Origin of the sequence: Advenella alkanexedens, from assembly GCF_019132845.1 — a bacterium.
GTDB lineage: Bacteria > Pseudomonadota > Gammaproteobacteria > Burkholderiales > Burkholderiaceae_B > Advenella > Advenella alkanexedens.
Genome location: NZ_JAHSPR010000001.1, coordinates 57,672 through 288,357 on the forward strand (window position 1 = coordinate 57,672; position 230,686 = coordinate 288,357).

The 230,686-nt window shown below is 49.5% G+C and carries 224 protein-coding genes, 2 tRNA genes, 1 other RNA gene, 2 pseudogenes and 1 riboswitch (2 of these 230 only partly in view); of the genes and pseudogenes, 69 read left to right on the forward strand and 160 right to left on the reverse strand.

The features are described 5' to 3' along the window. On the forward strand, nucleotides 1–762 hold the 3' portion of the coding sequence (locus KU392_RS00265; RefSeq protein WP_169294801.1) for a LysR family transcriptional regulator. It extends 126 nt beyond the left edge of the window; only the last 762 of its 888 coding nucleotides appear in the window; its start codon lies off the left edge, out of view; the stop codon is at nucleotides 760–762. A 208-nt stretch (nucleotides 763–970) separates the two neighbouring features. On the opposite strand, the gene KU392_RS00270 is transcribed toward KU392_RS00265, so the two are convergent. Next, entirely contained in the window at nucleotides 971–1,684 is a 714-nt protein-coding gene (locus KU392_RS00270; RefSeq protein ID WP_169294802.1) for a phosphoribosylaminoimidazolesuccinocarboxamide synthase, read from the reverse strand. Between the two features lie 385 nt (nucleotides 1,685–2,069). On the opposite strand from KU392_RS00270, the gene sul2 reads away from it, so the two are divergent. After that, entirely contained in the window at nucleotides 2,070–2,885 is an 816-nt protein-coding gene (gene sul2 / locus KU392_RS00275; protein ID WP_001043260.1) for a sulfonamide-resistant dihydropteroate synthase Sul2, read from the forward strand. 86 nt (nucleotides 2,886–2,971) lie between these two features. Next, nucleotides 2,972–3,214 (forward strand): annotated as a pseudogene (glmM, locus tag KU392_RS00280) (phosphoglucosamine mutase); the annotation flags it as partial. 235 nt (nucleotides 3,215–3,449) lie between these two features. On the opposite strand, the gene KU392_RS00285 reads toward glmM, so the two are convergent. The 3 genes from KU392_RS00285 to KU392_RS00295 form a co-directional block, all read right to left on the reverse strand. Next, complete coding sequence (locus KU392_RS00285; protein WP_001120888.1) at nucleotides 3,450–4,943, reverse strand: IS91-like element ISCR2 family transposase; 1,494 nt, start codon at nucleotides 4,941–4,943, stop codon at nucleotides 3,450–3,452. A 210-nt stretch (nucleotides 4,944–5,153) separates the two neighbouring features. Continuing rightward, the gene (locus KU392_RS00290) at nucleotides 5,154–5,378 is read right to left on the reverse strand and encodes a hypothetical protein (protein ID WP_000743213.1); all 225 of its coding nucleotides are present in this window, start codon (nucleotides 5,376–5,378) and stop codon (nucleotides 5,154–5,156) included. After that, the gene (locus tag KU392_RS00295) at nucleotides 5,375–6,112 is read right to left on the reverse strand and encodes a recombinase family protein (protein ID WP_001366550.1); all 738 of its coding nucleotides are present in this window, start codon (nucleotides 6,110–6,112) and stop codon (nucleotides 5,375–5,377) included. Before KU392_RS00295 ends, KU392_RS00290 begins: the two co-directional genes overlap by 4 nt. A 147-nt stretch (nucleotides 6,113–6,259) precedes the next feature. Between KU392_RS00295 and KU392_RS00300 the strand changes: the two genes are divergently transcribed. Genes KU392_RS00300 through arsB form a run of 4 tightly spaced genes read left to right on the forward strand, consistent with a single transcriptional unit; the run spans nucleotide 6,260 to nucleotide 8,923 of the window. Beyond that, nucleotides 6,260–6,592: an ArsR/SmtB family transcription factor gene (locus KU392_RS00300; RefSeq protein ID WP_000447876.1), complete on the forward strand. Its 333-nt coding sequence runs from the start codon at nucleotides 6,260–6,262 to the stop codon at nucleotides 6,590–6,592. Further along, entirely contained in the window at nucleotides 6,589–7,356 is a 768-nt protein-coding gene (gene arsH, locus KU392_RS00305) for an arsenical resistance protein ArsH (RefSeq protein WP_001239389.1), read from the forward strand. The genes KU392_RS00300 and arsH (KU392_RS00305) overlap by 4 nt, the downstream gene beginning before the upstream one ends. Beyond that, complete coding sequence (locus KU392_RS00310; RefSeq protein WP_000140066.1) at nucleotides 7,353–7,859, forward strand: arsenate reductase ArsC; 507 nt, start codon at nucleotides 7,353–7,355, stop codon at nucleotides 7,857–7,859. Before arsH (KU392_RS00305) ends, KU392_RS00310 begins: the two co-directional genes overlap by 4 nt. Beyond that, a complete protein-coding gene (gene arsB, locus KU392_RS00315) occupies nucleotides 7,856–8,923 on the forward strand; it encodes an ACR3 family arsenite efflux transporter (protein WP_001272375.1) in 1,068 nt (355 codons plus the stop codon). Before KU392_RS00310 ends, arsB begins: the two co-directional genes overlap by 4 nt. Nucleotides 8,924–9,277: 354 nt before the next feature. Here arsB and KU392_RS00320 read toward each other — a convergent pair whose 3' ends face one another. From KU392_RS00320 to guaA, 11 genes are all read right to left on the reverse strand, one after another. Beyond that, complete coding sequence (locus KU392_RS00320) at nucleotides 9,278–9,502, reverse strand: type I toxin-antitoxin system ptaRNA1 family toxin (protein WP_000211355.1); 225 nt, start codon at nucleotides 9,500–9,502, stop codon at nucleotides 9,278–9,280. 63 nt (nucleotides 9,503–9,565) lie between these two features. After that, complete coding sequence (locus KU392_RS00325; protein ID WP_000213809.1) at nucleotides 9,566–9,814, reverse strand: hypothetical protein; 249 nt, start codon at nucleotides 9,812–9,814, stop codon at nucleotides 9,566–9,568. A 4-nt stretch (nucleotides 9,815–9,818) separates the two neighbouring features. Further along, nucleotides 9,819–11,246: a P-type conjugative transfer protein TrbL gene (gene trbL / locus KU392_RS00330; RefSeq protein WP_001405816.1), complete on the reverse strand. Its 1,428-nt coding sequence runs from the start codon at nucleotides 11,244–11,246 to the stop codon at nucleotides 9,819–9,821. 10 nt (nucleotides 11,247–11,256) lie between these two features. After that, entirely contained in the window at nucleotides 11,257–11,493 is a 237-nt protein-coding gene (gene trbK / locus KU392_RS00335; protein WP_000718002.1) for an entry exclusion lipoprotein TrbK, read from the reverse strand. A gap of 12 nt (nucleotides 11,494–11,505) precedes the next feature. Beyond that, a complete protein-coding gene (trbJ, locus tag KU392_RS00340) occupies nucleotides 11,506–12,285 on the reverse strand; it encodes a P-type conjugative transfer protein TrbJ (protein WP_000836966.1) in 780 nt (259 codons plus the stop codon). A 140-nt stretch (nucleotides 12,286–12,425) separates the two neighbouring features. Next, nucleotides 12,426–12,614: a FitA-like ribbon-helix-helix domain-containing protein gene (locus KU392_RS00345; protein ID WP_000024442.1), complete on the reverse strand. Its 189-nt coding sequence runs from the start codon at nucleotides 12,612–12,614 to the stop codon at nucleotides 12,426–12,428. 1,032 nt (nucleotides 12,615–13,646) lie between these two features. Continuing rightward, on the reverse strand, nucleotides 13,647–14,528 hold the full coding sequence (gene repC, locus KU392_RS00350; protein WP_000743064.1) for a replication protein C, IncQ-type: 882 nt from the start codon (nucleotides 14,526–14,528) through the stop codon (nucleotides 13,647–13,649). Then, the gene (locus KU392_RS00355; RefSeq protein WP_001162384.1) at nucleotides 14,515–15,342 is read right to left on the reverse strand and encodes a helicase RepA family protein; all 828 of its coding nucleotides are present in this window, start codon (nucleotides 15,340–15,342) and stop codon (nucleotides 14,515–14,517) included. Before KU392_RS00355 ends, repC begins: the two co-directional genes overlap by 14 nt. Nucleotides 15,343–15,346: 4 nt before the next feature. Further along, the gene (locus KU392_RS00360) at nucleotides 15,347–15,568 is read right to left on the reverse strand and encodes a helix-turn-helix transcriptional regulator (protein ID WP_001179606.1); all 222 of its coding nucleotides are present in this window, start codon (nucleotides 15,566–15,568) and stop codon (nucleotides 15,347–15,349) included. Between the two features lie 147 nt (nucleotides 15,569–15,715). Further along, nucleotides 15,716–16,918, reverse strand: a complete 1,203-nt coding sequence (locus tag KU392_RS00365; protein ID WP_000954590.1) for a tyrosine-type recombinase/integrase — start codon at nucleotides 16,916–16,918, stop codon at nucleotides 15,716–15,718. Nucleotides 16,919–17,222: 304 nt separating this feature from the next. Beyond that, complete coding sequence (gene guaA / locus KU392_RS00370) at nucleotides 17,223–18,815, reverse strand: glutamine-hydrolyzing GMP synthase (RefSeq protein ID WP_169294803.1); 1,593 nt, start codon at nucleotides 18,813–18,815, stop codon at nucleotides 17,223–17,225. Between the two features lie 177 nt (nucleotides 18,816–18,992). On the opposite strand from guaA, the gene KU392_RS00375 reads away from it, so the two are divergent. Further along, nucleotides 18,993–19,718, forward strand: coding sequence for an alpha/beta fold hydrolase (locus tag KU392_RS00375; protein WP_217734264.1), 726 nt, complete (start codon nucleotides 18,993–18,995; stop codon nucleotides 19,716–19,718). 159 nt (nucleotides 19,719–19,877) lie between these two features. Here KU392_RS00375 and guaB read toward each other — a convergent pair whose 3' ends face one another. Continuing rightward, the gene (gene guaB / locus KU392_RS00380) at nucleotides 19,878–21,338 is read right to left on the reverse strand and encodes an IMP dehydrogenase (protein WP_217734265.1); all 1,461 of its coding nucleotides are present in this window, start codon (nucleotides 21,336–21,338) and stop codon (nucleotides 19,878–19,880) included. A 152-nt stretch (nucleotides 21,339–21,490) separates the two neighbouring features. After that, nucleotides 21,491–25,534 (reverse strand): phosphoribosylformylglycinamidine synthase, encoded by a 4,044-nt coding sequence (purL, locus tag KU392_RS00385; RefSeq protein WP_217734266.1) that lies wholly within the window; start codon nucleotides 25,532–25,534, stop codon nucleotides 21,491–21,493. A gap of 403 nt (nucleotides 25,535–25,937) precedes the next feature. On the opposite strand from purL, the gene pbpG reads away from it, so the two are divergent. After that, nucleotides 25,938–26,771: a D-alanyl-D-alanine endopeptidase gene (gene pbpG / locus KU392_RS00390; protein WP_246587171.1), complete on the forward strand. Its 834-nt coding sequence runs from the start codon at nucleotides 25,938–25,940 to the stop codon at nucleotides 26,769–26,771. A gap of 118 nt (nucleotides 26,772–26,889) precedes the next feature. Here the strand turns inward: pbpG and KU392_RS00395 are convergent, their stop codons facing one another. Further along, complete coding sequence (locus KU392_RS00395) at nucleotides 26,890–27,615, reverse strand: alpha/beta hydrolase family protein (RefSeq protein WP_217734267.1); 726 nt, start codon at nucleotides 27,613–27,615, stop codon at nucleotides 26,890–26,892. Between the two features lie 63 nt (nucleotides 27,616–27,678). Between KU392_RS00395 and KU392_RS00400 the strand changes: the two genes are divergently transcribed. After that, on the forward strand, nucleotides 27,679–28,137 hold the full coding sequence (locus tag KU392_RS00400) for a GatB/YqeY domain-containing protein (protein ID WP_169294809.1): 459 nt from the start codon (nucleotides 27,679–27,681) through the stop codon (nucleotides 28,135–28,137). A gap of 118 nt (nucleotides 28,138–28,255) precedes the next feature. Here KU392_RS00400 and dinB read toward each other — a convergent pair whose 3' ends face one another. Beyond that, nucleotides 28,256–29,320, reverse strand: a complete 1,065-nt coding sequence (dinB, locus tag KU392_RS00405; RefSeq protein WP_211182352.1) for a DNA polymerase IV — start codon at nucleotides 29,318–29,320, stop codon at nucleotides 28,256–28,258. Between the two features lie 86 nt (nucleotides 29,321–29,406). On the opposite strand from dinB, the gene KU392_RS14355 reads away from it, so the two are divergent. Together KU392_RS14355 and KU392_RS00410 are read left to right on the forward strand one after the other, a co-directional pair. After that, a complete protein-coding gene (locus tag KU392_RS14355) occupies nucleotides 29,407–29,538 on the forward strand; it encodes a hypothetical protein (RefSeq protein ID WP_256368584.1) in 132 nt (43 codons plus the stop codon). Nucleotides 29,539–29,556: 18 nt separating this feature from the next. Next, nucleotides 29,557–29,895, forward strand: a complete 339-nt coding sequence (locus tag KU392_RS00410) for a hypothetical protein (protein WP_169294811.1) — start codon at nucleotides 29,557–29,559, stop codon at nucleotides 29,893–29,895. Here the strand turns inward: KU392_RS00410 and KU392_RS00415 are convergent. Continuing rightward, on the reverse strand, nucleotides 29,869–32,016 hold the full coding sequence (locus KU392_RS00415; RefSeq protein ID WP_217734268.1) for a UvrD-helicase domain-containing protein: 2,148 nt from the start codon (nucleotides 32,014–32,016) through the stop codon (nucleotides 29,869–29,871). The genes KU392_RS00410 and KU392_RS00415 overlap by 27 nt on opposite strands. 184 nt (nucleotides 32,017–32,200) lie before the next feature. Then, nucleotides 32,201–32,551 (reverse strand): hypothetical protein, encoded by a 351-nt coding sequence (locus KU392_RS00420; protein ID WP_169294813.1) that lies wholly within the window; start codon nucleotides 32,549–32,551, stop codon nucleotides 32,201–32,203. A 269-nt stretch (nucleotides 32,552–32,820) separates the two neighbouring features. Between KU392_RS00420 and KU392_RS00425 the strand changes: the two genes are divergently transcribed. Next, nucleotides 32,821–33,075 (forward strand): hypothetical protein, encoded by a 255-nt coding sequence (locus KU392_RS00425; RefSeq protein ID WP_169294814.1) that lies wholly within the window; start codon nucleotides 32,821–32,823, stop codon nucleotides 33,073–33,075. 14 nt (nucleotides 33,076–33,089) lie between these two features. On the opposite strand, the gene KU392_RS00430 is transcribed toward KU392_RS00425, so the two are convergent. The 12 genes from KU392_RS00430 to cysK all read right to left on the reverse strand — a co-directional run bounded on the left by KU392_RS00430 (nucleotide 33,090) and on the right by cysK (nucleotide 45,362). Beyond that, nucleotides 33,090–34,241 carry a 50S ribosomal protein L11 methyltransferase gene (locus KU392_RS00430; RefSeq protein ID WP_169294815.1) on the reverse strand — a complete coding sequence of 384 codons (1,152 nt, stop codon included), beginning with the start codon at nucleotides 34,239–34,241 and terminating at the stop codon, nucleotides 33,090–33,092. 3 nt (nucleotides 34,242–34,244) lie between these two features. After that, nucleotides 34,245–35,225, reverse strand: a complete 981-nt coding sequence (locus KU392_RS00435; protein ID WP_217734269.1) for a calcium/sodium antiporter — start codon at nucleotides 35,223–35,225, stop codon at nucleotides 34,245–34,247. Then, nucleotides 35,226–38,018, reverse strand: coding sequence for a cation-translocating P-type ATPase (locus KU392_RS00440; RefSeq protein WP_217734270.1), 2,793 nt, complete (start codon nucleotides 38,016–38,018; stop codon nucleotides 35,226–35,228). A 21-nt stretch (nucleotides 38,019–38,039) separates the two neighbouring features. Then, nucleotides 38,040–38,834, reverse strand: a complete 795-nt coding sequence (locus KU392_RS00445; RefSeq protein ID WP_169294817.1) for an ABC transporter permease — start codon at nucleotides 38,832–38,834, stop codon at nucleotides 38,040–38,042. Beyond that, nucleotides 38,834–39,523, reverse strand: a complete 690-nt coding sequence (locus tag KU392_RS00450) for an ABC transporter ATP-binding protein (protein WP_217734271.1) — start codon at nucleotides 39,521–39,523, stop codon at nucleotides 38,834–38,836. The genes KU392_RS00445 and KU392_RS00450 overlap by 1 nt, the downstream gene beginning before the upstream one ends. Next, nucleotides 39,513–39,962, reverse strand: a complete 450-nt coding sequence (gene dtd, locus KU392_RS00455; protein ID WP_169294819.1) for a D-aminoacyl-tRNA deacylase — start codon at nucleotides 39,960–39,962, stop codon at nucleotides 39,513–39,515. The genes KU392_RS00450 and dtd overlap by 11 nt, the downstream gene beginning before the upstream one ends. Then, on the reverse strand, nucleotides 39,959–40,570 hold the full coding sequence (locus KU392_RS00460) for an ABC-type transport auxiliary lipoprotein family protein (protein ID WP_217734272.1): 612 nt from the start codon (nucleotides 40,568–40,570) through the stop codon (nucleotides 39,959–39,961). Before KU392_RS00460 ends, dtd begins: the two co-directional genes overlap by 4 nt. Then, nucleotides 40,567–41,505 carry an MlaD family protein gene (locus KU392_RS00465; RefSeq protein WP_217734273.1) on the reverse strand — a complete coding sequence of 313 codons (939 nt, stop codon included), beginning with the start codon at nucleotides 41,503–41,505 and terminating at the stop codon, nucleotides 40,567–40,569. Before KU392_RS00465 ends, KU392_RS00460 begins: the two co-directional genes overlap by 4 nt. Nucleotides 41,506–41,510: 5 nt before the next feature. Beyond that, entirely contained in the window at nucleotides 41,511–42,314 is an 804-nt protein-coding gene (locus tag KU392_RS00470; protein ID WP_169294822.1) for an ABC transporter ATP-binding protein, read from the reverse strand. Further along, nucleotides 42,308–43,444, reverse strand: a complete 1,137-nt coding sequence (locus KU392_RS00475) for an MlaE family ABC transporter permease (protein WP_169294823.1) — start codon at nucleotides 43,442–43,444, stop codon at nucleotides 42,308–42,310. Before KU392_RS00475 ends, KU392_RS00470 begins: the two co-directional genes overlap by 7 nt. A gap of 84 nt (nucleotides 43,445–43,528) precedes the next feature. Continuing rightward, nucleotides 43,529–44,134: a TMEM165/GDT1 family protein gene (locus KU392_RS00480; protein ID WP_217734274.1), complete on the reverse strand. Its 606-nt coding sequence runs from the start codon at nucleotides 44,132–44,134 to the stop codon at nucleotides 43,529–43,531. A 1-nt stretch (nucleotide 44,135) separates the two neighbouring features. Beyond that, nucleotides 44,136–44,312: riboswitch (yybP-ykoY riboswitch) on the reverse strand. 66 nt (nucleotides 44,313–44,378) lie between these two features. Continuing rightward, nucleotides 44,379–45,362 carry a cysteine synthase A gene (cysK, locus tag KU392_RS00485; RefSeq protein ID WP_169294825.1) on the reverse strand — a complete coding sequence of 328 codons (984 nt, stop codon included), beginning with the start codon at nucleotides 45,360–45,362 and terminating at the stop codon, nucleotides 44,379–44,381. Between the two features lie 179 nt (nucleotides 45,363–45,541). On the opposite strand from cysK, the gene KU392_RS00490 reads away from it, so the two are divergent. Then, on the forward strand, nucleotides 45,542–46,315 hold the full coding sequence (locus tag KU392_RS00490; RefSeq protein WP_169294826.1) for a short-chain dehydrogenase/reductase: 774 nt from the start codon (nucleotides 45,542–45,544) through the stop codon (nucleotides 46,313–46,315). Nucleotides 46,316–46,584: 269 nt separating this feature from the next. On the opposite strand, the gene wrbA is transcribed toward KU392_RS00490, so the two are convergent. From wrbA to KU392_RS00505, 3 genes are all read right to left on the reverse strand, one after another. Beyond that, nucleotides 46,585–47,199: an NAD(P)H:quinone oxidoreductase gene (gene wrbA, locus KU392_RS00495; RefSeq protein ID WP_217734275.1), complete on the reverse strand. Its 615-nt coding sequence runs from the start codon at nucleotides 47,197–47,199 to the stop codon at nucleotides 46,585–46,587. A gap of 107 nt (nucleotides 47,200–47,306) precedes the next feature. Further along, nucleotides 47,307–47,807, reverse strand: a complete 501-nt coding sequence (locus tag KU392_RS00500) for a SixA phosphatase family protein (protein WP_217734276.1) — start codon at nucleotides 47,805–47,807, stop codon at nucleotides 47,307–47,309. Nucleotides 47,808–47,844: 37 nt separating this feature from the next. Next, nucleotides 47,845–48,720, reverse strand: a complete 876-nt coding sequence (locus KU392_RS00505; protein WP_169294829.1) for a pirin family protein — start codon at nucleotides 48,718–48,720, stop codon at nucleotides 47,845–47,847. Between the two features lie 432 nt (nucleotides 48,721–49,152). On the opposite strand from KU392_RS00505, the gene KU392_RS00510 reads away from it, so the two are divergent. The 3 genes from KU392_RS00510 (at nucleotide 49,153) to gltS (ending at nucleotide 51,937) form a co-directional block, all read left to right on the forward strand. After that, nucleotides 49,153–50,400, forward strand: a complete 1,248-nt coding sequence (locus KU392_RS00510; protein WP_217734277.1) for an MFS transporter — start codon at nucleotides 49,153–49,155, stop codon at nucleotides 50,398–50,400. 34 nt (nucleotides 50,401–50,434) lie between these two features. Beyond that, nucleotides 50,435–50,596, forward strand: coding sequence for a hypothetical protein (locus KU392_RS00515; protein WP_169294831.1), 162 nt, complete (start codon nucleotides 50,435–50,437; stop codon nucleotides 50,594–50,596). 126 nt (nucleotides 50,597–50,722) lie between these two features. Further along, nucleotides 50,723–51,937 carry a sodium/glutamate symporter gene (gene gltS / locus KU392_RS00520; protein WP_217734278.1) on the forward strand — a complete coding sequence of 405 codons (1,215 nt, stop codon included), beginning with the start codon at nucleotides 50,723–50,725 and terminating at the stop codon, nucleotides 51,935–51,937. Nucleotides 51,938–51,955: 18 nt separating this feature from the next. Here gltS and KU392_RS00525 read toward each other — a convergent pair whose 3' ends face one another. Genes KU392_RS00525 through arsC form a run of 3 tightly spaced genes read right to left on the reverse strand, consistent with a single transcriptional unit; the run spans nucleotide 51,956 to nucleotide 54,375 of the window. After that, nucleotides 51,956–53,206 carry an MFS transporter gene (locus KU392_RS00525; protein ID WP_217734279.1) on the reverse strand — a complete coding sequence of 417 codons (1,251 nt, stop codon included), beginning with the start codon at nucleotides 53,204–53,206 and terminating at the stop codon, nucleotides 51,956–51,958. An 18-nt stretch (nucleotides 53,207–53,224) separates the two neighbouring features. Continuing rightward, nucleotides 53,225–53,950, reverse strand: coding sequence for an arsenical resistance protein ArsH (gene arsH, locus KU392_RS00530; RefSeq protein WP_217734280.1), 726 nt, complete (start codon nucleotides 53,948–53,950; stop codon nucleotides 53,225–53,227). Continuing rightward, complete coding sequence (arsC, locus tag KU392_RS00535; RefSeq protein WP_200239200.1) at nucleotides 53,947–54,375, reverse strand: arsenate reductase (glutaredoxin); 429 nt, start codon at nucleotides 54,373–54,375, stop codon at nucleotides 53,947–53,949. The genes arsH (KU392_RS00530) and arsC overlap by 4 nt, the downstream gene beginning before the upstream one ends. Before the next feature lie 198 nt (nucleotides 54,376–54,573). Here arsC and KU392_RS00540 point away from each other — a divergent pair, with 198 nt between their 5' ends. Further along, nucleotides 54,574–54,906: an ArsR/SmtB family transcription factor gene (locus KU392_RS00540; RefSeq protein ID WP_217734281.1), complete on the forward strand. Its 333-nt coding sequence runs from the start codon at nucleotides 54,574–54,576 to the stop codon at nucleotides 54,904–54,906. Nucleotides 54,907–55,020: 114 nt separating this feature from the next. Next, complete coding sequence (locus tag KU392_RS00545) at nucleotides 55,021–56,307, forward strand: arsenical efflux pump membrane protein ArsB (protein WP_217734282.1); 1,287 nt, start codon at nucleotides 55,021–55,023, stop codon at nucleotides 56,305–56,307. Nucleotides 56,308–56,373: 66 nt separating this feature from the next. Here KU392_RS00545 and KU392_RS00550 read toward each other — a convergent pair whose 3' ends face one another. After that, nucleotides 56,374–57,597, reverse strand: a complete 1,224-nt coding sequence (locus tag KU392_RS00550; protein ID WP_217734283.1) for an RNA-guided endonuclease InsQ/TnpB family protein — start codon at nucleotides 57,595–57,597, stop codon at nucleotides 56,374–56,376. Between the two features lie 21 nt (nucleotides 57,598–57,618). On the opposite strand from KU392_RS00550, the gene tnpA reads away from it, so the two are divergent. Beyond that, nucleotides 57,619–58,032: an IS200/IS605-like element ISAba30 family transposase gene (tnpA, locus tag KU392_RS00555; RefSeq protein WP_206111665.1), complete on the forward strand. Its 414-nt coding sequence runs from the start codon at nucleotides 57,619–57,621 to the stop codon at nucleotides 58,030–58,032. Between the two features lie 119 nt (nucleotides 58,033–58,151). Here the strand turns inward: tnpA and KU392_RS00560 are convergent, their stop codons facing one another. Beyond that, complete coding sequence (locus tag KU392_RS00560) at nucleotides 58,152–59,102, reverse strand: aldo/keto reductase (RefSeq protein ID WP_169294838.1); 951 nt, start codon at nucleotides 59,100–59,102, stop codon at nucleotides 58,152–58,154. 204 nt (nucleotides 59,103–59,306) lie between these two features. Between KU392_RS00560 and KU392_RS00565 the strand changes: the two genes are divergently transcribed. The 4 genes from KU392_RS00565 to KU392_RS00580 all read left to right on the forward strand — a co-directional run bounded on the left by KU392_RS00565 (nucleotide 59,307) and on the right by KU392_RS00580 (nucleotide 61,955). Further along, nucleotides 59,307–59,672 carry a hypothetical protein gene (locus tag KU392_RS00565; RefSeq protein WP_217734284.1) on the forward strand — a complete coding sequence of 122 codons (366 nt, stop codon included), beginning with the start codon at nucleotides 59,307–59,309 and terminating at the stop codon, nucleotides 59,670–59,672. A gap of 69 nt (nucleotides 59,673–59,741) precedes the next feature. Then, entirely contained in the window at nucleotides 59,742–60,290 is a 549-nt protein-coding gene (locus KU392_RS00570) for a sigma-70 family RNA polymerase sigma factor (protein WP_217734285.1), read from the forward strand. After that, complete coding sequence (locus KU392_RS00575) at nucleotides 60,287–61,000, forward strand: anti-sigma factor (RefSeq protein ID WP_169294840.1); 714 nt, start codon at nucleotides 60,287–60,289, stop codon at nucleotides 60,998–61,000. Before KU392_RS00570 ends, KU392_RS00575 begins: the two co-directional genes overlap by 4 nt. Before the next feature lie 163 nt (nucleotides 61,001–61,163). Continuing rightward, nucleotides 61,164–61,955: a DUF4394 domain-containing protein gene (locus tag KU392_RS00580; protein ID WP_217734286.1), complete on the forward strand. Its 792-nt coding sequence runs from the start codon at nucleotides 61,164–61,166 to the stop codon at nucleotides 61,953–61,955. An 81-nt stretch (nucleotides 61,956–62,036) separates the two neighbouring features. Here KU392_RS00580 and KU392_RS00585 read toward each other — a convergent pair whose 3' ends face one another. Further along, a complete protein-coding gene (locus KU392_RS00585) occupies nucleotides 62,037–62,921 on the reverse strand; it encodes a LysR family transcriptional regulator (protein WP_246587173.1) in 885 nt (294 codons plus the stop codon). Between the two features lie 123 nt (nucleotides 62,922–63,044). Here KU392_RS00585 and KU392_RS00590 point away from each other — a divergent pair, with 123 nt between their 5' ends. Next, nucleotides 63,045–64,292 (forward strand): alpha-hydroxy acid oxidase, encoded by a 1,248-nt coding sequence (locus KU392_RS00590; RefSeq protein WP_217734287.1) that lies wholly within the window; start codon nucleotides 63,045–63,047, stop codon nucleotides 64,290–64,292. Here the strand turns inward: KU392_RS00590 and KU392_RS00595 are convergent. From KU392_RS00595 to KU392_RS00620, 6 genes are all read right to left on the reverse strand, one after another. After that, nucleotides 64,228–65,601 carry an LLM class flavin-dependent oxidoreductase gene (locus tag KU392_RS00595; RefSeq protein ID WP_169294844.1) on the reverse strand — a complete coding sequence of 458 codons (1,374 nt, stop codon included), beginning with the start codon at nucleotides 65,599–65,601 and terminating at the stop codon, nucleotides 64,228–64,230. The two genes, KU392_RS00590 and KU392_RS00595, sit on opposite strands and share 65 nt — an antisense overlap. Nucleotides 65,602–65,631: 30 nt before the next feature. Then, the gene (locus KU392_RS00600) at nucleotides 65,632–66,576 is read right to left on the reverse strand and encodes an ABC transporter ATP-binding protein (protein ID WP_217734288.1); all 945 of its coding nucleotides are present in this window, start codon (nucleotides 66,574–66,576) and stop codon (nucleotides 65,632–65,634) included. A gap of 36 nt (nucleotides 66,577–66,612) precedes the next feature. Then, nucleotides 66,613–67,434 carry an ABC transporter permease gene (locus KU392_RS00605; protein ID WP_217734289.1) on the reverse strand — a complete coding sequence of 274 codons (822 nt, stop codon included), beginning with the start codon at nucleotides 67,432–67,434 and terminating at the stop codon, nucleotides 66,613–66,615. Beyond that, a complete protein-coding gene (locus KU392_RS00610; protein WP_246587205.1) occupies nucleotides 67,431–68,198 on the reverse strand; it encodes an ABC transporter permease in 768 nt (255 codons plus the stop codon). The genes KU392_RS00605 and KU392_RS00610 overlap by 4 nt, the downstream gene beginning before the upstream one ends. Before the next feature lie 100 nt (nucleotides 68,199–68,298). Next, nucleotides 68,299–69,414, reverse strand: coding sequence for an ABC transporter substrate-binding protein (locus KU392_RS00615; RefSeq protein ID WP_425514639.1), 1,116 nt, complete (start codon nucleotides 69,412–69,414; stop codon nucleotides 68,299–68,301). A gap of 111 nt (nucleotides 69,415–69,525) precedes the next feature. Then, complete coding sequence (locus KU392_RS00620) at nucleotides 69,526–71,040, reverse strand: amidohydrolase family protein (protein WP_217734291.1); 1,515 nt, start codon at nucleotides 71,038–71,040, stop codon at nucleotides 69,526–69,528. Between the two features lie 385 nt (nucleotides 71,041–71,425). Between KU392_RS00620 and KU392_RS00625 the strand changes: the two genes are divergently transcribed. After that, on the forward strand, nucleotides 71,426–71,641 hold the full coding sequence (locus tag KU392_RS00625; RefSeq protein ID WP_169294849.1) for a TOBE domain-containing protein: 216 nt from the start codon (nucleotides 71,426–71,428) through the stop codon (nucleotides 71,639–71,641). Nucleotides 71,642–71,782: 141 nt separating this feature from the next. Here KU392_RS00625 and KU392_RS00630 read toward each other — a convergent pair whose 3' ends face one another. The 10 genes and pseudogenes from KU392_RS00630 to KU392_RS00670 all read right to left on the reverse strand — a co-directional run bounded on the left by KU392_RS00630 (nucleotide 71,783) and on the right by KU392_RS00670 (nucleotide 80,646). Further along, entirely contained in the window at nucleotides 71,783–72,001 is a 219-nt protein-coding gene (locus tag KU392_RS00630) for a hypothetical protein (protein ID WP_217734292.1), read from the reverse strand. A 12-nt stretch (nucleotides 72,002–72,013) separates the two neighbouring features. Next, a complete protein-coding gene (gene cydB / locus KU392_RS00635; RefSeq protein ID WP_217734293.1) occupies nucleotides 72,014–73,147 on the reverse strand; it encodes a cytochrome d ubiquinol oxidase subunit II in 1,134 nt (377 codons plus the stop codon). 12 nt (nucleotides 73,148–73,159) lie between these two features. Next, nucleotides 73,160–74,743 carry a cytochrome ubiquinol oxidase subunit I gene (locus KU392_RS00640; protein WP_169294852.1) on the reverse strand — a complete coding sequence of 528 codons (1,584 nt, stop codon included), beginning with the start codon at nucleotides 74,741–74,743 and terminating at the stop codon, nucleotides 73,160–73,162. 116 nt (nucleotides 74,744–74,859) lie between these two features. Further along, nucleotides 74,860–76,593 (reverse strand): ubiquinone-dependent pyruvate dehydrogenase, encoded by a 1,734-nt coding sequence (poxB, locus tag KU392_RS00645; protein ID WP_217734294.1) that lies wholly within the window; start codon nucleotides 76,591–76,593, stop codon nucleotides 74,860–74,862. Between the two features lie 139 nt (nucleotides 76,594–76,732). Then, nucleotides 76,733–78,235, reverse strand: coding sequence for a malate dehydrogenase (quinone) (gene mqo, locus KU392_RS00650; RefSeq protein ID WP_217734295.1), 1,503 nt, complete (start codon nucleotides 78,233–78,235; stop codon nucleotides 76,733–76,735). A gap of 15 nt (nucleotides 78,236–78,250) precedes the next feature. After that, entirely contained in the window at nucleotides 78,251–78,640 is a 390-nt protein-coding gene (locus KU392_RS00655; protein WP_217734296.1) for a cupin domain-containing protein, read from the reverse strand. Nucleotides 78,641–78,754: 114 nt separating this feature from the next. Then, nucleotides 78,755–79,138, reverse strand: coding sequence for a cupin domain-containing protein (locus tag KU392_RS00660; RefSeq protein ID WP_169294856.1), 384 nt, complete (start codon nucleotides 79,136–79,138; stop codon nucleotides 78,755–78,757). A gap of 177 nt (nucleotides 79,139–79,315) precedes the next feature. Next, entirely contained in the window at nucleotides 79,316–79,678 is a 363-nt protein-coding gene (locus tag KU392_RS14240) for an alpha/beta-hydrolase family protein (RefSeq protein ID WP_281421591.1), read from the reverse strand. A 21-nt stretch (nucleotides 79,679–79,699) separates the two neighbouring features. Continuing rightward, nucleotides 79,700–80,204: pseudogene (locus KU392_RS14245) on the reverse strand (alpha/beta-hydrolase N-terminal domain-containing protein); the annotation flags it as partial. Nucleotides 80,205–80,370: 166 nt separating this feature from the next. Then, on the reverse strand, nucleotides 80,371–80,646 hold the full coding sequence (locus tag KU392_RS00670) for a hypothetical protein (protein ID WP_217734298.1): 276 nt from the start codon (nucleotides 80,644–80,646) through the stop codon (nucleotides 80,371–80,373). Nucleotides 80,647–81,006: 360 nt separating this feature from the next. Between KU392_RS00670 and KU392_RS00675 the strand changes: the two genes are divergently transcribed. Further along, nucleotides 81,007–81,276, forward strand: coding sequence for a hypothetical protein (locus KU392_RS00675; RefSeq protein ID WP_217734299.1), 270 nt, complete (start codon nucleotides 81,007–81,009; stop codon nucleotides 81,274–81,276). A 53-nt stretch (nucleotides 81,277–81,329) separates the two neighbouring features. Here the strand turns inward: KU392_RS00675 and KU392_RS00680 are convergent, their stop codons facing one another. Beyond that, nucleotides 81,330–81,899, reverse strand: a complete 570-nt coding sequence (locus KU392_RS00680; RefSeq protein WP_217734300.1) for an SOS response-associated peptidase — start codon at nucleotides 81,897–81,899, stop codon at nucleotides 81,330–81,332. Continuing rightward, a protein-coding gene (locus tag KU392_RS00685; RefSeq protein WP_425514640.1) for an IS3 family transposase occupies nucleotides 81,896–83,022 on the reverse strand; the annotation gives its coding sequence in 2 pieces (ribosomal slippage) (nucleotides 81,896–82,764 and nucleotides 82,764–83,022; 1,128 coding nt in all). Before KU392_RS00685 ends, KU392_RS00680 begins: the two co-directional genes overlap by 4 nt. Before the next feature lie 375 nt (nucleotides 83,023–83,397). Between KU392_RS00685 and KU392_RS00690 the strand changes: the two genes are divergently transcribed. Next, complete coding sequence (locus KU392_RS00690; protein ID WP_217734301.1) at nucleotides 83,398–83,652, forward strand: hypothetical protein; 255 nt, start codon at nucleotides 83,398–83,400, stop codon at nucleotides 83,650–83,652. A 43-nt stretch (nucleotides 83,653–83,695) separates the two neighbouring features. On the opposite strand, the gene trhA is transcribed toward KU392_RS00690, so the two are convergent. Beyond that, complete coding sequence (gene trhA / locus KU392_RS00695) at nucleotides 83,696–84,313, reverse strand: PAQR family membrane homeostasis protein TrhA (protein WP_169294265.1); 618 nt, start codon at nucleotides 84,311–84,313, stop codon at nucleotides 83,696–83,698. Between the two features lie 336 nt (nucleotides 84,314–84,649). Here trhA and KU392_RS00700 point away from each other — a divergent pair, with 336 nt between their 5' ends. After that, nucleotides 84,650–86,371 carry an arylsulfatase gene (locus tag KU392_RS00700; protein WP_217734302.1) on the forward strand — a complete coding sequence of 574 codons (1,722 nt, stop codon included), beginning with the start codon at nucleotides 84,650–84,652 and terminating at the stop codon, nucleotides 86,369–86,371. 25 nt (nucleotides 86,372–86,396) lie between these two features. After that, on the forward strand, nucleotides 86,397–87,497 hold the full coding sequence (locus KU392_RS00705; protein WP_217734303.1) for a formylglycine-generating enzyme family protein: 1,101 nt from the start codon (nucleotides 86,397–86,399) through the stop codon (nucleotides 87,495–87,497). 133 nt (nucleotides 87,498–87,630) lie between these two features. Here the strand turns inward: KU392_RS00705 and styA are convergent, their stop codons facing one another. The 18 genes from styA to torT all read right to left on the reverse strand — a co-directional run bounded on the left by styA (nucleotide 87,631) and on the right by torT (nucleotide 105,876). Then, on the reverse strand, nucleotides 87,631–88,857 hold the full coding sequence (styA, locus tag KU392_RS00710) for a styrene monooxygenase subunit StyA (RefSeq protein WP_189383491.1): 1,227 nt from the start codon (nucleotides 88,855–88,857) through the stop codon (nucleotides 87,631–87,633). 210 nt (nucleotides 88,858–89,067) lie between these two features. Further along, complete coding sequence (locus KU392_RS00715) at nucleotides 89,068–89,667, reverse strand: nucleotidyltransferase family protein (protein WP_217734304.1); 600 nt, start codon at nucleotides 89,665–89,667, stop codon at nucleotides 89,068–89,070. A 14-nt stretch (nucleotides 89,668–89,681) separates the two neighbouring features. Continuing rightward, the gene (locus KU392_RS00720) at nucleotides 89,682–90,689 is read right to left on the reverse strand and encodes an XdhC family protein (protein WP_169294260.1); all 1,008 of its coding nucleotides are present in this window, start codon (nucleotides 90,687–90,689) and stop codon (nucleotides 89,682–89,684) included. Nucleotides 90,690–90,767: 78 nt separating this feature from the next. Further along, nucleotides 90,768–91,880: a porin gene (locus KU392_RS00725; protein WP_217734305.1), complete on the reverse strand. Its 1,113-nt coding sequence runs from the start codon at nucleotides 91,878–91,880 to the stop codon at nucleotides 90,768–90,770. Between the two features lie 144 nt (nucleotides 91,881–92,024). Beyond that, nucleotides 92,025–92,450 (reverse strand): cupin domain-containing protein, encoded by a 426-nt coding sequence (locus KU392_RS00730; protein ID WP_169294258.1) that lies wholly within the window; start codon nucleotides 92,448–92,450, stop codon nucleotides 92,025–92,027. Beyond that, nucleotides 92,443–93,228 (reverse strand): ribonuclease activity regulator RraA, encoded by a 786-nt coding sequence (locus KU392_RS00735; RefSeq protein ID WP_217734306.1) that lies wholly within the window; start codon nucleotides 93,226–93,228, stop codon nucleotides 92,443–92,445. The genes KU392_RS00730 and KU392_RS00735 overlap by 8 nt, the downstream gene beginning before the upstream one ends. A gap of 36 nt (nucleotides 93,229–93,264) precedes the next feature. Beyond that, a complete protein-coding gene (locus KU392_RS00740) occupies nucleotides 93,265–94,125 on the reverse strand; it encodes a fumarylacetoacetate hydrolase family protein (RefSeq protein WP_169294257.1) in 861 nt (286 codons plus the stop codon). 72 nt (nucleotides 94,126–94,197) lie between these two features. Beyond that, nucleotides 94,198–95,001: an FAD binding domain-containing protein gene (locus tag KU392_RS00745; protein ID WP_169294256.1), complete on the reverse strand. Its 804-nt coding sequence runs from the start codon at nucleotides 94,999–95,001 to the stop codon at nucleotides 94,198–94,200. A gap of 2 nt (nucleotides 95,002–95,003) precedes the next feature. Further along, the gene (locus KU392_RS00750; RefSeq protein ID WP_169294255.1) at nucleotides 95,004–95,498 is read right to left on the reverse strand and encodes a (2Fe-2S)-binding protein; all 495 of its coding nucleotides are present in this window, start codon (nucleotides 95,496–95,498) and stop codon (nucleotides 95,004–95,006) included. A gap of 40 nt (nucleotides 95,499–95,538) precedes the next feature. After that, entirely contained in the window at nucleotides 95,539–96,207 is a 669-nt protein-coding gene (locus KU392_RS00755) for an SRPBCC family protein (RefSeq protein ID WP_169294254.1), read from the reverse strand. Between the two features lie 20 nt (nucleotides 96,208–96,227). Further along, entirely contained in the window at nucleotides 96,228–96,539 is a 312-nt protein-coding gene (locus tag KU392_RS00760; protein ID WP_169294253.1) for a YciI family protein, read from the reverse strand. Nucleotides 96,540–96,591: 52 nt separating this feature from the next. Then, nucleotides 96,592–98,970, reverse strand: a complete 2,379-nt coding sequence (locus KU392_RS00765; protein ID WP_217734308.1) for a xanthine dehydrogenase family protein molybdopterin-binding subunit — start codon at nucleotides 98,968–98,970, stop codon at nucleotides 96,592–96,594. Between the two features lie 44 nt (nucleotides 98,971–99,014). Continuing rightward, complete coding sequence (locus tag KU392_RS00770; RefSeq protein ID WP_169294251.1) at nucleotides 99,015–99,590, reverse strand: flavin reductase family protein; 576 nt, start codon at nucleotides 99,588–99,590, stop codon at nucleotides 99,015–99,017. Nucleotides 99,591–99,638: 48 nt separating this feature from the next. Next, nucleotides 99,639–100,574, reverse strand: a complete 936-nt coding sequence (locus KU392_RS00775) for a VOC family protein (RefSeq protein ID WP_217734309.1) — start codon at nucleotides 100,572–100,574, stop codon at nucleotides 99,639–99,641. A gap of 33 nt (nucleotides 100,575–100,607) precedes the next feature. After that, nucleotides 100,608–102,173 (reverse strand): 4-hydroxyphenylacetate 3-hydroxylase N-terminal domain-containing protein, encoded by a 1,566-nt coding sequence (locus KU392_RS00780; protein WP_169294250.1) that lies wholly within the window; start codon nucleotides 102,171–102,173, stop codon nucleotides 100,608–100,610. Between the two features lie 39 nt (nucleotides 102,174–102,212). After that, entirely contained in the window at nucleotides 102,213–103,214 is a 1,002-nt protein-coding gene (locus tag KU392_RS00785) for an ABC transporter permease (protein ID WP_217734310.1), read from the reverse strand. 27 nt (nucleotides 103,215–103,241) lie between these two features. Next, the gene (locus tag KU392_RS00790) at nucleotides 103,242–104,795 is read right to left on the reverse strand and encodes a sugar ABC transporter ATP-binding protein (RefSeq protein ID WP_217734311.1); all 1,554 of its coding nucleotides are present in this window, start codon (nucleotides 104,793–104,795) and stop codon (nucleotides 103,242–103,244) included. A gap of 7 nt (nucleotides 104,796–104,802) precedes the next feature. Beyond that, nucleotides 104,803–105,876 (reverse strand): TMAO reductase system periplasmic protein TorT, encoded by a 1,074-nt coding sequence (gene torT, locus KU392_RS00795; RefSeq protein WP_217734312.1) that lies wholly within the window; start codon nucleotides 105,874–105,876, stop codon nucleotides 104,803–104,805. A 196-nt stretch (nucleotides 105,877–106,072) separates the two neighbouring features. Between torT and KU392_RS00800 the strand changes: the two genes are divergently transcribed. Continuing rightward, nucleotides 106,073–107,053: a LysR substrate-binding domain-containing protein gene (locus tag KU392_RS00800; RefSeq protein WP_169294246.1), complete on the forward strand. Its 981-nt coding sequence runs from the start codon at nucleotides 106,073–106,075 to the stop codon at nucleotides 107,051–107,053. Here KU392_RS00800 and KU392_RS00805 read toward each other — a convergent pair. From KU392_RS00805 to KU392_RS00815, 3 genes are all read right to left on the reverse strand, one after another. Further along, nucleotides 107,028–107,687, reverse strand: a complete 660-nt coding sequence (locus tag KU392_RS00805) for a GntR family transcriptional regulator (protein WP_169294245.1) — start codon at nucleotides 107,685–107,687, stop codon at nucleotides 107,028–107,030. The genes KU392_RS00800 and KU392_RS00805 overlap by 26 nt on opposite strands. A 172-nt stretch (nucleotides 107,688–107,859) precedes the next feature. After that, on the reverse strand, nucleotides 107,860–108,816 hold the full coding sequence (locus KU392_RS00810; protein ID WP_169294244.1) for a Bug family tripartite tricarboxylate transporter substrate binding protein: 957 nt from the start codon (nucleotides 108,814–108,816) through the stop codon (nucleotides 107,860–107,862). A gap of 68 nt (nucleotides 108,817–108,884) precedes the next feature. Continuing rightward, nucleotides 108,885–109,289 carry a RidA family protein gene (locus KU392_RS00815; RefSeq protein WP_169294243.1) on the reverse strand — a complete coding sequence of 135 codons (405 nt, stop codon included), beginning with the start codon at nucleotides 109,287–109,289 and terminating at the stop codon, nucleotides 108,885–108,887. 269 nt (nucleotides 109,290–109,558) lie between these two features. Here KU392_RS00815 and KU392_RS00820 point away from each other — a divergent pair, with 269 nt between their 5' ends. From KU392_RS00820 to KU392_RS00830, 3 genes are all read left to right on the forward strand, one after another. Continuing rightward, nucleotides 109,559–109,987 carry a LexA family protein gene (locus KU392_RS00820; RefSeq protein WP_169294242.1) on the forward strand — a complete coding sequence of 143 codons (429 nt, stop codon included), beginning with the start codon at nucleotides 109,559–109,561 and terminating at the stop codon, nucleotides 109,985–109,987. Beyond that, nucleotides 109,984–111,258, forward strand: a complete 1,275-nt coding sequence (locus tag KU392_RS00825) for a Y-family DNA polymerase (protein WP_217734313.1) — start codon at nucleotides 109,984–109,986, stop codon at nucleotides 111,256–111,258. Before KU392_RS00820 ends, KU392_RS00825 begins: the two co-directional genes overlap by 4 nt. Nucleotides 111,259–111,449: 191 nt before the next feature. After that, entirely contained in the window at nucleotides 111,450–112,109 is a 660-nt protein-coding gene (locus tag KU392_RS00830) for a metal-dependent hydrolase (protein WP_217734314.1), read from the forward strand. Nucleotides 112,110–112,271: 162 nt separating this feature from the next. Here the strand turns inward: KU392_RS00830 and KU392_RS00835 are convergent. Further along, nucleotides 112,272–112,348: transfer RNA gene (locus tag KU392_RS00835), tRNA-Pro, on the reverse strand. A 620-nt stretch (nucleotides 112,349–112,968) separates the two neighbouring features. Between KU392_RS00835 and KU392_RS00840 the strand changes: the two genes are divergently transcribed. Then, the gene (locus KU392_RS00840) at nucleotides 112,969–113,232 is read left to right on the forward strand and encodes a DUF2249 domain-containing protein (protein ID WP_217734471.1); all 264 of its coding nucleotides are present in this window, start codon (nucleotides 112,969–112,971) and stop codon (nucleotides 113,230–113,232) included. 14 nt (nucleotides 113,233–113,246) lie between these two features. Beyond that, entirely contained in the window at nucleotides 113,247–114,020 is a 774-nt protein-coding gene (locus KU392_RS00845) for a YggS family pyridoxal phosphate-dependent enzyme (RefSeq protein ID WP_217734315.1), read from the forward strand. A gap of 339 nt (nucleotides 114,021–114,359) precedes the next feature. Here KU392_RS00845 and KU392_RS00850 read toward each other — a convergent pair whose 3' ends face one another. Next, nucleotides 114,360–114,644 (reverse strand): hypothetical protein, encoded by a 285-nt coding sequence (locus tag KU392_RS00850; RefSeq protein ID WP_217734316.1) that lies wholly within the window; start codon nucleotides 114,642–114,644, stop codon nucleotides 114,360–114,362. 375 nt (nucleotides 114,645–115,019) lie between these two features. On the opposite strand from KU392_RS00850, the gene KU392_RS00855 reads away from it, so the two are divergent. After that, on the forward strand, nucleotides 115,020–115,469 hold the full coding sequence (locus KU392_RS00855; RefSeq protein WP_169294238.1) for a carboxypeptidase regulatory-like domain-containing protein: 450 nt from the start codon (nucleotides 115,020–115,022) through the stop codon (nucleotides 115,467–115,469). Nucleotides 115,470–115,654: 185 nt separating this feature from the next. Further along, nucleotides 115,655–116,815 (forward strand): alpha-hydroxy acid oxidase, encoded by a 1,161-nt coding sequence (locus tag KU392_RS00860; protein ID WP_169294237.1) that lies wholly within the window; start codon nucleotides 115,655–115,657, stop codon nucleotides 116,813–116,815. A 113-nt stretch (nucleotides 116,816–116,928) separates the two neighbouring features. Here the strand turns inward: KU392_RS00860 and KU392_RS00865 are convergent, their stop codons facing one another. The 9 genes from KU392_RS00865 to KU392_RS00905 all read right to left on the reverse strand — a co-directional run bounded on the left by KU392_RS00865 (nucleotide 116,929) and on the right by KU392_RS00905 (nucleotide 124,987). Beyond that, nucleotides 116,929–117,324, reverse strand: coding sequence for a MerR family transcriptional regulator (locus tag KU392_RS00865; RefSeq protein ID WP_169294236.1), 396 nt, complete (start codon nucleotides 117,322–117,324; stop codon nucleotides 116,929–116,931). A 41-nt stretch (nucleotides 117,325–117,365) separates the two neighbouring features. Further along, the gene (locus tag KU392_RS00870) at nucleotides 117,366–117,704 is read right to left on the reverse strand and encodes an integration host factor subunit alpha (RefSeq protein ID WP_169294235.1); all 339 of its coding nucleotides are present in this window, start codon (nucleotides 117,702–117,704) and stop codon (nucleotides 117,366–117,368) included. Nucleotides 117,705–117,716: 12 nt separating this feature from the next. Next, a complete protein-coding gene (gene pheT, locus KU392_RS00875; protein ID WP_169294234.1) occupies nucleotides 117,717–120,122 on the reverse strand; it encodes a phenylalanine--tRNA ligase subunit beta in 2,406 nt (801 codons plus the stop codon). A 53-nt stretch (nucleotides 120,123–120,175) separates the two neighbouring features. Next, entirely contained in the window at nucleotides 120,176–121,198 is a 1,023-nt protein-coding gene (gene pheS, locus KU392_RS00880) for a phenylalanine--tRNA ligase subunit alpha (RefSeq protein ID WP_169294233.1), read from the reverse strand. Nucleotides 121,199–121,284: 86 nt separating this feature from the next. Continuing rightward, entirely contained in the window at nucleotides 121,285–121,644 is a 360-nt protein-coding gene (rplT, locus tag KU392_RS00885; RefSeq protein WP_169294232.1) for a 50S ribosomal protein L20, read from the reverse strand. A 12-nt stretch (nucleotides 121,645–121,656) separates the two neighbouring features. Continuing rightward, the gene (gene rpmI / locus KU392_RS00890) at nucleotides 121,657–121,854 is read right to left on the reverse strand and encodes a 50S ribosomal protein L35 (protein ID WP_169294231.1); all 198 of its coding nucleotides are present in this window, start codon (nucleotides 121,852–121,854) and stop codon (nucleotides 121,657–121,659) included. Nucleotides 121,855–122,305: 451 nt separating this feature from the next. Further along, nucleotides 122,306–123,823, reverse strand: a complete 1,518-nt coding sequence (locus KU392_RS00895) for a YifB family Mg chelatase-like AAA ATPase (RefSeq protein ID WP_169294230.1) — start codon at nucleotides 123,821–123,823, stop codon at nucleotides 122,306–122,308. A 92-nt stretch (nucleotides 123,824–123,915) separates the two neighbouring features. Further along, on the reverse strand, nucleotides 123,916–124,152 hold the full coding sequence (locus KU392_RS00900; RefSeq protein ID WP_169294229.1) for an accessory factor UbiK family protein: 237 nt from the start codon (nucleotides 124,150–124,152) through the stop codon (nucleotides 123,916–123,918). A 181-nt stretch (nucleotides 124,153–124,333) separates the two neighbouring features. Continuing rightward, on the reverse strand, nucleotides 124,334–124,987 hold the full coding sequence (locus tag KU392_RS00905; protein WP_169294228.1) for a hypothetical protein: 654 nt from the start codon (nucleotides 124,985–124,987) through the stop codon (nucleotides 124,334–124,336). Between the two features lie 296 nt (nucleotides 124,988–125,283). Between KU392_RS00905 and KU392_RS00910 the strand changes: the two genes are divergently transcribed. The 3 genes from KU392_RS00910 (at nucleotide 125,284) to KU392_RS00920 (ending at nucleotide 128,338) form a co-directional block, all read left to right on the forward strand. Continuing rightward, entirely contained in the window at nucleotides 125,284–125,622 is a 339-nt protein-coding gene (locus KU392_RS00910; protein ID WP_169294227.1) for a P-II family nitrogen regulator, read from the forward strand. A 72-nt stretch (nucleotides 125,623–125,694) separates the two neighbouring features. After that, complete coding sequence (locus KU392_RS00915) at nucleotides 125,695–126,921, forward strand: ammonium transporter (protein ID WP_169294226.1); 1,227 nt, start codon at nucleotides 125,695–125,697, stop codon at nucleotides 126,919–126,921. 250 nt (nucleotides 126,922–127,171) lie between these two features. Next, nucleotides 127,172–128,338 carry an NAD(P)H-dependent flavin oxidoreductase gene (locus KU392_RS00920; RefSeq protein WP_169294225.1) on the forward strand — a complete coding sequence of 389 codons (1,167 nt, stop codon included), beginning with the start codon at nucleotides 127,172–127,174 and terminating at the stop codon, nucleotides 128,336–128,338. A gap of 153 nt (nucleotides 128,339–128,491) precedes the next feature. Here KU392_RS00920 and ptsP read toward each other — a convergent pair whose 3' ends face one another. The 6 genes from ptsP to thrS all read right to left on the reverse strand — a co-directional run bounded on the left by ptsP (nucleotide 128,492) and on the right by thrS (nucleotide 134,526). Further along, nucleotides 128,492–130,246, reverse strand: a complete 1,755-nt coding sequence (gene ptsP, locus KU392_RS00925; protein ID WP_246587176.1) for a phosphoenolpyruvate--protein phosphotransferase — start codon at nucleotides 130,244–130,246, stop codon at nucleotides 128,492–128,494. A 21-nt stretch (nucleotides 130,247–130,267) separates the two neighbouring features. After that, entirely contained in the window at nucleotides 130,268–130,537 is a 270-nt protein-coding gene (locus KU392_RS00930; protein WP_169294224.1) for an HPr family phosphocarrier protein, read from the reverse strand. A 29-nt stretch (nucleotides 130,538–130,566) separates the two neighbouring features. Continuing rightward, the gene (locus KU392_RS00935; RefSeq protein WP_169294223.1) at nucleotides 130,567–130,980 is read right to left on the reverse strand and encodes a PTS sugar transporter subunit IIA; all 414 of its coding nucleotides are present in this window, start codon (nucleotides 130,978–130,980) and stop codon (nucleotides 130,567–130,569) included. A gap of 8 nt (nucleotides 130,981–130,988) precedes the next feature. Beyond that, nucleotides 130,989–131,951 (reverse strand): glutathione synthase, encoded by a 963-nt coding sequence (gshB, locus tag KU392_RS00940; protein WP_217734317.1) that lies wholly within the window; start codon nucleotides 131,949–131,951, stop codon nucleotides 130,989–130,991. Between the two features lie 72 nt (nucleotides 131,952–132,023). Next, nucleotides 132,024–132,563, reverse strand: a complete 540-nt coding sequence (infC, locus tag KU392_RS00945) for a translation initiation factor IF-3 (RefSeq protein ID WP_189383735.1) — start codon at nucleotides 132,561–132,563, stop codon at nucleotides 132,024–132,026. A gap of 28 nt (nucleotides 132,564–132,591) precedes the next feature. After that, nucleotides 132,592–134,526, reverse strand: coding sequence for a threonine--tRNA ligase (thrS, locus tag KU392_RS00950; protein ID WP_169294221.1), 1,935 nt, complete (start codon nucleotides 134,524–134,526; stop codon nucleotides 132,592–132,594). A 541-nt stretch (nucleotides 134,527–135,067) separates the two neighbouring features. Between thrS and KU392_RS00955 the strand changes: the two genes are divergently transcribed. Both KU392_RS00955 and KU392_RS00960 read left to right on the forward strand, forming a co-directional pair. Then, on the forward strand, nucleotides 135,068–135,514 hold the full coding sequence (locus KU392_RS00955; RefSeq protein WP_169294220.1) for an OmpA family protein: 447 nt from the start codon (nucleotides 135,068–135,070) through the stop codon (nucleotides 135,512–135,514). A gap of 49 nt (nucleotides 135,515–135,563) precedes the next feature. Further along, nucleotides 135,564–136,340, forward strand: coding sequence for a hypothetical protein (locus tag KU392_RS00960; protein ID WP_169294219.1), 777 nt, complete (start codon nucleotides 135,564–135,566; stop codon nucleotides 136,338–136,340). Between the two features lie 89 nt (nucleotides 136,341–136,429). Here the strand turns inward: KU392_RS00960 and lon are convergent, their stop codons facing one another. The 4 genes from lon to tig all read right to left on the reverse strand — a co-directional run bounded on the left by lon (nucleotide 136,430) and on the right by tig (nucleotide 142,363). Next, entirely contained in the window at nucleotides 136,430–138,889 is a 2,460-nt protein-coding gene (gene lon / locus KU392_RS00965) for an endopeptidase La (RefSeq protein ID WP_217734318.1), read from the reverse strand. Between the two features lie 104 nt (nucleotides 138,890–138,993). Further along, nucleotides 138,994–140,310, reverse strand: a complete 1,317-nt coding sequence (gene clpX, locus KU392_RS00970) for an ATP-dependent Clp protease ATP-binding subunit ClpX (protein ID WP_169294217.1) — start codon at nucleotides 140,308–140,310, stop codon at nucleotides 138,994–138,996. 83 nt (nucleotides 140,311–140,393) lie between these two features. Continuing rightward, nucleotides 140,394–141,050 carry an ATP-dependent Clp endopeptidase proteolytic subunit ClpP gene (gene clpP / locus KU392_RS00975; protein ID WP_169294290.1) on the reverse strand — a complete coding sequence of 219 codons (657 nt, stop codon included), beginning with the start codon at nucleotides 141,048–141,050 and terminating at the stop codon, nucleotides 140,394–140,396. 2 nt (nucleotides 141,051–141,052) lie between these two features. Beyond that, complete coding sequence (tig, locus tag KU392_RS00980; RefSeq protein WP_169294216.1) at nucleotides 141,053–142,363, reverse strand: trigger factor; 1,311 nt, start codon at nucleotides 142,361–142,363, stop codon at nucleotides 141,053–141,055. A gap of 334 nt (nucleotides 142,364–142,697) precedes the next feature. Here tig and KU392_RS00985 point away from each other — a divergent pair, with 334 nt between their 5' ends. Beyond that, complete coding sequence (locus KU392_RS00985) at nucleotides 142,698–143,129, forward strand: hypothetical protein (protein ID WP_169294215.1); 432 nt, start codon at nucleotides 142,698–142,700, stop codon at nucleotides 143,127–143,129. 146 nt (nucleotides 143,130–143,275) lie between these two features. Here KU392_RS00985 and KU392_RS00990 read toward each other — a convergent pair whose 3' ends face one another. Together KU392_RS00990 and KU392_RS00995 are read right to left on the reverse strand one after the other, a co-directional pair. Beyond that, the gene (locus KU392_RS00990) at nucleotides 143,276–143,518 is read right to left on the reverse strand and encodes a hypothetical protein (RefSeq protein WP_217734319.1); all 243 of its coding nucleotides are present in this window, start codon (nucleotides 143,516–143,518) and stop codon (nucleotides 143,276–143,278) included. Nucleotides 143,519–143,542: 24 nt separating this feature from the next. After that, complete coding sequence (locus KU392_RS00995; RefSeq protein WP_217734320.1) at nucleotides 143,543–147,232, reverse strand: YhdP family phospholipid transporter; 3,690 nt, start codon at nucleotides 147,230–147,232, stop codon at nucleotides 143,543–143,545. A gap of 114 nt (nucleotides 147,233–147,346) precedes the next feature. On the opposite strand from KU392_RS00995, the gene glnE reads away from it, so the two are divergent. Together glnE and KU392_RS01005 are read left to right on the forward strand one after the other, a co-directional pair. Then, nucleotides 147,347–150,160, forward strand: coding sequence for a bifunctional [glutamate--ammonia ligase]-adenylyl-L-tyrosine phosphorylase/[glutamate--ammonia-ligase] adenylyltransferase (glnE, locus tag KU392_RS01000; protein ID WP_169294289.1), 2,814 nt, complete (start codon nucleotides 147,347–147,349; stop codon nucleotides 150,158–150,160). A 73-nt stretch (nucleotides 150,161–150,233) separates the two neighbouring features. Beyond that, entirely contained in the window at nucleotides 150,234–150,902 is a 669-nt protein-coding gene (locus KU392_RS01005; RefSeq protein ID WP_169294288.1) for an epoxyqueuosine reductase QueH, read from the forward strand. A gap of 86 nt (nucleotides 150,903–150,988) precedes the next feature. Here KU392_RS01005 and KU392_RS01010 read toward each other — a convergent pair whose 3' ends face one another. From KU392_RS01010 to clpB, 5 genes are all read right to left on the reverse strand, one after another. Beyond that, the gene (locus KU392_RS01010) at nucleotides 150,989–151,468 is read right to left on the reverse strand and encodes an ExbD/TolR family protein (protein WP_169294212.1); all 480 of its coding nucleotides are present in this window, start codon (nucleotides 151,466–151,468) and stop codon (nucleotides 150,989–150,991) included. 19 nt (nucleotides 151,469–151,487) lie between these two features. Next, nucleotides 151,488–152,405 carry a MotA/TolQ/ExbB proton channel family protein gene (locus tag KU392_RS01015; RefSeq protein ID WP_217734321.1) on the reverse strand — a complete coding sequence of 306 codons (918 nt, stop codon included), beginning with the start codon at nucleotides 152,403–152,405 and terminating at the stop codon, nucleotides 151,488–151,490. Nucleotides 152,406–152,416: 11 nt separating this feature from the next. Then, nucleotides 152,417–153,328, reverse strand: a complete 912-nt coding sequence (locus KU392_RS01020; RefSeq protein ID WP_217734322.1) for an energy transducer TonB — start codon at nucleotides 153,326–153,328, stop codon at nucleotides 152,417–152,419. A 375-nt stretch (nucleotides 153,329–153,703) separates the two neighbouring features. Continuing rightward, nucleotides 153,704–153,913, reverse strand: coding sequence for a cold-shock protein (locus KU392_RS01025; protein ID WP_169294209.1), 210 nt, complete (start codon nucleotides 153,911–153,913; stop codon nucleotides 153,704–153,706). A 305-nt stretch (nucleotides 153,914–154,218) separates the two neighbouring features. After that, the gene (gene clpB, locus KU392_RS01030) at nucleotides 154,219–156,798 is read right to left on the reverse strand and encodes an ATP-dependent chaperone ClpB (RefSeq protein WP_217734473.1); all 2,580 of its coding nucleotides are present in this window, start codon (nucleotides 156,796–156,798) and stop codon (nucleotides 154,219–154,221) included. A gap of 261 nt (nucleotides 156,799–157,059) precedes the next feature. Here clpB and KU392_RS01035 point away from each other — a divergent pair, with 261 nt between their 5' ends. The 3 genes from KU392_RS01035 (at nucleotide 157,060) to KU392_RS01045 (ending at nucleotide 159,701) form a co-directional block, all read left to right on the forward strand. Then, the gene (locus KU392_RS01035; RefSeq protein ID WP_246587178.1) at nucleotides 157,060–157,713 is read left to right on the forward strand and encodes a PIN domain-containing protein; all 654 of its coding nucleotides are present in this window, start codon (nucleotides 157,060–157,062) and stop codon (nucleotides 157,711–157,713) included. 106 nt (nucleotides 157,714–157,819) lie between these two features. Beyond that, nucleotides 157,820–158,722 carry a LysR family transcriptional regulator gene (locus KU392_RS01040; RefSeq protein WP_169294207.1) on the forward strand — a complete coding sequence of 301 codons (903 nt, stop codon included), beginning with the start codon at nucleotides 157,820–157,822 and terminating at the stop codon, nucleotides 158,720–158,722. Between the two features lie 238 nt (nucleotides 158,723–158,960). Beyond that, complete coding sequence (locus KU392_RS01045) at nucleotides 158,961–159,701, forward strand: helix-turn-helix domain-containing protein (protein ID WP_169294206.1); 741 nt, start codon at nucleotides 158,961–158,963, stop codon at nucleotides 159,699–159,701. Between the two features lie 54 nt (nucleotides 159,702–159,755). Here KU392_RS01045 and KU392_RS01050 read toward each other — a convergent pair whose 3' ends face one another. From KU392_RS01050 to gyrA, 23 genes are all read right to left on the reverse strand, one after another. Then, the gene (locus tag KU392_RS01050) at nucleotides 159,756–160,004 is read right to left on the reverse strand and encodes a hypothetical protein (protein WP_169294205.1); all 249 of its coding nucleotides are present in this window, start codon (nucleotides 160,002–160,004) and stop codon (nucleotides 159,756–159,758) included. A gap of 15 nt (nucleotides 160,005–160,019) precedes the next feature. Beyond that, entirely contained in the window at nucleotides 160,020–160,271 is a 252-nt protein-coding gene (locus KU392_RS01055) for a FixH family protein (protein ID WP_169294204.1), read from the reverse strand. A gap of 19 nt (nucleotides 160,272–160,290) precedes the next feature. Then, nucleotides 160,291–161,808, reverse strand: coding sequence for a cytochrome c oxidase accessory protein CcoG (ccoG, locus tag KU392_RS01060; protein WP_169294203.1), 1,518 nt, complete (start codon nucleotides 161,806–161,808; stop codon nucleotides 160,291–160,293). 22 nt (nucleotides 161,809–161,830) lie between these two features. Next, nucleotides 161,831–162,745, reverse strand: coding sequence for a cytochrome-c oxidase, cbb3-type subunit III (gene ccoP / locus KU392_RS01065; protein WP_169294202.1), 915 nt, complete (start codon nucleotides 162,743–162,745; stop codon nucleotides 161,831–161,833). Further along, entirely contained in the window at nucleotides 162,742–162,918 is a 177-nt protein-coding gene (locus KU392_RS01070; RefSeq protein WP_217734323.1) for a cbb3-type cytochrome oxidase subunit 3, read from the reverse strand. The genes ccoP and KU392_RS01070 overlap by 4 nt, the downstream gene beginning before the upstream one ends. 5 nt (nucleotides 162,919–162,923) lie before the next feature. Next, a complete protein-coding gene (ccoO, locus tag KU392_RS01075; protein WP_217734324.1) occupies nucleotides 162,924–163,607 on the reverse strand; it encodes a cytochrome-c oxidase, cbb3-type subunit II in 684 nt (227 codons plus the stop codon). A 14-nt stretch (nucleotides 163,608–163,621) separates the two neighbouring features. Next, nucleotides 163,622–165,103: a cytochrome-c oxidase, cbb3-type subunit I gene (ccoN, locus tag KU392_RS01080; RefSeq protein ID WP_217734325.1), complete on the reverse strand. Its 1,482-nt coding sequence runs from the start codon at nucleotides 165,101–165,103 to the stop codon at nucleotides 163,622–163,624. Nucleotides 165,104–165,312: 209 nt separating this feature from the next. Further along, nucleotides 165,313–165,468 (reverse strand): cbb3-type cytochrome oxidase assembly protein CcoS, encoded by a 156-nt coding sequence (ccoS, locus tag KU392_RS01085; protein WP_169294198.1) that lies wholly within the window; start codon nucleotides 165,466–165,468, stop codon nucleotides 165,313–165,315. 5 nt (nucleotides 165,469–165,473) lie between these two features. Then, the gene (locus KU392_RS01090; RefSeq protein WP_169294197.1) at nucleotides 165,474–166,466 is read right to left on the reverse strand and encodes a P-type ATPase actuator domain-containing protein; all 993 of its coding nucleotides are present in this window, start codon (nucleotides 166,464–166,466) and stop codon (nucleotides 165,474–165,476) included. 174 nt (nucleotides 166,467–166,640) lie between these two features. Next, nucleotides 166,641–167,549, reverse strand: a complete 909-nt coding sequence (cysM, locus tag KU392_RS01095) for a cysteine synthase CysM (RefSeq protein ID WP_169294196.1) — start codon at nucleotides 167,547–167,549, stop codon at nucleotides 166,641–166,643. A gap of 39 nt (nucleotides 167,550–167,588) precedes the next feature. Then, entirely contained in the window at nucleotides 167,589–167,960 is a 372-nt protein-coding gene (locus KU392_RS01100) for a ComEA family DNA-binding protein (RefSeq protein ID WP_246587179.1), read from the reverse strand. A 190-nt stretch (nucleotides 167,961–168,150) separates the two neighbouring features. Continuing rightward, nucleotides 168,151–169,143 carry an ADP-glyceromanno-heptose 6-epimerase gene (gene rfaD, locus KU392_RS01105; protein WP_169294194.1) on the reverse strand — a complete coding sequence of 331 codons (993 nt, stop codon included), beginning with the start codon at nucleotides 169,141–169,143 and terminating at the stop codon, nucleotides 168,151–168,153. Continuing rightward, nucleotides 169,140–170,069: a D-glycero-beta-D-manno-heptose-7-phosphate kinase gene (gene rfaE1, locus KU392_RS01110; protein ID WP_217734326.1), complete on the reverse strand. Its 930-nt coding sequence runs from the start codon at nucleotides 170,067–170,069 to the stop codon at nucleotides 169,140–169,142. Before rfaE1 ends, rfaD begins: the two co-directional genes overlap by 4 nt. Next, nucleotides 170,069–171,295, reverse strand: a complete 1,227-nt coding sequence (lapB, locus tag KU392_RS01115) for a lipopolysaccharide assembly protein LapB (protein ID WP_169294286.1) — start codon at nucleotides 171,293–171,295, stop codon at nucleotides 170,069–170,071. The genes rfaE1 and lapB overlap by 1 nt, the downstream gene beginning before the upstream one ends. A 15-nt stretch (nucleotides 171,296–171,310) precedes the next feature. Further along, a complete protein-coding gene (locus tag KU392_RS01120; protein WP_169294192.1) occupies nucleotides 171,311–171,652 on the reverse strand; it encodes a LapA family protein in 342 nt (113 codons plus the stop codon). Between the two features lie 145 nt (nucleotides 171,653–171,797). Next, a complete protein-coding gene (locus KU392_RS01125) occupies nucleotides 171,798–172,160 on the reverse strand; it encodes an integration host factor subunit beta (RefSeq protein WP_169294191.1) in 363 nt (120 codons plus the stop codon). A 3-nt stretch (nucleotides 172,161–172,163) separates the two neighbouring features. After that, nucleotides 172,164–173,876 carry a 30S ribosomal protein S1 gene (rpsA, locus tag KU392_RS01130; protein ID WP_169294190.1) on the reverse strand — a complete coding sequence of 571 codons (1,713 nt, stop codon included), beginning with the start codon at nucleotides 173,874–173,876 and terminating at the stop codon, nucleotides 172,164–172,166. Nucleotides 173,877–174,061: 185 nt separating this feature from the next. After that, nucleotides 174,062–174,733: a (d)CMP kinase gene (gene cmk / locus KU392_RS01135; RefSeq protein ID WP_169294189.1), complete on the reverse strand. Its 672-nt coding sequence runs from the start codon at nucleotides 174,731–174,733 to the stop codon at nucleotides 174,062–174,064. A 6-nt stretch (nucleotides 174,734–174,739) separates the two neighbouring features. Beyond that, nucleotides 174,740–176,056: a 3-phosphoshikimate 1-carboxyvinyltransferase gene (gene aroA, locus KU392_RS01140; RefSeq protein WP_217734327.1), complete on the reverse strand. Its 1,317-nt coding sequence runs from the start codon at nucleotides 176,054–176,056 to the stop codon at nucleotides 174,740–174,742. Further along, nucleotides 176,056–176,958 carry a prephenate dehydrogenase gene (locus KU392_RS01145; protein WP_169294187.1) on the reverse strand — a complete coding sequence of 301 codons (903 nt, stop codon included), beginning with the start codon at nucleotides 176,956–176,958 and terminating at the stop codon, nucleotides 176,056–176,058. The genes aroA and KU392_RS01145 overlap by 1 nt, the downstream gene beginning before the upstream one ends. A 9-nt stretch (nucleotides 176,959–176,967) precedes the next feature. Next, nucleotides 176,968–178,056, reverse strand: a complete 1,089-nt coding sequence (gene pheA / locus KU392_RS01150) for a prephenate dehydratase (protein ID WP_169294186.1) — start codon at nucleotides 178,054–178,056, stop codon at nucleotides 176,968–176,970. After that, nucleotides 178,049–179,182 carry a 3-phosphoserine/phosphohydroxythreonine transaminase gene (gene serC / locus KU392_RS01155; RefSeq protein ID WP_217734328.1) on the reverse strand — a complete coding sequence of 378 codons (1,134 nt, stop codon included), beginning with the start codon at nucleotides 179,180–179,182 and terminating at the stop codon, nucleotides 178,049–178,051. The genes pheA and serC overlap by 8 nt, the downstream gene beginning before the upstream one ends. Before the next feature lie 12 nt (nucleotides 179,183–179,194). After that, nucleotides 179,195–181,885 carry a DNA gyrase subunit A gene (gene gyrA, locus KU392_RS01160; RefSeq protein WP_169294285.1) on the reverse strand — a complete coding sequence of 897 codons (2,691 nt, stop codon included), beginning with the start codon at nucleotides 181,883–181,885 and terminating at the stop codon, nucleotides 179,195–179,197. Between the two features lie 500 nt (nucleotides 181,886–182,385). On the opposite strand from gyrA, the gene ompA reads away from it, so the two are divergent. From ompA to KU392_RS01180, 4 genes are all read left to right on the forward strand, one after another. After that, nucleotides 182,386–182,952, forward strand: coding sequence for an outer membrane protein OmpA (gene ompA / locus KU392_RS01165; protein WP_169294184.1), 567 nt, complete (start codon nucleotides 182,386–182,388; stop codon nucleotides 182,950–182,952). A 151-nt stretch (nucleotides 182,953–183,103) separates the two neighbouring features. Further along, nucleotides 183,104–183,835 carry a bifunctional 2-polyprenyl-6-hydroxyphenol methylase/3-demethylubiquinol 3-O-methyltransferase UbiG gene (gene ubiG / locus KU392_RS01170; protein ID WP_217734329.1) on the forward strand — a complete coding sequence of 244 codons (732 nt, stop codon included), beginning with the start codon at nucleotides 183,104–183,106 and terminating at the stop codon, nucleotides 183,833–183,835. Further along, entirely contained in the window at nucleotides 183,823–184,506 is a 684-nt protein-coding gene (locus tag KU392_RS01175) for an HAD-IA family hydrolase (RefSeq protein ID WP_169294182.1), read from the forward strand. The genes ubiG and KU392_RS01175 overlap by 13 nt, the downstream gene beginning before the upstream one ends. Next, complete coding sequence (locus KU392_RS01180; protein ID WP_169294181.1) at nucleotides 184,499–185,089, forward strand: OmpA family protein; 591 nt, start codon at nucleotides 184,499–184,501, stop codon at nucleotides 185,087–185,089. The genes KU392_RS01175 and KU392_RS01180 overlap by 8 nt, the downstream gene beginning before the upstream one ends. 105 nt (nucleotides 185,090–185,194) lie before the next feature. Here KU392_RS01180 and ssrA read toward each other — a convergent pair. Continuing rightward, nucleotides 185,195–185,525: a transfer-messenger RNA gene (gene ssrA / locus KU392_RS01185) on the reverse strand. A gap of 28 nt (nucleotides 185,526–185,553) precedes the next feature. After that, complete coding sequence (locus KU392_RS01190; protein ID WP_169294180.1) at nucleotides 185,554–186,111, reverse strand: DUF1415 domain-containing protein; 558 nt, start codon at nucleotides 186,109–186,111, stop codon at nucleotides 185,554–185,556. A gap of 154 nt (nucleotides 186,112–186,265) precedes the next feature. Between KU392_RS01190 and KU392_RS01195 the strand changes: the two genes are divergently transcribed. After that, nucleotides 186,266–187,000, forward strand: a complete 735-nt coding sequence (locus KU392_RS01195) for a hypothetical protein (protein ID WP_169294179.1) — start codon at nucleotides 186,266–186,268, stop codon at nucleotides 186,998–187,000. Here KU392_RS01195 and rfbD read toward each other — a convergent pair. The 4 genes from rfbD to KU392_RS01215 all read right to left on the reverse strand — a co-directional run bounded on the left by rfbD (nucleotide 186,997) and on the right by KU392_RS01215 (nucleotide 194,422). After that, on the reverse strand, nucleotides 186,997–187,905 hold the full coding sequence (rfbD, locus tag KU392_RS01200) for a dTDP-4-dehydrorhamnose reductase (RefSeq protein WP_217734330.1): 909 nt from the start codon (nucleotides 187,903–187,905) through the stop codon (nucleotides 186,997–186,999). The genes KU392_RS01195 and rfbD overlap by 4 nt on opposite strands. 10 nt (nucleotides 187,906–187,915) lie before the next feature. Continuing rightward, nucleotides 187,916–190,984, reverse strand: a complete 3,069-nt coding sequence (locus KU392_RS01205; protein ID WP_217734331.1) for an efflux RND transporter permease subunit — start codon at nucleotides 190,982–190,984, stop codon at nucleotides 187,916–187,918. Between the two features lie 5 nt (nucleotides 190,985–190,989). Then, nucleotides 190,990–192,135 (reverse strand): efflux RND transporter periplasmic adaptor subunit, encoded by a 1,146-nt coding sequence (locus KU392_RS01210; protein ID WP_217734332.1) that lies wholly within the window; start codon nucleotides 192,133–192,135, stop codon nucleotides 190,990–190,992. Nucleotides 192,136–192,205: 70 nt separating this feature from the next. After that, nucleotides 192,206–194,422, reverse strand: coding sequence for a carboxy terminal-processing peptidase (locus KU392_RS01215; RefSeq protein ID WP_169294175.1), 2,217 nt, complete (start codon nucleotides 194,420–194,422; stop codon nucleotides 192,206–192,208). A gap of 393 nt (nucleotides 194,423–194,815) precedes the next feature. Between KU392_RS01215 and KU392_RS01220 the strand changes: the two genes are divergently transcribed. After that, on the forward strand, nucleotides 194,816–196,054 hold the full coding sequence (locus KU392_RS01220; protein WP_217734333.1) for a lytic murein transglycosylase: 1,239 nt from the start codon (nucleotides 194,816–194,818) through the stop codon (nucleotides 196,052–196,054). 82 nt (nucleotides 196,055–196,136) lie between these two features. Here the strand turns inward: KU392_RS01220 and argE are convergent, their stop codons facing one another. Continuing rightward, nucleotides 196,137–197,315, reverse strand: a complete 1,179-nt coding sequence (gene argE, locus KU392_RS01225) for an acetylornithine deacetylase (protein WP_169294173.1) — start codon at nucleotides 197,313–197,315, stop codon at nucleotides 196,137–196,139. A 172-nt stretch (nucleotides 197,316–197,487) separates the two neighbouring features. Here argE and KU392_RS01230 point away from each other — a divergent pair. Beyond that, nucleotides 197,488–197,564 (forward strand) — tRNA-Met (locus KU392_RS01230). A gap of 135 nt (nucleotides 197,565–197,699) precedes the next feature. On the opposite strand, the gene KU392_RS01235 is transcribed toward KU392_RS01230, so the two are convergent. Together KU392_RS01235 and KU392_RS01240 are read right to left on the reverse strand one after the other, a co-directional pair. Then, nucleotides 197,700–198,029: a barstar family protein gene (locus KU392_RS01235; RefSeq protein ID WP_217734334.1), complete on the reverse strand. Its 330-nt coding sequence runs from the start codon at nucleotides 198,027–198,029 to the stop codon at nucleotides 197,700–197,702. Further along, complete coding sequence (locus tag KU392_RS01240) at nucleotides 198,020–198,565, reverse strand: ribonuclease domain-containing protein (RefSeq protein WP_246587180.1); 546 nt, start codon at nucleotides 198,563–198,565, stop codon at nucleotides 198,020–198,022. Before KU392_RS01240 ends, KU392_RS01235 begins: the two co-directional genes overlap by 10 nt. A 111-nt stretch (nucleotides 198,566–198,676) precedes the next feature. Between KU392_RS01240 and KU392_RS01245 the strand changes: the two genes are divergently transcribed. Both KU392_RS01245 and KU392_RS01250 read left to right on the forward strand, forming a co-directional pair. Then, nucleotides 198,677–199,999: an MFS transporter gene (locus KU392_RS01245; RefSeq protein ID WP_217734335.1), complete on the forward strand. Its 1,323-nt coding sequence runs from the start codon at nucleotides 198,677–198,679 to the stop codon at nucleotides 199,997–199,999. 126 nt (nucleotides 200,000–200,125) lie between these two features. Next, nucleotides 200,126–200,611: a hypothetical protein gene (locus KU392_RS01250; protein WP_217734336.1), complete on the forward strand. Its 486-nt coding sequence runs from the start codon at nucleotides 200,126–200,128 to the stop codon at nucleotides 200,609–200,611. A gap of 108 nt (nucleotides 200,612–200,719) precedes the next feature. On the opposite strand, the gene KU392_RS01255 is transcribed toward KU392_RS01250, so the two are convergent. The 4 genes from KU392_RS01255 to KU392_RS01270 form a co-directional block, all read right to left on the reverse strand. Continuing rightward, nucleotides 200,720–202,366, reverse strand: coding sequence for an FMN-binding glutamate synthase family protein (locus KU392_RS01255; protein WP_217734337.1), 1,647 nt, complete (start codon nucleotides 202,364–202,366; stop codon nucleotides 200,720–200,722). Between the two features lie 138 nt (nucleotides 202,367–202,504). After that, entirely contained in the window at nucleotides 202,505–202,981 is a 477-nt protein-coding gene (locus KU392_RS01260) for a hypothetical protein (protein ID WP_217734338.1), read from the reverse strand. Between the two features lie 127 nt (nucleotides 202,982–203,108). After that, nucleotides 203,109–203,678, reverse strand: coding sequence for a hypothetical protein (locus tag KU392_RS01265; RefSeq protein ID WP_169294167.1), 570 nt, complete (start codon nucleotides 203,676–203,678; stop codon nucleotides 203,109–203,111). A gap of 110 nt (nucleotides 203,679–203,788) precedes the next feature. Next, nucleotides 203,789–204,373: a carboxypeptidase regulatory-like domain-containing protein gene (locus tag KU392_RS01270; protein WP_169294166.1), complete on the reverse strand. Its 585-nt coding sequence runs from the start codon at nucleotides 204,371–204,373 to the stop codon at nucleotides 203,789–203,791. A 163-nt stretch (nucleotides 204,374–204,536) separates the two neighbouring features. On the opposite strand from KU392_RS01270, the gene KU392_RS01275 reads away from it, so the two are divergent. Continuing rightward, nucleotides 204,537–205,265 (forward strand): cytochrome b/b6 domain-containing protein, encoded by a 729-nt coding sequence (locus KU392_RS01275; RefSeq protein ID WP_217734339.1) that lies wholly within the window; start codon nucleotides 204,537–204,539, stop codon nucleotides 205,263–205,265. A 157-nt stretch (nucleotides 205,266–205,422) separates the two neighbouring features. On the opposite strand, the gene KU392_RS01280 is transcribed toward KU392_RS01275, so the two are convergent. The 9 genes from KU392_RS01280 to KU392_RS01320 all read right to left on the reverse strand — a co-directional run bounded on the left by KU392_RS01280 (nucleotide 205,423) and on the right by KU392_RS01320 (nucleotide 216,081). Next, the gene (locus KU392_RS01280) at nucleotides 205,423–205,869 is read right to left on the reverse strand and encodes a c-type cytochrome (protein WP_169294164.1); all 447 of its coding nucleotides are present in this window, start codon (nucleotides 205,867–205,869) and stop codon (nucleotides 205,423–205,425) included. Nucleotides 205,870–206,062: 193 nt separating this feature from the next. Beyond that, a complete protein-coding gene (gene purB / locus KU392_RS01285; protein ID WP_169294163.1) occupies nucleotides 206,063–207,442 on the reverse strand; it encodes an adenylosuccinate lyase in 1,380 nt (459 codons plus the stop codon). A gap of 24 nt (nucleotides 207,443–207,466) precedes the next feature. Further along, nucleotides 207,467–208,579: a tRNA 2-thiouridine(34) synthase MnmA gene (mnmA, locus tag KU392_RS01290; protein ID WP_217734340.1), complete on the reverse strand. Its 1,113-nt coding sequence runs from the start codon at nucleotides 208,577–208,579 to the stop codon at nucleotides 207,467–207,469. 36 nt (nucleotides 208,580–208,615) lie between these two features. Beyond that, complete coding sequence (gene glcF, locus KU392_RS01295; protein WP_217734341.1) at nucleotides 208,616–209,845, reverse strand: glycolate oxidase subunit GlcF; 1,230 nt, start codon at nucleotides 209,843–209,845, stop codon at nucleotides 208,616–208,618. 9 nt (nucleotides 209,846–209,854) lie between these two features. Beyond that, nucleotides 209,855–210,955 (reverse strand): glycolate oxidase subunit GlcE, encoded by a 1,101-nt coding sequence (gene glcE, locus KU392_RS01300; RefSeq protein ID WP_169294283.1) that lies wholly within the window; start codon nucleotides 210,953–210,955, stop codon nucleotides 209,855–209,857. Between the two features lie 4 nt (nucleotides 210,956–210,959). Then, nucleotides 210,960–212,447, reverse strand: coding sequence for an FAD-linked oxidase C-terminal domain-containing protein (locus tag KU392_RS01305; protein WP_217734342.1), 1,488 nt, complete (start codon nucleotides 212,445–212,447; stop codon nucleotides 210,960–210,962). A gap of 175 nt (nucleotides 212,448–212,622) precedes the next feature. Further along, on the reverse strand, nucleotides 212,623–213,696 hold the full coding sequence (gene aroG / locus KU392_RS01310; RefSeq protein WP_217734343.1) for a 3-deoxy-7-phosphoheptulonate synthase AroG: 1,074 nt from the start codon (nucleotides 213,694–213,696) through the stop codon (nucleotides 212,623–212,625). A gap of 287 nt (nucleotides 213,697–213,983) precedes the next feature. Next, complete coding sequence (gene tldD / locus KU392_RS01315) at nucleotides 213,984–215,438, reverse strand: metalloprotease TldD (RefSeq protein ID WP_169294158.1); 1,455 nt, start codon at nucleotides 215,436–215,438, stop codon at nucleotides 213,984–213,986. Continuing rightward, entirely contained in the window at nucleotides 215,425–216,081 is a 657-nt protein-coding gene (locus KU392_RS01320; protein WP_169294157.1) for a DUF4136 domain-containing protein, read from the reverse strand. Before KU392_RS01320 ends, tldD begins: the two co-directional genes overlap by 14 nt. Nucleotides 216,082–216,219: 138 nt before the next feature. Between KU392_RS01320 and pepN the strand changes: the two genes are divergently transcribed. Beyond that, nucleotides 216,220–218,913 (forward strand): aminopeptidase N, encoded by a 2,694-nt coding sequence (gene pepN / locus KU392_RS01325; protein ID WP_217734344.1) that lies wholly within the window; start codon nucleotides 216,220–216,222, stop codon nucleotides 218,911–218,913. Between the two features lie 20 nt (nucleotides 218,914–218,933). Continuing rightward, nucleotides 218,934–219,944: a class 1 fructose-bisphosphatase gene (locus KU392_RS01330; protein WP_169294155.1), complete on the forward strand. Its 1,011-nt coding sequence runs from the start codon at nucleotides 218,934–218,936 to the stop codon at nucleotides 219,942–219,944. Here KU392_RS01330 and KU392_RS01335 read toward each other — a convergent pair. Together KU392_RS01335 and KU392_RS01340 are read right to left on the reverse strand one after the other, a co-directional pair. Then, nucleotides 219,926–220,990 carry an aldo/keto reductase gene (locus KU392_RS01335; RefSeq protein ID WP_169294154.1) on the reverse strand — a complete coding sequence of 355 codons (1,065 nt, stop codon included), beginning with the start codon at nucleotides 220,988–220,990 and terminating at the stop codon, nucleotides 219,926–219,928. The two genes, KU392_RS01330 and KU392_RS01335, sit on opposite strands and share 19 nt — an antisense overlap. Before the next feature lie 63 nt (nucleotides 220,991–221,053). Then, entirely contained in the window at nucleotides 221,054–222,040 is a 987-nt protein-coding gene (locus KU392_RS01340) for a quinone oxidoreductase family protein (protein ID WP_217734345.1), read from the reverse strand. Between the two features lie 198 nt (nucleotides 222,041–222,238). Here KU392_RS01340 and KU392_RS01345 point away from each other — a divergent pair, with 198 nt between their 5' ends. Further along, nucleotides 222,239–222,721, forward strand: a complete 483-nt coding sequence (locus tag KU392_RS01345; protein WP_169294152.1) for a MarR family winged helix-turn-helix transcriptional regulator — start codon at nucleotides 222,239–222,241, stop codon at nucleotides 222,719–222,721. Between the two features lie 27 nt (nucleotides 222,722–222,748). Here the strand turns inward: KU392_RS01345 and KU392_RS01350 are convergent, their stop codons facing one another. After that, entirely contained in the window at nucleotides 222,749–224,239 is a 1,491-nt protein-coding gene (locus KU392_RS01350) for a helicase HerA-like domain-containing protein (RefSeq protein WP_217734346.1), read from the reverse strand. A 114-nt stretch (nucleotides 224,240–224,353) separates the two neighbouring features. On the opposite strand from KU392_RS01350, the gene KU392_RS01355 reads away from it, so the two are divergent. The 7 genes from KU392_RS01355 to KU392_RS01385 are packed head-to-tail and all read left to right on the forward strand — an operon-like array spanning nucleotide 224,354 to nucleotide 229,421. After that, nucleotides 224,354–225,088: a YebC/PmpR family DNA-binding transcriptional regulator gene (locus KU392_RS01355; RefSeq protein WP_217734347.1), complete on the forward strand. Its 735-nt coding sequence runs from the start codon at nucleotides 224,354–224,356 to the stop codon at nucleotides 225,086–225,088. A gap of 15 nt (nucleotides 225,089–225,103) precedes the next feature. Next, on the forward strand, nucleotides 225,104–226,381 hold the full coding sequence (gene purD, locus KU392_RS01360) for a phosphoribosylamine--glycine ligase (protein ID WP_169294149.1): 1,278 nt from the start codon (nucleotides 225,104–225,106) through the stop codon (nucleotides 226,379–226,381). A 1-nt stretch (nucleotide 226,382) separates the two neighbouring features. Further along, entirely contained in the window at nucleotides 226,383–227,291 is a 909-nt protein-coding gene (gene hemF / locus KU392_RS01365; protein ID WP_169294148.1) for an oxygen-dependent coproporphyrinogen oxidase, read from the forward strand. After that, entirely contained in the window at nucleotides 227,291–227,878 is a 588-nt protein-coding gene (nadD, locus tag KU392_RS01370) for a nicotinate (nicotinamide) nucleotide adenylyltransferase (protein WP_169294147.1), read from the forward strand. The genes hemF and nadD overlap by 1 nt, the downstream gene beginning before the upstream one ends. Before the next feature lie 29 nt (nucleotides 227,879–227,907). Further along, entirely contained in the window at nucleotides 227,908–228,312 is a 405-nt protein-coding gene (rsfS, locus tag KU392_RS01375; protein ID WP_169294146.1) for a ribosome silencing factor, read from the forward strand. Between the two features lie 9 nt (nucleotides 228,313–228,321). Next, nucleotides 228,322–228,792, forward strand: coding sequence for a 23S rRNA (pseudouridine(1915)-N(3))-methyltransferase RlmH (rlmH, locus tag KU392_RS01380; RefSeq protein ID WP_169294145.1), 471 nt, complete (start codon nucleotides 228,322–228,324; stop codon nucleotides 228,790–228,792). 17 nt (nucleotides 228,793–228,809) lie between these two features. Then, the gene (locus KU392_RS01385; protein WP_169294144.1) at nucleotides 228,810–229,421 is read left to right on the forward strand and encodes a Maf family protein; all 612 of its coding nucleotides are present in this window, start codon (nucleotides 228,810–228,812) and stop codon (nucleotides 229,419–229,421) included. Here KU392_RS01385 and maiA read toward each other — a convergent pair. Continuing rightward, a complete protein-coding gene (gene maiA / locus KU392_RS01390; RefSeq protein WP_169294143.1) occupies nucleotides 229,403–230,050 on the reverse strand; it encodes a maleylacetoacetate isomerase in 648 nt (215 codons plus the stop codon). The two genes, KU392_RS01385 and maiA, sit on opposite strands and share 19 nt — an antisense overlap. Nucleotides 230,051–230,066: 16 nt before the next feature. Beyond that, nucleotides 230,067–230,686: the 3' portion of a 4-hydroxy-3-methylbut-2-enyl diphosphate reductase gene (gene ispH / locus KU392_RS01395; protein WP_169294142.1), read on the reverse strand. 322 nt of this gene lie beyond the right edge of the window; the window shows 620 of its 942 coding nt (coding positions 323–942); its start codon lies off the right edge, out of view; its stop codon occupies nucleotides 230,067–230,069.

The following is a 230,686-nucleotide window of genomic DNA, read 5'->3' on the forward strand; positions in this document are numbered from 1 at the left end:
CAGTTAGGCACTGATATATGGCGACGCGAAGGCCGCAGCCTGCAACTGACCCAGGCAGGACAATATCTGCTGGCCGTCGCCAATCGCGTGCTGCCGCAGCTGGATCTGGCTGAAGAACGGTTGCGCCAGTTCGCGCAAGGGGAACGGGGCTCGCTGCGGATTGGCATGGAATGCCATCCCTGCTATCAATGGCTGCTGAAAATCGTTTCGCCTTATCTGAGTGCCTGGCCCGATGTTGATGTCGATGTGAAACAGAAATTTCAGTTTGGCGGCATGGGGGCACTTTTTGGTTATGAAATTGATTTACTGGTCACCCCCGACCCGCTTTACAAACCCGGCCTGAAATTTGAGCCCGTGTTCGACTACGAACAGGTGCTGGTGGTTGCCAAAAACCATACACTTGCAAACGCTACCTATGTCAAGCCGCATCACCTTACCCAGGAAGTCTTAATCAGCTATCCGGTAGACGTTGAGCGCCTGGACATTTACAACCAGTTTCTGCTGCCGGCAGGCATCGCACCCAAGCGCCACAAAACCATTGAAACCACGGATATTATGTTGCAGATGGTAGCCAGTGGTCGCGGGGTAACCGCCTTGCCTCGCTGGCTGGTTGAGGAATACGCCGACAAACTGCCCATCGTCCCCATAAAATTGGGCCCCAATGGCATTGCCAAGCAGATTTTCGTGGGCTTGCGCGAAACCGATAGTACGATTGATTACATACAGGCCTTTGTCGCACTGGCCCGAGGCTCCTCTTTCTGAGCTTTGCCAGTTCTCCACGAAACAGCCCGCACAAAGCCGGACAGTCGCCCACGTGGCTCGGCTGGAAACACCAGCCTGCCGCGCTTTGACATGCAGCTCGCCAACCCGCAACTGCCTGGTCATACTGCCGCTTACCCTATCAGTACCCGATACTATTCCGGTACTACCGACTATTATCGTGATGCAAACGATAATCGAGTTAATGGCCTTATTGATTTATCAGTTTTTCGTAAACAGTGCCGTGCTCCAGCACTTTGCCGTTTTCATCCATGACACGCATGGCATCAGCCGAAATTTCGTCAATAACAACAACGTCATCCCCAACCAGACCGATTTCAATCTTCATGTCAACCAGGGTAAGGCCTTTGCTGCGTAAGTCGTCTTCAACGATACGGCACACGCGGCGAGTGAGTTCCTTGGCATGTTTGAGGTGAGCAGGACTGACAAGACCCAAGGCAACGAGGGTATCATCGTTAATCAGTGGATCACCGCGCTCATCGTCTTTGACAGTGATCTCAACCAGATAGTCCAGATTGGCATTCACATCAGCAATGTACTGCTGATAACGGCGCAGAAAGCTACCCCAGGGACGGGTACGGCAAACAAACTCAAGGCCACCAGCACCCTTGGCACTTTTACCCATTGGCTCGGCACGACGAACCTCCATGGTACCGTTTTCAAGGTCGACATTCACAAGGTGGGTGGGAATGTCGGCGGCGTGAAGGCGCTTGAAGAAGTAATCAGTCATGGCCAGGGATTTGCGTCCCTTGCCTTCGACCTTGCCAATAACCGTATTGGCACCCGGATCGATGACACCGTTATCGCCCGTCACGTCATCTTTAAAAACGAGAAGAATGTTGCCGTTTGACAAGGCATAGAGGTCTTTGGTTTTGCCGGAATAAATTTTTTCGCTGGTATTCATGTATTTACTCGTTGATGGTTTCAATATCTTGTTTTGGAACAGAGGCAGTACGCCCACCGGGCGACCCACCCCCGCAACTTATTCCCACTCTATTGTAAACAAGACATTTTTATCTTTTATATTCAATGGCTTATTTTCCTGCTAATTGGTAATACCATGAAAAATACCATGCTCAGAAAAGGCTTAACAATATTTTGAAAAATTGCCTACTGAGCGCTGCCGCACAGCTCCATAGGCCGCTTTCCTGGCTTTGCTTCCAGATGTATGCTATTCTGCTCCTGCAGCTAATGGATCACCGCAAACAGGTTACTCGCCTGGGGATTCCCTTTCGACCCGAGCATCCGTATGAGACTCATGCTCGATTATTATTATTATAGAAGCCCCCATGAATAAATCGCTCATCATTTTCGGCATCGTCAACATAACCTCGGACAGTTTCTCCGATGGAGGCCGGTATCTGGCGCCAGACGCAGCCATTGCGCAGGCGCGTAAGCTGATGGCCGAGGGGGCAGATGTGATCGACCTCGGTCCGGCATCCAGCAATCCCGACGCCGCGCCTGTTTCGTCCGACACAGAAATCGCGCGTATCGCGCCGGTGCTGGACGCGCTCAAGGCAGATGGCATTCCCGTCTCGCTCGACAGTTATCAACCCGCGACGCAAGCCTATGCCTTGTCGCGTGGTGTGGCCTATCTCAATGATATTCGCGGTTTTCCAGACGCTGCGTTCTATCCGCAATTGGCGAAATCATCTGCCAAACTCGTCGTTATGCATTCGGTGCAAGACGGGCAGGCAGATCGGCGCGAGGCACCCGCTGGCGACATCATGGATCACATTGCGGCGTTCTTTGACGCGCGCATCGCGGCGCTGACGGGTGCCGGTATCAAACGCAACCGCCTTGTCCTTGATCCCGGCATGGGGTTTTTTCTGGGGGCTGCTCCCGAAACCTCGCTCTCGGTGCTGGCGCGGTTCGATGAATTGCGGCTGCGCTTCGATTTGCCGGTGCTTCTGTCTGTTTCGCGCAAATCCTTTCTGCGCGCGCTCACAGGCCGTGGTCCGGGGGATGTCGGGGCCGCGACACTCGCTGCAGAGCTTGCCGCCGCCGCAGGTGGAGCTGACTTCATCCGCACACACGAGCCGCGCCCCTTGCGCGACGGGCTGGCGGTATTGGCGGCGCTGAAAGAAACCGCAAGAATTCGTTAACTGCACATTCGGGATATTTCTCTATATTCGCGGTTCAGCAGGCATGTCCCCTTTGAGGGCGACCCGACGACAGGATAATCGACCTTATGGTGCGCAAATATTTCGGCACAGACGGTATTCGTGGCAAAGCCAACGAAGGCGCGATGACGGCGGAAACCGCCTTGCGCGTCGGCATGGCGGCTGGCCGTGTCTTTCGTCGCGGTGACCACCGCCATCGTGTCGTGATCGGCAAGGATACGCGCCTGTCGGGCTATATGCTTGAACCCGCGCTCACAGCCGGTTTCACCTCGATGGGCATGGACGTATTCCTTTTTGGCCCGCTGCCGACAACGTATAGGAAGAATAAACGCCCTTTTCACCCAAGTCCAACAGCTTTGGACCGCAGTTGACTCTTTCGACACCCCTGCGATGCAACCCAATCCGGCTGACGGGGAGCCAGCAACGCTGAAAATTTACCCTCCTCTTTCCCACTAGCGGCTCCTTTTCCGACAACCAGCACGGCGGATCCCTGCCGCGGCGCTGTGAACGCAGCATTTTGATTGGTATCGTTGGCCTTCAGGCTCGTCAGTCAAACAGACCCAGGAGCAGCTCAGCCGGTGGCGCCCGGCTTTCGGGTAACGCCCTGGTCCCGCTGGTTTCGGCTTTGTGCTTCAGGTGATCAAGGATCTGCTTGATCACTATAGGGTCTTCAATGCAGGCGATGACTTTCATGGCGCCGCCGCAGCCGCTGCAGGTCTCGATGTCGATATTGAAAACACGCTTGAGCCGTTGCGCCCATGTCATCGACGCTCGCCGTTGTGCTGGTGTTGCCGGTTCATCAGCCACCCTGACCTTGTTGCCCCTGCCCCGTTTTGCCGGCGTGACCAACGCCCGGTGCCGACTGTTGGGTGCGAACACCCCGTGGAAGCGGGTTAGGTTGACTCTGGGCTTCGGTACCAGGGCGGCCAGCCTTGCAATGAAATCCAATGGTTCGAAAATGACGTGCGTGGTGCCGTCCCGGTACGGCGTCTTGAGCTGGTAGCGCACGTTGCCGCCTCGTGTTAACGACAGCCGCTTCTCGGATACCGCCGGGCGGCTGATGTACCGGCACAGCCGTTCGAGCTTCTTGCGTTCATCGGCCCTGGCCGCCACGCCGGCGTGCAGGCTGGACCCGGCTACCTTGCCAATCCCGTCACCGAACGGATCACCACTGGTCGGCAGAGTTTGCAAAGTGAACACCTTTCGCCCCGCCTGTGAACCGACAGCGATACGGTAAGTGATCGAGTGCCCCAGCAGGGGTGTCATCGGGTCGTCATCCACCGCATCCGAGGCCAGATAGCTGTTTTCGACATCCCGTTCCAGCAGGCCTTGCCGTTCCAGATAGCGACCCACCCGGTGGGCGATGGTGTGCGTCAGCTGGGTGAGCTCTGGGCTGGTCGGCGCCTTGACCCAGCGGAAACGCGCTGAGCCGTGGGATTGCTCGACATACACACCGTCGAGAAACAGCATGTGGAAGTGAACATTCAGATTGAGCGCCGATCCAAAACGCTGGATCAGGGTGACCGCGCCCGTCTTGGCCACTTGGTGGGTATGGCCCGCTTTCTTGACCAGGTGCGTGGCAATGACGCGGTAAACGATGCCCAGCACCCACCCCATGATCTCGGGCCGGCTGGCAAACAGGAAACGCAGCTGAAACGGGAAGCTCAACACCCACTGACGCATGGGTTGTTCAGGCAGTACTTCATCAACCAGCAAGGCGGCACTTTCGGCCATCCGCCGCGCCCCACAGCTCGGGCAGAAACCGCGACGCTTACAGCTGAAAGCGACCAGGTGCTCGGCGTGGCAAGACTCGCAGCGAACCCGTAGAAAGCCATGCTCCAGCCGCCCGCATTGGAGAAATTCTTCAAATTCCCGTTGCACATAGCCCGGCAATTCCTTTCCCTGCTCTGCCATAAGCGCAGCGAATGCCGGGTAATACTCGTCAACGATCTGATAGAGAAGGGTTTGCTCGGGTCGGTGGCTCTGGTAACGACCAGTATCCCGATCCCGGCTGGCCGTCCTGGCCGCCACATGAGGCATGTTCCGCGTCCTTGCAATACTGTGTTTACATACAGTCTATCGCTTAGCGGAAAGTTCTTTTACCCTCAGCCGAAATGCCTGCCGTTGCTAGACATTGCCAGCCAGTGCCCGTCACTCCCACTCGATTGTAAACAAGCACACAAAACCCTTTAGTGACAACAATTTGCAAGAACTATCAGGCTCAGTGCCATGAAAAATACCATGACCAGATCATGAGGTTGAACACGGCTTGCGCCGGCAGCGTTCACGCTCCTGGTCGGCGATCTCGCCCGGCTGCAATGCTAGCTCAGCATCGGTCATGCGCTCCAGCACGTCGCGTAGGCGGATGGTGCAAGGAATGGGCGGCAGCTCGAACTCATAGCCGCCGGCGATCATTTCGGCCGCAATCTCCTCGGTGATGAAAAACGGCTCGTCGTCTTGGTTCGGCTTCTTCATGCCCTTTCCTCCTGGCGCTCATCCTGGCCGACAGCGGCCAGGGCATCGGCTTCCGTCAATGCGTCCTCCACGAACGCGCCGTGCTGCTTCGCTTCGGCCTGGCTGACCTCGGCCCATATCCGTTTCACCTGGGCCGCACTGTACCCGGCCAGCTCGGCGGTCTTGTTGATGCTGTAGCCGGACTTGCGCAGCGCGACAACTTGGGCGCGGCGCTTCGGATCAGCACGGCGGCCCTTGTACCGCCCGGCCTGGCGGGCCAACTCAATGCCTTGGCGCTGGCGTTCGCGCCTGTCCTCGTAGTCGTCGCGGGCCATCTGCAAGGCCAGGCGAAAAAGCATGATCTGCACGGCTTCCAGCACGATCTTGGCGACGCCCTGGGCCTCGGCCGCCAGGTCGGATAGATCGACCACGCCAGGGACGGCCAGGCGTGCGCCTTTGGCCTGTATCGAGGCCACCAGGCGCTCGGCCTCGGGCAAAGGTAGGCGGCTGATGCGGTCGATCTTCTCGGCAATGACCACCTCGCCGGGCTGTAGGTCGCCGATCATGCGCAGCAGCTCAGGCCGGTCGGCGCGTGCGCCGGATGCCTTCTCACGGTAGATGCCGGCGACGTAGTAGCCGGCGGCCTTCGCGGCCGTAGTGATCGCCTCTTGGCGTTCCAAGTCCTGCGCGTCGGTGCTGACGCGCAGATAGACCCGCGCCACCATCGGCGCGGCTACTGGCTTCGTCCTGCGCATACTTGCGGGCTCCTTTGGGCATACTCAAATGCACCCATCTTAAACTGGCAGGCCAATTTATCACATATCGATCTAAATGCGCCTAGCTCATTTTTACAGCTTAAATGAGCTATTGAGCACACTCCATATTTCGACTATTATTGAAACATGGAAACGATAAATGCTGTAGCCGCCCTGGCGGCCATCGCTCAAGAATCGCGCCTCGCGGTGTTCCGGCTTCTCGTCCAGGCCGGCCCCGCCGGCATGGCCGCCGGAAAAATCAGCGAAGCGGCCGGCATCCCGCCGTCTTCGCTATCCTTCCACCTGAAAGAGCTGGCACACGCCGGCATGGTCACGTCGCGGCAAGAAGGCCGATTTGTGATCTACGAGGCGAACTTTTCGACGGCCACTAACCTGGTGGCCTTTCTCACGGAAAACTGCTGCGGCGGCCAGGTGTGCAACCTGTCTTGCACCACGGAAGCCGGGAAGGTGTTGGCATGAGACTTCGCCATCTTTCCGACCCCGATTCTTTGCCCGCTTTGGACAAATCCTTTGCCATCGAGCGCCCGGCGCTCGGGCTGGCACCCGACGCCCCGCCGGTGCGTATCCTGCTGCTGTATGGCTCGCTGCGCGCCCGCTCGTTCTCACGGCTGGCCGTCGAGGAAGCGGCCCGGCTGCTGCAATTCTTTGGCGCAGAAACACGCATCTTCGACCCGTCCGATTTGCCGTTGCCCGATCAAGTGCAAAGCGACGATCACCCGGCCGTCAAGGAGCTGCGCGCCCTGTCCGAGTGGTCAGAGGGACAAGTCTGGTGCAGCCCGGAACGCCACGGTCAGATTACCAGTGTCATGAAGGCGCAGATTGACCATCTGCCGCTTGAAATGGCCGGCATCCGGCCGACCCAAGGCCGCACCCTGGCCGTGATGCAGGTATCCGGCGGCTCGCAGAGCTTCAACGCCGTGAACACCTTGCGTCTGCTCGGCCGCTGGATGCGAATGTTCACCATTCCGAACCAGTCGAGTATCGCCAAAGCGTTCCAAGAGTTCGACGCGGCGGGCCGCATGAAGCCCTCGCCGTACTACGACCGAATAGCCGATGTGATGGAAGAACTGGTGCGCTTCACGGCGCTGGTACGGCCGCACCGTGAAGCACTGACAGACCGCTATTCCGAACGGAAAGCGGCCGGCCACGTCATCGACGAGGCCACCGATCTTTCATCCATCGCCATTGCTCCCCAGCCACTACCAGAAAGCGAAACATCATGACCGAAAGAATCTATAACGTCCTCATCCTCTGCACCGGCAATTCGGCGCGCAGCATCATGGCCGAAGCTCTCATCAACACGATGGGGCAAGGGCGCTTCCGCGCCTACAGCGCCGGCAGTCACCCAACCGGCAAGGTCAATCCCTTCGCCGTCGAAAAGGTGGAGTCGGTGAATTACCCGACCGAGAATCTGCGCAGCAAGAGCTGGGACGAGTACGCCACGCCCGACGCACCGAAGATGGACTTCATCATCACCGTCTGCGACAACGCCGCCGGCGAAATGTGTCCGGTGTGGCCTGGTCAGCCGATCTCGGCGCATTGGGGATTTGAAGACCCGGCCGCCGTCGAAGGCACTGACGCCGAGAAGCGCCGGGCCTTCGAACAAACCTTCCGGCACATGATGAACCGCGTCCGCCTGTTCGTGAATCTGCCTCTCAAAATGCTTGACCAGACGGCCATCAAGCGCGAGCTGGCGAACATCGGCAAGACCGAGCAGGAAGCATGAGCGCCGGCGCACAGGCCATCGCCGCGAAGCCGCGCCAGGCCCCGATGAGCGGCTTCGAGCGTTACCTGACGCTGTGGGTGGCCCTGTGCATCGTCGCCGGTGTTGCGCTCGGCCAGGGCCTTCCTGACGTGTTCCAGGCCATAGGCCGCATGGAAGTGGCCCAGGTCAATTTGCCGGTGGGCCTGCTGATTTGGGTAATGATCGTCCCGATGCTGGTCAAGATCGACTTCGGGGCGCTGCACCAGGTCAAAGAGCATTGGCGCGGCATCGGCGTCACGCTGTTCGTGAATTGGGCCGTCAAGCCATTCTCGATGGCCCTGCTGGGGTGGCTGTTCATCCGACAAGTGTTCGCTCCGTTCCTGCCGGCCGATCAACTGGACAGCTACATCGCGGGCTTGATCTTGCTGGCCGCCGCGCCCTGCACGGCAATGGTGTTCGTGTGGAGCCGCCTTACCAACGGCGACCCGCTTTTCACGCTCTCGCAAGTGGCTCTGAACGACGCCATCATGATCGTGGCCTTCGCGCCCATCGTCGGCCTGCTGCTGGGCATGTCCTCGATCTCGGTGCCTTGGGACACGCTGCTGATTTCGGTCGTGCTCTACATCATCGTGCCGGTGATCCTGGCGCAGCTCTTGCGGCGGCATCTGCTCAAGCAAGGACAGGCCGCCTTTGAACGGGCCATGCAGAAGATCGGGCCGTGGTCGATGGCCGCGCTGCTGCTGACGTTGGTTCTACTGTTCGCCTTCCAGGGCGAGGCCATCATCCGGCAGCCGTTAGTGATCGCCATGCTAGCCGTGCCGATCTTGATTCAAGTGTTCTTCAATTCCGGGTTAGCCTACTGGCTGAACAAGCGGGCGGGGGAAAAGCACTCTGTCGCCTGTCCTTCGGCCCTGATCGGTGCCAGCAACTTCTTCGAGCTGGCCGTGGCGGCCGCCATCAGCTTGTTCGGTCTGCACTCCGGCGCTGCATTGGCAACCGTGGTCGGCGTCCTGGTCGAAGTGCCGGTGATGCTGCTGGTCGTGCGCGTGGTGAATCGCTCGAAGAGCTGGTACGAACGAGGTTGAACATGAGTAGGAAAAAACTGAGGAAATGATTGCAGATTGCCGCGCCGGCCGCTTCCTGGCGCATTCGATCACTGACCTGGAACACCTAGTATCCATGCTTGCTGAGGTCGCCCGATGACAGACCCAAAGAACCTAGAGAACAGGCTGCATGAGAAGGCCGACCCGGCCCGCGCCGTTTCCACTGGTCGGGTGCGCTACACACTGGCCGAACTACTGGCCGACGCGGAAGCATCCGGGGCTTACCCGCTGCCGCCGGAGGAACGCGAATGGATGGATGCGCCGTCTGTGGGTCGGGAATGGCCAAACAGTGAAGATTGAAAAAGGCGGCCAGTTCGAGTGGCCGCCCTTTCGTCATTAGCTGCACGCTTGGCGCAAGGCGTTCATTGCTTCTTGAAAATCAGCCTGTGTCGCCCGGCCCGTTTCAGCTTGGTAGTACACCACCATAAAAGCATTAGCGACGGCTTCGGCCAATGGCCCAAGGCTCCGCGCTTCCGCTTGGTTGATGTACTCCAAAGAAGAAAGAATAGCCGCTGCTTGATGCACTGCTTGCCCTGGTTCGATAATATGTTGTGTTGTCATAATTCACCTCTCCAGTAGGTGTTGATTGAAAGTGCCGGGCTGGTTGTGGCCAGCCCGGTGCGCCTACAGGTACAGCCCCGCCGCCTCCGCGAATGCTGACCGCTCATTCCTGCCGCCATTAACCTCAATACTTATCGGCTTAGTTTCGCTCTCTCTCATAGGGTCTGGCCGTGATACAAAAGCGGCTGTTTCTGTCTCTGCATCGACCTCGGTCGATTGATCACCCAGCGGCGAAATAAATACCTGGCTGACTTCTTCCCTTGGCGCTTCATCCAGGGCCGCCAATGCGGCCATGTATGTTGATGTCGTCATCGTGCTAACTCCTGACTTCGTTACTATCTGGGCCAGAATCGGCGCCCAAGCTATTGCCCTCGAACTGGCCAGATTGGCTTGCTTCTTTCGGCTCCATGCTTTCGCGTATCGAAGCAGCCAGTTTTCCGCCTGTGGTTTCGCTCACTCGCTCCTGGAATCCCTGCTTCACTTGAGAGCCGACACCCTTGGCTAACTCGGAGGCCGTGCCTGTGGCCAGCTTCGCGGCCTTGGCAAAGCCGCCACCGCTTGAGCTACTGCCGCTGTCACCAAAGCCAGCCGCTTGGGCGAATGGGCTACTGCCAGCAGTACCCGCTTCACCACCACCGTTTCCGCCACTGCTGACAACTGACCCCATGCTGGACATGTCACCGCCGGTTTCCATACTCGCTGATGCTTTCTGAAAAGCCGCTTGGAGTGCACTTGCACCTCCGGCTGCACCGGCTGCGGCACCCATAACCGCTTTACCTGCCAGGGCAGCGCCGCCAGTTGCCATACTGGCCGCCGTCACCGCCGCCCCAACTGCCGCACCCGCACCGAAGTTTCCAATTCCACCGGCTGCGCCAATACCACCACCAGACACAAGACCAGAAATCATCGGCGGAACTTTGTTGACCAAGAAAAGCAAGATGACCGATATAACCAACATCACGGCCAGTTCCTGGGATGCCATGTTCTCGCTGATTTGCGTGTAGTAGTGATTGATGAACTCTTTGCCAATCGCAACCAGAAGCACCATTGCCATAAGCTGTGCGGCCAGGCCCAGCACGGTCTTGTAGTAATTGATCGCCATGTCGGAAGTCCAACGACTTCCACCAAAGCCAAGGAAGAACACACCGGCATACAACAGAATCCAGGCTGATGCGAGCAACAGCAACAGGTTGACCGCAATCAACGCCAGGACAAACAAAACAGCCAGGGCCATTAGCTCCATGACCAGAGCAGTTGCCATCTGCCGCCATCCCAGCTCCGAGGTGGCCTGTACTGTGCGGTTGTATAACTCGAAACCAAGATCAAGGATGCTGGAGGGCCCAAGATTGCTATTGGAAAGTCCCCCCGCCTGCGCGCCCAGAGTTTGCAATGACTGAACAATCGTACCGGCGATATTCATGCCCTGGTTCGCATTCGTCAGCAACCACCAGAAAAAGCCGGTGAAGATCGTGAAGCGAACGAACTCCGCGAAGAACTCGCCAATGTCGGCCTTGCGCAAAGCCATCATGCCGAATGTCCAGACCATCGAAATCACAACCAGCGTCCAGAACAAACGCGATGCAGCGGACTCAATAGCTGGCCCCCATGTTGCGGCAGCATCATGAAAACGCTTGAGCACATCATTCATAACACCGCTGCTACTTAGCTCCTGCGCCATTGCAGGTTCAGCCAGCACCATTGTGGCGACCATCATCAAGCCACCTAGAGCAATTTTCTTTCTCATGGCGACCACCTCAATAATCATCTTTAGGGCTGGGCTTGAACTCCCACTGACGCATCTGCTTGGCCTTCTGGAATGCTCTGCATTCCTCGGTAAAGGCCTCTCGGTTCGCTTCGCTGCGCATTTCATTCAGTGCTGCCTGGAACGCATCGGGGGCACACGTCGCCGCATTTGGTTCGGGCATCCTTTCCTGTTCACATCCAGCCAACAACAGCAACGTAGCCGCGGTAGTAAAAAAGATTTTTTTCATCTCACCGCCTCCCTAGTAGTTGTCTGCCGGACTCGGGCGAAACGTCCAGGTACGCATTTGCTCGGCCCTGGCATCACCTCGCGCCTCGGCATCGAGTTCTGCTGCAATCCGGGCTGCCTCCGCGTTGTGTTGGGCGGTCAACATGGTGCGAATCTGCAAGAGCTGATTGGCCTGCTGGCTGGCGAGCTGGTTGGCGTAGCCGATGGCCTGTAGCTGGCCAGTTGCACCCTGGGCCGCGCCTTGCAGCCGCTCCAGGGTACGGGCGTCATCCTTCAAAGCCTTTTGCTGGTCGGCAACGGTCTGGAACAGGGCATCGTTGGCCTTCTTTTGCGACTCTGACGCCAGGCGGCGGTTCTCTTCCATCGCTGCCTTTTCGGCCGGCGTGCATCCGCCGCTGCCGTTGAAGCATGGCGAGCTGCGGTAATAGGCCACGTCCTGAAACTTGGCCAGGTAACGATCCAGGCTGCCTAGCTGGTTCTCGTAATAGGCCAGCGTGTTTTGCGCGGCAATCAGCCGGTTGATCGTAGTCTGCGCCTGATCCCAGATATACGCGGCTGGGGCCATCGTGTTCTGGAGCTGATTTTCGTACTGCTGCAACTGGGTCTGGTACTGCTCAATCTGCTTGAGCGTCTGCGCCACCGACTCGATGGCCGTCATGATGTTCTGGGCCAGGTTGCCGCCGTCGATGACGGGGATACCAGCTTGCACAGGGGCGGTGGTAGTGGTGATAAAGCCGGTTGCGAGTGCAACGGCTAGAGCGGTTTTTTTAGCCGCTAAAATTTTGGACTTCATGGTCGTACTCCGTCGATGAAAAGAAGGCATTGCCTTGACCAAGCGTTGTGCTTGTTCTCGGCAACGTTTCATCGAAGAGCTACGCCACTAGCTGATCGGTATTGCCCTTGGCGCTGAGGCCCGGACTTACAAACGTAAAACTACTCTGTTTTTTTATCGCTTTCGGACAAGCCAACTTCCCGGCCAATCTCTTCAAGCTCTAGCGGCTGTACTGCCGCCGTCAGTATTTCGCGTATTTCCGCGTCGGTGCTCCTATCGTTGAGCGCTGCTCGAACTTTCAACGCACGGTGCACCTCGGCGGGTAAATTCCTGATAAGCACATTTGCCATATCAATACCCTTTTGGTGTACCCGACAACCATGCTATCAAAGATATTAAAAATAGCAAGACCTATACTCTTGCAACCGGCGGTAGCCGATCAGCCCCGCAGGGCAGGATTCCCGTTGAGTGCCCCCGGCGCGAATAAGGGACAGTGAAGATAGATAACCGGCTTGCCGGTTAGCTAACTTCACCCATCCTGCCCGCATTTCACCCACTATTGAAAATCTAGCGCATATCGAACGTAAAGCGTTTTATCGTCAAACAAACACCGATTCTTGGCAACATAACCGTAATCGTCACCAAATCGGCCTGCAATCGACATAGTCGCTTCAAAATCGCTGCTCAATCGGCTTTAAATCGGAACCTAAAATGCCAACAATCGACACAAACCATTCGCCCCGATGGGGCGAGTTGGACGCCAAAAAAGAAGGGCATAACCCGCCCCTCAAGTGTCAATGAACACAAGAAATTTGCCTCCCCTCCCGTCATACCACTAAGGCGACGTATTGATACTTGAGGGGCAACCTTTCCTGATGTTGACACCTTCACGCAGGTTACTGGTTATGGGCGTCCAACACACACGGCTCATTCCTGCTTGGTAATAATAAGAATAATAATCTTCTTATTATTCTTACCGAACGAATGGGCACTGCTTAGCCATTTCACGTTTCGAGCCAAGGTTTCAGTACAGATAACTACAAGTGCACACAGCGGCCCTCCAGCACCGTTAGACGCAGATTCTGCTTCAGCTCATGGAATAAGGGACTCCGGGTTGTTTTCCCCTCTCACAAGGCGTTTCAGCGGCCACTGAAGCCGCCTTCTCTTCTTGGCGTTAAACCATCGGCCTATGGCCGATTGATAAAGCCCGCCAGGGCTTTATTGGCAAGGTCAGAACGCGCCCTCAAGGCGCGAGCTGCACCGCGCATGATGGATTATCTTTAGATAATCTTGGATGGATTTCCCAAACTGCCCGCAAAGCAGCGCACCGTCTGGGTTTTCCAAATTGGGACGGGGAACGTTACGACGGCAGAAGGGGAGCGTTACGACGGTAACAAGGGAACGTTACGACGGTAAACGGGTGCAGTTGCCGTGGGGCCAGGCCTCTTGATCTCCCATTTTCCCTTGGCGTATTCGTTCACTACCCAACCCACGGCGGCAAGTTCGGCCAGTGCCTTCCGGGCAGTCTGACGGCGTTTTTTCATAGCTTCGGCATTGGCTTCATCTGGCCAGACATAGCCGCAAAGCGTGTCCAGTTCCACGCGCCCGGATTTGCCGGGGTCGATCCAGCCGCATAGCCGTTGGTGCATCAGCCGTGCCGGATCAGTCTGTAGCACCCGCACTTCCGCCATGTCGATACGGGCATATGGACGATGCCCCAGGATCGCTTCGGCAATACGCGGATTCAGGGCAACCCATAGCCTGCCGTCCGTCTCGTCAAAAGCATGACTCATCAGGTGGAACGCGGCTTGCCGCCGTCCCTTCGTCACAAGGATGGTGACGTTCGACATGCGCAGCAGGCTGGCTTTGAGCGCCTTGATGTTGTCGCCGCTATCCGTCATGCCCGTTTCTGAGAGCAGTTTGGTCAGGCTCTCACGAACCACCAAGCCGTCTTGCTCAATGGCTTCGAAACGGGGTTCAAGGAATAGCCGTAGCTGTCGCCCCGTCTCACTGGTCGGTTCCGGGGTTAGCAAGATGCCGTTCGGGCCGCCAAGGGCCACGATGCCTTGCAAAAGACGCATATCATCGGCCCCGAGAGGTTCGAATCCGACGAAACGCATGGATTCGTCCTCGCCAAAGGTGTAGGTCACGTCCAGCTTGCAGCGTTTGCGATCGCCACGCTTGAGGCTGCGGAACAGGCCAGGTGCCAAACAGTGCGCGGGATCATGTCGGACGTGGGTCAGGTCATGCTTAGGCTTCTTCACGCTGTCTCCTTTTCACCTTGCACTGCCGCTCCAGTACAGCAGGCTTCAACACGCCGCCGTCGTGCCGTCTAAACCAGAGTTCTTGAAAAGGTGCGCCATAGTTGGCCTTGCTGACGCCAAAGCGGACAAAATACCCACGCTGACAATCATCGACCCCCAGTATCTCGGCCTCGCCTTGCGTCATGCCGGATAGGTACGATTGCCAACGGATGTTATCAACCAGTACGGACGATCCACGACTGGCCTGCTGTTGATCGCCCGACCCCATCATGGCTGCGCTTTTACTCGCGTGGTGCAGAAACACAATGGAGCAGCCTGTATCAGCGGCTATGGCCTCCATGTGCCCAACAACCTGCGCCATCGGCCCGCTAGCGTTCTCCTCCTCAATGTGGAAGCGCCGCAAAGTGTCCAAGATCATCAAGCGACGACCTTCAGCGGCTCGTTTGAGAGCATCGAACCAGCTAGCAGCCATGATGTTTGGGCATTTACCGATCAAGGGTTCAATGAGCAAACCATCAGCCACGGCTTGCCGTTCCGCTGCGCTGAGGTGTGCCCCAAGGGCGTGCAGACGATGGTGAATAGCGGCCGGTGGATCTTCAGCAGGCAGATAGACCACTTGCCCGGTGGGAAACTCGCCTATTTCAAGTAAATCAGGCCCGCCTGCAATCTGTGCAGCCAATTGAAGGGCCAACATGGATTTACCAGCCCCACCAGGCGACACAAGAGCACCAACAGTGCCAGCAACCATATTAGGCAGAACATAATCAATGGGTGGCGGCAATTCCGTGAAAGCCGCCATAAGATCAAGAGCCATATAACTAGCCCTCTATAGGGCCAGGTCGCGCAGCTTGATCACCCGATGATTTACGTGCCTCAATCCACTCTTCGACCTCTGACAAATCCCAGGCGACATTTCTACTGGTTAACGCGATACGGCGTGGAAAATCCCCTCGCTGCTCCAGGTTATAAATTGTTCGTGTCGAAAGCGGGATCATCTCCAGGAGCTTCTTCCTGTTGATGAGGGTCTTTATATTTTGCATGGGTCAATACCTCTCAAATGAATAGTTGCTATTCATCGAGTAGCTGCGCGAAGCAGCTAATCGGTAATTGACCTGCCCGATGCCAATGGCGGCCTTATTTATAAATTCACGGCATCAACTTCAATGCTATCAAAGATAGCAAAAACATCAACCCTTACTGCCTCCCGAAGTCCACTCATCAATCATATCGGCCCAATCCTGCAACATCGCCGCCCGCTGCTCGCGGTACTCAGCCTTGTTGTAGACAGCCCTCACGCCCTTCTGCTCGTGCGCCAGGCACTTCTCGATCCAGTCGGTGTTGTAGCCGGCCTCATGCAACAGCGTGCTGGCTGTGCGCCGCAAATCATGCGGTCCGAACTTGGTAAGTGACTTCCCATCTTTCTGCGCCGCCTTGTAAGTCAGCGTCAGCACCTGGTTAAGTGTGGCAGCGCTCATCGGCGCATCCGAGTCGTACCGTGATGGCAAAACGAAGTCGGAACCACCGGCAAAGGTTTTCATGGCAATGAAAATATCCAGAGCCTGCTGGGACAGAAATACCAGGTGCGGGTTACGGCGTTTCATCCGCTCCTTTGGAATCGTCCACAACGCTTCGCTGAAATTGATCTCGCTCCAGGTCGCATTGGTCAGCTCGCTCTTGCGCACCATCGTCAGCAATAACAGCTTGGCCGCCGCACGGTTTGTTGGGCTTGTGCCCACTCGCTCCATGTACTGGTACATCAGCCCAATTTCTTCTGGCGTCAACGCTCGGTCACGTGGCTCGAATCGAGCGATGCTTGTTGGGCGCACCAGTTCTGCCGGGTTTTCGACCTTCTGCCCACGCTCGATGGCCCAGCGAAATACCTGCAACACGATTTCACGCACATGAACGGCGGTGGCCGGTGCGCCTCGCTCAACAATGGCATCAGCCAGCGCCCGCAAGTCTTCGTGGGTGATCTCCACCAGCTTCTGATTGCTGAATTTCGGCTTCAGCTCACGCTCATAAACCGAGCGGCGCATATCGCGGGTGGAGTCGGCCATCTGGTAGCCACGCAGCCACTTCTCCGCCCAGGCACCGAACGTCTCTGCATCTTTCACCCGCGCCTTGTCTCGGGCTTTCTCCTTGGCCGGCGACTTGCCCGCCGCAACCATCTTCTTGGCGTCACCCAACAGCTCGCGGGCTTCGGCCAGGGTGATGCCACCGACACCATAACGCCCAAAGGTGATGGTCTCCTGCCGACCGTTGATTGAGTAGTTGTAACGGAACGAGATGGAGCCGGCTGGAGTCACTGCCACATAGAGACCTTCCCGGTCATTCACTTTGTAGAGTTTGTCCCTGGGCTTGAGATTGCGCAGCTTGGTATCGGTCAGCATGTACCTTGTCCTTCTTCGTCTCCGATACCATGCTGAAAAAATCTCGAATTTATCGTATTTTTTCTTACGAAACAGTAACTTATAGAATATTAATACCATGAACACACAAAAGAACGCAGCATGGTATCGGCATCAATCATGGCATCGCCAAACCATAATACCAGCTTTAATGCCATGCTCAAACGGTGCTTGGCGCTTCCTCCCGTTGCCAGATCGTGCCAAACACAAACAAAAAAAAGCCCGCAATTACGCGGGCTTAGCGGCATTTCATGCCATCAGGTGCCTGGCTGTGCCAGACGCGGAATCATTCCCACTCAATCGTAGCAGGCGGTTTGCTGGACACGTCATAAACCACGCGATTGATACCACGCACTTCGTTAATGATGCGTCCGGACACCTTGGCCAGCAATGGATATGGCAACGGTGCCCAGTCTGCCGTCATGAAATCTGAAGTTTGTACTGCGCGCAAGGCCACAACATAATCATAGGTACGGCCATCGCCCATTACCCCAACCGATTTGACTGGCAGGAACACGGCAAAGGCCTGTGAAGTCAGGTCATACCAGCTACGACCCGTTTCAGGGTCTATGGTGTTACGCAATTCCTCAATAAAGATCGCATCGGCACGACGCAATAAATCAGCATATTCTTTTTTGACTGCACCCAAAATACGTACGCCCAGGCCTGGGCCGGGGAATGGATGCCGGTAAACCATATGATGCGGCAAGCCCAGGGCGATACCCAATTCACGCACTTCGTCTTTAAACAATTCGCGCAAAGGCTCCAGCAACTTCAGATTAAGGGTTTCTGGCAAGCCACCCACATTATGGTGAGATTTAATGGCAACCGCTTTACCGGTTTTAGAGGCAGCTGACTCAATCACATCGGGGTAAATGGTGCCCTGCGCCAGCCATTTGGCATCTTTGCGCTTGCCGGCTTCTTCCTGGAAGACCTCAACAAACTCACGGCCAATAATTTTACGTTTAGCTTCAGGGTCGGCAACCCCTTCCAGCTCACCCATGAATTTTGCTTCCGCATTGACATGAACGATATTCACACCCAGGTTTTCATGCAACACCTCCATGACCTGCTTGCCTTCATTCAGACGCAACAAACCATGATCGACAAACACGCAGGTTAATTTATCGCCAATTGCCTTATGAATAAGCGCTGCGGCAACCGAAGAGTCAACCCCGCCAGACAGACCCAGAATGACTTCATCATCACCCACCTGTTCACGAATGCGGGCAACCGCTTCAGTGACGTAATCGGGCATGTTCCAGTCGCCTTCACAACCGCAAATATCCACCACAAAACGACTGAGCAATGCCTGCCCTTTAATCGTATGGGTGACTTCAGGATGAAACTGAACCCCATAGAAATGACGTTGCTCATCGGCCATACCGGCAATGGGACAGGACGGCGTAGAGGCCATCAACTTGAACCCTTCGGGCAATTCGGTCACCTTGTCACCGTGACTCATCCATACTTTCAGCATGCCATGGCCTTCGGGCGTTTCAAAGTCCTGGATGCCTTTAAGCAGCGCAGTATGACCGTGAGCACGGACTTCGGCATAGCCGAATTCACGATGATCGGACCAGCTTACCTTGCCTCCGAGCTGCAGGGCCATGGCTTGCATGCCATAACAAATACCCAACACAGGCACACCCAACTCAAAAACCAGTGCAGGCACTTTCAATGAACTTTCATCGTACGCGGAAGAGTGACTGCCGGAAAGAATAATACCTTTAAGACCCTGTGACTGCTGTTCTTTAAGGAATTCTTCAGATACATCACCAGGATGAATTTCACAGTAAACACCCGCTTCACGAACACGGCGCGCAATAAGCTGCGTTACCTGAGAACCATAATCAAGAATTAAAATACGTTGATGCATATAAAGACCAATTAAATGTAGCAATTTGTGCAAAAAGCACAGACAGGATAAAGGGTAAATTATAATGTATTGTCCTGTACGAAATGAATGTATTTTGTCCTTCAAACACATTTATGTACGCCCTTTTCCGCTTCTTTTCCCAAAAAAAACAAATAAACAGCAGCAACAGGAGACAATATGACAAAATCTACCCCAACAACATTTGTATTGGTACATGGCGCCTGGCATGGTGGATGGGTGTGGCAGACACTGGCCGAACACTTGCGCGAGCAGGGTCATCGGGTATACACCCCCACGCTTACCGGTTTAGGTGAAAAGTCCCACCTGCTCAGTGAACGCATTAATCTTGACACCTTTATTACCGATATCGTTAACCTGTTTAAATGGGAAAACCTTAACGATGTGGTATTGCTGGGCCACAGCTTTGGTGGCCTGGTGATAAGCGGGGTAGCCGACAGGATTCCCGAACACATCCGGCAATTGATTTTCCTGGACAGTTTTCTGCTTGAAAACGGTCAATCCGCTTTTGACACCTTGCCCGAAAAAGCGGTTGAAAAGCTGAAAAACATTGCTGCGACCCAATGCAATGGCATGGCCCTGCCGGCACCAAGACCGGTATTGCTGGGTTACCCCGATGACGAAAGCACGACAAAAACCATTGCCGGCCTGCTTACGCCCCACCCCATTGGCACCTACGCCAGCAAGCTGGAACTGCATCACCCGCTTGGCAATTATTTACCGGTTACCTATTACAAATGCACCAATCCGGTTTATGACCCGGTTGCCCAGTCACATACGCTGGCCAAAAAGCAGCAGGGCTGGAGCATCGTGAAATTACCTACCTCTCACGCTGCCCCCTTTACCCATCCACACTTGCTGGCTGATTTACTGCTTTCATTTTAAGCCAGCCACGCTTCCTTGAGACACAGTATTCGGACACGGGTTATTCATCCTTGGAAACGCGCATTTACTGGTCGCAAGCAATAAAAAACCCTTCCGAAAAAATGACGGAAGGGTTTTTGCCTTAACGACAATGCCGGACTTAAGCAGTATTAAACACGCTTAGTCAGCACGATAGTTAGGTGCTTCTTTGGTGATTTGCACATCATGCACGTGAGATTCGCGAACACCGGCAGAGGTGATTTCAACGAACTCGGGCTTGGTGCGCATCTCGTCGATAGAAGCACAACCGCAGTACCCCATGGAAGCGCGAATACCACCCACCAATTGGTAGATAATGGCCAACACACTGCCTTTGTAAGGAACACGGCCCTCAATGCCTTCAGGAACCAGTTTGTCGGTATTGCTGGAGGCTTCCTGGAAATAGCGGTCGGCAGAACCTTTTTCCATGGCACCCAAACTGCCCATGCCACGATAGGACTTGTAAGAGCGACCCTGGAACAGAACCACCTCACCGGGAGCTTCTTCAGTACCGGCAAACATACCACCCATCATGCAGGCATAGGCACCCGCAACCAGGGCTTTGGAAACGTCTCCGGAATAACGGATACCACCGTCGGCAATCAAAGGAACACCAGTGCCGTCAAGTGCCTTGGCCACCTCTGAAATGGCGGTAATTTGCGGAACACCGACACCAGCCACAACACGGGTGGTACAAATTGAACCGGGACCAATACCCACTTTCACGCCATCGGCACCTGCCTCGACCAGGGCTTTAGCCGCTGCTGCCGTAGCAATATTGCCACCAATAACATCAATTTTGGGGTAATTTTGCTTGACCCAACGAACACGATCCAGCACACCTTGAGAATGGCCATGAGCGGTATCCACGATGATCACGTCAACACCAGCGGCAGCCAGTTTGGCTACGCGCTCTTCGGTACCCTCACCCACACCTACGGCAGCACCAACACGCAACTGACCCTGTGCATCTTTACAGGCAAAAGGATGTTCGGTGTTTTTGACAATATCCTTGACGGTCGCCAAACCACGCAATTCAAAATTGTCGTTAACAATAAGCACGCGTTCCAGACGATGTTTATGCATCAGGGTTTGTGCTTCTTCAAGCGTACTGCCTTCATGCATGGTCACCAAACGCTCTTGCGGTGTCATGACATTTTTGATGGGTTCGTCGTAGCGGTCTTCGAAACGAAGGTCACGGTTGGTGACAATACCCACCAGCTTGCCATTTTCAACCACTGGCAGACCTGAAATACCATTTTGTTTTTGCAATTCGATGGCATCACGAACGGTCATGGAAGGCGTGACAGTAATGGGATCGATAACAATACCAAACTCATGACGTTTGACGCGGGCCACTTCACGAGCCTGTTCATCGGCAGTCATGTTTTTATGGATAATGCCAATGCCGCCTTCCTGTGCCATGGCTATCGCCAGGCGTGACTCGGTGACGGTATCCATGGCGGCCGACACCAGCGGAATATTCAGGCTGATATTACGGGTTAATTTGGTTTTTAGAGAGGTGTCGCGTGGCAACACATTGGAATACGCAGGTACCAATAAGACATCGTCAAAGGTAAGCGCTTTTTGAACTAAACGCATGAAAGACTCCGGGCGCAAAACGAGATTATACGCTTAAGGGATAATGCACTCAAGCCATTGAGCACATTGCCATAAAAAAACCCATTTACCAACCCGCAATTGACTTGCAAATTGGGCAAATGGGCATTCATTTCAACCATGACCGTCGGGTACTAGCCTAAAGCCACCCTGGCGTTCATGAACATGCGCATCCAGGGCGTGTAATCACCGCCTTCATCCTTGACACCCCAGGACTCGGGGGCCCAGGACATCATGACATTACGTGTTACCCGCTCGGGGTGAGGCATCATGATGCTAAAACGGCCGTCTGCCGTGGTAACACCCGCCAGACCATAAGGACTGCCATTGGGGTTTGCAGGATAAGTTTCAGTAATCTGGCCATAGTTATTCACATAACGTACGCTCGCCAGCACTTTTTCCTTGTTACCCTGTTCGGCAAAGTTGGCATAACCCTCTCCGTGTGCAACGGCAATCGGTAATTGCGTGCCTTCCATGTCTTTAAAGAAAATGGATGGCGATTTGGCAATTTCCACCATAGTCAGGCGGGCTTCGTATTTGGCAGACTGGTTATACGTGAACTTGGGCCAGTACTCGGCACCCGGAATCATGGAAGACAGGGTTGCCATCATTTGACAACCATTACATACACCCAGAGCAAAAACGTCAGGACGGGCAAAGTACGCCGCAAACTGCTCAGAAAGCTGATCATTGAAGCGGATTGTACGGGCCCAACCCTCACCGGCACCAAGAACGTCACCGTAACTGAAACCACCCACAGCCACCAGGCCCTGCATATCAGACAGATTGGCTTTACCGCTGAGAAGATCAGTCATGTGAATGTCGTAGGCATCAAATCCGGCCTTGGTAAAGGCCCAGGCCATTTCCACATGACTGTTACAACCCTGTTCACGCAATACCGCCAACTTGGGACGCGCACCCGTATTAATGAAAGGCGCGGCAATATTTTCCTGGGGATTAAAATCCACTTTTGGCGTGAAACCCGGATCTGTTTTGTCATCCCATACACTAAGCTCGGCCACGGCGCAGGCAGGATTATCACGACGCTTCATGATCTGGTAACTGATTTCACTCCATTCCTTACCCAGCACCGCACGATCAAAACCGAATATACGCTTGCCATCACGGTAAAACTCAATTTCATCATGGGTATTCAGACTGCCAATAACATGCGAACACAAGGAAAGGCCAGCACCGCGCAATACCTGCAACACGGCATCACGATCGGAAGCTCGCACCTGAATGACAGCACCGGCCTCTTCATTGAATAAAGCTTTGATAGTGCTTTCATCACGCTGCACGGCAACCTGTTCGGGGCGAATCTTGTAATCTCCCCAGTCGGCCACATTCTGGTCAAAGGTCAGCATATCCAGATTAATGGAGACACCGGTATGCCCGGCAAAAGCCATTTCACTGACTGTTGCCAGCAAACCGCCATCAGAACGGTCATGGTAGGCAAGAATGGAACCGTCTTGCGCCAGCGCACGTATGGTCACAAAAAACTTGCGCAGCAATTCCGGATCTTCAAGATCGGGAACTTCATTGCCATACTGATTGATGACATTCGACAGCACGGAACCGCCCAGACGGTTTTTACCCAAACCGAGGTCAATAAGAATCAGGGAAGTATTACCCTGATCGGTCACCAGTTGCGGGGTCAGGGTTTGACGCGCATCATTAACCGGTGCAAAAGCGGTCACTACCAGGGAGACAGGTGAAATGACCTCTTTCTTTTCATTGTTCTCTTCCCAGCTGGTACGCATGGACAGGGAATCCTTACCGACCGGAATGGCAAGACCGACTTGCTGGCACAATTGACTGACCGCCTGTACCGTATCATACAAGGCGGCATCCTGACCTTCCGACCCACAAGCGGCCATCCAGTTGGCGGACAGCTTAATGTCTTCAATTTTGGCAACATCGGCAGCGGCCAGATTGGTAAGGGCCTCAGCAATCGACATCCGTCCTGAAGCGGGCGCATTAATGATGGCCAGCGGAGAACGCTCGCCCAGTGCCATGGCCTCACCACGATACCCTTCGTAAGAAGCCAGTGTAACCGCACAATCAGCCACAGGCACTTGCCACGGCCCAACCATCTGGTCACGGGCGTTTAACCCACCCACCGAACGGTCTCCAATGGTGATCAGGAAGGTTTTATTGGCCACGGTAGGATGACGCATGACCTGGCGGGCAACGGTATCAAAGTCAAGACCGGTAACATCTATAGGCGCTTCGCTTAACTGAACCCGGGTGACATCACGGAACATGCGTGGCGGTTTGCCAAGGATCACATCAATAGGTACATCGACCGGGCGCAGTTCGGTGGCGGGATCCAGTGAGGTGGTACCTGCCTCGCCAGGCAGCCCTTCCCCATTAGTGACACGCAACACACGCTCTTCAGTGGCGACACCCACCACCGCATATGGACAACGCTCACGCTTGGCAAGCGCGTCAAAACGCGGCAAGTCTTCAGGCAGGATGGAAAGTACATAGCGCTCTTGGGCCTCGTTGCTCCAGATTTCAGCGGCAGACATGCCCGACTCTTCAAGGTTGACCCGTTTCAAGTCAAAAATCGCTCCCCGGCCGGCATCATTGACCAGTTCAGGGAAAGCATTGGACAAACCGCCCGCACCCACGTCATGAATGGCGATAATGGGGTTGTTATCCAAAAGCTGCCAGCAGGCATCAATCACTTCCTGGGCACGACGCTCCAGTTCAGGGTTGCCGCGCTGCACGGAATCAAAATCAAGCTGGGCCGAATTGGCACCCACACCCATACTGGAGGCGGCACTGCCGCCCATACCAATACGCATGCCCGGGCCACCCAGCTGAACCAGCAAAGCACCCGGAGGTATTTCATCTTTATGGGTTTGACTGGCATCGATGGCACCCATACCACCAGCCAGCATAATGGGCTTGTGATAACCCCATTTTTTTCCGGCAACGGTTTGTTCATAAACCCGAAAATAACCCAGCAAGTTGGGCCGGCCAAATTCATTGTTAAAGGCAGCACCCCCAATAGGACCATCTATCATGATATCCAGCGGTGTCGCGATACGGTCCGGCGCACCATGAGAGTCTTTTTCCCAAGCCTCGGGGGCATCATCAAACTGAAGATTGGAAACCGTAAAGCCGGTAAGCCCCGCCTTGGGTTTTGAACCACGTCCGGTGGCGCCCTCATCACGGATTTCACCGCCCGCCCCGGTAGCTGCACCAGGAAACGGCGCAATAGCGGTTGGGTGGTTATGGGTTTCCACTTTCATGAGAACATGGGTAAGACGTTCATGTGAAGCGTATTTGCCTGGACCGGCTTCGGCAATATCAGGATAGAAACGCTGGGCAACCCCGCCTTCCATAATGGCCGAGTTGTCTGAATAGGCAACCACCGTACCCAGGGGCTGGGCCGCATGGGTTTCACGAATCATGCCAAACAGTGTATTTTCTTTATTTTCACCATTGATTTTCCACTTGGCATTGAATATCTTGTGACGACAATGCTCACTGTTGGCCTGGGCAAACATCATCAACTCAACATCGGTGGGATCACGTCCAAGCGTGTTAAAGGCATCAACCAGATAATCAATTTCATCTTCGGACAAAGCCAGACCCAATTCGGTATTGGCCGCCTCAAGCGCCGCTTTACCCTGTGCCAGCACCGACACGGTTTGCAAAGGCTTGCCTTCAAGCGTCTTAAACAATTCCTGCCCGTCAAAATCGACATCGACCACGGTTTCAGTCATGCGGTCGTGCAGCATGCCTGCAATGCTGGCAAGCTGCGCTTCGGTAAAATGTTTGCTACCCAACAAGCCTTTTTCAGGAATCAACAGGTATTCAATACCGCGCTCAATTCTTTTAATGCCAGACAAACCGCAGTTATGGGCGATATCAGTCGCCTTGCTGGCCCAGGGAGAAATGGTTCCCAGACGAGGCAAGACACGTAAACTGACTGTTTTTTTATCCTGAATGTCTTCAGCATTAACAGGGCGACCATAATCAAGCAATTGCTTCAGACGCTGCTGTTCAGCTTCGGTAAGGGTTTGCTCGCTAAGCACATGGTGCTCATAGCGGGCAACTACATTGGCAACGGGAATACCCGCCGATTTCATTTTGGCAAGAAGACGTTCGCGTTTAAACGCAGACAACACTGAAGAACCGGGAATAAATTGGTAAATAGACACGTTTTTGTTCACAAAAAAACAAGCTGGATGGAAAGCCTCCATTTTAGCCTGCCTTGGCGATTGGCTCTCGGAAAAAACCTTAATAGACAAAAATATTGGCCGGCTCTCTCAGGATTGCCACGCCCCAATTATTTTGATACAAATAATTACAATATGACAGGAGCACAAGACCACATGCCACCCATAAAAAAAGTCTTATAAATCAAACCAGTCCAACATTCCGAATATCTTCATAATGAATTTAAAAAGCATCCATAACTATTTAATATATATACTTTTTTTATATTCAATTCTATAATTGAAAATGAAAAAAACCCTATTCTAATTATATTTATCCTTGACTATGCGAAAATACCTGAACAAAACCTTGTCAGCGTGCTTAAGTGCATTTTGCGCCTTCAGCATGCAGCTGGCACCCGTGGTTCATGCCCAAACACCCAACAAACCCATTTCGGGCCCAAATGTAACCGGCTCGGCCGATGCTGGCGCTTCCCTGAAATCGGAAGTGGCCTTTGTGGTTGACCTCAACTCGAACGAGGTGCTGTTTTCCAAAAACAGCGACACCATACGCCCCATTGCCTCCATCAGCAAACTCATGACCGCCTTGGTCATTGCCAAAGCACATTTGCCCATGGATGAACAAATTCAAATTACGGATGCCGATGTCGACCGCTTCAAGTACTCCAGCTCACGACTAAGTATCGGTACCACACTGAGTCGCCGTGAACTGCTCCATCTGGCCCTCATGTCCTCTGAAAACAGGGCCGCCCATGCTTTGGGTCGCACTTACCCGGGTGGCATGGAAGCCTTTGTGCGCGAAATGAATGCACAGGCCCGCGCTCTTGGCATGACCAGAAGCCGCTTCGTAGAACCCACCGGCCTGTCCCCCATGAATGTTTCCTCTCCCCGTGATCTGGTCAAGCTAATTCAGGCCACATCAGAACAACCGCTTATTCGTCAACTTTCCACCAGTGATGAATATGAAGTGGTCACCAGTAATGGAAAAGTACAAAAATACAAAAACACCAACCGTCTTGTCAGAAATTCCAACTGGACAATTCAGATTTCAAAAACCGGTTATATTAAAGAAGCCGGTGATTGCCTGGTCATGAAAACACAAATGGATGGTCGTCCGGTTGCCGTTGTATTGCTGAATTCCCAGGGCCGCCTTACCCGTTTTGCCGATGCCATCCGGGTTCGCCATCTGGTACAAAGCGATTACCCCACATTGCTGTAAGTCCACATAAACCGGCAAGTCCAAATAAAAAAATCCCCGGCATAAACCGGGGATTTTTTTTATTGATCCGATCTTAATTTTTATTGACCAGGCCTTAATTTATATCAATAAATTTTTATCAATGAATTTTATCATCTGCCTCTGGACCGGTCGGATGCAATTCGTATTCGCCACTATCGGCTTCTTGCCAGAACCTTAAAGGCACACAAGTCAGCAGCCGCTCTATCATTCTCTTGCTCAGTACCGGATCCAGTGAATTTTTGGTTTTATTGGCAATATCCACCGTTGCATCACCCTGTATTTGATCAATATGAAGGTGGGTATCACGGGCAAAATGAATGTTGATTTTCTCGTCTTCATCAGCATGCAATAAATGAATTGTCTGCTCTAGGGAAAGGGACTCAGGCAATTGTACATACCGCCCGCCAAAAGTGATAACCCGCCCCGCCGGAACCTGTTCGGCTTTGGTCAATTCAAGCACCACGCTCGCGGCATAGCCCACCCCAATCAGGGCGGTTGCCTCTACGGGAAGCCCAAATTCTTGCCTTTTTTCATTGAGATAAGCAAGATATTGTTCATCACTTTGCATAACCATCTGCGCCAGTTCCGCCTCTGACAGGGCTATATGCTGCAACAGCTTTGCCTCCCAGGAATCAGGCTTATTGGCCTGAACCGGATAATGACAAACCGCGACCACAGCCGCATTTTCAAAATGCTGGCATATTTGCTGCACCAGCACATCAAGATTCTCTTTTTGTCGTATATCATCAAAAAAAATAACGAATAATTGCCTGATGTCCTTATTTCCGGGAACAAGTATTCTTTCAGTTACCAGCGCTGTCATGTTGATGCCTATAAAAAACTGCGTAATAATATAACCCTATCTTAACATTCCCCTGGAATTTTCATGTCTGATTCTTTAAAACAAACCATCTCGGCAGAAATTAAAAATGCAATGCGCGCCAAACAATCCGAGCGCCTGGGTACCCTGCGTTTATTGCAGGCTGCCATCAAGCAAAAAGAAGTCGATGAACGCAAAGAACTGTCCAACGACGAAATTCTGGCCATTATCGAAAAGCAAATCAAACAAAGAAAAGAATCCATTTCCGCTTACGAAAAAGCCGGACGCACCGAAACCGCCGAGGCAGAAAAAGCGGAAATGCAAGTGCTTAGTGAGTTCCTGCCCGAGCAGGCCAGTCCGGAAGAAATCATTGCCGTCATTACTGCCGCCATCGAAGAAGTCGCCGCGCAAGGCGTCAGTGGTGCGCCTGCCATGGGCAAGGCCATGGCCATCATCAAACAAAAACTGGCCGGCCGCGCCGACATGTCCGAGCTGTCCAAACAACTCAAAGCTCGTATCATGTAATTCAAACCACCCGCCAGCCAGGCCTGGCTTGACTCACAACAAGCATAAGCCTGACAGGCTCACCCGCGCCACACAGAACAACCATGACGTAGCGCGGGTTAGCCCATTATCACCCCCTCTACAGCAGGGACAATTGCTGACCGCCTTGCCCGTCTTCAAGAAAATGGCTGACACCGATACCCGCCAGACGAAACTGATAACGCCTGAGATCTTCATCCACCCTCTCCAACAAAGATTGACCCGCCTGAAGCAAGTGAGCCTGACTGTGCAGCGGAACAGAAAAGGTCTTTGAACGGGTAATTATGCGAAACGTGTTTGTTTTAAGCTTTAATGTCACTGTATAGCCAAACTTTTTCTTTTTAAGCAACTGCCCCCATAACCTGGTGCACAATGCGGCCAGAAAGGTCTCTACCTGCCCAAACGCAATATCGTCTTCAAAGGTGGTTTCTGTTGAGATTTGCCGGGCTGGCTGATTGGATTCCACCGGCCGGTCATCAACCCCTCGTGCCAGTTGATACAGGCGATAGCCGAATTTGCCAAAATGATAGGCCAACTCAGCATCATTAAAGCGTAAAAGATCACTAACCGTAAACAAGCCCAATTGATGAAACCTGGCCAGGGTCACTTTGCCCACACCGGGAATCTTCTGCAATGGCAGCGGTGCCAGAAAAGCCTGTACTTTGGAAGGGGAAATAACAAAAATACCATTGGGTTTATGCCAATCTGAAGCAATTTTTGCCAAAAACTTGTTAGGTGCCACACCCGCCGAAGCCGTTAATCCAGTCAGCGAAAAAATATCCGCCCGAATGGCATTGGCGACCTCGGTGGCAGAAGGCAGATTCTTGAGGTTTGAGGTGACGTCCAGATAAGCCTCATCCAGTGACAAAGGTTCTATCTTGTGGGTATAACATTCAAACACCGACCTTACCTGCCGGGAAACCGAGCGGTAAAGATCAAAATTGGGCGGAATGTAAATGGCCTGCGGACATAATTGCCTGGCCCTGGCCACTGACATGGCCGAACGCAAACCGTATTTCCTGGCCTCATACGACGCGGCACAAATCACCGAGCGGGCACTATCCCAGGCAACCACAACCGGCTTGCCTTGCAACGATGGATTCTCTCTAAGCTCGACAGAAGCATAGAAGGCATCCATGTCAACATGAATAATCTTGCGCGTCATCAAAAAAGCAAACCTTAAATTGGATTACAATAGGCAGTCATGCATTAAGCACCCATCAAACACCTCTTACACGTTCATTATAAATCATGAAAAACAAATTGCTTCTACTGGCTGTTACCGCCCTACTTGCCGCTTGCGCCAGCAAGGGTGCCTATGACGGTGCCCCTTCGATGCCTGCCGATGTACCCCCCCCAACCAATTTAATGGCTCCCCAATAATAACAACAGCGCTACCCCATGGAACTGCAAAGCACTTTAATCCGCCCCCTCGAACATGGTATAGAAATCCAGTGTGAAGTGGAAAATCTGTCATTGAATGTTTATTTCATCCTGGGTGAAACCGATTTCGAAGAAATTACCACCCTGGTCCCCAAAGAGCGTTTTGAACAGGGCAATGATATTCACGTTGCTTCACTGGACGAATCACTGGACATTGAAGACGAAATGGAATCCGTGCTGGTCAACATGCAATCGGAAGATACGGTTATTTTCTTTTGCTCAGATGAAAACAGCTTTCACACCGGGCTGGATTTCCTGAACTATCACGATTCACGCACTTTTATCAAACCTAATTAAACGACATAAAGTCGTTTTCAGTCTCTGTTTAAACGAAACCCATGGAAGGTCTTTCCACATCGGCAAAGGCCCCGGACACCAGGAAGATAATATCCTGCCCACTTGCGGGTCTTTATCTTTCTGCACTTCTATCGCATAACCATTCTCTAACAGTTCAAGTACAAACGCTGAAGGATGATCAGGCTCATACATCAGGTAAACATGCTTTCTGGCCCGGGTTAATGCCACATAAAACAAACGCCGCTCTTCTGCCTGCGAAAAATCTTCCGCTTCAGGCAACAAAGATTCTTGCAATAAGTTGGACACTTTACCCGATGGAAACCCGAACTCACCATTATTCAAACCCAGCACAATAACATAATCGGCCTCTTGTCCTTTTGCCGCATGCACCGTTACCCCCCTCAAATGCAATCCCGAAAACTGCTGTTCCCAAGCTTGCAAGGCAGAAGCCGGCAACAATAAATGCCTGAAACGGGCCAGGATCAATACGGTTTTCTCTGGCTGATCACCGTGCTTCAGGACAATCTCCCGCAAGACACCCGCCACCCCTTGTTTTTCATCCAACACACTCACAGCCGGCCCGGTCTGCTGCACACCGGCAATCAGACACTTACGGGTTTGTGAGGGATTTTCCAGTACAAAGCGGCTGGCCACATCCGAAATCCGGTTATTGAACCGGAATGTATGACGCAGCGCCACACACCTTGCCTTACCAAACCAGGTCTCAAACTTAGAGGTATACGCTATATCACTGCCAGCAAAGCGATAAATGGCCTGCCAGTCATCGCCCACACAAAAAAGCCGTATCTGTGGATTTTGCACTCTTAGCGCCTTAATCAACGCATAGCGCTGGGCAGACAAATCCTGAAACTCATCGATCAGTATATCGCTCCATGGAGCGATATACTTACCCTCCTGAACGTAACGGATCGCCCTGTCAATCATCATGGCATAGTCAATTTTTCCAGAGTCCAGAATATATTGTTCATGTGACTGGGCCAGGGGAATTAACAAGTCCAGCAAAATCCGCTGATAGCGGTGCTGAAAATCGGTTTTATTTTCCAGCAAGGTCCGCATGACTGACAAATTTTGATGCCCTGACCGGGCCGCCAGCAGCGCCGACTTCAGCAAATGCACCAAATGACGTAAACGGGAAGGTGAGCGAAACAACTTGTCTGAAATGGGCAAACACTCCGGCCCAAGACCCAAGGCCTGCTGAATCATGCCAACAAACGGATTAATACCTGAAGCGTCTATTTTCTGCTCGTAAAACTCAAGCAGAAAAGTACCATGCTGGCAATGAATCTCCCGCACCCTGGTGCGGTATTTTTCCACCAACGGATCATGCATGACCCATGATTCAGGCAGATCATGAATTTCCACATAGCAATCATAAGTACTTAAGTAAAAGCAGCAGCAATAAGGTTCATAAGCACGCAAATAAATATCCCTGAAATAATGCGCTCGATAAACATAAGGGATACCCAGCACGACCAGCGCATTGGCAAACAACATTTCACTCACATTTCTGGTGTAATCATCGTTATACGACCTGAAAACATGCTGCTCCAGGTAAGCCCGATATTTTTTTTCCGCTTTAAAACAGGACCGAAAACGAGGTTGGGTTTCATAGGCATCAAACCATGACAAGACAAGATGTCCATACCGGGCCGAACCATTAAGTAATTGAAAAAACTCCCTGTCAAGATAGGCCTGCAGGCAAGTGTCATCATTTAACTCGGACAAGGCAATCGAGGTTTGCTCAACCTCCCGGACAATACTTAAGCCCAAAGCATGAAATGTTCTGGCTTGAACAGTCCCGCCCCCTTGCTTCTGCCGTGAAGCAATACGACTATCCATTTCATGAGCAGCCTCTCGGGCAAACGCCAGCAACAGAATCTGCTCTGGCCTGGCCTTGCCACTGGCCTGTAAATAAGCGGCACGACCTGCCAGCGTACTGGTTTTTCCGGTTCCGGCACCGGCCAAAACCAGGGTATTTCTGGCACTGGATACACATGCAGTACGCTGTTCATGCGTAAGGGGTTGTCGCTCTATCCTGTCAAACAGGCTTTTATAAGCCTTCAATTCCTGTAATTCACCATCACTGCCAGATTCACTCATCGCTGCTCCGCCTAAAAAGCAACCTTATTCTAATAAAAGAAATTCACATAAAATGAAGTAATGGCCAAATACATCCAGGACAACAGAAGCGAAAATAAAAATGCCCGCCTTTAAGGCGGGCATATGGACTGCCTGGAGTTTCTGACTAAAAAGCCAGACCGGGCGAGTACCGAAGTCTTGAAACTTACTTAGGCGAAGACATATCCTGGACCGGAGCAGTACCTTGCGGTGCGGCGGGCACAACCGTGGTAGAGGTCTCTTGAACCCTCTCTGTACGGCCATCAGGATATACAATTGTTTTTACCGTTGTATCAGCCTGATAGGAACCCACTGGAAGTTGTGCGCCTGCATTAAGTTGCTGGGCCTGCTCGGGGGTGAGCACGACCGTTGATTCTCTAATGCGTAAAGTGGGCTCTACATACATGTCCTGGGATTTGGCCCAAGCAGAGCGCGTATCTCTTTCCTGAGCCTGAACCGCCTGAACCATTGCTGAAGCAGTGAGTGCGACCAAAGCAGGGATAATATATTTTCTCATGATTGAAATCCTTGAAATAGGCGATTGAAATCCTTGAAATAGGCGTTACCCGTTTCCATATTGCTCATTGTAAACCTTGCAATCACAATTTCATCTTTTACCAAATTAGGGAAATTGCATTGCAAGTGCACACATTAGAAAATTACATTACTTTTAAACAGTAAGAAATTTTCTTCAGCTACTGGAATACTATATCCTTTATTTCAATAAAAGTAAAAAATTTCTCTTATTTTCGTTACAATAACTACTGTCCCCAGGAGATAAAATCCATGAAAAAAATACTGTTTGCTATTTTTCCCCTCGTGTTGGCAGGCTGCGCATCCAGCGGCATAGACGTTGTTGACAGAAACAATTTTGGTGTTAAATGTTCTGCAGATGCCAATACGCCACCCAATTGGGAAATGTGCATGAAAACAGCACAGGCCACCTGCGGGGTGCAATCGGTTGTCAACGCATCACAACATGCACCCACCGGTTCGGGCAATCCGGACGATGCCTATTTCATGACATTTCAGTGTCACTGATTACGCGCAACCATTCAGTCTTGAACACCCAACCGCCACAAACGGGTCACTTCCGCCTTTCTGGCGGCATGCAACCCGTCTGTGGCATCGGTCACTTTAGCATGATGCGGTTTTATATCAAGCCGTTCCAGCACGGTTAATCCCGCCTGGCGTATCCAGTCAGGCAAGTCTTCAGGGCTTCGCAAACCAAGGTGCTCGGCAAAATCAGACATAATCAGCCAGCCCTGGCCATTCCGGTTTAAATGAGCGGGTAGATGCTGCAAAAAACCCTTCAGCATTGCACTACCGGGATCATACACCGCCTGCTCCAGCGGTGAGGATGGTTTTGCAGGAAGCCAGGGTGGATTACAAACGATCAAATCCGCCTTGCCTTCAGGAAAAAAACTGCGCTGCTCTACCGTTATCACGTCCTCATGGCCCAGATTGGCAATATTGAAACGGGCACATTCAACCGCCCTTTCCTGCAAATCAGTCGCCACAATATGCGGTACTCCCCGTTTGGCCAGAATAATTGACAAAACACCGGTACCGGTACCAATATCAAACGCGGTCTGGCAGCCTTCAGGCAAGGGGGCCTGGTCGAGCAACTGCAAATATTCACCCCGTACCGGTGAAAACACCCCATAAAACGGATGGATTTTGCCACCTGCCTGGGGCACCGGCACGCCGTTGCGGCGCCACTCATAAGCACCAATCACCCCCAACAACTCTCTGAGTGAAACTACAAAAGCACCGGTATGGTCATACACTTGTTCACAGGCTTGTTGCACATCAGGAGCGCGACGAAGCGCGATATGAAAGCCAGGCTCAATTCGAATAAGCAGCATACCCAACAGACGGGCACGTTGAGCCTTCCCCAAACGGTACAAATTGAAAGCATCACGACTGTTTTCCCTGGTGGCGGTTTTTTCTTTTTTTCTGGCCGTTTTCTTATCAAGACGCCGTGCCATGGCCTGCAACAGCTGACGGGCATTCTGATAATCACCCTGCCACAGTAAACCGACCCCTTCATGCGCCAGCCTAAGTGCCTCATCGGCAGTCAAAGTATCATTCACAGGCACAATACGCCTGGGTGGCCTGGCACCGCTTTCAGAATGCCACTGGACAGCATGATTTATTTCGTTTTCCTGCCAGGAAAGGGTTTGCGGCATAATTTCAACAGTCATTCTCTAAACACGCGACAACAAAAAAGCCATATAGGCAAAATAAAGCAAAACAAAAAACGCGCCCTCTTTACGGGACACCATGGATTTGCTTCTAAAAATGGGGATACACAACAAGGCAACCGCAATCATTAATGGAAAATCAATCCAGAGAAGATCGTGACCTATAGTGATTCCACCCGGCACGACAAGCGCAGTCACACCCAGGATAAACAAAATATTGTAAATACTGCTGCCAATCAGATTGCCAATCGCCACATCCCGATCATTCTTGATGGTGGATAAAATAGTAGTAAAAAGCTCGGGAGAAGAGGTTCCAATAGCCACAATGGTTAAACCGATAATCGCATTGGAAACCCCGAAATGCTCGGCAATGGTGACCGCACTATCAACCAGCAGATCCGCTCCCAACACAGATAAAGCCATACCCGCACACAACACAATCAGGTTCCAGGTTTTGGTGGCGGCTGTCCAGGTCGTAATGGTTTTTTCGGCACCAAACTCCTGGACAAACTCATGCTGCACGGCAATAGACTCTTTATGACTCATGCGAATCAACACAAGCGTGTAAACAATGGCCATCAAAAACAGAATTCCGCCATCAAGCCGACTAATGACCCCATCCATAGACAGAAAAAGCAAAAATACGGAACAAAACACAACGACAGGCAAATCCAGCTTCAGGCTTTGTTGTTGAATGGGCAATGCTCGAATGGCAGCACTCAAGCCCAGGATAAAAAGAATATTAACCAGATTGGTGCCGATAATATTCCCAATGGCCATTTCCCCTTGACCACTCAAACCGGCCGTGATCCCCACTGCCAGCTCAGGAGTACTGGTACCAATGGAAACAATCGTCAAGCCAATAATAATCGGCTTGATATGCAGCATGACGGCAATACGTGCTGCACTTCTGAGAATCATCTCGGCGCCAAGGATAATAATCACCAGGCCGGCTACAAAAATAACAGCGGGATGGAATTCCAATTACTTCTCCAGCTGTCTCAATACAAATTTGCGGATTTCACTAAACCACAAAACGCTACTGCCCATCAAAATGCACATTCCCCATTGCTCCAGACTGAGCGGAACAGTATTGAATGCCACATTGAGAAAGTCCACATGAACCACGGCAACCTGCAACAAAGCCGACAGACCCACCGCCCACAAAAGCCACCGGTTAACAAACATATTCGTGAACGCGCTGCTTAATTCCGAGCGGGCATTGAAACAATTGAATAGCTGCGCAAAAACAAGCACTGTAAAACCTGCTGTACGGGCCAACTCAAGACTTTCATTGCCCTGCAGCATGCCGCCTGGCAAATAAAAATCAATGGTCATCAAGGTGGCGAGACTCATCACCAGACCGACCAGTAATACACCCAGCCACATCCTGCCATCAATGGTGCGTTCTGTTTGCCGACGCGGCTTGCGTGCCATCACATCTTCGGTCTGCGGGTCCAGTCCCATGGCCAGCGCAGGCCCCGAGTCGGTCACCAGATTGATCCACAAAATCTGGGTCGCCATCAGGGGCACAACAACCCCGCCACTTTCCGAATACAAACCAAGCAGGCCCGCACCCACCACCCCCAAAAACACGGTCAGCACCTCGCCCATGTTGGAAGACAGCAAATAACGCAGGAACTTGCGGATATTATCAAAAATATTACGACCTTCACGCACCGCAGATACAATGGTGGCAAAGTTATCATCGGCCAGAATCATCTTGCCGGCCTCTTTGGTGACTTCAGTACCGGTAATCCCCATGGCCACACCAATGTCAGCCGTTTTCAGGGCCGGCGCATCGTTAACGCCATCACCGGTCATGGCCACAATATGTCCCCTCTTTTGCAGTGCATCCACAATACGTTGCTTGTGAGTTGGTGCCACCCTGGCAAAAACGGATACGTTGTCCACCGCCTGCAGGAAAGCCTGCTCATCAAGGCGATCAAGCTCTTCACCGGTAAGCGCACCCTCATCTTCGGCAATAATGCCCAAATCCTGTGCGATGCGGGCTGCCGTGCGCGGGTGATCCCCCGTAATCATAATGACCCTGATTCCTGCCCGATGGGCTTCCTGAATGGCAGGTCCCACTTCTTCACGCGGAGGATCTATAATCCCGACCGTACCGACAAAGATCATGTTTTGCTCAAGCGCTTCCAACTGATCAAGATCCTCATGACTGCCAATGGGACGATATGCAACGGAAAGCGTCCGATAAGCGGCCCCGGACAAACGATCCACATCAGCCAAGGCCTTGGCCCTCAGCTCATCGGTAAAAGCCACCACACCCATCCCCAAGCGGCATTTCGTGCAGCGCTGCATAAGAACGTCCGGTGCCCCCTTGCTGATCAAGACCAGCATATCATCATGCTCATGATCTTTTTCAATGGTCGACATCATTTTCCGGTCGGAGCTGAAAGGAATTTCCAACACCCTTTCAAAACGCTGCTTACGGCGTTCTGCCACATTCAGTTTCTGTTCGGCCACCAGAAAAGCGGCTTCGGTCGGATCTCCCCGGATCTCCCACTCTCCGTCCTTGTTCAGGCGCAAATCCGCGTTATTGGCCAGGCTGCCACCACTCAGCAAAGCCACCTGTTCGGCATGTAACTGCCCTGACTCCAAGGGCTTACCATCAACACTGACACTCCCTTCCGGTATATAGCCAACCCCGCTTAAGTCGGTATAACCCGAACTGGTATACGCCTGCCCAATCATCATTTCCGAACGGGTTAGTGTTCCTGTTTTATCGGTACAAATCACCGAAGCTGAACCCAATGTTTCAACAGAAGAGAGTTTTTTAACAATTGCATTTCGCTTGGCCATTTTCTGGACACCCAAGGCCAACACCACCGACAAAATGGCGGGCAAACCCTCGGGCACGGCCGCCACCGCCAGCGAAACCCCCAGCAACAGAACATTAATGACATCTGAAAGACTATTTATTTCCGACAGCAGCAATACCGTGACCACCACGACCAGGGCAATTGCACTCACGGCCTTGCCAAGCATACGGCCAATATGCCCGATTTCCTTTTGCAAAGGGGTTTGCCCTTCAACGGTTTGATCCAGCATTTGCGCAATGGATCCCATTTCCGTATCCATGCCGGTTGCTGTCACGACCGCTTTGCCGGTGCCCTGCACTACCGCGGTTCCCTTGAAAATCATGTTCAGGCGGTCACCTAACGGCAAAACCCGCTCCAGGCGAGCCGCATCTTTCATGACGGCCTCGCTTTCACCCGTCAGGGACGCTTCCTGGATTTTCAGGGCCGACGCACGAAGGAGCCGGGCATCAGCCCCGACGGCATCCCCCTCTTCCAGCATGAGAATATCTCCGACCACCAGACTGGTACTGGGTACACGGCTCACCACGCCATCACGCAATACGGCAGACGTGACTTCGGTCATTTTTGCCAGTGCCGCCACCGCGTTTTGCGCCTTGTTCTCTTGCACATAACCCAAAATGGCATTACCCACCACAATCAATAAAATCACCAGCGCATCAATGGGCCAGCCTACCCAACCCTCTACGGCCCAGGCAATCACGGAAATCAAAATGGCAATCAGCAACAAATAAACCAATGGATCCTGAAACTGCCTCAAAAACCGTTTCCAGCCAGGAACCGGCACGGCAGCCCGCAGCACATTGGGACCATCCTTTTGCAATCGCTGGCTTGCCTGTGAACTGCTCAAACCGGTTTCAGGATGAGTACCCACCTCCTGTACAACCGCCTCGGGGCTTTGTACGGAAGGATCTGTCTCGCCACGCTGCTTTGCCATTTCCCTGCTTTCCTTTGAAGATTACTTTTCCTGCAGTTTCCAATACATGAAACTATGTGATTTTGAAAACAAACGCCTAAAAACAAATAGCACGGCCAACACACAACCGATGGCCGATGCTGCACTAAGAAAAAACATGACAATAATCTGGTAACGGATCGCCTGCTCGGGATCCTGACCTGCCAGAATCTGCCCGGTCATCATGCCGGGAAGACTCACCAGCCCAATAACCATCATGCTGTTAATCGTTGGCATCATGCCTGCCATCACTGCATTTTGTGCCGGCTCCTTATAAGCCTCCCAGCGGGTCGCCCCCAGGGAAAGCATCATTTCCACCTGTTCACGTTTCTGAATCAATTCATGCGTAATGCGATCCAAGCCCAATGACACGCCTGTAAGCGTATTGCCCAGAATCATGCCCATAATGGGAATCACGTACTGGGGCTTGTACCAAGGTTGTACCTGCAACACGAGCACCAACCCCAACAAGGCTATCAGCCAGGAAGACACCCATACCGAGACCAGTGCATCCACTCTCATGCCGCCGTATTGAACACGATTGCGATTATGCGCAGCCATACCGGCGATCAACGTCATGATGCCAATAATAAACAGCACCACATACCATTGATCCAGACTGAACACCCATTTCAGGATATAACCAATCAGCAACAGCTGAACAACCATCCTGACCGCAGCCACCAACAGGCTCTTTTCAAGCTTGAGCTTTAAAAAAAAGGAAATCAAACCATTGGCCAGCACCAGCAAAGAGGCCAAAGCAATATCCAGATAAGAAATTTCGATATAAGAAGGCATTATGCAACACCTGTCGTTAATACACCGGCATTCATATGCCAGACTTGCCGCCCAACCCGTTTTTTTTGCTGCTCATCATGACTGATCCATACATAAGCCCTGGTTTCATCATGCAGTTGCATCCATTTATTGATTAATAACTCCACCTGCATGGCCATGTCCACATCCAGGGCAGAAGTGGGTTCATCAAGCAGCAAAATCACCGGATCCAGTTGCAAAACCCGTAACAGACAAACCAGCTGCCTTTCCCCACCTGATAAGTCAGCCGCATTTTTTTGCAAAAACGAGTCCGGTTTATCGATCACGGCTAAAAATCGGGCGATTTTTTCTGGATCGAAACGACGTTCCCGATTGATACGCAAGGCAAATGGGAAGACCAGATTTTCCTGTACCGTTCCCCGTAACAAGACGGGGCGTTGCCGGATATAAGCCACCCTTGAACGATAATGTGGAATATCCACCGGTTTTACAAGCTGTTCGTTAAAAGTAATACTGCCCTGATCAGGTTGGTCAAGCAGGGCCAGCATACGACAAAACACGCTCTTGCCCGACCCTGAGCTTCCGGACAGGACAATACGGTCACCCGAGTAAATCAAACAGGAAGCGAATTTCACCAGCATGACCTTGTTAATCGGGTCTGTCCGGCACAGATTATCGGCTTTGAGCAAGGCCGTTTCATTACCCATCATGACTGTCCAAGAGAATGGTGACAGGACCATCGTTGATGAGGGCCACTTTCATATCGGCACCAAAAATACCGCTTGGAACCGTCTTACCCAATGCCTTTTCAAGCGCCTGCACAAAACCATCAAAAAAAGGCAAGGCCATTTCCGGACGGGCCGCCTTGATATAAGAAGGACGATTGCCCTTGCGCGTATCCGCCAACAGGGTAAACTGGCTAACGGCCAGAATCTCAAACCCCTTGTCCAGAATAGAAAGATTCATGACTCCCTGCGCATCATCAAAAATACGCAATTGCGTCATTTTACGCACCAGATAATCGATATCTTTTTGCGTATCCTCCGGGCTTATCCCCACCAGCGCCAGCATTCCCGGGCCAATGCTTGCGACCAACTGCCCATCAACCGTGACACTGGCCTGTTGTACCCGCTGAACAACCACCTTCATTTGCCGGCCACCCGATATACCCATTGAATGATGTCATGATTGATCCGGCTTGATGCCTGCCCGAAAGCCTGAACGACCTCGGGGACCTGACTTCCATCAACCGGTTCGGCAACACTGAAATGCCGACTGTCAATTACCCGGCCACTTTGGCTGTTGACAAGACTCGCCTCAAAGGAAATGACAACAGTGGGTTGCTCATTACGATAAACAACCTGAAAATCCACCAGATCTCCTCGCAATTGATAATCAGCGAACAGGTTTTCCCTTTCATTATCAACGGCTTTCAGGTCGCTGATTCTACGCATATCCCGGATAAGCCTGTTACGGAAAACAACCGGTGCGAAATCATTCCAGCGACTTCCCTCATAAACACTAAGACGATTGCCGTCCGGTGCAACGGCAATACGGTTGGAATCAAGAAAACTGCCGGCATAAGGAGTAAAAACACTTAAGGTCTTGGCTGACAAACCTGAAAAAGACGGTACAACTGTCTCATGGGCAGCTGGCAACTGATAAACGATGAGTGGGTCTGATTCGGGAAGAATTGAACATGCGCCGAGTAATGAAACCAGCGATACTGCCAGGATGCACCTGAATTTCCTTCTCATGGCTTGAACTCCTTGATTTGATTGCCGTTTAGCAGATACCCGGACGGATCTTCCCTGAGTTGCCGAAGAATGCCTTGTAAATCACCGAAAGCATTCCTGAATTCAAGCAAAGCCGGGCCAATACCCTTTAACCCCTGAATACCCTGACCAATGGCTCCCTGATTGTTTTTAACCAGCTTCTGAACATTGGCGCCCGCGTTTTCCACTGACTTCATGGCTTGGCTGGCATTTTGCAAGAGCCTGGCACCCTGCTCGTTAAGCAAATCATTGCTACTGCTGGCCAGATCACCAATAAACCTCATGGCACCATTCACCTGTTTGACCATTGCCGTCAACTCGACCAGGAAACTATCCACATTGTTTTCCTGGGCAGACAGAAAATTGCTGATTTCCTCAATGTTATCCAGCGTACTGTCAATTTTTTCGGCATTTTCATCAGACAAAATATTTTTGGCATTCACAATCAGTTCGGTCAGGTTATACATTAATGATTCACCATTACTCAATAGCGCCATTAAAGCCGAGGGAGTTGCTACAATAACCGGGTCTTCATCACCCACTCCCACCAATTCAGGGCTGTCTGGCGAACCACCACTCAACTCAATGACTGAAAGGCCGGTAATACCCGTCATACTTAATTTGGCCGTCACATCCTGTTTTATGGGTACATTTGCCTGAATCCTGACCCGGGCAAGTACCTTGCCTGGATCATTGGGACTCAAAGACAAAGACACCACATCGCCCACCTTGATGCCGCTGTACTGCACGGCACTACCTTTGGACAAGCCGCTTACCGCTTGATTAAATTCAATGATGTAATAACGTGCATTATTATCAGCACTGGATTTACCCAACCAAAGGGCAAATAACAAAGCTGCCGCCGTACAGACAACGGTAAAAATGCCAATCAGCACGTGATGCGCCTTGGGTTCCATTTTTTCTACTCCCGGGACAACGTGTGTCCTGCTTGATAGGCCGCCCTTCCTCGGGGACCATGAAAATATTCCTGAATCCAGGGATTATCAATTTGCTCTATTTTTTCCAATACATCGACGGCCAATACTTTCTTTTCAGACAAAACGGCAACCCGGTCACAAGCGGTATACAAGGTATCCAAATCATGGGTCACCAAAAAAATAGTGAGCCCCAGGGCATTACGCAAGGTCATGATAAGCTGATCAAAACTGGCCGCACCAATAGGATCAAGCCCCGCCGTTGGCTCATCCAGAAAAAGAATGGCCGGATCCAGTGCCAGGGCCCTTGCCAAAGCGGCACGCTTGACCATCCCCCCTGACAGACTGGCCGGGTAATCATAAGCGGCTTTGGCCGGCAAACCGGCCAGCGCGATTTTCAAACGGGCAATTTCCTCGGCATCGGCCCGTTTCAGGCCCGCCTGCTCGATTAAGGGAAAAGCGACATTCTCAAGTACCGTCAGGGATGAGTATAAAGCACCACGCTGAAACAGCACGCCAAATTTTCTCTCAAGCGCGGAGCGGTCACGATCAGGAAGCTGAAGCAGGTTTTGCCCAAAAACCCTTACTGAGCCAGACGCAGGCCGAAGCAACCCAACGATAGATCGCAGCAGCACCGACTTGCCGGTCCCCGAGCCGCCCACAACCCCCATGATTTCTCCTTGGTAAACATCAAGGTCAAGGTCTTTATGGACAACGTGGGTACCAAAGCTGTTTACCAGATCCCTGACCTCGATGACAGGCACAGGATTTTCATTCCATTTACCTACCATCCCATCTCCATGAAAAACAAGGCAGCCAAGGCATCAAGCAAAATAACCAGAAAAATACATTGCACCACGCTGGAAGTGGTGTGCTCCCCCACTGATTGGGCGCTGCCATCAACCTTGAAACCTTCATGACACCCAACCACGGCAATGACAAAAGCGAAAATCGGTGCTTTGACCATACCAATCCAGAAATGACGGACCGGCACATTCTCACTGATAATATCCATAAACATAACCGGGGAAATTTCAAGGCTTACGATACAAACCACCAGGCCACCCAACATGCCAGACAGCATGCCCAGGAAAGTAAGGATGGGCAGGGAAATCAGCAAGGCCAGCACACGCGGAATTACCAACAGATAGACCGGATTCAGGCCAGATGCCCTGAGCGCGTCAATTTCCTCATTGACCTTCATGGAGCCCAACTGCGCCGTAAAGGCACTGGCCGTTCTGCCGGCCATTAAAATGGCGGTCAGTAAAATGGCAAACTCACGCAAGTTGGAAAAGGCCACCAAATGCACCGTATAAACGGAAGCACCGAAATCGGCCAAGACGGTGGCACCTAAAAAAGCAATGACAGCCCCCACCATAAAGGTGAGCAGCATGACAATGGGAACGGCATTTAATCCACTGGTTTGCACCTGTGCAACCACCGAAGTAAAACGCCATTGACGGGGATGCCACACAAGACGAAACAGGGATTCAAGGATCAGCCCGGAAAACCCCAGCAATGAAATAAATTGCCGCCACACCGTGGTAACGGAGTACCCTATTTGCCCGAAAATTTGACTGATTGGGCCGGCTTCAGGCTTTTTCGGGACCCCGTCCGTTAACTCAAGCGCCTGCGCAACCGTTTGGAGCAACGCTTTCTTTTCTGCCGGTAAAGGACTGTCTGCCTGCAACAGCAGGCGCGTATTGTCCTGTCCCAGCAATTGAATCAGCCTGGATGCACCAACGGTATCAAGCATGCCAAGGCGACTGCCATCCAGACTGATTTTTTCAGGTACAGGCTGTTTTTTATACCGCTTCGTGAATTTTTCCAATGCGACAAAGTTATCCAGTATCCAGTCACCCTGAATACAAAGATAATAACCATCGGCCCGCTGTTCTGTAACCAGAAAATCAGCTTGCATGGCATTCACATAGAAAATAATAGTAACGCATTTTATCGTTCACTCACCAAATGGTAATTGCTCAGATCTTACTATAATTCATTTCTAAAAGCCCAGATCCGAGCCTGCCCCCAGCAAAGTTGCAACACCCAGTGCGGCAAAAATACAGGCTGCAATTGTATGAACCAGCTTCATGGGAATGCGGTCGGCCAGCTTATCGCCTATAAATACCGCCGGAACATTGGCAATCATCATACCCAATGTGGTACCAATAACAACCATTAATAACGTTGTAAAGTGCGCACCAAGCGCGGGTGATGAATAGTGGGCAGCCATGGCAACCGTGGCAATCTGGGTTTTGTCACCCATCTCGGCCAGGAAGAAAGTAACAAGAGTGGCACCAAAAACGCCAAACTTCCCGGCAATCGTGGTTTCTTCTTCTTCGATTTTATCGGGGATCAGGGTCCAGATGGCCATGGCAATAAAAGAAAGACCCAGTACCCAACGCAAAATCTCCGGGCTAACGGCTGCTGTAATCCAGCCCCCCAGTGCACCGGCCAAACCATGATTGACAACGGTGGCAACAAGAATTCCAAGAATAATGGGCAGGGGTTTTTTAAAGCGGGCAGCAAGAATAAATGCCAGTAATTGGGTTTTATCACCCATTTCGGCCAGGGCCACCACGCCAGTAGAGACAAGAAGTGCTTCCATAAATACACCTTGGCCGGAAAGAGACGAATGACTACCGCACTTTTCCGGCCAATGTAGAAAGCGCAATAATCAAAGGTCTTGCCAAGTTTTTTGAGAACCGTTTACGCCATGGTGAATACCAAGCATGTTGACGCAAACCCCTGGAAACAGAGAGGCTACTCCCCAATGAAGTAAACGGATTCTAGCACGTTCATGGAATAATTAAAGCCTGTTTTGGCGATAAGACCACACTATTGCCATCTTTTTAAGTGGAAACTGCCAGACCTTTCTCGTCAAACAGACCCTCGAATAAAATCGAGCTTAAATAACGCTCGCCTGAATCAGGCAGGATAGCCACAATGACTTTACCGGCATTCTCAGGCAGTTTGGCCAGACGAATCGCGGCGGCAACGGCAGCCCCGCTTGAAATGCCTGAAATAATCCCTTCCTCACGGGCAAGACGCAAGGCGTATTCCACCGCGTCCTCATTGCTGACCTGCTCTACACTGTCAATTAAGGAAAGATCAAGCACTTCCGGGATGAAACCTGCACCAATGCCCTGAATTTTATGAGGGCCTGGCTTGATTTCCTGACCGCTACGGGCCTGTGTAATCACTGGACTGCCAGTAGGCTCAACCGCAACTGCCTGGATTTTTTTGCCTTGGGTATTTTTAATATAACGGGTGGTACCGGTTATGGTACCACCGGTACCAACACCGGAAACCAGGATATCAATCGCACCATCCGTATCATTCCAGATTTCAGGACCCGTAGTGGTTTCATGAATGGCAGGGTTGGCAGGATTTTTAAATTGGTGAAGCAAGACATATTTAGCCGGATCTGAAGCAACAATTTCCTCGGCTTTGGCAATCGCACCACTCATGCCTTTGGCCCCTTCTGTCAGGACCAGCTTGGCACCAAATGCCGCCAGCAGTTTACGACGCTCAAGACTCATGGTGTCGGGCATGGTCAGGGTAATGGGAATGCCTTTAGCGGCGGCGACAAATGCCAGCGCGATCCCTGTGTTGCCACTGGTCGGCTCAACAATTTCTTTTCCGGCCGTCAAAACCCCTTTCTGCTCTGCATCAGCAACCATGGCGGCACCAATCCGGCATTTGACCGAATAGGCGGGATTACGCCCTTCTATTTTCACCAGAACCGTTGCGCCAGCACCATCGGTAACACGATTCAACTTAACCAAAGGTGTGCGCCCTATTGCCTGCGCGTTATCAGAAAACCATTTAGCCATACAGATACCCAAAAAAATTGCTGAAAAATTTCAGTTTGAAGATTAAATTTCAAAAAAGTATAGGCTGATTCTTTAAAAAAAAGAACAACTAATTTATTAATTTTATATTACTAAAATTTATATAAAACACATAAAAAATAATGTACAAACAAGACAGGCACAACATCAAGGAGGAAAAATTGGATCTGGAACTTTCAAACAAACAGGTACTTGTCACGGGTGGTTCAAAAGGCATCGGATTGGCCAGCGCCATTGCCCTGGCCAAAGAGGGTGCCCATATTCATCTGGTTTCAGGCAATGCCCAAACCCTGGCAAAAGCAGCCGATGAATTAAAAACACAAACAGGTACAACAGCACAAACCACGGCCCTGGATTTATCCCTGCAGGAAAACCGCGAACAACTGGCTCCGGTTCTGAAAAACACCGACATCCTGGTTAACAATGCCGGTGCCATTCCCGGTGGTGGCTTCAAGGAAGTTGACTTTGCACGCTGGAGCAAAGCATGGGATCTGAAAGTACATGGTTATATAGAATTGACCCGACTGGCCTTGGATTTCATGATGGCAAGAAAATCAGGGGTCATCATTAATGTGATTGGAGCCGCTGGCAGCAATCCTCGCTATGAATATCTGGCGGGTTCTACCGGCAACGCAGCACTTATAGCCTTCACCAAGGCTGTAGGCGGCTACAGCAGTACAGCCGGCGTACGCGTGCTGGGTCTTAACCCGGGACCGACCAAAACCGATCGCCTGCTAACCCTTTACAAATCGCGGGCACAAGCCAAATTCAATGACTCCGAACGCTGGCAGGAACTGCTTGAGCACCTGCCTTTTGGCCGCCCTGCCGAAGCGGAAGAAATCGCTGACATCGTCACTTTTCTGGCTTCGGCAAGAGCATCCTACCTAACTGGCTTGGTGATTGAAGCCGATGGTGGTGCCGGCTTTCTGAAATAAACAGGCGGTTTCCAAGTCATTCAAAGCGCTGGAATGAAAACCGGCGCTTTTTTCTTTAAAACCAATTGCATTAGCAGGCCACCATAAACCGGCAATTTCGTTATAAAAAGACAAAACGCTTATTAAACGATCAAAACTTATTAAAACCAAAATAAATATTTATTTATCAATGGCTTATAAAAATATTTCAATCTTATGAAATAGTTATCCACAATGATCTCAACAAAATTTGTGGACAGATTCAGCCATGTGGACAAATTTCCCCGACTTTAAACCGCCTTACCCTTGAGCAACGCAGTTGTGATTTCAGCCACATGCTTACCCTGGTAATGTGCACCATCCAGTTCATTTTTACTGGGTTTTCTGGCGCCGTCACCCCCTGCAATGGTGGTGGCCCCATAAGGACTGCCACCGGTAACCTCGTCAAGTATCATTTGTCCCTGGAATGAATAAGGCAAGCCCACCACAATAAAACCGTGGTGCAATAGAACAATCTGGGTCGACAAAATCGTGCTTTCCTGGCCACCATGTTGGGTAGCGGTAGAAGTAAAGACGCTACCCACTTTACCAATTAAAGCCCCGGACGCCCATAAACTGCCGGTTTGATCCAGAAAATTTTTCATTTGGGCTGCCATATTGCCAAAACGGGTTGGCGTGCCAAAAATAATGGCATCGTACTCAACCAGCTCTGCCGTGGTGGCAATAGGTGCCTGCTGGTCCAGCTTGAAATGCGCATTGCGGGCAACCTCTTCAGGTACCAGCTCGGGTACCCGTTTAACCACGACCTCTGTACCTGGCACCGCCCGCGCACCTTCGGCAACCGCTTGCGCCATGGTTTCTATATGCCCGTAAGAAGAATAATAAAGTACTAAAATCTTTGCCATGATGATTCCTTCTGTTAAAAACTGCATGAACCACAAAGAAACGTACTGACACAGACAGTATATTACAAAACCGCCCAAATAATACATGGGTAACGCGGCCTAATCCGTTAGGCCACCGGGTGCTCATTCTTGGGAGAATCGTACAAGGCCTGATGCAAATTCTCACGGGCAATATCCGCCCAGGCTTCTACATCAAACTGTAATTCAAGCGTGGCACAGGTAGGCATATAGGCAACTCTATCTGTAAATAAATGGACAAAATCCGTTATCTCAGGGTTGTGACCTACCAGCATGACATAAGACAAACCATCATCAAAATCTTTCACGACCTCAAGAATATCGCCAGGCTGACAGGCATACAAACGGTCATTCACGGTAATATTCCTGTGCTTGTAGCCCAACGATTTGCCCAGGGCTTTTGCCGTTTCCGCAGTACGCACCGCCGGACTGCTTAACACCAGGTCAGGTTTGACCCCACGACTGGCCAAACGTTTCCCCATTTTCTCTACATCATGCCTTCCCCTGCCCGCCAATGGACGGATACGATCCGGCAGGGTAGGATCGCTCCAGCTTGACTTTGCATGACGAACCAATAATAAGGTTTTCATTTTTTTTATCCTTAATGTTAAATCCTGCTCAACATTATCATGCCATTGTTTCAGGCAGAGGGATGAACTCAGTATTGTCATCGGGCGGAAGTGAAAATTTCCCGGCCTTCCAATCCGCCTTTGCCTGTTCTATCCGTTCTTTCCGGGAAGATATAAAATTCCACCACATATGCCGTGGCCCCAACGGCTCGCCCCCAAGAAGCATTAGACGGGTGTTTTCCTGCGCCATCACATCAGGCAAGCTGTCCCTGGCAAAAACCAGCATTTGCCCAGCCACATAAATTTGCCCCTGTATCTGCAGTTTGCCACTATTAATATAGAGCGCTCTTTCAGGATAAGCCCGAGGCAACGGTACCCGCATGCCCATGCTTACTTCCATATGCAGGTAAAATAACGGAGAGTGAACCGTTACCGGGCTTTCCAGTCCAAAAGCGCTACCGGCAATAAGTCGGGCCCACAGGCCTTCCTCCCTCATGACCGGCAACTCAAACGCATTGTAATGAACAAAGGAAGGTTTGGTTTCTTCATACTCTTCGGGCAAGGCAACCCAGGCCTGGATACCATCAAGACGCCCTCCGGTAGCACGCATGCCGTCAAAACGCTCTGAATGGCTAATACCTGCACCCGCTGTCATCCAGTTTAATTCACCAGGCAAGATAAGTTGCTTATAACCAAGACTATCCCGATGCGTCATTTCACCTTCGAACAGATAAGTCACGGTAGATAGACCAATATGGGGGTGAGGCCTAACATCACGCTCAAGTGGAATGGGCGCCACCATATCATGAGGCCCCATTCGATCAAAGAAAACAAAAGGACCTACCGATCGGCACTTGCGAAAAGGCAACACCCTGCCCACCTCAAATCCACCACCAAGATCATGGCGGCGTGTTTCAATTACGATTTCTGGCATGATGGTTTTTCCTGTAAAATCAAGGCATAATTCATGATAAATGAAATCCTTAAGCTTGACTTGTGGTGTTTTTACCCATTAGCCGAAAATCATAACCATTACTTACATATTTATATTTTAAGTATTAAGTAACTATCATATAATCGCAGCACCTGAAAAGGTGGACGGCCCCGGGTTGATTGCAGCTTGGATACAATCAACCAAAGCAGTTGTCGCAAATTTTCTGGCTGCTTTGCCGTCCTTCATAAAACTGTCTCCCCTAGCCCAAACCATACATTAAAAGAAACTTTCACTTGCCACACCAGGACTTGCCCGGCCAACTTGAGTGTTGCGGCAAAATAACAAAAAAACAACTATCCAAACCGGTTAATTATTAATTATCATTAAACCTGTTACTCTCAAACAATTTTATTATTCATAACAAAAATATCAATGGACAAACAATTAAACCAACAATGGTATTACGGCTGGAATATTGTAGGCGCCGCGACTATTCTGACCTTGCTGACTGTGGGCATGCGACTGGGCATAGGCCCGTTTTTTTTACCCATTATCAATGACTTGCACTTTACCCGCAGTGAACTCTCGGGCGTTATTGCCATCGGCATGCTTTTTTACGGCCTTGGCATGCCCGTTGCAGGCTACCTGGTGGGCACCAAAGGCACCCGTTTTGTACTTTTGTCAGGGACAGCCATTGTCGTTGCGTCTTCCATCTGGACAACCCTGGCAAGCAGCTTGACCAATTTTTTCTTTGCCTATGGTATTTTCCTTTCAATTGGATTGGCCTTTACCAGTCAGGTAGCGCTAACACCCGTCATCAGCCGCTGGTTTATCAGGCAAAGAGGCATGGCGCTGTTCTTTTTATCCACGGGTTCCATGGCAGGTATCGCCATCATGACCCCCCTGTTTACGTATACTAATGAAACTTTTGGCTGGAAAGAAACTATCCTTGGTTTTGCCGCCGTGTTTGCCCTTATTACTATTTTCTCTGCCCTGTTCATCATTCGCGAACACCCGCCAGAACATGCCGACCTGTTAAATAGCGCTTCAGCTAAAAAGACAACCGCTGCCAAACCAGCCACTCAAACAGCTCCCATCAGCCTGAAACAGGCCTTGCGCACCGGACCATTCTGGAAAGTAGTACTGGGACTGTTTGCCTGTGGCTATAGCATGAACCTGTTAGGTGCCCATGGCGTTCCCATGCTGATGGATCACGGTTTTGACTCGGCCAGCAGCGCACTGGGCATCGGCCTGATTGGCCTGATTGCCATTTTCAGCACTTTGGTACTGGGCCGTATTTCCGATACCCTGCCCCGACGCTATATGCTGGCCGTTATTTATTTTGTGCGCGGGCTGGGCTTTTTCGGGCTTGTCATGGTTGCCGTTAACTGGCAACTTTTTGGCGTCGCCACCGTGGGTGGTGTGGTCTGGGCTGGCAGCATTGCGCTTTCTTCCGCCATTCTGGCAGATATTTATGGGGTTAAACTGGTGGGCGTTTTATATGGCCTGGCCTATGTGGGGCACCAAGTAGGCGGCATGATCAGCTCATGGCTGGGCGGCTGGGCTTATGAAACGTTCCATACCCACTGGATTTCTTTCGGCTCAGCCGGTGTCTTCTTGCTGCTTGCCGCCATCATCTCATTAACGCTTCCCGATAAAAAGCAATTCCAGTCTGCCTAAAACACAACAGCCTGCCAACCTTACCTTGAAAAAAATGCATAAATATACATTAAAACTCAGCAATGGAAAAACGGTTCAGATCCTTGCCAAAAGCGGGGGTGATGCCATAAAAAAAGCGGTCAAGGCGTATGGCTGCCAGCCTGATGAAATTTTAGTTATTGCGGTGCAAAAAATAGAGGTTTACCGGCCCAAATAGCCACGCTTTGCAAGCCATTGAGCTGGCAAAATAACCTAAAACAAATTCTGAGGGCTATAATTCGTAACAAATTTATCTGGGTATCAAACAACTACCTGCAATTCTTATCTGTTAAAGGCAAATTCGTTGCAACACTCCTTAGAAATTAATGCCATCGCCAGTTTCACGCTGGCTATTCTGCTTTTGTTTATTGGCAAAGGCTTAAGCAATCGTATTACCTGGCTACAGAAATACAGTATTCCAGAACCCGTCATTGGCGGGCTGGTCTGCACCGTTATGGTTTGCATGGCTTATTATCTACTGGATCTGCGGATTTCCTTTACCCTTGGCGTACGCGACATGCTGCTCCTGTATTTCTTTGCGGCCATTGGTCTTAATACTAATATTCAAACGCTAAAACAAGGGGGCCGTGCATTAATTATCCTGGTGATTGTTGCCTCAATTTTCATGGTGCTGCAAAACCTGCTTGGCATGAGTATTGCGCAGTACTTTGACATGGACCCCAGAATTGGTTTAATGGCCGGTTCCATCTCATTAACCGGCGGGGTGGGTACCACTATGGCCTGGGCCTCGCATTTTGTTAACACCCTGGGGCTGGATAATGCCGTTGAGATTGGTATTGCGTCCAATATGGTGGGCATGATTGCAGCATGTATGATTGGCGGTCCGATTGCCAGCCTCCTGATCAAGCGACATCGCATACAAACGTCGGCTGACCCCGAACTTGATATTGGGATGCGCTACCAGGATGAGCCCTACAAGCGGCTTAACTACTACGGCGTACTAATGGCCATTTTCTGGCTAAATATCTGCCTGATCATGGGTCGTGTGATTATTCGCCTGATCGCCTTTACCGGCCTTAACCTGCCCGCCTTTGTGGGTTGCCTGCTGGCTGGCATTATTATCCGTTCGGTAACGGCACTGGTCGTTCCCAAAGGCGGCCGCATCTGGCGCTGGCACAGCATGCAACCTGGCATTGCACTAATCTCTGATTTATGCCTTGGTATTTTCCTGACTATGGCGCTAATGGGCTTGCAACTGTGGGTCTTGCAACCCATGATTACGTTTATTACCGTCACCATGATTCTACAGATTTTACTGGTGATTGCATTCATTCTATTGGTGGTTTTCAAAGTCATGGGACGTGATTATGAAGCCGCCGTCATGTGTTCAGGCTTTGGCGGCATCGCGCTGGGTTCCACGGCCACTGCCATTGCCAATATGAGTGCCGTTACCCGCGTATACGGTAACGCCCCACGCGCCTTTATTGTGGTGCCGCTGGTCTGCGGGTTCTTTATTGACCTGATTAACGCGCTGATTATTGGATTTTTGGCAAGGTAAACATCAACTTTCATGGGCCTACCGCCGGCTAACCCAGGCCGCCAGCCAAAAACTGATGGCCAGCAGTATTGCGCAAATGGCGATCGCCCAACTGACAGCACCGTAACTCATGGTACTTGACCAGATCCAGGCTGCCACCAAAGGTGCAAAGGCTTTGGCCAGGGTGCTGGGAAATGTCAAAATACCGTTGAGTGCACCATAAGCCCGGGTGCTTAGCATTTCGGGTACAACCAGCCCGCGTACAATGGTAAAAATCCCGTTACTGGCCCCGTAGGCAATACAGGCCGCGGCAACGATCCAGAAACTGGACGGCTGCAGCGCCAATACAATAAACACAAGGGGAAAAATGACAACCACCAAGGTACCAATGCGTCGCATGGACATGCCTGCCCCAAACATGCTGATCAGGATGCGCCCCGCCACCTGTGCCGGCCCAATGGTAGCAATTACCCAAACCACATTCTGAGTAGACAATCCGCCCTCAAGAAACAGCGGATACATATGAAAAGTGAAGGCAGTGAAAGCACCGGCATACGCAGTAAGCGCCAGCATTAAAAGCCAAAATACGGGCTGCCAGAATGAAGCCCTGATAGCCTGTTGATCGGTTTGTTGCTGACATTCATGGTGGGACGGGATGACGTGGACAATATCTTTTTCGGGCCTGATGAAACCATAATATAACGCAGCACAAAGCACCCCGTTAATGAGGGCCAACACCAGCAAGGCATCACGCCACCCCCAGTGATCCAGCAGAAACTGAACCAGTGGAATAAACACGGTACTGGCAAATCCGCCCCATAAAGTAATGGCAGTAATACCAGACCTTGCCCTGGCCGGCCCCACCCGACGGACGATGACTGCAAATGCAGGCTCATACAAGATAGCCGCCTGCAACGCCCCCACACCGGCAATAATTAAATAAAACCCTAGCAAACTGCTTACCTGGGACCACATAAAAATAAGCAGGCCAGCCAATAATGACGCGCCAGCCATTAGCCGCCTGCCGTAGCCTTTATCAACAGCCACCCCTACCGGGTAGGCAAGAAACCCAGCCAGCACCAGGCCTGCCGTCGCAGCACCGTATAAATTGGTTCTGGACCACCCCAGTTCTGCCATCATGGCTTCGGCAATCAGGGGAAAACTGTAATATAGCGACCCCCAGCCGCATATTTGTCCGATACCCAATGCCGTAATAAGCACCAAGGCACGATCCGGGTTAGCAGACACTTTAGGGATATCTGCGGATACATTGGCCTGAGAAGTGGACATGAATGTGTTATTTCCAGGTTAATTCTCGTGACTCATTGCGGCTGCAGCCAGTGTGGTGAGCAGTTGCGGTGCTGTTTCCTTGCGCTCACTATAACGATCGGTCAAGTAATCAGAACGATCACGGATCAGCAAAGTGAATTTATACAGTTCTTCCATCACGTCCACCACTCTATCGTAATACGCAGATGGCTTCATTCTGCCATTTTCATCAAACTCCTGATAGGCTTTGGGTACGGAAGATTGATTGGGAATAGTCACCATCCGCATCCAGCGCCCCAAAACACGCAATGCATTAACTGCATTGAAAGACTGCGAACCACCACTTACCTGCATAACGGCAAGGGTACGCCCCTGTGTAGGACGAATGGCACCACTTTGTAGTGGCAACCAGTCAATCTGGTTTTTTAATACTGCCGTTAAAGTACCGTGCCGCTCCGGACTGCACCATACTTGTCCTTCTGACCACTCAGACAACTGGCGAAGCTCAACCACCTTGGGATGATCAGCGGGCACGCTATCGGTAACCGGCAAATCATACGGATCAAATACACGCGTTTGCGCCCCCAACTGCTGCAAAATGCGCTCGGCTTCCAGGGTAAGTAATTTACTATATGACGTTTCCCGAAGCGACCCATATAGCAAGAGAATGCGCGGCGGATGCGTACTACCCTGCGTTAATCCCAATTTCTCCAAATCAGGTATCTCAAACACCGATGGCTCTATATTTGGCAATGTTTTCTTCATGGGTTTACCCGCTTGCCCGTTGCATCAATCACCACTTCCCCATCTTCCTTGGAAAAAGCGCCTTGCTGCGCGGCTGGCAAAATTTCCAGCACCACTTCAGAGGGCCGACACAATCTCACTCCCATGGAAGTCACCACAAACGGCCGGTTCATCAGGATGGGGTGCGCTTCAATGGCATCCAGTAACTGTTCTTCGGTAAGCGCCGGGTTTGAAAGCCCCAGCTCCTGATACGGTGTACCCTTTTCCCGTAATGCCTCGCGAACGGTAAGCCCGGCTTTGGCAACCATTGATTTTATGGTTTCGCGGGTAGGCGGGGTTTTTAAATATTCAATAATGACGGGTTCTATCCCCGCATTGCGTATCATGGCCAATGTATTACGAGAAGTGCCACAGTTAGGGTTATGGTAGATGGTAACGTTGTTCATAAGTATTCCTGTAGTGAGCAATCATATACTTTAAGCTTGGTACAGCTGCGCGTATTAACTGAGATATTAACGGACAACTGACCCATTAAAATTTTAAATTTCTGTTAATCAAATAGCATCAATCACGGTAGTATACTATAATTCGATAAATATCGAAATATCGAAATATAGAAACAAAAAGACAATACAGGAACGCTGATGGAAACCAAAGATGCCGTAAAAGCCTTATCTGCACTGGCCCATGAAGCCCGACTTGAAGCCTATCGACAACTGGTACAGGCCGGCTCTGCCGGCTTGCAGGCCGGACAACTTGCAGAAACGCTAGGGATACCTCCCTCTTCACTATCCTTTCATTTGAAAGAGTTAATTAATGCCGATCTTCTGGAGTCAAAACATGAAGGCCGGTATGTCATTTACTCGGTAAAGTTCGAGTCCATGTCAACCTTATTGGATTATTTAACTGAAAATTGCTGTGCTGGAGATAGCTGCCTGGTCACATCACCTGAACCGCATGTCAAATCTGAAAATTGAATTGAAAAGCGACTGTCCTGCCAGATTAACAATTACCCCAGGCCAAACAACTTGGCGTATTTCTATCTTAAATATTAACCACTGACATACTGCATTTAATCAACAGGAAATATCGTGTTTGCATCTTTAGCCATTTTTATTGTGACCATTACTTTTGTCATTTGGCAACCTCGTGGTTTAGGCATCGGCTGGAGTGCCTCTTTAGGTGCCCTATTGGCATTATTATTTGGCGTTATACAAATTAGCGATATCCCAGTCGTGTGGAATATTGTCTGGAATGCAACGGCCACTTTTATTGCCATTATTATCATTAGCTTACTGCTGGATGAAGCCGGTTTTTTTGAATGGGCCGCCCTGCACGTCGCCCGCTGGGGCGGTGGCAACGGCAAAGTTTTATTCAGCCTGATTATTTTGCTGGGCGCTGCGGTTTCCGCATTTTTTGCCAATGATGGCGCTGCCCTTATCCTTACCCCCATTGTCATGGCCATGCTCTTGGCCCTGGGCTTTGGCCCCAGCGCTACCCTGGCGTTTGTCATGGCCGCCGGATTCATTGCCGATACCGCCAGCCTGCCTTTCATTGTCTCCAATCTGGTCAATATTGTTTCTGCTGACTTTTTTGACATCAGCTTTGCCCGCTATGCCGCTGTCATGGCACCGGTTACCGTTGTGTCGGTGGCGGCAACGCTACTGGTTTTACTTTGGTATTTTCGCGCCAGTATTCCTGCCACCTATGATCGCACCCAACTGAAACGCCCAAAGGATGCTATTCATGACCTTACCACCTTCCGTGCAGGCTGGTGTGTCCTGGCATTGCTGCTGATTAGTTTTTTTGTTCTTGAAGAAGCGGGCATTCCAGTTAGCGTGATTGCCGGTATTGGTGCGGCTATCCTGTTAGTGGTGGCCGGTCGCGGCCATATTATTAGCACCCGAAAGGTCATACGCGAAGCCCCCTGGTCTATTGTGATCTTCTCGTTGGGCATGTACCTGGTTGTTTATGGTATGCGCAATGCCGGGCTAACTGATCATATCGCAACACTTTTGAACTGGCTGGGTGGCCAGGGACTATGGGTTGCCACCATCGGAACCGGACTCCTCACGGCTTTGCTGTCATCCATTATGAATAATCTGCCTACCGTGCTGGTAGGGGCATTGTCGATTGAAGCCAGCCTGGCCACCGGCACCATTAAAGAAGCCATGATTTACGCTAATGTGATTGGCAGTGACCTTGGGCCTAAAATCACCCCCATTGGCAGCCTGGCCACCTTGCTATGGCTGCATGTGCTGGCCCGAAAAAACCTGACGATTACCTGGGGCTATTACTTCAGGGTGGGTATCGTGATAACGCTGCCGGTTTTATTGGCTACCCTGGCAGCGTTGGCCTGGAGGCTGAGCGCAGGGTAACGCAGGCAAGAACAGTTCCCAATTTGACATCCTCCCCGGCCTGAAGGCCGGAGATTCCTACGGCGCTCAGGGGCGGCTCAATGCCGCCCCTGAGTCGCTTCGGTGGGTTCCTGCTGCTGGCGACCCTACTGCATCGCTCACTTCACAGGCGAACCGGGCGTGTCCCGCCCTTAGCACATTGATCGCGCCGACCACATCGGCGTTTTCCTCGAAGCCACATTCCACACACGCAAATCGGGCTTGCGTCTGCCGGTTGTCGGCAGACACATGGCCGCAGCACGGACAGGAACGGCTCGTGTTCTGTGGCGGCACTGCAACCAGCCAGCCGCCTTGCCACGCCAGCTTGTAATCCAGTTGGCGGCGGAACTCGAACCAGCCTTGATCGAGGATGGACTTGTTCAGGCCGGACTTGGCCCGAACGTTTCGTCCCGGTTGTTCGGTAGTACCTGCCGCTGACCTGGACATGTTCCGTACCTGCAAATCCTCGATACACACCATCGCGTGGTTTTGGCTGATCGCGGTCGAGGTCTTGTGCAGGAAGTCGCGGCGGGCGTTGCCGATACGGGAGTGAATGCGCTGGACTCGGGCTTTCGCCTTCTTCCAGTTGTTGCTGAATTTGGTTTTGCGGCTCATGGCCTGCTGCGCTTTGCGCAGGGCCGTTTCATGCCGCTTGAAGCTGTTGAGCGGCGCGTAGAACGTGCCGTCCGAGAGTGTGGCGAAGCGGATCACGCCCATGTCGATACCCACTGCTGTGGTGGCCTGCGGCACGGGCTGCTCAACTTCGCGCTCGGTCTGGATGCTTACGAACCACTTGCCGCAAGACTGGATCACGGTGACATTTCTGACTGTACCCAGCACCTCGCGACTATTGCGGTAGCGCAGCCATCCCAGCTTGGGCAGGAAGATACGACTGTTGCCCTGATCGAGCTTGATCTGCTTCGGGTCGGGGTAGCGGAAGCTGTCGCGCTGGCCTTTCTTCTTGAAACGTGGAAAGTCGGCCCGCTTGGCGAAGAAGTTGCTGTAGGCCTGCTCCAAATCCTTGAGCGCCTGTTGCAAGGGATGGACCGGCGCATCGGCCAGCCAAGCCGTTTCCGCGCTGTTGCGCCACTCGGTGAGCATCTTGCACAGCCCGGCGTAGCCCAGCTTCTTCTCTCCGCGCTCGTAGCGCTCTTTCTGCAACGCCAGCCCCTTGTTGTAGACGAACCGGCACGAGCCGGCGAAGCGGCGCATTTGCCGCTCTTGCTGGCCGTCTGGTCGCAGTTCGTATTTGAAGGCTTGGAGGCGTTGCATGCGGATATTATAATTTGGCCTATGAGCGACGACAACGATATTAGGCATGGACGACACTGCGTTTTTAAGATGCATGTCCATTTGGTCTTTGTAGCGAAATATCGCCGCAGGGTATTCGATGGCGATGCCATCAACCGGCTGCGCACGATCTTCGCCAAGGTCTGCGCCGACTTCGAGGCGCAACTGATCGAGATGGACGGCGAGGACGATCACGTTCACCTGCTTGTGGAATACCCGCCCAAGGTGGCTGTCTCCAATCTCGTGAACAGCCTCAAAGGCGTCTCCAGTCGCCTGCTGCGGAAGGAACGGCCCGACATCCAGAAGCGCTACTGGAAAGGCGTGCTGTGGTCGCCGTCCTATTTCGCTTCAAGCTGCGGCGGCGCGCCGATTTCCATCGTTCGCCAGTACATCGAGCAGCAGCAAACCCCACACTGAAACCCAAAGACAAGGACGGCTGCGCCGTCCGCGCTATCCTTCCCCGCCCTGAACGGCGGGGCTTGTCGCGCACCGGGTCAAATGCGGAATCTGACATTATTCTTGTAGGATCCGGCTTTTTACATGGCACTGCTTTGATTCAGACAGGCCATGTCTTCGTCAGACAGCAGCAATTGCGTTGAACGGATGAGGCTATCCAATTGATCCAGGCTGGTTGCACTGGCGATGGGGGCAGTTACTCCTTCACGCGCCATCAACCAGGCCAGGGCCACTTCTGCCGGCGCCGCTGCATGATTGGCCGCCACCTTATCCAAGGCAGCCAGAATTTTCAAGCCCCGCTCATTAAGATAAGATTTGACACCGCCACCCCGTGCACTCTTTTGCAAATCATGAGTACTGCGATATTTTCCGGTTAAAAAACCACTGGCAAGACTGTAATAGGTAATCACACCCAGGCCTTCGGCAATGGCAAGATCACGCAAGGCACCTTCATAGCTGTCACGGTCATAAAGGTTATACTCGGGTTGCAGGACCTCGTAGCGGGGCAATCCGTTTTCAGCAGCCACTTTCAGGGCATGTGCCAACTGTTCTGCAGAATGGTTGGAAGCGCCAACAGAACGGATCTTGCCGGCATTAAGCAAACGCTCATACGCGGCCAGCGTTTCTTCCACAGGCACGTCCCCGTCAAAAATATGTGACAGGTAAAGGTCAATATAATCTGTCTGCAAACGACGCAAGGAATTTTCAACGGCACGCTCAATCCATGCTGCAGAAAGGCCTTTCTGCCCTGGCCCCATTTCCAGACCCACCTTGGTAATAAGTATGATCCGGTCACGATTACCTCGCGTTTTCATCCATTCACCAATAATCGTTTCGGACTCTCCACCCTGGTTACCTGGCGCCCAGGTCGAATACATGTCAGCAGTATCTATGGTTTCAAAACCGGCTTCGGTAAAACGGTCAAGCAGCTCGAACGAGCGTGTTTTATCGGCCGTCCAACCAAAAACATTGGCGCCAAAAATCAGCGGTGAAACTGACATACCCGTATTACCCAGTGCTCTTTTATTCATTTTGTCTTCCTTTCCTTATTGATGCGATTGATGCTTTAAATTTTAGTTAAAGAATAAAATTTTTGTCAGAAAAAAACTTAAGATAGGAACAAAGCACGGAATTTTACCATTTGTTATATTTTGAATTTTTTATATACACAATGATGGTTGTGTACGATATAATCAGCCACCTGTTTTAATACTTAACTATTTTTAGAAATACATATGAATCACTTGATTGCTAAAACGTTTGGTGGCTTGTCGCTAACTTATTATTTTCGCCATTTTATTTTTGGACTTATTTTCCCTGCATTATTCCTGTTCATGCAATCCCAAACCACTCAGCCCACCTCAATCGGAATGATGGTTTTTATGGCCATTTCAACCCTGCTTTATCCTTATTCCCGCTTTGTTTATGAAAGCATCATAGACTTCATCATGGGGCAAAATGTTTTTTTCATTAATACCATTGTGATGCTCATTGCAAAATTGATAACGATGCTGTTATGCTGGGTATGCGCAGTTTTCATTGCCCCCGCAGGTCTGGTGTATTTGTATTTCTATCATAGCAAGCAACAAAATAATAGTTAACAATAACCAGACATAACAGGTAGTCAAGTAACATTACCGCCTCACTTCATATTTCAGGGATACCTTTTCATGGCGTCGTCGCTGTTTGATTATGAAAGCCATTTAGAAGCCTGCGCAAAACAGGATGAGCAGGCTTTCAAAGCCCTGTATCAGCAGGAATCGGCACAAATGCTGGGGCTGGCCATGAGCCTGCTTGGCGATCGCGCACTGGCCGAAGATTGCCTGCATGACACTTTTGTACAAATCTGGCGGCATGCCCAGCGTTTCCAGCATGCGCTGGGTAGCGGGCGTGCCTGGATCTACAGCATTTTGCGCTACCGTGCGCTTAACCACTTGCGCAACCATGGCCGCTACACAGAGCTGGATGATGACTTCATTGAACGCATTGCCGACGATAGCCCCCAGGCCAACGAGCTGTTTGAACAGAAAAGTGAAGAAAAACAGCTAAGCCGTTGTTTGCAAGGTATTGACCGTAACCGCAGGCACCCTATTTTACTGGCCTTTTACCATGGGCTAACCCATGAGCAAATTGCCAGCCGCCTGACCACCCCGTTAGGCACCATTAAAAGCCGTATTCGCGCCGGTCTTCGCGCCTTACAGGAGTGTTTGCAAGGATGAATAACCTGCCCACCGATGAACAGCGTACGCTAATTGGCGAATATCTGCTTGGCCTGCTTGATGAAGCACAAGCCAGGGAAATTCACGATCTGATTGAAAACGACAAGGACGCCGCCAAAATGGCCCTGCAATGGCAGCAACATTTCCTTGAACTGAGCGACCAGCTACCGCCCCAAACACCCACGGCACAGTTATGGCCGCGACTGCAAAAAAGCCTTGGCCTGGGCACACCCGTCCAACGGGCAAGCCAGTGGAAAACCTGGTGGCAAAGCCTGGCTACCTGGCGCTTGGCCAGTGCCGTGCTGGCCTTTGCCTTACTGATTGTTATTTTGCCAGAACCGTGGCAAAACGATATATCCGCCAACCGTTATACCGCCGTCTTGCAGCCGCCTGGTGAAGCCGCCCAGCCCGGCTGGGTGGTGCATATTGATCAAACAGGCGCCCTTCTGCTGGAGCCCCTGAATGATCAAGCTATTCCGGCCAACCGCTCTATCCAGTTCTGGACTTTGGTTGATCCTGCCCTTGGCCCCCGCTCTTTGGGTTTGGTTGAACCGGGCAAACCACTGCAACTGCCCGTAGAACAAATTGGGCCCGTACAAGCTGGACAGCTGTTTGAACTGACCCTGGAACCAGAAGGCGGCTCACCTATTAACCGACCAACAGGACAAGTACTTTATATTGGCCGGGCAGTCATGGCGTCCATCAACTAAAGCGGTTTATACAAAAAAAGTCGCGATTTGAAAATTTATTTTTAAATCGCGACATCCAACGCATTCTCTCGCGGGTATATATATCAGGTGCCCTAACAAAGTACCGGCAAGACTGGCATTTTTCAGTCTCGCATTCATATCTGAAAACACTGAGAGAAATTTTATGAACATGCGTAAATCCCTGCTTTCCATGGCATTAACCGCTGCCGCAAGCACCCTTTTGGCTGGTACAGCCAGTGCCGCAACCCTGCTTGCATTAACCGCCGATGGCCAACTTTATAAAATTGACAGCAACAACCAGAAAGTCACCGCCAACATGGCTGCCAGCAGCCCCACCCCCCTGCGTGGCATTGATGTACGTCCGGCCAATGGCAAGCTTTATGCTTTGGGCAACGACCATCAGCTATATACGATTGACCTGTCCAGTGGCGCCGCCAGCAAAGTCGTAAAACTGAACAAGGAATTGCCAGGTAGCGGTCAGGCCGTGGTTGACTTTAACCCCGCCGCTGACAAACTGCGTTTGCTGGCTAACGACGGTACCAGCTTTCGGGTTAATGTAGAGACCGGTGAAGTTGCCGTGGATGGCAGCACCAGCTATGCCGCTGATGGCCCCCATGCCGGTAAAAAGCCCAACATTGCGGCAGGCGCTTACACCAACTCATATGCTGGCACTAAAAGCACTGCCTTGCATACCATTGACTTGGCCAACAATAGCCTGATGTTGCAGAACCCGCCCAACGACGGCATTCAGCAACCTATAGGCAAAATTGCCGATGATCTGAAAACAGTGGCCATCGATATTCAGAGTGATGGCAAAGGTGGCAATACCGCCTACCTGCTAACAGGTTCCACCCTGCATGTACTGGATCTGGGCAATGGTCAACCCAAGACCTTGGGTAAAATAAACGGCCTGCCAGGCAATGTGATTGATATTGCCGTGTTGCCAGGCATGTAATTACCCGATATGTAAGTTTAAAACGGAAACGCCTTCGGGTGTTTCCGTTTACATTTTTCTGTGATCAGGAAAAAACAAATCTTAAAAAAACACGCCGCTTGCCTCAAAGTTTGCCGCCTGTAGACAGCTTTTGACTAATGCAGGAATAAGCGGCCTTGGATCATCATAACGATAATGCAGGCAATAATCCAATTTTTGCAACGCGTGACGGCTTTTGAGTAACACAATTTTTTGTTGATGCACCAACCCGTTTGCCAAGCCTTGAGGTAAAAATCCAATGCCGGCGCCTTCAAGAATAAGCCCTGCCACTACCCCCCACTGATTACACACAACGGTTTGGGCAAATTTTACGCCGGCACGTTCAAGCCAGCCATCCAGAATATGGGTAGCGCCCGAACCACGTGGCAACGTTATTAGCATTTGCTTTTCCAATGAGGCAAGCTCCAGTACCGGCAAATGCCGGGCAATATCGGGCCGGGCGCACCACACAAATGACGAACTGCGCAAAGGGATAGACGCCAGCCCCGAGCGCCTGGCGTGACCCGCAATCACCGCCACGTCCAGCTCTCCTTTTTCAAGCCTTTCGGTCAGCGCCTGGCCAATATCGGTTAACACACTGATAGACAGCGCCGGATGCTGCGTTTGCACTTGGTGCACCCAGGCAGGCAACCAGGTAATAGAGGCCAGTTCGCCTGAACCGATTCGGCAACGACCCTGTAACCCGGCGTTTGCCGAAACGATTTCCTTAAGCGCTTGCGCCTGCTGCAATAAGGCAATGGCCTGCGGCAGCAAACGTTCTCCGGCCTCGGTTAAGCTGGCTTTATGGCCGCTACGGTCAAACAGGGTCTGGCCCAGCGAAACCTCCAGTTCGGCAAGGCGCTTGGACAACGACGACACCGTCAAATTCACCCTTTCTGCCGCCATGGCAAAACTGGGGCTAATGGCCGCCCAATAGAATGCTTCCAATTGTTTTAAGGTCATAGTTGAATAAAAGAAAACAAGTTATTACGATATTATTCGCTTTTTTATTATTAGTAATCCTTTTACAGTCACTCATCGTAAACATATTTGCATTGTTCAGGTGAGCCCATGAAAGAATCAGCCCTTAACACCCACACTCCACAAGCTATCGCACAAAACGCTTCCAGCAATGCATGGACGGCATTTAACGGTGCCAACACCAAAGGCAAACTGGCCAGCATACTTTGCCTGGATGATTTTGAAGCACGGGCACGCGCCTATTTGCCCAAAGCGCTTTACGGCTACATTGCGGGCTCGGTTGAAACCCGTCAAAGCTGGAAAGACAACTTCAATGCCTTTGAACAATGGGGATTTGTACCACGCGTACTGCAAAATGTCGCACGGCGCAGCCAATCAACCACACTGTTCAACCATGAATGGAGCTGCCCTTTTGGCATCGCCCCCATGGGCATTGCGGCCCTTTCCACCTATGACGGCGACCAGGTCATGGCCCGGGCGGCTGCACAGGCCAATATCCCTTTTATTTTAAGCGGCTCTTCACTTACCCGCCTTGAAAGCATCATGGAGGTTGCCCCCAACAGCTGGTTTCAGGCGTATTTACCGGGTGAGCAGCAGCGGATAAATGGACTCATTGCACGAGTCAAAGCCGCTGGCGTAAAGACACTGGTTATCACCGTTGACATACCCGTGGCCGGTAACCGGGAAAACAATATCCGTGCCGGGTTCTCCACCCCTTTGCGCCCCAATGGCCGATTGATATGGGATGGCATGACACACCCACGCTGGTTGCTGGGCACGTTTTTGCGCACCTTGATGGATGGCATTCCTCATTTTGAAAACTCCTTCGCCGAACGCGGTGCCCCCATTATTTCAAGCAATGTAGAGCGGGATTTTTCCAACCGGGAACACCTGGACTGGCGCCATATCGAAAAAATCCGTGCGCTGTGGCCTGGAAACCTGATCATCAAAGGCATTTTAAGTGCACCCGATGCCAGCATGGCCAAAACCATAGGCGCTGACGGCATCATTATTTCCAATCACGGCGGTCGCCAGCTTGATGGTGCCGTTTCACCGTTGCGGGTCTTGCCCGATATTATCCAGGCTGTCGGCAACCTGCCCGTTATGCTCGATGGTGGCATTCGCAGGGGTAGCGATGTGCTCAAAGCCCTTGCATTAGGGGCTAGGTTTGTATTTCTTGGCCGCCCTTTTAATTTTGCCGCGGCCACGGCCTCACAGGCAGGCGTTAGCCATGCGATTGCGCTACTGAAAGCCGAAATTGACCGCAATATGGCTATGCTGGGTGTGAATCGACTTGAAGAACTGGGGAAGGAACATCTTTTGAAATTAAGGGTTTAGGCTGTTTCAAACCCAGATTCTCCCGCAAGGTGGTGCCCTCATACTCTGTACGGAACAAACCACGCCGGCGCAGTTCAGGCACAACACCTTCAATGAAGTCGTCCAGGCCACCCGGCAACCAGGGAGACATGATATTGAAACCATCCGCCCCGCCTTCTTCAAACCACTGTTGTAACTGATCGGCAACCCGGGCTGGCGTGCCGACAATCTGCTGGTGTCCCCTTGCACCGGAAATTCGCAGGTAAAGCTGGCGAATGTTCAGGTTTTCCCGTCGTGCCAAATCCACCAAAAGCTGCTGGCGGCTTTGACCACCATTGGTTTCAGGCAAATCGGGCAAAGGCCCGTCTACCGGGTAGCCGGATAAGTCCGCACCAATCATGTTGGATAGCAGGGAAACACCAACTTCAGGATGAATCAGATTTTGCAACTGTTCAAATTTTTCTTCTGCCTCTGCCTGGGTACGCCCGATGACCGGGAAAATACCGGGCATGATTTTGACATCATCGGGAGAACGGCCATAACGCTTTACACGTTCCTTGATATCGGCATAAAACGACTTTGCCTCGCCCAAGGTCTGATGCGCAACAAAAATCACTTCAGCCGTGCGTGCTGCCAGTTCGCGTCCTGTTTCGGAAGCGCCTGCCTGCACCACCACGGGCCGTCCCTGTGGTGAACGGGCAACGTTAAGCGGGCCACGTACTGAAAAATGTTTTCCCTTGTGATTCAACACATGCAATTTGTTCACATCATAAAAAACACCTGATTCTTTATTACGCACCAAAGCATTGTCTTCCCAGGTATCCCATAAACCCACCACCACATCATGGAACTCACCGGCACGCTCATAACGTTGCTCATGTTCTAGCTGCTTTTCATAATTAAAGTTTTTGGCTTCAAAATCACTATTGGAAGTGACCAGATTCCATCCGGCCCTGCCACCACTAATCAAATCCAGCGTGGCAAATTTACGTGCCAGATTATAAGGCTCGTTAAATGTTGTGGAAGCCGTACCAATCAAGCCGATCCGCTCGGTAACCGCAGCCAGTGCAGGCAATAAGGTTAAAGGCTCCAGTGTGTCCGCTCGTGCGGTACGTGCCAGCGTGGCAGGGTCAGAGGTTTTAACGCCAACACTATCGGCAAAGAAAATGGCATCAAACTTGGCAGCCTCGGCACGACAGGCAAGTTCTGCATAATGGGCAAAATTGGCACCGGCATCGGCCTGTGCCTGCGGGTGACGCCAGGCGGCGATATGGTGCCCGGTCTGCATCAGAAAAGCACCCAATTTGATTTGTTTTAACGGTTTACTCATAAATCAACTCTTTAACATTAAATGAAATATTTACCAGGACATTCTCAAGTCTGCAAAAGAACGGGGCAAGGATGATGGATTAAGCGCTTGTGTATCAATCTGGTTAACATCAATATCCAGGAAATCACTCAACACATCATCGCGCAAGCGAATGAAATCCGGGTCACTACGATTACGTTCACGTGGCAAATCAATTTCTACCGTACGCTTGATACGTCCCGGATGGGGTTCCATCACCACCACCCTGTCCCCCAGAAATACAGCCTCATCAACATCATGGGTGACCAGCAGCATAGTGATTTTTTCTTTTTCCCAAATACGCTGCAACTCAACCTGCAAACGTGATCGTGTCAGGGCATCCAGCGCACCCAAAGGTTCATCCAGCAATAACATGCTTGGGCGATTAACCAGACCGCGGGCAATCGCGACCCGTTGCGCCATACCACCCGAAATCTGATGCGGGTAAGATTGTTCAAACCCTTCCAAACCAACCAGGGCAATATGCTCTGCGATAAGATCGCGTTTCTGAGCCGCATTAAATGGGGAATTACGTAAAGCCACACCAACATTCTGCGCGACCGTCAACCACGGAAACAGACGATGATCCTGAAAAACAATGCCACGATCACGACCCGTCCCTGATATGGGCTGGCCACCAATAAGAATCTGTCCTTCATACTCGCTATCCAGGCCCAGCACCAGACGTAACAGGGTGGATTTACCGCAGCCACTGGCCCCCACAATGCTAACAAACTGCCCTGCCTGCACATTCAAATTAATATTTTCCAGAACCTGCAAAACACCATCACTGGCCTGCTGGCTGGTATAGCGTTTACCCAGCCCGACAATGTCCAGATTATTGGATTGCTGCGGTGTTCTTGGATTCTGATCTGACAGTACCTGTACTAATGAGCCCGAACTACCCCCTGACCCAAGTGCGTGATCGGCACGATCCCTGAATTGATATTGCGTCATTATTTATTCTCCTTATTCCATACCTTTGATAAAGGGTCAAGAGCGGCCATAACCAAGACTGATACGGCGCTCAACAAGCCGTGCCAAGGCATTCATCAGCCACCCCACCAACCCGATAACCACCATCCCGAAAATCACCAGATCCATTTGAAAATGCTCGCTGCCATCAACCAGCGTATTGCCAATACCCGTACCGGCAGCCAGCAAATACTCTGCCCCGATCGTTGCCAGCCACGAATAAATCAGGGCCAGATAAACACCGGTAAAAATGGATGGTATGGCGGCAGGCAAAATAACACCCGTAATGGTTTGCCAGCGCGTATATCCGTACACCTGCGCCACTTCAAGTAATTTGGGAGGCGTGTTTTTGATGCCGTCACAGGTATTAACCACCACCGGCAGTAAAGCGGCCAGCGACAGAAACACCACCTTGGCCACATCTCCCAAACCAAACCACACAGAAAGCAGTGGAATCCAGGCAAACAGGGAAATTTGTTTAAACGTATTAAAACTGGGTCCTACAATACGGTTGAATAAAGGCACAAAACCCAACAGTCCCCCCAAAACCAGACCGGCAAACGTTCCAATTGCAAAACCGGCCATTTCCCGTCCCAGACTGGCACCCAGGGCCACCCAGATCTTGCCCGAGGAAAACTGGTCAATGGCGGTTTCCAACACTTTTAGTGGCGACACCAGCAAAGCGGAGTTAACCAGGTCCAGCTCTGAGCTTGCCCACCACAGGACAAGGGCAAAAACCGGCAACACAAAACCTTTCCATCGCCCGTTAGACCGAACCTGTAAAGGTGCCGTGGTTTCGGAAGCCGCAACAGCAGAAGATAACGCAGCAAATTTACTCATTGAACCCTCCTGAATGCAGGTAAATGACGTTTTCCCATCAACCTGGATTCAATAAAATCAAGAAACCGGTCAATCAGATAACCAATCGCCCCCACCACAATGACCGCCGCCATCACCAGATCCAGCTGGAATAACTGACGCCCATAAACAATCAAAAACCCAAGTCCTTCACTGGAAGCCACCAGTTCCACAACCACCAGTGATAACCAGGCCTTGGTGAAACCCAGTCGCAAACCGGTAAAAATCGTGGGTGCCGCCAGTGGCAGGATCACCTCAAATACTTCCTGCCGGCGGGTATAACCGTAAACCCTGGCCACCTCACGAAAGGAAGGAGGCACCTGATGAAAACCCTGTAAGGTATTAAGCGTTGCCGGCACCAGGGCCGCCTTGGCAATCAGGATATATTTAAGTGGTTCACCAATACCCACCAGCAATAAAACAAATGGCATCCAGGCCAAAACCGGAATCTGCACCAGTGCATTAAAAGTGGGCAACAAATATGACTCAATCGGGCGTGATAAACCCAGCACGCAACCCAGTAACACGCCTAACAACGACCCGGCCAAAAAGCCCAGCAATACCCGCTGCAGGCTGACCGAGATATTCAGCCACAGATCACCGCTCCTAAAAAGATCCACCAGCGTTTCCAGCACAAAGGCGGGCGACGGCAGAACCTGAGGAGAAATCCAGCCCTGATCCACGCCGGTCTGCCATAAAACCAGCAGGGCCGCAGGCAACAGCCAGGGTAACAGTCGATCCCCCATGCGCAACAAAAGCAGGCTGCCAAATTTTCGGACAGAATTTTTATCATCCGTGCCAACCGGAATCACGGCCAGACTACTTTGTGTCATAACGTCCCCCTGTTTAGCCGCCACTGGCGACAGTGGCAACCTTGGCTTGCTGCTGAGGCTTGCCAGTCACATCAAAGCGGGTCCAGCGATGGGTCAAGCCCTGCGTTTCAAGTGCTTTTTGCAGAAAACGGGTATCAAACCAATCATCTACCGACACATCACGTCGAATCAGTTTCAACTCGAGCGCGTCACTGACCACTTCCTTATAGCGACCCACGATAAAATCATCAATCAGTGGAGAATTACGCACGGCCAGATCCTGATTCTCGAACTCAGCCACATAGGACTCATAGGGCGTGCCGCTACGGGCCCACAACCTGAACAAGGCCTCACGATTTTTCTCATCCGAAGCCCAATCGGCAGCCCTGACAAAGGTATCAACCACTTTCTGGACAGCTTCGGGATGCGCATTGGCAAACTCATCCCTCACGTGTAGATGTGCCTGGCGGGTAAAAACGGGTTCTTTGCCCTGAGTCGAATGAACAATGTCAATCAACCCTTGATTACGCAGTTTAAACAGCTCTTGCCCGCCAAAAGCGGCGTCTACACTTTTGGATGCCAGTGCCGCCTGTGCACTGCCCGAATCCAGATTTATCCCTTTTATATCGCGCTCTTTCAGGCCATGTGCCGCCAGCAGATTATTGGCAACAAGATGACCGTTGGTACCACGAAAAATGGAAACCCGTTTGCCTTTCAGATCGTTAATTGACTTGATATCGGAACCGACCGGTGTCACAAGATATAGATTATTACGAGCCCCACTAATTAGCAGAACACGTGTTTTAAGACCATTGGAACGGCCCACTACCGAGGGCAAGTCACCATGGTAGGCAAAGTCAATCTGTTTATTGGACAAGGCTTCGTTAACGGCCGGGCCCGCCCCTTTAAAAAACACCCATTCAACCTCAACCCCATCATCCTTGAAGGCCTCTTCAACCCAGCCATTAATTCGCGCGACGGCACCGGGTGAGCCACCCCAGGTAATCGGTTCGCCACCGCCTGCAGTGGCAACACCAATCCGTACTTTTGACAGTTTTTCTGCATATACCGGTGTAACGGCAAAAGCCAGCACCAATCCACCCAGCATGGTTTTCAATAAAGACCGGCGTATTTTTTTATATTTCATCATAAATATTCCTGCATGAATCCGTTTGGTTAAAAAATCGGGCGGACCCTTTCACACCCTGGCACACCCGAGCCAGTTAAAATAAGGTATGTGTGAAATAGCCCGCGTTACCGATTAAGCCGCCTTTTTATCCAAAGAAAGCTTTTTCTCTATGGTTGTGCCGGCAAAAAAGTTCGGATTAGCTTCCGTATAAAAGCGGTAAGGGTTTCCAAAAACCAGCGCTTTAAAATCGTCTTCACTAATCACACCCTGCTCTACCAGGTCCCAGCTTTCTGCCAACGGTTCCGTTAAATCGGGCACATCCCAGTGACCAATATCGGAAGACCAGATCGCTTTGGTTTTAACGCCAAGCGGATTAAGTTTTTCATTGAAAGCAACCGCAACCGTACGGTCGTCCGACTCGGCACCAAAGTAGAAACTGTCTGCCCATTGTTTTTTAATATCTTCTGGTGACTCAATGCCTGCCAATGCAAAATCATCCAGCTCTTCGGCATTCGGTTCACGGCTGTGCGGGAAAGCCGATACGCCCAGGCTATCAAGCAACAAGGTGTTCTTATCAAGCTTGCGTCCCTTGATAAAGTCTTGGCCATAACGCTGGAACAGGTTTTCCAGCAAGTCCAGATCGGCATTGGCCGGGTTGTAATTCTGTACCGCCACGCGATTGCGCTTTTCCCAGCGATCAATCAAGTGCGTAAACACATTGGCTCCCCAGTCTGCGCCCCCTTCAAGTAAGGCCACACGCAGCCCCGGAAAACGTTTGGTCACGCCACCAAAGAAAAGCGCCTTGGCAAATGCCTCGGAACCATCTGCAAAGTGCCCAATATGGTTGAACATGTAATTACTGACGGAATGGCGCCCGGTCCAGCCCTGACTGCCATAATGAGTAGTGACAGGCACACCCAGCTCCACCACTTTGGCCCAGAACGGGTCATAGTCATAGTCACTGTCAATGCCATAAAAATCGGTGTAATGCGCATATCTGGCCACATCCGGATGATGGGCCGGCGGATACTTGTCGGCAACTGCAGGCACAGGACGGCGCACCCCACCGGCAATGTTGATCACCTTCAATCCCAAAGTCTTGACGGCAAACTCCAGCTCTTCAATCCCTTCCTCTGGCGTATGCAGTGGAATACCGGCTACAGGTGTCAGGCGGTCACTGTATTTGCCGTACAAATCCGCATGAAAGTGGTTAATGGCGCGATGCAAAGCCTGGCGATGCTTGCCCGCCCCCAGCGGTGCCAGCACATCATTGGGAAACAGTACCGAGTAATCAGCACCCTGTTCTGACAGGCGTTCTGCCAGTAGCTCGGGCAAGGTATACGTGGCCAGATCAAGCGTATTACGGGTAACCCGTGCCCACCATGGGGAGCGTAAGGTACGGTAATAACGACGTTCTTCCTGTGTCTGCTGATACCAGTCCTTGCCATTGCTGCGTGTATTGAAACGGGAGCCAAGGACTTTGCGCAAGGCATCCACCAGCTCACCGCCCCCGTATTGCTGCACATACTCTTCCAGCGCGGGGTTATAGTCGTTTACATGGACATCAGTATCAATAACCGGGTAATCCAGACCGGCCTTGACGGCGAGTGAGCGGGATGCCTGAGCAGGGGTAAGACGTGCGTTCATAAAATCTCCAGATAAAAGGTGACATTGATGAAAATGCCAATGAGTTATACCGCGGAATTTTTAAATTGAAAGCAAAGTATAGGCAGGCCTGGATTCATTTCTGAACAATTTTTTTAGTATTTTTATATATCTTATTTTTATTTTTTATCTTTTAAATAAAAGCTTATTTGCGCGTATGTACTTATATTCTTTAAAGAAATATGATTATTCAAATAAATAAAATTTATTTTTAATTTGAAATAAAATAAGATTTAATTTCCTGAGGTGATATCAATAAGATAAAAATGTCTTTGGAAATTGAACCCAGGTTTCTTATGATGAAAAGAACAGCAGCACGCAATCATTACCCGTTTTTATTATTTATTTTCCAGCAAAGGAAATCATCATGTCTATCAAATCAATCAACGCACGCAACCAGTTTCATGGAAAAATCGTTGAAATCGTTACCGGACCGGTTGTGTCCGAAGTGGATATTGAAACGCCAACCGGTCTTATCACCTCAATTATCAGCACCCGCTCTATTGCCAAGCTTGAACTGAAAACTGGCTCGGAAGTTATTGCGTTTGTAAAATCCACAGATATCGCGCTGGCAAAGCTTTAAGGTGTCATTGTCCAGCTGAACAGAAACCCAAAACAAAACCCCAAAAACTGGACATACCAAATTTTTGGGGTTTTGTTAATGCAAACGGACCGTCAATCATTGATGGTCCGCAGCAAAGATCAGGCTAACTGCTTACACGCTTTAGCGTGTTTTATGGCCCTGTGCATTTTTTTCCTGCTCCAGCAACCTTTCTTCCTGATCTTCATACAGCACACCGCCCATGGCTGCCACAAGAATCATAAAACCAGTACCTATCAGCCATGAGAAGTACCAGGGTCCGTAGTCACCCAAAATGACCGCTGCCAAGATGGCGATCACGGACAGGATCATCAAAATAATAATGCGAGACAGTAATGACATTGCCGCGACTCCTTAATACGATTCTTCGCTTTCAACGGTTTGGGTATTCACCTTACCGCGCATGATATAAAACGCCCAGCTGGTGTATGACACAATGATAGGCATAAAAAGCACCGTAAAACCCAGCATCCAGCTCATGGTCAGGGTACTGGCCCCTGAATTCCATACGGTAAGGCTGTGCGAAGGATTAGAGATGGACGGCATGACAAAGGGGAACATGGCCGCACCCACCATACCAATCACAGCAATCCAGGTGATGACCCCGGACCACCAGGCAAACACGGCCCGCTCTGCCCGAATAGCCAGAATACCGGCAATCAGGCTGACATACGCCAAGGCAGGCAAGACCCAAAGTACCGGATACTGACGGTAGTTTTTCAGCAGGCCACCGGCCTCAACCGTAACCGTTTGATGCAGCGGCGTCTGGGGCACACCCGGTGCTGGCGATTCAACAAGATTGAAACCGTGTAAGTTGGCAGACCAGATTCCCCCAATGGTAAGCAGCACCAGGGCAAGAATACCACTGAATACCGCCACCTTTTTGGCACGCTGACTGATTTGTTGCTCGCCACTGCCAATCAGCACCATGCATGCACCCATATGGGTCGCCAAAGAGACCGACACCACACCGCAAAGAATGGCATAGGGGTTAAACAGGCCGATAAAGCTGCCCGTGTAATACGACACCATCCGGTCATCAAAATGGAATGGCACCCCAATTAACACATTACCCACTGCGGCGCCAAAAACAAGCATGGGAATAAAACCTGACACAAACAGGCTCCAATCCCAGACATTGCGCCAGGCATCGCTTTTGATTTGGCTGCGGTATTCAAAACCCAACGGCCTGACAATCATGCTCCAAAGCAAAACAAGCATGACAATGTAAAAGCCTGAAAAAGCGGTTGCATAAACCAGTGGCCAGGCGGCAAAAATTGCGCCACCGCCTAAAATGAACCAGACCTGGTTACCGTCCCAATGGGGGCCAACAATGTTGATGGCCACCCTGCGTTCGGCATCGGTACGCCCGACATAGCGCAGGATAGTACCCACCCCCATATCCGTGCCTACCATGGCGCCCAAACCCATCAGCAGGACACCCAACAATAGCCACCAAATGATAATCAGATAAAAATAAATATCCATGGTGTTCACTCCTTATGCTGTAGCAGGCTGTGTTTGTGGAAGCTGACCACGCTGTTTAAGCTCGATCTCATCCGGTTCCTCCGGACCTTTCTTAATGCTGCGTATCATCAGATACATTTCTACAATGGCAAAGGTCGTATACAGCAAGACAAAGCCGGTCAGTGACACCACCATATAGGTAACCGAGTGCGTGGAGACTGACAACCAGGTCGGCAAGATCTCGTAAACCGTCCATGGCTGGCGCCCCATCTCGGCGACAATCCAGCCCATTTCACAAGCGATAAAGGGGACCGGAATCATCCATACCGAAAAGCGCAGGAACCTGCGCGACTGCTTGAGCTTGTTGCTTAACGTCAGCACGATGGCCACCACAAAATAACCCAGCATTAACAGCCCCAGCGCAACCATAATGCGGAAGGTCCAGAAAATAATCCAGACTTCGGGAATGCTGTCTTTGGCCGCCAGCTCAATATCCGTCTCGGTAATTTGGGTCAAATCACCGCCAGGGGCATAGCGCTGCACCAGGAAGCCATAACCGACGTCCGCTTTATGTGCCTCGAACGTATCCAGTGCTTCCTGGTCGGTCGGGTCTTTACCCAGGCGCTCCATGGCCTGCACGGCAGGTATGCCATTGCGTATCCGCATCTTGGCCTCTTCCTTGATTTCACTGATAGAAGGCACCGTACCATCCAGTGAGTGCGTGACCAGAATCGACAGGAAGCCGGGCAACTGCACTTCAAACAAGTTACGCTCCTCTTCCTGCGAAGGAAGGGCAACCACATTGAAAGCCATTGGTGCTTTTTCAGGTTCCCACAGGGCTTCCATGGCAGCCAGTTTGCTGGGCTGGGCATGTCCACCGATAAAACCCAGGGCATCTCCAAGCGTAATTACCCCTGCCGTACCCAAAACCCCAAACAGGGCGGCAATACGGAAAGAGCGCTGGGCCACATCCTCATGCCGGCGGCGTAACAGATAAAACGCACTAATACCGCAAACAAAAATAGCCGCGGTGACGTAACCTGCCAACACGGTATGCACGAATTTGGCCTGGGCATCCGGGTTAAAGAACAGCGCATGAAAGCTGGACAGCTCCATGCGCATGGTGACCGGATTAAACTCGGCGCCCAACGGATGCTGCATGAAACTATTGGCCACCAGAATCCACAACGCGGACAGGTTCGAACCCAAGGCCACCAAATAAGTAATGACCAGGTGCTTGCCTTTGGATAGACGATCCCAACCAAAAACCATCAAGCCGACAAAGGTGGATTCCATGAAAAAGGCCATGAGCCCTTCAACGGCCAACAGGGTTCCAAAAGTATCACCCACAAAACTGGAATAATACGACCAGTTCATGCCAAACTGCAGCTCCATGGTAATACCGGTCGCCACACCCAGGGCAAAGTTAATCATGAACAGCCGCAGCCAGAATTTGGTTATCCGCTTATAAATCTCACGGCCGGTCACTACATAAACCGTTTCCATCACCGCCAGTAATACCGATAGCCCCAAAGTAAGCGGGACAAATAAAAAGTGGTACAAGGCGGTAGCTGCAAACTGCCAACGCGAAAGGTCAACTACAGTTTCACTTACCATTTTTATTACTCACTAAAAAATTGCCAGAATTCCTGCCATGCACGCCGACCAACAACACGTAAAAACTCCGACAAGAGACTTGCCGGCATGACAGGCCTTTACAAAACACGAAAAAACTAACGGTTAAAAAGGTTGACTTCGGCCAGATCAATCACATTTTTCATATGGCCGTCCATGACTGCACGCAGCCCCCAAAGACCGAACCCCTTGGCCTGCCCAAGATTAATACTGGGCGGCAAAATCAGTTCCTGGCTGGCCGTCACCACATCCAGTACGGCAGGACCCTCATGAGCCAGGAACTGCTCTACGGCCTGTGGCAATTCGGCAGGGTCTTCTACACGCTGCCCATAAATACCGGCGGCCTGTGCAATTTGGGCAAAATCCGGATTTTCCAGGTTAACACCCGTATTCACAAAACCGGCCACCTTCATTTCAAGCGCCACAAAACCCAGCACGCCATTATTAAACACAACCACTTTGACAGGAACATTATGCTGTTTCAGGCTGATGATATCGCCCATTAACATCGAAAAACCACCATCTCCTGAAAGCGTGACCACCTGACGTTCGGGCATGGCCATCTTAATACCAATGCCCTGGGGCATGGCATTCGCCATTGAACCATGAGTCATGGAGCCGATCAGGCGCCTTTGTCCATTCATGCTCAGGTAACGGGCAGCCCACACAGTAGGTGTGCCAACATCAGCAGTAAATATGGCATCGGGCTCGGCTTTTTCACTGAGCACACTGGCCAGATACTGGGGATGGATAATCTTGTGTTCCCCTGGCCGTGCCAACATATCCAGATCCTTGCGCGCTTTCTCATAATCCTTGCGAGCCTCGTCAAGGAAAGCCTGACTGGTTCGTTGTTTCAATTTGGGCACAAGCAGTTTCAGGGTTTCTTTAACATCGCCCACCACCCCAAGCTGCAATCTTGCCCGCCGGCCCAGATTTTCCGCACGAATATCCACTTGGGCGATCTTGACGTGGGACGGCATGAATTGCTTATAGGGAAAATCGGTGCCCAGCATTAACAAGGTATCACAGGAATGCATGGCCTTATACCCCGAGGAAAAACCAATGAATCCGGTCATTCCCACATCATAAGGGTTGTCATATTCCACATGCTCCTTACCCCCCAGGGCATGCACGATCGGGCTTTTCAATGCCTCGGCCAGGGTAATCAACTCGGCATGTGCGCCCGCACAGCCACGGCCGACAAACAGAGCGACACGCTCTGAACCGTTTAATAAGTCAGCCAATGCCTGAACCTGCGGCTCATCGGGCAATACTTTGGGCGCGCGAGGCACCAGGCTTGCCCTGGGAGAAACCGACGTTACCGGTGAGGCCTGCAAGGCGATATCGCCCGGCAATACCACTACCGCGACACCACGCTGGCCCACTGCCGCACGGATAGCATTTTCAATCACATAAGGCAACTGGTCAGGATGCGAAACCAGTTCGCAATAATGACTGCATTCCTTAAACAACTGTTCGGGGTGCGTTTCCTGAAAATAACCACTACCAATTTCAGACGATGGAATATGCGCCGCAATGGCCAATACCGGCGTGCGAGTACGATGCGCATCAAACAGGCCGTTAATTAAATGTAAATTGCCCGGTCCGCATGAGCCGGCGCAAACGGCAAGCTCTCCGGTAACTTGGGATTCACCACTGGCGGCAAACGCTGCCACCTCTTCGTGGCGCGTTCCCACCCACTGGATGCCTCCGTGCACCCGCAAGGCTTCCGTCACGCCATTCAGGCTATCACCAACAACACCGTAAATGCGTTTTACCCCGACTTCAGCCAAGGTATGCACTAACAAATCCGCTACATTTTGTATTTTCATCATCCCCTCTTTTCAAGATAAAAGTTATTCTTCATACTGCAGCCCTCTTTTTAAAAACATCTAAAAAGTCTTTTAAAAAGAAGCCCCTGAAAACCGCCCACCCAGCGACGGAAAGGGGCGGCCTTGACAAAATTGTTTGTTAAATATTATCGAGTTTAAGCACTTCTGCTGTTTGCTGGCGGATATTTTTGCAAGCATCGCCATCAAGCTTTAAATCAATCCCGTAAGTGGGAATCATGCGTTGCAGATTGGGAAGCCAGTCATTGGCATTGAGCCTGTCTGCAAAGCATTTTTGCAAAAGCTCCAGCGCAATAAATACCGCCGTGGATGCCCCGGGAGAAGCCCCCAACAAGGCTGCCATGGAATGATCCTGAGACGCAATCAGTTCGGTACCGAACTCCAGGCGCCCCCCATGATGCTCATGAGTAGGCTTGATAATCTGCACCCGTTGACCTGCAACAACATGCTGCCAATTTCCCCTTGTCGCCAATGGATAAAACTGGCGCAACATTTCAAACTGGTGCTCACCGCTTTGCAACACCTGGGTAATCAGGTATTCGGTCAAGTCCCAGTTGTCTTTGGCCACATCCAGCATGGGGATCACATTGGCGGGTCGCACGGTCCGGAATAAGTCCGTGAGCGATCCGTGTTTCAGGAAACGCGTGGAAAAACCGGCATACGGGCCAAACAGAATGGAACGCTTGCCGTTTACGATTCGGGTATCCAGGTGCGGTACCGACATGGGCGGGGAACCGGTAGGCGCCATGCCATAAACTTTGGCATGATGCCTTTGGCTGAGCTCATCAACATCACAGCGCAGCCAAATGCCCCCAACAGGAAAGCCGCCGTAGCCCTGCCCCTCTGGGATATCCGCTTTTTGCAGCAGTTCCAGGGCTCCGCCACCCGCCCCCACAAAGACGAAAGATGCCCGGTAATCCCGCTTCTCACGGGTTATTGAACAATGGGCACTGACCTCCCATTGACCGTCTGCATTACGTGTCAGGTCTGACACGGTGGTGTTGTAATGCACCTGTACACCGGGAGTCTTTTCAAGATGCCCAAAAAGCGTATGCGTCAGGGTGCCGTAATCCACATCGGTGCCCGTGATCATGCGGGTGGCCGCCACCGGTTCATTACCTGTACGCCCCTCCATGATGAGCGGGGCCCAGTTGCCGATCTCGGCAGGGTCGGTACTGAACTGCATGCCGTGATAACAATGATGGGCGGACATGGCTTCGTAGCGGGCGCGTAAAAACCTGACGTTACCTTCTCCCCAGACAAAACTCATATGCGGGCAGGAACGGATAAAACTGGCAGGATCGTCAATCACGCCACGCCCAACCAGGTACGACCAGAATTGCCGCGACAGGTCAAACTCGGTATTGACTTCCAGTGCTTTGCTGATATCCACCGTACCATCGCTTTTTTGCGGTGTGTAATTCAGCTCACAATTGGCCGCATGGCCAGTGCCCGCATTATTCCAGCCATTAGAGCTTTCCTGCGCGCAATCATTCAGCTTTTCCAGAATAATAATTTTGGCATCAGGCATTAACTCTTTGAGCATTGTGCCTACCGTGGCACTCATGATGCCTGCACCAACCAATATAAAATCCGCCTGTTCGGATACCGGATTGATACTCATAAAATTAACCTCTCATCAATGTGAGTCAGGAATGAAAAGAACGTTAGTATCGGGGGACAGGGCCACATAAGCCCTGAACCAGGGTTCATCATTGACCAAATGCCAACGGTGTCCTCCGCCCGTTGTGTCCTCGGCCCATAAAACATCACCGGGATGCAGAACAAAACGTTTTCCCGTACGTGACTCGAACGCCAATATTCCCCGCAGGGTAATCACAAATTGATTGGTTGGTGCATTGTGCCAATCGAAACTGCCCCCGCTTTGTGTTTCCCGAAAAGAAACAAATCTGGCTGAAGCCATCAGGGTACTCGTGTCCTGGCCTTGCTTCATATCCATTTGCAACTGGCCTTCCTCAAAATCGGACTGTCCCGTTTCATCCGTAAATAAACGCACACAACGAATCATTGCTTGAACTCCATTTTTTCCTGATTATTTTTTATTAACCAGTTCTGCCAGCAAAATGGCGCACCGGTGAATGACCTGAAAAGCAAACAGACAAAAAATTTCAGCACAACAAAATCAATTTTCCATAAACGGTACAACCGCGTCCTGGGGCAAAGTGATATAAACCCTTACCCAGGGTTCGTCGCCAATCATCCGCCAGCGATGTCCTTTCCCACCTGTTTCTTCGGTAAAAAGCACATCTCCTGCCCTGATCTCGAAATGCTGACCTGCCTCGGTTTCAAAAGCCAGATGTCCTTTCAGGGTCACCACCAATTGCCGGTTGGGATCCGGGTGCCACGCTGAGGCCAAGCCCGCCGGCGTATGCCTGAAAAAAACCTTGTTTGCGCTCATTTGAGCAGTTGTGAAATCACCCCGTTCAGCCTCATCGTATTTCAATGTGCCTTCCTGTGCCTGTACCTGCCCCCTGGAATCGGTATATACGCGTACGCACCGCAACATGTTTTCTCCTTTTTCTTATATCAGTCAGCCAACCATAACCTGCTTTATATTTCCTTGATGTTAATGTATACGATGGCTGTCTGTTAGAAACACTGAATCTCAATTAATAATGCGATATGTGGTTTAATTGTCACATAATTATTCAGTTCTATACTATTTATTGCCGGGCAAGCAAAGTTACGCCTGTGCGGATTCCAGCCCGCTTTCTGGCTGAAAAACCAGTGACATCGGGCTATTCAAATAAGAGTACTGTAAAGCCACACTGGCCACATCACCATGAAGCAAGTACTCCAGCCCATCCATGGCCGAAGGATCCACCCAGCCCGTTCCGGTTGGCGTAATGATGACCAATGTTGAGCGGTCAAAAGCCTTCACGCGGATCAGTTCATCCAGCAATAAGCGGGCACGCTCCATGGGACTGTCGGCCACCTGCAAACCGGCATAAAGCCGTATGGGTTCAAAAGCTGCCTGACCGGTAAAAGCGGTAATATCGGCGGCACTCGGACCCGATGCAACGAACTCTCTTCCCGCCCGTCCCAATTCACGCCAGTCCAGTTTTGAATTAATACTGCCTGCCCGTTCCGCGATAAGCGGTTGGGGACGATCGGGCTCTAATAGTGCATCGTATTGCTGAAACGAACGATCCAACACCCGGAATGTATATTCAACCAAAACACCATTGGTTAACGTGATGATGAGAAATACCGCCAGCACTACACCTGCCACCGTGGAAACCCGACGCGGAAAGCGTTGATACAGCTTGCCAGTAAGCATTTTGCCAGGTTTTGACATGATAAGGGGCTGTTGCCATTAAACCCAGACAAGCCACAATGGCAACCGGTCTTACCACCCTTAAACTGGCTGAAGACAGGCCTGGCAGTTCAAGGTAACGATAAACACTGCGTAACACAACGCCAATGCCATAACCTGCCCCAAAAGCAAAACCGGAAAGCCCCCCCTGCACCACCTGGTTTCGTGGAGTCAGGCTGGGAGTTAAGGATGCGGCAAACAGCAATGCACCCAATATGAGTCCAAATCCACATATAGATCTGAAGAAATTTCGCATTTTATTTAATGTCTCTGTAAGTGATATATGTTCAGTCTTATGAGATGCAAGACTGAAGACTATTTTCTGCCCTGACTGGCGCAGTGACTGCCTGGTATTTTGTAACGAAAACCATAACTAAATATATTGACCGTAACCAGCTGAAATTTTTGCTGGTTATCCGGTTTTAATTGGGCTGCAATGCGGCCAACACCAATACAATAATAAAAACGATAATTAGAATTTTTAAAAATGAAGGTGCGGACTTGTTTTTCTGTGCGCCAGGGACAGGTTGAGCACTTAACCCCGCCTCTTTTAAAGCCTTGACAATTATTTTTTTCTGTTTATTGCTTCTATTAATTTCCAGCAAATGAACAATCGCAAAGATCAATATGACAGGGAAAGCAAATGGAATCGTCGCCAAAGATATAAATGCAAGCATAAAATAAAAAATAAATATCATGGCATTTCCTAATTTAAATTATCAAAACCATATACATATTACAAAATATCAAATTTCATGCCAATGGATTATTTTGATCCAGGGGTATGAAAGCAAGGTCCGTGCAATCCAAGCAAAATCATAAAACTAGTAAATAATTAAAACAAATAGAAAAATTTCAGCCTACATAGAAAGTCGCAACAAGAAATAAATTTCAGCAGAGAGTTTTACAAAGGTAAATAAATCAACGATAAAGCAGTATTTTTTGCTGAATTTGATACACTTGCCTACTTTACCGTTTCCCTGATCAATTCTCTTTTTGTTTGGTTGGTGTATGCTTTTTTTAAAAAATTTTAAATTTAATGTTTTTAGGAATGAGGTTTGAGTTTGTTTATTGATGCTTTATCTGTCGTTGCGCTGATAATTGCGGTGATCTTGTTTCTTCATATGATGGGTGGCTTCTTTGTTGGGGGATCACACAAATACGATGAAAATGGAGAACGCGTGGAAGTTAGCGCAACAGAGATGTTATGGATGCGAGTCAAAAGTGGTTTGACATTTTTAAGCATCGTCGGAACCGGGATTGTATTAATGGGCAGCTTTATTTTCCTGGTAATGAGGGGCGCAAGGATTATCAACCGCTTGTTCTAACCTATACCTTTGTTCCCTTGTAATAGCCCCGCGCTTTCTATAGCCAGGGTCACTCAGCCAAAGGCACCCAACAAAAACGCACCCTCATTACTCACATTTCCCACCGCCTTATTCGCCATTTGCATACGCATTTTTTCCGATGGATACTGCCCGGCTATTTTCCGTAACAGCATATTATTACTGTTGTTACCTTCACTCAGCCAGGCCGCATAATCAGCCGATTGTAGGATAACCGGCATGCGGTCATGAATTTCTTGGGTAAGCGCATTGGCTGCGGTGGTAATAATGGTGAAGTTGGGTACCTCTTCATGAAACTCCAGCAACCCGGCAAACCCAAACAGGCCCGCTTCCGGGTAGATGAAATACGGTTGCTTACCCGAAGCGGTGGTTTTCCATTCGTAATACCCATTGGCCGGTACGATCACTCTTGACCGCCGCCAGGCATTCCTGAAAAACGGCTTTTCTGCCGCCGTTTCCACTTTTGCGTTGATGGGTTTAGGCATGGCCTCATTCGCCCATGATGGCCGCAGGCCCCAGATGGCATGCATTAACACCCGCCTGCCATCCACCTCTTTAATAACCGGCGCAATTTGCTGGGGCGCAATGCGTAAGCTTACCGTCAAGCGCACAGTTCATAACTAGAAGCTTCTGCTGCTAACTGTCGTTTAAATTCACTGGGTAGTAAGTTACCCAATGACTCATGGGGTCGTTCCTCGTTATAACTTAACATCCAGGCCCAACTGAGGTCTCGCACCTGATCCAGCGATGAGAACAAATGCGGGTCCAGGACTTCGGTGCGATAACTGCGATTAAATCGCTCTATATAAGCATTTTGGTTTGGCTTGCCTGGCTCAACATAACAAATCTTGATGTCATGTGCTTCACACCACTGTGTAAAAGCAAGCGACGTCATTTCACTACCATTATCCACGCGAATCATTTTAGGCAGGCCTCTTTCTGCTTTAAGTTGCTCCAGCGTTCTCACCACTCTGGTGGCCGGCAGTGAGGTATCAATCACGATATCCAAGGCTTCCCTGACGCCTTCGTCAATGATATTGAGCACACGAAAGCGCGTACCGTTGTAAAGTGCATCGCTCATAAAATCAAAAGACCAACTGTAATTCGATTCCGCAGGCACTGCCAAAGGCGCTGGCGCACGCTCGGGTAAGCGTTTTTTGGTGCGACGTTTTTGGTTCAAATTCAGCGCACAGTAAATACGCCACACTCGCTTGAAATTCCAGAGTTTTCCATCCAGTCTCAATCGATAAAAACATTTCCAGAAGCCCCAACGGGATCGCGTTGGATCTTGCACGATTGCGTTAAGCGCATCAATGATAGGTTGATCACGTTCAAGACGATGCTGACTGGGGTCAGGCCGGTACCAACTGCGACGAGACAGGCGTGTCAGACGAAATGCCCGGGCAATGGAAAGCGAACCTTGCTGAACCAAGTGCAAGGCCGCTTCACGTCGTCGCTCCAGCGTCAGAGCTTTCCCAGCAAATCTTTGATCGCTGCGTTCTCCAAAGCCAATTCTGCATACATTTTCTTTAGACGGGCATTTTCCACCTCGATGTCCCGCAATCGTTTCAAATCCGACGCCTCCAAACCACCGTACTTGCTTTTCCACTGGTAATAAGTCGCGTTGCTGATGCCATGCTCGCGACAAATATCGGTCACTTTCATGCCTTGCTCAGCCAATTTCAAAATAGCCACAATCTGAGTTTCTGTAAATTTAGATCGCTTCATGATTTCCTCCATCAAAGATGATAATGGCAGAAATCTCTGGTTTTGGCTTGTGCCTTTTTAGGGTAAGTTTACGGATGGCATTCGCTTGGTTAATTTAATGATGGATTATGAAGTTGGGGTTTCATCCAGAATTTTCAAAGTACCCAAAGTTGATACTGATTATTTTGATGAGGACGAATAAATAAATATACTGGCTTTATATTTAATTTATAAGCACATTTAAATTGACACATATTTGTTTCTTAAATCAACTTAAGGTAACATTATTATCCACCTTGCGTATGATGCAGCGGAACGACAGGAAAAAACAATGAGTATCAAACAAAAAATAATGAAACCAGCAGTATTTCGGCTCCTGTCACTTTGGTTCTCAAAGTGGATGACGAAGCCCCAATTAGATTTTCTGCTAATTTGATGCGTAGAAATGAGCATTATTATCACGCCAGCGTCCTTGGCAAAGATTATCCAGAAGAAACGGTAACAGCGCTCAAACAAATTCAAGCCGCAAAATCCAAAATACTCATTGGCATTATGCTTGGAAACGATAACAATTACTCAGAAGCAATCGGCGTATCCGGGTCAACCGCAACCACAACTGCTTTTATGAAAGCATGCGGAATTAAGCAGTAAGCGGCCTGACTAAGCGCAACTGTTCCGTGCCAACAGGAAAAAATCAAGCCACATACCTCAACATAGTGACATAATGAATACCGCTGCCCGCCAGCACAAACAAATGCCAAATACCATGCGCATGACGCCAGCGACTGTCGTTGGCATAGAATAAAATACCCGCCGTATAAGCCACACCACCGGCCAGCAGCCATAAAAAGCCGTCCCGGCCCAATGCCTCCATTAGCGGGAATAGCGCGATAATTGCCAGCCAACCCATTAACACGTAAAGCAGCATTGAAAACACCCGTTTGCCGCGCGCCAGCCAGATTTCCTGGACAATGCCCAGCACGGCCAGCCCCCATACCACTCCAAACAACGTCCATCCCCAGGCACCCCGCAGGCTGACCAGGGCAAAGGGCGTATAGCTGCCGGCAATCAAAAGATAAATGGAACAATGGTCAAACTTGCACCAGATCCGCTTGGCCCTGCCGCGCAGGCTGTGATAAAGCGTGGACGCCAGGTATAAAAAAAGCAGCATGGCCCCATAAATGCTGAAACCGACAATCTTCCAGGGATCGCCTGCCTGTGCGCCAAGCACAATAAGCAATACTGCACCTACTACCGCCAGCCCTGCCCCTGCCAAGTGGGAAATACTGTTAAACCGTTCACCGTAATACATTCGCCTGTTCCTTTTTCATCCAACATTCTGTGGTACCGCCAATTTTTATTAAGTTATACACCATACCCGTTACCTTTCCCCCGCTCGAGAACAAATAAACGCATAAAATTTATTTCCAATTTGCTACTAAGCCCATAACCAAAAAGGCATAGTTTTATTACTTCTTTTTCAATTGACACAAAAGAATGATTCTTACTAAGATCAGCATGCTTCAGTAAGAAGCATTTGTCATTTTAATTGAAGCTTAAGATATAAATTATTCTGTTATCACGTATAAAAATTTTAGTATGTACAAAAAATATCAAAAATATCTGTTTGAAAGGAGACATCACTACAATGTCAATCAAGAAACTCTTGTTTACGGCCATAGCCTCATTATCGCTGGCCCAGATTGCGGTTGCCCAAACTGACCAGCCCAAACCACCCAACATCATTGTCATTCTTGGCGATGATATCGGTTTCAATGATATAGAACCCTTTGGTCAAACCGTTATTCAAACGCCCGAACTGAATAAACTGGCGGCCGAAGGGATGCGTTTTACCAATTATCACGTGCATCCAACCTGCTCACCCACACGCGCCCAGTTAATGACCGGGGTTGATAACCACTTGGCGGGAATGGGTGCCATGGGTGAATACCGCACCCCTGAAATGGACAACTATCCCGGAAGCTATATTGGCTCCCTGAACGAAAAAACCAATACGATTGCCGAAGCCCTGAAGGAAAATGGTTACTTCACTTTCATCACCGGCAAATGGCACTTGGGCGCCAAACCGGAACAGCTGCCTGAAGCAAGGGGGTTTGATAAATCCTATATCCTGATTAGTGCTGGTGGAAGCCACTGGGATGACTCCAGTCTGGTTGCCATTCATCCTAAAAACAAATTCTCCGAAAACGGCAAAATCATTCCCAGGGATACCGGCGAGTACTCATCCGATCTTTACACCAATAAATTCATTTCTTACATACAGGAAGCCGAGAAGCTGGATAAGCCATTCTTCGGTTTCCTTTCTTTCCAGGCCGCTCACGACCCCTTGCATGCGCCTGCCGATTTCATCAAAAAGTATGAAGGAAAATTCAGTGCCGGTTATGAAAAGCACCGTGAAGAACTGTTTGAGAACATGAAGCGTCTGGGAATTGTACACAAAACCAGCGTGATGTCTCCTGCTGCCCCGATGCAAAAACGCTGGGATGAGCTCAGCCCCGATGAAAAGAAATATCAAGAACGTCTGATGGAAGTGTATGCCGCCATGGTTGACAATATTGATATGAATATTGGCAAAGTGGTTGCCGAACTGAAAAAATCAGGAGCCTATGACAGCACAATGATCTTTTATTTCCATGATAATGGCCCCTCTCCTTCCTACATGGATTTCTATCCAGGCAATGCGGACGGAAAATGGATTGCACAGGAGTTTGATACGTCTTACGAAAACCTCGGTGCCCCCAAATCCTATGCCGGCGTAGGGCCTGGATGGGCAGCAGCCAGCTCGGCACCGTTCAAGCTGTTCAAATTCTTCATGACCGAAGGCGGCACATTATCACCCATGATTGTCAAAGGCCCTGCCGTCAGCAAGCCCGGCTCCATTAATGACGCTTTTCTGGGCGTTGAAGATATTTACCCCACCATTCTGGAACTGGCCAACGCCGAGCGTAGCGAAACACGTAATGGCATCCCGCTGGCCCCATTAAAAGGGGTGTCCTTTGCCAATGTCCTGCAAGGAAAAGCCGACTCTGCCCGACCTGACAACTTTGAGCGTGGCGAAGAGCTGTTCAACAATAAGGTTTATCGTATGGGCAAATGGAAGTTAAGCTGGTTGCCCAAACCTTTTGGTGAAGAGCGCTGGCAACTTTTTGATATGGATAATGACCGCACTGAAACCCGTGACCTGGCCAGTCAGCATCCTGAAATTGTTGAGGAAATGGTGAAAAAGTATGAGGTTTGGGCCAAAGAACATAACGTTCTTAACTGGGATTCCGAGTTCCTGGCCCAAGGTCTTTTCAATTATTTTGATTGGAGAAAAGGCCTGCCAACACAAATCATCATTAAAGACTAAACAGTAATCATCAGGGATACCCGTCATGAAACGAAAATATTTACCCGGCACATCCATGCTTGTCCTAACCTTGCTGATCAGTGCAGGCAGTCATTTCTGTCAAACGGCTCAGGCTACGCCCAAACACGTGCAAATCGGAGATGGGGTGAATGGTCCTCGTGGAATGGTTTGGATTGACAGTGGACAGTTTCTGATGGGCAGTGACAGTGACAAGTCACAACCCAATGAACGTCCTGCCCATCTGGTATCCCTGGATGGATTCTGGATAGACCAGCATCATGTCACCAATGATGATTTTGAGAAGTTTGTTGCCGAAACGGGTTACATCACGACGGCAGAAAAAAAACCGGACTGGGAAACCATCAGCGTCCAATTGCCTGAAGGCACCCCTCGTCCGAATGATTCCGTTTTAGTTCCCGGAGGCCTGGTTTTTATTTCAACCGAAAAACCGGTATCACTGGCTGATTACTCTCAATGGTGGCGATATGCCCCTGGTGCAAACTGGCGACAACCCAACGGACCGGGTTCAAATATCAAAGACAAGGGAAACCATCCTGTTGTACAGGTTTCGTATGAAGATGCCATCAACTATGCCAAATGGGCCAAAAAACGATTACCGACAGAGGCGGAATGGGAATATGCCGCCCGAGGCGGACTGGATCAGGCCACATATGCCTGGGGAGATATCCTCAAGCCTGACAATAAGGCAATGGCCCACACCTGGGATGAAGCCAGCTCAGCCTTTCCTGTGCAGTCAGCCAAGGTTTTACCAGGCACACTTCCCGTTAAAAGTTTTGAGGCCAACGATTACAAGCTGTATGACATGGCCGGCAATGCCTGGCAATGGGTCGCCGACTGGTATCGTCCCGATTCCTTTGTGATACAGACCAAAAACCCGTCAAATCATAATCCCCAAGGACCAGAGGCTTCCTTGGACCCAAGCAGGGTCAGGCCGGATGCGCCCACCCGGGTTATCCGTGGCGGTTCCTTTTTATGCAGTGAAACATATTGCGAAGGATACCGTGTTAGCGCAAGACAGGGACAAGACCCGTACAGCAGCTCGGCCAACGTGGGGTTCAGGCTGGCCATGAGCATGGAGGAATGGGAAAAACTGACAAAAGATTAAACCTTGTCCATTTTCCGGATGAAATAAAATGGACAATAAAAAATAAACCCCGCTACTCAAAAAACAGGGGGTTTATCAGTAATCTGACCTGTTAATTAAAACAGGTTTATTTTTCATGCCTGGATTTGAGCTGTTAATTCATCCAGGAATTGATCCATCGTTGCGTACGGGCACCAGTTGCAAAACGGTTCCATTGCTCTTCGGGACGATTGAAGGCTTTGGTGAATTCATCACACATGTCCCGGTTCTCACTCATTTGCGCAACCGCCTGCATGGTTTCCTGGCGGGGCGGTTTCAGGAACAAATTGGTCCAATGGGTGGCACACTCAACGCGATCCCTGCGTTTATCATCCACGATCTGGCAGAAACGCTCGTCAATGACCGACTGCTTGACAATTTCCTCACCCAACACGAAGGCACTATAAGAAGCCATATTGGCCCCCTGCCCCATCAAGGGATCCACCGTGGCATGCGCATCGCCCAGCGCAATGGCAAATTTATCATCACCAAGGCCAATATAGCCTTCACGAACCACGGGTATAACTCCCCCTTGCAATAAATCACGGGAACCATTAGCCAGATCGAACTTGGCCGGATCAATGCGTGCGCTAATGGTTGGGTGATACTTCTCCAGCTTTTTCAACATGGCATCAAGGAAACGACGGGGGTTTTCATCATAATTCAAATGCGCCCATTCCTCTGTGTCACCGCCAGGTATGTTCAGGGTTAGCAATGCATGACCCGCGCCCTGGAAGGTCACGGTAGGCAAATCAATAATCTCACCATTTCCAGGAGAGTTGGACAAGGTCACGTTACGGTGTTCCTCATCGGCAATCCCTGTATAAATACCGGCACAAATTATGCGTTGAGGCGCTGAATGCGGACTGAGTTTTTCATTGCGTGCAAACACATCCCTTAATGTTCCCTTACCCACGCACACCACCACCAGATCCACGCTTTTGGCCAATCCGGCCAGGTCTGCCGCCTGAATGTCTTTGTATTGAATCTTGCCTCCTCGTTCAAGGAAATCATTCATTAGCTGGGGCAAATAAATTCTGTAGTCAACCGCCCGGCTGGGAGAACCCAAATCACCACGAAAATGCAAAGGTTTTTCCCCACCAAAATAATAGGTCTGGCCTGGATAGCCATATGTTTCGTCGCACCAATGGTTCACGCCCAGCTCCTTTTCACGTGCAACGGTAATTGCATGATGGGTGACTGTATTAAGCAGTCGCAAACCGGCATATTCTTCCGGTTCGCGATCGGTATAGATAGTGACGTCCACATCATGCTGACGCAGATATAAACCAAGATGAAGCCCACCGACACCCGCACCCACAATGGCAATTTTTTTATTCATCTGAATAAACTCCTTTAAATATCAATTAAATTCTTATAATGGAAAAAAGCGATTTTTTATATGAAAAATATATTTGAATCAATATCTTACAAATAAAACACACATCGCCATTTCATCTTAAATTGATACCATAAAATATTCAAATGAAATAAAATAGCACACCACATTACTTTAAAGTTATATTGTTTTTTTAAAATCAAGACTGAAAGTTCAAGACAGAAATAAATGTTTCCTGTTTTTCTCAATCGACTCAGGTGTATCAAAATCCATCACGCACCCCTGATCATCAACAGGAACCCGGGTTAGGTCATTGGTATTGTCCTGCAGGATCTTCCTGGCGCCCCTGTCGCCTCCCAAACTGACAAGATCGTTAAAAAACGTCTTGGCAAACCAGACAGGATGTCCCTGTTGCCCCTGATAATAAGGGGCCGCCAATTTTGCATGAGTCGCAGAAGCCACCATACTGTGCAGGGTTGATACCTGGATAAGTGGCAAATCTGCCGGACTGATGAGCCAGCCGGCATATTGTTCAAGATGGGAGACCGCATAGGAAAGCGAGTCACCCATGCCAGAGGACGAAAACGGCATTTCCAGAAAAGAGATGCCTTCCCGCTTTAAGCAGTCGATATGTTGCCGGGAATGGTTGCTAAGCACCACCCAGACATCAGAGCCCAGAATACGCTGGATTTTTTTTGCCGTATGAAGAAACATAGGCACACCATTCACATCAAGCAGACGTTTATCTGTGCCAAAACGAATGGATTTACCGCCAGCCAGAATAATGGCCGCTATTTTTTGAGGTTTCTCCATATGTCTGCCCCGGGCTAAAATACTTTTTCAACATCAATGTTTTTGGCATAAGCAACATCAGAAGACGGTGGCAAATTGACCGCATTTTTCACGGCCAGGATTTCGGCCATCACACTGACGGCAATTTCTGATGGTGTCTTGCTGCCAATATAGACGCCAATTGGTCCGCGCAAACGTGCCAGTGATGCCTCGGTCTGGTCAAAATGCCTGATCATTCTTTCTTTTCGGGCACGACTGTTTTTACGTGACCCGATAGCACCCACATAAAAAGCATCTGTTTCCAAAGCCTGCAATAAGGCCAGATCATCCAGTTTCGGATCATGCGTTAGCGCAACAATGCAGGTACGGGCATCTGGCCTGAACGCATCCACGGCGTCATCAGGCATCAGAGTGGTTAACTTGGCCCGTGGTATGGACCATTGTTTATCTGCATTAAGACGTGGGTCACACACCGTGACATCAAAACCGCAAAACAAAGCCATGGTGGCCAAATACTCGGATAATTGCCCTCCACCGATAATCAGCATACGATATTCAGGACCGAAACAGCTTGACAAAAAACCGCCTTCAAGCCGCAAGGGTGTGGGTGCCGGTGCACGCGACAACACAACGTTACCGTCCTCCTGCCGGACAACCCGATTCATCAGGTTTCCGGCATCCAGTTCCGCCACCAACTCGGCCAAAGCTTTCACATCGGTGTTAAACTCCAGAAAAAGCTCGATGGTTCCGCCACAAGGCAATCCGAACTGGTGTGCCTCGTCGGCGGTTACCCCATATTTGATCAGCTCGGGAGGACCATCCTGAATGCCTGAAGATGATCCAAAACGGAGAATAAGGTCATCTTCCAGACAGCCTCCCGAGACAGAACCGACGGTGGCACCACTTTCTGACAGTGCCATGATAGAACCGATTGGGCGAGGTGAAGAACCCCATGTCCTGACAACCGTCACCAAGACCGCTTTCTGGTCCCGTTGACGCCACTCAAGCAAGGTACGCAAAACCATTACATCAAGATTTTCCATGAGTCCTCCTTATGTTTATTTAGTCACGACATGATAAGTCAAACCTGCCCTCTCGATAAGAAAAAGGGTTTTCGCCTATCAAAAAAACGTCTGAATACCAATCCGGGAAATAGACTGGTTTCTGCTGGAGGAAGCATCGTCAGGTCCAAATAAACCATTGATGCTGGCTCTGGCATCCTTGTTGGTTCTTTGGTAAATCTGCTGCACATAAACCAGCGTGCGTTTTGACAAAGAATACGACAACGTCGAGTTAATTTGATGCGCATGATTTTTATTCAGTTGTGCATTGCCTTTCATATAGTTATAGCTGGCACCTAATGCCCATTTGGGATCAATTTGCCATTTTCCGCCAATTTCAGCCGCATAAACAGATGCCTTATTGGAACGGTTACTGGTTTTGGTAAACAAGGCAATCGCCGTCACTTTCTCAAACGCATAGTGCATACCCACACCCCATGTCCGCACAGGTGTTTGTACCGGCATCATGGCTGCGTCCACCCCATATTTCACATCGGTATAGGCAGCGCCAATGCCAAAAGGCCCCGATTTATAATTCAGGCCGAAACTGAGCGTCCTGTCTTTAGTCGACCTATTGGGCCCAGAGCCAAAGCCATATAGTGCGCCTGCAGTAAAACCGCCAAAATCTGGTGTTCTATACTTGACAGAATTATGCACTTGTTCTCCGGCTGTCCTGTCCCAATCAGACCCTCCTGTTGCATTAAAGGGGATACCCAACTTTGCAAAAGGACCTTGTCTAAACGTATATAAACCGCCGGCACTGGGCCCCGCCGCATTCCTGGAAATGGTCAGGGAATCCCACATGAAATCGAATTGGTTACCTAATGTCAGGCGGCCATATCGATCACTATCCAAACCTACAATTGCGGTACGGCCAAAAAGACCATGTCCGGGAATGGTTTTGCCTTCATGGATATCAAACTGGCTTTGCAAATCAAAAATGACTTTTGTGCCATCACTTAAATGCTCACTGCCTTTAAATCCAATAAATGAAGGTGTGTAAATACCTGAATCCGTCCTAAAACGCCGGTCATCTCCCTGATTTGAAATATACGATACACCTATATCCAGCAAACCATAAATTTGCACACTATCTTTTTTTTCCGGCTCTGCGTGTGCAATGCCACCTGCCAGGCAACAGGCCAAGCCTGCTGCCACCAACTTCTTCTCCATGCCATCTTCCTTTTTTAATAAATAATAATATTTTTAATTTGAATAAAATCAATCACTTGAATGATTTTGTGCAAAACAGAAGGCAATAGAAAACCCTCCGTTTTACACGGTATTTTTTTACTTCGTTTGCTTAAATGTCTTTAATTAAGACTTGGCAAGAAAATCACCTATCGTTTCATCAGTATGAAAGACAGGTTTTTCATGATAGTGAGGACCATCATAAATTTCGATCAGCACACTACGTTCGTGTGCAATAGTTGGACCATGCGGATGCCCAACTGGATTCATATAGAATGAACCGGGCTTCAATCTCAAGCCAACGTCAACATATTCATAATCACCCTCAAGGCAATACATGAACTGATTCGAGGCATGCGTATGTTTAACGGGAATACGACCGTCTTTCTGGAACTCCAGCAAGGCAATGCTGGCCCCGGTGTCTGGATTTTTCCATAAGAAATACTGCCGGAAACCATACTCGGGATAATCAATCCACTGTTCAGGATCCAGGTCCCGGGTATTCAACAAAACCTCCAAGGTTTCACAAAGTACTTTATTTTGCTCATGCATAGTAAAACTCCAATGCCGGACGCCCTTCTTTTACCCAGCGGTTATATTCTTCCTTACTGGCAACATTGGCAGGGAACAAGCCAATCAATGAACGGCCACGCTCCAGGTGCCAGGCAACAAACTCTTCGTACATTTCAGCCTCGGCTGCTTCATGGGCCACCTCATCAACCAGATAACGGGGAATCACCACAACTCCATCCCCGTCACCAACGATAATGTCACCCGGATAAACACAGACACCGGCACAACCAATTGGCACATTCCACTCAAGCGGATGCATGCTTAACGGTGTTGCAGGCGCTGCGCTTCTTTGCTGGAACGCGGGCAATCCAATTTTAATGAAGGCCGGAACGTCACGAAATCCGCCATCGGTCACCACCCCTTCCACACCCCGTGTCTTCAGGCGCAAAGCCATCATGTCACCCATTGACGAGGCGCGCGTGTTGCCAAACGCATCAATAACCAACACCGAGCCTTTCGGGCAGATTTCCATTACCCCCCGATGTTTATTGTCATCGCGGGAATAAGCATCCATCGTGTCGATGTCTTCACGTGACGGAATAAACCGTAATGTAAAGGCGGGCCCGATCATTTTGGGCTGCCCGGGTGAGAGCGGATTGATACCCAACATCAATGTATTGCGAAAACCGCGCTTCAGTAAGGCATTGGACAAATTGGCCGTACTGCTTTTCATCAAGGCTGCACGGGTTTCCTCAGAGATTTGAACAAATTCATTTTGGCTTTTTACGGTATTCTCTGCCAGGTTTTTTGACATCATATATGCTCCTAAATTCGTAATAGAACCTGTCATATGCTATTTACGCAGAGTTTCTTTAACAATGGTATTTCTCAAAATACCCACACCTTCAACTTCCACTTCAACCACATCGCCCTCTTTCATCCAGACTTGGGGATTGCGACGCAAACCGACACCTCCGGGCGTACCGGTTACAATCACGTCACCGGGTTCCAAAGCGGTAAAGGTGGAAATAAAACTGATCAGGGTAGGAATGGAAAACGTCAGCATGTCTGTCGTGGTTCTTTGCATTTCCTCGCCATTCAAACGGGTAACCAGGCTTAAGACGCGATCGGTAGACAGCTCATCCGTTGTCACCAGCCAGGGGCCAAAACCTCCGGTTGCATCGAAGTTCTTGCCAGGTGTCCATTGATTGGTAGCCAATTGCCAATCACGTACGCTGCCATCGTTATAGCAAGAGTAACCGGCAACATGTTCAAAGGCCTGATCTTCGGGAATACGACGACCACCCTTGCCAATCACGATCGCAATCTCACCTTCAAAGTCAAACTGATCCGACTCTGCAGGACAAACCAAGGGGCGATTATGACCCACCTGGGATTCATTCAAGCGCAGGAAAATAACGGGCACCTCGGTATCCGGACGATTGCCCTCGACACGATGAGCAAGATAATTCAGGCCGGCACAAAAAATACGCGGTGCATTCGGAATAACCGGTAAAAATACCACGTCGTCAACATGAAAGTCAGGTTGTGAGTTTTCCACCAGCGCTTCCAGACGGTTCAGCCAGCCACCTTTAATGGCAGACAGAAGATCCGGGCAAGCATTACCCAGACGACGCCCCAAATCATAAACATACTCGCCCTCCACCAACCCGAAAGTTGAGCGATTCTGACTTACAAAAGACATTAATTTCATGACTACTCCACTTATCCTTATTTCTCTAATAAAGCCTAAAAAAATTAACTTAATTTATACCGACGGCATTAATTAATGCGATTGGGCAAATTCAATGGCCCGTTTCAAGGCATAAACAACCAGTTGTGCCCGATAGGCAGCCGAAGCATGCATGTCTGCGTTCAGACCCTCTGCGGACTGAACACATGCATTTATTGCGTTCACACTGAAATCAGATTCAAGCAATTTTTCAAATTCACGCTGGCGAAAGACACAGGGACCGGCCCCATTAATCGCAACACGAATTTTTTTATCCATAGTTTGCGAAACAAAACATCCCGCCATCACATAACCCGACGCCGGATTGGGCATTTTGCAGTAACCTGCTTTCAGCACACGTGGAAAATTCACACGCATCACGAACTCGCCTTTCTCAAGCGCCGTGCTGAACAATCCGGTAAAAAAATCATCCGCATCAATCGTGCGTTTATTGGTAATTACCTTGGCGCCCAAACCCAACACGGCCCCCGGGTAATCGGCGGAAGGGTCATTATTGGAAATGGAGCCACCAATCGTGCCCATATTTCTAACCTGAGGATCTGCAATGCCGCTGGCCAAAAATGCCAGGGCCGGAATGGCCTGTGCAATTTCCTTGTGAGCCGCCACGTCAGCATGCCGGGTCATGGCCCCCACCGACACCATCTTTTCATCAACGGTAATGCCACGCATTTCAGGCAGATCCTGTAAGTCAATCAGCAATGCCGGATTGGCCAGTCTTTGTTTCAGGGTTGGCAACAGCGTCATACCCCCGGAAATGAAGCGGGCTTCAGGATTTTTACTGAAAAGCTCATTGACTTCCTGAACACTTTTCGCACGCACATAATCAAAGTTATACATAGTTATACGTTCCCTGCCGATACGCTACCCTGACACTTCCTGGCACAAGAATGAATGGCATCCACAATCCCCTGGTAACCGGTGCAACGGCACAGATTACCCTCCAGCTCATGACGAATGACCGCCTCGTTGTCAGCACAGCCACGATTCAGGATATCCAGCCCCTGCATGACCATTCCCGGTGTACAGTAACCACACTGTAAGGCATGGTGTTCCTGAAAGGCGGCCTGCAGCGGATGCAGGTTTTCCGGAGTTCCCACCCCTTCAATCGTGATCACTTCTTTTCCATCTGCCATAACGGCAAGCGTGGTACAGGACTTGACACTTCGGCCATCCAAATGCACAGTGCAACAACCGCACTGTGTCGTGTCGCAACCCACATGAGACCCTTTCAGGCCACAATTTTCACGCAGAAAATGAACCAAAAGCGTACGGGGTTCAACCTCGTGTTTCTGCTCAATACCATTAACCATAATGGCGACTGTAGTTTTTGACATATTTTGAATACCTCGGTAAAAATCCTGACCTGAAACACCCTTATCTGGAGCCCAGATAAGCAGCCAGTAAAGCAATTACTAAAACGGTGAAAGCCCAGGTCCATGCCGGCATTTGAATGGATACACCCGATTTGGATGGTGTCGCTTGCGCATACACCGGAGCAGGTACAAAAGCCGGTGTCGCAGCAACCGCCGAACCAGCCGCTGCAACAGCAGTTCCCATTGCCGGTGCTGCCACCTTGGCAGGTTCTGCCACCGCAGGCGCTGGACCCAGCAATTGTTGGCTGAAACGCTCAAAAAACTGTTTGGTCAATTTGGCCGAGGTCGCATCAATCAGGCGTGAACCGATCTGTGCAAGACGCCCGCCTATTTCTGCCTTGGCTTCATATTTCAGCAAAGTCCCCTGATTGGCCGCCTCTTCCAGCGTGACAACCGCACTGCCTTTGGCAAATCCGGCGACGCCCCCATCTCCCTCAAATGCCAGGGTATAGGTTTCAGGTGCTTTCATATCAAGTTGTCTAAGTTTTCCATTAAAACGGGCCTTTACCGGACCAATTTCAATAACCACCCTAACCGCATAAACGCCTGTCTCCACCTCAGTCACTGACTCACAACCAGGGATTGACAACCGAAGCACCTCCGGATTCATCAGGGCAGACCACACCTTTTCCCGAGACACGGGAAGCTGCTGTTCACCATTTAAAATCATGTTTTTGTCTCACAAAAAAATTAAAGGGGCGGCAAAGTTGCCGGACGCTTGGTTTGCCATCTGAATTGATAAACTTCTATTTTTGATGACAGCTCCGCCTTCTCAAATGGATCGTTATTGATCATCTCCCATACTTCCGCTTCATCATGGGCATCAATAACCATCATCCCGCCAATAGATACCCCGTCCTTATTCTGCATGGGCCCACCAAAATGAACCCGGTCATGAAATTGCTTCATATATTCCGCATGCAACGGACGCGTCGCCTTTCTTATTTCTTCCGCTTTGCCATCGGTACGGTCAGTCCTGTATACAATAAACTGCTTCAACATCCTCATTTCCCTTCACATTCCTGATTCAATTTGTTCATTTCAAACTTCATGCTTATGATTCAACCGCTTGCGGTGCTTTTCCTGATGCCTTGCTTTGCTGAATGGCTTCCCAGACTTTCAATGCGGTCAAGGGCATATCGATATGCTTGATGCCATAAACACTTAATGCATCCATCACTGCCGACGCTACCGCCGGAGGCAAGCCAATGGTTCCGGTTTCAGCTCCTCCCTTGACGCCAAGCGGATTGGTTTTTGTGGGTACCGGCCTTAAGCCCACACGGATACGTGGGAAATCCTTTGCCTTAGGCATGGCATAATCAGTAAACGATCCGGTCAGCAGCTGGCCATCTTTGTCATGCACGACTTCTTCCAATAACGCCTGACCCACTGCCTGGGCAATACCGCCAATAATCTGACCCTCAAGAATCAGCGGGTTAATGACATTACCCACATCGTCTATACCGGAAATATCAACCAGCGTGATTGTGCCTATTTCAGGATCAACCTCTACTTCACAGATATAACAGCCATTCGGATAGTTTTGCGGTTGCGCTGTAAAGTACCCCCTTCCCTCAAGGCCTGACCACAGTTCAGCCGGCAATGGCTTGGGTGTTCCCCAGGCATAGGTTGTCTTGGCCACCTTGTCCAACGTGATTTCCTTGTCCAGGGCTGCATGGCGATAAACACCATTCGCAAACTCAAGGCCCTCCTCATCACATTCCAGCAGGATGGCGGCAACCCGCCTTCCCCTTTCGATAATCTGGTTACACGCGGCCAGCAAGGCAGAACCGCCGACCGTCATACTGCGTGATCCGAAACTGCCACGGCCGTTGGCCACTTTATCGGTATCACCCTGAATCAGTCTGATTTTTTCAATAGGCACACCCAGCCATTCATGGACCATCTGGGCGTAACTGGTTTCATGTCCCTGGCCATATGAGAAAGTACCGGCAATAACCGTAAGTCCGCCTGTCGCATCGAAACGCACCTCCATCCTGTCGCTAATCGTGGCTGCCACTTCGATGTACATGGACAAGCCACGTCCGCGCAATAAACCACGTGCCGCACTTTCTTTGCGACGTGCATCAAAACCGTCCCAATCGGCCAGTTTCAGCGCATCATCCATAAGGGCTTCAAATTCACCGCAGTCATAGGTTTCATTAATAGCCGTACGATAAGGCATCTGCGCCGGACTGATCAGGTTACGGCGACGGATTTCAACCCTGTCCATACCCAATTCAGCGGCAGCCAAATCCATCATGCGCTCAACAATCAGGGTGGACTCGGGACGTCCTGCTCCCCGATAAGTGGTTAATGTACGGCTGTGCGTAAACACACCGTTTACTTTGACATGCATGGCCGGAAAGGCGTAAACTCCCGACAACATACGTGACCCCACCAAGGGAGGATGCGCGGTTGAGGGACCTAACTGACATCCCAGGTTGTGGTGGATATCCACCCGAAAACCAAGTACCGTACCATCATTCTTTAGTGCGATTTCAGCATCGGCAACCTGGTCTCGTCCGTTAAAATCGGACAGGAATGACTCGCTGCGATCGGCCACCCACTTAACCGGCCGACCCACGCGTTTGGCGGCCCATAAAACCAGCACTTCCTCGGGATAAAGACCGCCTTTGGTACCAAACCCGCCACCGACATCGCCAGCAACAACATGAACCTGATGAGCGGGAACACGGAAAATATGTTCTGCCAGCAACAAACGGATACGACTCGGGTTGGCGGCCGATGAAGTCAGGTGATAACGCTTGTCCGCTTCATGATATGCACCGATACAGGTACGAGGCTCCAAAGGGTTTCCTGCAAGACGCTGGCTGCGGATACGGCTTTTAACAATACGGTCTGCTTTTTCGAAGGCGGCATTGGTCGCCTGCTCGTCACCCATTTCATGACGGAAGCAAATATTACCCGTTGCCTCTGGCCAGACCAGCGGTGCATTTTCCGCAATCGCCGACTCTACGGTAGGCGCTGCGGGCATATTGTCATAAACCACCTGTATGCGCTCGGCAGCATCCATCGCCGCAGGAAGCGTTTCCGCCACAATAAAAGCAACCGGACTGCCAATAGCCAGAACACGCTTTGAGGATAGAGGTGGAAATGGGGTGGGATGATATTTCTTTCCGGTAATGGTGGGCGGAATGCTCACGCACGGAATATGACCCAAGCCATCCTGTTCATAATCTTCTGCTGTCAGGACCGCCAATATTCCCGGCACGTCCAGTGCACCTGAGACATCAATACTGACAATATTGGCATGAGCGACTGTGGAGCGTAAAACATATCCTCTGGCCTGTCTTGGTAAATTGACATCATCCGCAAAGGTTCCCTGTCCGGTTAACAGACGTACATCTTCCACCCTGGGAAGCGGTGCCCCTATTCCCTGGGATACCTTGACCATTGACTCTACTTTCATTTACTTTTCTCCACAAATACCCATGCCGCACACTTAACCAACGACTACCAGCATGAAGTCGCATCGTATACATTCTCATCCAGTGAGAATGTCAGCGGAGTGCCCTTGCTGATAATCTTTCCATAACGACCCGCATAGAAAAGCAGGCCCCTGTCCGGATGTTTGGGGCGCTCCATTGTATGAACCCGCCCCACAAACAAGGTATGATCCCCACAGGGATAAACATGCTCCAGGTCTGTTGCGATCTGTACATTGGCACCTGACAGGACGGGTACATTACCAATACGTTCAAATTGCGGGCATTTACCTTCAATGGGTTTACCTGCGAAGTGGTTACTGCACCATTCCTGGTGCTCACTCAAAACACTCACCCCGAAATAGCCCGCACGTTGAATGCGATCATGCATTCTTGCCGTACATGCAACAGAGACAATAATCAGCGGCGGTTCCAGTGAGCCGGACATGAACGCATTGGCGGTCATGCCATGAGGCTCCCCATCCACATCAGTGGAAATAACAACGACACCGGTGGCAAATTCACCCATGGCATTGCGAAACTCACGTGGATTAAAATTGGCGACTCGCTCGGCACGCTGTTTTTCAAGGATTAATTCTGTCATTTGAATCTGCCTCATGTTGGTTGGATTAAAGTCTTGCCTTAACCGTTTTTATTCAAAAAAGTCCCGCGTAGGGTCCATGCCCCACTGGGTCGTATCATCAGCAAAAACATCGTAATACAAAGGCTCGTAATCCTCATTAACGACATCACCATCGGTATAGTGCTCAACACGAAAACCGAATGGATCACGCCAATAATCAAAAATCTGGCTCCCGATCAGATGGCGACCAACACCACAATCCAGGCGATGTCCCTTGGCAACCAGATAGTCATGAGAACCCATGACGGAATCAAGGTCCTGGAATTCAAAAGAGCAATGATGGACACCGGTCACTTGTGCCTGCACGATCAGCATGGAATGATGATCAACAAACTCCGCTCCCTTGTCCATGCGCAGGAATGTACCAATTACCTGACTCTTGTCGCCCGGCACGCACATGTAATCGGAAGCCAGCAGACCAAAACGCTCATCGAACCATTTGACTGACTCGGGATGATTGCTGACACGCAATACAAAATGACCGATACGCAAGGCCAGCCCAGGCTCACGCTTTGGACGCAAAGAGGCGTTGTAACGGGTTTTCACATGACCGGCATTGAATGGATTGGGCGGACGATGCGTGATTTCCTCGGCAGGCTCCTGACCCCAGATCGCATCAATTTGCACGTTATCCGGTGTCATCATCCGAACACGCCAGCCACCGCCCGGGTAGTCATCCACTTTGGTCACGGCAGAGGAACCTGGCAACTTGGCAAGTTCATGCAGGTCCTCCATGCTTTCCATACGAATAGCTGCACCAATGAATTTATTTTCATCTCCAAGCAGAGTGACATGCAAAAAGGGTGATGTACCTGCCCCGCGCATAAACAGACTTTTGTCGTCTTTATGTGCTGTTAATAACCCGAAGTCCTGCATAAAAGACTCCATCAGATCCAAATCATTAACTTGGTAAACAACATAGGCAATTTCATTTCCTAATGGCATATCTCTCTCCTTAAAATAAAAATATTGGTTTAATTATCTGCGTTTGATAACGCTTACATCATCAGGATTGATCAGGTCAGGTACGGTCCATCCGTCAAGATCATATTCACTCATACATGTATCAACGAATGATTTCATCTTATCCAGATCACCTGTTCCTTGCGCATCCCACAAGTTGGCCAGGCGGGTCACATCGTTGGAGCCAAGATAATTGATTTCATACAATTCATGACGGGCACCAAATTCAGTACCAATGGTGTCCCACAGCAGCTTCATAGTCTTGACACGTCCCTCGGCATCCACATCACCCGTACCACGGACATATTTGTCCAGGTAGCCACGAATTTCAGGCGCTTTGAAGTCATTTGCGTGTGAATTCAAGTAGATCAGGCCACTTGCCACGCTGGATTCAATAATATTTTTGATGGCAGGGTAGGCAATTTGCGACAATACACGATAAGACGTTGCAAAACGTGCATCAGGCTGAACCATGCCATTCCATGGCACATTACTTTTTGCCATCGCATCAGACAAGCCCCACATGGCATTACGCCAAGCAATAACTTCGCCAAAACGCGACTGCACGCCATGGAAACTGGCGCTGCCGGTAATTTCCAATGCCTTTGCCAATAAACCGCAAATAAAATCAAGTTTGACAGCAAGACGAGTACAACCATGCATAGCAGCACGACTATTAAAGCCGGAGCCGGGTGCAAAATCGTTTGCCAGATCGGCATTACCGTACATAAACACATCTTCCCATGGAATAAATACATTATCCATGACCAGAATCGCATCGTTTTCATCCAGACGGCTTGACAACGGGTAATCAAATGGGCTGCCTGTCACTGCGGCACGATATTCATTTGAAATACGGGAAATCATTTTCATGCCAGGCGCACCGGTAGGCACCATGAAAATAGGTGTATATTTAGGATCTTTAATCGGAAGCTGGCCAGCATGTGCCACAAAGGTGTAGTGAGTCAGGGCTGAACCGGTCGCCACCACTTTGGCACCACTGACATAAATACCCGCATCGGTTTCTTTTTCAACGTGGATGAAAACATCAGAAGTATCTGCCGTCGGCTTGTTACGGTCAACAGGGGGATTCATGATCGCATGGTTGATATACAAAGTGCGCTGCTGTGCTTTCGAATACCAGCGCAAGGCGTTTTCTTCGAAGCCTTTATAAAAGGCCGAGTTGGCGCCCAAGGTACCCAGGAAAGACCCCTTGTAATCTGGAGAACGTCCCATCCAGCCATAGGCAACACGCTGAATTTCAGCAACCGCATCACGCGCGGCAACCTGTTCTTCTACGGTTTTGGGAGCCAAAAAATAACGATGGGTAAAACCACCCGAGTCATTGGGAGCTGTCAGCAGCTCACGACGTGACTCATCATGCATCGCATCATACATGCGCGCAATCATGCGGGCCGAGTTTCTGAAAGCCGGGTGCTCTGCAATATTTTTAACCCGCTCACCATAAATCCAGACCTCACGACCGTCATCAAGACTTTTCAGGTATTCTTCTCCGGTAAACGGTATGTTTTTTGCATTCGATTTTGCATCTTTCTCTTTTAAATTTGTTTCGACTTTCATGTCATATCTCCATATATTTTAAAATTAAATTAAAATCAATTATTTTCTTGACAAAGCCATGGCCAATATCAATATCAACCCGATTGTCATTGTTGATGCATAAGCCCCAACCTGCATCAGATTCAAGCCGTTTTGAACCAGCATAATCAACAGCGTACCAACTACAACAGCAAATACACGCCCTACACCACCGGCCAGACTGACACCGGCAATAACGCAAGCGGCAATTGACTCAAGCGGTAAGGTCACACCGACGTTCGCCTCCCCTGTACCCAGGCGGGCAGTTAGCAACAAACCGGTCAGGGAAGCAAACACACCACAAATCACAAAGGCCTGGATGATAACCCGTTTAGTGCGAATACCTGAAAGATCAGCAGCACGCTGGTTGCCACCTGTCGCATAAACGTGACGTCCAAAGCGTGACCACTCCAGAAGACCATAAGTAATCAGGATCAGCAGCAAGGCAACCAATGAAGGAATGGGAATACCCATAAACTCACCAAATCCAAATACCTCACCCAAAACATCGGGCAAACCGTAGACAGGCACACCGCCACTGATAAACAACGTAATGCCGAACAAAACGGAAGACATGCCCAGGGTCATCATAAAAGGGGGAATTCTCATGACCGCCATGCCAACACCATTGATCAAGCCAAAAACGGCACCCACCGCAAAACCGACCGCACTGCCCGCCGCAATCGCCAGCCAGGGACTGTCAGGCATGGCGGCCATCATGGATGCCATCACCAGTGCAGCGGCCACGGATGTCAATGCCGCAATGGCCCCGACTGATAAGTCAAGTCCGCCCACCACCAGCACAATCAATTGCCCCAAAGAAACAATCAAGAGGTAAACCGATTGCCGGGCAACATTCACCAGGTTATCTGCCGTTGCAAACCCGGGAGCCATGACATAAAAAACCAGTGAGGCAACAATAAACAGAACCGGCAATACCAGCATCTGGCGGTATTTATAAATAAAATTCGCACTCAGTCCCGAGGCGGGCTTCTTTTCTGTAACAGGTAAAGTAGTAGTCATTGATGTTGTGTTCATTTGAAGTCTTGCTCAAAAAAAGTTTTCCAGAATGCGATGCTCATCAAATTCATCACGCTTGAATTCGGCGGTAATAGCACCGTTGTTCATGACCAGAATTCGATGGCACAGCCCGAACAACTCTGGCAAATCGGAAGAAATCAGCAAAATTGCCGCCCCTTCCTTGCTTAAATCCGCCAAATAACGATAAATTGATGGCCTTGCTCCCATATCGACACCAACCGTAGGCTCATCAAACACAAACACGGAAATATCCTGTGCCAACCCTTTAGCCAGCATCACTTTTTGCTGATTGCCACCAGAGAAATTACTAATGGGTTCACCCAGTCTTTCTTTTGCAAATTCGACTTTGTCTGACAAATCCTTCAACAGATTGATTTCCTGTTGCGGCTTCAAGACTTTGCCGGCTATTTTTCCCCAGATCAGACCTGATAAAGACATGTTTTCCTTGGCAGGACGACACATCACCAGACCTTCCTGCTTGCGATCTGCCGGGCTATACCACAGACCTGCCTCAATGGCATCGGCAGGATGCCTGAAATTGGTTTTATGAGCATCAAGGACAATTTCACCCCCAGTGATTTTTTTCAAACCAAAACAGGCTTGTCCCAATTCACTTTTGCCACACCCGACCAGACCGGCAATGCCAACAATTTCCCCGGCTTTTACATCAAGACTCACATTCTCAATATTGGGCACGCCCAATTCATGCGCCAATGACAAATTGCTTATTTTCAACCGGATCTTGCCCACTTCCGTATTCAATGACGGATAAATGGCATCCAGGGTCCTGCCCGTCATCAACCTGATCAGTTCAGGTTCTGGCGTTGTTGCCGGTACCGTGGCGATCTGTTTACCATCTCTTAATACCGTCACCACATCACCCAGAAGCGGAATTTCATGCATTCTGTGTGTAATGTAGATAATGGCCGTTCCCTGTTTTTTCAGCTTCAAAACCAAATCAAACAAGGAACGTGCATCATGCTCGGACAAAGAAGCAGTCGGCTCATCCAGAATAAGGATTTTCGGTTTTTTTCTTAAGGCCTTGCAAATCTCAACCATTTGCTGCTTACCACGCGGCAAAGTGGCGACATAGGCATAAGGATCAAGATCAAAACCCAAGGTGTGGATCAGCTCTTTGGCTGACTCAACTGCCGTCCGCCTGGCCAAAAGACCGATTGAGTCAAGCGGCTCCTCACCCAGCACAATATTCTCCGCAACCGTCAGTTGGGGAATCAGGGAAAACTCCTGAAAAACAGCCCGAATACCTTCTGCACGTGATGCTGCAACGCTTTGAAAAACACCTCGATGGCCTCCGATTTCAAGCTCTCCCTTACTGGGCGGATTGGCACCCGCCAGCATGGAAATAAAGGTTGATTTGCCGGCCCCGTTTTCACCAAATAAAACATGAACCTTACCTGACTCAATATCCATATGGATATTATCCAGAGCGACATGATTGCCATATATCTTGGTAAGTCCCCTGATCGCAAGGACGACCCGGGACTGGCCTTCATGCTGCTCAGGCGCTTTATCCTGGATGTTTTCAAGAACTGCGCTTTGCACTATTGCCTCACTTTCCAAAACTGAAAACAGGTCTGAATCCTGCTGGAGCAAAGGTAATGGACGGATCAAATTCACCAACGGTGGCAGGTGTGTAAACCGTACCGATCGTATCCACCCGTGTCAGTGCCTCGGGGTTGTTACCTTGTTCAAGAATCCGTACTGCCGAATCGATGGTCATTTTTGCAGTCGTTACAATAGGTGCCACACCCGCGGCTTCAATTTCACCTTTTTTCAGGCCTTGATACACACCCGGCGTCATATAAACAGAAACCAGTTTGACCTTATCCAACAGCTTGCGTGCTTTTAGCAATGGCAACGCACCTTCCACCATCACGGCCGTGCCAACGATATAGTCCAGGTCTTTATGGGTTTGCAACATATCTTCCACCAGACGCGCCTGGATTTCCTTACCTACATCACCATATTTGGTTTCGGCAATAACCACTGCGCTGTCCTTGATACCATCCAGAAAACCGGCATTAAACCCTTCCACAAAACCGGCTCCTGCAGGGCCAGGCAACCATCCCACACGCACCTCGGGAGTTCCTTTGGGATGTTTTTTGGCCAGGTACTCACCGGCACGGAAACCCTCGTCACGCGGGTTCGTCAGGACACGGGCAGCCACGTCGGTTGAGTTGGAGCCATTAAAGGCATCGATGACAACAATATTTTTGTCCTTGAGCGTTTTCAGCATATTGCCGACACCTTCGGCATCAATGGAAACCATGACAACCGCCTTGGCACCACCGGCAACACAATTCTCAATCTGGGAAATCTGATTGTTCAGCTGGGTATAACCGCCTGCATCCAGCACCTGGACGCTGACACCCAGCCTTTTTGCCTCTTCAACAACCCCGTAATTGGCTGCCAGCCAGAATGGGTCTTTCATGTGCGGAAAGGACACACAGATAGGCCACTTCTGGCTGGCCTTTTGCTGCCCCTGATACTCTACCTTGACTACGTTTCCATCAGCACCCACCTGATTGACCTCAATAGGAAACCAATCGGCTGCATGAACAACCGAACCGCTTAATGCAATTGATGCCGTTGCAACACATTTTAAAAATAAATTAGATGTCATCCTCTTATTCCTTTAGGTTTAAATTTTTATTTACATTAAAAATTTATTTAATGTTCAGACTTTATTTATTTGGTTATTTCTTTATTTGAAAAAATAATAAGACCATGTCCCTATAAGATCAAATGAAATTAAATTGGCTTGAGTATTCCATTTTGGTTATACTAGTCGAATAAATCTTAAAAAAGAGGAGCATCTCATGTCTCGTACCGACTGGTATTTACGCGCAAACTTACGTTTCAAGCATCTTCAACTGTTAATTTATCTGGATGAAATGAGGAGCGTGAGTAGAGTGGCATCCGCATTGGCATTGACTCAGCCGGCGATTTCAAAAATGTTGTCATCAATGGAAACGGGTCTGGGAATTAAAATTTTCAACCGCACGTCTTCCGGGCTCGAGCCTACCCAACACGGCCTGTGCCTGATACAAAGCGCCAAAGATATTCTTTACAAACTGGAGGCAACCCGGTTACAACTTAGGGAAATCACTGAGGGACCAATGATACAAATATCAATGGGTGTCATGCCCATTGCGGCCCTTGCCTTTGCGCCCACACTGCTAACCGCCCTGGATCAAAGCCCCATTGACTTTTCCGTCACCGTACGTGAAAGCACCTTAGGCACACTGTTACCGCAGTTGAAAACAGAACAATTAAAATATATTGCCGGGGTTATTCCTAATAAACCATTGCCGGCCGACCTCTGCTCGGAGGTTTTTTATGAGGATTCTTTTGTCATAGCCGTCAGGAAAGGCCATCCATTGGCCAACCAACCCGATCTGGATTGGAAACACCTTAGCAACTTCCCCATGATTCTCCCCACCCGTGATGCCATCACGCGGGAAATTATTGTAGACACCCTCTTAAGCTACAATATTCCCATCCCCAACCAAATTGTCGAGTCATTATCAACGCTCACCAATGTAGGCATGCTTAAATCATCCGACGCCTTTGGCACCATCCCCATGGAAATGGCCACTTTTTTTAAAAAATTGGGCGTGCTGGAAATATTGCCGCTGACCATCACCGATATCGTCAGGAAAGTAGGACTCATCTGGCATATCAATCACGAGACGACACCAGAGCATGAAATGGTCATGAAAATCTTTCGGGATGGTTACGCCCAATCCACAAAAGACACCGGCAATACACCCATTACGGAAACACCTTTTTACGTATAGAGATAATGTGCTGGGCCATCATTTCAACAGCCGCCGTCCGGTCTGCTGAAGCGATGGTTTCATACAAAGCCTCCAGCTCATGGATATTCGGGTTTTCAGCCCCCGGTGTATGGGTCCTGAACCACAGCCTCATGGAGCGATCAAGCAATTGACCGGCAAAATTGGCCAGCAGCTCATTATTGGCCGCTTCATAAAGTGTCTGGTGAAAAAGACGGTCTACTTCCATACTGCCCTGGTGATCATTGTTTTGTGCACACTGGCGCCCGATCTGTACGATTTTCTTCAGTTTATCCAGGAGCTCGGGGGTCATTCTTTGCATGGCCTCGCCCGTCAGGTATGGCTCTACCAGCAGACGGGAATCAATCAGGCTCAAGAAACTATCAATGGTTTCCGCCTTGATCAATATGCCTTTACGCGGCAAAATAGCCACCAGTCCTTCCCTGTCCAGACGATGAATAGCCTGGTGAATGGGACTGCGACCAATCGAAAGAAGCGTGCACAATTGCGCAACATTGATCTGATCCCCCGGTTTCAACTCGTTTTCCAGGATCATTTTTTTAATGGCAATATACGCTTTTTCCGCAAGCGGCAACGATAAACTTTCAGGGCCATCGCCCTTCTTAGGTTGAATCATGAGTTTATAGGTGTAGAGGATAAATTAATTATGCATGACAGGATGGTCATGAGTGCCTGAATGTTCAAAGGCAATCATTTTTTATAATCGCCCAACAAAAAAGCAGGCAGAAAATCTGCCCGCCACATTACCCTATGCACAAAAACAAGGGAAAACACAAGGCACCAGGTACTTATTCGATTCTAACATTCGCGTCATTAATGACCTGCTTGTATTTTAAAGCTTCTTTGGTCATAAAATCAGCAAAACCGGCTGCATCGGTGGGTTTTGCCTGCATGCCCTGCTGTTCAAGTATTGCCTGTACATCAGGGTGAGCTAAAGCAGTAGTAAACAACCGGTTTAACTGCTCAATTCTTTCATCACTGACACTGGATTTGGCCAGTAAACCCAACCATGTTTCCGAGGTAAAGTCCGGATAGCCCTGTTCGGCAAAGGTGGGAACATCAGGCATCCTGGGATGACGCTCCGTACCCGATACCGCCAATGCTTTCAGTTTACCCGCCTCAAGATGGGGCGCAATGGCACCCACATCCCCCAATGTGGAATGGACCTCTGAGCTTAATACCGCCAATGTTGCCGGTGCAGCTCCTTTATAGGGAACATGAAGCAGATCAAGACCAACCTGGTGGTTGAACAGTTCATAGCCCAGGTGACCTGAAGAGCCGGTTCCGAATGATGAATACGTGCCTTTATTATCTTCTTTTTTCGCCCACTCGATGAACTCTGTCAAATTGGATACGGGTACATCATTGGATACCACCAGCACATGCGGATTGGATGCCAGACGGGTAATCTGGCGAAAATCCTTATTGATATCATATGGCAGTTTCTGCATCAAACTGGGCGTAATCACAAAACTGGCCGCTATCAGCAAAACCGAATTATCATCATCGGCTTTATTCAATAGTGCCTGCGCACCAATAACCGTATTTCCGCCTGGTCGATTTTCAATAATCACATTTTGCGAGGTATCTTTTTCTATCACCTTGCCAATCGACCGGATAATTGAATCAGAAGGTCCCCCGGCAGCATAAGGAACCACTATATTCAAAGGCTTGCTTGTATCGGCCTGGGCCAGCCCGGCATATGAACCCAGCAGCAGACCAAGTCCCAATAACATTTTTTTCATAATATCTCCTGTAGAAAAAAAAGGCCGCACCAAGTGACAGCCTTTTCCTTATTGCTTTTAGTTATTGATTATTTTTTAGCCAATCTTGCCTGGCCTTGGATTTCAACCAGAATTTCTGGTTTTGCCAAGCCTTTCACTTCGATCAGAGCACATGCGGGGAAGTCGCCACTGAAAAATTCACGACGGGCTTTCCATACACCTTGATTCTCTTTGATATCGGTAACAAAAATGGTCATTGTCACGACGTCATCAATCGTGCCACCCGCAGCTTCACACAGATCTTTCATTTTTTGAAAAATAACTTTGGCCTGCTCGTAACCATCTTTACCAATAATGGTTTCGCCATCGTTAGCGCGGGAAGTAAAACCAGATAAATACAGAGTGTCTTCTACTTTCAGACAGTTTGACCACAGACCTGGAGCAGCTTCAGCAACATTGGGGCTTGTGATACGAACGCGATGTGATTGTGACATGTTTCTTCCTTTGATGATGATTTTATTTAATAACAGTGATATATCACTGTCATGAATAATAGATGACCATTGATGCGATGTCAAGCACATATTCTTATTTAGTTATGTTTGTTGTTGTTTATATTCCTGGTTTTCATGCATCATGCCTGTAGGGCCCGATATCATGAAAAGGAATTAATCATGATCAGTACATGGAATACCGGTAGAGGACTTTTTTTTTCAGCTGAAAAATGATATAAATATACTGTATAAATAAACAGTATATTATTATGAGTACTTTTCAAAATTTCGTGCCAATCAGGCATAACTCATTGTTTATAAAGAAAATCAGCAGCAAAACACCTGCCGGCTTTCCTTCGCCCGCTCAAGACATGGCCGTTAACCGGATTGACCTTAACGATATTCTCATCCAACACCCCGAAGCCACTTATTTCATGCAGGTCAAGGGCAACAGCATGATCGGTGCGGGCATCGATGACGGTGACCGCTTGATTGTGGACCGTTCCATCACGCCCCGTCATAACCATATCGTGATTGCCGACATTGACGGCGAAGTCACGGTTAAACGGCTGTACAAAAAAAACGGCCTGCTAAAGCTTGAAGCAGAAAACGCCGCATACGCGGATATTGTTCCCCTGCCCGGCCAGCAATGGTCGGTGTGGGGCGTGGTTACTTACATCATCAAAGCGGCATCATGACGGCGTTTGCCTTAATCGATGGCAATTGCTTTTACTGTTCCTGCGAGCGGGTTTTTAATCCTTCGCTCAAGGGCAAACCACTTATCGTCCTGTCAAACAACGATGGTTGCGCCATTTCACGCACGGATGAAGCCAAGGCCATGGGCATTGCCATGGGCGCCCCCTGGTTTCAAATCAAACACCTCGAATCGCGCGGGCTGGTAGGGCTGTCGGCCAATTTCCCGCTTTATGGCGACATGAGCGAGCGCATGATGCGCATCATTGGCCGGTTCGCTCCTGTACAGGAAGTGTATTCCATTGATGAGTGTTTTCTGGATTTATCCGGCATGACCCAAGACCTGACCCAATATGGGCAACAAATAAGACACCAGGTATTCCGTGATAGCGGCATACCCACCTGCGTGGGCATTGGCCCCACCAAAACACTGGCAAAACTGGCTAACCATATGGCCAAGAAGCAAAAACAATGGAATGGGGTCTGCGACTTAACCGCCCTGACCCGCCAGGATCTTGCGCAGGCCATGCACAGCATTAAAGTGACTGAGGTTTGGGGAGTAGGCAAAAAAATCAGCCGGCAACTGAATGAGCTGGGTATTGTGACTGCCCTGGATCTGGCCAGGTTAAACCCGGAAACCGCACGCAGAAAATTCAGTATTCTGCTTGGAAAAACCATCCAGGAACTGCGCGGCACACCCAGAATCGCTTTTGAAACCGATATGGAACCCAAAAAGCAAATCATTTCATCACGCTCTTTCGGCTTTCCGGTAACCGGCATGTCACAGCTGGCAGAGGCCATTTCCGCCTTCACGACCATCGCCTGCAGAAAACTACGCCAGCAAGGTTCTATGGCGAGCGGCATCAGCGTGTTCATTCGCACCAGTCTGTTTCGCCCTGGCAGGCAGTACAGCGCCAGTCATTTGGTGTATTTGAACTCACCGTCTTCAGACACCATTGCCCATACAAAAGCGGCCTTATCGGCCTTGCAAAAAATATTCAGACCAGGATTCAATTATGCCAAGGCAGGCGTCATGCTGTTCGATATTGAAGATAGCCTGATCATTCAGCAAGCACTTTTTCCTGTTGAGCCTGAGCATGAAAAAAGGGAAAAGTTAATGAGCATGCTTGACGCCATCAACCGCCAATTTGGCAAAGATACCCTGAAAATCGCCGCCACCGGCCTTCATCCCAACGACAACTGGTTTATGCGACAAGAAAGAAAAACCCAAGGCTATACCACTAACTGGAATGAATTGATGGTGGTGCGGGCTTAGCGGTGGAATGCGCGAATGGCAGTGACGAGGGTGCGTGGGCACAAACAGCCAGCCAGCCATAAATAAAAAAACAAAACTGCCGGAAACCCAATTAATTTAAGTAATATATATTACCATTAACATATTAATAATTAATTATTACTGCGCCTGTACAACGTGCAGCATCGTTGGGTTAGTTGGATGTTTTTTGAATGACTGGTAAAGGGCATAGGCTTACTGGCCTTGGTGCAGCATTTATTGCTGCGGCTATTGCAAAAATAGCCGGACTGGACGTGTTTTTGCAAACAGTCTGTGCGCTCGTGGCTGCCGTTTCCACTTCCTTGCCCGACTGGATAGAAATCCCCTATTATCGCAAAGGGGTCCGAACCGGTTCGCTCATCAAGCACCGCACCTACACCCATTGGCCCTGGATTTGGGTGGGTTTAATGTATTGGGGATTTTCTATCAAAGAGATTGAAGGAGCCGCCATGATTGGCGCAGCAACCGGTGCATTGAGCCATATTCTGGCCGATGCCCCCAATCCCATGGGCATTCCCTGGATTCATCCATTGCAACGAATTCGATTGGGGAAAAAAGGCTGGTGGCGCTCGGGTAAAAACGAAACAGTGCTGGTAAGTTTATTCACGGTTTTTGGTGTGAGCATTTGGGTACAGGTGAACCCGGAGAATGTCTTTGCCCAAGGATTAACACAACTGACCCAGGAAAGCGTCAAACAAATAAACCTTGTTTTGCAACCCCTGGTTCAAAATTTCATCACTTACTTAAGCAGCAACGTTATTTTTTCACGTTCCCACGCTGGAGCATGGGAACGAGTTATAATTGATGAACTGTTATATGTTGTAAGACTTTAGGGTAAAGTTCGACCCTCGTTCCCATGCTCTGCGTGGGAATGCATACCGAACTGCCGTAAGGATTTAGGGTAAGGTTTTTTTTCGTATAGGCCTTTATATAGGCCTCAACCCAACTGGCATAAAAAAAGGACTTCCCGTTTTCACGTAAGTCCTTGATTTAATTGGTCGGAACGGAAGGATTCGAACCTTCGACCCCTTGCACCCCATGCAAGTGCGCTACCAGGCTGCGCTACGCCCCGACGTTTTACTTATTTGCCTGTTCACACAAAGCTGTGTAAGTAAGACTTGAACTATAGCACATACCCAATACAAAATGCAAGCCCCTGACTTTTATTTTTTTAACTATATTTTCCATTTTCAAGCATTATTACTTGACAATTTACTGTCATGAACATTTTCTGCAATGTTCCATGCGCTTAAAACAGCACTGATCATTTCATAAGCAATTGACAAAAATTCCCTGTCAGATCAAGACTTAAGCGAGTTGCTAATTTCTTATACGCAAGGTTATCCACAGTTAAAGTGGATAAAAAAATACCCACAACCCCATTAAAAAAATATTTTTTTCATGCACTAATAAAAAAACACATAATTTTTAGTTTTTTTAAAAATCTTGAAGTCTTCAGAAAAACCTCTTTTTTGTATGAAAAAACACACACCCATGGTTTTTACTTAATCTGCATCAACAATACCATAGTAATTTACTCAAGTAACCATGAAGTGATTATGGTTCCAGCCCTTGCGGAAACCAGGCGTATCTATAATGAAATCCAGGTGCAATACTTTCCCTGTACCGCCCGGTACATTGCACCTGCCATCCTCTTATTCACGCTTACTTATTTACTTTATTTCAACTATCATGACCCAAGACGCTTCTTTACCCATGTTTGACCCACATGTTTACCCATTCGATGCACGTGGCGTTTCCAAACGCTTTCGCCACGCGGCTATTTTTGGTGCCTTGTCTGCCCTGCACCCAGGTGAGACAATGCGCTTTTGCAATGATCACGATCCCTTGCCCTTATTGGCGCAAATCGAGGCGCATTTTGGTAACCAGGTTGCCATTGCCTACGTTGCCCGTGAACCCGGCCAGATCGTGATTGATTTCCAGATACAAGGTTAACTTTTCAATCACTCATGACAACATCCACCCAGGAAAACCGCTACCCCACCGCATTAACCGTAGAAGATTTCAAAAGCAACCTGGCATCGGTCAGGCAAAAAATTGCCGCTGCCTGCCATCGCGCTGGTCGGGATGCTAATACTGTGCGCCTGTTACCCGTTAGCAAAACGGTAGACAAGGCACGCATTCAGCTGGCCTATGAGGCAGGATGCCGTTTTCTGGGTGAAAACAAGGTGCAAGAAGCTTTTGACAAATGGCAGTCCCTGCCAGAGCTGGCTGACTTGCAATGGTCGGTGATTGGCCACCTGCAAACCAACAAGGCCAAATTTGTAGCCAAGTTCGCGGCAGAATTCCAGGCACTGGATAGCCTCAGGCTTGCCCAGGCTCTTGAGCGCAGATTACAGGCCGAAGGCCGCTCATTAAATGTGTTTGTACAGGTCAATACCTCGGGTGAAGCCAGCAAATATGGTCTTCCTCCTGAAGAAACCGCTTCTTTCATTCAATCCCTGGCGAATTTTGATTGCCTGAAAGTCAAAGGATTCATGACACTTGCCTGCCTGTCAGACAATGAGCAGCGGGTACGCGGCTGCTTCCGCCTGCTACGCGATCTGCGTGACCGCTTGCAGCAAGACGCGCCGGCCAATGTACAGTTACACGAACTCTCCATGGGCATGTCAGGCGATTATGAAATGGCGGTGGAAGAAGGTGCCACCGTGGTGCGGGTTGGTCAGGCCATTTTTGGCGCACGTGCCCTACCCAACAGTTATTATTGGCCCTCACAGCCATAAAGTGTCTTCCACTTTCTCCTGGCACGACAAATAGAACGTTTTGTTTGTGGAAAACACCAAATACGGGTATAACGGGAAGAAAGCGCTTTCAGGAGACCGTCATGCCACTGGATATGCCTTACACAGCGTCCGCAGAAGCATCAGATAATGACCTGGTTTTTCAAATTATTGCAGGCAATACGCCTGCCTTTGAGATCCTCGTACGACGGTATAACCCGCGCCTGTTCCGAGTTGCACGCGGTATCCTGAAGTAGGATACCGATGCCGAAGATGCCCTGCGTTATACATGATATCGGTATGATCTACGGCAATACCGGGCACCTTCAAGTCTGTAAATGATTATTCGGGCACCATATCCTGAATGGGAATCATGTAAATAGTGCTAACCAATTTACCATCACGGTCATAGGCCAGAAATGGCCCTGCAGACAAGGTGGCAGGATCAACAAACAACTGCCCCAGGCCGGGAATAAAATCAGGCAGTTTCACCAGGGAACTGACAGCTTTATAAGGTGCCTCGGGCGGAGATTTTGCAACAGCCTCACTGACATCATGCGCCTGAACCGCAAAAGAAGATCCCAGTGAAAGCGTCCCCACCAGCAAAGGTAAAATTATCTTATTCATGGCTTTTCTCCTGTTCAATAGCCAAATATCCCCATTGTTTGGGAATATCCAGCCATTAGATGCGAAAATAAGCACCTGCGTTTCATCAAATACTGTTTTAAGAGATTGAATAATCCAATTGAAAGCGTGGGATTAATAACTGAAGTATCAAACAATACAATACAATCCACCCCTACACCGTGAGCAATAAACACAAAAATCCAACACACTTAATCTATTGATATCACAGTGTTTTTCTGATTAAATATTTCAGTGGAATTCAGAATGATGCAATCGCATGCCTGGCCTGTACAATGAAACGCACTTAAAAGGTCAAACTGCCTGCATCACATCGGCACCCTTTTAAATAGTTGTAAACTCAAAAAAGGAAGTACCATGCAAAAAACATACCATTTTGATCCCAAAATCATCAAGCAATTCATGCTCACATCAGCTATTGCTTTTGGCCTTTACGCTGGCATGCAAAATGTAGTGCACGCCCAGGTACAACCACAAACCTACAATCAGTCAGTCCAATATATCACGGGTGGGTTTGGCAATAGCGAACAAAACGAGATCAAGGCACACTCCAACCTTTACAATGTGCACTTAACTTTTGCCGACCAACAAGGCGCCTATCTAAGCGCCGTACAGGTTGTTATTACCAACCAGCACAACCAGACCGTCTTTGAGGCCAGTAATACCGGCCCGCTGCTTTATGTCAAGTTACCCGATGGCACATATAACCTGAAAGCAACTTACAACAACCAAACCCAAAGCAGTACTTTCAGGCTTCAAGGAAATGCCCAGATGAACAATGTCATGCGTTGGGCTGCGGGTAACTAAGCCATCAAATGCCAATATCCGGTACGCTGGAAAGTGCTTATAACAGGCCAGCAACCTGTTCTTTCCTGCAGACATCCTGCCCAACCAGGCAGGATGTTTTATTTTCATGGCTCTTGTATGACGGCCCAGACAGAACAGTATAAAATTGAACCTTTAAAGTTGACTCCACCATAGAGGTATTATTAATGGCAAATCTGGCAAAAATAACCTGCATTGAAGACCTCAGACGCATTGCCAAACTCAAAGTCCCAAAAATGTTTTACGATTACTGCGATTCAGGTTCCTGGACAGAATCCACCTATCGCAGCAATGAAAGCGATTTCCAAAAGATCAAATTCCGCCAGCGCGTTGCCGTGAATATGGAAGGCCGCAGCCTGAAAACCAAAATGATTGGCATTGATACCGCCATGCCCGTAGCCATCGCCCCCACCGGTTTAACCGGCATGCAGCGCGCCGATGGTGAGATCCTGGCAGCCAAGGCGGCAGAACGCTTCGGCATTCCTTTCACGCTGTCCACCATGAGCATTTGCTCTATTGAAGACGTGGCTGCCCATACATCCGCCCCCTTCTGGTTCCAACTGTATGTCATGCGTGACAAAGACTATATCGAACGCCTGATTGATCGCGCCAAAGCCGCCAATTGCTCTGCCTTAATGCTCACACTGGATCTGCAGGTACTGGGCCAACGCCACAAGGATATCAAGAACGGGCTATCCACCCCCCCCAAACCCACCCTGGTAAATTTAATGAATCTGGCCCTTAAACCAGAGTGGTGCTGGCATATGTTGAAAACCAAACGCCGTACGTTTGGCAATATTGTGGGACATGCCAAAGGGGTGGGCGATATGTCTTCATTGGCCTCCTGGACAGCCGAACAGTTTGACCCAAGCCTAAGCTGGGACGATGTGGAATGGATTAAAAAGAAATGGGGTGGCAAACTGATTATCAAAGGCATCATGGACAAGGAAGATGCCTTGCATGCGGCCGATTGTGGTGCCGACTCTATCGTGGTGTCCAATCATGGCGGCCGCCAGCTCGATGGTGCGCCGTCTACTATTACCGTCCTGCCCGATATCGTTGAGGCCCTTAACAACCATAGTGGTCAAACCGAAGTCTGGCTCGATGGTGGCATCCGCTCGGGACAAGATGTCTTGCGTGCCATTGCACTGGGCGCCAAAGGCACATTAATCGGCCGCTCTTTCCTGTACGGACTGGGTGCCTATGGTCTTGATGGCGTGACCCGCTCGCTGGAAATTATTGCCAATGAACTGGATATCAGCATGGCGTTTTGTGGTCATACCAATATCAATCATGTCAACAAAGATATTCTGATTATGAACCGCTAAACAGCAGGTTTTTTTGTCTGTATTCTGTCTTTAATACAAAAAGCCGCCAAAAATATGGCGGCTTTTTTTTCAAAACATGCAAAGCTGTTTATGCAAAACGATGTTTTACACACTTAGACACGATCTTTAAGCAAGTGGTTGAACATACCAACAATGTCATTCAATTCAGCGCGCAAAGACTGAAGCTCTGGACCTGAAAGACGAACAGCGGCATCCTGGTCATGCGGGATATCACGTGCATCCCCCAGACGATTGCGCGCCCCATTGATGGTAAAACCCTGTTCATACAGCAAATCGCGGATTTTGCGAATTAACAGCACTTCGTGGTGCTGGTAATAACGACGGTTACCGCGTCTTTTAACAGGATTCAATTGGGTGAACTCTTGTTCCCAATAGCGTAAAACATGTGGTTTTACCAAGCATAATTCGGATACTTCACCAATGGTGAAATAACGTTTTGCCGGAATGGGCGGCAAGATGGTCGAAGTGGTATTGGCTTTTTGATTCATCGCTTGATTGTAAACCCAAATGATTTTTTATGGAATACACCTTAATCCTGAAGTGCATATTCAGCATTGGGATCATAGGCATCCCCCTGCTCGACAATCGCTTTAAGCTTTTGACTGGCATGAAAAGTCACGACACGACGGGCCGCAATCGGAATAACCTCACCGGTTTTCGGGTTGCGGCCGGGACGGGCCGGTTTGTCGCGAACCTGAAAATTGCCAAAACCGGACAATTTCACCGGCTCACCTTTTGCCAGGGATTCGCGAATCTCTTCAAAAAAAGTATCCACAATGTCTTTGGCTTCACGCTTGTTCAGACCAACACGATCAAATAACATTTCGGCCAGTTCGGCCTTGGTAAGTGTAGTATTTTCTTCTGCCATTTCAATATTGCCTTAGCGTTGACGCACATTGTGTGCATTGACCAAAACATTCAGAACAGATGCCATGCATTGTTCAACACGCACTTCTTCCAATGTTGCCTGCGGATCCTGAAGCACAAAACGGAAAGCCAGACTGCGCTCGCCAGACTCGGATTTTACATCACGCCAGACATCAAATAAAGAAACTTCCTTAATAATATCAAGTTCTTGCAAATCTTTTTGATGTAAGGCAAGTGTATCCAGAATTGCCTGGACAGGTAAATCAACCGGTGCCCAGATCGCCAGATCCCGAATAACCAGGGGTTGACGTGACAGGTTATTGACTTCAGGCAAGCCAACATGCGAAAGTGCATCGACCGCCACTTCAAAAACCACGGGTGCATGTGCAAGCTCGTTATCTTGAACCCACTGAGGATGCAATTCACCCATGAAACCAATCTGCTTGCCATCCAGTAAAATGGCAGCACTACGGCCAGGATGCAAGGCAGGGTGTGGCTGTGCCACAAATCTTAGCAATTCCGCTTTTTTACCAAACAGATTTTCAATATCATTTTTAACGTCGAAGAAATCCACCTGGCGAACCGGCTCTGCCCACTGCTCGGGAACGGCAGGCCCCCAGGCTGCGCCAGCCAGGTGCAAAGGCTGGCTGATATTGGCCACTGTCAGATCACCGTCTTTGACGGCTGCATTGCGACTGAACACACGTCCCAGTTCAAACACCCGAACACGCGTTTGTTTATGCTTGGCATTATGACAGATATTGGCAATCAAACCACCAATCAGGCCGGAACGCATAACGGCCAGCTGGCTGGCAATCGGGTTCAGCAGTTTAATGGGATGTTGATTACCCATGTAATTGCTTTCCCAGGCTGTTTCCACAAAACTGAAATTCACCACTTCCTGATAGTCAAGAGCGGCCATGACATAACGCATGTCATGCTCACTACGCCGGGTTTCATTGCTTGGCAGCATGGCAGCCAGTGCTTTGGGAGGATTGTCAGGAATCCGCTCGAAGCCATAAATACGGGCAACTTCTTCAATCAGGTCTTCTTCGATTTCTATATCGAAACGGTAGGAAGGCGGGGTTACCGTAAACACCTCACCATCAAAAGTGTGAGGCAGTTGCAGTTGCGTAAAGATTTTTTCAATTTCCGCGGTCTCTACCGGGATACCAAGAATCTTACGGCAACGGGCAACCCGCATGGAAACCGGGTTACGCTGTGGCAGATTGATGATCTGGTCATCGATCGGTGCAGCCTGACCACCGCAAATATCCAGGATCAGGCGAGAGATATACTCGAGGTGCTCAACCACGTTCTGGAAATCCACGCCACGCTCAAAACGGTGACTGGCCTCGGAGCTGAATTTAAAGCGACGGCTGCGACCGGCAATGGCTTCCGGGAACCAAAAAGCGCTTTCAACGAAAATATCCGTTGTTTCCAGACTCACCGCAGTGGCATCGCCACCCATGATGCCGGCCAGGCTTTCAATCGTGTCACCGGCGGCAATAATACCTACCTGTTCATCCAACTCAACGGTCTGACCGTTCAGCAGCTTCAGGAATTCCCCTTTTTTGGCCCAGCGAACCACCAGATCCTCATTGATTTTATTGAAATCAAAAACGTGAGTGGGACGGCCCAATTCAAGCATGACGTAGTTGGAAATATCCACCAGTGCAGACACGGAACGCTGTCCTGCCCTTTCAAGGCGGGATTTCATCCAGGCCGGCGTAGGCGCTTTGGCATTGACGCCTTTAATGATACGACCGGCAAAACGCCCGCATAAATCGGGGGCTTGCACATCAACCGCGAGTTTGTCATTAATGGACACCTCAACGGGTGAATAATCAAACGCCTTGAGGGGTGCACCGGTCAGTGCAGCAACCTCACGGGCAATACCATGCAAGGAAAGACAATCGGCACGGTTAGGGGTTAACTTGATTTCAAAAACCGTGTCATCCAGATCCAGAGCCTGACGAATATCCTGGCCAACCACCGCGGACTCTTCCAGTTCCAGCAAGCCGGCATGATCCTGGGAAAGACCCAGTTCCCGTGCGGAACACAACATGCCAAAAGACATTTCACCACGCAGCTTGCCTTTGCTGATCTTGAAATTGCCCGGTAGCACAGCCCCGATTTTAGCCAAGGGCACTTTAATACCTTTGGCGGCATTCGGTGCGCCACAAACAATCTGCAACAGTTCACCAGAACCGTCATCAACCTGGCAGATACGCAGTTTATCTGCGTTGGGATGAGGGGCGATTTCAACAATCTGGGCTACCACCACGCCCGAAAATGGCGGGGCAACCGGTGCGGTATCTTCAATCTCTAGACCAGCCATCGTCAGGCGATGGGACAATTCTTCGGTGTTAATGGCCGGATTAACCAATGATCTAAGCCAGGATTCTGGAAATAACATAATAATTCAATTCTTTGCAATGAATGGGATGACTGCCTGAACTGCAGGCCAACTTAGCGGTTGAACTGGCGCAGGAAGCGCAGATCACCTTCATAAAACTGGCGCAGGTCGTTAACACCGTAACGCAGCATGGTAAGGCGCTCGATGCCCGAGCCAAAAGCGAAGCCAATATATTTTTCGGGATCCAGTCCGTAGTTTTTCACCACGGTAGGATGCACCTGTCCCGAGCCGGAAATTTCCAGCCAGCGCCCTTGATTGGGGCCGGACGTAAACATCATGTCAATTTCGGCAGAAGGTTCTGTGAATGGAAAGAATGAAGGACGGAAACGCACGCACAAGTCTTCAGTTTCAAAAAACGCACGCAGGAAATTGGTGTATACCCCTTTCAGGTCGGCAAAAGAAATATCTTCGGCAATCCACAACCCTTCTACCTGATGGAACATGGGAGAGTGTGTGGCGTCACTATCAACACGATAGGTACGGCCCGGGGCAATCACTTTAATGGGGGGGTTATGCATGCGGGCATAACGCACCTGCATGGGACTGGTATGTGTGCGCAACAGCAAAGGCAGGCCATCTGCATCGTTCATATCGACGTAGAAGGTATCTTGCATCGAACGCGCCGGATGGTTCTCGGGGTTGTTCAAGGCGGTAAAGTTGGTCCAGTCATTTTCAATTTCAGGACCATCGGCCACGTCAAAACCAATGGAACGGAAAATTTCCTCAATACGCTGCCAGGTCTGGATAACGGGGTGAATGCCCCCTTTGGAACGTCCCCGACCAGGCAGACTGACATCAATGGTTTCAGCGGCAAGACGTTTATTTAATTCGGCCCTGGCAAATTCATCACGGCGCTCGTTCAGCAAGGATTCTATTTGTTGCTTGGCCTGGTTGATACGGGCACCTTCTGCTCGCTTTTGATCAGGCGCCAACTGTGCCAGACCTTTCATCAGGCCGGTAATTACACCGTTTTTACCTAAAAATTTAGCTTTCTCATTTTCCAGGGCGGCTGCATCGGCAGCTTCTGCGAATTTTTCCTGGGCTTGGCTTATAAGTTCATCGAGCGACTGTGTCATGAAATTACCATTCGTTAAAAAAACAAACGGGACCCATAGTGAGCCCCGCCTGTTGGGTACAGCAATTAATTTACAACTGTTGGATCTTAGGCTTCCAGGGCTGCTTTAGCTTGATTAACGACAGCGGCAAAACCTGCTTTGTCGTTAACTGCCATATCGGCCAGAACTTTACGATCCAATTCGATTGCCGCTTTTTTAAGGCCAGCAATAAAGACACTGTATGTAACGCCATGTTCACGAACAGCAGCATTGATACGAGTAATCCAGAGTGCACGGAATGTGCGTTTTTTGTTGCGACGGTCACGGTAAGCATATTGACCGGCTTTCATCACTGCCTGTTTGGCAATGCGGAATACATTACCGCGGCGGCCACGATAGCCTTTAGCTGCAGCAATAACTTTTTTGTGACGAGCACGTGCGGTAACACCGCGTTTTACGCGAGGCATATTATTCTCCTATCAAGCGAAAGGCATCATTGCCTTGACTGAAGCCACGTCTGAATCGTGAACTGCAGCAGAACCACGCAACTGGCGTTTATTCTTGGTTGTTTTTTTGGTCAGGATGTGACGTTTGAACGCCTGACCACGCTTGATAGATCCGCTGGCGCGAACCTTAAAGCGCTTGGCAGCGCCTTTTTTGGTTTTCATTTTTGGCATGATATAACCCAATAATGCTGATTAAAGGTGCCCAGCCAAATGCCGGAACTTGCAAAACCCTAATCAATTCTCATGCAAGACTTCGTTCGAATTTACCCTGAAAATAATGGACAAACAAAAGCCAACATACCTTGCAAGGTTACTGTTGACCTTTTAAACCGGCAAAAAACCCGTTTAAAACCGGTTGTAAAACCCGAAAAAAGATGGTTTCAGGCCGATTTGTGTATGCCACCCACAAGGCAAACCTAAGAGGTTGCAGGAAACCATTGATTATACGATGATTTTTGTTTTATTGTCTAATATAAATGGAAAATTAATCCGATTGTGTAGGCAAAATATCCACGCAAGCATCTTTACCGGGTTTTATGTCTTCTTTATCGCTTGTTTCACATACCGGCCCAGTCACGGCCACACGCACCCGAACGACAGGACAAACAATGACTTTGCGCTGTTAATCCATTTGCTGGCGATAGCTGATGGCTTCCGAAAGCGAGACCATATCAATTTCATCTTTGCCAGCCATGTCGGCAATGGTACGGGCCACCCGCAAAACCCGATGCATAACCCTGACAGACCAGCCAAATCGCTGGCATGCCTGCTGGATAAGCTGGCTGCAGGCACTATCCAACAGGCAGTATCGGCCAATATCGGCTGCATCGAGGTGTGCATTAAGCTTGCCTTGCCGGTCTTGCTGGGCATGCCGACAATGTGCCACACGCTTCTTCACAACCACCGAAGGCTCGGCAGCCTGTGCCGTATCCCAATTTCCCCGAAAAGGATGCACCGTAATTTGCATATCAATCCGGTCCAGCAAGGGGCCCGACAATTTACCTTGGTAGCGATTGATTTTTTCAGGGGTGCACACGCAAGGTTTGCTGGCATGCCCAAGATACCCGCAGGGACAGGGATTCATGGCAGAGATTAATTGAAATTGTGCCGGATACACGACCGAACAGCTGGACCGGGTAATACAAATCTCTCCTTTTTCCATTGGCTCACGCAAGGACTCCAGGGCTTTTCTGTCAAATTCGGGCAATTCATCCAGGAACAGAACCCCATGGTGAGCCATACTGATTTCCCCTGGCTTTGGCTGTGCCCCGCCCCCTATCAGGGAAACCATGGAAGCCGAGTGATGCGGTGCCCTGAACGGCCTTTGCATGGACATGTGCACTTCACGCTGCGACAGACTTTGCACCGCTGTCACCTCAAGCAACTGCTCACTGGACAGGGGCGGCAATAACCCGGGCAAGCGTTGCGCCAGCATGCTTTTACCCACCCCCGGTGAACCCGACATAAGCAAACCGTGACCACCCGAGGCGGCAATTTCCAAAGCGCGACAGGCCATTGCCTGACCCTTTACATCGGACAAACAAGGATAATCCTCTGTTTCTTTACAGGACATTTCTCGGGCTATTTCATACTCGGGATGGGCGTCTCCAGCCAAAAAATCAGCCACCTCTTTCAAGGTTTTGGCGCCCAATACGTTCAGCCCCTGAATATGCGCCGCGACCGCAGCATTTTCTTTGGGCAAGACAAGAACCGCATCCTTGATTTTTTGCCGATACACCGACAGGCCGATCACCAAAGGAGCCGCAACCGGCATTAAAGTGCCGGTTAATGAAAGTTCACCCGCGAAAACCGTTCTGGACAACCTGTCTGCCGCCTGCTCGGGAGGCATGATAATTTGCCCGCTGGCCAGCAAGACACCCAGGGCAATTGGCAAGTCGAACCTGCCCGAATCCTTGGGCAAATCTGCCGGTGACAAATTGGCGGTCAGGCGACCTGCCGGAAACTGATAACCGCAATTGCTTAACGCCGAACGCACACGCTCACGACTTTCTTTTACACCAGTACCTGGCAACCCCACAATATTGAAAGCGGGCAAACCCGGTGCAACATGAACCTCTACCCGCACCTCTGGCGCATGCATGCCCGCAATCGCACAGCTTTTTAGTACCGCCAATGTCATAAACACTCCCGCAACAGCCCTGTATTATGCGGGCGAAAGCCATTAAAAAAGGCCTGATGAGGCCTTTTTGTCTATCGTTGAAAGCACGATGATTATTTTTTTTCTTCAAGTGCCTTGACCTGGGCTTCAAGGGTGTCGATGCGCTCACGCAATTTGTCAACCATGGCCACCTGGATATCGAACTCTTCACGAGTCACCAGATCCAGTTTGGAGAAACCTTGAGACATAAATGCCCTTACATTCTTCTCAATATCGGCAGCGGGACTTTTGGCAATAAGTTCCTGCATGTTTTTTTGAAACTCTTCGAAAATTTGATTACCGCTTTTCATGGGGCACCCCTGAGTAAAAATATATATTTATAGTGAGATGAATCATTATAGATAATATGGATAAGAATAAACCGGCTCAGTTTAATAAGCCCTCATTTTTTTCAGATAAAGCAACAGCAGATTGAAAAAAAACGGGCATTCGCAGCTGAAATGCCCGTTTTGATCAATCATATTAAGCCATTTACTGAGCAGGCTTGACTTCTTCCTGGACGGCATCAGCGGCTGTGCTATCTGTAGAAGATGTTTCCACGATACTGGAAACTTCCTCTTTCACTGACTCAGCTGCTTCAGTGGTCGCATTACTCACAGACTCCACCACATTTTCGGTAAGGGTCTCGGCTTTTCCTTCAGCACTTACCGCTTCTTCCTTGACGCTCTCAACCACGCCCTCAGTGGTGGCTGCCGCTTTTTCTTCCGTACCTGTTGTAGCTTCCTTGACTGATTCAATCACGCTTTCAGTCGCTGCCTTGGCCTTCTCTTCAGCACTAGCTGCGGCTTCTTTCACAGACTCCACTACGCTCTCGGCAGTTGCCTTGGCTTCCTCTTTGGCAACTTGGGCTGCGTCAGACAAGCCTTGAGCCGTTGCCGCTGCATCTTTTTTCAGGTTTTCAGTGGCAGTATTAACGGTTTCAACCACGCTCTCAGTGGTTTCCTTAACCGCATCCACAGCCTGCTGCCCTGCTTCCTGGACGGTTTCCACAGCAATATTCGTAGCCTCTGTCGCTTTGGTGGCAACCTGATCACCCCCTGTTTTTGTTTCCTGATCGCACCCGGCCAGTACAAATGCCGAAGAAACGACCGCCAGCATACTTAATTTGGACAAAGAATATTTCATACATGCTCCTAAAAAAAAAGAAATATTTAACAGTATCGACCAACACACAAGAAAAAACAATGATTCACCTCTATGTCATTTCATTTTGTGATGTTTTTTTTATCGCTTTGACCATTCTTGACAGACTCAATCGCAATTTAAGATTTTTGCACCATGATGGATCACGTTTTGCACCAAAAAGAAACTTGACGGACATATTTTACACATGATTTTTTGGCACGGTTTTTGCTTAATCACTATTGAACCGATATTTCTCATTTCGAAATATTAAATTTTCACCCGCAATGGAGACTACCGTGAAATTGCTAACTGCCATTATTAAACCTTTCAAGCTGGATGAAGTCCGAACCGCCCTGGCCGAGATCGGCATACAAGGCATGACCATCACCGAAGTAAAAGGCTTTGGACGCCAGAAAGGTCATACCGAACTGTACCGTGGTGCGGAATATATTATTGATTTTCTGCCCAAAATCAAGCTTGAAGCCGCCATTGCCGATGCCATGGTCGAACAGGCTATCGAAACCATTTGCCAGGCTGGCACGACAGGAAAAATCGGAGATGGCAAGATTTTCATCACCGATCTAGAACAGGTTGTCCGCATTCGTACCGGTGAGGCTGGCGAGGCCGCACTTTGAATTAAATTTCATCAATAAAAATAATGATTTATACAAAACCACACTCATTATTTGACTTTAAAGGATTTCATCATGGATAAAGCCGATCTCGTCTGGGTCAGCATTTCTACAATACTGGTTCTGTTAATGGTCGTTCCTGGACTGGCCATGTTTTATGGCGGACTGGTACGCAGTAAAAACATTCTGTCTATCATGAGCCAGGTCCTGGTCACCTTCGCTCTTGTCATTATCCTCTGGTTTGTCTATGGCTATTCATTGGCCTTCACCGATGGCAATGCGTTTTTTGGTGGCCTGGGTCGACTGTTTTTCTCTGGAATGTATGACATCGGTAACGATACCTACGCCATGAATGGCAGTATTCCCGAGCTGACCTTTGCCTCCTTTCAGGCCACTTTTGCCGGCATTACCTGCGCACTGATTATTGGTGGATTTGCCGAACGCATCAAATTTTCCGCCGTCCTGATTTTCATGGCCATATGGATGACATTTTCTTATGTACCGGTTGCCCACATGATTTGGTCATCGACCGGCCTGCTGTCTGGCGCAGCACTGGACTTTGCCGGTGGTACCGTCGTGCATATCAACGCTGGTGTGGCTGCCCTGGTTGCCGCCTATATGGTTGGCCCACGCCTGGGTTACGGTAAAGAGCCCATGCAACCCCATAACCTGACCATGACCATGACTGGTGCTGCTTTGTTATGGGTGGGTTGGTTCGGTTTCAATGCAGGCTCTGCCCTGGGTGCCAACACACAAGCTGCCCTTGCATTCTTCAACACCTTGCTGGCCACCTCTGCTGCCGTCATCGCCTGGGTACTGCTTGAGTGGAAAACCAAAGGAAACCCCTCTTTGCTGGGTGCGGCATCAGGCGCTGTCGCCGGTCTGGTCGGTATTACCCCCGCCGCTGGCCTGGTCGGTCCCGTTGGTGCCCTGATTATCGGTTTCATCACCAGCGCTTTCTGTTTGTGGGGTGTTAATGGTCTGAAACGTGCCCTGCGTGTCGATGACTCTCTGGATGTGTTTGGCATCCACGGTGTCGGAGGTATTATTGGCGGATTGCTGACCGGTATTTTCAATGCAAAACCCTTCGGTGGCCCTGGTCTTGACACTGTCAGCGAAGTTCCTTACCAAGTATGGCTCCAGCTTGAAGGCATGCTGATCACAGCAATATGGTGTGCGGTGGTTACCTTCGTCGCCCTGAAAATTGCAGGCTTCTTTACCCGCGGCATCCGGGCTGAAAAAGACTCCGAACGCCAAGGCCTGGATATCAGCTACCATGGAGAACAAGGCTATCACCTCTAATCGCAGATAAGCTCTGCTTCCACTCGCGCCATTCATATAAAAATGAGTGGCGTTTTTTTTGAGTTTGATTAATCATTTTTATTGAGTTTGATTAATCACAAAAACTTATTCCCCACATTTTGAAAGCAGACCGTTTATTGATATGGATCAAGAAAGATATTCAAATAAAAGGCAATATACATAAATTGATTGAAATCATTAAAGATACATATAAAATACATCTTATTGATATCGCCTTAAATTTTAAAGCATGACACAAAACCTTGACCCCCTTCTCATTAAAAATCGCAAGTTGCTTCCTATCGTTCAAGGGGGCATGGGTGTTGGCATTTCAGCCAACAAACTAGCCAGTGCAGTAGCCCGCGAAAATGCCATCGGCACCATTGCCAGCATCGATTTACGTCACCTGCACCCCGATCTTTTAGCGAAATCCAAAGAAATCCCCGTACAAGAAAACTACGACAAACTCAATCGCATTGCCCTTGATCGCGAAATCAAGGCCGCCAAGGCCCAAAGCAATGGCCAAGGCATGATTGCCGTCAACGTCATGAAAGCGGTATCCGACTACTCGGCTCTAATTACACAAGCCTGCGAGTCCGGTGCCGACGCCATTGTCATGGGTGCCGGTCTGCCACTTGAATTACCCGATCTGGCTGCCGATCACCCCAACGTTGCCCTGTTCCCCATCCTGTCAGAATCGCGCGGCATCAACATTGTGCTCAAGCGCTGGATGAAAAAAAACCGCCTGCCCGATGCCATCATTATCGAGCATCCCAATCATGCCGGCGGCCACCTGGGCTCTCCCAGCATGACAGACCTCAACAATGACCGTTTCAGTTTCAGAAGGGTTCTTGAAGAAACGTCGCAGGTTTTCAAACAACTGGGGCTTGAAAACGAAAAAATTCCACTTATTCTTGCTGGCGGCATGGCCAACTTCAAGAAAATCCAAACCGCCCTTAAAGACTGGGGCGCCAACGCGGTTCAGATTGGCACCGCTTTTGCCGTTACCCAGGAAGGCGATGCCCATATCAACTTCAAGAAAACGCTTTCCGAAGCCAAGGAAGAAGATATTGTGGAATTCATGTCCGTCGCCGGCCTGCCTGCCCGTGGCGTTCTGACCCCTTTCCTGAAAAAATACCTGAATAACGAACAAAAACTGCAGGCCAATGCCAAGGCCGATCCTCGCCGTTGCGTACAAAGCATGAACTGCCTTAGCGTATGCGGGCTGCGCGATGGCATCAGTAAAATTGGTCAGTTCTGCATCGACCAACGCCTTTCCGATGCCTTCAATGGTGATGTCCGCAAAGGCCTGTTTTTCCGCAGCAAAGATCCACTCCCCTTTGGCGACCAGATCCGCACCGTTTATGAAACCATTCAGTATTTCCTGACCGGAAAAAAACCGGTCATGCCAGGCTAAACCTGTTTATCTAACCGGCACAGACCGGCCCTTCCTTCCTCAGTGTTCAAAATTTAGACCGGTTTAAAACCGGTCTTTTTTTATGTGAAAAGGAAAGATTATGTGAAAAGGAAAGATTATGTGAAAAGGAAAGAGTATCTTGACAGGACTCAATTAAACCTCAAGTATCCCCAGATCAATATATTCGGCATGATTAAGTGCCGTGGCAATTTTGCTTCTTAAGGCATTGGTATGGGAAGTGCGCACTATTTTCTTTACATCGAGCAATTGCTGCGGATGCATGGAAAACTCGGTAAGGCCCAAGCCCAGCAACAACCGCGTGTAACGGGATTCACCCGCCATTTCACCACATACCGCCACTGCTTTACCGGCACGCTCTCCGGCCTGTATGGTTTGGGAAATCAAACGCAAAACAGCCGGGTGCATGGGATCGTATAAATCCGAGACTTCGTTATCAACCCGATCAATAGCCAGCGTATACTGGATCAGGTCATTGGTTCCGATAGAAACAAAATCAAGATGCTTCAGGAATGGTTCTATGGCAATCGCAATGGCCGGTATTTCAACCATGGCACCCAATTCAATGTCGTCTGCGTACGCATACCCCTCTTCGACAAGCTGGTTTTTGGCAAATTCAATCGCCTGCTTGACCGAATGCAACTCATGCATATGAGACAGCATGGGAATCAGGATCCTTAATTTCCCATGCACCGAAGCCCTAAGCAAAGCTCTTAATTGTGTCTGGAACATTTCGGGACGTGACAGACAATATCTGACAGCCCGTAACCCCAAGGCCGGATTGGCGGCAACGGTGGCTTCACCATCGAGGGTTTTGTCTGAACCGATATCCAATGTTCGGATGGTAACAGGCTTGCCCTGCATGGTTTTCAGGACATACGAATACGCTTCGTATTGCTCTTCTTCATCAGGCAAGGTTTCCCGCCCCATGAACAGGAATTCGCTACGAAACAGGCCAATGCCATCAGCCCCCAAGTGCATGACCTCATCGGCCTCGTGCGGCAGCTCTATATTCGCTTCAAGTTTGATCTTTTTACCGTCAAGGGTAATGGCCGGTTCATCCTTATGAATAATCAGCTCGGCACGTTCCCGTATATACGCATCCTGCTTCTGCTGGTATTCGGACAGAATGAGCGGAGACGGATTGACAATGACAAGACCGGCCTCACCATCGACAATCAACATGTCTTTGTCACGAACCAGACTGCGAATATTACCCATGCCGACCACGGCCGGGACATTCATGCTGCGGGCAACAATGGCGGTGTGCGAGGTTGCGCCACCCAGATCGGTGACGAAAGCGGCAAAACGGGCGCCGCGCAATTTAATCATGTCTGCGGGAGAAATATCATGAGCCACAACAATGGATGAATTAATATCCAGATCTGGCGACATATCGGGCAACAGGGATGATCCCATCCCTGATAAAACCCGCAACACCCTTTCAATAACCTGATTGACATCGGCGGCACGCTCACGAATATATTCATCTTCCATGAGCGAAAATTGATCCGCCAGCAATTGGCCCTGGGTACTTAACGCCCATTCGGCATTGTACTGGCGACTGGCAATGATTTCGCGGGTTTGTTCTGACAGCATGGGATCGGAAACCAGCAAGCTGTGAACATTTAGCAAAGGGGTCAGTTCTTTGGGCGCATCGGGCGGCAGATTTTTAATAATATGCTGCAGATCGTTGTAAACCGTTTCAAGCGCAGCATCAAGACGGGCACATTCCTGCGGGATATCATCAGTGGCAATGCGGTAGTGTGCGACTTCCAGGGTGGCTGCACCCATAATAATCGCACGACCAATGGCAAACCCTCGGGCCACACCCTTTCCACGCATGAGCATCACAGCGGTTGAAGGGGCGATATCCTTTGATTCTCTCATATGCAGGCCCAATCTTTATGTTTACTCTGGCTCACCAAATTTACCATTGAACAAGGCCTCGAGTTGCTGTAATGCTTCGGCAGCATCATCACCCGTTGCCTCGAGTGTAACGGGCGTACCCTTACCGGCCGCCAGCATCATGACACCCATAATGCTTTTGGCATTGACGCGCTGCGCTGCACGACTGATAAATATTTCGCTGCTGAAAGAACTGGCCAGCTGCGTTAATTTTGCGGCAGCTCTGGCATGCAATCCCAACTTGTTGCTAATAATAATTTCTACTGAAGCCATAATTCATTCTATACGTTAATAACCGGAATTCATTGACCTTTGACAAGATCAATACATTTCATGCCCTTTTTGCCACCCTCAAAAACCGCTTCGCATAATTCTTCCAACGGTTTCTCACGATAACGAATGGCATTCAGAATCATGCAGGCATTGGTGCCCGAAAGAATATGCGCCTGAATACCGGCATTTTGTAAACGCTGTACCGCCCTTGCTCCAATATTGGCGGGTGTTGCACCACCCAAATCCGCCAAAGCCAATACCGTATGGTTTTGACCGGCCTGGTTTCTTAACTGCTCTGTAATTTCCACAACTTTTTGCTCAGGATCCACATCGGGTTCTATATCAAAGAACACAAAGTTTTCCAGATCACCATAGACATGAGTTGCACAATCGTGCAGGGCAGATGCCAAAGGCACATGGGCAATTATTGCTATCACAGTCATAAGCAACCTTAGGCAGATAAAACCGCTTTTTCAAGCGCTTGGGCGAAGTGCGCCGCCACGTCGAAACCGGTTTGCTCGGTAATCTCAACAAAACAGGTTGGGCTGGTTACATTAATTTCGGTTACGTAATCACCAATAACGTCCAATCCTACCAGTAACAAGCCTCTTTGCCGTAATACAGGCGCAATCGCCTGTGCAATTTGCAGATCGCGATCAGTGAGTTTTTGTGCTACTCCACGCCCGCCTGCCGCCAGGTTGCCCCTTGTCTCACCGGCCAGTGGAATACGTGCGAGCGCATAAGGAATGGGTGCACCATCAATAAGCAGAATACGCTTGTCACCATTGGTAATTTCCGGAATGAAGCGCTGCGCCATGATAGTACGGTTCCCTTCCTGAGTCAGCAACTCGAGAATCGCATTTAAATTTGCTTCATTCTGGAGCACCCGGAAAACACCACTACCCCCCATGCCGTCAAGCGGCTTGACAACGATATCCTGGTGCTGGGCGTGAAACTGCCTGATTCGTGACATATCACGGGTTACCAGGGTAGGCGCGGTAAATGCTGAAAACTCGGTAATCGACAATTTTTCAGGATGGTTACGGATGGCCGCCCCTGAATTGAATACTTTAGCCCCTTGCTGCCCGGCATATTCCAGCAGGTGGGTTGAATAAACGTACTCCATGTCAAATGGAGGGTCTTTGCGCATAATGGTTGCATCAAAATGCACCAATGGGAATTCATTGCCTTCAGAGGTATAGGCCCACCAGGCATTACCATGCAAATTGGCATTCTCTTCAATTTGTATGGAACGTGAGCGGACAAAAACCCGACCGGTTTCAATAAACAGGTCACCCTGATGGGCAACACTGATGGAATGGCCGCGTTTTATCAAGGCACGCATCATGGCGACCGATGTGTCTTTATATGCTTTTAACAAGGGCAATGGGTCTATGATGAATAATACGTGCATTGCTATACTTCCAAAGAAACTCCCGCCGGTTAAAGCGGGATATATTGAGTCATAAAAACTGAATGACCAGGTTTATTCAGCCTTGCCGCCCACGGCTTTTTTACGCGGAGCAAGCACCATTACCATTTGACGTCCTTCGAGCTTGGGCATGGCCTCAACCTGGACCGTATCGCCCAGATCTTCCCGAATTCGTTCTAACACGCGCATACCCAGTTCCTGGTGTGCCATTTCACGTCCACGGAAACGAAGTGTTACCTTGGCTTTGTCACCATCGTCGATAAAACGACGCAGGTTACGAAGCTTGACCTGATAGTCACCTTCATCGGTGGCAGGACGGAACTTGACTTCCTTGACCTGAATCACTTTTTGCTTGGCCTTGGCTTCTTGCTGACGCTTTTGCTCCTGGTATTTAAATTTACCGTAATCCATCAAGCGACAAACAGGAGGCGACGCATTAGGCGCGATCTCGACGAGATCGACGTCTGCCTGCTCAGCCATGCGAATGGCTTCAAGTGTTTTCACAACGCCTAACTGCTCTCCTTCGAGGCCAATCAGACGAACTTCAGGAATGCGTATTTCAGCATTTATGCGATGGGATTTTTCGGTTGCGATGTTAACAACTCCTTAAAAAGATAATAAATTACGCCTTGACATCTTGACGTAAAGCCACGTCAGTGCGAAGACGCGCGACGAAATCATCGACAGATAGTACACCCAAATCAAGGTTACCACGACCACGAACGGCCACAGCGCCATTTTCCTGTTCTTTTTCACCGACAACCAGGATGTAGGGTACTTTCTGCATACTGTTTTCCCTGATTTTACGAGTGATCTTCTCATTTCGCAAATCAGCGGAAGCACGGAAGCCTTCCTTGGTCAGGATAGCCACGACCTTGTTGGCATAATCGGAAAATACTTCCGAGATGGGGCATACCACTACCTGCTCGGGGGCCAGCCATGGTGGCAAGGCACCCGCATAGTTTTCAATCAACATGCCAATGAAGCGCTCAAGGGAGCCCAGAATGGCCCGGTGCACCATCACTGGCGCACGACGCTGGTCGGAAGCATCGACATATTCAGCCCCCAAACGTACCGGCATGGAAAAGTCAACCTGAACGGTGCCACACTGCCAATGACGTCCAATGGCATCTTTCAGGGTATATTCAATTTTAGGGCCATAAAAAGCGCCTTCTCCGGGAGAAATTTCAAATTCGCAACCAGAACGACGCAGGCTTTCCATGAGAGCTTCTTCAGCCTTGTCCCAGATGGCATCATCCCCAATACGCTTTTCAGGGCGGGTAGCCACTTTATACAGGACATCGGTAAAGCCAAAGTCACGATAAACTTTTTGCAACAGGGCCGTAAAGTTGGCGCATTCATCTTGCAACTGGTCTTCAGTACAGAAAATGTGACCATCGTCCTGGGTAAAGCCACGTACACGCATCATGCCATGCAGGGAGCCTGAAGGCTCGTTACGGTGACACTGACCAAACTCACCATAGCGGATGGGCAACTCACGGTATGAATGCAAGCCTGAATTGTAAATTTGGACATGACCGGGACAGTTCATTGGTTTAAGCCCATAAACCCGATTTTCGGATTCAGTGGTGAACATGTTTTCTTTGTAGTTATCCCAGTGTCCGGTTTTTTTCCACAGGGACAAGTCCAGAATTTGGGGTGCCTTGACTTCCTGGTAGCCGTTCTCAATGTAAACATTGCGCATATACTGCTCGACCTGCTGCCAGATTCTCCAGCCTTTGGGGTGCCAGAAAACAAGACCTGGGCCCTCATCCTGAAAATGGAACAGATCCAGCTCTTTACCCAGCTTGCGATGGTCCCGCTTCTCGGCTTCTTCAAGCATGTGCAAATACTGGGCCTGCTCTTCTTTGGTGGCCCAGGCGGTACCGTAAATACGCTGGAGCATTTCATTGTTGCTATTGCCACGCCAATAGGCACCGGCCACTTTCATCAGCTTGAAAACTTTCAGTTTGCCGGTTGAAGGCACGTGTGGGCCGCGACACAAATCGATGAAGTCGCCTTCACGATACAGACTGATAGGCTCATTGGACGGAATGGAGGCAATGATTTCAGCCTTGTAATGCTCGCCCTGCTCTTTGAAAAAGGCCACTGCATCATCACGCAGCCACTCTTCACGGGTGACCACCTCATCTTTTTTGGCCAGTTCCTGCATTTTCTTTTCAATTTTCTGCAGGTCTTCGGGCGTAAAAGCACGCTTGTAAGAGAAGTCGTAGTAAAAGCCGTTATCAATCACGGGACCAATGGTAACCTGTGCATCGGGGAAGAGCGATTTTACGGCATAAGCCAGCAAATGGGCGGTAGAGTGACGGATAAGATCCAGGCCTTCAGGATCTTTGGCAGTTACGATGGACAGTTTTGCATCTTGTGTAATGACATAACTGGTATCTACCAGCTTGGCTGGTTCAGACCCTACCGCCACCTTGCCCGCCAAGGCAGCTTTACCTAGGCTGGGCGCGATAGTCGTAGCTACTTCACCTACGCTGACCGGATCGGTGAATTGGCGCTGGGAACCATCTGGTAAAGTAATCTGAATCATTTAAATGCCCTAATAAAAAATAAAAACGCGACTAGTGTATAGTCGCGCTAAGGATGAGACTGCTGAAAAAATTCACAATATGAAACTCTCACGATCGCGACTAGAAATTTTAGGTTTCCGTTCTCGTAGTTCGTGCAGTTAAGGATCTCATTTATTTCAGTCTCTACCAAATACAATAATTAATTGATTCTAACATTTTCTGTGTTTTGGCATAATAAAAGCCGTGTTTGCATGGAAAAAACATCCTCAAATGTTGTAAAACAGACCAAACTCCGTCATTTTCGCCTATTCCAATTATTGACAGGCCTGGCAAGCCATAGACACCCCGTGCGTTTATCCGCATATCCGGACAGGTTACAAAATAACGTATATGACAAAACTGTTAAACCATTACAGCACTAATCTGGGTTACAATTTAACCCATTGTTTATCCTCAATATTTAGACTCATGCAACCCTTCAAATCCATTCGCCTTGGTTTCTGCCTTGCTTTTTTTTGCCTGTTAAGCGCTTGCTCAAGTTTGAATACAGGTAACAATGGAATGAGTCACCTTCAAATTACACAAGATACGCGTGGCGTCGCACTTACTTCTCGCGACAGTGATTTGTTTATGCCCGGCTCAGCCACTCTTTCCTCCAATGCCCCCCCCTATTTGAACAAAGTGGCTGAATTGCTTAAAGAACGCCCTCATCGCAAAGTACTGATCGACAGCATTTCTGAAAATGCAGGCTCAAGCGAGCTGAATCAGGAACTGCAGGAAGTACGCTCTTTAACACTCATGAAAGCGCTAACCGACCGCGGCATCGACAAGAGCCGTCTGGCCTACACTCCCCCCAATGCCTATGGCAGCCAAACGGGAACGAATAGTGACAATCAATACAAAACCAAAATCATCATTCTGGGCGAAAGCACCAGTGAAATGAATGTCAGCACTATTGAACGTTTCTTTGATGACCTTTACAAGTTTGGCAATAATATTTTCAATTAATCCAGCCTGGCCTGGATCCCATTAACCCATTTAATCTTCACTTTCAAGTATGGCTAAACCAATTATTTCAAATACCATTCTGGCCATTGTGGCAACAGGTGTGCTTTTTTTCATTGGAAAATCCGTTTATGACGTTTTTACCCGCGCCCACGTCAAAGGCATGGAAAACAGCCCAATGCAAAACAGCACCCAGTCCGGCCCTACTGTCTCAGGCACCATCCAGCCGCCTGAATTAACGCAGCCGGTGCCGACAGAAAACCCGACCACTTTACCCGCTGAATCCAGTAAAGACCCTTTAAACCAAAACCAAGCAGCCGAAGCCAACGTGCAGGAGCCCGGGGTTAACGTCACTGCCCCAGAATCACAAATCCCCACCATAGACACACCACCCGTTGCCGAGCCCGAGGCAATACCCGAAACGACTGAAGAGCCCCACGCACTTAAACTCAACCCGGATCTCAAACAGGCTATCCCACCCGTTCCACTGGCCCCCCCCAGTCCTTTTCCCACACCGGCTGCACCAGCCTCTAGTGAACAACTGTTTGAAGCCACGGACAGCCTACAAGACAATACATCAGGGGCAGCCATTAACAACAGTTTCCCTGCACCGCTAAGCAATTTCCCTGCACCAGGCGCCGCACCGGCAATCACCCCCGAACCGCCTCCTTTCGAGATCGATGAAGGATCACCCTTTAACAATTTCCCAGCCCCCATCAATAGCGGCAATCCCAACCCGGGCAATATCAATACGGTCAACCCCGAGTTTGATCAACTGCAAAACCTGCGTCAACAAAAAGAACGCCTTCGCAACGACCTGGGTTTTTAAACCATCAAATCCGCATGCAATAAAAAATCCAGATTTTCATCTGGATTTTTTATTTCTAGCCAACATTAAAATTTGAGCATTTCAATACTTTAATGCTTTACCGGACTGTCAACACTGGACGGTGTTTTACCTGCCGCCAGTGCCTCTTGAGCCAGTTTGGCAATTTCCGCTTCTGACAATGGTGTTGGCAAACGCTCCAGGGCAACCTCAAGAACACGATCAATCCAACGCACAGGAATAATTTCCAGCTGATTTTTCACGTTGTCTGGAATCTCAGACAAGTCCTTGACGTTTTCCTCGGGAATAATGACCGTTTTGATACCACCACGATGAGCCGCCAGCAGTTTTTCTTTCAGCCCACCGATGGCCAGCACCTCACCTCGCAAGGTGATTTCACCGGTCATGGCAACATCCGCCCGCACTGGAATGCCTGACAAGGCAGATACCAAAGCGGTCGTAATGGCAATACCCGCAGAAGGACCATCTTTAGGCGTTGCGCCTTCGGGAACATGGATATGAATATCTTTTTTCTCGAAGATGCTATCGGCAAAGCCCAGCCTGTGGGCACGCGACCTTACCACTGTACGCGCAGCCTGCATGGACTCTTTCATGACATCACCCAAAGAACCGGTATGCTGGATAAGCCCTTTACCAGTCACAGCAGCAACCTCGATCGTCAAGAGATCACCACCCACTTCCGTCCAGGCCAAACCAGTTACCTGGCCAACCTGGTTTTCTTTCTCGGCCATACCAAAGGAGTATTTACGTACACCCAGATACTGTCCAAGGTTTTCATCGGTTACAACGATAACGGGTGCGGTTGCTTTATGGGCAGCTGTTTTAGAGCCAGCCTTGGCACCCATAAGGATTGCCTTGACAACTTTTCGACAGATTTTACCCAGCTCACGCTCTAGTGCCCGCACACCTGCTTCACGCGTGTAATAGCGAATAATATCCCGTACCGCACTTTCCTCAATCTTAAGCTCACCCTCTTTGACGCCATTGTTTTTCATTAACTTTGGAATCAGGTGATCAAGGGCAATATGTACTTTTTCATCTTCGGTATAACCTGACAGATGAATCACTTCCATACGGTCCAGCAAAGCGGCAGGGATATTCAGGGAGTTGCTGGTAGCCACAAACATGACATCAGACAAATCGTAGTCAACTTCAACGTAATGATCCTGGAACGTATGATTTTGTTCTGGATCAAGTACCTCGAGCAGGGCAGAAGATGGATCACCACGGAAATCCATACCCAGTTTATCGATTTCATCTAACAGGAACAGCGGGTTGCGAACACCCACCTTGCTCATGTTTTGCAGAATCTTGCCCGGCATTGCGCCAATATAGGTACGACGGTGACCACGAATTTCAGCTTCATCACGAACACCACCCAAGGCCATACGAACATACTTGCGGTTGGTTGCGCGTGCAATAGACTGACCCAACGAGGTTTTACCCACGCCCGGAGGACCTACCAGGCAAAGGATTGGCGCCTTGACTTTATCAACGCGTTGCTGCACCGCCAGGTATTCAATAATGCGCTCTTTGACCTTTTCCAAACCATTATGATCATCGTTAAGAATTTTTTCGGCATTTTCAAGCGAGGTATTGATACGGCTTTTTTTCTTCCATGGCAAGCCAATCAGGGTATCAATGTAGTTCCTGACAACCGTTGCCTCAGCCGACATCGGAGACATCAGCTTTAGTTTTTTAAGCTCGGCATCCGCCTTGGCACGGGCCTCCTTGGGCATTTGAGCTGCTTCAATTTTCTTTTCAAGCTCTTCAAGGTCAGCACCCTCTTCGCCCTCACCCAGCTCTTTCTGGATGGCTTTTACCTGTTCATTAAGGTAATAATCACGTTGGCTTTTTTCCATTTGCTTTTTAACGCGACCACGAATGCGCCTTTCAACCTGAAGAATGTCGATCTCGGCCTCTATCTGGCTTAGAAGTGCCTCAAGGCGAGCCGTTACATCAAGTTCGTTAAGCAGATTTTGTTTCTGCTCCAGTTTTAAAGGCAAATGGGCGGCAATGGTGTCGGCCAGGCGATCAGTTTCTTCTATGTTATTTAATGAAGAAAGGATTTCCTGCGGTATTTTTTTATTGAGTTTGACGTATTGATCAAACTGGGATACGACAGTACGGCGCAAAGCTTCCAGTTCAGCGGTACCCTCACTGGACGGAACAATAGGCATTACCTTACCGATGAAATTGGATTCCGTATCCCGGATTTCCTCAACGTGCGCACGCTGAAGCCCTTCCACCAGCACCTTGACCGTACCATCGGGAAGTTTCAACATTTGCAAAATAGTGGCAATACTGCCAATTTCATAAATATCTTCAGGCGCTGGCTCATCTTTGTTGGCCGTTTTTTGAGCAACCAGCATGATTTGCTTACCAGCCTCCATGGCAGCCTCTAGGGCACGAATGGAACGGGGTCGACCTACAAACAAAGGAATAACCATGTGGGGAAAAACCACCACGTCACGCAAAGGCAACAACGGCAACTCTATTGATTCTGCAGGCAAAATTTGACTCGCAGACATAAGCATTTTCCTTGAAAACAATCTGTTATAAATAATAATGATAGGAATATGGAGGCCAAACCGTTAAATTCAAGGCTTGTCTCCATATACTAACAAAATGTTGTTTATGCTGCTGCGTTTTTTAAATTACGGGTTTTAGTGTCTGAAGCAGACGCTTTCCCTGACTCGGCATCATCACTGAAAATCAGCAACGGAGTACCAGTACCATTGACGGCGGCCTCATCAAGTACAACTTTAATAACATTCTTGCGGGAAGGAAGGTCAAACATGGTTGACATAAGCGCAGCCTCAAGAATGGAGCGAAGGCCACGAGCACCTGTTTTACGTTTCAGGGCCTTTTTGGCAATAGCCACCAATGCCTGGGGACGAATTTCCAACTCTACGTCCTCCATGGCGAACAGCTTCTGGAACTGTTTGACCAATGCATTTTTGGGTTCGGTCAGGATTCTGACCAAGGCCTCTTCATTCAACTCTTCCAGGGTTGCCACCACCGGCAAGCGACCAACCAGCTCGGGAATCAAACCGAACTTGATGATATCTTCGGGCTCGACCGTGGCAAAGACCTCTCCAACGCCTTTTTCTGATTTTGACTGAACCTGGGCACCAAAACCAATGCCTGATTTTTCGGTTCGGTTTTGAATAACTTTTTCGAGTCCATCGAAGGCACCGCCCACAATGAACAGAATATTGGTGGTATCAATCTGGACGAAATCCTGGTTGGGATGCTTGCGTCCACCCTGCGGAGGTACCGAAGCAACCGTTCCTTCAATGAGTTTGAGCAACGCCTGCTGCACACCCTCTCCGGACACATCACGCGTGATGGACGGATTATCGGATTTACGCGATATTTTATCTATTTCATCGATATACACAATCGCACGCTGTGCTTTTTCAACATCATAATTGCAGTTTTGCAGCAATTTCTGAACGATGTTTTCAACGTCTTCACCCACATATCCGGCTTCGGTAAGCGTGGTGGCATCGGCCATGACAAAGGGGACATCCAGCTGACGGGCAAGCGTTTGAGCCAGCAGGGTTTTACCTGAACCGGTAGGCCCAATGAGCAAAATATTACTCTTGGACAACTCAACCTCTTCGTCTTTGTTCAGTTCACCATGACGGATGCGTTTGTAATGGTTGTAAACAGCCACTGCCAAACTGCGTTTGGGCTGATCTTGCCCAATAACGTACTGATCCAGGAATGACTTAATCTGCGCAGGGGTTGGCAATTCTGTCTTGATTGCCTCGCGAGCATCTTCATGCGCACTATCCCGAATAATCTCATTGCACAGTTCAATACATTCATCACAAATAAAAATCGAACCGGGCCCTGAAATTAACTTGCGAACGTCATCCTGACTTTTATTGCAAAAAGAGCAATGCAAAACTTTGCCATCGGAAGAACTGTTTTTATCTGCCATATTATGTATGTATATCTCGCAAAAAAGGCCGACCGTATAAAAGGTCGGCCATTAAGGTTACCTTTAAGGATAGTATAGCAAAACTATACTCCTGCGGCCCTTGTGGTAAGTACTTTATCAATTAAACCGTAAGCCTGTGCATCTTCGGGTGCCATGTAATTATCACGCTCGGTGTGCTCACGGATTCTCTCGATGGGCTGGCCGGTATTGCTGGACAGAATCTCGTTCAGGCGGTCACGCAAACTGAGAATCTCGCGTGCCTGGATTTCGATATCGGTTGCCTGACCCTGCGCACCCCCTAAAGGCTGGTGAATCATGATGCGCGAGTTGGGCAGGCTGTAACGCTTGCCCTTGGCACCGGAACTTAACAAAAAAGCCCCCATACTGGCAGCCATACCCGTACACAAGGTAGAGACATCGGGTTTGACGAATTGCATTGTGTCGTAAATGGCCAATCCGGCATAAACACCGCCACCTGGCGAGTTAATGTACAGGGAGATATCCTTGTCAGGATTTTCCGACTCAAGAAATAGCAATTGTGCAACCACAAGATTGGCCGATTGATCATTAACCTGCCCCACGAGGAAGACAACGCGTTCCTTCAGAAGACGGGAATAAATATCATATGATCTTTCACCACGACCAGACTGTTCTATAACCATGGGGATATAGCCAAGGCCGGTCGGCGTCACCGACTCGCCCCCATGCATGGACGCATAAAAATCGGTAAAACGGTGCATCATTACATTGTTCCCATTAAGTCATCAAAAGCGACGGCTTCTTCAGCCACTTTAGCCAAAGACAAAACATGATCAACCACGTTGTCTTCAAGAACAACGGCTTCGATTTCAGCGCGACGCTGGCGATCAGACAGGTAATAGCTGATAACCTGCTCGGGTTTTTCATAGTTTTGAGAAAACTCTTCGATGCGGGCGCGAACCTGCTCAGGAGTGACCTGCAACTTGGCCTGTTCAACCAATTCACCCACCAACAAGCCCAGACGTACGCGACGCTCGGATTCTGGCTGGAATGTTTCAGCAGGAATTGGCATTTGATCTGCATTAGGCACACCGCGTTGCTTCAGTTCTTCGCGGGCAGCAGCAATGCGTGCCTGAACATCGTTTTCAACCAAGGCTTTGGGAATATCGAAGGTAGCGGCATTAGCCAGGGCATCCATCACGCTGCTTTTGGTGCGGCCTTGGATACGGTTTTTGACTTCACGCTCGATATTGTTGCGAATTTCCTCAAGCAGTTTTTCGGTGCTGCCTTCAGCCTGACCCAGTGATTTGGCGAACTCTTCGTTGACTTCAGGCAATACAGGCTCAGCCACTTCTTTAACCGTGATCGTGAATTCAGCAGTTTTGCCAGCAACTTCCTTGCCTGCGTAATCTTCTGGGAAAGACAGCGGGAAAGTTTTGCTTTCGCCCGCTTTCAGGCCGGTTGCAGCCTCTTCAAATTCTGGCAACATGCGACCCTGACCCAGCAGGAAGGGGAAGTTTTCAGCCTTGCCACCTTCAAATTCAACACCATCAATGGTGCCAACGAAATCCAGGGTAACGCGGTCATCTTTTTGAGCGGCACGGTCTTCACGGGCTTCGTAAGTGGCACGCTGTTTACGCAGGATATCAACGGTACGGTTGATTTCCTCATCACCCACTTCAGCGGTATAACGCACCACTTCCAGTGTGGAAAGATCGGGCAGGGAAACCTCAGGATAGACTTCAAATTTGGCTACAAAACCAACCTGACCTTCTTCAACACCTTCTGTTTTAGGCTCAATGGAAGGCATACCGGCAACACGCAAATTGGCTTCCTTGATGATTTTGTCAAATTCCTGACCGACTTTTTGATTAATGACATCGTAGCGGATACCAGGGCCGTGACTGCGTTCTATGACAGAAATAGGCGCCTTGCCTGGACGGAAACCCTGCACTTTAGCAGTACGGGCCACACGTTGCAGCTGCGTTTTAACGTCCTTTTCGATATCATCCAAAGCGATGATTAGATTTACCTGGCGCTCAAGGCCTTCAAGAGTTTCTACCGTTGCCTGCATTTATAAACCTTTTATATTGCGGAAAAATTAATAGTATAACCAGTCATTTTACCCAAAAAAGCGGATGACCATCATTTTTTTACGTTTAATTTGTCAAAAATACTCAAAATGCAACGCCCGTACCCACACCAACGGCTACGCCACCGTTCCCGCCCACGGCCCCCACCCCGTATACACAGGCAGATAAAGTTAAAGAAATCGCAAGGATTAGTATAATATTCCGTTTCATTGTTGCACCCCGGGCATTAAATCAATACACTTTAATATGTACTTAAAATCATTAAGCCAATATTTACACGTACATATTTTATTATTTTTCAAGGGGTATGAACTCATGACTGATTTTGATCAACAAAACACTTCCACAGCAACACCCGATCAAACTCAAGAATTCCGCAAACCACGCTTTTCAAACGGAAGTTTCGTGATTGGCCTGATTGTGTTCGGTCTGTTTACCGCACTCATTACCTGGTCCGTCAGTTTTATCGCCATGTTCTTTGGCGCCCTTGGCTCAATCATTTCCATTGCAACCCGCCTTTTCGACCACCAACACTGTCGCTTTACTTCCATACCGGAAAACAACAAGGCTATCGAAGATGAAAACTGGGCCTATTTTGCAATCAGGGCTGTTTTTGGCACCATTTTTGGTACCACTGCTTACGTGATTGTCATTCAAAGCACTTCAGGCGATCTACACTGGTCAGCCGTGGCAACCGTTGCCGCCTTTGCCGGTTTAGTGTTTGACAAAGTTCTGTTCAAGCAATAACTTCTCTACCCAAGTACTTATTTGGGCAGTACCGCACACCTAAACAAGGCCTCATTTTATATGAGACCTTGTTTTTTTTTGGGCTTCTGAATACCCAGGCAAATGCCTGTCCTAATCCCACCCATACCAACGGGCTTTTGCCAAACTCACAAACTTTTCTTCAATTCCTCCATAGACCCATACACCTTGTTCATGGACTCAAACTCTTCCTTGGTGCAGGGATAAGTCTGCTCAGACACGGCAGTATCCATACCATCCTGCCCCTCAGCCACAGCCGTCGTTTTATTACACATATAACGGGTGACACTTGAACCCGACTCAGAGATCCCGTCCTGTATGGCACAACCGGCCAATAACACGCCAATGGCAAGCAATCCTGTTTTTTTCATTTCCAACCTTCTCAAGTAAATAACTTAGTTACTTCTGTACAAATCATTGATTTTCTTGCTCGCTTCTTTCTCTTTCAGCTCTTCTTCGGTCGGCAATACGGCATCGTTAATTATAGGCTCACTCCAGGTACCACGCACAAAATATCTGGCGGTCAATGAGCGTTGCAAGGGCGCCTGCAATAACCACTGGGAAAGAAAAGCCCCCACACCCACCACCGGATTCACAATCACCCCTGTCAAAATGGCAGCGCCACTGATATCAAGATTAGGCACCACCACCGCCTGAAAATCAAGCGTTTCAGTGTTTATATTGGTATCACCGGACGCCACAATAGCCACGGCCGGACCACTCAGCCGAAAATCGGAAACCTGCACTTCCCCCTGCTTCATATTCAAGCTGGCCCTGGCCATATCAAAACTGACGCCATCCTTGAAGGAATTACCCAAGGTACTGCCAAACTCCGGAATCCGGCTAATCGATTGCAATGCCAGCAACTCCAATGCCTTGGCCACTTTCGAGTCAATACTCAGCAATCTGCCTTCCGTGACACGACTCTCAAGACTAAGGTCAATCTGGTTCAAATCCAGATCGCTGATATCAGGCCATTTCAACACACCATTTACATATCCTTTACCACCGGCAACCACTGTCTTTTCCAACAGAACAGAAAGCAACCGCCCCAAGTCCAGAAAGTTCAGATTCAGCTTAAGATCCAGCCCCGTACTGTTCTTTTCGGTTTTAAGCGCACCGGTAGCATACAAAGAGCCACCAACATTGTTAATGGCCAAATTGTCAATCTGCCAATTATCCTGCCGGTTTTTTTTACGCCCTTTCAGCTTAAGTGAGCCCAACTCTTTATCAAATATCAGAAATCGTTTGGCACTAATATCCAGTCTTGGCAAATCAAGTCGTTTGGAGGCATTGCCATTTTTCTGATCCTTGTCGTCTTCCTTATCCCCAGACTCTGAATTCAAGGCCAGATGATCAAAACGGGCAGCCACAAAATCCTCATGCGCCACTTTGCCAGGCACCCAATCAATATCGCCAGTTACCGCTTCGGCATCAATACGAAACCCCCATGCGGAGGATTTAGGATTTTTTATACCCGACACCCTGGCCTGAGCAATAGTTTGTGACAGATAACGCAAAGAAGCGGTATCCAGCTGCAAGGCACTGACATCGGGAAATACCCGTGATGACTTGCCGACGGTTTTGCCAGAATCAAACTCATCCACAATATCCAGCCATTGCTGGACATCAACAACAGCAGGCCGGGCGGATATTTTCAAACCCTGCGCCGGCATTATTGGCTCAGCCAGTACACCTACGCCCCCTTTATAAAAAAAAGCACCGTTCCTGGATTGAACATCGCGTTCAAATATCGCCCTGACAGTACCCTGTCCCAGATCCAGCTCAAGCACCCTGGCATTATCGTTATTTTTATAGGCAGCACTCAACCAGCGGGCCCGTAACGGTTTTGATGCTGCAGCAGATTTACCCACTTCACCCGGGAAATCCAGGGCAAGGCCCTGCAGGGAAGAATCAACCTGCACATTGACCTTTCCACCTGCCAGAAAATCAAACTTGGCCTCATAATTGGCCTGCCCCTTGATCCGTTCCATACCCTTGGCCGACAACACTTCCCTGAGCCCCTCACCGGTAAACATCCCTTTCATGTTCAAGGAGTTACCTGAAGAACCGATATGGCCTTCCAGGGTCACAGGCCCGCCCAACATGTTCCCTACCAGTTTTTGCGCCACCAACTCGGTTTCATCAAACCGCAAGGAACCATTCATTTTTCTTAACCAGGGATAGTCTGGCTCAAACTGAAAGTCAGCATCCTGAATATGAATGGTGCCGCTTACCTTGGCATTATTCGCATCATTCACCGGGATAAACAGACGCAACGGAATCTGCCAGGTGCCGGTTGCACTGGCTGTATCCAGCGCGTTTTTGATGAGATACCCCAAAGGCGTGATCCGTGTAAACGCCAGGAAATTTTCAGCTGGCGCCACTGAGTTGGCCTGCAACGCCACCTTGGTATCTTTTTCAATACTGGAGACCAATCCGGAAAAATCATTCAGATCAATTTTTTTATCTTCCTGAATCAAAAAATAGGCCTGCCCGGATTGCAGGGCAATCTTGTCGCGCCGAAAATCGACCTTGCCACTTTCCGAATAAACAACTGGCCATTTTCGCCCCTTTATCTCATGCTGGTGATAATCAAGAGCCAAATTTTTATAATCGCCCTTTACATGAAAATCACCCGACTGTGGACGCAACCCAAAAGGAAAATGATCCACCACCCCTTTCAACATAAAAGGCGCATTGTCAAGCTGACCATCCTTAAAGGCATGGGTTAGCCATTCCAGGGCAGTATCAGCAATAACATTGGGCAAATAACGATACAAATGCGGCAATTTCAGTGAATGAAGATCACCCTGCAAATCAACAATACCATTATCCGAATGCGGATCAAAATGCCAATTGCCACTGACATTGATATCCAGGTCGTCATTTTTAATGCTTCCCTGCTGTATGCTGACCCACGGAAACTGCTGTTCATCGCGCTGAAAGCGGCCTGTTATATCGATCTGATCAAGCATCACCGGTTCATTAAAGGCTGTTTTATCTTCATAGAAAAACTGATTGGCCATAAAAGAAAATACCCAGGGGGTAAGCTCGGCCACTGCTTCATCGGACATCTGCTCTGCATTCATGGAACTTGAACGCCGCCTGATTTCCGCCTGTATATTGCTGAAACGGGTATCCAGTTTTAACCGCATAAGTCCAGAGGCCAGAACGAAAACATGTTTTCTTAAATGGTCTTCCAACCTGAAATCTCTTGCCTCGGCATCCAGTGAAATTTTGCCGATTTTATTCTGGCTCACTTCCAGGACAAGCGCAGCATGATTGAGATAACCTGAACGAAGCTGCTCGGGAATGTTTAACCATGGCGCAAGATCAAGCAAAGACAGGCCGTTTAATTTTGCGTTGACTTCACCGCTCCATTGCAATTGCCCTTGCGCCCCCGAAACCTGCTGCAAGGTCGCCTCAAGGGCGAACGTATCACCCAAATGTTCAGGCAAACGGGCAGACAATGAAACATCAAGTTCATCATGCACGGGCTTTATATCCAGATAAACTCCCGACAACACCAAAGGCTGAGCCTGCCGCTGTTCATCAACCCAGATCAGATCAGCATCGTTCAGACGAAGCGAAGACAGGGATGCCAGCCATCCTGCCAGCAGGGACGACTCGCCTTTGTCCATCACACTCTCGGGTACGCTGGCTTTATCCTGTCCAAGCAGCTTTTGCCCCAGCAGGTGTATGCTTCCATCGGCATCCCGGCGTATATTCAGGGCGGCGTTATGAATACTGATTTCAGATAAAAAAGGACGCATGCGCAACAGGTTAAGCCAGCTTACCCCCGCTGACACCGATTTAATCTTCAAGTATTCATTTTTCTCATTGTTTTCAACCGTAACACCTTGCAATTGCAAGACGGGGCTGTCTTCCCAGGCAAGCGACAACTGCTCCACGCGGACATCCATATCCAGCGTTTTGCTGATATATGTCTGAATTTGAGGCAGCCATTGATGCAGGTTTGGAACAAGAAAATACCTTACCCCCAATGACAAGGCAGCAAGCAGAATCAAAAAACCAATAAAAAAGACTAAACAATAGCGTAAAATTTTCCTGGCAACGCTCACTGGGGCGGCTCACATCTTGATGGTTACAGTCCAGTGTATTATATCCAATACTGCATTGCCTCAGGCCACAGAAACAGTCGTTAGACATAACCTTACATTTTTTGAGAAAGCATGATGCCAACCAATAGTCTAACCCGCGCCCTTGAATGGTCCGGTTACCTGCAACGTAAAATCAGCACAAATGAACAACTGAAAACCGAACTGAGCCAGGACATTTTGCACCCCATCACACCGGACATCATCAAGCAATGGTTTACACAGACCAGTGGCCAGCCCGTGCATCAACCCATCGCCACCGAACAATGCAAGCACCTGTTACGCAAACTCAGGAATCGGGTATTCTGCGCCCTGATGGTAAGGGATATCAATGGCCAGGCCTGTTTTGAAGAAGTCACCCAAAGCATGAGTTTTCTGGCCGACCTGGCCGTGCAGCAGGCTTATTTAAGCATCATGCAGGATCTGGTGCAGATCCATGGCGAGCCCATCAACCCCGAAACCGGCAAACCCATGGAAATGATCATTCTGGGCATGGGCAAACTGGGCGGCAAAGAATTGAATGTTTCTTCCGATATCGACCTGATCATGCTGTATGCCCAGGAAGGTGAAACCACGGGTCGTCGTCCCCTGAGCCACCATGAGTTCTATGGCCGTCTGACCCAACGCATGATGCCCGTCCTGTCTGAAATAAATGCCGATGGCCATGTTTTCCGTACCGATCTGCGGTTGCGCCCCGACGGGGATGGCGGCCCACTGGCCTGGAGCCTTGACGCGCTGGAAAACTACTTGATTACCCAGGGACGGGAATGGGAACGATATGCCTGGCTGAAGGCTAGAGTTATTCCCGTCAAATATTTTAAGCAGAGCTCATCCAAAGAAGACATTGCCCAGTTGAAAAGCCTGCGCACACCATTTGTTTACCGCAAGTATTTTGATTTTGATGCCCTTGCTTCATTACGTCAGCTACGCGAACGCATTCGTCAGGACTGGCAACGCAAAGCCCTTAACCGCAATGGCGTGGACAGCATTCACAACATCAAACTGGGTGAAGGCGGTATTCGTGAAATTGAATTTACCGTTCAGCTAGCACAGCTCATTCGTGGCGGTCGAATGCCATCCCTGCAACTCAGGGGCCTGTTACCAGCCCTTCATGCCGAAATCGGCATAGGGCTCATTACCAAGGAAGAAGGCCTGCTGCTGGAAAATGCCTATCGCTTCCTGCGGCGCGTGGAGCACATGCTGCAATATCGTGAAGATGAGCAAACGCACCTGTTGCCGGCCGACCCCGAACGGTTTGCCGCCCTGGCCAAGGCAATGAATATGGAAGAACAAGCCTTCCGGTCACAACTGAACGAGCACCGACGAGTGGTATCCCGGGCATTTCGAAACGCATTCCGTATCGCTGGCATGGGTGAAGAATCAGCGTCCGGCCCCCATTACAACCACCTTTCCGACACGTCTGATAGTACCGACCTGCCTGAACTGGTTCAACAGTTTTTTGCACCGGAAATCCATGAGTATATTGAAAACCGTATCAAGGCATTGCTCAACAGCAGCCGTATTCGCACCCTTTCCGGCTCAAGCCGTACGCGACTGAAAAAACTCTTGCCCCAATTATTGGAAACCGCAGCCAAAAGCGATAACCCGCAACTGACCTGCGGGAATCTGTTTGACCTGATTGAAGCGATTGCCCAGCGCAGTGCCTATCTTGCTTTGCTGGCCGAATATCCGGAAACACTGGCCCGGGTTGCCCGCATCATGTCCTCAAGCCACTGGGCGGCCGGTTACCTGATCCGCAACCCGATTTTGCTGGATGGGCTGATCGACTGGCAAACCCTCATGCAAAACGTGGATTTTTCTCATATCGCCACGCAACTCAGTAAAGACCTGGACGCCTGCGTACTGCAAGATGGGCAACCTGACGTTGAACAACAAATGAACATCATGCGGGATGTCCAGAAACAAGTCAGTTTTCAGTTGCTAGCCCAGGATCTGTCTGGTGGCCTATCGGTTGAAAAACTGGCTGACCACTTGTCAGCCCTGGCAGATCTGCTGCTGGAAGAAAGCATCAAACGCATTTGGCCCGCTGTCAAACCCAAGCCCGAACAAACCTCGGAACCCGTACCCGACTACCCGCGTTTTGCCGTGATCGCCTATGGCAAACTGGGGGGCAAAGAGCTGGGTTATGCCTCAGACCTGGATTTGGTACTGCTTTTTGATGATCCGGCCGATTACGCCCTTGAAGTTTATGCAAAACTGGGGCGACGCCTGAGCACCTGGCTTTCCAGCATGACCTCCTCAGGCCGAATGTATGAAATTGACTTGCGCCTGCGTCCGGATGGCGATGCCGGCCTGCTGGCCATCTCGGTGGATACCTTTGAAAAATACCAGCTTGAACATGCCTGGCCCTGGGAACACCAGGCTCTGACACGCGCCCGCTTCTGTGCTGGCGACAAGGCCATCGGCAAGCGTTTTGAACGGATCCGCCGCCAGATTCTGCTCAAAGAAAGGGACCGGGAACAGCTCCGGCAGGACATTATCGACATGCGCGCCAAAATGCGGGCCGGCCATCCCAATAATTCGGGCATGTTTGATGTTAAACATGACCATGGCGGCATGGTTGATATTGAATTCATCACTCAATATCTGGTGCTGGCCTACTCACATCAATACCCCCGGCTATTGGATAACCTTGGCAATATTGCTTTGCTTAAAATCGCTGCGGAAGGCGGCTTTATTCCCGAGGATCTGGCCAACGAAGTGGCTGATGCCTATCGCACTTTGCGCAAAACACAGCATGCAGTCAGACTGCGCGGCCAGGAAAAGGCACGCGTAGATAATCATTTGCTGCTGAACGAACGCCAGGCAGTGAACAGATTATGGGAAATCGTCTTTCCCGGTACCCGGGAGCAGGAAGGCAATCCCTCATAATAAGCCAAAGCCCTGAATTCAGGACAAAAATATTCTAAAATGAACCTTTGCAATATTTTTGTCCTACTCTGCCATGGTTACCGTCACCGATATTAAAAGACCTGTCCTGGAATTACCCAAAGGCCACCGTAAAGTGCTACTGCACTCCTGTTGCGCACCCTGCTCTGGCGAAGTCATGGAGGCAATGCTCGCATCGGGTATTGATTACACGATTTTCTTCTATAACCCGAATATCCATCCGGTCAAGGAGTATGAAATCCGCAAGGAAGAAAACATTCGCTTTGCCAAGTTGCATAACGTACCGTTTATCGATGTCGATTATGATGTCGACAACTGGTTTGAGCGTGTCAAGGGGCTTGAAAATGAACCCGAACGTGGCGAACGCTGTACTGCCTGTTTCGACATGCGCTTTGAGCGTACCGCGCTGTATGCACACGAACACGGGTTTGACACGATTACCAGCTCACTGGGCATTTCCCGCTGGAAAGACATGAACCAGATCAACGGCTGTGGTGAGCGCGCGGCTGCCCGTTACCCCGAACTGGTTTACTGGACCTACAACTGGCGCAAAGGTGGCGGTTCGGCCCGCATGATTGAAATCAGCAAGCGCGAAGAATTCTACCAGCAGGAATATTGTGGCTGCGTCTATTCCCTAAGAGACACTAACCGGCACCGACAAAGTCAGGGGCGTGAGCGGATTAAAATCGGTGTCAATTATTATCGCAACGAAAACAAAAGTTAAGTCCATCACACGCGCCAAATAAAAGGCCTCGTTCCCAAGAACGTGGCCTTTCACTTTATGCGCCGATCCTGGCGACTGACCTACCCCTACTGAACCGGTGCAATAACGGGCGCCGCTACTGCCGCCGCACTGGCACCTGCCGTACCTTGCGAAGCAGGTGAAGTGATGAAACCCAGCTTTTTCAAGCCCGACCCTTTGGCCATTGCCATGATTCTGGCCAGCTGCTCATAACGCGTATTGGCATCGGCACGAATCCTGATTTCCGGCTGAGGCACCTCTTTGGCCTGGGAAATGAACATCTCACGCAAACTCGCCTCGGGAATGGGTGATTCATTCCAGAAAATGCCACCTTGTGCATCGATCGCCAAATCAATTGACTTGGGATCTTCTGTAACGGGCGTACTGCTTACCTGTGGCACATCAATTTTGATGGAGTGTGCCAGCAAAGGCGCAGTAATAATAAAAATAACCAACAAAACCAGCATCACATCAATGAGCGGAACCATATTGATTTCCGACACCATATGATTGGCGTTGTTTTTCTGGTCGAAGCTTCCAAATGCCATTATTTACCCCATCACTTTACTAGTGTGTACCATTGCTACGCAAGGCACGGACTTTGCCGGAAGACACCTCCACCTGCTGCCCAGTTGTGACAAAGGCGAACAAGTCATAGGCAAAACCATCCAATGAAGCCAGCACCACCCGATTGCGACGCACAAAAGCGTTGTAAGCGAGCACTGCAGGAATAGCCACAGCCAGACCCAGGCCAGTCATGATCAGCGCCTCTCCAACCGGTCCGGCAATTTTATTAATGGATATGCCATCAGACATACCAATATTGACCAGAGCATGATAAACCCCCCAAACCGTCCCAAATAATCCTACAAAAGGCGCTGTTGAACCCACCGAACCCAGAATGGTGAGTCCGTTTTCCAGATGAGCGGTTTCTTCATCAATGACTTTACGCATGGTACGGGTAACAAAGTCGGCATTTGACCCCACCTCAGACAAATTGGTCACCCCATATTTTGCGTGATGCTCACGGGCATGCAAGGCCTGGTTAGCCAGGCGTGAAAACGGGTCCGTCGCCCCAAATTTATGCAAGTCCTTATCCACCTGCTCCAGTGAAGAAGCATTCCAGAAGCGTGATAAAAACGCCTTGCTATGACGGCTTGCACGCCAATTAAGCAAACCCTTAACCACGATGAGATACCAGGTCAATAAAGACATGAATACCAGCACGCCAAACAGGGTTTTACCCACGGCATCACTTTGCATCAAAAAACCCAGCATTTGTGAAGTGCCTGCATCGGTGGCAACTGTCGTTGCCGCATTGGCGGCCATATTATTAACAAGTTCCACGGCAGCCCCGGGAACGACTGTGACAGCAGAACCCGCTGCGTCATTGACCGTTGCAGCAGCAACACTACCATTTTCTGATGTATTGGTCACAATTTGTGCAATTGAACCGAATGTTGAAGTCAGCAATGACGAAATCATGCTATTTCCTTTTATTCAAATTTAATTGGAATGTCTGCCAGCGCTTCCCGTGGCACACCATTTTCTGTATGAGGTTTAAATCGTGCCTCGCGCACGGCATTTAAGGCGGCCTTGTTCAAGGCATCATAAGGCGTTCCTTTTAATAGCGATACGCGCTTGGCCACCCCGTTACGGTCAATCAAGACACGCACGACAACCGTTCCCTTTTCGCCCCGCCGTTTGGCGCTCATTGGATAATTAACTTTAGGCCGCACCCTGTAACCCACCTGCCTGACAACAACCGGTGCCGAATCGGCCGACGAAGACCCTGGTTTGACATTGGGATTCCCCTGGGAAACGCCAATGGGTTTGGTGACGGGTGGCGCCTGTTCCGAGACTTTCTGGCTTTTCAACACAGGTTTTGCCTTGGGCTTTTCCTGTTTCACGACTTTCTTGGGCGCAACCTCTTTTTTAACCACTTTGGGTGGTTCCGGTTTAGGTTCTGGCGGCTTGACAGGCATGACAGGCTCGGGGACCGGCTCCGGCTCCGGCTCCGGTTCTGGTTCTGGTTCTGGTTCTGGTTCTGGTTCTGGTTCTGGTTCTGGTTCTGGTTCTGGTTCTGGTTCCGGTTCCGGTTCTGGTTCTGGTTCAACGATTGGCTCTGGCTCTGGCTCAACCACTGGTTCTGGTTCCAGAATAACCTCTTCAGGCTGTTCTTCTTGCAAAGGAATCACATCAGGCATCATCTCCCCTTTAGGAGCCTCAGAAGCCGTTTCCTCAAAAATTGACACAAACACCGGTGCTTCTTCAAATTGCTTATGTGTTGCTGATGCATCCATGGTGGCAATGAATCCTAAAGCGGCAAGAATACCCACAGCAGTAACAGCACCAGCAAGGCGAATAGAAAAAGGTACTGTTGGAATTACATTTGAAGATTTATACATACTGTTTAATTTAAACGCTTGGCTCCTTGTCTCGCCCTGATGAATACGGCCAGGAATCAAAGTTCAGCCCCGCTGACATGACAAAGTCTATGACCAACCCGGTTTTATGTTGTTTCACCCCTCGTGGAGCTATTTGTCACTCATATTGAATAAATAATAATGATTCTCATTATTGAAATCAACTATAATTATTTAAGCAAGTCTCATATAAAGGTGGATATTTTAATAAAATGAACACAAGTATCTGATTTTTATTAAAAAATAAACCTGACTGTTTTTATTTTTTAGCGTTGCTAAAAAACAACCTGTTTCAGCAAACTATTTTAGACAAAAAAATACCGCCTCGCGGCGGTATTTTTATTAGCTGGTAATAAATTACTTAGCTGATACTTCTTTGGCTTGTGGACCTTTAGGGCCATCTGCAACCACGAAAGTAACTTCCTGGTTTTCTTGCAGAGATTTGTAACCTGTACCGATGATGTCGGTGTGGTGTACAAACAGATCTTTACCGCCTGAAGCGGGTTTGATGAAGCCGAAGCCTTTTTCGTTATTAAACCATTTAACGATGCCAGATTCTGTTGACATTTGAATTTCCTTAAAATTACGGTCTGAATAGACCAAACAAACACAAGACCATCAAGGAGTAGACAAAAGCACAACGAAACTGCATGAGCAAAGAATCTAGCAAAAATCAACGAACTTGAAAATCTTATACATCACACTATGACGACTATTCAGACCCCTGTCAACAAAAATTTACCGGGGAATTACCCTGAGTCATTTGCAAATGCATTTCACGTAACAAAAAATGCCTGACAAGCAGTTTTTCATGACAAGCAAAAATACTGCAATATCAGGCATTTACCCATATATATTAAGGATTTAAGGGTTTACTTCCGGCCAAATAAAAACTGGCCATCTTGCATACCCACCAGAATGGTATCTTTTGGACCCAACTCTCCTTCAAGAATTCGTTTTGCAATCGGATTCTCAATGTGTTGTTGAATCGCACGTTTTAAAGGTCGAGCCCCAAAAACCGGATCAAATCCATTCTCGGCAATTAAGGCAAGTGCCTCTTCGGATACTTCCAAGTCCATTTCCTGCTCATGCAATCTTTGTGCAAGACGTTTCAACTGGATATTCGCAATCGAAGCAATATGCTTGCTGCTCAAGGCATGGAACACAACCACTTCATCAATCCGGTTCAGGAATTCAGGACGGAAGGCCTGTTTGACATCCTCCCACACCACTTCTTTGATCGCCTCGTAAGACTGACCCACCATGCTTTGAATATGATGCGAACCAAGGTTGGACGTCATGATGATGACCGTATTGCGAAAATCGACTGTACGGCCCTGACCATCCGTCAGGCGACCATCATCAAGTACTTGCAATAATACGTTGAACACATCCGGATGCGCTTTTTCAACCTCATCAAGCAAAATCACGCTATAAGGTTTACGACGTACCGCTTCTGTCAGATACCCCCCTTCCTCATAGCCAACGTACCCCGGAGGCGCACCAATCAGACGGGCAACCGAATGTTTCTCCATGAATTCACTCATGTCGATCCTGATCATATGCTCATCAGAGTCAAACAGAAAACTGGCTAATGCCTTGGTTAATTCGGTTTTACCCACACCGGTTGGCCCCAGGAACAGGAACGATCCATAAGGTTTGGAAGGATCGGACAAACCGGCCCGTGAACGGCGAATGGCATCAGCCACCAGGGTAACCGCTTCATCCTGACCAACCACCCGTTTGTGCAGCTCATCTTCCATCGCCAGCAATTTTGACCGCTCTCCCTGCATCATTTTGGAAACCGGGATGCCGGTGGCGCGAGAAACCACTTCTGCAATTTCCTCGGCACCCACCTTGGTCCGCAACAATTTGGGCTTTTCAGTCTGCTCTGCACCGGCTTCAGCGGCTTTCAGGCGACCTTCCAGTTCGGGCAATTTGCTGTATTGCAATTCAGCCAGTTTATCAAACTGCCCCTTGCGCTGGAACTCAGCCATTTGCGCACGCAGTTGGTCGATCTCTTCCTTGATCGCTTTAGAACCCTGCACAGCCGCTTTCTCGGCCTTCCAGATTTCCTCGTAATCGTTATACTCGCGCTGAAGCTGCTCCATTTCCTCTTCAATCAATTGCAAGCGACGACGCGAAGCTTCGTCCGTTTCCTTGATGACAGCCTCACGTTCGATTTTCAATTGAATGATACGTCGGTCAAGCCGGTCCATCACTTCAGGCTTGGAGTCGATTTCCATCCGGATACGGGCCGCGGCCTCATCAATCAGGTCAATTGCCTTATCAGGAAGGAAGCGATCGGTAATATAACGGTTGGACAACTCGGCAGCCGCCACAATGGCCGGATCGGTAATATCCACGCCGTGGTGAATTTCATAACGCTCTTGCAAACCACGCAAAATGGCAATGGTCGATTCCACATCAGGCTCATCCACGATCACTTTCTGGAAGCGTCGCTCCAGGGCAGCATCCTTTTCAATATATTTTCGGTATTCATCAAGCGTGGTTGCACCTATGCAATGCAACTCACCCCGTGACAGGGCCGGTTTAAGCATATTGCCAGCATCCATGGCGCCTTCCGCCTTACCGGCGCCCACCATGGTATGGATTTCATCAATAAAAACAATATTATTGCCATCATCCTGGGCCAGCTCTTTCAGGACTGCTTTCAGGCGTTCCTCAAATTCGCCACGAAACTTGGCACCGGCCAGCAAAGCGGCCAGGTCCAGTGAAAGCACGCGCTTGCCACGTAAAGACTCAGGCACCTCATCATTGATAATACGCTGGGCCAGCCCCTCGACAATCGCGGTTTTACCCACACCCGGCTCACCAATCAGCACCGGATTGTTTTTGGTACGGCGTTGCAAGATCTGGATGGCCCGGCGGATTTCATCATCACGGCCAATTACCGGATCCAGTTTGCCCTGACGTGCACGCTCGGTCAGGTCTGTCGTGTATTTTTCCAGGGCCTGACGATGGGATTCGCCTTCCTGATCAGTTAAAGACTCACCACCCCGTACAGCTTCAATCGCCGCCTCAAGGGCTTTTTTCTGCAAACCGGCTTCACGCAAGATTCGGCCTGCCGGCCCATTATCATCAGCCAGGGCAAGCAAAAACAATTCACTGGCAATAAATGCGTCACCACGCTTTGCCGCTTCTTTATCAGTTTTATTCAGCAGACCGTTCAGGTCCCGGCTGATCTGGATATTGGCATCGGCCCCCTGCACTTGCGGAATATCCTTGATGGCCTTGTCAAGCGCCGGCAACACGCGGTTAACCGACACGCCTGCGCGTGCCAGCAAACTGGCCGAGCCACTTTCGGCATCGGCCAGCAAGGCAGACAATACATGAACGGGTTCTATATAAGGGTTGTCATTTCTGGATGCCAGGCTTTGGGCATCTGCCAAAGCCTGCTGGAGTTTTGTTGTCAACTTATCAAATCGCATCATTCTTTCCTGTATAAGGTTGAGCGCATCTGCTCGGGTTATCTTTGAATACTGCTTATATAGTGCTGCGCTTGTGAAATTTCAAGATATAAAATTTCATTTTTTGATAACTGTCCCATTCGTTTCAGGCTTGGGCAAGTTTCCACTGACATGGGCAATAATTGATCCTGCCTCCTGCAGGAACGATGCCTCAAAACCAATTCCCCGAATTCCAATGTTAAAATGCCAGTTCAATCCTTCAACAAAACAAGGCAATTGTTATTGTCAATTGTAGTATTTCATTTCTTTTTTTCAATGCCTGTCTTACCGCCAGCCCACCTTCCCCATTTCATTGTGATCGACACCTGTGTCCTGATGTCCAATGTATTGCGACACCTGCTACTTCGCCTGGCACAGGCAGGACATTTTCATCCTGTATGGGCCGAATACATCGGTGTGGAATGGCGACGCAATGCCAGCCGTATCTGGAATGTAACCCCTGAAATACTTGATGTGGAATGGCTGAAAATGCAACAGCAATTCCCACTCGCCAATATGGGCGATGTCAGCGCCTATGAGACAGGCCTTAAACGCAGTGACAAAAAAGACTGGCATGTGATTGCCGCGGCACGTGCCATCCAGCAAAAACACCCGGAAAGCACCACCTGTATCTTAACCCGCAACATCAAGGACTTTCATCGGGCAGAAATCCGGAATCTTGGGCTGTACCTGTATGACCCGGACCAATTTTTGGTGATGTGCTGGGAAAATCATCAGGCACACATGCAAGCCCTGCTTGAACTTATTCCAGCAGATGCCCTGAAAATAGGCCGGCAAGCCGAACCTTTGGAAACCGTACTCAAACGCGAGCGGCTGTTTCGACTGAACAAACTGACCTTGCAACAGCAAGCACTTCAGTTTGAGCCTGCCCTGTAGCAGTAAAATAGGGCCCAACCGTCACACAAGCAGTGATTTTCAGGATTCTCTTTAGCGTCAGGACTTCACTTCCTTTTTATTTCAAGCACTTTCCAAGAGGGTTAGAATGAGTCGATTTACTCAACTTGAAAGTTTTGTCGCAGTGGCAACATTGGGTACCCTGTCTGCCGCGGCCCGTCAGGCAAACATTGCTCCCGCCATGATGGGACGGCGCATCGATGCCCTGGAGGAAAGACTGGGCGTAAAATTAATCATACGTTCAACCCGAAAATTGTCACTGACACCGGAAGGACATATTTTTCTGGAAGAAGCCCAAAGAATCCTGAAAGACCTGGCCGATACCGAAAGCCTCATTACAGAGGGTAAAGTCAAGGTAAGTGGTCCTTTGCGCATTACGGCTCCGGCCGGATTCGGACGCAAGCACGTTGCTCCGCTTATTCCTGTCTTTTGTGAGCAATATCCCGATGTCAAGGTATCGCTTGACTTGACTGACCGAGTGGTAGACCTGGTTGAAGAGCAATACGATTGTGCCATTCGGATTGGTGATCTTGAGAATTCACAACTGATTGCCATCAGGCTGGCCGAAAATCATCGGGTTGTCGTGGCCGCCCCAGAATACCTGAAAACACACGGCACTCCCCAGCATCCCGATGAACTCCAGCACCATGAGTGTCTTTCATTTGGCTCCCAGGGCAATCAGCATAAAGGGTGGCTATTCAAGGAAAATGACCAGATTATTGCCATTAAGCCCAAAGCACGATTATCCTGTTCTGACGGTTCAGTCTTGCTTGAATGGACATTAAGCGGCTTTGGACTGTCCTGGCGCTCCATGTGGGAAGTCAGGCGCGAAATTGAAAAAGGGACATTAGTGACCATATTGGATGAATATAATGCACCCGCAAATGGCATTTATGCCATGCTACCCGACAGAAAACATTTACCTCAAAGAACCCGTGGTTTCATCAATTTACTTAAAAACACGTATGCGCAAAAAAAATACTGGAAATAATGTCACCCGGAAATGGTAACATGATACTGAACATGTTTTAAACACAAGCCGCACGATCAAGTTGAGCCCGATTGCACACAAAAAAAGGATTTCATTCTGGTTTTTATTGTAAAAATAAATGAATTGCTTAAGAAAAAAATTGATATATGCCAAACAATAACAATCCAAATACATATAACGACTACAATATGCAGTGCTATCTCAATAGCTTGAGCATAGCAATAAGGAAATGATAGGGATGCTCAAACACCTTTTACTCAATAAAGAATCAATTCATTGTTCAACTTGTATGTTGGGGCACTTGTGTGTCCCAGGAGGATTAACACCCTCTGAAACAAACAGGTTGACCGAACTGATCAAAGAACGCATACGTATTCCCAAAGGAACACTGTTCTTCAAGGTTGGCGATCCTCTTACGGCCATTTACAGCATTCGTTCGGGTTCCATGAAAACACAACTCGAAAACGAAAGCGGGCACGTGCAAATTACCGGCTTTTTTCTGGCCGGAGAATTACTGGGTCTTGACGGATTCAGTGAAGGCACTCATTTATCCAATGCCATTGCCCTTGAGGATACCGAGGTTTGCGTTCTTAAACTTAGCGATCTTGATGTCCTGACCCAGGAAATCCCTGCCCTGCAGCAGCAATTCTGGAAAATTCTCAGTAAGGAAATTTCGCGCTCACACAATCTGGTCCTGTCTTTGGGTGCCATGCGCTCAGAACAACGGGTTGCCTCTTTTTTATTAAATCTCTCAGCTCGTTTCACAAATCTGGGTTATTCACCCAATGAATTCATTTTACGCATGAGTCGGGAAGAAATTGGCAACTATTTGGGTCTGACCCTTGAAACAGTCAGCCGTCTGCTCTCACGCTTTGCCAAAGAAGGCCTAATCCGCATCCATCAACGCCAGGTTCAACTGTTAAGCAAATCAGGGCTGCATGATCTGATCAAAAACGAGCAAAACATCAAGATAAAATAAAAAAGTACGAAGAACTTCGTACTTTTTCATTCTAATCAATTTTAATAATAAACGCTAAAGCTCTTCGTCATTGTCAAACAACCGGTTGTTTCCACGTGTATTGATCATGAACAAGCTTAACAGACTGGAAAAGGCGGCCATGATCCAGAACAGAAAAAAGCCACCGGCATAAACCCACTCGATACTGACCGGGATATAACCAAATATGCTTATATCCGCAGGCTCTACCAACGCAAATACCACACCGCTTAACAAACCTGCCGCCAAAAATGAAGGCCATATAATCCACATTATGGTACGCATATCGTCCCCCGTTTGTTATTTGAGCTCTCTGTTTTCCACCTCTGGATTTGTGCCAAACCGGGGAATATCCTTGCCATCCTTACTGACAAAAAGCCCTTGCTTGACACCTTCCAGTTTAATTTGCTGGTCTACATTCGTAGATAATGCCAGCACTATGGTAATGATGCAACCAATTATTGCCAGCGCCGGTCCTGCCATTAATATCCATGGCCAAGGCTCCTTGTACCAAGGATTAACATCAAGATCATCATCATTGTAGGTAGACATGTAAATTTCCAGCTTAAATTTAGTTAGGAACAAAGAAACTTGTTTTCTCTTCCGCCTTCAGGTCAAGTTCTTCACTTTCCAGCGTTTGGGCTTTCAATTGAAGATCGTACAAACCTGGCTTGACCTCTCCAAGCGGAACCTGGATAACCAGTGGCACCCATTCATTGGCAAAAGGCGCCACTTTAACCACGGCACTATCACTGTCACCGGCACGAACATGGACATTTTCAAGATCCTTGCCTTGAGCGGTAATTTCAAGATCAAGTGGCTCTTCGGTCATGTTGATCAGCTGTATCCGGTAGACGTTTTCAATTAAACCTCCCGGTACTTCACGACCCAATGCGCCACGATCCCTCATGATATCCATCCGCAATGGTGTACGCATGGCCACTGACACCAGGAAAGCAATAATAAAGAATGCCAGCAAGGTCAGATAAACATAAACACGCGGCTTGAACAGACGTTTTCTGGCCTGTTTATTATCAAGGCCCTCAAGCATGCCATTTTCAGACGTATAACGGATAAGACCTTTTGGATAATTCATTTTATCCATGATCTGGTCACAGGCATCAATACAGGCACCACAGCCAATACACATGTATTGCAGACCGTTACGAATATCGATCCCGGTTGGGCAGACCTGTACACAGACCGTACAGTCAATACAGTCCCCAAGACCCATTTCATGATGATCTACCTTACGTGAACGTCCACCACGGGGTTCACCACGAATTTTGTCATAGGTAACCACAAAGGTATCGGAGTCTACCATCACACTCTGGAAGCGTGCATAAGGGCACATGTACTTACAGACTGATTCGCGCAGGAAGCCTGCATTACCCCAAGTTGCCAAGGAGTAGAAAATGATCCAGAACCATTGCCATGGGCCCAGTTCAAAATTGATAAGATCAGAACCCAATTCACGGATGGGCGCAAAATAGCCAATAAACGTGGAACCCGTCCACCAGGCTACGGCGATCCATAATATATGTTTGGTTGCCTTGATGCGGAATTTGCGAAACGACCAAGGCTCTTCGTCAAGGCGAATACGGGCTACCCGATCACCTTCCACCTTGCGTTCTATCCACATGAAAATTTCGGTATAGACTGTTTGCGGACAGGCATATCCACAGAACAGGCGTCCGGCCAGCGCCGTAAACAGGAACAGGCCGTAAGCGGAAATGATAAGTATGACGGCCATATAAAATACATCTTGCGGCCACAATACCATACCAAAAATATAAAACTTGCGGGCCCCCAGATCAAACAGAACGGCCTGACGATCATTCCACTGCAACCATGGCAACCCGTAAAAAATAACCTGGGTAAAAAGAACGAGAATGATCCTCCAGCGCGCAAAGATGCCGGTTACCGATCGAGGGTATATTTTTGCCCTGAATTCCTCAATAACCCTAGTGCTTTCTTCCTCGGTCAATCCTGCTGAACTAGAGACCTGAGCGGGGCGCTGTATTTGCACCGGTTGCCACGCCGGAGCCTGTTCCGAATTTTTGCCTTCGGTACTTTGATCATTACTCATTCTTTCTTCCTTGATTTACTGCTTATTGCGCTGCAGCCTCTTTATTGGAGAGACTCCATACATACGATGTCAACATACGAATCTGATCAGGTGTGAGAAGGTTTTTCTGCGCAGGCATAAGACCTTCACGTCCGTTCAGGATCGTATTAACGATGGCATCTTTGGAACTGCTGTTCAACCAGATGTTATCAGTCAGGTTAGGCGCACCCAAGGCTTTATTGCCTTTGGCATCAGCACCGTGACAGGCCACACAAAACTGATTGAAGGTTACTTGGCCTGCCGGCACCAACGTCGCATCATGTGACAATCCTGAAAGTGAACGGACATAGTTGGCTACTTCCTCGGCTTTTGCCTGGGGAATTGCCGCTCCCAAAGGAGCCATGATGCCATGACGGCCCTCGGTGATGGTTTGCAGAATGATCTCGGGTTCACCACCATACAACCAGTCGCCATCAGTCAGGTTGGGGTAGTTGGGCTGGCCTTTTGCATCTGATCCATGACATTGTGCACAGTTGTTCAGGAACAACCGTTCACCAATCACGTGAGCCTCAGGGTTTTTAACCAATTCATCAAGAGGCATTGCCGCAAACTTCTCATAGATAGGAGCAATGGTCTTCAGGTACTCGGCACGTTCCTCTTCGACCTGCTTGGCGGCTGTATAACCAACCACACCAGGGTTGGAGCCCAGTGCCGGATACAGAAACATGATACTCAGACCAATGACACACAAGCCAATGTACATAATGACCCACCAACGGGGGATTGGTGTATTCAGCTCACCAATTCCATCCCAGATGTGTCCTGTACTTTCCTCACCTTTGGGAGCGCCATCCAGCCAAGTCCGTTGCGTGAACAACAGCCAAAGACAAAATATGACACCACCCAGTGCAATGATGGAGATCCAGTAACTCCATCCAATGCCCACGAAATCACTCATGATCCATACCCCTTATTACGATTTCCTTGATCTGATCCCTCATCTGGCAATGCGAATGGCAACCTTGCCGCTTCGTCATTGTCCTTGACACGGTGCTTTGACCATGCCCACCAGATGATTCCAAAAAACATCAACATTGATATGACGGTGAATACACCATTTAATATAGCCATATCAGTTACCCCCCGGTAGTGACTGCCTGTGTTGCAGGTTGGGCAGTTTCTTTGGCGCGTAACGCGTTGATAAAGCCGACACCAAGACTTTGCAGGTAAGCAATAACAGCATCTTCCTCTGTTTTGCCGGCAAGTTCTTTATTGGCATTGGCAATCTGTTCATCGGTATAGGGAACGCCCAGCTTACGCAGCGCATTCATACGAGGAACCAGATCAACGTTGGAAACATCTTTATGTTGCAACCAGCTATATCCTGGCATGTTGGACTCTTTGACCAAAGCGCGTGGATCACGCAAGTGAAGCCTGTGCCAGTCATCGGAGTAACGGCCACCCACACGGGCAAGGTCAGGACCGGTACGTTTTGAACCCCACAGGAAGGGGTGATCGTAAACGGTTTCACCAGCCAGGGAGTAGTGACCGTAGCGCAATACGTCAGACTGCAACATACGCACTTGTTGTGAGTGACAGCCTACACAACCTTCCTTGATATATACATCACGCCCTAGCAATTGCAAGGGAGTGTAAGGAGTGACCCCCTCTGCAGGCTGAGTGGTTGAATGCTGGAAAAACAAAGGAACGATTTGCACCAATCCAGCAAATGAGATCACCAGGATACTGAGGATAATCAGTATCCCGACATTCTTCTCAATAGTTTCGTGTGAGAAAAAGCTTTTTGATTTATTAGCCATTAGAGTTCTCCTAATTACACTGTTGCAGGAGCACCAACTGCTGATGCTTGGTGAGAATCTTCAGAAGAACCAACCGGCACTGCAGGATTAACAGGTTTTTGTCCTTTGATGGTGATAATGACGTTGTACAACATAATGATCACACCAGCCAGGAAGCAAGCGCCACCCGTGAAACGAATGATATAAAGCAGATACTTGGATTTAAGCGCCTGCACAAATGCATAAGTCATGGTGCCATCAGGCTCAACAGCACGCCACATCAGGCCTTCCATCACACCGGCAATCCACATTGAAGCGATATACAGAACCACACCAATGGTAGCGATCCAGAAGTGGGCTTCCACCAGGGATTTGCTGGCCATGGAATCACGACCCCACAAACGTGGAATCAAGTAATACAGACTGCCGAAAGTGATCATGGCAACCCAACCCAGTGCACCGGAGTGAACGTGCGCAACGGTCCATTCTGTATAGTGAGACAAAGCGTTCACGGAACGGATGGACATCATTGAACCTTCGAAGGTTGACATACCATAGAAAGACAGTGCCACCACCATGAATTTCAGGATTGGGTCTGTTCTAAGCTTATGCCAGGCACCTGACATGGTCATGATACCGTTGATCATACCGCCCCATGATGGCGCAAGCAGAATCAGGGAGAATGCCATACCCAAACTTTGAGTCCAGTCGGGAAGCGAGGTATACAGCAAGTGGTGAGGGCCGGCCCACATGTAGGTAAAGGCCAATGACCAGAAGTGAACAATTGATAAGCGGTAAGAATACACAGGACGGTTAGCCTGTTTAGGCACAAAGTAATACATCATGCCAAGGAAACTGGTTGTCAGGAAGAAACCAACCGCGTTGTGGCCATACCACCACTGAACCATTGCATCTTGTACACCCGCATAAGCAGAGTAAGACTTGAACCAGCCCCAAGGCATTTCAATATTGTTAAAAATGTGCAGAACGGCAATGGTCAGGATATATGAACCAAAGAACCAGTTTGCCACATAAATATGTTTTACCTTACGCTTGACAATTGTACCGAAGAAAACAATTGCATAAGCAACCCAGACCAATGTGATCAGGATATCAATCGGCCATTCGAGCTCGGCATATTCTTTACTGGATGTAAAACCTGCTGGCAAAGAAATGGCGGCACCGACAATAACCAGCTGCCAGCCCCAAAAAGTGAATGCAGCCAGTTTGTCTGAAAACAAACGGGTTTGACAGGTACGTTGCACGACATAGTATGACGTTGCAAACAAACCACTACCACCAAAAGCAAAAATTACCGCGTTGGTATGTAAGGGACGAAGACGTCCGTAACTTAACCAATCAACCAAATTCAGATTGGGCCAGATAAGTTGTGCGGCGATAAAAACACCGACAAACATCCCCACAATCCCCCAGATCACCGTCATAATGGCGAACTGCCGAACCACCTTGTAATTGAAGGTTTCGGCTTCACTAACAGTTGCGTTTTGAGTACGCATAGACCATCCTCTCTAAAAATTACCACTCTAGTTTTGTGTGATACCGATAAGAATCATGAAACATTTTTACAAATTCTCGGTTTGACTTGAATCAACAAGACAAGAACCCAGAACAAATTATGCCCATGTCGACCCGCATTCTACCTGAACTCTTACCAAAACAAACTTTCGTGTTGCAATACAACAAAGCCGGTTATTTGACAGGAGCGTTATTCTGTATGATTTGAGTCATTATCTTGAAGAATGGATTTCCCGTTCTCTTCTGTATCATCAAACTGACCGGAAAACACCGCCCAATACAGTGCAATACCGATACCGATCACAAATAAAAATGAAACTGGAAGCAATAAAAACAAAGATTCCATTTCATTTATCCCTGGACGGCTTTCCCTGCCGCCCAATCAGGGTTAGTGATAACACCCTGAATATGGAATTTTTTATATAAACGCCATGAGTTCCAGGCTACTGCCAAGGAAGATACCAACATGGTAATGGCCGCAACCCATGGTGCCACCAGCCCGAACATGGCCAAAGGCGCCATGAGAATATGCCACGCCAAAGAACCATAGAGATTCTGGTTGGCAGTTTTTCGGGTAAGGTGTAATACGAATTCTTGTTGTTCCGGGGAAAAACTGTGATTATTAAGAAAGATTGCACGAGCGGCAGAAGACGCTGTAGGAACCGCCATGGACAATGCACAGGGGCAACTCATGACGAAAAGCGCAACCAGTACAGGCAAGGCATGTGTCCTGTCGATAAAAAGATACCAGACAATGCCACTGACGATAGCCAGAAATATTTGGGCGATCACAAACACAAAAGCGATTTTATCGGCTTTTGCCGTCATGATGCCTCGTTCCCGTTCAAGTTTGGCTGGCACACCGCCCTCGGAAAAACGGGCCGACTGTTCGGCACAAAATTCCAGATAACGGGCAGTTAGCAAAAATGCCACAAACATGGAGACGGATTCAAAATAAACCTCACCCTGCTGATGGACGGTGGCAATGACGCTGGGAATAAAAGCAGTAAGAATACCTAGTGCGACAGGCCAATCCATGTTGACGCGCATGGAATGAGTGGAAGATTTTCTAAAAACACCTTGCCAGATTGGCCATGCACAATAAAGGAGAACCGGCATGGTTAATGCAAAACTGAGCCAGTTCATAATGATAATGGCCGTATCAAGCATGGCGAGGCTTTCTGTGCCGATGTAATCACCACGAAAATAGCCGGGAAATGCAAACATCATGACCTGCATCATGACCAGCCAGGCAATACCCAAACTTGCCAGCATGTGCCGACGCTTTTGCCGCTCATGATCTGGCAGATTTTTAGGGATGGAGAAAATAGAGACGGCTTTCATAGCGTAGAATGGTACTCATATATTGTCCATATCGTCTTGATAATTATCAAGATAGTTGCAAATTACCGGCAAGCAATCAAAATCACACAACAAAAATCCAGCTTTATATGTGAAAATAGCCGGTTTTATTTTCAATAACCAGCCATTTCCATTATTTTTAAAATTCAGGTTGGTTCAGTCGAATACACCCTGCGACAGATAGCGATCACCCCGATCGCAGACGATATAAACAATTGTAGCATTCTCGGTGCGTTGTGCAACGCGCAAGGCTGCAACCAGCGCACCTGCTGAAGATATGCCACCAAAAATCCCCTCTTCAGCCGCCACGCGACGGGCCATGTTTTCGGCCTCTTCCTGACTAATCAACTCAAAGCAGTCTACCCCTTTGGGGTCATATATTTTGGGCTGATAATCTTCTGACCATTTCCGGATGCCGGGTATGGATGCCCCCGGAGCAGGTTGGGCACCCACAATTTCAATGAAAGGATTTTTTGACTTCAGATAGGAACCCGTACCCATAATGGTACCCGTTGTTCCCATTGCACTCACAAAGTGAGTGATTTGACCGTTGGTTTGCTGCCAGATTTCGGGGCCTGTACCCTCAATGTGCGCCAACGGATTGTCCGGATTGGCAAACTGATCAAGCACCAGCCCCTTACCCTCTGACTGCATGCTTAAGGCCAGATCGCGGGCATACTCCATGCCACCCTGTTCTGCCTTGGTCAAGATAAGCTCTGCCCCATAGGCTTTCATGGAAGCGCGGCGCTCCAGGGAAAGGTTATCTGGCATGATGAGTATCATTTTATAACCACGGATAGCCGCGGCCATTGCCAACGCAATGCCAGTATTGCCACTAGTGGCCTCAATAAGCGTATCACCGGGTTTGATTTGCCCCCTGGCTTCAGCACGCTTGATCATGGACAAGGCAGGACGATCCTTGACCGAGCCGGCCGGATTATTTCCCTCCAGTTTGGCCAAAATAACGTTTCCCTTGGGATCACCCAAAGCACCAGGAAGTCGTTGCAATCGCACCAGCGGCGTATTGCCGATGGTCTGTTCAATAGTAGGATAGGTATTAGTCATAGTAGTGAAATCATATACCATTTTCATTTAACCCTACTATTATTTTTCATTGCCCTTCACATTTTCCCTATGTGGCTTAATTAACTTTGGCTCTGCTGCAGAAAGAGAGCGTTTTTTTCCATTTACATTTATACTCGTGGACCGAACCGGATAAGCCTCACCAGCCACTTGCCCGCCAGATACCTCTGTTATTTCCAAACCCGCCTCGAACAGCCTGTCCGCCCTTTTTTTGCCAATGCCTTTAACCCTGAGTGACAGATCCTGGCGAGACAGGAACGGACCACCCCTTTGTCTCTCCCTGATGATATTTTCTGCCGTTTTTGGCCCGATCCCATTGACGGAAACCAGCTGCTCACGACTGGCTGAATTAAGATCTACCGCATTTGCCGCACCTGACAAAAAAAGTGACAAGAAAAAAAACCATTTCAACCAGCCTGCCTTCGATGTTTTTATTCGCTCCATGAACACCTCTTCATTTGAACATAACAAACATCATCCAATAATCCTTTATAGGCTGGCATCGTTGTGAATAAAAAAAGCCATCCGTACTTATACAGATGGCTTAGCATCATAGAGCAAGAAAAACCAATTGAAAAAATGATTATTTTGTTTTTTGACGCCAGTCTTTCACATAACGGCTGACACCGGTTTCAACATCAAGCATATCTGCAACATACCCGGCCTGTCGCAATGCGGTCAGATCGGCCTGGGTAAAACTTTGATATCGGCCCTTCAAATCATCCGGGAATGGCGTGTAGCGTATCAGGCCTGCCTGCACCAGTTCATCCAGGGATAAAGCCGCTTCACCACGCTCTTCCCTTAAGGTATTCACAACGGCCCTGGCCACATCATTGAAAGGCTGGGCACGCCCCGAACCACAGTTGAAGATTCCGGATTTTTCAGGATGATCAAGGAAATACAGGTTTACCGCCACCACATCTTCCACAGAAATGAAATCGCGACTTTGCTGTCCATCACCATAACCATCCCAGCCACCAAACAGGCGCACATGCCCCTCTTTGAGGAACTGATTCATATTGTGGAAGGCGACCGACGCCATCCTTCCCTTGTGCTGCTCGTGAGGACCATAGACATTAAAATACCTTAAACCCACCGCCTGGGCCGTCAAATTGCTCATGCGGCTTCGCAATACCTGATCAAACAGAAATTTGGAATAACCGTACACATTAAGCGGTGCTTCGTTAGCGATATTTTCAGCATACACCGGCCCTGCCCCATAAACTGCTGCTGATGATGCGTAAATAAAGGGAATTGAACGGGCTTGGGCAAAATTGAATAACTCTAGCGTGACACGATAATTGTTATCCATCATGAAATGACCATCACGTTCGGTCGTATCCGAACAGGCGCCCTGATGAATAATCGCCTTGATACGCCCCAGACTGCCCGTACTGACCAACTTGCGAAAATCATCTTTGTGAAAGTAATCGGCAATCTGGCAATCGCGCAAATTAATGAATTTATCGCCATCGGTAAGGTCATCAACCGCTACAACACGATCAATGCCCTTACGATTCAGGCCCCGCACAATATTACTGCCAATAAAGCCGGCTGCCCCGGTTACTACTATCATAACAATTCCTCCGCACTAACAATTGATGTGCCCAGTTTTCCCACCACTATACTGCCTGCCTTATTGGCCCAATAGATTGCCTGTGGCCAGTCCAGCCCCGCAGCCTTTGCCACAGCCAGGGTTGCCAGGACGGTATCTCCGGCACCTGAAACATCAAACACCTCTTGTGCCCGGGCATCCTCATGAAAACACCCCTGCTCGTTGAACAAGGTCATACCTTGTTCTGAACGGGTGATCAACAAGGCCTCCAGCGCATATTTCTTGCGCAGCAACTGGGCCAGCTCACTTAACTCTTCCTCGGAATGCCAATGCCCTATAGCCTGTTGCATCTCAGAACGATTGGGCGTAACCAGACTGGCATGACGATAGCGAGCATAATCATCACCTTTAGGGTCGACCAACACGGGAATATTGCACTCCACCGCATGAGCAATCATGGCTTCAACATGCGTTAAAGCACCCTTGGCATAATCAGAAAGCACCAGCACATCATGCTGCGCAATGAGCGCCTTGGCTTTTTCATCCAGCATTTGCAAGGCCGAAGCCTGTGGTGGATATTCAAAATCTATCCTGAGCAATTGTTGCTGCCGGCCCAGCACACGCATTTTCAGGGTGGTATGCAAACTTTGATCCTGGATAAGAAAAGGATCAATCCCGGCCTCATCAGCCAGATATTGAATTTTCCCTCCGGCCTCATCGGGACCGATGATTCCCAGCAATGATGCCTTTGCGCCCAGCGCAACAATATTTCTGGCCACGTTTGCCGCACCACCCAGCCGATCTTCACGGCGCGCCACCCGCACCACGGGTACCGGCGCTTCTGGCGAGATACGATCGACCTCGCCAAACCAGTAACGGTCAAGCATGAGATCACCAATCACCAATATTTTTTTCTGTTTAATAATTTCCAGTGGAAATGAATCCATCACATTTCTTCCTGTTTTTTCGGCTGATAAGTTTCCCACATATTACAGCCGGGACATTGCCAGTAAAACGCCCTGGCCTCAAAGCCACAAGAACTGCAACTGTAACGATCCAACCTTTGCGTATGCTTGTGAATCATTTTATGTAAAAGCGACAATTCCATATCTGGCAAAATTCGGTTTGATGCATTGGGCACCTCACCATTGGCAGTGGCTTTCAACTCAACTTCCAGGAGTTTATCCAAACCCAACAGGGAAGGATGCAGACGCAAGGATTCAGAAGCAAAATCCCAAGCCGGGGCTGCCCCTTGCTGCGCTCGCAACTCGCTGAATACAATCTTGAATAGATCCAGGGAAGGATGATTCAGATAATGACGTTTTAATAAATCAAGCCCCGTCTGCGCCTCTTGAGCTGCCTTGTAATTTTCCAGTAAATCGGCTGCAATCAATCCGGCATATTCAGGCGCATTGGCCATTACACCTTCCAGGTATTTTCTTTCAGCCAGACTATCGCCCTGTATTTTCATTAATTTTGCCCTGAGCATGGCAATCCGGACGGCGGCCGCATTGGACTTAAGTTCTCTTTGCTGCTTTAACAAGGCCTGCTCAGCCATTTTCAGCTCTTCATTGATATAGTCTAGATCAGGCTGTTTGGACTGCATGGACTGCTGCGCCAATTCACAATGATAATGAATGAGCTGCGGAATGGGCTCATCCAGAATCCGGTGCAGATGCCGGACGGCCTCAATGGCCTTGGGCCAATCATGCTCGGCCTCGTAAATGCGAATCAGTGCACGACTGGCAGGCACCGCATAATTACTATCAAGCACGGCCTTGTATGCCTGTTCGGCACGGTCAAGCATGCCCGCCTTGAAAAAATCCTGGGCAAGTTCGTGCTGCGCATGATCCCTGTCATTTTTAGGCAGATCGGCCCGTGACAGCAGACTTTGGTGAACCCTGATGGCCCGCTCTATCTCACCACGTCGACGAAACAGGTTTCCAAGGGCGAAATGAAGCTCAATGGTTTCAGTATCAAGTTTTGCCACTTCAACAAAAGCATCAATCGCCTTGTCATGATCTTCATTCAGGAGAAAATTAAGTCCCTTGAAATAAGAATCGGGCAACTGTCGTGTTTCTGACATCATTTGCCGCACATCCACGCGCGCAGCTATCCACCCTAAACCGAACAGAATAGGTATAAGTATCAGCCACCAGGCCTCATAATCCACCAAACTATAACTCCTCTAGACTTTTGTAACCGCGGTCGAATCTGACGTTTTCTCTGACTGGCTTGCCGCTGCGGAATACTTGCTGTCTTTCGTTGAATTCACATCTTTTTTAAGACGGGTAATTTCATTTTTCAGCTGACTGACCTGCCTGGTTTTTTTAATACGAACCAGAATAGCCATCAAATAAGCAAACAAGGCACCCAGAAAAAAGGTAACCAGCAAAACAACAATCAGGGGGATATTATTAACAGCCACATCAGAGAAAAACCTGACCGACACAGGCTCGGTATTTTTCAGGGCGAATAACAAAACCAGTACAAAAATAATCAGGCGCAATGCCCAAATAACATAATTCATAATTCTCTCCTCAATTCCCCAAAACAACACATTGTAATGCTAAATTGCCTTTTAAAATACTGCATATACGCATTCAATCGTTAAGAATAAAAAAACTCCGAAGCAAAAACTTCGGAGTTTTTTTATTGAACCATGTCAAGCCAGCTTAAAGATTGGCTACCTTAACATTTTCCGATTCAAGATCTTCATGAGCTAAAGATTCTGATTTAAGCTCATTGACAGCTTTGAAGACAGAATCTACACGCTCGCGCAATTCCTTGCCAGCCTTGAAGTGCGGTACCCGTTTACCCGGCACCATCACCTGCTCGCCCGACTTGGGATTACGCCCTACTCGTGGAGCACGTAACGACAGGGAAAAACTGCCAAAACCACGGATTTCAATACGCTGCCCATTTGCCAAGGCATTAGTCAGCGCATCCAACATGGTTTTAACGGCATACTCCGCATCGCGAGCAGCAAGCTGCGGATAGCTTGCTGCCAGTGCTTCAATCAACTCTGATTTAGTCACTGTTTATTCGTCTTTAGCTTGATCAAGTTTAGCCTTCAGCAAGGCACCCAGGTTTGTCGTGCCTGAAGAAGCACTTGAATCTGTCATACGTTGCAGTGCATCTGCTGTTTCAGCATTGTCACGTGCCTTGATAGACAACTGGATTGAACGTGCTTTGCGATCCACATTCAGAATCATGGCTTCGATATTGTCGCCTTCTTTCAGAACCGCTGTTGCATCTTCCACACGACCGGTAGAGATTTCTGATGCACGCAGATAGCCCTCAACATCCAGAGACAATGTAACAACGGCACCTTTAGGCTCAACAGACTTGATAACGCCAGGTACAACCGCACCTTTATCGTTAGAAGAAACGTAGTTGTTGAATGGATCACCTTCCAGCTGTTTGATACCCAAAGAGATACGCTCTTTGTCGGTGTCGATAGCCAGAACAACCGCATCAATCTCGTCGCCTTTCTTGAAGTTGCGAACCGCTTCTTCACCAGAGTCAGTCCAGGACAGGTCAGACAAATGAACCAGACCATCGATACCGCCAGGCAAACCAATGAATACACCAAAGTCTGTGATTGACTTGATGGCACCATGAACTTTGTCGCCACGTTTGAAGTTAATGGCAAATTCTTCCCATGGGTTGGCGCGGCACTGTTTCATGCCCAGTGAAATACGACGACGATCTTCGTCGATCTCAAGAACCATGACTTCAACTTCTTCACCCAGACTGACCACTTTGCGTGGGTCAACGTTTTTGTTTGTCCAGTCCATCTCAGAAACGTGAACCAGACCTTCAATACCGGTTTCAACTTCTACGAAAGCACCGTAGTCAGTCAGGTTGGTGACTTTACCGAAAATGCGTGTGCCTTGTGGGTAACGACGTGCCAGACCCACCCAAGGATCTTCGCCCAACTGTTTGACGCCCAGTGATACACGGCTTTTCTCTTGATCAAACTTCAGAACTTTAGCTTCAACTTCCTGACCAACAGTCAGCACCTCGGATGGATGACGTACACGACGCCATGCCATATCGGTGATATGCAGCAGACCGTCAATACCACCCAAGTCAACGAACGCACCGTAATCGGTAATGTTTTTAACGATACCGGTAACCACTGCACCTTCCTGCAGGGTTTCAAGCAGTTTTTGACGCTCTTCGCCCATGTTCACTTCAAGAACTGAACGACGTGACAGAACAACGTTATTGCGTTTGCGGTCAAGTTTGATGACCTTGAATTCCATTGTTTTGCCTTCATAAGGCGTTGTGTCTTTAACAGGACGCAGGTCTACCAGAGAACCGGGCAAGAAAGCACGGATACCGTTAGTCATGACAGTCAGGCCGCCTTTGACTTTACCAGTAATGGTACCAGTAACCATTTCACCGGACTCAAGCGCTTGTTCCAGGGACAGCCATGCTGACAGACGTTTTGCACGGTCGCGGGACAGAATCGTGTCGCCGTAGCCGTTTTCGAGTGAATCGATGGCGACAGAAACGAAATCACCTTCGTTGACTTCGAGTTCGCCCTGATCGTTCAGGAATTCTTCCAGTGGGATTAAAGACTCAGATTTCAATCCGGCATTAACAACCACAAAATTGTGGTCGATACGTACAACTTCTGCTGAAATCACTTCACCTGATTTCATCTCCTGGTTTTTAACACTTGCAGCAAACAGGTCTGCAAAGCTTTCGCCACCAATAGCGTCTTGTAAAGTTACGGATGTCATTAAACTATATCCAACGGCCCTTCGGGCCTGTAAAAAAAATACACACCAGGAAATACAACTTCCCCGGTGGAGTGAATGATACCTTTCATGCGGGTAAAAATTTGCACCCCTTACATGAAAGCCCTCAATAAGGTAAAACCAGCACTGGCTTTACCACCATTACTTACCGCACTGCCAATAAACGCTTATGCGTTTACTTCAGACCAGTAAGCCAATACTTTTGCTACCGATTCCTCTATGGACAACCTTGAGGAATCAAGAATTATTGCATCTTCGGCTGGTACCAACGGCGCATGACTTCGATTCATATCCCGCTCGTCCCGCGCTTTCAGATCTTCCAACAAGGCCACTAGGTTAGCAGAAATTCCTTTTTCGATCAACTGCTTATAACGTCTTTGTGCCCTTTCATTGACATCTGCAATCAAAAAAATCTTTAATTTTGCATCAGGAAAAATGACAGTTCCCATATCACGGCCGTCAGCAACCAGGCCCGGCGCTTTCCTGAACGCCAGCTGACGCTCAAACAGGGCCTGCCGCAACAAAGGATATGTGGCAATCCGGGAGGCCAGCGCACCCACTTCTTCCCCACGCAAAACATCACTGACATCGTCGTTATCGAGCAACACCTGCTGCCCCTCGAAGCGGACATTGAGGTTGCGCGCCACCTCGGCAATCTCGGCCTCATTGTCAGGCTGAATGTTTTTTCTCAATACCGCCAGTGCACTTAATCGATACAGCATGCCAGAATCAAGCTGATGCCAGCCCAAGGTTTTGGCCACAATCCCGGCCAACGTCCCCTTGCCTGAAGCACTGGGACCATCAATCGCAATAACCGGCGGCAAGCTTGTGTTATTCATGCCTGATTACCTCACAAGTGTCTTATAAACATCAAAATAAGCGGGAAAAGTCTTGGCGACACAATCAGGATCAAGAATACGCAAGCCCACCGGACCAAAAACAGCCAGGGAAAAACACATGGCCATGCGATGATCATCATAAGTTTCGATGTCCGCCGTTTTCCATTCAGATGACAAGGGCGGCACAATCCTTAACCAATCAGGCCCCGATGTTACCGTCGCCCCCACTTTGACCAGCTCTTTGTGCATGGCGTCAATCCGGTCGGTTTCCTTGACCCGCCAACTACCTATATTGCGCAGCATACACGGCCCATCGGCATATAACGCCAATACGGCAGCGGTCATGGCCGCATCGGGGATCAGATTAAAATCCTCATCAAACGCCTTCAATTTTGCACCCTGAGTCAAGTCGGGTCCAGTCACTTCCAGCCAGTTATCGCCAAACTTGATGGTTCCGCCCATGGCCTGAATGGTTTCAGCAAACCGGATGTCCCCCTGAATACTGTTTTCACCCACCCCATTGATACGCACGGGACCTTTGCCCACCAGACCCAAAGCCATAAAATAAGATGCCGAGGAAGCATCCCCTTCAATTTCCACCTGGCCAGGACTTTTATAAACCGCATTGCGGGTAATGGTAAAACGCGACCAGCCCTGTTGCTGCACTACCACACCAAAACGGGCCATCATGTTCAGGGTAATCTGGATGTAAGGCTTTGAAATAAGCTCTCCTTCGACCTCCAGAACAACATCCTGATCCGTTTTTTGGGCTATCAAGGGGGCGACCAGCAACAAAGCCGTCAGAAACTGGCTGGAAACCGACCCCTGGACCTTGACTGCCCCATGAATACTCAGGTTTCCGGATGAAATTTCAAGTGGCGGGTAGCCTTCATTCTGCTCGCAGATTATATGGGCCCCCATGGCGCGCAGGGCATCAACAAGGTCACCAATGGGACGCTCATGCATACGGGCCACACCATGCAAACGATAATTGCCACCCGACACGGCCAAGGCCGCCGTTAAGGGACGAAAAGCCGTCCCTGCATTACCTAAAAATATTTCCGCCTGCTTAATGGGGAAGTTACCCACCCCCTCAATGGTAACCGTTTCCTGATCATGCCGCTCTACCGGGACACCCAACACTTCAAGCGCTTTCAACATGACGCTTGTATCATCGGAATCAAGTAACCCCGTGAGCCGCGTTGGGCCGATCGCCAGCGCGGCCAACAAAAGCACCCGATTGGATATACTTTTTGAGCCAGGCAGATTAATCTCACCACTGGCTGTTGATACCGCGCTCAAATCAATAAATGGTGTCCGCATTACTTGTTTTCTCCCCATTTTTTTCGGGCCAAGGAGGCCTGCTCCAGCCATGCATGCAAGCCTTGCGCATCACTGTTTTCTATCATTTGCCGAGTTTTTTCAAGAGCCGGCATAAATTCATCAATTTCCTTCAACATGGCTTCCTTGTTACTGATAAAGATATCCCGCCACATTTCCGGCGATCCGCCCGCAATCCTTGTAAAATCACGAAAACCCGTACCCGCCAGGGCCAAAGCCATCCCTGATGAGTCGGAACGACTTACCAGGGACATATAAAGCGCAGACAGGTAATGCGGAAAATGACTGACCGCAGCAAAGATTCGATCGTGCTCGGTAGCATTGATTTCACGCACCACCGCACCACAGGCCTGCCAGCATTGCCTGACCTGCTTAAGGTCATCGCTGGCGTTCTCGGGCAATGGGGTTAGAATGACATTGCGATTCCAATACAGCAAAGGATCCGCAGCAGCCGGGCCCGACTCATCAGAACCCGCAATAGGATGACCGGGAATGAACTGGCGAATCCGCTCCCCCAGCGATTGACGCGCATCGTTAATGACCTGAACTTTGGTACTGCAGGCATCCGTCACGATTGCGGTCGGCTTGAGCAACGGCCCAATGGTTTCACAAATTCTGCCCAGCACCGAGGCAGGCGTGGAGATCAATATGAAATCTGACTCTTTAGCCGCCTCTTCAAGGGTTGCAATACGATCGATCAAACCCAGCTGCAGCGCCCTCTCGAGGCTGGCCTGGTCTCGACCCACTCCCAGCACGCAGCCCACATGACCGCCATTTTTAAGCGCCTTGGCAAAAGAACCACCTATAAGGCCCACTCCAACCACGCTGACCACGGGTATAAGAAACGAATGTGCCGATACGGCCAACGTGTCATTCACGGACATACTAGATCCTTATTGCAGAGGATAAGATCCGAGAATTTTGAAGAAAGCGGATTTCTTTTCAAGCTCAGCCAGTGCCTTGGCAACATTTTCGTCATCGCGATGGCCCAGGATATCAACATAAAAATAATATTCCCATTGACCGGTACGGGCCGGACGAGACTCAAAACGGGTCATCGAAACACCATTCTGGACAAAAGGACTGAGCAAATCATAAACGGCACCAATCCGGTTTGGCACGGCAAAAATAAGACTTGTCTGATCTTTGCCACTTGGCAGGGCATCCAGATGACCAATGGCCAGAAAACGGGTTTTATTATTGGGATCATCCTGAATGCCGGCCGCCACAATCGGCAGATTCCAGACAAGCGCTGCCGCTTCACCGGCAATAGCAGCAACAGTATCGTCCTGGGCAGCATGCTTTGCCGCCTCTGAGTTGCTGGCCGCCGGCACCCTTTCCAGATTAGGATAATGTTGCTGCAACCAATTATGGCATTGCGCCAATGCCTGCGGATGCCCCATGATGACTTTTACCTTGTCCATGCTTGCACCCTGCGTCATCAGGCAATGCCGAATGGCGATAATACGCTCCCCGTGCACTTTCAGGGTCGTGGACAATAATAAATCCTGTGTCCGGTTAACTGCCCCTTCCGTCGAGTTTTCAACCGGCACCATACCTACATCAGCCTGACCGGCCTCAACGGCACGAAACACTTCATCAAAGGAAGGACACGGCAATTTCTGTATCGCATGTCCATAATACTCGAAGGCCGCCTGTTCGGAAAATGAACCTTTAGGCCCAAGGTAAGCCACTGTCAGACCACGTTCGAGTCCACGACAGGCTGAAATGATTTCAGCCCACACGGCATGCACGGACTCACGGGGAAAAACCCCCCGCTCATTAAGATCCTGCAAACGACGGATGATTTGAGCTTCTCGCTCGGGTTTGAGCACTGGACCATCTGCCTGAAACTCATGCTTTACTTTACCCACATCGATAGCCGCCTGAGCCCGTTGATTCAAAAGATTCAGTATTTCATGATCAATGGCATCTATTCGCTCACGCAGCGGCTTTAGTTTTTCCTGCAGCAGTTTATCCATGTTTGCGTTCAAATTCTTTAAGGTAATCGACAAGGGCCAGCACCCCCTCTATTGGCATCGCATTATAAATGGAAGCCCGCATGCCACCCACGGATTTATGGCCTTTCAGGTTCAACAAGTGCTCTTTTTGTGCCCCTTCAAGGAAAGCCGCATTCAGGCCGTCATCACGCAAGGTAAATGGCACATTCATGCGCGAACGGTATTCAGGCTGAATCGGATTACGATAAAAATCGCTGCTGTCCAGCTGGCTATACAACACTTTAGCCTTGTTGATGTTTTCAGATTCGATCGCAGCCAAACCACCTTTTGCCAGTAACCATTTAAAAACCAACCCTGCAATATAAATGGCATAAGTGGGCGGTGTGTTAAAGCGTGAGCGCTCACGGGCCACGTTGACATAATCAAAGGCACTTGGGCAATAAGGCAAGGCATGACCAAGTAAATCGCGATGCAGAACCACCACCGTTACACCTGCAGGCCCTGCATTTTTTTGCGCACCGGCATAAACCATGCCGGTTTTCCTTATGTCCAGTGGACGTGACAGGAAATGGGATGAGGCATCGACCACCAATGGAACCGACCCGGCTCCCAAGGCATCCATATTGGGCAAAGCACCAATCTCGACCCCACCAATGGTTTCATTGCTGCAAAAATGCAAATATGAGGAATCAGAATTGACTTTCCACTCGTCGAAAGTCGGCACCCATGTCCAGGGCGCGTACTCATGCCCATTGATTTCCCGGGCCTGATGACTTTGCGCGGCAATGCGTACCGTACCGTAGCGGGTAGCCTCTTTGTATGATTTGGTAGACCAGATCCCGGTCAGGACATAATCGGCAGAGTGCGAAACATTTCTGGCAATCAGGTTCATGGGCAAAATTGCATTTTCAGCCGTTGCCCCACCCTGCATAAACATCACCGCGTAATCCTCGGGGATATCCATCAAGGTCCGCAGATCGGCTTCGGCCTCGTCACAAATTTGCGTAAATTCAGGCCCACGATGACTCATTTCCATGACTGACTGACCACTACCGTGCCAATCAAGCATTTCCTCGGCAGCCTGTTGCAAAACCTCACGAGGAAGCTTGGAAGGTCCTGCTGAAAAATTCCAATATTGCTTATTCATACCCGCTTTCACTTATTCATCTGTTGAAGATTGAGAATCGTCCTGCCCGGAAACCTCGCCTGATCCATCTTCGGGTGCACCGGAAGTGGTATCCGAAGCAACCTCATCGCTTTCGCCATCACCATCCACATCACTCTCAACAACCCGACGAACCCCAGACAACAGGCTTCCGTCATCGACGTTAATGAGGGTAACACCCTGTGTGGCCCGACCCATTTCCCTGATTTCAGATACCCGGGTGCGAACCAGGACGCCTCCCGTTGTAATGAGCATAATCTCATCATCGGGCTCAACCAGGACAGCCCCCACCACCTTGCCATTACGGGCACTGGTCTGAATGGCAATCATGCCTTTGGTACCGCGGCCATGGCGGGTATATTCCGTAATGGACGTGCGTTTTCCAAAGCCGTTTTCAGTGGCGGTCAGTACACTTTGCGTTTCATCACCGGCGACCAGCAGGGAAATCACACTTTGCCCGTCTTCCAGACTCATGCCGCGGACACCTCGCGCCGTACGACCCATGGGCCGCACATCATTTTCATCAAAACGAACGGCCTTGCCCGCATCGGAAAACAGCATGATGTCGTGCTCACCATCGGTAAGATCGGCACCGATCAGATGGTCCCCCTCATCGAGGGCCACCGCAATAATACCAGCCTTGCGAGGATTGGAAAAATCGGACAAAGGCGTCTTCTTGACTGTGCCACGCAAGGTTGCCATAAAGACGTAACGGTCTTCAACAAAAGCCTTGACCGGCAGAATAACCGTAATTTTCTCGCCATCCACCAAGGGGAACATATTGACAATAGGACGTCCGCGTGAACCCCGGGTGCCTTGTGGCACTTCCCAGACTTTCAGCCAATAGACGCGACCATGGTCGGAAAAACACAACAGGTAGTCGTGCGTATTGGCAATAAACAACTGATCGATCCAGTCATCTTCTTTCATGGCCGTTGCCTGCTTGCCCCTGCCACCGCGTTTTTGGGCACGGTATTCGGACAGGGGCTGGCTTTTGATATAACCACTATTTGACAGAGTTACAACCATATCGGCAGGTGTAATCAGGTCCTCAGTATCGAGCTCAGTGGCGTTGGCTTCGATGACCGAACGACGCACATCTTTAACATTGGTTGAGAATTCTGTCTTGATGAGTGTCAGTTCATCGGCAATGATGGCAGTAATACGCTCGGGCTTGGAGAGAATATCCAGCAGATCGGAAATGGTTTCCATGATCTCTTTATATTCATTGACGATCTTATCCTGCTCAAGCCCGGTCAGGCGTTGCAGGCGCATGTTCAGAATTTCCTGTGCCTGCACATCGCTTAGGCGATACAAGCCGTCGGCCTGCAGACCGAACACAGCCGCCAGGCCTTCAGGACGATACGCGGCGCTGCCACCCAGAACACCGCCATTATCGGCATCGGCACGGGCCAGCATTTCGCGTACCAGGGAAGAGTCCCAGGTGCGGGCCATCAATTCCTGACGGGCCACCGGTGGCGTGGGCGCAGCCTTAATAATGGCGATAAAATCATCGATATTGGCCAAAGCCACCGCCAGACCTTCCAACACATGACCACGTTCACGGGCTTTACGCAACTGGTACACGGTGCGGCGCGTGACCACCTCACGGCGATGCTGAAGGAAATAATCAACCAACTGTTTAAGATTCAGCAACCGGGGCTGACCTTCCACCAAGGCCACCAGGTTCATGCCGAACGTATCCTGCAACTGGGTATGCTTATACAGGTTATTCAGAACCACCTCGGGCACTTCGCCGCGTTTAAGTTCAATGACCAGACGCATCCCGTCTTTGTCGGACTCATCGCGAATATCAGCAATACCCTCAATTTTTTTCTCGTTCACCAGGTCAGCGATACGTTCTTGCAAGGTCTTTTTATTAACCTGATAGGGCAGTTCGTCAACAATGATGGCCTGACGATTGCCCCTTTCCATATCTTCAAAATGCGTTTTGGCGCGCATGACCACACGCCCACGTCCGGTCCGGTAACCTTCCCTGACTCCTGACATGCCATAAATAATACCGCCAGTAGGGAAGTCGGGGGCTGGAATCAGCTCCATCAACTCATCGATACTGCAGTCCGGATTACGCAGACAAAACAGACACCCGTCAACCACTTCGGACAGGTTATGGGGAGGAATATTGGTGGCCATACCAACCGCAATGCCCGAACTGCCGTTAACCAGCAGATTGGGTAACCGGGAAGGCAACAGGAGCGGCTCTTGTTCACTGCCGTCATAGTTGGGGCCGAAATCAACCGTTTCCTGATCGATGTCGGCCAGCAATTCGTGAGCAATCCTGGCAAGACGGATTTCCGTGTAACGCATGGCCGCGGCACTATCGCCGTCGACAGAGCCAAAGTTGCCCTGCCCATCGACCAGCATGTAACGCAGCGAGAAGTCCTGGGCCATACGCACGATGGTATCGTATACCGCCTGATCGCCATGAGGATGATATTTACCGATAACATCACCAACAATACGTGCGGATTTTTTATAAGCCCTGTTCCAGTCATTATTGAGTTCATGCATGGCAAAAAGCACACGCCGGTGAACAGGCTTGAGACCGTCCCTGACATCTGGCAAGGCACGACCGACAATCACACTCATCGCGTAGTCGAGATAACTACGACGCATTTCTTCTTCCAATGAAATTGGAAGCGTCTCCTTGGCAAAGGAATCCATATTACTCACAAATTTTTATCTGGTTGGGCAAAAACACTAAAATGTCTCTACCAATAATGAAAAAGCCAATTTGGGCGAAATGTTGATTCTAACATTTATAGTGCATGGACAAACATCAATCCGTTGGCTTAAAAAGATTTTATTCAGGAGCATCCCCCTTTATTTTCGACCAATTCCTTTAAGTTTTAGGTTTCGAGTTCATCTTTAAATACTTAAAGATTTCAACGTTTTTCACCGCACCTACACATTTTACTGCTTGTTGCTCAAATCCAACAAAATTTGCATATAAACGACAGATTTGAAAAGATCCTTTAAAAATGTTGGGCTTACGCTCTACAAGCCACGGGAAAATCGCGTAAGATCTGTTCAAGAACACGGGAAAATCTAGCTTAACCCTTTGAATGAACTTTCAAGCGTTGCTATACTGACCCTGATTTCCAATCATGCGGCGGGTTTCGCTGCGAGTCATTTTTTAGCTTTCAAGCTCAACGAGGAGAAACATGAATAAGCCCTCTAAATTCGCATTAGCATTCGCCGTGGTTGCTGCCGCAACTTCTGGCGTCGCATCAGCGCAAACTGTCGACAATTGGGTAAACCCATACGGTCTGGTTTGGATGAACGGCACAAATGAACATTGCTGGCGTGACAACTTCTGGACACCTGCAACAGCAGCTCAAGGCTGCGGTGCACCACAAGCACGCGACATCGTTGCCCAGAAAGTAACGCTCAACGCTGACACATTCTTTGATTTTGACAAATCAACCCTGAAACCTGAAGGCCGTAACATTCTGGACCAGGTTGCCCAACAGGCAAAACAACTTAACCTTGAATCAGTTATTGCTGTTGGTTATACCGACTCTATCGGTACTGCACAATACAACCAAGGTCTGTCAGAGCGCCGTGCAGCCACTGTTAAAAACTACCTGATCTCTCAAGGCATTCCTGCCGACCAGATTATCGCTTCCGGCCGCGGTGAAAACGACCCAATCGCTTCCAACGCAACTCGCGAAGGTCGTGCTAAAAACCGTCGCGTAGAAATCGAAATCATCGGTACTCCACGCAACTAAGCGCAGGAAATTTATTTTTTCCTACAGTAAAAAGCCCCCTATTGGGGGCTTTTTACTATCCGCCTTCAGGACAGTCTTTCCTGGCCTATGATAAACTTGAATCCTTACTGTTTACACCCCGATTATTTTCAGGTTTCAAGAATAAGGCCCTATGAATACTCCCACCATCACTTCCGATCCCATCAACGCAGACCCGGCTGAACTGGAAAAATTCAGCGCCCTGGCATCCAAATGGTGGGATCCTACCAGTGAATTCAAACCCTTACACGCCATTAATCCACTCAGGCTCGAATGGATTCAGTCACTGGCTGGCTCCCTGACTGACAAAACAATTATCGATGTAGGCTGTGGCGGTGGCATTCTTTCCGAAAGCATGGCAGCAGCCGGTGCCAAAGTTACCGGTATAGACCTTGCCCAAAAGTCACTGACTGTTGCAAAGTTGCACGGACTGGAATCCGGGATAAAAGTAGAATACCTTAAAGTGGCGGTTGAACAAATCGCCCAAGAACGCACGGCACAATACGATGTGGTCACCTGCATGGAAATGCTTGAGCATGTTCCCGATCCTGCCTCCATCGTCAATGCCTGTGCAAAATTGGTTAAACCCGGTGGTTGGGTGTTTTTCTCCACACTCAACCGAAACATGAAATCTTTCATGTATGCCATCATAGGAGCCGAGTATATTATGAACCTGCTTCCCAAAGGAACACATAACTATGGCAGTTTCATCAAACCCAGCGAACTGGTTTCCTGTGCACGCTGTGCAAAACTTGATTTAATCAGCATGAAAGGACTTGAATACAATCCTTTAACTGCGAAATATAAACTCAGTAACGATACTTCGGTCAATTATTTGATAGCGACTCGTAAATGCGAAGAATAGTTTTCTTTGATTTTGATGGCACGCTGGTTGATAGCGCCCCAGACCTTGCGCATGCAGCTAATTTACAACGCATTCGCAAAGGATTGCCCGCACTGGAATATGCAGCCTTAAGACCTTATGCCTCACAAGGCGCCAGAGGGCTGCTTGGGGCAGCTCTGAACCTGCAACCCGGACACACGGAATACGAAATGGTTCGCCAGCAATTTTTACAAGACTATAAAAACTGCATGACGACCAACAGTCGGCTCTTTACCGGCATTACCGAATTGCTGGACAAGATAGAACAAAACAATATAGGTTGGGGTATTGTCACCAATAAGGCGAAGGATCTATCTTTTCCCCTGTTCGACCATTTCCAGCTAACTACCCGCAGCGTTGCCAATGTATGCGGAGACACCACGCCTTACGCCAAACCACATCCCGCACCTTTACTCCACGCTGCCCAGCTGGCCAACAGCCTGCCCGAACACTGCATTTATGTCGGTGACGATGAACGGGACATCATCGCTGGAAAAGCGGCCAATATGGCCACCATTGCCGTTTCCTATGGATACTGTAACAATACAGACAAGATACATGACTGGCAGGCCGATATGATAGTAGACAAAGTCAATGAGCTGTGGGATGCCATTACTCACCTGATTCAAAAAAATGAGGTTGGAAATGATTAATTCCCGGCATTTGACATCCTTACGATTATTACTGGCGTCTTCCACACTGCTTTCCGGCTGCGTCCTGAATCCTGGCCCCGGCAGCCTGAATGTGGATCCCGATGGAAAGCCCACTTCCATCTTTTTCGGGCGTACGGCACTATCACCCAGCAACTGGGACACAATCACCAAATCCATTAAAGACTCGGACAAAGAGTCATTAGGTGTTGAAGTAAACCGCGTGCACGATGGCAGCCTTAGAATTATTTTGCCGGCCAACAACTCATTTCGCTCTGGCAAAACCAACATCAACCGAAAAATGTTCCCTATTCTGGATAAAATTGTTACAGAACTTAAACAAACCCAGAACCTGCGCATTAAGGTCGTTGGACATACCGACTCTCAAGGAGACGAAATTAACAACCAGGCCCTGTCCGTACAAAGAGCCTCTGCGGTTGCCCATTACTTAATTAAAAAAGGGGTGAAAAGCGTCCGGATTGACATCGAAGGCAGAGGTTCCATCGACCCACTCATGAGCAATGACACCACCTACGGCAGAGCCGTAAACCGCCGCATTGAACTGTATTTGTACGAATTAAGATAGATCCCATATACCGGGGGTTACCTCCCCCAATATTTCATAAGCTTGACCAAAAAAACCACCCTTCATGGGCCTTCAGCCAAAAGAAAAAAATCGCATCCTGAAAATGGAAAAGGGAGCCGAAGCTCCCTTCCAATCCGTTCTGTTGCCAAGTGGATCAGGCTCCTAGCGGCCAAATTAGGCGGCTAATGCGTAACTTTCGTCATTTGCATTTAAGAGTTTTGCTTGATTTACGGTCATCGCCTACCGGCTGCCAGTCTTCCTATCTTTCCCTGTCGAAACCTTGGCGTCCCCATCAACAAGATACTCTATTGCAAATATCCTGTTGGTGGAGACGGCGGGACTCGAACCCGCGTCCAGAAAACCTTCAGTTAACCAGATATACAGCTTGAGTAGAATAATAACACAAAAACAAAATAAATCCACACTCAAAGAAGCACTTTTATTTCAATGCATTACAAACTTTTTTAGTCTTCCAGCAGTTTTTTCCAGCCCTGAACGCCCAATTGCGTGACTTTTTCTATGTTACTGTCAAAAATGACACTGGCATCAGGATATTGCTGTGTCGCCTTGTCCAGACTTGACTCTCTGATCAGATGCAAGATGGGATAGGGTGAGCGGTTGGTATAATTACCGATATCATCGACTTCGGTATCGGCAAACTGATACTCGGGATGAAAACTTGCTATTTGCAACTCTCCCACCAGTTCCAACTCTTCAAGAGTCAGCTCGGCAATATCCAGAAAATCATTAAAACCATAAAAGTCCTCAAACACATACGGCACCACCAACAAACAGGTATCCAGGACTTCAGGATCGGTTTCGATCAGGTTTTCACACTCTTTGACCAAGATCTGCTGCAGCTCTTTCACCGTTTCAGCACCCGTTACAACAATGCGTACCTGATTCTTTACGTAAACACTTTTGGCAAAAGGACACAGGTTCAGGCCAATCACGGCTTTTTCGACCCATTTTTTTGTCTTTTCCAGTATAACCGTTTCTTCTGAAGGCTGAATTGTTAACATAATCTCTTTAACCCGCTTAATTGATAAAGTCCTATTGTATCGCTACTCTTAGCACACCGCTTGCGTACCCTAAAACAATAAAACCAACTCATCATGCCGCACAAGCGTGTAGAATGGAGTGTTTTACAATAATTTCCGGCTCGTTAGCAACATCATGACCTTTGCTTTTATTATTCCCAGTGCGATCAATGACCGTGCCAACACATCCATTGACAATACGATGGAACCAACCGCCCCCTCCGAGCATTCAGCTGAAAGCGCCTATGAACAGCTTCTGGCTACTGTCCGCAGCATTAACGAATCAGCCAAAGGTTCATTGATATCGGTCATTGAACATGGCGCTATCGCCCTGGATGACACGAAAAAAATCGACTTATTAAAACAGATCGACTTTTTGATGGAATACAACAACAACGAAATTATCCAGAAAACAATCGAACAATACGCTGAGCGCATAAAATCTTTCAACCTTACCGAACTAACCTGCTTGATCTGGTTTCTGGAAGTAGCACAACAGCACCAAATTTTCAGCAAGGTAAAACGTTTGTTTTTCATCAGACCAGGCCAGGTTTTTGACCCTGCGGTGCATGCACTTTCTGCCAACAAACCTGAAGCCAAAAACAAATTCATTTTGCCCAACTCCTATCCCTCACCCTACCTGTCAGGGCAAACCGGGAATATATGCCTGCAGTTCAATACTGACATATGGAGTTTTGAACCTGGCCAGATCCCCTCACTGCTGGAAAGCCTGAAAAAAATGAGGGCATTCATGGAGCAACGCTTCAACGAAGACGGGTACGTAGACCTTGGTCATTGCCTGTATAAATTTATAAATGCCAGCCATATTTTCTATGACCTGGCGCTGGTTACCAAGCCCAACGCCGATTAAAACAACAATTCATCAACCAAACGGCAAACACCAGGCCGCCAGCCAGGCATATGCAAATTGAACACTTGTTTTATTTTGCCATTGCTCAATCTTGAATTCAGGGGACGCCTGGCCGGCGTGGGGTATTGGGCTGTCGTAACCGGCACAACCTCCTGAAGTGCCAATGAGACCCCTTTGGCACGTAACTGTTCAAAGATCAGGTTGGCATAGGCCTGCCATGAGGTTTCCCCATCGGGCACCAAATGGTATATGCCATTCAAAGCGTTACGGTTTGGACCCGGATGCTCATTGAAATAAAACCGTATGGCATGTGCCGTGACATCCGCAATCAAGTCCGCACCGGTTGGCACGCCAATCTGATCACTCACAATGGCCAACTTCTCTTTTTCCCTGGCCAGTTTAATCATTGTTTTGGCAAAATTTCCGCCATGCGTACCATATACCCAGCTGGTACGAAAAATCAAATGCCCACACCCTGAACGCATAATTTCACGTTCGCCTTCCAGTTTGGTATAACCATAATAGTTGACAGGATTGCCCTGCGCCAACTCTGACCGGGCCTGCTCTCCGGTGCCATCAAAAACATAGTCACTAGAATAATGCACCAATAAGCCCTGATGGGCCTTCAAGGCCCCGGCAATAGTCACCGGGGCTCTGGCATTGATCAAAAGTGCCTGCTCACGATCTGACTCAGCCTTGTCAACGGCCGTATAAGCGGCTGCATTAACCACAACATCCGGCTTTAAATATTCAATGGTATTTGCCAGTCCATGAAGGTCTGACAAATCACCACACAGACCATATTCATTATGACGGGACAGGGCAAAGATCTGCCCCAAAGGCTGCAATGCCCGTTGCAATTCCCAGCCAAGCTGGCCATTTTTCCCCAGTAATAGAATTTTCATAATAATTACATTACTCCGGCTTGTTAAACACGCCACCGAAATGACGCTGCAAGAAAAGACTGATGTCATCAACAATGGTAAAGACCACGGGAATAACCAACAGACTTAAAAAGGTCGATGTAATTAAACCACCTATTACGGCAATCGCCATCGGTGAACGAAAACCCGGATCGGCCTCACTAAGCCCAAAAGCCAGCGGCACCATGCCAGCCCCCATGGCCAGGGTTGTCATTAAAATGGGACGCGCCCTTTTATGACAGGCATCCAGCAATGCTTCATAACGCGAAATATGCTTTTCGCGTTCCGCCAAAATCGCATATTCAACCAGTAGAATTGAGTTTTTAGTGGCGATACCCATCAGCATGATAAGACCAATCAAGGACGGCATGGAAAAACTCTTGTCTGCCAGCAACAAGCCCAGGAAAGCGCCCCCCAGCGATAAGGGCAAGGCAGCCAGAATGGTGAAAGGATGCAAGAATTGCTTGAAAAGCAGCACCAGCACAATATAAATGCAAATAATCCCCACTGCGATTGCCAAAGAAAAACTCTCGAACAACTCCCCCATAATTTCCGCATCACCAATGCTGACAATGGAAATACCTGCCGGCAGTTGCTGGATGGAAGGCAACTGCATGACTTTTTTAATGACATCACCCAAGGCCTGGCCGGAAAGCTCAATTTCAAAATTAATATTTCTGGCCCGATCATAACGATTGACCACAACAGGGCCGGCCCCCAGACGAATATCCGCAATCGTACTCAAGGGCACCGATCCCTGTGAGCCAGGCACTTTCAGCTCATTAAGAAAATCGATATCTTCAAGCACCCACTTTTGCAGGCTTACCACAATAGGCACCTGACGCTGGTCAACATTCAACTTGGACAGCGCCACCTCATAATCCCCACTGGTCGCCACCCTCAGGGTATCGGCAATAGCCACGCTGCTTACTCCATATTCGGCCGCCAAATCATATTTGGGATAAATTTCAATTTCGGGGCGTACCAGACTGGCGGTGGATGAAATATTTCCCAATCCGCCAATCGTTCGCAACTCACGACCCACATTCAAAGCCGCCTCCTGCAACACATCGGCATTATCTCCAGACAAGACCAGCACATATTTTTCTCCAGAACCGCCCAGACCAACCTTCACCCTGACCCCGGGTATTTGCAGCAACAGATCCCGGAATTCATTTTCCAGGACCTGTTTTACAGGTCTGTCACCCCGATTTTTCAACAGGATGGTTAAAGTCGCTTTACGCACATCCTGCGTGGTCCCGATGGCAAACATGTCACCCCCGGCCGCCCCACCACCTATGCTGGTATAAATGCCTTCTATATACGGATTGCCGGCCAACAGGGTAAGAGCGTGATTGGCTGCCTCTGTGGTTTCTTCAATTTGGGAGCCAGGTGGCAACTCAAGATAAACCTGAGTCTGGGAAGTATCATCAGCCGGCATGAAACCGGTGGGCAACAAAGGCACAATCATGATTGAGCCAATAAAAAACAAACCCGACAAAATCACGGTTATCCAGCGATGATGCAGGCACTTTTTAACCAGAGACAGATATCCCCGCATCCAGGCCGCATCCTTGTCCTCCCGGACAGCCGGTTTCAGAATATAGGCGCACATCATGGGTGTCAGCATGCGTGCGACCACCAGGGAAGCAAAAACGGCCAAAGAGGCCGTCCAGCCAAATTGCTTGAAAAACTTGCCTGCAATACCACTCATGAATGCCGTTGGCAAGAAAACCGCAATCAATGAAAAAGTGGTCGCCACCACGGCCAACCCAATTTCATCAGCCGCCTCCATCGCTGCCTGATAAGGCGTCTTGCCCATTCTCAGGTGACGCACGATATTTTCCACTTCCACAATCGCATCATCTACCAGAATACCCACCACCAGAGAAAGCGCCAACAGTGTGACCACATTAACGGTAAAGCCCAGGAAATACATCCCGATAAAAGCAGGAATGATTGACATGGGCAAGGCAACGGCTGAAATCAGGGTTGCCCGAACATTTCTAAGGAATAGCCAAACGGCCACCACAGCCAGCAAAGCGCCCTCATACAGCATATGCATGGAGCCATTGTATTCACCCTGCACGGGTGCAACCATGTCAAAAGCCTTTTCAAATTCAATATCGGCATATTTGCCCTGCAGCGTTGTCAACGCTTCAACAACCCCCTGGCCCACCTCGATTTCACCCGCTCCCCGACTGCGTGACACCTCAAAGGCGATCACCGGCCCGCCATCCATGAAAGCGATCGTTTCCGGATCGGCATAAGTATCGGTAATGGTGGCAACATCAGACAAGGTAATGACCTGTCCATTATTCAAGGGAATTTGAATATTACCAAGCTCAGCGGCGGTTTTGACCGCCCCCAGGGTTCGAATGGGCTGATTCTGCTTGCCCAGTTCGGTTTTTCCACCTGACAATTCCTTTTGAATATCCCTGAGCTTTCTGGAGATTTCCGCTGCCGTGGCATCCAGGCCTTGCATCAGAACCGGATCAAGCTCTATTTTGACCTGACGTTCGAAGCCCCCCACCCGATTGACTGCGCCAACACCAGGCACCGCCAGCAACGCTTTAGCGACTTCATTGTCCACAAACCAGGACAGATCAGTCTGATCCATCCGGCTGGAGTGAACTGTAAAAGCCAATATGGGTTGGGCTGCCATCTCCAGTTTTGTAACCACAGGTTCACGAATATCGGCCGGCAAATCGTTCCTGATCGCAGAAATGGCACTACGCACATCATCAACCGCTTCCTGGGTGGGTTTTTCAAGATTGAACTGGGCCGTGACAGTCGCCACGCCATCTTCCAAGGTACTGAAAATATGTTTGATACCCTGCACGGTTGCCAGCTTGTCTTCCATCTTGCGGGCAACATCATTTTCAAGCTGCGAAGGCGTAGCCCCCTCAAGCACGGTGGTCACCACAACCGTGGGCAAATCAATATCAGGAAAATTCTGGATTTTCATCTGATGGAATGAAAACAGGCCCATCAAGGTCAACAACACGAAAATCATGCAGGCCGGTAAAGGATTCCTGATTGACCAGGCGGATACGTTCATGATATTTACTGCCCGGCCCTGGCAAAGGCTGCACCGGAAGCTGTAACGGAAGCCATTCCAGGTACTGTATCAGCGGCAACCTGAGCCACACGAACCGTATCACCATCTTCAAGGAAGCGTGCCCCCTTGACCACGATCGTATCACCTGCAACCAAGCCGGAAAGTACTTCCACGCCATCGGGTAAAGACTGGCCGATGTCTATTTTCCGCAATGCAACCCTGTTATTTTCCTCGAGAACAAATACATAATAAAAGCCATCCCGCAACACCAGGGCCTGACGCGGCAATACAATAACTTCACGGGTACCCAGTTTAAAGTCCCCCCTGACAAACATGCCTGCCTTAACCAAGGGACTGGGAACCAGATCCACATACACGATAGCCTGCCGGGTTTGCTCATTCAGAGCGGGCGACTGTTGCCTGACCGTCCCTTCAACAACACCCTCCCCAACATGCAAAATCGCTTTTGTCCCCGTCTCAAGCTCGCTCAAATGGCGGCTCGAGACCGACGCTTCCCATTGCAGCTTATTCTGGACAATCAGATGAAAAAGCTCTTGACCGGGACTATAAACGGCCCCCAAGATGGCAGACTTTGCCGAAACAACCCCATCATAAGGTGCCAGCAACCGGGTATAAGCCAAACGCTGCTCCTGCCCAAGCAATGCAGCCTGGGCCGAGGCCAGTTGAGCCTGATTGATTTTTTCAGCCGCCAGGATTTGATCTGCCTCTTGTTGACTGACCGCGCCACTACCCATGAGACGACGGATACGCTTGGCATTTTGGGTCGCTTGCTCAAGACTGGCCTGAGCCTGGATGATAGCCGCCCTGGTCTGGTCAATTTCCGTCCTGATGATGGTGTCATCAAACTCAGCCAGAAGTTGCCCGGCCTGGACGACATCACCCACATCGGCAAAAACCGCTTTCAGGCGCAAACCAGTGGTTTGCACACTTACACTGGCATCCTGCCATGGGCGAATATTGCCGGTGGCAGACAGGATTCTTTCCATTTCAACAAAATCAACCTGCTGGACAGAAACCGTTAATGCAGGACGGGGCGGCTCGGCAGGACCATTGCTGGCCCATGCCATTGAAGGCCCCAGAAAAAAGAGCAACAATAGGTTCAAAAACACGACAACGGCTCGAACTGGCATGCAATGGCTCAATTATTATCATCCTGCAAGAAGCCGCCTTATTGATGAAGGCTTGCTTCTTGCTTGTGGTTTACTTCATGTTGACCATATCCGCGACAATATTGGCCGCCTCTTTGGCCGCAATATCAATATTGTCCTTGCGTTTTTTCTCATTGGCCAGCTCTTCTTTAAGATTGCCCTCGCCTGCCTGCAAGCCATCATCAAGCCGGAAGCTACCCACATCGGACTCTCCCAGCTCCTTGCGTCTGGCCTCAAAATCCTTACGTTGGGCTTCCATGTTTTCACGTTCTTCAAGACGGGTTTGATAGTTCAGGGAAATGACTTTCTGGTCTGAGAGCTTGCGGGCGTAGTCCAATTCATCCTGCATTAACTTCCAGCTTCCCGATTCGCTAACACGATCTTTGTGCAAACGGGCCAAATTGACAATGGTTGGCTTCAAATCCCCCACAGGTTTGTATGAAGCGGGGTCAATTTCAGTCCAGGGCATGGCATTTTCATAACTGGATTCACCCAGTTCTTTGGCATCAAACACCGTAGGGAAGATGATATCGGGCACAATACCCTTGACCTGCGTTGAACTGCCATTGACACGGAAAAATTTCTGGATGGTCCATTTCAGGGAACCCAGTTCTTCATCCTGGGGACGACGCAAAAATTCGTTCAACCCACGAATGGTTTGCACCGACCCTTTACCCCAGGTAGGATCACCCAGCACCACGCCACGTCCGTAATCTTGCATGGCTCCTGCAAAAATCTCGGATGCCGACGCGGAAATACGGTTAACCAATACTGCCAGAGGCTTATCCCACACCATGTCTGTTTTCATGCTGCGCACATTGGACACCGAGCCTTCGGCAGTGCGCACCTGCACAATCGGGCTCGGCCCTCCGATAAACAATCCACTCAGGTTTGCCGCTTCAGTCAGGGAACCACCGCCATTATTGCGCATATCCAAAACGACGCCATCAACATTGGCCTTGTTCAGTTCCTCCAGAATGGCGCGAACATCACGCGTCACACTTTTAAAGTTCTCTTCCCCGCGGGCACGGGCATCAAAGTCTTCATAGAAGCTGGGGATAGTAATCACAGCCACTTTTCTGGTTTGACCATCATTTTCAACTTCAAGTATTTTGTATTTGGCAGCCTGGTCCTCAAGCGTTACCTTTTGACGTACAAGGGTGACGACTTTCGGCTTACCGTCAATACCACCCTCGGCAGGAATGATTTCGATCCTGACTGTACTGCCGCGTTTGCCGCGAATCTTGTTGACGATATCATCAAGACGCCAGTCAATCACGTCCTCCATGGGACCTTTTGCCCCCTGACCGACAGCCACAATGCGATCACCCGGCTGAATCTGTCCGGACTTGTCAGCAGGCCCACCTGGCACCACTTCACGGATTTGGCCATACTCATCACGCTTTTGCAATACAGCGCCAATTCCCTCGACAGACAGGCTTATTTGCACATCAAAGTTCTTGGCTGAAGAAGGGCTGTAATAATTGGTGTGCGGATCGGTACTGCTGGCATACGCATTAATGAACATCTCACTGACATCTTCACTGCTCATGCGTAAAATCTGGTTGCGATTATTAATATAACGCTTCCTTAACGTATCCTTGATTTTTTGATCAGAACTGCCTGCCAGCTTCAATCTTAAATAATCATTCTTGACCCGCTTGCGCCACAAATCATTGATTTCCTCATTGGTCTCAACCCATTTGCTTTTCTTTCGGTCAAGCTCAAAAGACTCGTCAATGGAAAAATCAAAATCCTCTTTCAGGGTGGACAAGGCGTGATCAAAACGCTGTTCAACGCGGTCCTGGTAAATTTCAAAAATATCAAACGGAATTTCCAGGCGGCCATTTAGCAGCATGTCATTCATTTGATCTTTCACAGCTGAAAATTTCTCGATATCGGACTTCAGAAAAAACATTTTTGAAGGATCGAGCATTTTCAGATATTCATCAAAAACCGCGTGGGACATGAAGGTGTCCAACGGTTTTTTATCATATTCGAAACGGGTCAGAATGTTTGAAACAATAATGGCCGCCTTGGCATGCTCGATATCTGGGGAAAGCGCTTGTTTCTGTGGCTTTTTCAGGCTGCCTGAAGTTACCGATTCGGTTTTGCCTGCCGTTGACTCGGCCGATTGCCGGGCCAACACAGGCTGGATGACCTGGGCCTGACCCACTTGATCAACCTTGCTGACGGTTTCGGAGTCGGCATATACACACCCGGAGGTGGCAATGAATGCCAACGCAGCTACTAATACTTTAAACTTCATGCGACATCATCTCTTTTCAGTAAAACCAGGCAATACCTTACTGCTTGGTTTATATATATATTAACAGTCGGTTTTATAAGCAAATTCATGCCTGGACACAAACAACGCTTACCCTTTCATGCGCTACAACCATGTCTATTTGGCCTTCGTGACTTATCACAAGATAAATGACACTGAATTTTAGAAAAAGTTTATTTTATTTGTCTTGCATTACTTTTTCTGAACTGCAATTTTACCTGTTTTACCGCAACCCGCCTGTAATCGAAGAAAAAAACACAAGACTGATATTAGCAGGATATTCATCAAAAGTTACAGGAAAAAAAGCACCTGGCTAATGCAAATGCTTCATACTGCTACAATCCATTGACTTCAGGACAAACAAGAGAGATATTCATGGCCCGCTATTTTCCAAAAAAACCAGCCATTTCCCGCTTTGGCGGCTTACTTTCCTTAATTCCCCTGTTTTTTTGTGCCAGTTTTCCCATACAGGCACAAAATACCGACTTTGCCGCCTGCCTGGACAGACTGCAGCCTGAAGCACAAAAAGCCGGTATTTCCGCCTCCTCTTTCAGACAATTCACTGACAGTATTGTCCCTGACATGAGCATCCTGGAAAAACTGGATTATCAGCCTGAATTCAAGCAACCCATCTGGGACTACCTGGCGGCGCTTGTTGATGAACAACGCATCCAGGAAGGCCTGCAAAATCTTCGTCTTCATAAAAATACCCTGGCCCGCATCCAGGAAAAATACGGGGTTGACCCTGCAACAGTGGTTGCCGTTTGGGGAGTGGAAAGCAACTTTGGCCAAACGTTCGGCAAATACCCACTGGTTCAGGCTTTGGGAACCTTAAGCTGCTATGGACGCCGACAGGCGTTTTTCCAGAAAGAATTCTTTGCTGCACTCAGGATCCTGCAATCTGGCGACATTACCCCCGAGCGCCTGGTTGGATCATGGGCAGGTGCTTTCGGACATACCCAATTCATGCCCACCACATTTGAGCGCCTTGCCGTTGATTTTGATGGTGACGGACACCGCGACCTGATGGACAATACCGAGGATGCCCTGGCCTCTACGGCCAACTACCTGGCCAAGAATGGCTGGCACAGCGGTCAGCCCTGGGGCTTTGAAGTCAAACTGCCCGATAATCTTTCCATTGCCGGTGAAGGCCGCAAAAAGAAACGGACCCTGCAAACCTGGATCAACAAAGGCCTTACCGACGTCAATGGCCAACCGCTAAACAAACTAGCCCCCACTTCCATGCAAGCGGGCCTGCTTACACCCGCAGGGGTCAATGGCCCAGCTTTCCTGGTTTTCAAGAATTTTGACGTTATCTACAGCTATAACGCGGCAGAAAGCTATGCCCTGGCCATTGCCCACCTGTCTGATCGCCTTAAAGGTGAAGGTGCCTTCAAAAAAGCCTGGCCGACTGATGATCTGGGCCTGTCACGTAGCGAACGGATTACCTTGCAAAAAATACTGCTGCAAAAAAGTCATGATATTGGCGAAGCGGATGGCTTGATTGGCAGTAAAACCCGTGAGGCCATCAAAGTCGAACAAACCAGACTGGGCCTGCAAGCCGATGGCCGTGCCGGACAAAAAATCCTGCGCGCGCTGCGGCAAGCCAATTGAACGGCAAGCCACATGATAAAAAACGCAGCCCTTTTCTTACGGCTGTGTTTTTAATTTTTTAGTTTTATTTAGTGTGAATGACTCAGTCCACTTGCTGACTGGCACACACACTTCTTAAAAACGTCTCGCATTTAGCCAATTGCTCCAGAGCAATGTATTCGTTGGCCTTGTGCGCCTGCTCTATGCTTCCTGGCCCACAAATAACCGTTGGAATCCCGGCCTGCTGAAACAGGCCGCCTTCCGTTGCATAAGCCACTTTAGCGATTTCCGTTTCTTTGGTCAGCCCACGCACCAGTTGCATGATGGCTTCTTTTTCAGCCGTTTCCATACCCGGCGCACTGGCCAGCTTAATCAGCTCGATACCGGCATCGGGATTTTCTTTTTTCATTTGCGGCACCAGGACATCATTAATATAAGATTCAATCCGTCCCAGTATTTCAGTGGGTGATTGTGCCGGCAATGTACGGTACTCAAAAAGGAATTCACAATGTGCAGGCACCGTATTGATGGCATTGCCGCCCTGGATGGTACTGGTTTGCCCGGTGGTAAAGGGCACATCAAAATACGCATCAAACGGCCCTTTTCGTTTTATTTCATCGGTTAAGTCACGGAACATGCAGATAATACGCGCGGCATATTCAATGGCATTTGTACCCACTGGGGTTAATGATGAATGCGCGGCACAGCCATGTACGATACATTTGTACGCGCTAATCCCCTTATGCGCCACAACCGGCCGCATGCCTGTCGGCTCACCCACAATACAACCCGCCGGTTTAATGCCCTTTTGCGCCAGTTCCTGCAACATAAGGGGGGCCCCCAGACAACCTATTTCCTCATCAAAGGAAAAAGCCAGATGCAACGGTGCTTTCAGATGGGACTGGGTAAATTCAGGCACCAGTGCCAGGACCGTCCCAATAAACCCCTTCATGTCGCAGGCACCACGCCCGTATAAACGCCCGTCCCGTTCTTGCGCCACAAAAGGCTCACTATTCCAGTCCTGCCCATCGACAGGAACCACGTCGGTATGCCCCGATAACACCAACCCTCCGACAAGGTGTTCCTGATTGGCTGCAGGAATAGTGGCAAACAGGTTGGCCTTTTTGCCATCTGCATTAAACACCAAAAAGCTCTCTACCCCACAATGCGTCAGATATGCCTTAATGTATTCGATCAACTCAAGATTTGAATAACGACTGGTGGTATCGAAGCCAATCAGTTTTTTGGTCCAGTCAAGACTGGTTTGCGGAAATGTAGACATGCTTGTTCAGATATAAGAAAAAAACAATCTTCAAGTGTATCAGCTACACTGTTGTAAAAATGACATCAAAAATACATAAATGCTGGTTTTTTAGGGGCAGCATAAAAAACCGTTGCTTTTTAAAAAAAGAACATGCATAATTACGTTCTTACTTAGATTGATTTAAGTAATTGGCTCTTTAGCTCAGTCGGTTAGAGCGACGGAATCATAATCCGCAGGTCCCCCGTTCGAATCGGGGAAGAGCCACCAAAGAATTTATAATGAAATCAATGAATTAGCCGCTTACTCAAGCGGCTTTTTTATTGCCTGAATCAACACTGTGGCAATTTTGTGTCAACCCACTCGACTGCGACCAAATCTTGCATAGCCCGAGCCCGCCCATCCTTACCCCAGCACCACCTCCACATCATCCCGCTCACTAGCCACCGCCCTGAAAATATCAATCAGACCTTCATAGTTCATCTCACCCAAGGCATCCGCACTGCTGGCATGATCCAACCAGACAATTTTGAAAGGACCTTTGACATCGGTGCTAAGACTGTCATACAGGGCATCCAGATTACGACCAAAGTATGGCGGCAACGCCAACTCAAGCTGCAGCAAATCATAAACTTCATCGATATTGCCAATACGACTTAATTCACAAACCCGAACGGAACGCGCCGCTTTTTTTTTCAAGCGACGCGCCGAGATAAAAGAAGATTTTACTGACATGATGGCACCTTGTGAAATGTCTCGTAGTGATCTACCGTAACGTAACGCTGACGACCATCTGCGCTGAATACCAAACGCTTGGCATTGCGTTTTTTGCCCCAATAATCCAGATCAGCCTCTTTCCAGCTACCTTTGGGCAATCTGCGTTCATAATTACCAAAATGGTCACCCCCCAAGGACTTACCTTTTAAGGCGGGAATATCTGAAAAATAACGCCCCGGGCTCCAACCCTGCTCACGTGCCTGCTGCTTCATCACAAAATAAGCCGGTAATTTTTGGCGGGTATTCAATGTTCGCAAGATTTCGGTCAATTGCGTTTCATTGATTTGACCTGACAAGTGGTTTCTGTTCAACGTCTGAACAACTTCCTCACAGGTGACAATACCCCATTGACCGGCTGATTTTTCAAGCTCGGTAGGTGCTTTGCCCATGGCCAGTACCGGCATTGAAATTGAAAGCAGAAAACCCAACAATAAACGCGTCATGACTTCATCCCGTATTTGCAGGATAATACCCCGCAAGCAATTGACATTCATACTCCGGAGTATTTTACAATTTAAGTATTTACACTTCCATAGCAGAATGGTAATAGTTCATTTTTTTTCAATAACTTAACAATAAAATCAAACATACTCAAAGGGTGATCAATGAAACAGCAACCTCTCCCTCACCAATTTTCTCTCTTGAAAAAACGCTGTTTTGCCCCTTTTTTCTGGACCCAGTTCTGTGGCGCGGCCAACGATAACCTTTACAAGTTTGCCATTACAATTTTACTGACCTATCAATGGCAAACTCAATGGTTCCCATCCAGCATGGCTGGTGTCATTATCGGTGGGTTGTTTATTTTTCCTTTCCTGCTGTTTTCTGCCACTAGCGGACAATTAGCAGACCAATATGACAAAATCCGTATTATGCGCAACGTCAAGAATGCAGAGATTGGCATTATGCTATTGGCGACCTTTGGCCTTTATACGCAATCGGTCATCATTCTGCTGGTCTGCATTTTCCTGATGGGTCTGCACTCTACCATTTTTGGGCCCGCCAAATTCGCCTATCTTCCCCAGGTGCTCAACGACAAATCCTTGATGGGCGGCAATGCACTGGTCAGTATGGGCACCTTTGTATCCATTCTATTAGGCAATATTGCCGGAGGAGTCCTGGTGGCCATCCCGGGTTACGGTCACCTTTGGGCTGCATTTGCCTGTCTGCTGCTGGCAGTGGCCGGCAGAATCAGTGCACAATTTATTCCTCTCCTGGAAAAAAAACCGGCTGATAATAAAATAAACTGGAACCCTTTTACCGAAACCCTTAAAAACCTGTCCATCGCCCGAAAAAATCCCATGATTTTCAAAAGCATGCTGCTGATTAGCTGGATGTGGTTTTTCGGTGCGGTCTTTCTTGCTCTTTTCCCTCTCTTTGCCAAAGACATCCTGAAAGGCAATGAACATGTGGCGGCCGTACTACTGGTGCTCTTTTCAGTGGGTGTGGCAACAGGCTCCCTATCCTGTGAGAAACTGGGCCTGAAGCGCTCGCCACTATCGCTGGTTCCCCTGGGCGCTGCGGGAATGAGTCTGTTTACGGTTGACCTATATTTTTCGATGACGGTTCCCGACACGCAAAAATTGCTCTCTGCCGCTGAATTCATTACCCGTCCGGAAAACTGGCGCACCATGTTTGATTTATTCATGTTAAGTGCCTGTGCCGGCGTGTATAGTGTGCCTTTGTATACTTTCATTCAGAAAACAACATTAAAAACGCATACAGCACGCATTATTGGCGCCAACAATATCCTGAACGCCCTTTTCCTGATTGCCAGCGCTCTTCTTACCGGCCTTTTGCTAAGCCTGGATTTTTCTGTGCCTGTCATTTTTCTGATAGCCGGAATTGTTAATATTCTATTTTCTTACGCCCTTTTTTTGACAGAATCCGGCTTCAGGAAAAAACCATCTGAAACCCAGCGAAATTTTTAGTCAAAATTTCACTTGAAATGAGAAGATTCTCACTATAATTTGAGTTATAGTCGTTAATCCTCATTGCGCGTGGGGATAATTGTCATCAGCAATACACAAACATAATTTTAGCTAATAAGGATGCTCATGAAAGCATTTGGTAAATTTTTATTATTACTGGCCGTGGTGCTGGGCATTACATTTTTTGCCTGGAAACTGCTGGAAACTTCTTTATTCAACGATGAAGACGAATTGGCCCCACCTGTCTCGGGGGTAGTTGTTCCTGCCCAAACCACCCAATCCGACCCCCCCCCCATACAAAAACAGGAAGATTTATACCAAAGCACATCTTCCGATGAGCCTGCTCCGTCAGTCGCCTCAGGAAGCAGCTTTACCTGTCAGGCCAGTGTTGCGATTATCGGCAAACTCTATGACCTGAAAAACGCTGGCAAATCACAAGAAGAAGCCAATGACTTCATTAGTAATGACAATAGCATTCCCGATGAGCAGGTCGGTTCATTTATTGAGTTTGCAAATACCTTATGGAACTCACCTTCTGACAAAATTGTGCCCAAAACACAATTTTTAAACAACTTCCTGCAACAATGCCAAAGCATTGAGAAAGGACAATAAGACAATAACGCAATAACGCAATAACGCAGTAATACCTGTGTTACACAAAAAATACCCGGAAGATTTACCCGGGTATTTTTTTGCTTCAAAATTTTTTTTATCTCAAGATCAATCTCGATAGGCCTGCCCCACCACAGATGCCACGGAATAAAGCGGTGCAAAGGACTCGGCCTGGGCCAACGGCCAGGCTAGTTCAAAAATTTTATTGCGGTATTTTTCTTTCAGCAAATCACCCTCTTCCAACTCGGGGTAAAGCGCCGATAACAATTTAACCTCGTTACTTGAAATTCGTTTTACCACGTGATAAGCACGTAGTTGCTGCGGATGCGTAAGGCCAGCCGCCTCCATCAATTCAGCTAAAGCCAGCAAAGTATTGTGATGAAAATTTTTAACCCGCTCAGATTTGTCGTCCACCACCAGGGCTTTTTGCCTGATGGGGTCCTGTGTGGCCACACCGGTTGGACAGCGTCCCGTATGACAGGCCTGGGCCTGGATACAACCAATGGCAAACATAAAGCCTCTGGCGCTGTTGCACCAATCGGCCCCCAAGGCCAACGTTCTTAGCACATCAAAGCCCGAAATTATTTTTCCGGCCGCACCAATTCTAATCTGGTTACGCAAACCAATACCCACCAAGGTATTATGCACCAGGCGCAAACCTTCCTTCATGGGTACCCCCATATGATCGGAAAACTCGACGGGCGCAGCCCCCGTTCCACCTTCCGCACCATCAACCACAATAAAATCGGGGGTGATACCCGTTTTCAGCATGGCTTTGGCAATTGCAAACCACTCCCAGGGATGCCCAATGCACAATTTGAATCCAACCGGCTTGCCATTGGCCAGATGACGCAATCGCTGGATAAAATGCATTAACTCGACAGGGGTACTGAAAGCGCTATGCGCTGCCGGTGAATTGCAATCCACACCCACAGGCACCCCACGGGCATCGGCAATTTCCCGGGTAACCTTCGGTCCCGGTAATATCCCACCCTGGCCAGGCTTGGCACCCTGTGATAATTTGAGCTCAATCATTTTTACATTAGGCAGATTAGCCCGCTTTTCAAATTCTGCTTCAGAAAAATGACCCTTGGCATCACGGCAGCCAAAATACCCCGAACCAATATTCCACACCAGATCTCCACCATGCTCCAGGTGGTAAGTACTAATACCACCCTCACCAGTATCATGGGCGAACCCTCCTTTGGCAGCACCACTGTTAAGCGCCCTGATCGCATTGGCGGACAACGCCCCGAAACTCATGGCTGAAATATTGAATACCGACATATCGTAAGGCTGCGTGCATTGCGTGCCACCGACCCTGACCTTGAAATCGGTATTCTCAATATGGGAAGGCTGCATCGAATGATTGACCCACTCATAGCCATCAGCATACACATTTTCAATGGTTCCAAACGGCCTTTTGTCGATTTGCTGCTTGGCTCGCTGATAAACAATAGAACGCTGGGCACGGGAAAATGGCAAGTTATCGTTGTCATTTTCCAGGAAATATTGCCTGATTTCAGGCCGGATGGACTCCAGCAAAAAACGCAGATTTCCGATAACCGGGTAATTACGCCTGATTGAGTGACGGGTTTGCAGTAAATCATAAACCCCGAGAAGACTTAGCAGAAAGGCAGGAACAAATAAAATAAGCCAACCAGCCCCATAATTGGCGAACATATATAAACCCAACACAGAGGCCAGAAAAACAGCCAGCAAAACTGCATACCGGGAAAACAGCAACTTGGTCATTTAACACACCTATCCATATCGTGGGGCTGAACCCAAACTGACCTAAATCAAACCCGCACCTTAAAAAAAAACCTTGTGCTTGATAACACAAGGTTTTACTGATTCTAGCCAGAAAAAATGGCTAATTTAACAGAGTCATTATTTTGCAGCCTGCTGGGGAACAACCGCTTTCATGATGGCATCTGCCGTTGCGTCATCACGCACCATGAAAAGGAAGTCTGAACCTTGTTTGACCCCGGTAATGGAAGCCAGCTGACCACCAATAGTCGTTGCATATCCGTACTGTTTGTCGACTTTGGATAATGCATCAACACCCGCCGGATTCAAACCCAGTTTGATGAAGGTACGACCCTGATTGTCACGCACATGGTTAATGGTTGTGAGATTGTCTCGGGTAATCACCGGTGTTGGACTGACATAAATGGTTTGCTGCTCGCTAAGCTGGAAAGGACGAAAGCCTTTAATTACCTTATCTGAAGCAGTGTATACATCTACGCTGGCGGCCTGAACCGGTGCCGCGGCTTCTGTCGTTTCGGGCTTTTTAACCGTTTCACATCCTGCCAACGCCACAGCAAGCGGTAAAATAACCAAACCAAGTTTGCGCGAGATTTTCATGTAAATTCCTTATTAGTTAAAGCAATTATTCGTCTGTCATACGCAAATTACAACACATGCATCCTAAAAATACAAGATGGATTATTGGTCGAAAATGTCAAGAACCCTAAAATTTGAAGACATTTGTTTATTTTTGCGCCCTGATCAAGTCTGCCGTATCCCTGGCATTAAGCAATGTCAGCATGGGGATCAGCAACACTCCGTCCTGCAGTTCGGCTTCAGAGGCCGACATGGTTGAAAAGACCGATTTATCCATACTGGCCAAAACGGTTTTATGCAAGTTTGATTTATCGCTGATGGCAGATTTCAGCTTGGTTGCACCAGCGGGCGTAAGGCGCAGGGCCAAGGCTGGTTTGTCTTTGGCTTTAGCGACAAAAGCGGCCTTCACATCGGTCTTGCTTAACAAAACGCCGGAAGTGTAGTAGGTTTGATCGCCAGACTTGACAACCACATTGTCCAGTTCAAGCGTCTTACCGTTTTTACCTTTTTGGGCAGCGGATTTTGTAATTGAACCCACATAAATTTCAATATCGCCGCTACCTGTTTTATTGACCGCTCTGGCAGTATTGGTGGCAACCGGCTTGGCAACAGCTGCCTCGGTGTTATTGGCACTGGAAGCCTCTTTTGAACCAAACAAACTGCAACCGGTCAACGCAACGGATAAAACCGTCAGTCCTAATACCTTAACTAATTTCATAAAAGACCTTTCAAAAAAACAATATTCAGAAAAAAATAATTATCTTCCAATTATATTCTGTTCAATTGATTTTTTTTGTTAAAAAACATTAATTTATCGTAAACCATGCATTAATGGAAATAGCCGTGACACTTGTCTGTATCATTCAGATCAAACGCATTGGTACCCGCAACCAGACTGATTTTTTTGGATAACAGACCACCGTACTCAACCGGCCCGCTCATGGGCTTGGTGTCTATCCAATACAGGCGCGAAGTCAGGTAATATTCTCCAACCGGCACATTTGTAAATACAAACTGCCCGTAATCATTGGTTTTTGCCTGAAAAGCATTACGGACATACCGCTGATCTGGCTGACCGTTTAAAACCTTGCCTGCGCGACACACCTCCTGGTACCACTGATTGCTTGCCGCTGAGACCGGATTCAGGACAACATCCAGATAGGCACCGGTTCGGACTCCGCCATTGACTCTATCATGAATGTGAACCTGTCCCACCAGCATGGTTTTTGCCTGGGTGGCCGCCACGTCAGGACTGCCGTTATAGGCCACCCGCTGGACCTGTTTTCTGGGCGCATGCTCCAGGAAGCGATCTTTTTTCACAGGGCTTGATGAACACCCTGCCAACACCAGTGCCGCAGCGGGCACAATAAACCGAAGCAAATGCTTACCAGCAAAATGTATGGAAAAATTCATGGGCTATACTATTACCATCGTCATGAAGCCAACATTTTCTTTATGTAATATGTGTAAAATATCAAACAGCTAAAGAAAATCAACCAAGTTATATAATATCAAGCAGTTATTGCCACCATGCTAACACTGCAATTTGTTTTTGGAAACTTAAATATTTAACAATATGCATCAAAAAAATCAACAAATCGTTCATGTATGGGATTTACCCACCCGTTTTTTTCATTGGGCCCTGGCTTTCTGTGTCATCGCTGCCTTTTTTACCATTAAAGCAGCAGGTACTACTGAAGGCTGGATAGCCAACAGTGGCATTATGTGGATTGATTGGCATTTAAAATTTGGTTATTGTGTACTCAGTTTGATTTTATTCCGCATCATTTGGGGTTTTACAGGCTCGTATTATGCCCGCTTCTCCCAATTCATTAAAGGGCCCGCCATTATTGCCCAATACCTGAAAGGTGCTTATCAATCGCCAGGGCATAACCCGATTGGTGCCTTGTCAGTCATTGCCCTGCTGGCGGTTTTCGGCTTTCAGGCATTTAGTGGCCTTTTCACCACCGACGATATTTTTACCGAAGGTCCTCTGGCCCATTTGAATTCGGCCTTCAGCAAAACCATGAGCTCCCTGCATCGCAGCAATGAGCCTGTCATGATCATTTTATTTGCCCTGCATATACTGGCCATTATTTATTACCGGATTTTCAAAAAACAGAATCTGGTGGCAACCATGGTTTCAGGTACAACCCAAATCCCGTCGCAGGCGTCTCAAAACATAAAAAGTGCCTCGGACAATCTGCGCATTCGCATAATGGGCTTTATTACCCTGCTCATCACGTCTGGCTTCGTTTACTGGATCAGCACACTTGGTGCCAGCAGCGGCGGCTCTTTCTATTAAGAATGCCTATTGTCCAAAAATTTCATTGGGTTCAAAGGCACAAAAAAACCGGATAAAAATCCGGTTTTTTTGTGCCTAAATTAAAAGATCATATAACCATGAAATCTTTTAATCGGGTTAGCAGCAAACAGCCTTTAAGCTGCTTGCTTAAACATGCCTAGTCTTTACGATAAGCATCGTGGCAGGATTTACAGCTTTGACCCGCTTTGCCAAAAGCCGCTTTCAGCTTGTTCAGGTCAGAGCTGTCGGCCGCTGCAGACAGGTTCTGAATGGCAACCTTGAAATTTTCACGTTTTTCTTCAAAACCCTTGGCATCTGACCATACCTCAGGCTTGGCATCACCGCCCTCAAAACCGGGACCGAAAGCAACCCAGGGCAACGCAGCCAAAGTATTCAGGATAGCCACATTTTCTTTAATGGCTTCTGCATCGTAAGGGACTTCACCTTTAATAACAGGTACCATTCTGCCAAAATGAGAAGCAAGCAGCACTTTGGCTGACTGACGATAATCGATGCCATCTTCAGGTTTGGCAAACTGCGCATTGGCCGCAGCCGAAATAAAGGCGGTACAGGCCAAGGCCAAAACCGTAATTTTCTTTTTCATTCATTTACTCCTTGCTGTTTAATATTTATTACAAATAGTAGCCCGAAATATATTTCAAAACAATTACAAACTCCCTAAACCAAAATAAAAACAATGCACGATAGATACCTTGCATTGTTTTTATTAAGACAGGGAGTCAATTTATTGGTTTACTTTTAACATTTAACCCCAATATGCCTAAAACCATATGCGCTTAGGCCACTTTACGGGCCAACTCGGCAGCCAGGCCAATATATGAACGAGGTGTCATATCCAGCAGGCGCTGCTTGGGTTCTGCGGGCAAATCAAGCTGGGCAATAAACTCGCGCAACGCATCCTGGGTAATGCCACGTCCACGGGTAAGCGCCTTCAACTGCTCATAGGGTTGTGGCAAGCCATAACGACGCATGACGGTTTGCACAGGCTCGGCCAATACTTCCCAGCAGGCATCAATATCGGCATCAATGGCCGCGGCATTAAGTTCCAGCTTACCCAGACCCTTCAGGCAGGAATCCCATGCCACCATACAATAGCCCAGTGCCACACCCAGATTACGCAAGACAGTAGAGTCGGTCAGGTCTCGTTGCCAGCGTGAAACCGGCAGTTTTTCTGACAGGTGGCGCAAGACAGCGTTAGCCAGACCAATATTGCCTTCAGAGTTTTCAAAATCAATGGGATTGACTTTATGCGGCATGGTGGAAGAACCCACCTCACCTTCTTTAAGACGCTGCTTGAAGTATCCCAAGGCAATGTAGCCCCAAATATCACGATTCAGATCCAGAAGAATTGTGTTGGCACGAGCAATGGCATCAAACAGGGCGGACATCCAGTCATGTGGTTCGATTTGAATCGTATACTCGTTTTGGGTCAGGCCCAGTTTATTCAGGACATTTTTGGCAAGTGCTGGCCAATTGATTTCAGGATAAGCGGATAAATGCGCATTGTAATTGCCCGTTGCGCCATTGAGTTTTGCCAATGGCTCTACAGCGGCTATCGCAGCAATGGCATTTTTCAGGCGTGCAGCAACGTTGGCGAATTCTTTACCCATGGTGCTTGGGCTGGCGGGCTGGCCGTGTGTCCTGGACAACAAGGGCTGATCGGCAAACAGATTGGCATAACGGACCAGTTCAGCCAGCACGTCATTCAAACGCGGCAGGATAACATTGGCACGCACGCGACTAAGCATGAGGGCATGTGAAGTATTGTTGATATCTTCGGAAGTACAGGCAAAGTGAATGAATTCAGCTGCTTTGGCCAGCTCTTGGTCATCCGCCACTTTTTCTTTCAGGAAATACTCAACCGCCTTGACATCATGGTTGGTGGTTCGCTCAATCTCTTTAATGCGCTCGGCATCGGCTTCAGTAAAGTTCTCAACCAGATTACCCAGTTTTTGTCTGGCCTGTTCCGAAAAAGGAGCCAGCTCCGGCAAGCCGGCATCTGACAGGGCAATTAACCAGGATACCTCGACCTCGACACGGTGGGCCATGAAACCGGCTTCGGACAGATATTCACGCAAGGCAGTGCCACGTGAGGCATAACGGCCGTCTAACGGAGACAGTGCATTGAGCGTACTGAGTTGATCTGCAATTTTCATAGTAAGAAAAATAAAAATAAAAAATTAATAAATAATGCCGCCACCAAGACAGACATCGCCATCATAAAGAACGGCTGATTGCCCGGGAGTGACTGCCCATTGTGACTGTTCAAACGATAAAGTCAGGCGTGCCTGACTGCTGTCAACCAGGCGACAGGGAGCATCTGCCTGGCGGTAACGGGTTTTTGCACCATACATACCCGGCTCGGGTGCATGTCCGGCTACCCAGCTGAGATCTTCGGCATGCAACTCAGAAGAGAGCAGCCAAGGATGGTCGTGTCCGGCAACGACATAAAGGATATTATTGGCCAGATCCTTGCGCGCCACATACCAGGCCTCGGCCGTGCCATCCGCCTGCTGGCGACCCTTGACACCGCCAATACCCAGACCCTTGCGTTGCCCAAGCGTATAGAAGGCAAGACCATAGTGTTTACCTATTTCCTGCCCATCATCGGTCAGAATCGGGCCAGGCTGGGTTGGCAAATAACGGTTCAGGAATTCACGAAAAGGCCGCTCTCCGATAAAACAGATACCGGTGGAGTCCTTTTTGGCTGCATTGGGCAATTTCAATTCATGGGCAATATGCCGCACTTCCTGTTTTTCCAGTTCACCCAGGGGAAAGATGGCCTTGGACAACTGTGCCTGATTCAGGCGATGCAGAAAGTAACTTTGGTCTTTGGCAGGGTCCAGGCCCTTGAGAAGCTGAAACTGCGTTTGGCCGTTCTCTTGAACTGATCGCACCCGCGCATAATGCCCGGTGGCAATATATTCAGCACCCAGTTGCATGGCATGGTCTAAAAACGCCTTGAATTTGATTTCGGCATTGCAAAGCACATCGGGATTAGGGGTACGGCCGGCCGAATATTCGCGCAGGAATTCCGAGAAAACCCGATCTTTATACTCAGCCGAAAAATTGACCGCTTCTATATCGACCCCAACCAGATCGGCGACACTGGCCGCGTCAAGCCAGTCCTGGCGGGATGAGCAATATTCGGAGTCGTCATCGTCTTCCCAGTTTTTCATGAAAAGACCAACAACATCATAGCCTTGCTGCTTAAGCAGCCAGGCACTGACCGAGGAGTCGACCCCTCCGGACATGCCAATAACAACGCGTGGTTTTGATGATTTCTGATTCATCCCGCTATTTTACGTGATGAATTATCATTTTAGGGCCTAAGTACTTAATACCTCATCAACTACTTCAATCCAGTGTCTGACCAGTTTGACACTGCCGCTTTGCAAATGGGACATGCAACCCATATTAGCGGTAATAATCATATTCACCTGCCCGGCGCTGTCTATCTCGGCCAGCTTGCGGTCACGCAATGGCAAGGCAATCTCAGGATGCAACAAAGAATAAGTGCCAGCGGCACCGCAACACAGATTGGACTCTCCGAAAGCCGTCAGTTTGAAACCCATTTCAGTCAGCATTTTTTCGGTAAGTGGCCGCAACCCCTGCCAGTGTTGCAAAGTACACGGAGGATGAAAAGCAACGGGATTAGGCAATTTATTGAGTAAGCGGTTAGCAAGCTCGGCCGCATGTGGCGCCAGAATCTCGGCCAGATCCTTGACATGATCAACCAGATAATTGGCCTTTTCCAGATAGACAGGATCATGCCTCAAATGAAACGGATACTCTTTCACAAAAGCACCACAACCCGATGCATTCATGACAACAGCCTCGATTGTTCCAGCTTCCAACAAGGGGACCCAGGTATCCAGATTGTGTCGCATCTGCTGCAGTGAGGAATCGGTTTCACCCAAATGAAAATTAACCGCCCCGCAACACGTCCTGGCCGGCAATTCACAGGCGGAAATACCCACCGCATCCAGAACCCGAATGCTGGCAGCATCAATGGAAGGCATTAGGTCAGGCTGGACACAGCCCATGGGAAGCAAAACCTTGCGTGCATGCCTGCCTGCGGGACGCCGGCCTGCTTCACGGGCCTCTGGCAATTTGCCTGCCAGCCGCTCAGGCAGAACAGAGCGAAAACGACGCCCGACACGTACGGATAAGCCAAAAAGCGTTGAATTCAGTCCTTTGGCCAACACTTTGCGTTTGAGCTGATCCGCAAAACCACGCTTGACTTTTTCATCCACCAGTTCACGGCCAATGTCCAGCAACTTGCCATACTCGACACCCGACGGACAGGTGGTTTCACAATTATGGCAAGTCAGGCAGCGGTCAAGATGGGTTTGCGAAACGGCGGTAGGTTCCTGCCCTTCAACCATTTCCTTGATCAGGTAAATCCGCCCCCTTGGGCTATCCAGCTCATCGCCCAGAATCTGGTAACTGGGACAGGTTGCCTGACAAAATCCGCAATGCACACACTTACGCAGGATTTCGTCAATGACCTTACCGTCAGGGCTATCCTTGGCCCATTGTGCTAAATTGGTTTGCATGCGCTTGGCTCACAGGTTTTTAATTAAACGATCTGGGTTAAAGATGCCTCGAGGATCAAGAGCGGTTTTAAGGCGCCTGGTAATACCCTCGATATGGGTCCTGAACGGGTGAAAAACACCATCAGCAGGAATGGCATCGGGCCCGGGATAACGAAACAGGGTGGCATGTCCCCCCAATTGCTGGGCATTATGCCTGATATGCCTGATATCCTGAACCTGGCGTAACCAGCGTTGGCCACCCCCCCACTCCACAAGCGGGATGGATTCATTCATTTTGCCAGCCAAAGGAGGAACACAAACCCGCCAAATTGTGGTGTTATTGAAAAACGGATGTGACTGCTCACGTAATGAAAGCCAGAAAGCACGGGCGTCTTCATCGGCCAACTCATCACCCGGCAATTGGGTTTTGGCCTGGGCAACAGCAACCCCGGAACCAGACAACCGCAGATACATATGTCCGTTTTTTCCATTCTCGGGCACCCATGAGCTGGCACTGATACACAATGAACGGGCATGGACATGACGAAAAAGATCCATGGCCTGGTTAATCGTGCAAGCATGCCTGAGTGTTTTCTCATGTAACGGCTTGGGCAAGACCTTGAAAGATATTTCCATGAGTGGCCCAAATATGCCTAAAGAGCCCACCAACAGTCTTGACATATCATACCCCGCCACATTTTTCATGACCTGTCCGCCAAAACGCAATAACCGCCCTTCGGCATTCAACATCCGGACGCCCAGTACAAAATCGGAAGTAGCACCTGCCGCCATCCGTCGGGGGCCGGCCAACCCGGTGGCAATGGCCCCCCCTATCGTTGCCTGCGGCCCAAAATGTGGAGGCTCCCAGGGCAGCATCTGGCTCTGCTCCTCGAGCAGTTTTTCAATTTCATGCAAAGGTGTACCGCATGCGGCTGTCATGACCAACTCTGATGGCTCATATTCGATCACTCCTTTATAGGCCGTCACATCCAGCGAAATCACATTTTCCGTTGTAGTGGTCTCTGGATTTCCATAGAAACCCTTGCTCCCACCGCCTTTTACCAGCACGCGCTTGTGTGAGGCAGCGGCAGCAACCACCTGCTCACTTAGTTCATTCAAAACAAATGACATCACTCTAAAATCGCTCTAATTCAGGAAACTTGATTTGACCGGCATGAACATGCATTTTTCCATATTCGGCACAACGGTTCAGGGTTGGGATCTGTTTGGTCGGATTCAGTAATTCTTCCGGATCAAAGGCGCATTTTATGGCCATAAAAGCATCCAGTTCATCACGGGTAAACTGGGAGCACATCTGGTTGATTTTCTCCAACCCGACACCATGTTCGCCCGTTACCGTACCACCCACCTTGATACACAACTCAAGAATCTCGGCACCAAAATCCTCGGCACGGCGAACCTCATCAGGATCATTCGCGTCAAACAGGATAAGTGGATGCAGGTTGCCATCACCGGCGTGAAACACATTGGCGCAACGCAAGCCGTATTTGCGTTCCATATCGGCCATTTGCGTTAATACGTTGGCGATTTGCTTGCGGGGAATCGTGCCATCCATACAATAATAGTCGGGAGAAACCCGTCCGGCAGCCGGAAAAGCATTTTTGCGACCAGCCCAAAATAGCAGGCGTTCCTGCTCATTGGCCGATACCTGCAAACGCACGGCCCCCGCCTTTTCAAAAACAGCCGTCATGCGCTGGATTTCATCTTCCACTTCCTGGGGCGCCCCATCTGATTCACACAAAAGAATGGCCTGGGCGTCCAGGTCATAACCCGCTTTCACAAAGGGCTCAACCATTTGCGTGGCCCGTTGATCCATCATTTCCAGGCCAGCCGGAATGATGCCTGCCGCAATAATGTCCCTGACCGCGTCACCGGCCGCCTTGACCGAATCAAAGCTGGCCATAATCACCGTTGCCGCCTCGGGTTTGGGAATGAGTTTGACCGTTGCTTCGGTCACAATACCCAGCATGCCTTCTGAACCGACAAAAACCGACAACAGATTCAAACCGGGAGAATCCGGAGCTGCAGAACCAAGCTCAACAATATCACCGTCTATGGTAATCATGCGAACCCGCATGACATTGTGCACGGTAAGCCCGTATTTTAGACAATGCACCCCCCCTGCATTTTCGGCAATATTGCCACCGATGGAACAGGCAATCTGACTGGAGGGATCGGGCGCATAATACAACCCATATTGGGCAACGGCTTCTGAAATAGCCAGGTTCCGTACGCCTGGCTCTACCACGGCAATAGCGGCAACAGGGTCTATATGGCGAATTTTATTCAGTTTTGACACACCCAGCAAAACACCTTGTGAATGCGGTGTTGCCCCACCCGACAAACCGGTTCCCGCTCCTCGGGGAACCACTGGCACGGCATGTTTCTTGCAGGTTTTCAGGACATGGATAATTTGTTCTTCGTTTTCGGGCAAAACGACAATGGCCGGCATTTCCTTGAACAGGGTCAGGCCATCACATTCGAAAGGTTTTTTCTCTTCATGACGGCTTAAAACACAATGCGATGGCACCCCCTTCTTGAGTTCGGCAATCAAAGCTGAAAAATCATTCAATCCTGTTACCGGTTGCCGTTGTGCCCTCATGTCCCTGCCCCTTATTCCAGATCATTGTCTGCTTGTTATATTTCATTCAAGTATACCCATCTGCATAAGGGGATGACATACCGAAATAACCCTAATAGCCAGAAACCGGGATGCGGGATTTCAGACCAATACGGGCCAAAAGAATTTGGCCCGTATTGGTCTCATATTGCCGGCTTTAGTTTTCACTTTCCGCGGCAATGGCTCGACGCACCTTGACTGCCTGTGCCAAACGCTCCAGCACCTTGACTGAAGTGTCCCAGTCAATGCAGCCATCAGTAATGCTTTGTCCATACACCAGCTCCTGTCCTTCAACCAGATCCTGACGTCCGCCAACCAGATTACTTTCAATCATAACGCCAAAAATACGCTGGTCACCGGTTTCCATTTGCCGTGCAACATCATCCATGACCATAGGCTGGTTTTCCGGTTTTTTGTTACTGTTGGCATGGCTGGCATCAATCATGATTTTGGCTGACAAACCGGCCTTGGCCAACTGCTCCGAAGATTGATTGATACTTTGGGCATCATAGTTGGGGGCTTTGCCACCCCGTAAAATCAGGTGACAATCTTCATTGCCAAGCGTTGACACAATAGCGGAATGGCCGCCTTTGGTAACTGACAGAAAATGATGTGGCTGGGATGCCGCCTTGATGGCATCAATGGCGATCTTGATATTGCCATCGGTGCCGTTCTTGAAACCAACAGGACAGGAAAGACCGGAAGCCAACTCACGGTGCACCTGGCTTTCGGTAGTACGGGCACCAATAGCCCCCCATGAAACCAGGTCGGCAATGTATTGCGGTGTGATCATATCCAGAAACTCGCAACCGGCCGGCACACCTTCATCATTAACAGCCAGCAACAATTGACGGGCAAGACGCAGACCCTTGTTAATATTGAAACTGCCATCAAGCCCCGGGTCATTGATGAGACCTTTCCAACCTACGGTTGTACGCGGTTTCTCAAAGTAAACACGCATGATGATTTCAAGCTCACCTTTAAAACGCTCCCGTTCCGCTTTCAGGCGTTTTACATACTCCAGTGCCGCCTTGGGGTCATGAATTGAACAGGGGCCAATCACCACAACCATACGGTCATCTTCACCATGAATGATTTTATGGACGGCATCACGTGCCTCATGGACCACATTTGAAATTTTGGTGGTACACGGGAACTCGCGCATCAGGTGGGATGGAGGACTTAATTCTTTAATTTCTCGAATGCGTAAATCATCTGTATTGTATGACACGGTTAACTCCAGTTTTTTGAATGCTTGCGTTTATGGCGTTATATATACAAAAAGCCGCCAGGTTCTCTGGCGGCTTTTTGGGGATTTGGCTATTTTTACTGCGTAAGCTGTGTCCTTCTCTCCGCCCAAGGCTTTGAAAAACTAAAATAAAAGAAATAAAAAGACACAGACAAATGTTTCATGATGTTTATATCCTAGCACAGCTTTTTTTAAAAATAAGCTGTTTTGCCGCAATGCAATAAAAATAATCGAAAGATGTTCTTAATGCACCACAATCACATAAAAGCTCAGGCCGTACCGCCAACCGTCAGACCATCCATACGAATGGTGGGCATACCGACACCGACCGGCACGCTTTGACCTTCCTTACCACAAGTGCCCACACCTGAATCAAGCGAAAGGTCATTACCAATCATGGATACCTTGTTCATGGCATCAGGCCCATTGCCAATTAAAGTAGCCCCTTTGACAGGATGGCTGATTTTGCCATTTTTGATCAAATAAGCCTCGGAGGTGGAGAAAACGAACTTCCCACTGGTAATGTCCACCTGCCCACCACCAAAATTAACCGCATACAGGCCGTTTTTCACCGATGAAATAATTTCCTGCGGATCTTCCTTGCCTGCCAGCATGAAGGTATTGGTCATGCGTGGCATAGGCAAATGAGCGAATGACTCGCGGCGGCCGTTACCTGTCACCGGGGTTTTCATTAAACGGGCATTCAGGGAGTCCTGCATGTAACCGCGCAAAATGCCATCTTCAATCAACACGTTGCGCTGGGTGGGATTGCCTTCATCATCCACATTGAGCGAACCACGACGATCCTGGATGGTGCCGTCATCAATCACTGTTACCCCCTTGGAGGCCACCCGTTCGCCAATCCGGCCAGAAAACACGCTGGAGCCTTTGCGATTGAAGTCTCCTTCAAGGCCATGCCCCACTGCTTCATGCAATAAAATACCCGGCCAGCCCGAGCCCAACACAACCGTCATCTCGCCAGCAGGTGCCGGACGGGCTTCAAGATTGGTCAGCGCCTCATGAACGGCCTTGTCGACATAAGACTGCATCAAATCGTCTGAAAAATAATTCAATCCCAAACGCCCACCACCACCGGCATGCCCCATTTCACGGCGACCGTTGCGTTCTGCCAGGACCGTCAGGGACAGGCGTACCAAAGGACGCACATCAGCCACCAGACGCCCATCACTGCCGGCAATCAGCACGACATCGTACTCTGCACCCAGTCCGGCCATGACCTGGATGACATGCGGATCTTTGGCACGGGCCATTTTTTCAATCCGCTCCAGCAGGCTGACCTTGTCGGTGGCCGACAGGCTGGCCAACGGATCAACCCCTTGGTACAAATCATGAGGACGGTTTTCACCCGCCAGTACCTTGGTTTTTCCTGCTCCCTGCCGTGCAATGGTTTTGACGGTTTTGGCTGAAGACAGCAAGGTCTCGGGGGAAAGCACGTCGGAATACGCAAAAGCGGTTTTTTCTCCTGAAACGGCACGGACCCCCACGCCTTGTGAAATGGAAAAACTGCCGGTTTTGACAATACTTTCCTCGAGGCTCCAGCTCTCGCTGCGCGTGTATTGGAAATACAGATCGGCATAATCAACCTTATGAGTGAAAATTTCACCCAAGGCACTGGCCAGATGCCCCTCATGAAGACCCCAGGGATCAAGCAAAAGTGATTTGGCGGTTGACAGGCTTAGCATATCGGAATCAATTAGGTTCATTTTTCTCAATGTCAAAATTTATTTTACGCACCTGCCCGTTTTTGCCGGGAAACCCGTCAAAAACAGACGCGGTCAGAAAGGGCATTACCTGTGTCAGGCTGGCTTTATTGGAGTCGGCCAAGACAGTGGCCTGATAAACCTCAGTACCACTGTTGTTCAAGTCACGGATGGAAACGTGCAACTGGTATCGATTATAACTGGCCTGCACATAACGGTACTGCGGCGCCATGGCAAAACCGATACCGCTATAAAAGGGCTGATGATACCCCCACCCCCAACCAAAATTAAACGTGGGATAGAAAAACGGATCATAAAACGGGTCGTTTTCCCGCACCATTTGCTGACGGTTTTGCACGCCATACTCAAAAGAAACCTCGAAACGGGCTTTTTGCTTGCCAACGGCCTCGACCAGTCCTGTCTTCCACATCTGATTGCGCAACAGATTTTCATAAGTGGACTGTTCAAGATTTTGCCCTGCCTGGGTATTGAAACGGTAAAGCTGCCCTTGAGCATTGGCCGGCCACTGTTGGAAAGAAGTCATCTGGGTTGTGAATCGCTGGGTCGTTGAACACGCTGTCAACAACAGCACGAAAGCGGCAGTCAGAAAAATGCGCAGACTTGGCTTTGAAAAGACAGTATTCATGATACAGAGCTCTGGGGTTACGATTAATTCCCATTGACTGGGCATATGATGCATTGTGACACACAAGCGATGATTATTATTTTAAAGCATTTAAAACATCTATAATTAGTCGCGTTAATGAGGATAATATTTATTGCCATGCCGTCAAATACACCCACCACCATACACCGTCACGACTATCGTGAATACCCTTTCAACATTACAACTGTTGCATTGCATTTCGATCTTCACGAAACAGCCACCCGCATCACCAGCACCCTTGCAATCAACAGCAAAGAAAACAGGCCGGCCGACCTGGTCCTGGACGGGGAAGACATCCGTCTGATTTCCGTTTCGATTAACGGTAAAGCACTGGGTGAACACCAGTACTCACTGAACGAACAAACCCTGGTAATACCTGCCTTGCAGGGACAATTCGAACTCCGTATCGTGTCCGAGTGCAACCCGCAGGAAAACAGCACCCTGATGGGCCTGTATGTCTCGGGTAACAGTTTTTTCACCCAGTGTGAAGCAGAAGGTTTCCGGCGTATTACCTTTTTCCCGGACCGGCCCGATGTCATGAGCATCTACACCGTCACCATTTGTGCCGACAAGGCCCGTTACCCCTATCTGCTGTCCAATGGCAACCTGTGCGCCAGCACCGACCTGCCCGACGGACGCCACCAGGCCACCTGGGAAGACCCGTTTCGCAAACCCAGCTATCTGTTTGCCCTGGTTGCCGGCGACTTTGACATTCGTGAAAAGCACGCCACCACCCAAAGCGGCCGTGAAGTCCTGTTGCAGGTGTATAGCGACAAAGGCTCGGGACAGCAAACCGAATGGGCCCTTGAATCCCTTGAAAACGCCATGAAGTGGGATGAAACGCGCTTTGGTCTTGAGCTGGACCTTGACCGCTTCATGATTGTGGCTGTGCGCGACTTCAATATGGGCGCCATGGAAAACAAAGGACTGAATATTTTCAATGCCGCCTATGTCCTGGCCGACCCCGATACCGCCACCGATGCCAATTATGAAGGCATCGAGTCGGTCATTGGTCACGAATACTTTCATAACTGGACCGGCAACCGCATTACTTGCCGCGACTGGTTCCAGCTCAGCCTGAAAGAAGGGCTCACGGTTTTCCGGGATCAGGAATTTTCCGCTGACATGATGGCCAGAAACCTGGATGCCTCTGCAGCAGCCAGTGCCCGTGCCATCAAGCGTATTGACGATGTAACCCGTTTAAGAACCGCCCAGTTCCCTGAAGACGCCGGCCCCATGGCTCACCCCATTCGCCCCGAAAGTTATCAGGAAATTGCCAACTTCTACACCGCTACCATTTACGAAAAAGGCGCGGAAGTCATTCGCATGCAGCACACCCTGCTGGGAGAAGAAGGTTTTCGTGCCGGCATGGACGAATACTTCCGCCGTCATGACGGCCAGGCCGTCACCTGTGATGACTTCATCAATGTCATGGAATCGGTTTATACCCAACGCAACCCGGGTAAAGACCTGGCCCTGTTCAGGAACTGGTATTCACAGGCCGGCACCCCCCGCGTAAAGGTTGAGCTCAACTATGACCAGGCGCAACAACGTTGTTCAATTACCCTGACACAAAGCTGCGTACCGGTTGGGGTTGAAAAACTGCAAAAGGGTTTTGTCAAACAACCCTTCCACATTCCCTTTGCCATGGGCTTTATCAGCCAGTCGGGCCAACCGTTCACGCTGGAGTTTGAAGGGCAGCCGCAAACCACAGTCTTGCTTGAACTGAAAGAAGAAAGCCAGACCTGGCACTTTGACCGGATTCCCGAACGGCCAATTCCCTCATTACTGCGCGATTTTTCGGCGCCGGTCATTGTGGAATATCCCTGGAATCAAGAAGATCTGGCGATTTTATGCGCTCATGACAGCAATCCTTTCGCACGCTGGGAGGCCGTGCAGGCACTTAGCTCAAATGAGTTGCTGCGCATTGCCGCCCGCCTGGCGCAGGACAAACAGCCGGAACTGGACCCCGCCCTGCTGCAAGTCTGGAAAACCAACCTGACTGACCCGAACCTGGATGCCGGTTATCGCGCCTGGTTACTGACCCTGCCTTCGGAAAAAGTGCTTGCCGGGCGCATGACACCGATTGAACCCGTGGCCATTGCCAAGGCTCGCGATTTTGTCCGTGAGGAACTGGCCAATGGCCTGCTGGACTTGTGGCAGCAAACACTCAGCCAAAATGAAACTCCCGGCCCTTACAGCCCCGATGCCATCAGCGCAGGCCGTCGCAGCCTGAAAAACCTGGCGCTCGCCTATTTACTGTCTATCCAGAGCCCGCCAGCCATCCAGGCCGCCTTTGCGCAATACCAGAATGCCGGCAACATGACTGACCGCATTGGCGCACTTTCCGCGCTGGTCAGCCATTATGAAGGCGATGAGCGTGATCAAGCCCTGGCCCAGTTTTATGAACAGTGGCAACACGACCCGCTGGTCGTCGACAAATGGTTCGCCCTGCAGGCCAATGCCCGCCACACCACCGCACAAACCATCCTGGGTCTGATGGCACACCCGGCGTTCAACCTGCGCAATCCCAACCGTGCACGCTCCCTGATCTTCCAGTTTTGCATCAACAACACCGAAGGACTGCACAAGAGCGATGGTTCGGGCTATGCATTCTGGGCTGACCAGGTCATTGCCCTTGACAATATCAACCCTGAAATTGCCGCCCGTCTGGCCCGCGTCATGGACAACTGGTCCCGATATGCACCTGCCCTGAAAGACGGCATGCAGCAGGCCCTTAAACGTGTGGAAGCGCATCCCGGCCTGTCTAAAAACGTATTTGAAATCGTATCCAAAGCATTGAATATCTGAAACCTGAGGAATCTGCAAGAATGAAATTTAAGACTCTGACACAATATCTGGTAGAACAACAACGCCAGAACAAAGCATTGCAGGCGGAAGTGCGCCTGCTTATCGAAGTGGTTGCCCGTGCCTGTAAAAGCATTGGGCACGCCGTTGGCAAAGGCAGCCTGGGTGGTGTATTGGGAAGCCTGGAGTCTGAAAACATCCAGGGCGAAGTCCAGAAAAAACTGGACGTCATGTCCAATGAAATCCTGCTTGAGGCCAACGAATGGGGCGGCCAGCTGGCCGCCATGGCTTCGGAAGAAATGGAAACCATCCATAAAATCCCCAACCGCTACCCCAAAGGCGAATACCTGCTGCTGTTTGACCCCCTTGATGGCTCTTCCAACATTGACGTGAACGTCTCTATTGGTACTATTTTCTCTATCCTGAAAGCACCTGCCGAATCTGCTGGCCGCGAAATTACCGAAGATGACTTCCTTCAACCAGGCACCCAGCAGGTAGCGGCCGGCTACGCCGTTTACGGGCCTCAAACCATGCTGGTCATTACCTTGGGCAACGGTGTGGTTGGCTTTACCCTTGACCGTGAAACCGGTACATGGATGCTCACCAACGAAAACATCCAGATTCCGGCAGACACCAAAGAGTTTGCCATTAACATGTCAAACATGCGCCACTGGGCACCACCGGTTCGCCAGTACATCGAAGATTGTCTGGCAGGTAAAACCGGCCCGCTGGGCAAAGACTATAACATGCGCTGGGTGGCTTCCATGGTGGCCGATGTACACCGCATTTTAAGCCGTGGCGGCATTTTCATGTACCCATGGGACTCACGTGAGCCCAACAAACCGGGCAAATTACGCCTGATGTACGAAGCCAACCCCATGAGCTTTATTGTTGAGCAAGCCGGAGGCATGGCCACCGACTCGGTCAATCGCATTATGGACATCCAGCCAACCCAACTGCACCAGCGGGTTGGCGTGGTATTGGGGTCTAAAAACGAAGTGGAACGCGTGCGCTCTTACTGCGCAGGATCGTAATGCTTCTGGCGCAGCTCGTCGAGCTGCGCCAGCACATCAGCATCAAGGCGGGTTTGCATGGCGCTGATATTCTCATCAAGCTGTTCCAATGTCCGCACCCCGATAATGGTGCTGTCCACCTGCCATTTACTGTTGCAAAATCCCAGGGCCAGCTGAACCGGACTTAAGCCCAGCTCACGGGCAAACGCATTATAGGCCCTGGCTGCCTCCAGGCAGGCCGCTCTTCCCCAACGCTGTTTTTGCACGGACTCATAACGGGTAATGCGTGCTTCAGCTGGCGCGTCCGGCCCGGTCGTACCGGTCTGATCATATTTGCCGGTAAGCAAACCATAACCCAATGGTGAATACGCCAGCAAAGACACCTTATGGCGATAACACATTTCATCAAGCCCGTTTTCATAGGCACGGTTCAACAGACAATACGGATTTTGTATGGTCGCCACACGAGGCAAGCCCATCTGCTCGGCCAGACGGATAAACTCGGACACGCCATAAGGCGTTTCATTGGACAGGCCAATATAACGTACCTTACCTGCCTTCACCAGCGTATTCAGGGCCTGCAATTGTTCTTCTATCGTTGTAAACGGCTCATGCTTTTTATCGGGATCAAAATAACGTCGACCAAATGCCGGTACATGGCGCTCGGGCCAGTGTATCTGGTAAAGGTCAATATAATCGGTTTTCAGGCGCTTGAGGCTGCCTTCGCAAGAAGCAATAATATCCTGGCCAGTCAGACCTGCCCCTTCCCGAATCCAGGGCGTACCCCTGGAAGGGCCAGCCACCTTGGTCGCCAGCACGATGTCCGAACGGGACACCGAACCACGTCCAAACCAATTACCCAGAATGGTTTCCGTCGCCCCATACGTTTCTTTGCGGGTGGGCACCGAATACATTTCGGCGGTATCAAGAAAATTGATCCCCTGCCCTACCGCTCGGTCAAGGATGTCAAATGCAGTTTTCTCATCCACCTGCTCACCAAATGTCATGGTTCCCAGACAAACATCCGTCACCATTAAATCGCTTATTCCCAGCTGAACCTTCTGCATTTAACCTGCCCCTTCCTTTAAATTTCAAAAATTAAAAATTAAATTTCACAAAAACATGAACAATCAATCCAGCGTCAATATCGTGGCACCCGTGGTTTTGCGTGAAGCCAATGCAATATGGGCATCGGCCACTTCTTCCAAGGGAAAACGCTGGTCAATTTGCACCTTGATTTTCTTGCTGGTGATCATTTGGAACAACTCACCAGCAGCGGCCTGCATTTTCTCTAAAGTGTCCACATGAGCACCCAGGCTTGGACGGGTCACATACAAAGAACCTTTGGTCGCCAACACGCCCAGGTTAACCCCGGTCACCGGACCCGATGCATTACCATAACTCACCATCAGGCCACGAGGCTGCAAGCAGTCAAGGGAAATTTCCCAGGTATCTTTGCCCACTCCATCGTAAACCACCGGTACTTTCCTGCCATTGGTTAATTCCAGCACACGCTCAACCACATTTTCATTCGTGTAATTAATGGTTGCCCAGGCACCATGAGCTCTGGCAATGGCCGCTTTTTCGGGGCTGGACACAGTGCCAATCAACTTGGCCCCCAAGGCCTTGGCCCACTGGCAGGCAATCAAGCCGACACCACCGGCCGCTGCATGCAACAAAATGGTTTCACCCTCTTGCAGGCGGTAGGTCTGCCTGAACAGATACTGCACCGTCAAACCCTTGAGCATAACGGCAGCCGCTTCTTCAAAAGAAATGCCATCAGGTATTTTCACCACCTGATGGCCGGGCACATTGCGTACCTCAGCGTAAGCACCCAGTGGACTCTGGCCGTACGCAACACGGTCTCCCACTTTCAGGTGGGCAACATTTTTACCCACCGCCTCAACGACACCAGAAGCCTCAAACCCCAGTCCATGCGGCAACGGGCTGGCATACAGGCCGGTACGGAAATAAATATCAATGAAATTCAGCCCGATCGCTTTTTGCCGGATCTGCACTTCGTTATCCGCCGGCAGGGAAACCTCAAGCGTGACCAGTTTCATGACCTCAGGACCACCATGTGTCTCAATTTGAATGGCTTTTGATGTGATACCCACGTTTAACTCCACTTATGATTAATGATTAATAAATACTTTACTAGAATGATAATTAATAAAAACAATTATTCAATCCATATCAACAACAGTCGATAAAAAAATAGTATACTTTGACAGTATTTGCCTAAGCAAATAAATATATTTATAAAGATAATGAACAGCAAAAAAATATCCCCATCCCAACCGGAAAAAACCTTCATGATCAAACCTGAAGACGTTCCCCGTGGTCAGGAAAACATTGGATATCTGATCCGTCTGGTGCATTTTTCCATTCATGACATGATTGAAAAAAACATGGCACCGTTAGGCCTGACTGCCACGCAATGGCACCCTATTGCGATTATCGGCCTTAGCAAGGCGGATACCCCCGCCTGTGTGGCCCGCATTGCTGAAGTGGATACCGGCGCCATGACACGCACGCTTGACAGACTGGAAGCCAAGGGTTTCCTGACCCGCCAGCGCAGCGAGCAGGATCGCCGGGTCATCAAGCTGACACTGACCGAAAAAGGCAAACAGGTCAATGAAAAACTGCTACCCTCCGTTGCCCAGGCTTTAAACCATCATCTGCAAGGTTTCACGGAACAGGAAGTGGAGCTGCTGAAAAGTCTGTTAACCCGTATGCTATTGAATGCCAATCCGAATATCCTGAAATCCATTCAGGAAAATGGCATGAATGACTGAAGCGGCCTTATGTCCGCGCGGATACAACTAGCGTTTACCGCTTTTGCCAATTAAGGAACCCAGCACACCCCGCAGCATTTTCCTGGCCGTATCCCTGACCATCCCCTTAGCCACTTGCTGGATCACACCATCCTTGCGTCCGCCACGCGGTCCGGTTGAGCCAATCATCATTTCCTTGACCGCCCCCCAAATACCTTCATCTTCGGGTTGGGCCCGAGCAGCGGCCTGGGCATTTTTTTCTTCAGCCCGACGAGTCAGCACTTCAAACGCCGACTCCCTGTCAATTAAGGTATCGTATTTGCCGGCAAAACCCGACAAATTGCGAATAAGCTGGCGCTCTGCATCGGTTGCCGGCCCCATCCGGCTGGCCGGTGGCAATATCCAGGCGCGCTGTGTAACGCCAGGGCTACCCTTGGCGTCCAGACAGGAAACCAACGCCTCACCCACGCCCAATTCGGTAATATCACGGGCAATATCCAGCTCAGGGTTGGGCCTCATGGTGTCAGCCGCCGTTTTGACCGCTTTCTGGTCGCGTGGCGTAAAAGCCCGCAACGCATGCTGAATCCGGTTACCCAGTTGGCCCAACACAGAATCGGGAATATCGGCCGGATTCTGGGTAACAAAATAAACCCCCACTCCTTTTGAGCGCACCAAACGCACGATTTGCTCAATTTTTTCAAGCAAAACCTTGGGGGCGTCATCAAACAGCAAATGCGCCTCATCAAAGAAAAACACAAACCGGGGCTGTTCGGGATCCCCCACTTCGGGCAAGGATTCATAAATTTCAGCCAATAACCATAGCAAAAACACGGCGTACAATTTAGGTGACTGCATCAACTTGTCTGCCGCCAGGATATTCACCATGCCCTGGCCTTGCGCATTACAGCGCATCAGGTCATGAATATCCAGCATGGGCTCACCGAAAAAGCGGTCTGCTCCCTGGGTTTCCAGCTGCAGCAATGCGCGCAGAATTGCCCCCACTGAAGCAGCAGACACATTACCGTACACCGGCCTGAGCTCGGCGGCCCTGTCGTTGACGTTTTGCAGCATCGCCCGCAGGTCCTTCAGATCCAGCAAAAGATGACCTTCATCATCGGCCACCTTGAACACCAGATTCAGGATACCGGTTTGCGTATCATTCAGGTTTAGCATGCGTGACAGCAATAAAGGTCCCATATCGGATACCGTGGCACGAACCGGATGCCCCTGCTCGCCAAACACATCCCATAAAACGGTTGGGCAGCCACCCCATTGCGGCACCGGCAGACCTAGTTTTCCCAGGCGCTCAAGCAGTTTGGGACTTTCCGTGCCCGCTTGTGAAATACCCGTCAGATCTCCCTTCACATCAGCCAGAAAGACCGGGGTGCCGATGCGGGAAAAAGCCTGCGCCAAGACCTGAAGCGTAATGGTTTTACCGGTTCCGGTTGCGCCCGTGATGCAACCATGACGGTTGGCCAACTTGGGCAAAAGAAAGACATCTGCCTTTGCATTTTTCGCTATCAGGATGGGATCTGCCATAAATAAACCTTTGTCAAGTGCAAAACATTAGGAAATCTAACCGTATTCTATAAAAGTTTGTCGCACTCGGGGTAAAATCTTAGATTCGATTAACTTACTTTAATTGTTATTGATATGGCCGGACATAGTAAATGGGCAAATATCCAGCACCGAAAAGGTCGCCAGGATGCCAAACGCGGAAAAATATGGACAAAAATCATTCGTGAGATTACCGTTGCTGCACGTGCAGGCGGCCCAGATCCCAGTGCCAATCCTGCCTTGCGACTGGCTTGGGATAAAGCAACCGCTGCCAATATGCCCAAAGACAACATTCAGCGCGCCATTACCCGCGGTGCAGGTGGTGCCGATGGTGCCAACTACGAATCCATCCGCTATGAAGGATATGGCGTCAGCGGGGCCGCACTCATTATCGACTGCATGACCGACAATCGTGTACGTACCGTCTCCGATGTACGCCACGCCCTGACCAAACACGGTGGCAACCTGGGTCAGGACGGCTCGGTGGCATTCATGTTCCAGCATTGCGGGCAATTCATTTTTGCGCCCGGCACCAGTGAAGAAAAAATCATGGAAGTCGCCCTGGAAGCCGGTGCCGATGACATTCAGACCGATGAAGATGGCATGATTGAAGTGGTTTGCGCGCCTGAACAATATGCAGCGGTGCGTGACGCTTTCATTGAGGCAGAGCTGAAACCCGAAATGGAAGCCATTGTCATGAAACCCCTGAATGAAACCCTGCTGACGGGTGACGATGCCAAAAAAATGCAAAAAATCCTTGATCAGCTTGAAAGTCTTGATGACGTACAAGAAGTTTATACAACCGCTGTTTTTGATGAAACAGAAGAATAAAGCGAAAATTTGACAATGAAAGTACTCGTTATTGGCAATGGCGGCCGTGAGCACGCCATTGCGTGGCGTATTGCCCAGTCCGCACAGGTAAGCGATGTTTTTGTAGCGCCCGGCAACGGGGGCACCGCCCTTGACCCGTTACTCAAGAATGTGGCCATTACCAACCTTGATGAACTGGCCGCCTTTGCAAAAAAAGAAGGTATTGACCTGACGGTAGTCGGCCCCGAGGCGCCTTTGGCTGCAGGTGTGGTTGATCTGTTCCGTGAACAGGGTCTTGCCGTATTTGGCCCTACCAAGGCTGCCGCACAACTGGAAAGCTCCAAGGATTTTGCCAAAGCTTTCATGGTACGCCACAACATCCCCACTTCGGCCTATGCCACCTTTACCTCTCCCGAACAGGCTCATGCCTATATTAACGAACAAGGCGCGCCCATTGTTGTCAAAGCCGATGGCCTGGCGGCAGGTAAAGGCGTGGTGGTTGCCCAAACCCTGCAAGAAGCCCACGATGCCGTTGATGCCATGCTGGGTGATGGCAGCCTGGGTGAAGCCGGTGCACGCGTGGTGATTGAAGGCTTCCTGACTGGCGAAGAAGCCAGTTTCATTGTCATGTGCGATGGCAAAAACATTTTGCCCATGGCTACCAGCCAGGATCACAAACGCCAACTTGACAACGACCAGGGCCCCAACACCGGTGGCATGGGCGCTTACTCACCCGCTCCCATCGTTTCCGACCGCCTGCACGAACGCATCATGCAGGAAGTCATTTACCCGACCATTCAGGGTATGGAAAAAGACGGCATCACCTTTACCGGCTTCCTCTATGCTGGTCTCATGATTGATGATGGCAACGATGAGGACCGCAGCATCAAGGTGCTTGAGTTCAATTGCCGCATGGGTGACCCAGAAACCCAACCCATCATGATGCGCCTGCAAGGCGATTATGCCGACACCCTGTTGAAAGCGGCACAAGGCAAGCTTGACCAAGCCAGCATCAGTTGGGATCCACGCACCGCACTGGGCGTTGTGATGGCCTCATACAACTATCCCGGCACGCCCCGCACCGGTGATGTCATTACCGGCATTCCTGCACCACAAGAAAACTGCGTGACTTTCCATGCCGGATCTGCACTGAAAGATAACCAGCTCGTTACTTCAGGTGGTCGGGTACTGTGTGTCACCGCCTTGGGCGACACTGTGCAACAGGCCCGTGAAACCGCCTATGCAACCGTTAAACAAATCAAGTTTGATGGCCAGCAGTATCGTAGCGATATTGCATGGAGGGCTTTAAAGTAATATGCAACACATACCCCTGGAACAGGTCAGTCAGTATTTTCGTTCATTACAGGCATCCATTGTTGAGGCACTGGAAAAAGAAGACGGCCATGCCTTTTCCCAGGATGCCTGGGAACGCCCCGAGGGCGGAGGCGGCCTGTCCCGCTACATAGAAGACGGTCATATTTTCGAACGCGGTGCCGTGCTGTTCAGCCACGTTACCGGAGAAAAGCTCCCGCCTTCGGCCAGCGCACACCGCCCCGAACTGGCTGGCCGCTCTTGGGAAGCCATGGGGGTTTCACTGGTTTTGCACCCGCGCAACCCCTATATCCCGACAACACACATGAATGTCAGGATGTTCGTGGCCAAGGCCAGCCAGCCAGGCGAAACAGATGTCTTCTGGTTTGGCGGCGGCATGGACCTGACCCCCTACTACGCTTTTGAAAATGATGCCCGTCATTTTCACCAAACCTGTCATGACGCACTTGAGCCGTTTGGAAAAACCCGTTACCACGAATACAAGGAATGGTGCGATCGCTACTTTTTCCTGAAACACCGCAATGAAACCCGCGGTGTGGGCGGCATCTTTTTTGACGATCTGAACGATTTGGGCTTTGAACAGTCTTTTGCACTGGTTCAGGCGACCGGCAACGCGTTCACGAAAGCTTACCTACCCATTGTGCAAAAGCGCAGGCATTTGCCTTTTGGTGAAAAGGAACGGGACTTCCAGGCTTACCGACGCGGACGCTATGTCGAGTTCAATCTGGTTTGGGACAGGGGCACCCTGTTTGGCCTGCAATCAGGCGGACGCACCGAATCCATCCTGCTTTCCATGCCACCGACGGCAAGCTGGCGCTATGACTGGAAGCCCGAACCTGGTTCAGCCGAAGCCCAGCTTTACTTTTTCCTGACGCCCCGAGACTGGCTCTGATGAAAAAAACCGGGCTTCTTGGCGGAAGCTTCAATCCTGTTCACAATGCCCACCTGGCATTGGCACAAACCGCCCTGGATACACTGCACCTTGATGAGGTGCAACTCATTCCGGCCGGCAATCCCTGGCAAAAACAGGCATTGCCGGTTAATGGCCAACAACGTCTTGAAATGCTAAGGCTGGCCATTGCCGACCGGCCTGGCATGGTTGCCAATGATATTGAAATTGCCCGCGAAGGCGCCACTTATACCATCGACACCCTAAAGGCATTACCACCCAACGCCAGCTATTACTGGCTGCTGGGCACCGACCAGCTGGCCAATTTCTGTACCTGGCACCAATGGAAGGACATTCTTGATTATGTCACCCTGGTGGTGGCAAAAAGAAACACCCACCCTTTGGAAGTACCCCGCCTCTTGGCTGAAAAACTGCAACAAAAAGGCAAAAAACTGATTACACTGTCATTTGAAGCCATGGATATTTCCTCTAGCGATATCCGCCAGCGCCTTGCCAAGCAACAGGATGTGAGCCAACTGATACCACGCCCGGTCCTGGAATACATCCGGCAACACAAACTTTACACTTAAATCATTACGATTATTACTACAGAACAACTATGGAATTACAAAAACTTCAACGCATTGTGATTGACGCCCTGGAAGATGTCAAAGCCCAGGACATCAAGGTATACAACACTACCCACCTGACCAGCCTGTTTGATCGCGTCATTATTGCCAGCGGTACCTCAAACCGACAAACCCGCTCTTTGGCAAACAGCGTCTCGGATGCCGTACGCAAGCACGGTATCCAGATTATCGCCCTGGAAGGCATGGATACCGGTGAATGGGTCTTGCTGGATATTGGCGATATCGTGATTCATTGCATGCAACCGGCCATTCGCCAGTACTACAACCTTGAGGCCGTTTGGGGTGATAAGCCCGTACACGTCAAGTTATTACCCCAATCCACCCAGGTCCCCCCTGTCATTTCTCCTGACCAGGCCTACGACCCCAACATCTAAAACCCAAGCATGAAACTGATCGTGATTGCCGTTGGCACAAGAATGCCGGCCTGGGTAGAAATCGCCTGGGAAGATTATGCCAAGCGCATGCCGGCCGATTGTGCCATCGAACTGAAAGAAATCAAACCCGAGCCCCGCACCACCGGCAAAACACCACAACAGATGATGCAGGCGGAAGCCAAACGCATCGAAGCCGCCATTCCAGCGTCTGCCTTGCGTATTGCCCTTGATGAGCATGGCAAAGATCTGACCACCATGAACCTGTCCTCCCGTCTTGAACAATGGCGCAGTGGCGGACAAGATGTGGTATTTCTGATTGGCGGTCCCGATGGCCTGGACAGCGAACTGAAAAAAAGCTGTTCCGGCATGATCCGGCTTTCCTCATTAACCCTACCCCATCCAATGGTACGTATTGTCCTGGCCGAACAGCTTTACCGAGCCTGGGCCATTCTGGTTAACCACCCCTATCACAGGGCCTGATTTTTTATTTACCTGATATGCTTCCCGGAATTCCTCCTTCCATTTACCTGGCTTCGGCCAGTCCTCGCCGTCATGAACTGCTGAACCAGATTGGCCTGTCCCATGAGGTCCTGCACGTACCCACCCCGCCGGGCGAAGACGAACCGCAACACCCAGGCGAGGCGGCCCATATTTATGTCCAGCGTACCGCCATGGACAAGGCCGTGCGCGCCTGTCACTTTATTAAAGCGCAGACACTTGTCCCAAAACCTGTCCTGACGGCCGACACCTGCGTCATTCTTGATGGTCTGGTATTGGGAAAACCTGTTGATGATGCGGACACCGCCAGAATTCTGGGCATGCTGTCTGGCAAAACCCATGAGGTGCATACTGCCATTATCGTGGCCTGGCAGGGACAGTACTTTACCGATGTTTCTATTACACAGGTCAGCATGAAACCGCTGGATGAACAGGAAATAGATGCCTATTGCACCAGCGGGGAAGGTAACGGAAAAGCCGGAGCCTATGGGATACAGGGCTTGGCTTCCGTATTTATTGAACATATCTCGGGAAGTTACAGTGGCGTGATGGGACTGCCACTGTTTGAAACCTGTCGTCTGTTGCGGCGTGCTTACTCGGCATCCGCCTGATTGACCGGTGCTGCCTTGATGAAGGCGTCCTCTTTGTTACAGGCGGCATCAATGCGCACAATACTGGGGTAAGGCGTTAAATCAAGATTGAACCGCCGGGCGTTGGCCACTTGCGGCACCAGACAGATATCAGCCAGGGTGGGGGTATCACCATGACAGAATTTACCCGTCTGATTGGATGAAGCCAGCATTTTTTCAAGCGAATCGAAACCCTCGCGTACCCAATGCAGGTACCATTCGTTTTTGGCTTCCTCATTAACACCCAGAGTGCGGGTTAAATACTTCAGCACACGCAAATTATTCAAAGGATGAATATCGCAGGCAATAAACTGCGCCAGTGAACGCACCCTGGCCCGGGCCGCATAGGTATCGGGCAACAACCGGAAAGTGGCCGGATAAGCCTCTTCCAGATATTCGATAATGGCCAGTGACTGACCAATGCTGACATTGTCATCAGTGAAAGTGGGTACCAGGGCAGTGGGATTCAACTCTCGATAGGTATGGCTTAATTGCTGGCCGCCGTCCTTTAACAAATGAACCGGCACAGACTCATATTCCAGCCCTTTCAGATTCAGTGCAATTCTGACGCGATAGGCAGCCGAACTGCGAAAATAGCCATATAACTTCATCCTGAATATCTCCTGATTATTTTTTACGTGATAATTCTTTAGGCAAAGGGAACGACACGTTCTCTTCTGCCCCTTGTACCGTGCGAACCGACACCGCGCCCAGCTCCCGCAAACGGGTAATGACTTCCTGCACCAGCACTTCGGGTGCAGACGCACCTGCGGTAATGCCGATATGCTGCGCATTCTCCAGCCACTCCGGCTGGATAGCCTCGGCCCCGTCAATCAGATAAGCCGGGCAAGACAAACGCTCGGCCACTTCGCGCAAACGATTTGAATTGGAACTGTTGACACTGCCAACCACAAAAAACACATCGCATTCAGGCGCCATCATTTTGACGGCATCCTGACGGTTTTGCGTTGCATAGCAAATATCCGCTTTCTTGGGAGCCACAATATTGGGAAAGCGCTTGCGCAAAGCCTCGGAAACCACCGCAGCATCATCAACAGACAGCGTGGTCTGGGTAACAAAAGCCAGGTTATCGGGATTTTCCACCACCAGATTTTCAACGTCCCCGGGGGTTTCCACCAAATACATATGCCCCTTGGCCTGCCCCAAAGTGCCTTCGACCTCAGGATGACCCTTGTGCCCGATCATGATAATTTCACGGCCCTCGGCATGCATTTTGCTGACTTCGA

Coding starts and splice junctions, on each gene's coding strand:
- KU392_RS00270 (WP_169294802.1), bottom strand. CDS start 1,684: ATGAATACCAGCGAAAAAATTTATTCCGGCAAAACCAAAGACCTCTAT.
- sul2 (WP_001043260.1), top strand. CDS start 2,070: ATGAATAAATCGCTCATCATTTTCGGCATCGTCAACATAACCTCGGAC.
- KU392_RS00285 (WP_001120888.1), bottom strand. CDS start 4,943: ATGCCTCATGTGGCGGCCAGGACGGCCAGCCGGGATCGGGATACTGGT.
- KU392_RS00290 (WP_000743213.1), bottom strand. CDS start 5,378: ATGAAGAAGCCGAACCAAGACGACGAGCCGTTTTTCATCACCGAGGAG.
- KU392_RS00295 (WP_001366550.1), bottom strand. CDS start 6,112: ATGCGCAGGACGAAGCCAGTAGCCGCGCCGATGGTGGCGCGGGTCTAT.
- KU392_RS00300 (WP_000447876.1), top strand. CDS start 6,260: ATGGAAACGATAAATGCTGTAGCCGCCCTGGCGGCCATCGCTCAAGAA.
- arsH (WP_001239389.1), top strand. CDS start 6,589: ATGAGACTTCGCCATCTTTCCGACCCCGATTCTTTGCCCGCTTTGGAC.
- KU392_RS00310 (WP_000140066.1), top strand. CDS start 7,353: ATGACCGAAAGAATCTATAACGTCCTCATCCTCTGCACCGGCAATTCG.
- arsB (WP_001272375.1), top strand. CDS start 7,856: ATGAGCGCCGGCGCACAGGCCATCGCCGCGAAGCCGCGCCAGGCCCCG.
- KU392_RS00320 (WP_000211355.1), bottom strand. CDS start 9,502: ATGACAACACAACATATTATCGAACCAGGGCAAGCAGTGCATCAAGCA.
- KU392_RS00325 (WP_000213809.1), bottom strand. CDS start 9,814: ATGACGACATCAACATACATGGCCGCATTGGCGGCCCTGGATGAAGCG.
- trbL (WP_001405816.1), bottom strand. CDS start 11,246: ATGAGAAAGAAAATTGCTCTAGGTGGCTTGATGATGGTCGCCACAATG.
- trbK (WP_000718002.1), bottom strand. CDS start 11,493: ATGAAAAAAATCTTTTTTACTACCGCGGCTACGTTGCTGTTGTTGGCT.
- trbJ (WP_000836966.1), bottom strand. CDS start 12,285: ATGAAGTCCAAAATTTTAGCGGCTAAAAAAACCGCTCTAGCCGTTGCA.
- KU392_RS00345 (WP_000024442.1), bottom strand. CDS start 12,614: ATGGCAAATGTGCTTATCAGGAATTTACCCGCCGAGGTGCACCGTGCG.
- KU392_RS00355 (WP_001162384.1), bottom strand. CDS start 15,342: ATGGCTCTTGATCTTATGGCGGCTTTCACGGAATTGCCGCCACCCATT.
- KU392_RS00360 (WP_001179606.1), bottom strand. CDS start 15,568: ATGCAAAATATAAAGACCCTCATCAACAGGAAGAAGCTCCTGGAGATG.
- KU392_RS00365 (WP_000954590.1), bottom strand. CDS start 16,918: ATGCTGACCGATACCAAGCTGCGCAATCTCAAGCCCAGGGACAAACTC.
- guaA (WP_169294803.1), bottom strand. CDS start 18,815: ATGCATCAACGTATTTTAATTCTTGATTATGGTTCTCAGGTAACGCAG.
- KU392_RS00375 (WP_217734264.1), top strand. CDS start 18,993: ATGACAAAATCTACCCCAACAACATTTGTATTGGTACATGGCGCCTGG.
- guaB (WP_217734265.1), bottom strand. CDS start 21,338: ATGCGTTTAGTTCAAAAAGCGCTTACCTTTGACGATGTCTTATTGGTA.
- pbpG (WP_246587171.1), top strand. CDS start 25,938: ATGCAGCTGGCACCCGTGGTTCATGCCCAAACACCCAACAAACCCATT.
- KU392_RS00395 (WP_217734267.1), bottom strand. CDS start 27,615: ATGACAGCGCTGGTAACTGAAAGAATACTTGTTCCCGGAAATAAGGAC.
- KU392_RS00400 (WP_169294809.1), top strand. CDS start 27,679: ATGTCTGATTCTTTAAAACAAACCATCTCGGCAGAAATTAAAAATGCA.
- dinB (WP_211182352.1), bottom strand. CDS start 29,320: ATGACGCGCAAGATTATTCATGTTGACATGGATGCCTTCTATGCTTCT.
- KU392_RS14355 (WP_256368584.1), top strand. CDS start 29,407: ATGAAAAACAAATTGCTTCTACTGGCTGTTACCGCCCTACTTGCCGCT.
- KU392_RS00410 (WP_169294811.1), top strand. CDS start 29,557: ATGGAACTGCAAAGCACTTTAATCCGCCCCCTCGAACATGGTATAGAA.
- KU392_RS00415 (WP_217734268.1), bottom strand. CDS start 32,016: ATGAGTGAATCTGGCAGTGATGGTGAATTACAGGAATTGAAGGCTTAT.
- KU392_RS00420 (WP_169294813.1), bottom strand. CDS start 32,551: ATGAGAAAATATATTATCCCTGCTTTGGTCGCACTCACTGCTTCAGCA.
- KU392_RS00425 (WP_169294814.1), top strand. CDS start 32,821: ATGAAAAAAATACTGTTTGCTATTTTTCCCCTCGTGTTGGCAGGCTGC.
- KU392_RS00430 (WP_169294815.1), bottom strand. CDS start 34,241: ATGACTGTTGAAATTATGCCGCAAACCCTTTCCTGGCAGGAAAACGAA.
- KU392_RS00440 (WP_217734270.1), bottom strand. CDS start 38,018: ATGGCAAAGCAGCGTGGCGAGACAGATCCTTCCGTACAAAGCCCCGAG.
- KU392_RS00445 (WP_169294817.1), bottom strand. CDS start 38,834: ATGCCTTCTTATATCGAAATTTCTTATCTGGATATTGCTTTGGCCTCT.
- KU392_RS00450 (WP_217734271.1), bottom strand. CDS start 39,523: ATGATGGGTAATGAAACGGCCTTGCTCAAAGCCGATAATCTGTGCCGG.
- dtd (WP_169294819.1), bottom strand. CDS start 39,962: ATGAAGGTGGTTGTTCAGCGGGTACAACAGGCCAGTGTCACGGTTGAT.
- KU392_RS00460 (WP_217734272.1), bottom strand. CDS start 40,570: ATGAGAAGGAAATTCAGGTGCATCCTGGCAGTATCGCTGGTTTCATTA.
- KU392_RS00465 (WP_217734273.1), bottom strand. CDS start 41,505: ATGGAACCCAAGGCGCATCACGTGCTGATTGGCATTTTTACCGTTGTC.
- KU392_RS00470 (WP_169294822.1), bottom strand. CDS start 42,314: ATGGTAGGTAAATGGAATGAAAATCCTGTGCCTGTCATCGAGGTCAGG.
- KU392_RS00475 (WP_169294823.1), bottom strand. CDS start 43,444: ATGCAAGCTGATTTTCTGGTTACAGAACAGCGGGCCGATGGTTATTAT.
- KU392_RS00480 (WP_217734274.1), bottom strand. CDS start 44,134: ATGGAAGCACTTCTTGTCTCTACTGGCGTGGTGGCCCTGGCCGAAATG.
- cysK (WP_169294825.1), bottom strand. CDS start 45,362: ATGGCTAAATGGTTTTCTGATAACGCGCAGGCAATAGGGCGCACACCT.
- wrbA (WP_217734275.1), bottom strand. CDS start 47,199: ATGGCAAAGATTTTAGTACTTTATTATTCTTCTTACGGGCATATAGAA.
- KU392_RS00500 (WP_217734276.1), bottom strand. CDS start 47,807: ATGAAAACCTTATTATTGGTTCGTCATGCAAAGTCAAGCTGGAGCGAT.
- KU392_RS00505 (WP_169294829.1), bottom strand. CDS start 48,720: ATGCCAGAAATCGTAATTGAAACACGCCGCCATGATCTTGGTGGTGGA.
- KU392_RS00510 (WP_217734277.1), top strand. CDS start 49,153: ATGGACAAACAATTAAACCAACAATGGTATTACGGCTGGAATATTGTA.
- KU392_RS00515 (WP_169294831.1), top strand. CDS start 50,435: ATGCATAAATATACATTAAAACTCAGCAATGGAAAAACGGTTCAGATC.
- KU392_RS00525 (WP_217734279.1), bottom strand. CDS start 53,206: ATGTCCACTTCTCAGGCCAATGTATCCGCAGATATCCCTAAAGTGTCT.
- arsH (WP_217734280.1), bottom strand. CDS start 53,950: ATGAAGAAAACATTGCCAAATATAGAGCCATCGGTGTTTGAGATACCT.
- arsC (WP_200239200.1), bottom strand. CDS start 54,375: ATGAACAACGTTACCATCTACCATAACCCTAACTGTGGCACTTCTCGT.
- KU392_RS00540 (WP_217734281.1), top strand. CDS start 54,574: ATGGAAACCAAAGATGCCGTAAAAGCCTTATCTGCACTGGCCCATGAA.
- KU392_RS00550 (WP_217734283.1), bottom strand. CDS start 57,597: ATGCAACGCCTCCAAGCCTTCAAATACGAACTGCGACCAGACGGCCAG.
- tnpA (WP_206111665.1), top strand. CDS start 57,619: ATGAGCGACGACAACGATATTAGGCATGGACGACACTGCGTTTTTAAG.
- KU392_RS00560 (WP_169294838.1), bottom strand. CDS start 59,102: ATGAATAAAAGAGCACTGGGTAATACGGGTATGTCAGTTTCACCGCTG.
- KU392_RS00565 (WP_217734284.1), top strand. CDS start 59,307: ATGAATCACTTGATTGCTAAAACGTTTGGTGGCTTGTCGCTAACTTAT.
- KU392_RS00570 (WP_217734285.1), top strand. CDS start 59,742: ATGGCGTCGTCGCTGTTTGATTATGAAAGCCATTTAGAAGCCTGCGCA.
- KU392_RS00575 (WP_169294840.1), top strand. CDS start 60,287: ATGAATAACCTGCCCACCGATGAACAGCGTACGCTAATTGGCGAATAT.
- KU392_RS00580 (WP_217734286.1), top strand. CDS start 61,164: ATGAACATGCGTAAATCCCTGCTTTCCATGGCATTAACCGCTGCCGCA.
- KU392_RS00590 (WP_217734287.1), top strand. CDS start 63,045: ATGAAAGAATCAGCCCTTAACACCCACACTCCACAAGCTATCGCACAA.
- KU392_RS00595 (WP_169294844.1), bottom strand. CDS start 65,601: ATGAGTAAACCGTTAAAACAAATCAAATTGGGTGCTTTTCTGATGCAG.
- KU392_RS00600 (WP_217734288.1), bottom strand. CDS start 66,576: ATGACGCAATATCAATTCAGGGATCGTGCCGATCACGCACTTGGGTCA.
- KU392_RS00605 (WP_217734289.1), bottom strand. CDS start 67,434: ATGAGTAAATTTGCTGCGTTATCTTCTGCTGTTGCGGCTTCCGAAACC.
- KU392_RS00610 (WP_246587205.1), bottom strand. CDS start 68,198: ATGGGGGATCGACTGTTACCCTGGCTGTTGCCTGCGGCCCTGCTGGTT.
- KU392_RS00615 (WP_425514639.1), bottom strand. CDS start 69,414: ATGATGAAATATAAAAAAATACGCCGGTCTTTATTGAAAACCATGCTG.
- KU392_RS00620 (WP_217734291.1), bottom strand. CDS start 71,040: ATGAACGCACGTCTTACCCCTGCTCAGGCATCCCGCTCACTCGCCGTC.
- KU392_RS00625 (WP_169294849.1), top strand. CDS start 71,426: ATGTCTATCAAATCAATCAACGCACGCAACCAGTTTCATGGAAAAATC.
- KU392_RS00630 (WP_217734292.1), bottom strand. CDS start 72,001: ATGTCATTACTGTCTCGCATTATTATTTTGATGATCCTGTCCGTGATC.
- cydB (WP_217734293.1), bottom strand. CDS start 73,147: ATGGATATTTATTTTTATCTGATTATCATTTGGTGGCTATTGTTGGGT.
- KU392_RS00640 (WP_169294852.1), bottom strand. CDS start 74,743: ATGGTAAGTGAAACTGTAGTTGACCTTTCGCGTTGGCAGTTTGCAGCT.
- poxB (WP_217734294.1), bottom strand. CDS start 76,593: ATGAAAATACAAAATGTAGCGGATTTGTTAGTGCATACCTTGGCTGAA.
- mqo (WP_217734295.1), bottom strand. CDS start 78,235: ATGAGTATCAATCCGGTATCCGAACAGGCGGATTTTATATTGGTTGGT.
- KU392_RS00655 (WP_217734296.1), bottom strand. CDS start 78,640: ATGATTCGTTGTGTGCGTTTATTTACGGATGAAACGGGACAGTCCGAT.
- KU392_RS00660 (WP_169294856.1), bottom strand. CDS start 79,138: ATGTTGCGGTGCGTACGCGTATATACCGATTCCAGGGGGCAGGTACAG.
- KU392_RS00670 (WP_217734298.1), bottom strand. CDS start 80,646: ATGATATTTATTTTTTATTTTATGCTTGCATTTATATCTTTGGCGACG.
- trhA (WP_169294265.1), bottom strand. CDS start 84,313: ATGTATTACGGTGAACGGTTTAACAGTATTTCCCACTTGGCAGGGGCA.
- KU392_RS00700 (WP_217734302.1), top strand. CDS start 84,650: ATGTCAATCAAGAAACTCTTGTTTACGGCCATAGCCTCATTATCGCTG.
- KU392_RS00705 (WP_217734303.1), top strand. CDS start 86,397: ATGAAACGAAAATATTTACCCGGCACATCCATGCTTGTCCTAACCTTG.
- styA (WP_189383491.1), bottom strand. CDS start 88,857: ATGAATAAAAAAATTGCCATTGTGGGTGCGGGTGTCGGTGGGCTTCAT.
- KU392_RS00715 (WP_217734304.1), bottom strand. CDS start 89,667: ATGGAGAAACCTCAAAAAATAGCGGCCATTATTCTGGCTGGCGGTAAA.
- KU392_RS00720 (WP_169294260.1), bottom strand. CDS start 90,689: ATGGAAAATCTTGATGTAATGGTTTTGCGTACCTTGCTTGAGTGGCGT.
- KU392_RS00725 (WP_217734305.1), bottom strand. CDS start 91,880: ATGGAGAAGAAGTTGGTGGCAGCAGGCTTGGCCTGTTGCCTGGCAGGT.
- KU392_RS00730 (WP_169294258.1), bottom strand. CDS start 92,450: ATGCATGAGCAAAATAAAGTACTTTGTGAAACCTTGGAGGTTTTGTTG.
- KU392_RS00735 (WP_217734306.1), bottom strand. CDS start 93,228: ATGATGTCAAAAAACCTGGCAGAGAATACCGTAAAAAGCCAAAATGAA.
- KU392_RS00740 (WP_169294257.1), bottom strand. CDS start 94,125: ATGAAATTAATGTCTTTTGTAAGTCAGAATCGCTCAACTTTCGGGTTG.
- KU392_RS00745 (WP_169294256.1), bottom strand. CDS start 95,001: ATGTATAACTTTGATTATGTGCGTGCGAAAAGTGTTCAGGAAGTCAAT.
- KU392_RS00750 (WP_169294255.1), bottom strand. CDS start 95,498: ATGTCAAAAACTACAGTCGCCATTATGGTTAATGGTATTGAGCAGAAA.
- KU392_RS00755 (WP_169294254.1), bottom strand. CDS start 96,207: ATGATTTTAAATGGTGAACAGCAGCTTCCCGTGTCTCGGGAAAAGGTG.
- KU392_RS00760 (WP_169294253.1), bottom strand. CDS start 96,539: ATGTTGAAGCAGTTTATTGTATACAGGACTGACCGTACCGATGGCAAA.
- KU392_RS00765 (WP_217734308.1), bottom strand. CDS start 98,970: ATGAAAGTAGAGTCAATGGTCAAGGTATCCCAGGGAATAGGGGCACCG.
- KU392_RS00770 (WP_169294251.1), bottom strand. CDS start 99,590: ATGACAGAATTAATCCTTGAAAAACAGCGTGCCGAGCGAGTCGCCAAT.
- KU392_RS00775 (WP_217734309.1), bottom strand. CDS start 100,574: ATGCCATTAGGAAATGAAATTGCCTATGTTGTTTACCAAGTTAATGAT.
- KU392_RS00780 (WP_169294250.1), bottom strand. CDS start 102,173: ATGAAAGTCGAAACAAATTTAAAAGAGAAAGATGCAAAATCGAATGCA.
- KU392_RS00785 (WP_217734310.1), bottom strand. CDS start 103,214: ATGACTACTACTTTACCTGTTACAGAAAAGAAGCCCGCCTCGGGACTG.
- torT (WP_217734312.1), bottom strand. CDS start 105,876: ATGACATCTAATTTATTTTTAAAATGTGTTGCAACGGCATCAATTGCA.
- KU392_RS00800 (WP_169294246.1), top strand. CDS start 106,073: ATGTCTCGTACCGACTGGTATTTACGCGCAAACTTACGTTTCAAGCAT.
- KU392_RS00805 (WP_169294245.1), bottom strand. CDS start 107,687: ATGATTCAACCTAAGAAGGGCGATGGCCCTGAAAGTTTATCGTTGCCG.
- KU392_RS00810 (WP_169294244.1), bottom strand. CDS start 108,816: ATGAAAAAAATGTTATTGGGACTTGGTCTGCTGCTGGGTTCATATGCC.
- KU392_RS00815 (WP_169294243.1), bottom strand. CDS start 109,289: ATGTCACAATCACATCGCGTTCGTATCACAAGCCCCAATGTTGCTGAA.
- KU392_RS00820 (WP_169294242.1), top strand. CDS start 109,559: ATGAGTACTTTTCAAAATTTCGTGCCAATCAGGCATAACTCATTGTTT.
- KU392_RS00825 (WP_217734313.1), top strand. CDS start 109,984: ATGACGGCGTTTGCCTTAATCGATGGCAATTGCTTTTACTGTTCCTGC.
- KU392_RS00830 (WP_217734314.1), top strand. CDS start 111,450: ATGACTGGTAAAGGGCATAGGCTTACTGGCCTTGGTGCAGCATTTATT.
- KU392_RS00840 (WP_217734471.1), top strand. CDS start 112,969: ATGACCCAAGACGCTTCTTTACCCATGTTTGACCCACATGTTTACCCA.
- KU392_RS00845 (WP_217734315.1), top strand. CDS start 113,247: ATGACAACATCCACCCAGGAAAACCGCTACCCCACCGCATTAACCGTA.
- KU392_RS00850 (WP_217734316.1), bottom strand. CDS start 114,644: ATGAATAAGATAATTTTACCTTTGCTGGTGGGGACGCTTTCACTGGGA.
- KU392_RS00855 (WP_169294238.1), top strand. CDS start 115,020: ATGCAAAAAACATACCATTTTGATCCCAAAATCATCAAGCAATTCATG.
- KU392_RS00860 (WP_169294237.1), top strand. CDS start 115,655: ATGGCAAATCTGGCAAAAATAACCTGCATTGAAGACCTCAGACGCATT.
- KU392_RS00865 (WP_169294236.1), bottom strand. CDS start 117,324: ATGAATCAAAAAGCCAATACCACTTCGACCATCTTGCCGCCCATTCCG.
- KU392_RS00870 (WP_169294235.1), bottom strand. CDS start 117,704: ATGGCAGAAGAAAATACTACACTTACCAAGGCCGAACTGGCCGAAATG.
- pheT (WP_169294234.1), bottom strand. CDS start 120,122: ATGTTATTTCCAGAATCCTGGCTTAGATCATTGGTTAATCCGGCCATT.
- pheS (WP_169294233.1), bottom strand. CDS start 121,198: ATGACACAGTCGCTCGATGAACTTATAAGCCAAGCCCAGGAAAAATTC.
- rplT (WP_169294232.1), bottom strand. CDS start 121,644: ATGCCTCGCGTAAAACGCGGTGTTACCGCACGTGCTCGTCACAAAAAA.
- rpmI (WP_169294231.1), bottom strand. CDS start 121,854: ATGCCAAAAATGAAAACCAAAAAAGGCGCTGCCAAGCGCTTTAAGGTT.
- KU392_RS00895 (WP_169294230.1), bottom strand. CDS start 123,823: ATGACATTGGCGGTACTAAAAAGCTGTGCGATTGCGGGCATGCATGCG.
- KU392_RS00900 (WP_169294229.1), bottom strand. CDS start 124,152: ATGAAAAGCGGTAATCAAATTTTCGAAGAGTTTCAAAAAAACATGCAG.
- KU392_RS00905 (WP_169294228.1), bottom strand. CDS start 124,987: ATGAAATATTCTTTGTCCAAATTAAGTATGCTGGCGGTCGTTTCTTCG.
- KU392_RS00915 (WP_169294226.1), top strand. CDS start 125,695: ATGGATAAAGCCGATCTCGTCTGGGTCAGCATTTCTACAATACTGGTT.
- KU392_RS00920 (WP_169294225.1), top strand. CDS start 127,172: ATGACACAAAACCTTGACCCCCTTCTCATTAAAAATCGCAAGTTGCTT.
- ptsP (WP_246587176.1), bottom strand. CDS start 130,246: ATGAGAGAATCAAAGGATATCGCCCCTTCAACCGCTGTGATGCTCATG.
- KU392_RS00930 (WP_169294224.1), bottom strand. CDS start 130,537: ATGGCTTCAGTAGAAATTATTATTAGCAACAAGTTGGGATTGCATGCC.
- KU392_RS00935 (WP_169294223.1), bottom strand. CDS start 130,980: ATGACTGTGATAGCAATAATTGCCCATGTGCCTTTGGCATCTGCCCTG.
- gshB (WP_217734317.1), bottom strand. CDS start 131,951: ATGCACGTATTATTCATCATAGACCCATTGCCCTTGTTAAAAGCATAT.
- thrS (WP_169294221.1), bottom strand. CDS start 134,526: ATGATTCAGATTACTTTACCAGATGGTTCCCAGCGCCAATTCACCGAT.
- KU392_RS00955 (WP_169294220.1), top strand. CDS start 135,068: ATGAGTCACCTTCAAATTACACAAGATACGCGTGGCGTCGCACTTACT.
- KU392_RS00960 (WP_169294219.1), top strand. CDS start 135,564: ATGGCTAAACCAATTATTTCAAATACCATTCTGGCCATTGTGGCAACA.
- lon (WP_217734318.1), bottom strand. CDS start 138,889: ATGTCTGCGAGTCAAATTTTGCCTGCAGAATCAATAGAGTTGCCGTTG.
- clpX (WP_169294217.1), bottom strand. CDS start 140,310: ATGGCAGATAAAAACAGTTCTTCCGATGGCAAAGTTTTGCATTGCTCT.
- clpP (WP_169294290.1), bottom strand. CDS start 141,050: ATGCACCGTTTTACCGATTTTTATGCGTCCATGCATGGGGGCGAGTCG.
- tig (WP_169294216.1), bottom strand. CDS start 142,363: ATGCAGGCAACGGTAGAAACTCTTGAAGGCCTTGAGCGCCAGGTAAAT.
- KU392_RS00985 (WP_169294215.1), top strand. CDS start 142,698: ATGACTGATTTTGATCAACAAAACACTTCCACAGCAACACCCGATCAA.
- KU392_RS00990 (WP_217734319.1), bottom strand. CDS start 143,518: ATGAAAAAAACAGGATTGCTTGCCATTGGCGTGTTATTGGCCGGTTGT.
- glnE (WP_169294289.1), top strand. CDS start 147,347: ATGCCAACCAATAGTCTAACCCGCGCCCTTGAATGGTCCGGTTACCTG.
- KU392_RS01005 (WP_169294288.1), top strand. CDS start 150,234: ATGGTTACCGTCACCGATATTAAAAGACCTGTCCTGGAATTACCCAAA.
- KU392_RS01010 (WP_169294212.1), bottom strand. CDS start 151,468: ATGGCATTTGGAAGCTTCGACCAGAAAAACAACGCCAATCATATGGTG.
- KU392_RS01015 (WP_217734321.1), bottom strand. CDS start 152,405: ATGATTTCGTCATTGCTGACTTCAACATTCGGTTCAATTGCACAAATT.
- KU392_RS01020 (WP_217734322.1), bottom strand. CDS start 153,328: ATGTATAAATCTTCAAATGTAATTCCAACAGTACCTTTTTCTATTCGC.
- KU392_RS01025 (WP_169294209.1), bottom strand. CDS start 153,913: ATGTCAACAGAATCTGGCATCGTTAAATGGTTTAATAACGAAAAAGGC.
- clpB (WP_217734473.1), bottom strand. CDS start 156,798: ATGCGATTTGATAAGTTGACAACAAAACTCCAGCAGGCTTTGGCAGAT.
- KU392_RS01040 (WP_169294207.1), top strand. CDS start 157,820: ATGAGTCGATTTACTCAACTTGAAAGTTTTGTCGCAGTGGCAACATTG.
- KU392_RS01045 (WP_169294206.1), top strand. CDS start 158,961: ATGCTCAAACACCTTTTACTCAATAAAGAATCAATTCATTGTTCAACT.
- KU392_RS01050 (WP_169294205.1), bottom strand. CDS start 160,004: ATGCGTACCATAATGTGGATTATATGGCCTTCATTTTTGGCGGCAGGT.
- KU392_RS01055 (WP_169294204.1), bottom strand. CDS start 160,271: ATGTCTACCTACAATGATGATGATCTTGATGTTAATCCTTGGTACAAG.
- ccoG (WP_169294203.1), bottom strand. CDS start 161,808: ATGAGTAATGATCAAAGTACCGAAGGCAAAAATTCGGAACAGGCTCCG.
- ccoP (WP_169294202.1), bottom strand. CDS start 162,745: ATGAGTGATTTCGTGGGCATTGGATGGAGTTACTGGATCTCCATCATT.
- KU392_RS01070 (WP_217734323.1), bottom strand. CDS start 162,918: ATGGCTATATTAAATGGTGTATTCACCGTCATATCAATGTTGATGTTT.
- ccoO (WP_217734324.1), bottom strand. CDS start 163,607: ATGGCTAATAAATCAAAAAGCTTTTTCTCACACGAAACTATTGAGAAG.
- ccoN (WP_217734325.1), bottom strand. CDS start 165,103: ATGCGTACTCAAAACGCAACTGTTAGTGAAGCCGAAACCTTCAATTAC.
- ccoS (WP_169294198.1), bottom strand. CDS start 165,468: ATGGAATCTTTGTTTTTATTGCTTCCAGTTTCATTTTTATTTGTGATC.
- KU392_RS01090 (WP_169294197.1), bottom strand. CDS start 166,466: ATGAAAGCCGTCTCTATTTTCTCCATCCCTAAAAATCTGCCAGATCAT.
- cysM (WP_169294196.1), bottom strand. CDS start 167,549: ATGACTAATACCTATCCTACTATTGAACAGACCATCGGCAATACGCCG.
- rfaD (WP_169294194.1), bottom strand. CDS start 169,143: ATGATAGTAGTAACCGGGGCAGCCGGCTTTATTGGCAGTAATATTGTG.
- rfaE1 (WP_217734326.1), bottom strand. CDS start 170,069: ATGGATTCATTTCCACTGGAAATTATTAAACAGAAAAAAATATTGGTG.
- KU392_RS01120 (WP_169294192.1), bottom strand. CDS start 171,652: ATGAATTATGTTATTTGGGCATTGCGCCTGATTATTTTTGTACTGGTT.
- rpsA (WP_169294190.1), bottom strand. CDS start 173,876: ATGACATCCGTAACTTTACAAGACGCTATTGGTGGCGAAAGCTTTGCA.
- cmk (WP_169294189.1), bottom strand. CDS start 174,733: ATGAATAACACAAGCTTGCCGCCGGTTATTGCGATTGATGGTCCCAGT.
- aroA (WP_217734327.1), bottom strand. CDS start 176,056: ATGCGGACACCATTTATTGATTTGAGCGCGGTATCAACAGCCAGTGGT.
- KU392_RS01145 (WP_169294187.1), bottom strand. CDS start 176,958: ATGTCCGTGAATGACACGTTGGCCGTATCGGCACATTCGTTTCTTATA.
- pheA (WP_169294186.1), bottom strand. CDS start 178,056: ATGGATAAACTGCTGCAGGAAAAACTAAAGCCGCTGCGTGAGCGAATA.
- serC (WP_217734328.1), bottom strand. CDS start 179,182: ATGAATAAGCAATATTGGAATTTTTCAGCAGGACCTTCCAAGCTTCCT.
- gyrA (WP_169294285.1), bottom strand. CDS start 181,885: ATGGATTCCTTTGCCAAGGAGACGCTTCCAATTTCATTGGAAGAAGAA.
- ompA (WP_169294184.1), top strand. CDS start 182,386: ATGAATAAGCCCTCTAAATTCGCATTAGCATTCGCCGTGGTTGCTGCC.
- ubiG (WP_217734329.1), top strand. CDS start 183,104: ATGAATACTCCCACCATCACTTCCGATCCCATCAACGCAGACCCGGCT.
- KU392_RS01175 (WP_169294182.1), top strand. CDS start 183,823: ATGCGAAGAATAGTTTTCTTTGATTTTGATGGCACGCTGGTTGATAGC.
- KU392_RS01180 (WP_169294181.1), top strand. CDS start 184,499: ATGATTAATTCCCGGCATTTGACATCCTTACGATTATTACTGGCGTCT.
- KU392_RS01190 (WP_169294180.1), bottom strand. CDS start 186,111: ATGTTAACAATTCAGCCTTCAGAAGAAACGGTTATACTGGAAAAGACA.
- KU392_RS01195 (WP_169294179.1), top strand. CDS start 186,266: ATGACCTTTGCTTTTATTATTCCCAGTGCGATCAATGACCGTGCCAAC.
- rfbD (WP_217734330.1), bottom strand. CDS start 187,905: ATGAAAATTCTATTACTGGGGAAAAATGGCCAGCTTGGCTGGGAATTG.
- KU392_RS01205 (WP_217734331.1), bottom strand. CDS start 190,984: ATGAACGTATCCGCCTGGTCAATCAGGAATCCTTTACCGGCCTGCATG.
- KU392_RS01210 (WP_217734332.1), bottom strand. CDS start 192,135: ATGCCAGTTCGAGCCGTTGTCGTGTTTTTGAACCTATTGTTGCTCTTT.
- KU392_RS01215 (WP_169294175.1), bottom strand. CDS start 194,422: ATGAAGTTTAAAGTATTAGTAGCTGCGTTGGCATTCATTGCCACCTCC.
- KU392_RS01220 (WP_217734333.1), top strand. CDS start 194,816: ATGGCCCGCTATTTTCCAAAAAAACCAGCCATTTCCCGCTTTGGCGGC.
- argE (WP_169294173.1), bottom strand. CDS start 197,315: ATGTCTACATTTCCGCAAACCAGTCTTGACTGGACCAAAAAACTGATT.
- KU392_RS01235 (WP_217734334.1), bottom strand. CDS start 198,029: ATGTCAGTAAAATCTTCTTTTATCTCGGCGCGTCGCTTGAAAAAAAAA.
- KU392_RS01240 (WP_246587180.1), bottom strand. CDS start 198,565: ATGAATGTCAATTGCTTGCGGGGTATTATCCTGCAAATACGGGATGAA.
- KU392_RS01245 (WP_217734335.1), top strand. CDS start 198,677: ATGAAACAGCAACCTCTCCCTCACCAATTTTCTCTCTTGAAAAAACGC.
- KU392_RS01250 (WP_217734336.1), top strand. CDS start 200,126: ATGAAAGCATTTGGTAAATTTTTATTATTACTGGCCGTGGTGCTGGGC.
- KU392_RS01255 (WP_217734337.1), bottom strand. CDS start 202,366: ATGACCAAGTTGCTGTTTTCCCGGTATGCAGTTTTGCTGGCTGTTTTT.
- KU392_RS01260 (WP_217734338.1), bottom strand. CDS start 202,981: ATGAAAATCTCGCGCAAACTTGGTTTGGTTATTTTACCGCTTGCTGTG.
- KU392_RS01265 (WP_169294167.1), bottom strand. CDS start 203,678: ATGAAATTAGTTAAGGTATTAGGACTGACGGTTTTATCCGTTGCGTTG.
- KU392_RS01270 (WP_169294166.1), bottom strand. CDS start 204,373: ATGAATTTTTCCATACATTTTGCTGGTAAGCATTTGCTTCGGTTTATT.
- KU392_RS01275 (WP_217734339.1), top strand. CDS start 204,537: ATGCATCAAAAAAATCAACAAATCGTTCATGTATGGGATTTACCCACC.
- KU392_RS01280 (WP_169294164.1), bottom strand. CDS start 205,869: ATGAAAAAGAAAATTACGGTTTTGGCCTTGGCCTGTACCGCCTTTATT.
- purB (WP_169294163.1), bottom strand. CDS start 207,442: ATGAAAATTGCAGATCAACTCAGTACGCTCAATGCACTGTCTCCGTTA.
- mnmA (WP_217734340.1), bottom strand. CDS start 208,579: ATGAATCAGAAATCATCAAAACCACGCGTTGTTATTGGCATGTCCGGA.
- glcF (WP_217734341.1), bottom strand. CDS start 209,845: ATGCAAACCAATTTAGCACAATGGGCCAAGGATAGCCCTGACGGTAAG.
- glcE (WP_169294283.1), bottom strand. CDS start 210,955: ATGTCATTTGTTTTGAATGAACTAAGTGAGCAGGTGGTTGCTGCCGCT.
- KU392_RS01305 (WP_217734342.1), bottom strand. CDS start 212,447: ATGAGGGCACAACGGCAACCGGTAACAGGATTGAATGATTTTTCAGCT.
- tldD (WP_169294158.1), bottom strand. CDS start 215,438: ATGAACCTAATTGATTCCGATATGCTAAGCCTGTCAACCGCCAAATCA.
- KU392_RS01320 (WP_169294157.1), bottom strand. CDS start 216,081: ATGAATACTGTCTTTTCAAAGCCAAGTCTGCGCATTTTTCTGACTGCC.
- pepN (WP_217734344.1), top strand. CDS start 216,220: ATGCCGTCAAATACACCCACCACCATACACCGTCACGACTATCGTGAA.
- KU392_RS01330 (WP_169294155.1), top strand. CDS start 218,934: ATGAAATTTAAGACTCTGACACAATATCTGGTAGAACAACAACGCCAG.
- KU392_RS01335 (WP_169294154.1), bottom strand. CDS start 220,990: ATGCAGAAGGTTCAGCTGGGAATAAGCGATTTAATGGTGACGGATGTT.
- KU392_RS01345 (WP_169294152.1), top strand. CDS start 222,239: ATGATCAAACCTGAAGACGTTCCCCGTGGTCAGGAAAACATTGGATAT.
- KU392_RS01350 (WP_217734346.1), bottom strand. CDS start 224,239: ATGGCAGATCCCATCCTGATAGCGAAAAATGCAAAGGCAGATGTCTTT.
- KU392_RS01355 (WP_217734347.1), top strand. CDS start 224,354: ATGGCCGGACATAGTAAATGGGCAAATATCCAGCACCGAAAAGGTCGC.
- purD (WP_169294149.1), top strand. CDS start 225,104: ATGAAAGTACTCGTTATTGGCAATGGCGGCCGTGAGCACGCCATTGCG.
- hemF (WP_169294148.1), top strand. CDS start 226,383: ATGCAACACATACCCCTGGAACAGGTCAGTCAGTATTTTCGTTCATTA.
- nadD (WP_169294147.1), top strand. CDS start 227,291: ATGAAAAAAACCGGGCTTCTTGGCGGAAGCTTCAATCCTGTTCACAAT.
- rsfS (WP_169294146.1), top strand. CDS start 227,908: ATGGAATTACAAAAACTTCAACGCATTGTGATTGACGCCCTGGAAGAT.
- rlmH (WP_169294145.1), top strand. CDS start 228,322: ATGAAACTGATCGTGATTGCCGTTGGCACAAGAATGCCGGCCTGGGTA.
- KU392_RS01385 (WP_169294144.1), top strand. CDS start 228,810: ATGCTTCCCGGAATTCCTCCTTCCATTTACCTGGCTTCGGCCAGTCCT.
- maiA (WP_169294143.1), bottom strand. CDS start 230,050: ATGAAGTTATATGGCTATTTTCGCAGTTCGGCTGCCTATCGCGTCAGA.